The following is a 230,686-nucleotide window of genomic DNA, read 5'->3' on the forward strand; positions in this document are numbered from 1 at the left end:
TTTTCCCTTATTTATTGTCATATCTTTTTTATATTCTTCTTCTAACACACCAAATGCCGTAGGCGAACCAGAACCTGTTGCTGTGAATGAGGTTTCCTCATTTAATCCGCCCACTGCATCAAGGGAGAATAACTTAGCACCATGAATAGTATCATATCCTCCGATTATTAACTGAATTAAAAAAGGAAAATGTCTGCTACCATGAAGCACATTACTTAAAAGCATAGCACATGAATGAGGGGGAATGTTATTTCCAGTTCTTAATTTATATAAATTTGCTTCTGCTGATATTATTCTTACTAAGGACTGAGCATCCCCCACACTTCCAGCTATTGTCATTGCCATATAGTCATCTATCTTATATAACTTTTTTGCTTCTTTATCGGCAATAAGATTCCCCATGGTTGCTCTTTTATCTGTTGCCAATACTATTCCATCATTACAAACTATCCCCACAGTTGTAGTTCCTTTCATGTATTCTTTATATTGGTCGTTATTTGCTATCATTTAATCCCTCAAAATAGTGTTCTTATTTATTTAATTTATAAAATAGTCATCAGAATAATGTTAAAAATAGGCATAATTTATCTACAATATATGCTTAAATTAATTATAGCTCTTTTATTTCTTTTACAATATATAACATAATACTCAATATTATTCAATCCTTATCATTTATATACTTTAAGATTTTAGGCGAATCTATATTTATCCATAGTCAATCTTTGGTCTTTTTCAATAAACCGTCTCAAAATCGCAAAGCGATTTTTACGATCGTATAAATTTTTCAGAGAAAAATTTAGAGATGCTATGACGAAAAGCTAAAATCTCTCCATATTTATCAATAATGAAGAAATTCGTTTACAAAATCTCGAAGAGATTTTATTTACAAAATCCTAAAAGGATTTTGTTTAATAATAAGCCGTATAAGGGACAGTTATTGAAGATTAACTATAATGTCGGCGGGAGCTCCCTGTCAATTAAGGCAGGGCACTTCACGGTTTTTCAACATATCCAAATTATTTATCTATATTAATATTTAATATAATATTTAATATTTATTTACCATATTTTCCCCCACTATTTCTATATCATTATTTTTAAGATTTAATTTATAATGGAAGCAAGTATAATAATTCTCATGACAAGCCCAACCTTTCTGTTCAACCACAAATAATAAAGCGTCTTTATCACAATCGGCATATATTTCTTTTACTTTTTGAACATTTCCGCTTTCTTCTCCTTTTCTCCAAATTTTATCTCTGCTGGTGGAATAATAATGCATATATCCAGTTTCTAATGTGGTTTTCAATGCTTCTTCATCCATAAATGCAGTCATAAGAACGGTTTTATCCTCATCAATGGCAATTGCTATTAATAATTTTTTACCGTCTATATTTCTGAATTTTGGATTTAATTGTTTTATCATTTTTTCTATTTCCATTTTACCACGATTTATATTTTATTTTTATTTAATTTATTTACAACTCGTTCAATATCTCCTATTGTATCATCATTAACTATATTTACAAAATCTGAAATTAGTTTATTGGCAAAAACTTTGGAAAACTTTTCCAATACTACGGTTGGGTCTTTTCCATTTTCTATCATGTTTAGGGCTTTATTCATTTCCCTTTTTCTTAGATTTTCGATATATAAATCATAATTTTTAATAGTATTTTCAAATTTAAGTTTTCGTAGTTGTTTTGTTAATACAGACAGTTCCTCTTCAATAATTTTTTCAACACGGGGTATTTCGTCCTTTCTTTTTTTTAGATTCTCCTCAGATACCATTTTTAAATCGTCAATGGTGTATAATTTAATATTCGGGAGCTCCATAACATCATCGCTAACATCTCGGGGATTTGCTATATCTATTAATACTTTATATCCTTTGATATTTTTTAATCTATCCTTATCTATTATTGCATGGGGAGCTCCTGTGGCACATATAATTATATCGTTGTAATTTATAGCCTCTCCCAATTTGTCAAAATGCACGGCCATACCATTTAATTTTTTTGCAAGGAGCTCCGCCCGTTCATAGGTTCTATTTGATACCACAATAGCCCGTATATTTTTCTCAATAAGTGCCTTAGCCACCAGCGTAGCTATTTCTCCCGCTCCAACTACAAGGATATTTTTATTATTTAATCCTACGGTTTTTTCAGCTAATTGAACGGCGGCACTACCGATGGAGACACAGCCTTTATTTATTTTGGTATTATTTCTAACTTTTTGCCCTGTGTGTATTGCCTTTAAAAAAATTGTATCCAAATATTTCGTGGTTTTTTTAAGCTCCTTTGCTTTACGATGGCTATTTTTTATTTGCCCGATTATTTGGTCTTCCCCCACTATCATAGAGTTTAATCCTGACGCCGTTCTTAATAGGTGTTTTATTGCATTGTTAGATTTTATCATTTCAAATTCAGCAAATTCATTTATATCTATAATTTTGGCATTTTTATCGAAATAAATTTCTATCCTATTACAGGTTTGAACCAATACACAATTATCATATTTTTTATAAAATTCGTCTTCATCGAACCTTAATTTTTGGAGCTCCGATACAGCATAGTTATTATAATCCGCCCTAAATAAAAGCATTATACACACCGTAGTTTATTTTATTCCTTACTATTCATCATATTTTCATATATTATTATTATTATTATTATTATTTTTTATTTAGTATATTTATCAATTAATTCCTTAAATTCTTTTTTAAAATTCTCATTTTTTAATAATTTTTCAAATATTTTTTTTCTATCTTTTTGAGATTTTAAATTTATATTATTTTTATTATCAAATCTTTGATTCTTCAAAATGGCTTTGCCATTTTTACAGTCGTAAAACTTTTCCTCTGGAAAAGTTTGAGATGGTTCAAAAGACGAAGTCTTTTGTGTATCAAATCTTTGATTTGGTTCAAAAGACGAAGTCTTTTGTGTATCTTTATCCTTTAAAATATCCCTTATTTGTTGCATCATAAAAATATTGTTATCGTTTAAATAATTTTCAACAATTTTCCTTATTTCTTTTGCGATAAGGGGACTTTTACCTTTTGTATATATTGAAAAATAAACACCATTATTTTCATAACAGGCAGGAATTATGATATTTATATCACTTTCAAAAGTAGAGGAATTTATTAATTTATTTAGATTTTTTGAAATATTCACAATTCTTTTATTATTTTTTTCATCAATTGCCGTAATAATAATATCATAATTTTTTATAATATTTTCTAATTCTTCATTTGATAAATTATTTATGTCTTGTTGTATGAAGTTAATATTTTTAATATCTTTTGTATTATTTAAATTAATGGTGTCAAATCTTTGATTTCCTGCTCTTTGATTCTTCAAAATGGCTTTGCCATTTTTACAGTCGTAAAACTTTCCCTCTGGAAAAGTTTGAGATGATTCAAAAGACGAAGTATTTTGTACCCCTATGTGTTTGCATTTATCGTAGATAGTTATTTTTTTAGGAGCTCCTTTTAATATTTTATTAAATCGTCTTTGCCCAACTTCGCCAAATCCAAAAATACAAACCTTAAAATTATCTAATTTAATGTATAATGGTATAAACGAAGTGTTACCTGTCATCATTTTATCCCTGTTATAATTATGGTATGTACATATTTTATATCCAATTTATTAAAATACACACATATTATTTAAAAGAATTATATAATTTATGAACTTCTTTTGCCGTATTTTTCCAATCAAACGATTTTGAAAATATTTCCCCATTTGTTCCCAATTCTTTTCTTAATTTTTTACCGTTGGTTTCATCAATTAGAAATTTTATTCTTAATTTTAATTCATCGGGGTTATTTGGTTCAATTAAAAATCCATTGTAATTATTTTTTATTAATTCAGGTATGCCTCCAACTTTTGTTCCAATTACTGGTTTTCCACATGCCATGGCTTCAATGATGGTCATACCTAAACCTTCTGAAATAGATGGAAGTATTAAAAAACTACTATTTTTTATATATTGTGCCACCATTTGCGGATTTTGCCTTCCCAATAGCTCGATATGTCCTATATTTTCGTTTTTAATTTTATTTTCTATACTGTTGAATAACGGCCCATCACCAATAAATTTAAAATTATAGTCAATATCTTTTATTACATCAACCAATAAATTTAGTCCTTTCTGGGGAACAAAAGAACCTACAAATATGCCGTAATTGTGGTCTTTATTATTTTCTGTATTGAATAAATCAAAATCCACACCATTATAAATTACCGTTGATTTATTTTGATGTTGGGCAGGGAGCTCCTGCTTTAAAAAATTACTAACACATATTAATTTATCTGTATTATTTAAAGAATAATTAAAAAAAAGATTTCCAACTGGATTTTTTGAAAGTTTTAAAACATCGCTTCCATGAAGAGTTAATATATTTGGTATATTATATTTTTTAGATAATTTTGCCCCCAATACGCCTTGCGGGAAAGCATAATGGGGGTGTATTAAATCTATATTATGTTTTTCTATTATATTTTTTCCAATTTTATATCCTTGTTTTAAATAGGATAATCCTCTAATTTTTTTAATATATGGCACATCTATAACTGTTATATTTAAATCGAGATTTTGGGAAATATTTGTATTTTTATTTGGCATATCTGATTTGTAATTTAAAATATAAAATTCATAATTACTATCAATATCATTTAAATTTTTTATTAAATTATCTATATGTATAGTTATTCCCCCGATAAATGGGTGATATATTGTGGGCAATAATATTTTCATTAAATTACACCAGTGTATGATATATAATGTATATAACAATCATATAATATTGTATAGTTATATTTATTTATATTTATTTATAAATATTTAGTTATATATTATTAATTGTAATCCAAATGGTGCTCTTTCCATTCTACAAATAAATAATATTTTTGAGGTTCTTTTAATTCGGCTTCTATTCTTCTTGCTATTGCATCCATTACATTTCTATGAACTCTCCCCTCTATTTCTTCAAATGTTTTAAATGGTCGGAGCTCCCTTTCTTCAATTATTTTCCACATTACTGTTTTACCTATTCCAGGGAGTAATTGTAGCATATGCATTCTGTTTGTTATCGGTCCGCAATTATTAATAAATTCTACAAATCTATTCTCATTTCTTTTAACTGCTTCTTTGATGACATAAAATAATTCTGTTTTTGCCGTTGGAGTTAATTCTTCGTATTTTATCATTTTTGCTACGAAATCTACTTTATCTCTTTTATCTTTCCCAATATAAACTCTTTCTGCCAATTCAACTGGACAATCATCTTTTAATATTAATTCCATTAATACAAATTGTTTTTCTCCAAATGCCTGTGCCAATGGTTTTTTTTGGTGTGCCGGCCTTATATCGTCTGAATACCCATATTCGAGATAATCCAAAATATAGGCATAATCTTCAAATTTTCGTTTTTTATCCTTTTTATGTCCATAGTTGGTTTTTTTCATAATGACACCATTTAAATTTATTAAAGTGGAATATTTATTTTATAATACTGAATAGTGTAATTTTCTTAAAATATAGTCCGTTCGAGAACTCTTTGTAGAGATAATATCCCATAATAACAAATTCCTGTATGCCGAATAGTTCAAATATACTAAATTTTAAATATACTAATCTTTCACGCCCTCAGTATGAACAAATTTGGTAAAAACTTAGGTAATAACTTCGGTTTTTACTACTTTTTGTGATTTGGTAATTTTTAATTGCTTAACCTGTTGTGTTTGGCAAATTTTATTGGCCCAACCTTTGGTTTAGCTAATCTATGATTAGCTTAACAAATTCATGTGGGATTCGACTTTAGAATTTGACTTTTTTGAACACAATATAATTGTAAATTGTAAAAATATAATAAAAAAATAGTATGTAATTATGGTATTTAATCATATTCAATAATATTATCTAAATTTAGCACATAAATCCAATATATCTTCCGAGCATTTTGGAATATCGGATTTATAGAATATTAATTTTAAATCTTCGTTATCTTCTGGGAGTATGTCTATTATCTTTACTATGGTTTTTTCGTCCAATTCAAGCTTTTTTAACTCCTCAGTGAGCTTTTCTACATCTTCGGCATTTAGTTTTGCAAATCTTTGAAGATAATCTAATGCACATCCATTTTCATAGGATAATTCATCATCACTTGATTTATTAGACATAAGTTCTTCTGCACTTGATAGTGTAATGTATTTTTGAGATATTAACTCATTTCCAATCATAATTTCATCCTAAAATAAAAATATAGTTAAAATAATATAGCGATAATTAAAATAAACAATATGTCAATCTAATTAATTTAATGTTAAATTAATAATTGTTTATTCGTATTAATAAATTAAACAAAATAAAAAAATTAAGATAAATTAATTTTAATGTGTTTCATCATTTAGTTTTTACATTCTCTAAGATGTTGTGGTCTTGCAATTATCTCTTTTGTTGCATGTCCATCTTTAACTTCAACAATAAATGAACTTCCTCTCTGTCCGATAATTTTTCCAGTTTTTCCATGGAATTTTGGGTGAGGCATTCCTTTTTGCACTGATGGATCAAGAATTACATGCACTGTTTGCCCATTTTCGAACTGTTTTAAAGCTCTTGTAATTGGGTATAATCCTTTTGCTCTTGGGTGTTTTTTGAGCTTATATCTCGTTCCACTTCTAAATCCTTCACTTTTTTGCATAATATCACACTTTAATTTATATTTTAATCGTTATAAATAGCTAATGAATATTTATAAATACACATTAAAAATAGCATGTCTCTATATGTAATACTCATATATAAATATAAATGGTGAGCTCGGAGAGATTTGAACTCCCGATCACTGCCGAGTCAAGGCGGTATCATAGCCAACTAGACCACGAGCTCATAATAATACCATAGTTAATACAATATTATATCTATATTATAATTATTATATAACTAACATAACTATAACCAGTTAATAGAAAGAAGTATATATATTTTTCGGTATATGCTGTTATACTGTATGGCGTGGGATTATTTCGTTGTAGTGTTAAAAAATTATTTCACAATTTTTTTATCATATTATAAAAATTCCGAAGCTACCACAATAATATCTGACATAATATAACAATTGGGTGAATCTATGAAAAATTTGAAAAGAATGACTATGATATTATATAATTCATATGATAAAAATAAATGGCATGAGGCACATAAACGGGCAATAGCAAGGGCTGCCTCCATTTGTTATGCATTTGAATGTAATTTAGCTATAATGAATTTCCCCTGTAAAAGGGAGGATATAACTTCAATAGAAACTACAATTGGAAGTTCTGGCAAATATTTAAATGAATTGATTGAAAAAAATAGATTTATGATAGTAGATAAATACCAACCACAATTTGGAGTTCCCATAATAACAACATCTAAACCAGAGCCAAAAAAAGCCATATCTCCAAAAGAGGTAGCACAAAGTTTATTAAAAAAATCTTGTGGAATATATGTTGGACTTGGAAGACATGGACTTCCTAAAAATATATTGAAATCTGGGGAGCTCCACTTAGATATAACTGAAAAAGGAATTTCGCTTGAAACATGCACAGCAATATCTGCCATACCTTCTACAATATATACTCATTCAAAATATTTATAGATAAATATTTATAAAATATGAGGTATATTCATTATTTGGTCAGTGCATGTGAATCGACAATTAACTGCCTCCTCATATGTTCTAAATAGTGATTAACTGTAATAAGTTAAATAAATAGAGTTTGTGAAACTGCCCGTCGATTTACGATAATTGGTGGTTCTATTTTATTATTTGATAATATATATTTATTAATAATTGTTAAATATTATAATAATATAAACTGTTCTTGAACATACAATAAATAATATAAATAATATATTATAACTATTATATTTAAATTTCATTATCTATCATTTTCTTTAATCTATAATGATTATTCATTATAATTGAAATAAAAAGAAAATTATATATATAATATAGATTAAAGAATGGTTTAACAATTTATGGAGGTAATCCTGTGGTTGCAATAGAAGCTATTAGGGAAATAAAATCTGCCGAAAATAAGGCAGTAGAAGTAGTAGAATCCGCTAAAAAAGAGGCGGAAGAAATAAAAATGAATGCAATAGTTGATGGTAAAAAAATCATAGCTGATGCTATAGCTGAAGCTGAAGAAATAGTTGAAAATAAAATAAAAGAAATAGAAAGTAAAGCTAAAACAGAAGCAGAAAATATCATAACAACAGAAGAAAATAAAATAAAAGAAATGATATCCCTCGGGAAAGTAAAAATATTATCCATTGTATTGGATGATATAGTAGAATTCTAAATATGTAGTATAAAAGGTGGTTTTAGTGAAACCCGCAAGAATGAACAAAATTAGGGCGGTGGTTTTAGATGAAAAGATGGATTCCGTTGTAAGAGGACTTCACGAAAATGGATATGCCGAATTATGTGATTTAGCACCTAAACTCGAAGGCTCTGAATGGTCTGCAATTTTATCTCACTCGTCTCCAGCTTCCTATGGAAGGGATGTTTCCTCTTTAATGATAAAAGTAGGAAGAACACTTGATTTATTTGATGGCGTAAAAGAAGACGAAAAAAAGGGAATTTCGGCACTACTTAATCCAATCACCCCTGAAAAAAAGAAAGTTAATTTTGCATCTACTAATGAGTTAATAGCACATGCTGAAAAAATACTATCTGATGTAGAAAGAGATGTGAATGCTCCGTCCAATAAATTAAATGAATTGGAGACTAAGAAAAGCAGTTTAGAAGTGTTAAAAAAGCAATTAAATTATTTATCTGATTTTGATATGGATTTAAGCTGTCTTGGAGAAGGCGAATATGCCTACATAATTTCAGGATTAGTTTCAAAAGAAAATGTATCCGGGCTTGAATCTGGTTTATCCAATATAACAAATGATTATGTTGAAATTGTTAAAGGAAATCCGTTTAAAACAGAAAACGGCGAAGAAAAAGTTCCCGTTATTGTGGTTACATTAAAAGAATATGTAGATGTAGTTGGAGCGGAACTCCGAAAAGCTGGTTTTGAAAGATTTGATATATCGGGAGTTGAAGGAACTCCAAAAGAAAATATATCAAAAATTGAGTCTGAATTATCCAGTATTGATTCTGAAACTACCAATATATTAAATAAACTTAACAGTTTGTCTAAAAAATGGTATGATGATTTATTGGTATTGCATGAAGTTCTTGAAATTGAAAAGGAAAGAGCAGAAGCATATGCATTATGTGGGAGCTCCGATAGGACTTATGTATTTGAAGCATGGGTTCCAGTAAAACATGCAAAGAATGTAAAGGAAGTAATTGAAAGCGCATCAGAAGGTTATGCTGTTGTTGAAATAGATAAACCTGATGAGCCAGAAGAAAAAATACCTGTTTTATTGGATAACCCAAAAGCAGTTAAACCTTTTGAAATGCTAACTCAAATGTTTGCCCCTCCAAAATACAACGAAGTAGATCCAACAATGATGATAGTTCCTGGATTTTTAATGTTCTACGGAATTATGCTAACTGATGCAGTTTATGGTCTTTTATTGGCCCTTGCAGGTCTTGTTATTTGGAAAAGATTAGGTAAAGCAAGTGAAGGAGCTCATGATTTAGGATATATATTAACTCTCGCAGGTATTTTTACAATGATTGCGGGAGTATTGACTGGTGGATACTTAGGAGACTTTGCCCTTCAATTCCTTAACTTTGATATATATAGCACACCATTGGCACTAATAAATCCATTGGGAAGTAGCTTTTATGTTGGAGAAACAAAACCATTAATTGATTTAGGAATGATGTCCGTAAATAATGGGCCAATAGCCATATTATTATTCTCGGTAATAGTTGGTATTATTCATTTATTTATTGGATTATTGGCGGGATTCAAAGAAAATATTAAAAATAGATTTAAAAATGCATTTTTTGACCAAGGAATATGGATATTCTTAATATTGGCTCTTGTGATAGGCTTGGCCATTGGAATGCCTAATTTAATAATTGGTGCCACACTTCTTGTAGTTCTTCTCTGTATGATTAAAGGATTTATGAATGGAGGAGTTCTTGATGCAGGACTTGGAGCTATGGACATAACCGGATTTTTAGGTAATGTATTATCATATGCAAGGCTTTTAGCTTTGTGTTTAGCTACCGGTGGTCTTGCTATGGCAGTAAATATTATGGCTAACCTCTTAAACGATAGTATTCCAGTAATTGGAGTTTTAGTTGCTGTTGTAATGTTATTGGTTGGACATACATTTAACTTTGTGATGAATGGATTAGGTTCATTTATACACTCCCTTAGGTTGCATTATGTGGAGTTCTTTGGTCAGTTCTATGAAGGTGGCGGTAAAAGATTCAAACCATTTAAATCTAAAAGAGATTATACTACTGAATAATTTATCTAATATATTAATAAATATGTCTATACTATAAAATAAAAACAAACTATACATTTTTTAACAAGGTGATAAAAATGGTTGTATTTGAAAACCCATTATTACTTGGAGCAATAGGGGCAGGTTTGGCAGTAGGTATTGCAGGATTAGGCTCTGGTATTGGAGCAGGTATTACAGGAGCAAGTGGTGCAGGAGTAATTGCAGAAGATTCCTCAAAATTCGGAACAGCAATTGTATTCCAGGCATTGCCACAAACACAAGGTCTTTATGGATTCTTAGTAGCAATTCTTATATTATTTGTATTTAAAACAGCACCAGAATGGGCTATGCTTGGTGCAGGATTGGCAACAGGATTAGCTGGATTATCAGCAATTGGTCAAGGTATCGCATCATCAGCAGGTCTTGGAGCAGTTGCAGAAGACGACAGCATATTCGGTAAAGCTATGGTTTTCTCAGTTCTTCCAGAGACACAGGCAATTTATGGTTTGTTGGTATCTATCCTTTTATTGGTTGGCGTATTTAGTGGAGATGGAGTAGCTACAATTGCAGCATTGGGTGCTGGTTTAGCTGTTGGTTTCGCAGGCCTTTCAGGTATTGGTCAAGGTATCACAGCAGCAGGAGCTATTGGGGCTACAGCAAGAGACCCAGATGCTATGGGTAAAGGATTAGTTTTAGCAGTTATGCCGGAAACATTCGCTATCTTCGGTTTATTAATAGCAATATTAATTATGCTTGGAATTATGTTTTAAGTAGGTTAATGATTATTTAATCAATTAACCAATATTTTTTAGATTTTAGATTAATCCTTATTAAATTAATTATATTTACTGTAAGGTGGAAAACATGGGAGCAGATAAAATTACTTCCAAAATATTGGACGATGCCAACAATACAGCAAGTAAAATTAAATCAGAAGCACAGAAAGAAGCTGATTTAATATTGGAAAAGGCAAAAATTGAAGCGGAAGAACAAACGCAGGACATTTTAAAAAGAGGAGATAAAGAAGCTGAAACGACATACAATAGAATTTTAGCAGAGGCTAGATTAAACTCCAAGAAAAAAATGCTTAAAGAAAGAGAAAATTTAATAAATATGGCAATTGAAAAATTAAAAGAAGATTTAAAAGAATTGCCTAAAAAAGACAGTTATAAAGATATTTTATTAAAGCTTATAATTGAAGGAGTAATGTCTTTGGATGGCAACGAATTAGTTGTTGTGTTAAACGAACAAGACATGGAATTAATTGAAGATTCAGCTCTTTGGGCTATTGAAAAAGAATTAGAATCCAAGGTAAAAAAAGTCATCATATTGAAGAAGGGAGCTCCCGCAAATATAATTGGTGGTTGCATAATAAAAACAGCTGATGGAACTAAATTCTGTGATAATAGTTTAGAATCAGTATTTGAAAGAAATATGGAATCTATTAGGGCAAATGTTGCATCATTATTGTTCTAAGGATTTGATGGCATATAGTGAAGGTGATTATAATGGATATTGGTGCATTAATTGCTGGATTGCCATCAAATATATTCCTAATATTGATGGTAATGGCAGGTATTGCCATATTTTTGGTAATAATTATATTTTTAATAAAATACTTAATGGAAACAGCTCCATTTGCTTATGTTAATGCAAGAGTAAGAAGTATGGAATCCAGATTGTTGGATGAACAAAAATTCAATGAACTAATTGAATCCGCTGGAATGTCGGAATTTATTGGATTTTTGGAAGATACAGACTATGGAGAATATATAAAAGATAGCTCCGATATGATGTCTATTGAAAAAGCACTGAATACCCACTTGGCCCATGTTTATGGGGCTCTTGCAAATATGTCTCCTGAAAAATCAAGAAAGATATTGAAGCTATTTGAAAAGAAATTTGATGTTCAAAATATTAAAATTCTTTTAAGAGCTAAATATGTTGGATTAAATGCAGAGGAGACTTCAAAATTAATCATACCCCTTGGGACAATTTCCGAAAATAAATTAAGAGAATTGTGTGAAACTAAGGCGGTTGAGGAAGTTGTAAGTGGATTAGAAGGAACAGAGTATTCGAAAATATTATCTAATGAAATAGCAACATATGAGCAAACAAAAAAACTTGGAGCATTTGAATTATCATTAGATAAATATGTTCTTGAAAATCTCTGGAAATCTGTTGGAATTGAAGGAACTGTTGAAGATATATTCAAAGAGTTTGTTGGTGCCATAATTGACATTGAAAACTTAAAGATAATATTGAAGGGAAAAGCAGATGGATTACCTTCTGAAACAGTATTATCATATGTATTGGATGCAGGATATGAAATTGCACCTTGGAAATTAAAGGAATTAGCTGATGCTGAATCAATTGAAGGCGTAATTAGCTCACTTGAAGGCACCAAATATGGTAGTATTATATCCGATAAACTTGAAGAATATGAAAAAGTAAATAGTGTTTTCATATTCGAACATGCTCTTGATAAATATCTCTCAGAAGTAGGTAAAAAATTATCTCTTAGACAGCCATTTGGTGTTGGTCCAATAATTGGTTTAATAATCTCAAAAGAGCAAGAGATAAAAAATTTAAAAATAATTACAAAGGGAAAAATGGAAGGATTAAATTCTTCTCAAATTAGGGAATTATTGAATGCATAATATTGACATGAATTATTGAATATATGCATATATATGCTTCAATAATGATAACCCACATATAATAAAACCCAAAGTGTGATATTATGAAAATTGCTGTTGTTGGAGACCTTGATATGACAATGGGGTTTAGATTGGCAGGTCTTGAAGATGTATATGAGGTCAAAAATGCAGAAGATGCATTAAACACCATTAGAGAGCTTGACAATAGAGCGGACATTGGTTTAATAATAACCACAGAAAGACTAGGGGAAGAAATAAGAGACAGTATATCTAACTTAAAAAAGTTTATTGTGGAAATCCCTGACAAAAATGGTGCAATAGTTAGAGAACACGACCCAGTTAAAACTCTTGTAAGAAAAGCCGTAGGTGTAGAACTCAAATAATCAAATTACAGGTGAAAATATGGTATCAGGTAAAATTGTAAAAATAGCAGGTCCTGTTGTTGTTGCCGAAGGAATGAAAGGAGCTCAAATGTATGAAGTTGTTAAAGTAGGGAACGAAGGATTAACAGGAGAAATTATCCAGTTAGAATCAGATAAAGCAGTTATTCAGGTATATGAAGAAACCGCAGGTATTGTTCCAGGGGAGCCAGTTGAAGGGACAGGAGCTCCATTATCCGCAGAGCTTGGACCCGGTATGTTAAAGGCAATGTATGATGGTATTCAAAGACCATTAACAGCTATTGAAGATGCTACAAAAAGTATTTACATCCCAAGAGGGGTTAGCGTTCCATCAATATCCCGAGAAGCAAAATGGGACTTTACACCAACTGTAAATGTTGGAGATAAAGTTGAGGCAGGAGACATCATTGGAACTGTTCCAGAAACAAAATCAATTGTTCATAAAATAATGATTCCAAATGGGATAAGCGGAACAATTAAAGAAATAAAATCCGGTAGTTTCACAGTTGTAGAACCAATTGCAATAGTAGAAACAGAAAACGGGGAAGAAAAAGAAATCATAATGATGCAAAAATGGCCTGTTAGAAATCCAAGACCATACAAAGAAAAATTACCTCCTGAAATTCCATTAGTTACAGGACAAAGATTAGAAGATACATTCTTTGGTTTGGCAAAAGGTGGTGCATCTGCAATTCCAGGACCATTCGGAAGTGGTAAAACAGTTACACAACACCAGTTGGCAAAATGGTCAGATGCTGATATTGTTGTATATATTGGATGTGGAGAAAGAGGAAACGAGATGACGGAAGTTATTGAAGAATTCCCGCACCTTGATGACCTTAAAACAGGAAATAAATTAATGGACAGAACTGTATTAATTGCTAACACATCAAACATGCCTGTGGCTGCTAGGGAAGCATCAGTATATACTGGTATTACCATTGCAGAATATTTCAGAGATATGGGATACGGTGTTTTATTAACTGCTGATTCCACATCAAGATGGGCAGAGGCAATGAGAGAGATTTCAGGAAGATTGGAGGAAATGCCAGGGGAAGAAGGATACCCAGCTTACTTGTCTTCAAGATTGGCTCAATTCTACGAAAGAGCAGGAAGAGTTGCATGTATGGGGCATGACGAAAAACAAGGATTCGTATGTATTGTAGGTGCTGTATCTCCACCCGGAGGGGATTTCTCCGAGCCAGTTACATCAAACACATTAAGGATTGTAAAGGTGTTCTGGGCATTAGATGCTAATCTCGCAAGAAGAAGACATTTCCCAGCTATTAACTGGTTGCAAAGTTATTCATTATATCTTGACGATATAGAAGATTGGTGGAAAGAAAACACAGCAGAAGATTGGAGAGAGATAAGAGACGAAGCTATGAACTTATTGCAAAAAGAAGCAGAATTACAAGAAATTGTTCAGTTAGTTGGTCCCGATGCACTTCCTGATAAAGAAAGAGTTATTTTGGAAGTATCAAGAATGCTCAGAGAGGATTTCTTACAACAAGATGCTTTCAGCGATATAGATAGCTACTGTTCTCCTATGAAACAGTACACAATGTTAAAGACAATTATGACATTCTACAGTAAAGCTATATTGGCAGTTGAAAAAGGAGCTGACCCAGCAGATATTGCAAAAGTTTCAGTTAAACAGGATGTAGCGAAAATGAAATATACTCCTGAAGAAGAGTTCTTAAATAAATTAGCTCCTGCAATAGTTGAAAAAATTAGTAAAGAATTAGACGCTTTAGTATAATTAGATTTATATGAATTAATTATTTATTATAATTAATTTTTAAATTTTTAAAATATTATATTTTACCTATATATTATAAATGTTAAAATCATACAAAAAATAAAAAATAAGGAGGGTTATTATGTCTTCTTTGGAAAAAAATATTGAATATACATCAGTTTCAAGTATCGCTGGTCCATTGATAGTAGTTGAAGGAATTAAAGGAGTGGCATACGGGGAAATCGTAAGTATCACCTGCCCAAGTGGTGAAAAAAGAACAGGACAGGTTTTAGAGGCAAGAGAAGATGTTGCCGTTGTACAGGTGTTTGAAGGAACAACTGCATTAAACACAAGCGAAACAAAAATTAGATTTGTTGGAGAAACTGCTAAATTAGGAGTATCCACTGATATGCTTGGTAGAATATTTAACGGAGCAGGAAAACCATTAGATGGCGGTCCAGACATTATAGCAGAAGATAAAATTGATATTAATGGATACCCATTAAATCCAGTATCAAGACAAAGCCCAAATGATTTTGTTCAAACAGGTATATCCACAATAGATGGAACAAATACATTGGTTAGGGGTCAAAAAATACCTATATTTTCAGGTTCAGGTCTTCCTCACAACCTCTTAGCTGCTCAAATAGCAAGACAGGCAAAAGTTAGAGGTAGTGATGAGCAATTTGCTGTTGTATTCGCAGCCATGGGAATTACAGCAGAGGAATCAAACTACTTTATGAACGAGTTTAAAAGAACAGGAGCTCTTGAAAATGCAGTGGTATTTATTAACCTTGCAGACGATCCAGCTATTGAAAGAATTCTTACACCAAGAATTGCTTTAACAACAGCAGAATACCTTGCTTATGAAAAAGGAATGCATGTTTTAGTTATTATGACAGATATTACAAATTACTGTGAAGCTCTTAGGGAAATTGCAGCAGCAAGGAACGAGGTTCCAGGAAGAAGAGGATACCCTGGATACATGTATACAGACCTTGCTACGCTGTATGAAAGAGCTGGAAGAGTTAAAGGTAAATCTGGAACAGTTACACAGATTCCAATTTTAACAATGCCTCATGACGATATTACTCACCCAATTCCTGATTTGACTGGATATATTACAGAAGGACAGATAGTTCTTTCAAGAGAATTAAACAGAAAAGGTATTTACCCGCCTGTTGATGTTCTTCCATCATTGTCAAGGTTGGCAGGTAATGGAGTTGGAGAAGGAAAAACAAGGGACGACCACTCAAAAGTTATTAGTCAGGTATATGCAGGATATGCAGAAGGTATTGGATTAAGAGATTTGGTTGCTGTTGTTGGGGAAGAATCATTGTCTGAAAGAGACAGAGCATACTTAAAATTAGCTGATGTTTTCGAAAAGAAATTTGTTCAACAAGGAAAAGACGAGGACAGAAGCATTGAAGAAACCCTTGACATAGTTTGGGACATATTAACAATTCTTCCAGAAGAAGAATTAAAGAGAGTTTCCGAAGACCTTATTAAAAAATACCATCCAAACCATAAAAAATAAAAATAAATATTTTTTATCTTCTATTTTTTTATTATGACATTTTACAGTAAATCGACAATTATTGTCCTTTATACGGGGTAAAAATCAAAGATTTTTACCATATCTCAAAAGTGATTAATAAACTAAAACCTATATATTAATAAATTATTAATGTGTGGTAAGGTATTAGTTATACTCTATTCGGAAAGTGTGTTAATCAACTGGTAAAAATAACTGTAAGTATCTTACTAGAACCGTTTTACTAATAGATATTCAACTGTCCATAAGTGCAAAAAGTTTTCGAATGGATTATATTGGATTTTATGTAAATGTTGTAATTAAGTATTATTATGTATAATTATCGCATTATATTTAGAGGGATACAATGGCAGATATAAACCCTACAAGGATGGAGCTCCTAAAACTCAAAACCAAAATTAAACTTGCTCAAAAAGGGCATAAATTGTTAAAACAAAAGAGAGACGCCCTTATTATGGAGTTTTTTGAGATTTTAGACCAAGCTTCTGGAATTAGAGATAAAGTAAATAATGCCCTTGAAAAGGCATACAAAGATTTAATAATGGCTCAGGCTGTAATGGGAACCCTTTCTGTTCAAGAGATATCATATGCATCCAAAAATGATAATATAGTATTGGATTTGGATACAAGAAATATTATGGGGGTTACTGTACCTGTACTTGAAATTGAAAATGTAAAAAGAACCATGGCCGATAGGGGTTATGGTCCTTATGGAGTATCTTCAAAACTTGATGAGGCTGCAAAAGAATTTGAGGAAGCTTTGGAATTAATTATGGAGCTTGCTGAAATTGAAACTTCAATAAAATTGTTAGCTGAAGAAATTATCACCACAAAAAGAAGGGTAAATGCTCTTGAATATGTTGTAATTCCAAGAATGGCAGAGATGCAAAAATACATTGGAATGAGACTAGATGAAATGGAAAGAGAAAACTTCTTTAGATTAAAATTAATCAAAGCAAGAATTGATGCAAGAGAAGAAGCTTAAATAAGTATGGTGCTTTCTAGCTCCCAATATATGGTGCGTTCAGGATATGGTCTTTATAGTAATAAAATCTCCTCCTCCATAAATTTTGAGCACACCATCATTTCCAATAATCTATAATTTTATATATGTGGTGAGATCCTATGTTTAAAGTATCAGGTCGAATCGAGAAAATCGAAGAAGCCCTAAAAGAAAAAAAATATCCTGGAAAAATAATAATAGATGTTCAAGGGAAAAAAGAACCAATAATTGCTAGTGAAGCCGTTGAAGTAAAAGCTGGTGAAATTAAAAAGGTTGCAGTAAATAAAATAGAAATACACCCCAATAATATATTATTTATCTCAGCATATGCCAAACATCAATTGGGACATACATTATCGGTCGGAGAAGAAATTCCCATGCCGTTTGACTCAAAAAGAATAGTTGAACATGCAATATTTATAGCAATTAAAGATGGAATTGTTAAAAAAGGAGATATAATTGGTAATTTAATTATACTTCATGGAGAATAATTAATATTAATATATTTTATTATATAGTCAATCTTCGGTCTTTTTCACTAAACCGTCTCAAAATCGCAAAGCGATTTTTACGACCTCAAAATTCCAGAGGAATTTTTACGATAGGATAGATAAGGGACAGATATATTGAAGATTAACTATATTTTATGTTTTTTTATTTATTATATGTGGAGCTCCCACAATAAACTTGTTATTTTTTGGGATAATATGGATGATAAAACCATAAAAGGATTTTTACATGGATTAAACACTAATTTTAAAAGAAAAAAATTACATGAATTATTAAATGAGGACAAGCCATTTGTAATAATTGGCGGTAAAAGACATAGAATTAAAAAAAGAGAATTAAATTTAATAAAAGAATTAAATGCTTCTGAAAATTTAAAAATACCCATACCTTTGGAAGTTGATGCCTCTCTTGGCGATGGAACTGTAATAATAAGTGGCATAGAGGAAGTAAAAATAATATCTAAAATATTAAATAAAGATATAAATTTATTTGAAGAAAACAAAATAATGTACATATATAAACCAGAATTAAGGATTTTAAGAAGGGAGCTCCCTACCACCACCAACTATTTATTTAGAATGGGATTATAATATGATGAAAAGAAGAAAGAAATATAGGGGAACAGACCCAATTAAAAAAATGATGGATAATCCAAAAAATATGGAAAAATTATTTAAAATATATTATATTGTAAGTATGTGGGTATGGTTTGCCATGTTGTTGGGTTCTATTATTTTTATAGTTTGGGCAGTTAAATATTTAAGTTCCATTACCTAAATTATATATAGTATATTTTATTTATTATATGTATAATTTTATATCTAATGTATTATCTAATTATTGGGCGATATTATGAATATATATGTTTTATATTTTGTCATGTTTGCTTTATTGGTGGGGGCCCTATCCTCATTAAAATTATGCTTTCATAAAAATACATCAAATGTCCTAATTGGCGAAGGATTAATGGCAATAATAATAGCTACATTTTTAATAGTAATATCTAAACTGGGAGTTTCATTTGCTGAAACTGTGGCTTTATTTATATTGGTGGCCGGTCCAGTTGGAACAATAGCATTTTCAAAAGTTATGAGAAAAAATACAGAAGTTATTGAATAATTATTTTTTTATTTTTTATTATAGTTTTATTTTTTGACATGTTTAAAAGCCCCCATTAATGTATGGGCCTCTTTTCCACTTATAAATGCTCTGCTTATTAACCGTTTAAATATGGTTTTGCATAATTCTTTTCTATATTCTGGAATGGTATCATTTTTATTTACAAATTCACCAAATAAATTTAATAACACAGTTTTTTCTATTTTTGAAGCTTTATTAGTATTTATATTGTATGATTTTTCAAGAGATGAATTATATATTTCATAAAGTATGATGGAAACGGCATGAGATAAATTCATTATAGGATAATCCTCAGAAGTAGGGATTGATACAAATAAATCACATAATTCTAGTTCATCATTATATAATCCATAGTCTTCCCGACCAAATACAAGCCCTAATCTTCCATCTATAGTTTTATGCTTTTCCGCCAATTCTTTTGGTGTTATCGGTATTCTTTTTATATTTTTATCTCCTGAGACTGCACCAGAAGTGCCCACAGCAAAATCAATATCTTCCAGAGCTTCCTGCAATGTACCATAAAATTTTGCATTATTCAATATTTTTTTTGAATGAACTGCCCTAATTTCCGCTTCTTTATCTATTATTGAATTATTTCCCACTATTTTTAATTCATTTACTCCAAAATTCATCATGCAACGAGATATTGCTCCAACATTGCCACCATATTTTGGATTTACTAATATAATTACTGGTTTCATTTAATCACGGTTAATTATTTTTTATTGATATTATTATATTATTATAATATATAGAGTATCTTTAATTAGTCTAACATTCAGAATTTGATTTTCCGAACACATAATATATGTTATTAAATAAGTCCATACAAAAGGACAGCACATATACATCCAGCAATCGTGCAAGTGAAATTAACAATTTCATTATTTATAATTCCTTTTCGCTCAAATAATGCACCCATTAAACTATCCACTATATTTCCTACCATTCCTGATATTGTGGCTATCCATATTAGATTAATGTTATTAAACATAATACCTGCCATAACTCCAATCAATAAAGAACCCATCAACCCTGCAATTGTTCCTTTTATAGTAATACCACCATCTTCGCCATTTTTTACCTTTTTAAAAGTTGTAATTAATCTTGGTGTTTCATTGGATAATATTCCAATTTCGGACGAAAAAGTATCGGAAGTAGCCGCCGCAATAGCACCAATATACCCTACCAACGCAACAATATATTCAATAACACCAAACATGTTTAATAATACAACTAAAACAGCAATTAGGCCATTTGCGAGCACATTTTTTATGGTTCTTCTGGATTCTCCCATCCCCATACTATGTTTTTTAGCATATCCAATTTTGCTAACAATACTTCCAAAAACTAAAAACAATACCATTAGTATTAGCCAATATATGTTGGCACCAATAAGGATTATAAATGACATTAGTGAAGATACTAAAATACCACTATTGTCTAAATATCCTCTTTTTTTTATTATGTATGCAAGTATTATTGTGATAATTATCGAATAAATAAATTTTAAATAAATGTTCATTTTTCCACCGAAGATATAAAAATATCAATATACCGAAGATTATTGTCGATTGAGAAAAGTTCGTCCTTAAAGTTTCATAACATTCCACATATGAGTTGAAAATATTGGCCAAATAAATCAAGAATCTTTTTTTTGTGTGCTCAAAAAGTAAAATTCCAAAGGAATTTTTTCATTTGTTTATAATCGTTTAAACCGGTTGATTACAAAACTCGTACATACACATAACACCGATATATATGTTATTATGGTGATGAGCGTTTCTGAACACACCTCTATATATTAATAGCATATATTATATAAAAAGAACAATATAATATATATGTATATTGTTATTATAATCGTATTAAATTAATATTGGAGGGATAATATGAAACTAATGCTTGCCTTAGATGTAATGAGTAAAAATGAAGCTTTAAAAATAGCTGAGGAAACTAAGGATTTCGTAGATATAATTAAAATAGGATATCCGCTTGTGCTTAGCACTGGCATAGAGATAGTAAAAGAAATAAAAAATAAAACAAATAAGGAGGTAGTATGTGATTTTAAAGTTGCAGATATACCTGCCACAAATGAAAAAATTGCAAAAACAACTTTAAAATATGCCGACGCCATAATTTGTCAAGGATTTGTTGGAAAAGATAGTGTTATGGCAATTCAAAAAGTTGCAGAAGAATATGGTAATAAGGGAGCTCCCAAAAAAGTAATAATGGTTACAGAGATGTCTCACCTAAGTGCTGTTGAATTTTTGCAACCTGTTGCCGATGACCTTGCAAAAATGGCAAAAGAATTATCCGTTGATGGGGTGGTTGCACCATCTACTAGACCCGAACGATTAAAAGAAATAAAAGAAATTGTTGGAGATATTCCAATCATATCCCCTGGGGTAGGGGCACAGGGCGGAGATTTGGATAAGGTATTGGAAATATTGGGCGATAATGATTATGTTATTGTTGGAAGGGGAATATACGAGCACAATAATCCAAAGGAAAGTGCTAAACATTATAAAAAATTGATATCTAAAAATTGATATCTATAACGGCGATATTATGAACTCTGCAAAAATATATGGCGTAGATGATGGAGTAATAGTAAATTCTATGAAAAAAGTGTTTGAAGAGGAAATTGATGAAATAAAACAGGAATTAGATGCATTATATAAAAAATACAATGTTCGTAATGTAGGGGAGCTCCAACTATTTTTGGAAACCAACCCTTCCGAAGAAGTTAAAATGGATTTTGAGAAAGTTGTAGAGTTAGAGAATGAATTAGAAAGAATAAGTTCTTATTTAAGAGAAGTAAATTTAAAAACTATATAGATATAAAATAGAGGATATAATGAAGGTAATTATCACACGACCTACTGAAACAGGGCTTCAATTTGCCAATTTATTAGATGATGATTTTGAACCAATTCTTATTCCAACCTTGGAGCTCCGATTTAAAAAAATAGACACCGATTTAAAAAAATATAATTGGATAGTATTTACAAGTCCCAGGGGTGTAATGGGATTATATAAAAATAAAAATAACATTAAAAATTTTGACCTGGCCAATAAAAAAATAGGAGTAATTGGGGTAGAAACCGAAAAAGAGGTTAAAAAACTATTCGGCAGGGGTGCAGATATTATTCCTAAAAAATACACTGCGGAACGACTATTGGAGGAATTAAAAAAGCATATAAACGAACAGGATAAAATATTAATACCAACCACACCATCGGCAAGAGATATATTACATAAAAATTTAAATGCTGATTTGGAATTTGTGTATTGTTCAGAAGAACCTTCAAATATAGCTCAAAAATTAAAAGACTTAAAAGAAATAATAAAATATGAAGAATTAAAAAATAATAAAATAATTTTGACTTTCACAAGTGGTTTAACGGCAAAAAATTTCTTTAAAAATGCAGATTCTGAACTTAGGGAGTTATTAAAAAATCATTACATTGTTTCTATTGGGGAAATAACTAAAAAAACAGTTGATTCATATGGGGAGGAATATAATTCAATAATTCCTAAAAAATACACAATTAATGGTATGGTGGAAATCATTAAAAAATTGAGGAATAAAAATTAATAAAGATTAATAAATAAGCCTAAGTGAATCGACAATTAAATTAGGCTAATCAAAGATTAGCCAAACCAAGATGTCTTTTAGGGGTTCTAAATATCTCTATGCATACAATGGGCTTTTTGACATATATCCTCATAATTAACCTACCTTTAACAGTCTAATAAAATGTCAAAAGTCTGTCGATTTACTATGCATAAATAGATTATGTAAACGCATGAGGTGGTATCTTATGAAATATATTCCTAAAAAAGAAATGGATTTTAAAGAACCAATCGTAATTACTGGTTTTCCTGGTATGGGGCTTGTAGGAAATATAGCGGCACATAAAATTGCCAAAGATTTAAATCTCGATTTTGTGGGATATTTTGACTCCCCCGAAGTCCCTCCAATTATGGCTGTGGAAGAGGGGATATTATACCCTCCAATAAGAGTATATGCCAATGAAAATATGATAGTAATTTATTCTGAAGTTTTGATACCTCAAAAATCAGTCTATGAATTGGCCGACGAAATAATGAATTATATAGGGACAAAAAATCCAAAGATATTAATTAATTTAGATGGGATAACTTCATTAAATCCTAAAAAGACTTATATGGTTTCTGCATCTGAAAATATGTTAAAATCCATGGAGCATGAAAATATAGAAATTCTTGATTTTGGAATGGCAGGAGGCTTAGCAGGAATTATTACAGTAAGGTGTGGGGATAAAGATATACCTTCTGTATGTTTAATGGCAGAAACTAATGGATTAAGACCTGACCCAAAGGGAGCATCTAATCTTATTACTATTTTAAACGAGATATATAATTTAGATGTGAATACAGAGGATTTATTAAAAGAAGATAAAGCAATAAAAGAAAAATTGAAAAAACTTGCAGAAGAGCAGATGAAATTATTATCTAAACAAAAGGTTGAAAATCCAATGTATATGTAAATTTATTTATGAAATATATACTTTCTATATGTATTATGGTGATAATGGATGAAAGTTGTAGTTTTAACGGGAATCGCCCCTGAGGGAATTTCCAAACTTGTTAATAATCATTTATATACATTTAACTTAAAGAATTTTACAAATATTATCGCCATTACTTCTTCACTAGATATTGGGGATTTTGTATTTTTAACTGAAATGCCAAAAGAAGATACTATCCCAGGAACAGAAGGAGTTATTGCCCAAATAAAGAGCTTAAAAATAGTAACTCAAAAGGAAAAATTACCTTATAATGAAGAAACAGAATATGTAATTGCAAAAATTCAGTTGGAGGTTGTTGGGTATGGTGCCTGTGTAGAGATAATGGATTCCAAGGAGCTCCTACCAATAACGGCAACTGTAAAAATAAATTCAATATATAATTAAAACAAATAAATAATAAAAAGAATAAATAAAAATGGAAATTATATATAATATATAATTTTACGGCGTGTTCATAGGGAGTTATGATATATAATTAAAGGAGCTCCCGGGCACACCATATGAACAAACATAATAATACAGGTGATATGATGAAAATAGTAGGAATATGTGGCTCTCCAAGAGCGGAAGGAAATTCTTCTTTTTTGGTTAATGAAGCGTTGAACGCTGCAAAAGAAGAAGGGGAAGAAGTTGAATTTATAAGTTTATCAGGTTTGGAGTTAAATCCATGTATTGCATGTAATGTATGTAAAGAAGAAGATGAATGTATAATAATGGACGATTTAAATGATGTATGGAAAAAAATAGAGGGGGCAGATGGAATAATAATAGGCTCTCCCGTATATTTTGGTGGAGTTTCAGCCCAAACAAAAATGTTAATTGATAGGTCAAGACCTTCAAGAAAAGGATTTAAATTAAAAAATAAAGTTGGTGGAGCAATATCTGTAGGGGCTTCTAGAAATGGAGGGCAGGAAACAACAATAAGACAGATACATGATTTTATGTTTATACATTCTATGATTGTAGTAGGGGATAGCGAACCATCAGCACATTATGGGGGAACTGGTGTAGGCGGTGCTTCAAATGATTGCGAAAATGATGAATTTGGTATAAGTACGGCAAGAAATTTAGGTAAAAAAGTTGTAGAAGTTGTAAAGTTAATTAAAAAATAATTTAAATTATTTATTTTTTTTCATTTTTAGATTTTCATTATTATATTGTATATAATGCCACATTTAATTTATTATAATATTATTTATATATTTTTATGTATAAATATTACCACATATAAAATAATCATGAAAAAGAACAAATTTTAATTAAAAATATAAAAATAAAGCTATAAAAAAGAATAATTATTTATTATTCAATTTTATTTTTTATTACTATGTTTATTATTGTAATAAATTGGAGTCCATCTTAATTTTCTTGCGACTCTCTTTAATTTATAGTTTTTCTCACATTTTGAGGAACAAATAAACATAACTGAACCATCTTTTTTTACGAACTTTTTACCAGTTCCTGGTTCTATGCTTTTTCCACAAAAATTGCAGGTTTTCCATTCCATCTAATCTCACCTATCTTCTCCTTCCGAGAGCTTTCGCTTCTCTTTCGGTTTCTCTGAGCATAATAATGTCTCCTACTTTGATAGGACCTTTTATATTTCTTGTCAATATTCTTCCTGTGTCTTTTCCTCCTAAGATTTTACATCTTACTTGGAAAATTTCCCCAGTCACACCAGTTCTTCCTGTTACTTGAAGAACTTCTGCGGCTATTGCTTCTTTATAAATCATGTCATCAGACATTCAATCACCTAATTATGCCTTTAAACCGTTTATTTTTTCTACTAAGTCTTTTAAAGCATTTGCATCTTTTTCTGCGATAATTGCTACTGCTGCTGTTGAAACTTCTAATCCAATAGCTTTACCTAAATCTTCTTTTGTTGCTATGTATGTGTATGGGATACCTTTTTCTTCACAGATTATAGGTATGTGCGCAACAATTTCTTCTGGTTGAACATCTTTTGCTAAAACTACTAATTTTGCAGTTCCTCTTTCTACTGCTTTTGTTACTTCGTTTGCTCCTTTTTTAACTTTTTCGCTTTTTGAGAGCACTTCTGCTGTTTTTTCTTCCATTTCTTGTGGAACATCAAATTTTACATATACTGCCATAATAATGACCTCCTTCATTTTTTAAAAAAGATATTTTATCCGGATACCTACACCATTATTACCATTTTATTATTGGTTTTAATAGTGTAGCCATGCCCACTCATATCATCGTGGTTATTCACTAATTTTTGGGCGAATGGGCCCAATTGTAATTAATGAATTAAAAGAGTGGCTACTTCTGTATTATTTGAAGTCATATATATAGTTATGGTTCTTAGTGTTAAGTAGAAATTTATATATATGGCAACAATATTAATTATAATATATTACAATATATTTTAAATGTAATTATATTGTATTAATTATATAACTCTATAAAATAAAATACTCCCACTACTGTTGTCCATTTAATGGCGGTAATAATTTGGTGGTCCTATGGATTATGAAGCAATATATAGTAAATTGCAAAATCCAGAATTGAAAAAACAAGTTGAAAAGGTTGTAGATTTTCATACTTATCTAAGTTCTGGGGCACTTATAGGCGTATATATGTTCAATATTGCCAAAAAACTACTGGATTTTGACACAGATAATGGAGATATTATCTATGCCACCAGCGAAACTTATGCATGTCTTCCAGACGCTTTTCAGGCTTTGGGAAAATGTACAATCGGCAATGGTAAATTAAAAGTAAATAACACCGGAAAGATGGCAATTACGGTAAATATGAAGCAAAAAGAAGAAGGAGAAAATACAAAAGGGGTTCGAATAATATTGGACCCAACTAAAACTATTAACTATCCTCGACTTCATGCATGGTATATGAATTTAGAAAGAATTCCCCATGAGGAAATTATTCCAATACTAATAGATGCAGGAGATTCTGTTTATTCATATGAATTTGTGGATATCGATGTGCCTACAAAATCCAAAAAGAAAGTAATATTATGTGAAATTTGTAAAGAACCTTTTGTTAAGAAAAGTAAGGATAATATATGCGTAAATTGTGCAAATGGGTGAATTAATTAGTTGTATTATTTAATAAATTATATGATTTGAATTATGTGTATTTTTATATCGGTATATGTTAATATAAATTAATATGTATTGGTATATCGTGTAGGTGATGTTATGAACCTTATTATAAAGAATGGATTCGTTTTTGACCCATTAAATAAAATAGACGGGGAAAAAATGGATATATTTGTAAAAAATGGAAAAATCGTTCAATCGCTTTCCCCGGGCGAAAAAAAGAAAGCAAAAATAATAGATGCGACCAATAAAACCATAATGCCGGGGGGCGTAGATTCTCACACACATATTGCAGGGGCAAAAGTAACCACTGGAAGAATGATGTGCCCGGAGCTCCAATATGATACCCCAATAAGTAAAACAGAAAATACTCATTGTGGTAGTGGAAATATCGTTCCATCGTCATATATTATAGGATATAAATATGCCTCTATGGGATATACTTCACTTTTTGAACCAGCCATACCTCCAATGTTGGCCAGACATACCCACGAAGAGCTATACCACATTCCAATAGTTGACAAAGCGGGCTACCTATTACTTGGAAACAACTGGTTTGTAATGAAATATTTAAAAGAAGGGGACATCGATAAAGCAGCAGCTTATGTTGGTTGGATGTTAAACACCCATAAAGCATATGGTATTAAATGTGTAAATCCTGCAGGAGTAGAAAACTGGGGTTGGGGTATGGATGTGAGCTCTCTAGACGAAGCAAATATTCATTTTGAAGTAACCCCAAGGGAAGTAATTGAAGGACTTTGTGAAGTTAATGAAATATTGGGTTGCCCAATGTCAATGCATCTTCATGCCAACAATCTTGGACACCCCGGAAACTGGGAAATAACAAGAGATTCATTAGAAATTCCAAAAAATGTGGGGGTAACTTCAAAGAAGCATAATTCAAAAAAGAATATGGTTAATTTGGATAGTAAAAATAATGAAATTGAATTGGAAAAAACAAAAATAGAATGGGAAAGAAATCAAAGCATATATATGACACATGTTCAATTCAATGCATTTGGGGGAACTTCGTGGAAGGATTTTGAATCTGGAACAAAAGGAATCATTGACTATGTAAATAAATCAAAACATGCCATTATTGATAGTGGCTGTGTAGTATTTGGTCAAACTATTTGTATGACTGGGGATGGTCCGTCAATATATGGATTAGGGGCATTAACAGGAGGAAAATGGACAAACTGTGATGTAGAATTAGAATGTGGTTCTGGTATTGCGCCCATGAATTATAAAAAGAAAAATGGAGTTCATGCAACCCAATGGGCAATGGGATTGGAATTAATATTGGGTATAGATGACCCATGGAAAGTTATAATGACAACAGATAGTCCAAATGGTGGTTGTTTTGTTCATTATCCCAAAATTATAGCTTGGTTAATGTCTAAAAAAGGAAGGGAAAACACATTAAATGAAGTCCATAAATGGGCATCAGATAGAACAGACCTTCCGGGAATGGATAGGGAAATGTCATTATATGATATAGCCACAGTTACAAGGGCAACAGCCGCAAAATGTGTTGGACTTGCACATAAAAAAGGACATCTTGGAGTTGGAGCCGATGCAGATATTGCAATATATGACATAAATCCAAATACACTTGATGTAAATGATTATGATGGCATTGTAAATAAATTCTCATGCACAGAATATACCATAAAAGGCGGTGTAATTGTATCCAAAGGAGATAAAATTGTAGATGCTTCAAATGGAACAACAAGATTTTGTAATGTGTCGTTGCCTGATGAACAGGTATATCAAGATGTATTTAAGGACATAGAATCTTGGTTTAAGAAATACTACTCACTTAGGCTAAAAAACTATCCTACAACGAATAAATATCTTACAAATCCAGAAGCTGTAAATATAGGTGAATAATATGGATATAATATTAACTCCAACCAAAAAACCAGACATATCAATTGAGGCAGATGTTATTTCTCCCGATTATTTTGCAGGTAAAACCATAGACGAAATTAAATCATTAGAGGTATGGCAAGGCCCTATTAAATTACCACTTTCAGATTTCTTTGATGTAAAAATTGAAAATAATGAAAAAGATAAAGCAGATGGAAGGGGGGGAGCTCCCAAAGATATCAACGAAATTAATATAATAATTAATGGAGATGTCGATAGAATAAAATATATAGGAACTGAAATGACCGGTGGAACCATTACAATTAATGGAAATACTGGAATAAGAATTGGTTCATCAATGAAGGGAGGAAGCATAACCATAAATGGAAATGCAGGCTCATGGACTGGAATGGAAATGAAAGGAGGAAGCATAACCATAAATGGAAATGCAGGAGACTATATTGGCTGTGCATATAGGGGTAGCTGGGAAGGAATGACTGGCGGAACAATAACCATAAATGGAAATGCAGGAAAAAATGTTGCAACTGGATTAAAAGGGGGAACCATTACAATTAATGGTGATGTTGATGAGTTTTGTGGAATAAGACAAAACGGGGGACTTATTGTAATAAATGGAAATGTCACAAGAACCGTAGGAGTTGAAATGACAAAAGGAACATTGGTGGTTTGCGGAAATATTAGGGGTTTTGCCCCTGGTTTCGAGCAAATCGGAGTAGAAAAAGATATAGTTTTAAAAGACGGCACAAAAATCAACGGTAAATTCCTTAAATTCAAAGGAGATATAGCAATTGTGCCAAAACCAAAAGGAATTTTGTATGTTTCCGAAGAAAATAACATTGGGCTTGCAGACCCTTCAAAATATACGACCTTCAAAGAATACCACTACAAAGGAGGCATGGAAGCTCTTTTAAACACTGGAAGTACTGTGGAGCAAGGGGCCATTATTAAAGGCGGTGAAAAATACACAAAAGAATATGTTGAAGAATGTGCTGTCTGCCATATTCATCCAGAAGATTACAGAATACTTGGAGCTCCGACATATGTAAAAATAATAAGTAATGATAAAAAATCCGAAGTAGCTGTAAAGGCAGTTTCAGACGATGGATTGCATAAAGGAACTATATTTATGCCAAGGTCTATATGGGCTAACGCAATTACTGGTTCCCATACTGATTCGTGTGGTTCTCCCCTGTATAAAGGAAATAGTGTATTTGTTGAACCGATTGAAAAAGGAAATATAATCGATGCAGAACAGATGATAAAAAGTATGTATTGGTGAGATAATGAAAAAAGTATATAGGGATATCAACTGTCCCGTATGTGGTATGGGATGTGATGATATCGTAGTAATCTACGATAAAGAAAACAATACGATAGAGACAGAAAATGTATGTAAAGAGGGAGCTCCTAAATTCATGGAAGTTGTAAGTTCCCACAGATTAAGAAAACCATTAATTAAAAAAGATAAAGACTTTGAAGAAGTAGAATGGGAAAAGGCAATAGACGAAGCTGCTAAGGTTTTGGCTAAGGCTAAAAGACCTTTATTGTTCCTTGGTGCTGAAACCTCCTCAGAGGCACAAATTGTAGGATTGCATATGGCAGAATATTTGGGAGGAATAGCAGATTCAAATTCAACAATATGACACGGTCCAACATTAATGGGTGTGCAAGAGGCTGGGCTACCTACTTGTACAGCAGGTGAAGTTAAAAATAGGGCAGATTTACTAATATATTGGGGCTGTAATCCAATGCACTCTCACCCAAGACAGATAAGTAGATACTCTGGATTTGCCAGAGGATACTTTACTGAAAGGGGTATGAAAGATAGAAAAATGGTTGTTGCCGATCCAAGGGTAACAGATACGGCAAAATTGGCTGATGTGCATTTCCAATTAAAACCAAATAGTGATTATGAGTTATTCTCGGCACTGTTGATAGTGTTAAGAGGAAAAAAACCACATCCAAGTGTGGAGGAAATCACTGGTATTACAATAGAACAGATGGAAGCAGCCATAGAACTCATAAAAGAATCAAAATATGTAATGATTTATGGCGGATTGGGGCTTCCAGCATCAAAAGGTAGCCACAGGAATATTGAAATGGTTTTAAGATTGACAAATGAAATAAACAAATATACAAAATGTAATATTGGAGCTCTTAGAGGGCACTGTAATGTAAATGGATTTAACCAGATTGCTTCATATATGTATGGTTATCCATATGGTTTGGATTTTTCAAGAGGTTATCCAAGATATAACCCAGGAGAATTCACGGCTACAGATGTGCTGAGAGATGGGGAAGTAGATGCCATATTTTTAATGGCTGCTGATCTTGGTGCCCATATGCCGAGAGATTGCGTTAAAAAAATAAATGATATCCCCATGGTATGTATTGATATTGCCCCTGGGCCATCTACGACCTCCGCCGATGTGGTATTGCCCGGAGTTATAGATGCTATGGAGTGTGATGCTACATTTTATAGGTTTGATGGTTTGACACAATATGCTCAGCCATTTACAGAATCACCATTTTCATTTACCAAAAGTAATGAGGATACTGTAAAACAGTTATTCGAAAAAGTAAAAGAATACAAAGAAAAAATGAAAAATGGCGAAGAAATAGAATAAATAAAATAGAACAAATAAGAAATAAAATAATAATAACAATAAAAAGGATTACAAAAGCCCAAGCCCTTAAATATATATTAAATTACATATAATGATACCCATTACATTTAATATAGGTCTTCACAAAATAAATTAAGCTTAGCCCAAACAGCTTAAAACATAAATACGCCGAACCCTTTTGGGAGGCGTATTTTATTTTTTTATATTTTTTAAGATTTTATTTGAGTTACAAAAATATTTTTTTCGATTTAAAATTATAGTCAATCTTCGAACAATTTCACTAAATCCTCCTATGCTAAAATGCAAAATCGTCATATAAATTAGCAAAAATAAAATAATATTATAAAATGCATTGGGACAGATTAGGGACAGTTTTTGAAGATTAACTATATTCCAACTAAAATTAAATTAAAAAAATAATTTTATAATAAATTATTCAAACAGCCAAACATCTACAACATCGTCTTTATTTTTTTGCAATTCATTTTCATTTAATTTAATAAACCCATCAGCATATACAATGGAAGTAATTAAACCAGAGCCTTTAAATGTTAGATGTGCTATCCCATTTTCTAATTTAACGGGACGATAATATACAAAATCAGGCTCAGAACATACTTTTCCCCCCAATTTTGCTTTAACTATTTTTTTTGTGGTTTGCATTTTTTTAGTTATGTTTTCCAAAAATGGAAGCAAATAAACATAACTACACACTATACAGGATACCACATTACCGGGCATACCAAATATAGGAATACTATCTATTTCCCCAAATAGCATAGGTTTCCCCGGTCTCATTTTAACTTTATGGAATAATATATTTCCCCTATTTAATACAATATTTGGAATTAAATCTTTCTTCCCTTCTGATACCCCTCCCGAAGTTATAATAATATCACAATTTAATTTAATTGCTTTATTTATCATGTTTTCAATATCTTCCATATTATCTCGGGCATTTCCAATATGCACAGGAATACAATTTGCCATTTTTATAATGGAATACAAAGTTTTTGAATTTACCTCATTGATAACCGATAGCTCATTACCTGTGGATATTATGCCTATTTTAGGAACATAATTAACTTTTACCTTTTCAATCCCCACCGATGCAAGTAATCCAATAGTTCTTTCATTTAATTTTGCTCCTCTCTTCAAAACCTTTTCTCCATATTTTATATCTGTTCCTATTTTTGAAATATATTTTTCGGTGATTTTCTCAATTGGTTCTATAATTTCATTGTCTATTATATTGACCAATTCAATAGGTATTACGAAATTTGCATTATTTGGAATTTTTGAACCCGTGGCAACATAAACACATTCATTTTGTTTAATTATCAAATCTCTCATATCTCCCGCAAAAATCTCATCTATTATTTTATACTGTTTTAAATTTAAATCTACAACGGCATAACCGTCCATATTCGACCGATTATATAGTGGAATATCCACTTTTGAAATAATATCTTCTGCTATAATCCTACCCTGTGAGTTATATATATCCACATATTCAGCAGGATATTTTTTATTTAATGAATAATTATTTAATATGTTGAGTGCTTCGTTCAATGAAATCATAATTTCCCCAATATTTTTTATTGTATATAATTAAATAATTATTATGGTGTTATTGATATAATATATTTATAATTATATGTAATTACTATTATTAATTAACAGTAATATATATTAGTATCTAAATTTATGATATATAAATCTTATAAAATTAATTAATAAAGAAAGTTAAATATAATAGATAAACGATTAAATATAAAAGATTAAAATAGATAAAAGTAGATAAAAATTAATGATACAATAAATATAATAAAATAAGCTACAAAAATTTAACAAAAATCGTGAAAGAAATGGAAAATATAGAATATGAAATAAAACGAGCAATAAACCACATGATGGAAACTAATTACCCTAGAAAAGAGTTTTGGAATATGGATTCGAAGCTTCCAAATTTAATTAGTGGAATACGAGCAGGAGATGATGCCGTAGTAGTGGGCAATACAGTAATTAATATGGAGGGACCATATCCATTAGTTTTAGGCTCTAAAACAGCACTAATACATACAACTTGTGATATTGTGGCAATGGGAGCTCCCCCAAAATATGCCATGAATGCCATTCAGGCAAAAGACGAACAGGAAATAAAAATGGCAATTGATGGATTAAAAAAACAATCTTTGGGGCTAAATATTCCAATAGTAGGGGGAAATACCCAAACTCTTGAAGAATTAAAATCCTGCATGTCTGTGGTTGTATTTGGGGAGCTCCCCGACAATAGAAAAATAATAAAAGATGGCGGAGCAAAACCTGATGACATAATAGCTATGGTGGGTCATCCAGTAGAGGGAGATACAGGAACAAGAATTCAAAAGGCAAAAAATAAATTTGATACCTTTTTAGAGCTATTAAATCAAGGTGTGGAAGTAAATGCCTGTAAAGACGCCTCACGAGGAGGTTGGCTTTGTAATTTACTTGAAATGCTTGTAAAAGCTAAAAAAGGAATAGAAATAAATTCAATACCTTATCCAAGAGCTACACGATATTTGGGAACATATTTAGTTTCAATGAGTGAGGATAGTTTAAAAGAAGCCGTTAATATATGTATGGATAATAGATGCCCCATAATACCATTTGGAAAAATAACAACAGATAGTTGTTTATCTATTGGCAATAAATCGTATATCGATAATGAGCAAATGAGGGAGCTCCGAAAACAATTTCCATATAAATATTAAATGGGAGCTCCGGGAGCTCCCAAAATATTTTTTTAACTTATTTCGGCGAGAAGTCCCCTTCCGTAAGGGATTAAACAAAATCCTTCGGATTTCGCTTACGAAGTAAGCGAGCAACAAAATCGAAATCTCCGATTTCGAGCTACAAAACTCGAAGAGTTTTGTTCAAACCGAAGGTTTTTGTCTAATTGTAGCCCTCCGCTTCGCTACGGGGGGATGAAAGCCGAAAATTATTTATATAACTATTCTCACAATATTTATTGCTACCGAAAAGAAAAGGTAGCCTAGGGCTGGGACAGTCCGAAGTGACGCCTGTGGAGACTACGGGTCGGAAGCAGGAAGCTCCGTCCGTAAGGTCGGAGTAGTTCACAATCCTATCAAATATATTAACAATTAATTTAAAAATTGTAAGATTAATAAAGTTATCAAAAATATCGCTGTAATAGCTAAAAATAATATGTCATTTTTTTTTATTTTACTTCCAAATGACATTATATTTGAATTTTCACTATATCCCCGCGAAGTCATAGCTAGATATGTTCTTTCCCCCTGTTCATACGACCTAATAAACAGCGAACCTATACTATATCCAAATATATTTAATAAGCTTTTATATGATATGTTTTTTCTGCTTAAACATCGCGATTTTTGAGAATTTAAAGTATTTTCTAATATATCATACATAATAAATAAATATCTGACCATTAGTCCCAACATTGTAGCCATAATGGGAGGTAGTCCTAATCTTCTACCTGCTATTATTACCTCGTGCATAGGGGTCGTAGAGGATAGAAACACAATTGCCGTTATTGATACAAGAAACTTTGAAAACAGCAATGCCCCAAATAATATTCCTTCGTAATATATGGGAGCCCCTAATATTGTATATATTACAGTGTCTCCTTTTATAAATGGCTGAAAAAATGCCAAAAACATACCAAACGGCAATATTAATATTATTCTTTTAATTGTATTGATTATTGATATTCTTGAAATTAATATAATAAATATAATATATAACCAAATTAAAAGCACGAATTGAATATTATTTAGAATTGCAGAAGTTATGACCAACATTAATACAAATATCAATTTTACTCGCGAATCTAAATTATGAATAATACTATTTTTAGGGAGCTCCCTTTCTATTGATCGTAATGAATGATGCAAAAAAATCACCGAAATAAGAAAATATAACTTTTAAAATTATTTAATAATATTTATTTTAAATTAATATTATTAATATATAAATAGTATATAGTCTTACCTAATTTATTATAGTCAATCTTCGGTCTTTTTCAATAAATCGCCCCCTCATTAAAGCTAAAATCTCGCCATATTACCAATAAATGAAGAAATTCATTTACAAAAGCTATGCTTTTGTACAAAATCCTAAAAGGATTTTTTTTACAAAATCTTCGATTTTGTACAAAATCTCGAAGAGATTTTATTTAATAATAAGCCGGATAAAGGACAGTTATTGAACTTACTATATTGTAGGAAACGCCTGAACGAACTACCTACATAAATAGATTATAAAAATAACTTAAAAAAGCAAAGTATGAAGACAATACATAATAAAATAATATAAATAAAAAATTATTAATTGTATAATAAATATACTTATTTTTTAAACATCATTCCAACGCCATAGGCTAAAACAGCCATAATTAATATTCCTACGACCATTGCTATTATTTCTCCTATTTTGCCCATTCCTTCTATTGCGTAGTCAGGCATTGGTGAAGGTGCAACTGTTCCTTCTTCTTTAAGTCCAACTTCATGTAGATTTTGTTCAAGTGTATGCTCATTTACTATTTTTTCTGCTGCACTTTCCAATCCATCAGGGTTTCCTGATGCTAAAAAAGGAGCTAATAACCCAATAATTAATGCAACGGCAAGTCCTGAAATTAATATTTTATTCATTATTACCACCCAATCCTTTTATTAAATCAGGTCTAACTGAGGATATATATTGAATTACTACTGCCGTTATACCTCCTTCAATAAATCCTATTGCTGCATGGTATAATCCCATGAACTGTAATCCTTTATCTAATGGGAATGTTCCAGCAACTGCCATTTCAATAGCACAAACAATAGCACCTAGGAATAAAGCAAACCAACCGGCACCAAATGCTGCAACGGCAATATTTACCTTTTTAAGTGATTTAAATACATAATATCCAACAAATGCACTAATTATACCCATATTGAATACATTTGCACCCATTGCCAATATTCCTCCATCTGCAAAGAATAAACCTTGAACAATTAACACAAGAGCTAACATTAACACACCAGCCCAGGGACTATCAAATATGATAGATGCTAATGCCGCACCGCCCATATGTCCGCTGGTTCCCCATGGTATTGGTATATTCATAGCTTGAATAGCAAATATACCTGCTGCCACTGCTGCAAAAAGAGGGACTGTTTTTTCATTCATTTCTTTTGATGCCCATTTAAGGGACAAACCAATACATACCAATGAAACAAGCCATAATAATCCGGCTTCCCATATCGGTAAAAATCCATCAGGAATATGCAAATTTTCACCTTTTTTTACATTTTGTAATATTTATTTTATATTTGGTATTACAATAATATTATATTAAAAATAGTATTATTTATAGTTTTTTATTTGATTTTTTGTATTACAAATAATTTAATTTTTTAAAAATTGTAATATTCATTAATTTTTTTTAGGGGATTTTTTGATTTTTGATTTTTTGGGAGCTCCACCATCAAGCCATCAAAAGCCATAATCAAAAGCCATCAAAAGCTAAAATCTATATATGTTAAACACATAAAGAAATTCATCAATAATTTTTCAAAACTCCGAAGGAATTTTTACAATAGGACAAATAAGGACGGTTATTGAACTTACTATAAACGGTGAATAAATGGAAAACAAAAATCTGCCAAATAATTTCCAAAGGAAAAATGAAACAAAAGTTATGAATATACTTAATGAAAACGGCATAAAATCTCTTAGACCACCACAACAAAAAGTATTAAATAATAATTTGCTTGATAAAAATAAAAATTTTTTAATTTGTATTCCTACGGCATCGGGAAAAACACTTATTGGAGAGATGGCTTTTATAAACCACCTGTTGGATGAAAACAAACAACCGACAGGGAAAAAGGGACTATTTATAGTTCCATTAAAAGCCCTTGCAAATGAAAAATACGACGAGTTTAAAGAAAAATATGAAAAATATGGTTTAAAAGTGGCTTTGTCCATTGGAGATTTTGATGAAAAAGAGAATTTATCGAGCTACGATCTAATCATAACTACTGCTGAAAAACTTGATTCTTTAATGAGACATAGGATCGATTGGATAGATAAGGTTTCTGTTGTAGTGGTAGATGAAATCCATTTAATAGGGGATGATGAAAGAGGAGGAACCCTTGAGATCATTTTAACGAAATTAAAGAATTTAAATAATATCCAATTAATCGGTTTGTCTGCAACTGTTGGGAATCCAGAGGAACTTGCAAACTGGCTAAATGCAACACTTGTAATTGATGATTGGAGACCTGTGGAATTAAAAAAAGGAATATTCTATAAAAACAAAATAGAATACATTGATGAAAATAATTCATTAGACGAAATCACGAAGAGTGATTTCGTTGCTCTCCGTTCGCTTCGCTCACTCCAAAAACCCCTAAACGATAGTTATAAAAATGACATTATGAATTTGGTTGTAGATTGTATCGATGAAGATGGTTCATGTTTAATTTTTTGTAATTCTAAGAGAGGAGCGGTTAGTGAAGCAAAAAAATTGAATTTAAAGAAATACTTATCCCACAGTGAAAAACACGAACTTCAAAAACTGAAAGACGAAGTTTTAAGCATATTCGATCCACCAACTGAAACCTGTAGAGCTCTTGCAGAATGTATTGAAAAAGGGGTGGCATTTCACCATGCAGGTCTTACCTATGAACAGAGGAAAATAGTTGAAGAAGGATTCAGAAAGAAACTGATAAAGGTTATATGCTGTACTCCGACACTCTGTTTAAATGCAAATACCGAGATATTGCAAGAAAGTGGATTTAAAAAGATTACAGAATTGAATAAAAATGAAAAGGTATTTGCATTGTGTGGAAATAAAATAAGACCAGTGGATTGTTGGAAAGTTCATAAAACCCCGCAACATGAATATAATATTGTTGTAAAAACCGCAAATGGGCTAAAAATTACCACAACCCCCAATCATTTGTTCTTAGTTAAAAAAGGAAAAGAGACCTGTGAAAAAGAAGCAAAGGATTTAAAAGTGGGGGACTATGTGGCTACTGCTGATAAAATAGTGGTTGAAGAAAGAGATATTGATTTATCCTATGGGGACCTTTATTTCATTGGATATTTTATAGGAGATGGCTATACCGGTGTTATCGAAAAAAATGTATTTAGAGGTAGTCCCGATATTACGTTTAATCCAAAATACCCGCCAAATTTTGATGACTCTAAACTTCACAAAAAATACTTTTTAAAAATTAAAGAGGAAGGAAATGTTTCTCATTATGTATATTCAAAAAGACTAAGGGAAGTATTTAATGAATTAAATATGCTCACTAAGGATAACAAAAATATTGATGTATTTTACATTCTTCCATTGGAAAAGTTATCACACTTTATTGCAGGGTTGTTTGATAGTGATGGATACATTAATGCCAACAGAAAGAAAATAGGATTCTCTTCGATATCAGAAAATCTAATCAAAAAACTACAATTAGCATTATTGAGGTTTGGAATACATAGCACCATTAGAAAAAGAAAAGGAAAAGTTATGAAGCTTAACAAAACCTTCAGGTTTTGTAAGTCTCGACGAAACCGAAGGTTTCGTGAGTCAGCAAATCTTCGATTTGCTTCGACAGCGAATCCAAAGGATTCGCTTCGATCGCCAACAAATAATAAAGAATACAAAAGTAGAGATATTTATGAACTAATAATTGGTGATTTTGTAAGTGTAAAAAGATTTTATGAAAATATTCCACTGAGACACAAGGAAAAAAGAAGAAAATTGGAAGAAATCGTAAAAAGTAAGGAAATTGCTAAAATGTGGTGTGATTGCGGATTTAGCATTGATTTAACTATGTTTAAGCCAAGAACAAAAAGTCAGAATGAATTAAATAAAGAGCGTGTAAAATTACTTTTTGAACTATTAAATGGAAAAAAATTGGTTATGAACTACAATAACTACTATTCAAAGAGAAAGAATCCCCATTTTGAGTTTATCATAAGAGAAAAGATAGGTGGAAATAAAAAAGGAGTATATTATTCTCTAAATGATAAAGGAAAAATTTTAATGAATCTTCTTAATAAAAATATAAAAGATAAAGAGAACTTAGAAGAAATGTATGACTTCTTAGTAAATCTTGAAAAATGCCCAATTTGTGGCAAGCCACTCTACAAAGAAATGAGACATAGTTGGAAAAAAGAATATTATGATGGAGATATTTATTGGAGCATGATCAAAGAAATTAAAAAAATAAAGGTAAATGACAAATATGCTTATGACATAGAACTACCAGATGATGGGACAAATGACCATTATGTTGTGGCAAATGGATTTATAGTACATAACTCTGCTGGACTAAATTTACCTTGTAGAAGAGCAATTGTAAGGGATTTAAAGAGATTTTCCGGTAGAGGTATGGCTCCAATTTCAAAAATGGAAATTCAGCAATGTATTGGAAGAGCCGGGAGACCTGGTTTAGATCCTTATGGTGAAGGAATAGTCTATATAAAAAATCCAAACGATGTTGAAAAAGGTTTTGAATACTTAACTGGAAAGGTGGAGGACATATACTCAAAACTTTCCAATCAAAAAGTTCTTAGAACCCATATCCTTGGATTGATATCCACGAGGGAAGTTGAAAATGAAATGGATTTAAAAAACTTTATAAAAAACACATTTTATGCTCACCAGTATGGAAGTCTCCAAGGAGTTTTGAGGAATGTAAAAGAAGTCGTTGATTTTTTAGAGGATTATGATTTTATCGTTGCATTTACACCAACAAAACTTGGGAAAAGAGTTTCAGAACTGTATATTGATCCATATAGTGCAAAAATAATTATAGATGGATTAAAAAAGATCAACAAATCCTCTGAGTTAAATACAAATCTAGAGCTCTATATGTTATATGTACTGTCAATGACCACGGAAATGAGGCCCCCTTTAAGAGTAAGAAATCATGAAGAAGAAGATTTAATTTTAGAAATGATGGACTTAAATATTGATGATTATTCCTGGGAAAATTTAGAAAGCTTTAAAACTGCAAAGATGTTCTACGACTGGATTAATGAGGTTCCAGAGGAGGATATATTAAAAAGGTATGGAATTGAACCTGGGATTTTAAAGTACAAAGTTGAACAGGTTAAATGGATGGCATATTCTGCAAAAGAAATATTTAATCAATTAAATTTAAAAAATGAACAAATCAAAGACTGTTTATCTGAATTGGAGATAAGACTCGAGTATGGTGCTAAAAAAGATATCATTGAGTTACTCAAAATTAAACACGTTGGAAGAGTTAGGGCCAGAAAACTATACGACGCTGGAATAAGGAGCAAAAATGATATTGTAACGAACCGCTCAAAAGTCATCAGTTTGCTTGGAGATAAGATCGGAAAAAAAGTCTTAGAAGGATTTGGTTTGAAATATGGTCAGCAGACACTACTTAGCTTCCAATAGTGGCTACTTGTCTAGGGACATATAAAGCTTTGAAATGGTATTTACTGTATCATAACCTTTTTTCGTTATCATATAGTCCCCCCTTTCGCTTCTTTGAATAATCATGTTTGATTCTTGAAGCTTTTTTATGTGAAATAGTAAATTTCCCCCTCTTAAATTGGTTATCTTTGATAGGTCTGAAAAAGTTCTTGTTTGGCTTGATAGTGCCTTTAATATCATAAATCTGTGTTTATTTGCGATTGGCTCAAGTAGATTTTTAATTAGATCTTCTTCAGAAATTTCAGAAAGGGAATATTCCAAATTTTCTTCTTTTTTATAAATTCCCAGAGCTTTCATCAATTCGATTTGCTTTTCAAATAACCTACCTGCTTCTAAAAAACACGTATCGCACTCAATTTTAGGACTATTTTTATGCAATTCTTTTAATTTATCCCGGTAAGAGTTTACTATCGATTCAGAAATCTCCCCCTCTTTTATATATTTTGCAATGTTCTTTAAAAAATCCAAAAATACACTATAACATTGGTCCTTCATCGGGCAGTTTTCTACCATGTTGTTCTTCAAGCTTGATTTTGCATTATCGAGCTCTTTGTTATAGAAAATTTCAGAATATTTTTCTTTAAGTTCGCTAAATATTAAATCAACGTGTTTTTGATTTGATTTCTCAATAAAACTTCTTAATTCATTTCTTAATTTAAAGATTTCTTCTTTTAATTCTTTAAGTTCTAAATTTGTAGTTATATCTTCTTTCATAAAAACCACTCAGTTACTGAACTGTACAAAATAATTTTTAGTACATTTTAATGACGATTAAGTATATATACATTACCTTACATTGTTTTACTTGTAAAAAGCGAGGTGGGATATATGAACGTAAAAGAAGAAATAAAAGCACAGATTATGGGAGCGTTAGAAGGCGCAAATTTTCCAATCGAAACTCCAGAAGAGTTATTGGCTGCATTTCCAAAGGGAGCTGAAACAACGTGTAAAGCTGGAAATATTGAAATGACTGCAGGAGAGGCTGGAAAATTATTGAAAGCAGGGGATTTTCCATTTAAAAGTGCTGAAGAAGTAGCGGACACAATAATTTCAAGGGCTGGATTATAAGCCCTTTTTAGTCATATTTTATTTTTTAGATAGTTTTTAGCCACAATTTAAACGGTGATATCATGAAGGTTTTAGGGTTTTCGGGTTCCCCAATAAAAAATAGCAACACAGACAGAGTAATTTTGGAAGTTCTAAAAGCAACAGGTCTTAAATACGAGTTTATAAAATTGGCAGATTATAAAATCGAACCCTGCAAGGCCTGTCTTGGATGCGTTAAAACTAACGAATGCGTAATAAAAGATGACGGAATCAAACTGGCAAAAAAGGTAAAAGAAGCTGACGCCATTGTAATTGGTGGATATACATCATATTCATCACTTGATGCAAGAACAAAAGCTTTTATTGAAAGGCTATATCCTTTAAGACACAATTTTGGTTTTATGGCAGGGAAAGTCGGTGCTGCAGTAATTACCTCGGCAGTTCCTGAAGAGAATAAAATGCTTCCTCCTGCAGCGGAAATGGGTGTAAATTCAATAATGTTTTATATGATGGAAGAAGGGATGAAGTTTTTAGGATCAGTGAAAGTTTTAGGAAATGTGCCATGTGTAAGTTGTAGAGTGGAAGAAGACTGTGAAGTTTCAGGCTTAAAAATGATACATGGACCAGACGCCACGATCGATTCTGTTGGAATTAAATCCTTTGAAGAACAGGAAACTGCAATCAAAGGTGCAAGAGAATTGGGAGAAAAAATTGCACAGGCACTAAAATCAAAAGTGAATAGAGAAGAATACTATGTTTAAAAATAATTTAAAAAAATATTATTTCTTTTTTGATTAGAAGTTGTGCTCAGCTGTCCCCGTTGTCATCATATACACTATCAGTGAAGTCAGCACTCATCATCACAGTAAATATATATTATAACTTCCTATTATATAAATACACCACCTAAATTGGGGAGCTCCAAGGCCATAAAATGATTTTTATCATAAAAAGAAAAAAATAATATATTATTATTTCAATATTATTTGGTAATGTTAAATGCTCCTTCAATTTGGTTGTATAGTTGATTAGTTTTAAAATGATTTTGCTCCATTGCTCCACTTGGGCATCCACCTATACAGGTTCCACAACCTTTACAAAGTGCCGAAAGAACTTCCAGGCTACAAGTGCCATCTTTTTCAACTAATCTGGGAGCTCCATAAGGACATTGTTTTACACATATCCCACATACTCCACATATTTCCTCATTTACTTCGGCTACTATTGGTTCAACATTTACTCTTCCTTTGGACATGGGTATTGCAGCTCTTGCAGCAGCAGCGGAACCTTGTGCAACTGATGCAGGTATGTCCTTAGGACCTTGACAGGCACCGGCTAAATAAATACCATCTGTGGCAGTATCAACAGGTTTGAGTTTTGGATGTGCTTCCATAAAAAAGCCGTCCGCAGATTTTGAAATACTCAAAGTCTTCTGAACATCGTCCATAGATTCTGTTGGTACCATTCCAACTGAAAGAACAACCATATCATATTCTTGTTCAAGAATTTCACCCATTAAGGTGTCTTCTGACATAATGATTAAGTTTTTAGTTTCTGGATTTTCTATAATTTGTGCTGGTCTTCCCCTTATGAAGTTAATACCATACTGTCTGGCACTTCTTTCATAAAATTCTTCATATCCTTTACTAAATGCCCTAATATCCATATAATATATATCTATCTTAGTATCGGGCTCATGCTCCTTTATCAATTGGGAGTTTTTCATTGCATACATACAACAAACATTTGAACAATATTTGTTTCCCGTTTTTGCATCTCTTGAACCCACACACTGAATAAATGCTATTCTTTTAGGATGTTTGCTATCACTTAATCTTAGGACATGTCCCATTGTCGGTCCTGATGCATTTATTAATCTTTCAAGTTCAAGTCCTGTTAAGACATTATCATAAATCCCATATCCATATTCTTGTTTAACTGTTGGGTCAAATGCATCATATCCTATTGCAGTAATTATTGTTCCTACTTTTTCCTCAATAATTTCAGGTTCTTGACTGTAATTAATTGCCCCTGGACCACAGACCTTTGAACATAATTCACAACCTATGCAATGTTCTTTATCAATTGTATATTTTGCAGGAACCGCCTGTGGGAATGGTTTATATATGGCTTTTCTTATTCCAAGCCCCATATCAAATTCATTTGGAACTTCAATTGGACATACTTCGGCACATTGGCCGCATCCAGTACATTTTGCTTCATCAAGATATCTTGCTTTTTTCAGAATATCGACTGTAAAGTTCCCAATAAATCCTTTAATCTCATTAACTTCCGAATAAGAATATAGTTTAACATTGGGGTGTTTTGCTACATCCACCATTTTTGGAGCCAAAATACAGATTGAACAATCATTTGTTGGGAATGTTTTATCCAGCTGTGCCATTCTACCCCCCACAGAGGGTGTTTTTTCTACCAGTATAGTTTCAAATCCCATATCTCCTAAATCCAATGCAGCTTGAATGCCTGAAACACCAGCTCCAATTACTAGGGCCCTTTTAGTAACATCCACTTCAATGAAGTCCAATGGTTCCAACAATCGTGCTTTTGCAACTCCCATACTTACTAAATCCATGGCCTTTTCCGTGGCTTTTTCTGGTTCGTGCATATGTACCCAAGAATCATGTTCCCTAATATTTACAAATTCAAATAAGAACGGATTTAATCCAGCTTCTTCAACACATCTTCTAAATGTCGGTTCGTGCATTCTTGGGGAGCAGGCTGCAACAACAACCCTATTTAAGTTGTATTCTTTAATGTCCTTTTTAATTATCTCTTGCCCTGGGTCTGCACAGAAATATTTATAATCTCTTGCTATGGTAACATTATCTAATTCTCCAGCAAATTTAGCAAGTTCTGGGCAATCGACTACTCCACCAATATTAATCCCACAGTGGCAGACATAAACACCAATTCTTGGTTCTTCCATATTATTCACCCTATAAATATATTGTATTATTAATATCTATATTTATATTAGTTATATCCACATTACATTTCTTAATACCATATTTTAAAAAATAAATCATTTCAATCTCAAAATGTCTTTATCTTTTTTTAGACTTTCTGCACATGAAAGACAGAGCAGACACATAACACAATATCCTTTTAATGATATTTTATCATCAGTTAATCTTAAAGTCTTCATTGGACATGTAGATACACATTTTCCACATTTATCGCATAGGTGGGGCCCATATTCTATCCTATTATATTCTTTTCCATTGTGATTTATCGTGCCAATTTTTAATGCTCCTGTGGGACAAGCTGTAACACATGCTCCGCATACAATGCACATTTTTACGGATTTTGATTCACTCTCGGCAATTATGGCATCAGTAGGACAAACATTTGCACATTTTTCTAATATATCATAATCGTCTTCAATTATTACAATGCCTTCATCAGTTATTGGGTGGGCCGATTCATACTTAACATCAAGTGATAAAGCATCAACTGGACAAACCTCAACACATAAGCCACATGCAGGACATACTTTTGGCAGTTCTACTTTTAAATTATCGACATCTGGTGATATCATACTTCCAGGGCATATTTCGGCGCATGCCATACATCCAATACATTTATCTTCTGCCATAGTAAATATCTGCTCTTTATGTCTTTTCTTAGGAATTTCGCCTGCTACATATATGGCATTCCATGGGCATGTTTGGGCACATATTGAGCAATACATACATTTATTTTTATCCACAACTGCTCTGTCATTCTCAATATTTATGGCTTCTACGGGACATACTGGAACACATACTCCACACCCAACACAGGCATCAACTACGGCTATTGGGTCCTTTGGAATAATAATTTCTTTTTTAGGTTTATCAATAATTGTTGGAATTGATATGATTTCAATTGGGCATACTTCCACACACATTTCGCATAAAATACAATGTCCTTTTGAATATGGGAATATATTATCTACTTTTTTAATTTTTGTCGGACATGCAGTAGCACATGCTCCGCATTTTTTACATATTGAGGAGTTATATGATATCTTACCTGCCACCTCAGATAATGCCTTGGTTGGACATACTTTTACACATTGCATGCATAGATTACAACTATTAAATGGTGATATTTCTATGGCGTCAGTTGGACACACGGCTTTACATGCATCACATACTAAACATGCATCTTCTTGAATCTTAATTCCTTCCAATTTAACACACCGTTTGATTTTTTTAGAGATGAATTAATCCCTACGGACACACATTTATATTTATATATTATTTTTACTAATTTTTTTATTTTATTAATTTTAATTAATTTCGAACTGATTTAATTAATTTATTTTCTTCATATGTTTCCAATATAAGGCCACTACCACCAGAATCTCCTATAACATGTGTGGCACAAGATAAACAGGGGTCATAAGCTCTAATTACCATTTCCATATAATTTAAAATATTTGGTGTTGCATCTTCGGGTGTTTTTATATATTTTTCAGCTACTTTTTTTACTCCGATGTCCATTGCAGGATTATTCTGAGTTGTTGCCACAATTAAGTTTGTGTCGGTAATAACTCCTTTATCATCTGTTTTGAAGTGGTGGAATAATGTCCCCCTTGGTGCTTCAACACATCCGACACCTTCGCCAACTACATCTCCACTAGGTTCTGCCTTTATATCGGTATCAACGATTTTATCATTTTCTAATAATTTTTTCGTTAGTTCAGCACTTGAAAGCATTTCTATTAATCTTGCATAATTAAATAGCACCGGATAATGGCATGGTTCTCCATATTCTTCGATAAATTCTTTATAATATTTTTGTGCAAGGGGTGTTGCCATTCTGTCCGCTACATTGAGCCTTGATAGGGTATTTACCCTATAAACGCCTTCTTCTTCCCCGAGGTCTTTTAAGTATGGGAATTTTAAATAAGAATATGGTTTAACTCCTTCGGCAATATAGTTTAAATATTCTGATGGATTATATTCATAAGCTGTTTTTCCTTTTGAATCGCATACTCTAATTTTTCCATCATATAATTCATGTGTGCCATCATTTACCATTCCGGCATGATAGGATTCAAAGTATCCGATATCCAATAAATCATTATTTTTTATATTTTCAATTAATTTTTTTCCAATTTCGATCGATTTTTCAGATAACTCAACCGCCCTATCTGATAATTTTAATAATTCATCCCTTTTAGTTTCACTTAATGATATGGACTGCCCTCCAACAACTGCTGTGCAGGGGTGAATTGCTCTTCCACCGACGACTCTAACAATAGTTTGGCCTATTTTTCTTAATTCAATTGCTTCTTTAACAACTTCGGGATGTTCTTTTGCCATGCCCATTAAATTTCTTTTTAATATATCGTCCGTTGTAGGAAACATTAAATCAGGTGCCGCAAGAGCATAAAAATGAAGGGCATGACTATGAACTGTTGAACTTTGATGCATCAAATTTCTTAAAAGCATTGCGGTTTCTGGAATCTTTACTCCATATATTTCATCCACGGCTTTTGCACTTGCTAAATGGTGAGAAACTTGACATATACCGCAGATTCTCGGGGTCAATATTGGTGCATCTTCCACATATCTTCCTTCCATAAATTTTTCAAAACCTCTTACTTCCACCACATTAAAATGAACTGTATCCAAAGCTCCACTTTCGTCAAAAGACACAGTTATTTTGCCATGTCCTTCAACTCGTGTAACAGGCTCAACTGATAATTTTACCATTTTATGTCACCACATATTATTTATTTTATTTATTTTATAATTTTACCATTTATCTTTTTAATTTAATTGGAATTAAAGCACTAGGTAATGTAAATTTGTAAAAACATCCCATTTTATCGCTTATTGATTTGGGGAGTATTGTAGGGTCTGTTTCCTTATCATTGTCAATTCCAAAGTCAGAACATAATGCTGAAATCATTTTTGCACCTTGGTCTACAACAACATCCGTGGGCCCATAACATCCCGAACAAGGCACACCTACACCCGGACAGGTTGCGCCACAGCTGGACCTTGTAGCAGGCCCCATACATAAATACCCCTGTTCCAACAAACATTTTTCTGGTTCGGGAGCTCCCTTAACATTTCGTTTTAATGTATCAATTGAAACTCCTTCCTCACTTTTCTTTCTTGAACATAATTCGCACAAGTTTGTTGTTTCCAGTTCTGGTGTTTTTCCCTCCACCAATGCAATTAATATTTTTGCAATTAGTTCAGGTTCTGGCGGACATCCCGGAATAATATAATCCACATCAATTACATCAGGTAGAGGCCTAACTCTTGATGTTAATTCAGGGATTTCTTCATTAGGAATTATGCCTTTTTCATTTTCTGTTGAGGGTGTTGTTTTATATGCCTTGTCCAATATCTCTTCATTAGAATGTAGGTTCCCCAAACCTGGGACGCCCCCATATACTGCACAAGTTCCAAATGCTACAACAATTTTCGCCTTTTTTCTCATTTCTATTGCAATTTCTTCATTTTCTTTATTTCTAATCCCACCTTCAATTAAGGCAATATCTATATTGTCTGGAATCTCCTTAACATCCATTAAAACTGGACAACAGACGAGCTCAACCATGTCCAATACTTCTAAAAGTTTTTCATGTAAATCTAAAAAACTTATATGGCATCCAGAACAACATCCAAGCCATGTTGTTGCTAATTTTACCATTTTACCACCAATTATGACTATTTTTATTTTAGTTTATTATCTATTATTATTCGGTTTTCTAACAATTATTCTTTATTTAATTCATCTTTTAATTTTAAAGGGCCTAATGATTTTACGGTATTATATACTTCAGCCATGGTTTTTTGGAATTTTTCTCCTTCTGATGCTGAAATCCATTCAAATTTAAATCGGTCTGGTTCAATACCCAGTTCGGGAAGTAATTCTTCTAAAAATATCGCTCTTCTTCTCCATTTGTAATTTCCAGAATCATAATGACAATCTGCTAAATGGCAACCACCTACAAAAACACCATCAGCACCCTCATGAAATGCTTTTAAAATTAAAGAGGGTTCAATTCTTCCGGAACACATCACTCTAATTATTCTAATGCTTGGAGGGTATTGCATTCTACCTACTCCTGCGGTGTCTGCTCCACCGTATGTGCACCAGTTACAGCAAAACCCTATTATTTTTGGTTCCCAATCTGTCACTTAATCACCTATTAATATTATTGGTATGTATATTATATATTTTAATATATAATATAAATATTATATGTGATATATATAATATTATAGTTAAAATTAAATCATAACCTATATATACCACTTAAAACCAAATTGTGGGATATAATTTAAATGACAAAATTTCCTCAATTGAGTATATAGTTAATATTCAATAACTGTCTCTTATCCGTTCCAATTATTATGAATATATTTTCGTTTTTTAATAATATCGTAGTGATTTTAGCTTTTAATCATAATTTGGTTTAGTGAAAACGACCGAAGATTAACTATAATTCTAAAAAAAATAATATATATAAAAAATTAAAAATATTTTAGGAGCTCCCTAAAAATCAAGTATAAAAAAATAAATATATGTTCTATATCTGGCATCCCCTTACCATATTATTATAACATTTGTTTAACATTTAAAATTATTTTTTTAAGTATTTCTGTATCGCTTATTATTCCTTCAGGGGGGCTTACTACTTCTTTTAATCTCATGGGCATACAGTCCATTCTATAGCCTGTTCCTGCATGTTCTACTCCGCCGAATGCACAAGGTATTATTATATCACATACGGGGTCGGTGGGATTAATCACTGGATTTATATTTATCACTGGCATTTTTGCCATACTGGCCACGGCTTTGTTAGGGAATGAATGACCTGGGTCGGCACCACAAACAAGCATGGCATCAGCAGATTCACTTGTGAGCATATCTATTGTTGAACTTTCTCCTGGATTATATGTCGGATATCCTTTTGAGAAATCAACACAAAATGGATAACCTGTTTCATAAGCTGCCACAATGTTACAACCTGCAACATTATAGTGACCTCGCATAGGCACAAGAACTGATTTTATATGTTTATTTAAATCCGCAATTAATGTAATTGCATTATCAATATTCCTATGTTTGCCTCTGCTTTGAGTAAGTCCCATGCCAAAAAATACCACTGAAAATTGGTGTTTCCCAACAATATCAACTAATTCATATAATTGCTCTTTTGGAACTCCTGCAATTACATCTTGTTGTGGTTCTACTCCATTTAATATCATTTTCAAAGCACTAATTAGAATGTGGTCAGTACCTGGATATGGTTGTATATGAATATCTGCCATTTTCGCAGAGTCGGTTTTTCTCGGGTCCACTACAATCATAGTTCTGTCATGTATTCCTTTTTCCCTAAAAAACCCTCTTGCATGTATTGAATACCTGCTCATATGTCTTGGGTGGGCATGAACTGGATTACACCCCCAATAAAATACTAAATCCGCATAATTTTTAGCTTCATCCAATGAACATGTTGGGTATCCCCTATCTTGAACCGCTAAAAGTGAAGGTCCATGACAGACTGCCGCGGTATTGTCAAATACGCCCCCTACAAGTTCTGTTAATTCTATTCCTTTTTGCTGGGATTCACATAATGTAGCACTCCACCCGTATAATATGGGCCAGTTTGCCTCAACAAGAATTCTTGCAGATTCTTCAATTGCTGTATCCATATCAACTTTTTTTAATTCTCCATTTTCTTGCCTAATATGTGGGTCTAAATGCCTGCTACTTTTATGGGCTGAATGCATAAATTTTGCATGGCCAATTCTGCATAAATTTTTTGTTCCGGTTACGCCCCCATTTTCTACCATCACTTCTCCATCGTCACATAGGCACCCACAAAATGGACATACAACATCTTTAACTATCTCCATTTTTTCACCAATTTATATAGTTATAAACTTTAAGAGTTTTTACAGTGCGTTCGAAAAATATATTATATATGCCATGATTAATTGGGCAATATATAAAAAATCCCACAATATATGCATTGCAAGGAATTCTCGAACATACCATACTTTCGGACGGAAAAAATCCCAGATATTTGCTTTACAAATATATAATTATTTTTATGCCGGGCATAAGATTCATCTGAAAGAATTTAGCTTTTATAAATATGCCTGTTCCATCACTTCAAGGGAATTTTCTATTATTTCTTTATCTGTGGGTTCAATAGTTACTTTGGTCCCCTTAAAAGATGGCATTCCTGTACCTTCGGTTCTTGGATTAACTATTACATTTACCCAGGTTCCATATGCCACATATGCCATTCCTTCGAGGAGCTCCTCCTTAGCAGTCACTGCCTCCATAACTATTTCCCCATATTTGCTAGATAACAATACTTTGTCGTGGTCTTTCAACCCCAATTTAGCCATATCTGCTGGATTCATATCCAATTTTGTGCAGGCTTCTTTATATTTTTGCCCTTCTTTCCCTGATTCCATTCCCTCTCCCTGCCAGACGGAACGACCAGTTAATAAAAGAACTTCTAGTTTTTTCATAATACCACCATATGGCAGATAAATTATTTAAAAATGCTTATCATTTAATTTTAATTCATTGTGAATTAATATCACACTGAATATATATTAAAAAATACATAATATATAAAATTTTCTATTATCATTATTAAAATAATTAATACCAAGTTAATGATATGTATTCAATAAGTTTATTCTAATATGCCAAAAGAATATATTTATAGACTTTAGCGGACAACTGTTTATCCATGAGTAAGATTCTAAAAAAATAATATATAAAATTAATTTTCTAAAAAAATAAATTTATTTCCCTTTTAGCACTTTCTTCCGAATCTGAAGAATGTATTAAATTTGCCGGTGTGGTATATCCATAATCTCCCCTTATAGTTCCTGCTTCTGCTTCCAATGGATTGGTTTTTCCCACCATTTTTCTAACAGATTTTATAACTCCTTCTCCCTCTATTACCATTGCCACAATTCTTCCAGAACACATAAATGATACAATTTTATCAAAATAATCTCTTCCACGATGTTCCTCATAATGTTTTTCCGCGAGTTCCCGATTCATAGTAATCATTTTTAAATTTGTAATATTAAAGTTTTTATTCTCAAATCGTTGAATGATTTTACCTATTAGTTTTCTTTCGACTGAATCTGGTTTTAGTAATACCAATGTTTGTTCCATATTAACCCCTGTTAATATTTGATAATTTTCTTTAATTTTTTTTGAAATTGGTAGGTATTTTTCCATTTAATATTTGTATTTTATTTATCTAATATTATATACTTTTAGCATATACTTTATTATATAATTTTATTTTTATATTATATATGGGTATCAGTTTATCAAACATTTATATATTAAAAAAGTATATATTATGAATTAATATGGTAAAAAAATATGGAGTCGTGATAATATGATTACAATAATTATGGGTAGTGAAAGCGATTTAAAAATAGCAGAAAAGGGAGCTCCCCTATTAAAAGAATTTGGAATTCCATTTGAAGTGAGAGTGGCGTCAGCACATAGAACACCAGAATTAGTTGAAGAAATTATGAAAAATAGCCAGGCAAAAGTATTTATAGCAATTGCAGGACTTGCAGCACATCTCCCCGGAGTTGTAGCGGCTTTAACAACAAAACCAGTAATAGCTGTTCCAGTTGAAAGTAAATTGGATGGAATGGATGCTCTTTTAAGTTGCGTTCAAATGCCACCAGGAATACCAACAGCAACCGTTGGAATCGATAGAGGAGACAATGCAGCAATATTGGCAGCTGAAATAATTGCCATAAGTGATGAGGAAGTAAGTAAAAAATTAGTAGAATTTAGAGAAAAACAGAAAGAAAAAGTTATTAAATCAGACGAAAAAGTAAGAAATTTGTTTTAAAGAATATATTAATAATTGATATATACGAATATATTCAATTTATTTTTTAATAATCTAATAACTTTTTATAGGATATATTTTTTAAATATTAGTATGATGGATTATCAATTTTGTTTAATTTTATAATTGTAATTTATAATAATGTAATTTACGGTGTTTAATAATGACTCAAATGACAGATGCAAAAAACAATATAATTACAAAAGAAATGGAATTTGTAGCAAAAGAAGAAAATATTGCCGTAGAAAAAATAAGAAAATGGGTGGCAAAAGGATTCGTAGTAATCCCCAAAAATATACATAGAAACACAAAACCAGTTGGAATAGGGGACAATTTAAAAACTAAGGTAAATGTAAATCTCGGAACATCAACGGATTGTATAGATATAGATATGGAAATTAGAAAGGCCATCATCTCGGAAGAATACGGTGCCGATGCTATTATGGATTTAAGCACAGGCGGGGAGCTCCCAGAAATTAGAAAGCAAATATTAAAAAATACTACACTACCAGTAGGAACTGTGCCAATGTATGAAATAGGAATAGAATCAAAAAATAAATATGGTAGAGTAATTGATTTTGATGAGGATATTATATTTAACACAATAGAGAGACAGGCAAAAGAAGGAGTAGATTTTATGACTCTCCACTGTGGAATTACCAAACATACCATAGATACATTAAATAATGATGATAGAATTATGGGTGTTGTTAGTAGGGGAGGAGCATATATTACGGCATATATAATGCACCACCAAAAAGAAAATCCACTATATAGTCAATTTGATTACCTTCTTGAAATGTTAAAAGAGCATGATGTTACACTTAGTTTAGGGGACGGAATGAGACCGGGCTGTTTATGTGACCACACAGACAGACCACAAATCCAAGAACTTATAGTATTGGGAGAGTTAGTAGATAGATGTAGAGAAGCGGGAGTTCAAGTAATGGTAGAAGGTCCGGGACATGTGCCATTAAATAATGTGGAAACAAATATGAAGATTCAAAAAACCCTATGTAAAAATGCTCCATTTTATGTATTGGGGCCACTTCCAACAGATTTGGCAATGGGATATGACCATATAACTTCTGCAATTGGTGGAGCTCTTGCAGCATATAGTGGAGCTAACTTTTTATGTTATGTAACTCCTGCGGAGCATGTTAGACTAATGAATGAAGACGATGTAAGAGAAGGATTAATTGCATCAAAAATTGCCGCACAGGTTGCAGATGTTGCAAAAGGCAATAAACAGGCATGGGCAAAAGAAAAAGAAATGGCAATTGCTCGAAAAAATCACGATTGGGAAAAACAATTTGAGTTATCTATTGATAGCGATAAACCTAAAAAAATGAGAGAGGAGCTCCCGCCAAAAGAAGAAGATGCTTGTAGTGTATGTGGAGAATATTGTGCTCTTTTAATGGTGGAAGAAGCAGGAAAAAGATAAAAATAATTTTTTAAAATTTTTTTATCAAATATTCTCTTGCAAAACATTTATTATTTTTAACTTCAAATTTTTTTATATTTTTTTTTATATTATTTTCATTATCTTTATTTATATTTCCCATATAAAAATAGCCTTCCATCGTAGGGCATGGGTAAATATCCCCAAATTCATTAACAAATAACAAATCCCCAGTATTTAAAAAACAATATTTGCCTTTTGGTCTTTTTTGGAGATTTTTTATGTAAATGGGATAGTTTTTTAATTCTTTTAAAATTTTATTGAATTCTTCTTCATTTGGCATTAAATTTAAATGTTCTTTTTGCTTTGGCTTTAATAAATCAAAACTAATACTTTTAATCCCTAACGCAATTAAATATTGAATAAATTCAACCATATGGGGCAAATTTTTGTTTGTAATTACTGTTGTAATTCCAAAAGGAACGCTGTTATTTTTTAATAAATATATTCCTTTTAAAGTATCCAATGTGGATGGTCTCCCATTTTTATATGGTCTTAAAGTATCATTAATATCCATTCCATCGATACTAATACCTATTTTTATGTTTAACTCTTTAATTTTTTTAATTAATTCATTATTTAATAATGTTCCGTTTGTTTGAACTGCATAGGAAATATTTTTAGTTTTATATTCTTTTTTACAGTATGATATTACCTTTTCTATTAGCTCAAAATTTAAAAGTGGTTCGCCACCTGTAAATTGAATTTTTAGGAGCTCCGTTCCATCATTTAAAATATAATCTATTGAATTTTTTGCAGTCGTAAAATCCATGTTTTTATTTATCTTATGTCCCATATTATAACAATAAATACAATCTAAATTACATCTGTTGGTTATTTTTAATATTAAATATTTTTTCCTCATTTCTACACCAAATATGGTCAGTCCAGATTTCTGTATTATTATTATTATATTTTATTATGGCATATTATTTCTATTATGTATTATATAGGAGCTATATTTGTGTTAATTACTAAAATACAAAATATGGATTATGGATATATCATAATACCAATTATTATTAAAATATCAATTAACAAAGTAATCATGGCATTTATCATGACAATTTTAGTTCCAAATTTAGCTCCAAATAATGAAACATGTAATGGTAATGAATGTTTGGCATATTTAGAAGATAGCGTTATAACATTTCCAATTACAAGCCCAATCAAAACTTCCTTTGTCGTTAATATACTTTCTTTCAAAAATCCTCCTGCCATAATAATAGCACTTTGAACATTTACTGTTTCAGTTAATGCCACCAAGCCAACATTGGGATTTAATTCTAATTGGTCTGTTAATGGACTAATAAATATGGTTATCAAGTCAAAAAATCCAATTTTAGATAAATACATTACAAGAAACATTGTTATAAACATTATTGGAATTAATTTTTTTGAGAATTTTAAAGTGCTGTTAAATGATTTATTTATATTTTCTTTTTTATTTAATTTATCTGTTTTAGGTATGTCAAAATCCACATTTTGCGAAACCAACCTTAAATAAACCAATCCTATGATACTTTTTATAAATGCCACGCCCAGCCTAATCAAGATATAAAATACCCCAGTTAATCCAAGTATTGGTATTACAACAGGTACAAAAAAAGTAATTGTGTGAGACAATACCGATGGAAATGAATTTGCAAGGGAGCTCCCAATTATTTCCTTTTTAGTTAGTTTTTCATCTTTTAATCCTTCCGCTAAAATGGAATATCCCACAGTTGGACTAAAAAAACATATAGAAATAGAATATAATGAAAGAGGATTTATCTTTAAATTCTTCAACGGTTTCATTAATTCTAAAAATTTTTTCATTATGCCTGTGTTTATAATATAATTTAAAATAAACATTGATGATAATACAATTATGCCTATTTTTATTGTATATATCAGAGATATATTTAGGGAATTTAAAATAATTGATATATCAAATATTTTAGATGCGATAGAATTATCTATCAATATTACCACCTATCGCCAAATTATTTACTATTCCAACAATATCACCCACATTTAAATCGTCTATTTTATAATATTCGAAACCATATTTTTTAGCAAGATTTTCCCCAATTCCTATTTTTATAAATGATTTTGGTTCAGTATCCACCAATATAACGGTTATTTCATCTTCTGCGAACTTTTCGCAAATATCAAAAACTTCTTTTATATAATCGTCTTTCATAGCAACATTTGGCTTAAAATCACTTATAAATAGGGCTATTGGAATAATATTTGGATTTTTTCTTATCTCATTTTTAATTGCTTCATAAGAGTTAAAAAATGCCTTTGAAAGTGGTGTTTTCCCGCCCGTCGGTAAATTTCTTAGTAGTTTTTCTCCCAATTCAACCGATGAAGTAAATGGAAGAATAAGCTCAGCTTCTTCTTTTCTAAATGAAATCATTCCAATTTTATTTCTTTTTTGATATGCATCCATTAATAAAGATGAAATTGCCCCCTTAGAAACTTCCATTCTTTTCATTGCCCCCATGGAACCACTTGCATCTACGGCAAAAAGTATATTTGTTGAAATTTTCTTTTCTCTAACTTTCTCCCTTAAATCTTCCTTTTTAATATGTATTAATATATTTTTATTGTCGGATTTTTCTTTTCTATCCTTTTGATATAATGCACTGGCCCTAAAAGTAGCATCAAAAGCTATATCGGAGGTTTTTCCTCTTGGGATTTTGTATTTTATATATCTCCCCTTTTTGCTAATACTTTTTACCTGCCTTCCGCTTGAATATCTATTTATATTATCTTTCTTTTTTATTTTTATTATATTTGGATTTATATTTCCATTTGCATTAAATATCTGTTCTTGATTGCCTTTACTGTTTTTATTATCGTTATTATCGTTATTGTTGCTATCACTGTTTTTATTATCGTTATTTTGATTATTCGGTTCATTCTCGGGTTTTTCTTGTTCTTCTGTTTTTTCGTCTTTTTCGTTTTCCTCGCTTTCTTCATCACCATTATCCTGTTCTGTTTCATTATTATTTAGTTTTTTTTTAAATCATTCTCCTTATCATTTTGTTCTTTTTCATTTTCCTCATTTTCAAAATTATTTATCATTTCCTCTATTTTTTCATTATTTAATTGTGGAGGCTCAAAAGGCTTTCTTCTCATTCTATGGGGTAGTGCTAAATCACATGCCTCTTTAATATCCTCGATACTAACATAATCCTTGCTGTTAAATGAGGCTATGGTTTTTGCAGTCCTTGCCACAGTAATATCTGCCCTATTTGTAGGAATATTTAACTCAATACAAATTTTTGAAATTAATTCCAATAAATCATCACTAATATTTACACTGTCTAAATTTTTTCTCGCATTTTCTATTTTTTCCCTTAAATTAATATTTTCTTCTTCACTTTGTTTATAAACTTCCTCTGGATTTTTGTTAAATTCTTCAACCATTTTTATAACTTCAACCCTTTGTTTAACATCATCTAATCCCTCTACATCAACCATTAAACCAAATCTATCCAATATTTGAGGTCTTAATTCTCCCTCTTCTGGGTTCATTGTTCCAACCAGTATAAATTTAGATGGATGTTTGATATTTATTCCCTCTCTTTCAATAGTATTCCAACCCATGGCCGCCGCATCTAAAAGAATATCTATAATATGGTCATCTAATAAATTTATTTCGTCTATATACAGTATATTTCTATTGGCATCTGCCAATATTCCTGATTCCAGTGCCTTTACTCCTTCTTTAATGGCTTTTTCTATGTCAAGCGTTCCAATTACTCTATCCTCTGTGCTTCCTATTGGTAAATCTACAACTTTCATTTTTCTTTTAATTGTTTTTAGCATTCCATTTTTCCGTTTATCTTTACATATATCGCACATATCTCCATATGGATTACAGTTAAATGAACATCCTTTTACAATTTCAATTTCAGGTAGGAGCTCCGCCAATGCCCTAACTGCTGTGGATTTTGCTGTTCCCTTTTCTCCTCTAATCAATACTCCGCCTATTTTTGGATTAATAGCATTCAAAATTAGTGCCTTTTTCATTTTTTGCTGTCCTACTATTGCCGTAAATGGAAATACCATTGTCATAAAATTACCTCTTTTTAAATTATGTTTTCCATATATTAAATATAATTTTAATTATTTATTTTATTTTTTATTGCCTTTTATTATTTTTATAATTATGCATGATTTTTATAATTCATCATTATTAATCATTATAATAATGATAACATATATATAATATTAACTGTTATTTTTTAATAATGTTATAATAATTATATTAATATATTATGGTGATAGTATGAAAAATAATAAAAAAAGTATTATTAAATATAAAAAACAGGATATTAATATAACAATAATAATGTGGGCATCATATTGTTCCATAATAAATAACTCATACAATTTATTAAAAAAAGAACTTAAAGATAAATATGGTATAAATATTAATCTAAATCTTTACTCCACAAGAGATATATCTGACAGATTTGATGATTTTTCAAATGATGCTAAAAACTCCGATATTGTTTTTATGTATCGAACTTCCGCCGATGATTTTTACGATGATAACATTGAATTTAATTTTAAAAATTTAATAATAACAGGTCAAGACCCATCTTATTGGAATTCTAAATTATCTTCAAATGCCTACATATATACAACATATGGAGGTATTGAAAACTTTAAAAATTTAATATTATATTTAATATCAAATAGTAATTTGGGAGTAGATATTGAATATAATGAACCAAATAAACTGCCATTTCAAGGTATTTATTATAAAGAAAAAATTTATGAAGATTTAAACGATTATCTAAAAAATAATAAAAATATTGTTTCTAATAAAAATACTGTTGGCATTTTATTTTCAAGGCACTATCTTGTAAATGAAGATTTGGAAGTTATAGATGAGCTAATAAATAGACTAAACAAATATTTTAATATTATTCCAGTATTTACCTATGGGGCAAAAGATGAATATATAGGGGCATTGGGAAGTGGGCAGTGTATTTTAAATTATTTTTTTAAAGAAGATAAACCTATAATAGATGCAATGGTAAATTTATTGTCGTTTCCATTGGGTACAGTTAAGAATAAATCTACATTAAAGAAAATAACAGGAGTAAATATATTAAAAAAATTAAATATTCCTGTTTTCCACCCTATAATGAGTTATTATAAATCATACGATGAATGGAAGGAAAATATACAAGGATTATCTTCCGAAATTGGATGGAATGTGGCTTTACCTGAATTTGAAGGAGTAATTGAACCAATAATTATTGGGACAACAGAGAAAAATGGAAGTTTAGAAAAAAAGAAACCGATTGAAGATAGAATTGATAAAGTTGTCAATAGAATAAAAAAATGGATTGATTTAAAAAATGTGCAGAACAAGGATAAAAAAGTAATATTTGTATTACATAATGCTGCATGTGCTTCTGTTGAGGCAACAGTTGGAAGTGCTGCACATTTAGATACATTTCAAAGTATGATAAATATTATGAACAAAATGAAGGAAGAAGGATATTGTATTGAGAATATTCCAAAAGATGGAGATGAATTAGTTAAAATGATTTTAGATAAAAAGGCAATATCAGAATTTAGATGGACTACTGTAAATGAGATAATTTCCAAAGGGGGAGCTCTGCATTTAATGGACGAAATGGAATATATGGATTATTTTAACACACTTCCAAAAAAGGTTAAAAATAAAATATTGGATACTTGGGGAGATTTAAATGGAAAAGATATTCCTGCATCTATGGTTTATAAAGATGAGAACAATAAAAATAAAATTGTAATCACTGGTTTAAAATTTGGAAATATATATTTATGTGTTCAGCCAAAAAGGGGCTGTGCTGGTGCAAGATGCGATGGAAATGTATGTAAAATACTTCATGACCCAGAATGTCCTCCAACTCACCAATATATGGCCACATATAAGTATTTTAATGAGATTGGAGATGTAATTGTTCATGTGGGGACCCATGGAAGTTTAGAATTTTTGCCCGGGAAAAATATAGCACTATCTAATGAATGCTATCCAGATATATGTATAAATGATACACCTCATTTGTATATTTATAATTCGGACAATCCGCCAGAAGGAACCATTGCAAAAAGAAGGAGCTCCGCAACATTAATTAGTCATATGCAAACCGTTATGATTGATGCTTTTTATAGTGAATTGGAAACGCTGGATAATTATGTAAATGAATATTTAAAAGAGATGGATATTTCAAAAAGGCATCAATTAGAGCACTTAATTATCGAAGAGGTTAAAAAAACCAATTTATTAAAAATTAAGGAAATAATAGAAAGCATTGAAAATGATGCCAATAAATCATTGCACAATAATTTTAATGAAATATATTCTGATTTAAGGAATACTTTGGAAATGATAAAAACCTCTAAATGCAACGATGGAATGCATATTTTTGGGGAGCTCCCACAGGACGATAAAAGAATCGAATTTATAAACTCTATTTTGGAGTTTGACCATAGGAATAATAAAAATCTAAAAGAAAATATAGGCAAAATACTAAACAATGAAGATATTGAAGATAAATATATAGAAGATAAAGAACTAAAAGATAGAATAATTGACCTAAACAAAAGAATTGAAGATTCAAAAGAGATAGAAAGTCTGTTAAATGGATTTGATGCAAAATATATTGAGCCAGGACCATCTGGATTAATTACACGGGGAAGAGACGATATATTGCCAACTGGAAGGAATTTTTATTCATTGGACCCATACAAAGTTCCAACAAAATCAGCATATAGAATTGGAGTTTTACTTGCCGAACATATTATTGATAAATATTTAACTGAAAATAATTCTTATCCCGAAAATGTGGCAATATATTGGATGTGTTCCGATATTATGTGGGCTGATGGGGAAGGCATGGCTCAAATACTTCATTTAATGGGAACAAAACCAAAATGGAAGCATGGAAAGGTTGTTGGAGTTGAAATAATTCCATTAGAAGAGCTAAATAGACCAAGAATTGATATCACTATGAGAGTAAGTGGAATTTTAAGGGATAACTTTCCGAACTGCATGGACATTGTAGATGAGGCAATATCAAAGGTTGCAAAGCTTGACGAACCCAGTGAGATGAATTTTGTTAAAAAACATGTTATGGAAGGTTTAGATAATGGTTTATCATTTAGAGAGGCGACATATAGAATATTTTCTTCAAAACCCGGAACTTATGGAAATGGTGTTAAATATGCCATATATTCAAGTGCATGGGAAAATGAAGAGGATTTAAAAGATGCCTTTATGATGTGGAATTCTTATGCCTATGGAAAAGGCATATTTGGGGATAATGCAAAGAAATCATTTGAAAATATATTAAAAAGTGTTGATTTAACATTTAATAAAACTGTTAGCGATGAATATGATTTATTTGGGTGTTGCGGTTATTTTGGAACCCACGGAGGATTAACAAATGCTGCAAAGGTTATATCAAAGAAAGAGGTTAAATCATATTATGGAGATACAAGAAACCCCGATAAAGTAGGCATTAGAACTTTAAATGAAGAGATAGAAAGGGTTTCATTAACAAAATTATTAAATCCAAATTGGATTGAAGGCATGAAAAAACACGGATATAAAGGAGCGGGAGATATATCAAAAAGAGTTGGGCGAGTATTTGGTTGGAGTGCTACAACAAAAGAAGTTGATAATTGGATTTTTGAAGAAATATATAATACATTTGTAAAAAATGAAGAAAATAAAGAGTTTTTTAGAGAAAATAATCCATATGCAATGGAGGAAATTGGAAGAAGATTGTTAGAGGCATATCAAAGAGGACTTTGGAAAACTGATGAAAATAACATTGATGATTTGAAAATGATATATATGGAAATTGAAGGAGATATTGAAGACACCTATGGAGATATTGATATTGGAGAATTTCAAGGTGGCAGCATAGATATTGACATGAGTTGGAAGAAAAAATTAAAAGAAAAATATTAAAATATTAAAATTTGGAGTAAAGAACATGGATTTTTTAAACATATATACTGTATCTATTTTATCCATATCATTTGGATATATTTTGGCGGAGCTCCTAAATCAAACAAATTTAATAAAACTTATCGGAAAAAAGACATCAAAAATTTCAAAAATAGGAATACATCCTTCATTATCTACTGTACCAGCACTATATTTAGTTAGTCCAAGATTAGCACATAGTATGGCAAGTTCTTTATTAAAAAACAGCGATATTAAAGAATTTGATTTATTTATCGCAGTTTTAGCCTCAAATTTTCCACTTAGATTAATGTATGTATATAAATATTATTTACCTGTGCTTGTTCCTCTTTTGGGGATTGTTGCACTGTATTTTATTGGTTTAAGAATTATATTTGACATCTTTTTATTATTTATTGTAATGATTATCGGTAGAAAAAATTATGCCAATATCAATTACAACAATATTGGTGGAGGTAGTATTAACACCAATAATATGCCCAATGGCAACAATAATAATAACATAAATATTATTTTTTCAAAACAAATTATAAAAGATGCAGTATTTAAAGGTTTAAAGTCTTCCTTAAATTTTGCAAAGACATTTACTCCTGTATTTTTAATTGTTGTTTTTCTGATAAAATTTGGAATTATGGATAAATTATCTATTTTAATGACTCCTATTTTAAATCATTTAGGTTTAGATTCTATGGGAATAACCTATATTACAACTGCAATATTGACTCCAAGAGTTGCCTATGGAATGGCAAATGTTATGCTTAATTATAATTACCCCATAATGACAGTTTTAGGCTGCATGTTTATAGGAAATGGATTATTTGTTTTAGTTTATGAATGGTGGTCAAGACTTTTGCCATATTATTATGGATTATATCCCAAAAAAACAGCTTTAAAATTAATTTTTATTCAGGCATTTATGCCTGCATTATATAATTTATTGCTGGGAATTTTGTTGTTAAAATTTTAAAATGTTGGGCACGGAGCTCCGAGATTTGAAATTGTAAAAATTGAGAAGCAAGTTTTAGATTCACGGAAATAAAAAATAAAATAATATATAAAAATATATAATAATAAATAAATTTATTATTGTATTTTATTGTGGTATTTCAAATCATCATCTCCACCAAATAATTCTGGGTGAAGCATTTTAGCATAATCCATCATATATCCTGCTGGGTCTATGGCTTCATATACATAATATTTTGGTTTTGTTATATAGAATCTTCCATTTTGAAGTGACTTAAATTTATCAAAATTAGCTGTGCTGTAATTACCAAATAATTCTTCTTTTGTAGTTATCTCATTACTGTAATAATGTCTCATTATACAAACATCTGAATCCATGGCTCTTTCATAAAATGTTTCTTTATCAAGATACTGGAAAGATGTTCCGGGAATATCGTTAAATACATATTCTCCTTTGAAGTTATTTGCCATTTTATTGTAGTAATGTGCCGAACCATAAACTCCCGGTGCATCTTTATATTTTGACCAGCTAAATAAAGTAACTGATGGGTAATCATTTTCAGCATATACTTTTCTCAGTATGTCATTTCTAGCTTTCCATGCATCTTGGAAATAATTTTCTGTTTTATTATATTTGTCTTCTCCCCAGAATGCAGCGGAAAATTTTATCCATTCTATTCTTCCCATATATGTTGGTTCATCATAGGTGTAAAATCTTGAAACTGTCAAACCATTTTTTACCAACTGTTCTTCCATTGTATCGTGCGAAGACCAATCCCCTAAAAATACAATATCGGGAGATATATTTAGCACAGTTTCATAATTGATACTACTAGATTTTCCAATATCTGCAATTTTTCCTTCATTATATCTGGTTGTAAGTTCAGGCGAATAACCTATAACATAACCAGTAGTTCCTTTTATTGAGTCATAACATGAAGCATCTTTTAATATATCTGCTGTTGAAACAGTCGGACAATAAAATATTGTAGCAATTTTTCCCACCGGAGCATTTATTACCTTTGCGTCGGGAATATTTGGATTTGTTCCGCCATCTTCCAATAATACAAATTTATTATCTTCTGAATCAATAACCACACAGTAACCATTATCCCAGTGAGGTTCTAATTTAAAATGTTCTGCAAATACTATAGGTTCTCTCATTTGGTCATAATGTTTGAATAGATATACAACATCTATAATATTTATTGAATTATCACAGTTAATGTCTCCAACCTCATAATCAAGGTTTCTATTTTTGAATAGATATACAACATCTATAATATTTATTGAACCATCTTCATTCACATCCCCAAACTTCTCGCCGACAATTGAAGGCATTAGAATTAGGGATAATATAGATAATAATATTAATTTCTTCATATATATCACCCATTAGTAAGTTAGTAATAATAATTTATTGAATATAATTATTACTAAATAGGTATAATATATACATCATATATAAAAATTACGATTAATATAATAAATAATATGATAAACTTCTTTTGAAAATATTTATATATATGTTGATAAATATTTCAAAACATAAAAAACACATGATACATTCAAAGTCTGTTCCCTAATTTTAATAATTCAAAATTTTCTTTTAGAAATTTTGCAGTATCGGAGCTCCAAGGTATAGCCAATCTTCGAACTGTTTAACACGGAGGACATAAAGATAAGACTGTTATGCGTAATACCTAAATTAAACCCATAATTATTTAATTATTAATTATTAATTATTTTGGACTAATATGGGACAGTTTTTGAAAATTGACTATAATTGGATATAACTTCATAAATACATTACAATAAAATATAATTTATAGGCGGTATAATGTTAAAAACAGAAAATTTATCAGTAGGATATGGAAATAATATCATTGTTAAAAATATAAATTTGGACATGAAAGAAGGGGAAATTTTATGTATAATAGGTCCCAATGGTGCTGGGAAATCCACACTTTTAAAAACAATAGCAACCTATTTAAAACCAAAAAATGGTGCCGTATATTTAGACGGAAAGAAAATCCATGAACTAACTCCCTCGCAACTTGCAAAAGAAATGGCAATAGTGCTAACTGAAAGAGTAAATCCCGGAAATATGACAGGATTTGATATTATTGCTATTGGGAGACATCCCTATACGGATTTATTTGGTAGATTATCGAAAGAGGATAAAGATATTGTTGTTGATTCTGCAAAATCCGTAAATGCCGAATATTTATTGCATAAAAATTTTTTTGAAATGAGTGATGGAGAAAGACAGAAAATAATGATAGCTCGGGCACTTGCACAAGAACCTGAAATTTTAATTCTTGACGAACCTACAAGCTACTTAGACGCAAAACATAAAATTGAATTAACCCTGCTGTTAAGGGAGCTCTCCTCACAAAATAACCTTGCCATAATTGTAACCCTGCACGATATAGAACTTGCTTTAAGAATTGCCGATAAAATGGCACTTATAAAAAACCATGAAATTTTAGCTTTTGGCTACCCTGAAAATGTTATGAGTAGGGAAGTAGTAAATAATCTTTATGATTTAGATAATGCAAATTATGGTGAATATATAGGATATTTTGAATTAAAAAATAAAATAAAAATAAAAAATAAAAAAGTGTTTATAGTATGTGGTGGTGGAACGGGAGCTCCCGTTTTAAGATATTTGGTAAAAAATGGATATGAGCCTGTTGTAGGAGTATTACATAAAAATGATGCCGATTATTTTATTGCCGAAAATATGGGCATAGATATAATTGCTGAAGAGGCATATGACCCAATATCTTATGAAAAATTTGAGAAGGCAAAAAAAGAAATAGACCATGCCGATGCCGTGGTTTATACTAAATTTCCATCTGGTAAAACCAACATATTAAATAATGAATTGGTAGAATATGCAAAAAATAAATATATGAAATCTATTTTTTATGAATCTGATATTTCTGTATTAAAAGATATTTAATTATATTATTATATTTTGGGAGCTCCGCGGAGCTCCCAAATATTTATATTCTTATTTTTTTTTCTCCCCTATATACCATATATATTACCAACAAACCGCCCAAAATATCTAAAACAGAACCTATGGGGAGTGGTGAAGCTGGTCGAGATATTTCATAAATATAATATATTGGAACAAAATATTTCAATGAAATTATATGGCATAACAGCATCAAAACCACCCCCAACAACATTGTTGTTGGCATTAACCATCTATGGTCAGAAGTTTTTATGAGTGGTCTTGCCAAGTAAGGACTGGCTATACCTACAAAGGCTATTAATCCAACATATGGGATTATTGCCCCTACTATAAACGAAGTTGTTAATAGTATCAATATCCTAGTTTTTTTTACATTTAATCCAAAACTTTTAGCATATTTCTCTCCAAATAGTAGGGCATTTAATGGTTTTATTAAAAATATTGATAACAATATAAATATTATTGTGCATATTAGCATATTGGTTATATCGGGGATATGGATTTTAGTTATCGTTCCCACCATAAACTCCCAATACTCTTGAACTTGAATATTTTGAGCATTTGCTATTAAATAAGACCTTATCCCTCCAAACAGATAACTTAATAGAAGGGCAACAATTATTACTCCATTGGATTCTTTAACTCTTAAAGCAATTATTATAAGCATAGTCATTGAAAGTAATCCGCCACACCATCCCGCTATTAATATTTTATCTGTTCCAAAAGTATCTAATAAAGAGGACACACTGTTTATAAATATAACTAGTGCAACTATTAATAAAACACCCGAGGATATTCCTGTAGTATATGGTGAGGCTAAAAGGTTTCTAAACAGAGTTTGAAGCATTAACCCAGCACCAGACAAAGTTAATCCTATAAGAATTGCTCCCAATATCGGAGGAAGACGAACTTCTTTTAGCATAAAATCTTTAAATTCATCGCCTGTTGATTGTAGCATTACAAAATTTGTTACATCTTCACAACATATTGTTTTTGCATTTCCTCCATAATATATGCCAACTATTGGAAGAACAGCAGATAAAAAAACCAATAGCAATATAACTAAATATCTATAACTTTTTTTGTGCTTATTTCCGTTTTTCATTATATCCCCATCTTTTTAATTTTTAAATAAATTACAATGGCTATGGGAGCTCCGATTAAAGATAATGGACATAGCAACGGTAAATTATTTGATGTTGTGGGAATTATTACGCCAGGTCTTGTAATAATATCTGCAACTATTAAAAATATTCCTCCTAACAACGCTGTTATTGGCATCACATACAGATGTTTTGAGGTTTTACAAATCATTCTTGCAATAATTGGACAGGTAAGTCCAACAAAGGCAATAGGTCCCGTAAATGCTACAATGGTGGCTGTTAGAATACAGGACAATATTATTAACCAAGTTCTCAAATTTTTTATATTTACTCCCACACTTATAGCATAATTTTCGCCCAATAAATTTGCATCAAGTTTTTTTGATAAAAATACATAACAAATAATTGAAACTGGAATAACTACAATAGCCATCAATATAATTTGCTCCCAAGTTAAATTATTTACCGACCCCATACCCCACAATAAAAACCCAGAAAGTTGGTCTTCTTCTTCTCCAATATATTCGCCTAAATATATTATGGCTGTTGTTAATCCCGAGGCTATTGCCCCAATCATAAGACCACAAATCAACAGCGTAGATGTTTGTTTGACAATTCTTGCTATATTTATTACTACAAACATTGTGATAAATGAGCCCAAATATGCCGATAAAATAAATCCGTAAATTGAATGGGGAAACCCATGTTTAACCAACACCGATGTAAATATATACAATACTACCCCCAATGAAGCACCACTTGCAATTCCCATTAAATATGGGTCAGCCAAAGGATTTCTAAAATAACCTTGCATTAATATACCAGCTAAGGCAATCCCGACACCTGCCACAACTGCTCCGAGGGTTCTTGGCATTCGTAAATTTGTTATAATTTTATCTTTAATGGTGTTTCCTGTTGTTCCATCATACAGGTAATTTATTATTTCGCTGTTTTTTATATCGACCGTTCCCAATGCCATGCTGTATATGGATGTAGCAATAAGTAATGTTGTTAGAACACCAATCAAAACAGAAAATCTTTTAAAATGCAATTTTTCACCTGCTTTTTAACGGCATGATTTATTTTTAAATTTTTTTATATTATTTATAATATTATTTGTTAATTCATTAGAAAATAGCACCAATATGTTTCGCAACAACTAAACCAGCTATAAAGCCTACAATAGATATTAGGCAATAATAAATAATATCAGACTTTTCCACATAATCTAAATCGATGGTTTTATTAATTACAATAGTTTTTGGTACTTTCTGCCTGTTTATATTTACAATTACTTTTGAACTATTTATTGAGATATTTTTAGTATATTTTATTACATCTATTTTTTCGGACGAGACAATTTTAACTTTTTTGTCAAAGCTCCAAGTATAATATGATAATTCTGCATTATCCATTTTTTTATTAAGGGGATAATATGCAAGATTCCACTTTATGGTTGAAGTTTTAGATAGATTTATTGGAATAATCATATTTTTTGTTTCATTGGGATTTAATTCAAAATTATATTGATTTCTCGGAGCTCCGATATCTGCATACTCTACAAAATCAACATAGGCATTAACTTGATATGGTAGTGGATTACTTATGTTTAATTTTAAAAAGACCGTTTTATTTTCTCCATCTTTTCCTATTATTTCACTCTCTGAAAGGGAGTAATTTAATGGATTATATTTGTTAATTGGTATTATAATTTTAACTTCATCAGATGCATTTAATGTATCTTTTACTGTTAATTTTACCGAATAATCTGTATAATTTGAATATGTATGTATTGGATTTTGATTCGTGGAATAGTCACCATCTCCAAAATCCCACTCATAATTTAATTCACTATCGTCTGCATCATAGCATAGGGCATAAAAATTTACAACCTTGTTATTGTGCATAGACATTATGATTTTTGCAGATGGTGGCATATTTGCCCCTCTCTCTATGACATTTACAGTTAAATTTTTTGTAGGGAGCTCTATTTTTGTATAATTTGAATAAATTGATAAATTTCCAACAAATAATTTTGAAGTGGTATTAATATTGGTTTTTGGAGATATTTTAAATTTTAAAATACTATATGTCCCATTTGTTCCATTATTTAATGAGATATTAAAATATAGATAATCCCCATTTAATGTAATATTTGAATTATTTACTTTATCATATATTGTAGAGTATTTTGAAATCTCGTATTCATTTACTTCAAATAATGAATTATTTATATACAAATAGCCTGAAAAATTTGTTAAATTTTCATTAATATTGTAGGTTTTTAATTTAATTTCTTTTGAATATCCTAATGATAGGTTTGTGTTTTCATTGTATCCATCATCTACATAGAATATTAGCCCAACAAAATTTGATATATTTTCTTGTGTTTCTTTTGTTTGCACTGTAATATTTTTAATTTCCTTTCCATTTACCATTAAATCCATTGAGATATTGTATTTGCTGTTATTGACAATTATAGGTATTTTTAAAAAATCAAACATGGTATTATTTTCATATTTGCTATTTGGCACAACATAAAATGACATTTGATTATTTGATAAATTATATACTCTAAATTCATCACATAATATTCCTGTTGGATAGGGATTATTTTCAATTGAAACATTGTTAAAATAGATATTTCCAGATATATTTTTAATTGGAATTTTGGCACCATTTAATGATAAAACTGCATCAATATTTTTATTTAATTCAAAATCATTTATCGTAATTATGCCCACGGTTTGATTTAGTGGATTTATTGTAATGTTTGAATTAATTATCGTAATATTATTATATCCAACTCCATTTATATTGGATACAGCTGTTTTAGATGATAGGGATATTGTTGCTGGAGGACTGGTTGCCTCATTTAGTGTCTTAAATGATAACGATGCTATTGTAATATTTCCAGATGGTTCGTTGGAGAACCATGCTATCTTAATAGATCCTGTTGATAAATCTGCCTCTTTTAGATCTGCATTATTTGAAATATCACTTAATTTTATGTCTGTTAAATTCAGTAAATTTGAATCATAAGATAAGGTAGTTTCAAATCCACTACATTTTGTATCATTTGGAATATTTTTTACAAATAAATCTAAATTAATTGTATCTCCAACTATTGTATTTGTATTGTTAGGAGTTAATTCCACAGTTATATTTTCTGCATAATTAACCCCCACAACCAAAAAAGATAATAAAAATAATTTTAAAAATAGAGATAATTTCTTCATATTATTCACCATTATATTTTAGATGTAAGGCGAAATGCCACCCCACTAACTAAACTAACTAAAAATATCGCTGTTAGAAAAGTATAATCTTTATGCACTTTATTATTTACACTCAAAACCACACTTACATTGGGATCTATTTCTGAAATATTTACCTCTTTAACTAAAACCGTAGGTTCTGAATTGTTTGGATATATATTTATTTCATTTATTATTTTGGGAGCTCCACCTGTGTATGAACTTACTTCACCACTGGTATCTTCGCTAAGTTTTTTAGATATATTTTCGCTACCAATTCCATTTATTGTTATTTCGCAACTTTTGAATATTGTATTTGGATAATAAGAATAATATGCCCCTCTTTTTTCGGAATATATACTTATTTTATCTCCATTGTATCCTCCACCATATTCGGAAACTAGGGCAGTATCTTTATCTTCTTCTTTATTTGTGCTAAAATTTAATGTTATTTTTCCTTCCTTTTTTGGATTAAATAATACAGTTCCAATAATTAATTTATCATCATATTTTGGTTCATTAAACATAATATTTAAGGAAAATTTTCCATTTTCAAAATTATAGCTTTTAATTTGCTCATCTTTATAATCATCACTCCAATTAAATCCAATGGGCCCTATATTTTCCTCGGGATATTCAAAATATAATTGCATACCACTAATTCCACCATCTAAATTATTTTTACTAATGGATTCAGATGTTTCTATGCTATCTTTGGGAGGAATATTTTCAACGGATATATTTAATTTTATTATTTCCCCAGAGGTTTCCATATTTTCGGGCTCAAATTTTAAGATTAAATCTCCCTGTGCATAAGATGGAGACAATATCACAAAAGTAAAAAACAAAACAAATAAAGTGATAAATGTAGGTAATCTCATTTATTCACCCAATCCAAGTAATTTTTTGAAAAATGAAATAATTTTTGAAAATATTCCTTCGTTGGCGTTATTTTCACTATTATCATTAATATTATCAATAACATTTAATTTTAAATTAATATTATTCATTTTTATTTCATTGGCATCTTTATCGGCGGCTTTTGGTGTTATATGTATTGTGGTATTGCTACTGTCTTTTAATACTTTAACTTTAATTGTAGCAAGATAAAAATCCGATTGCATTGGCTCATTTATTAACATAAATGAAATTATGCCATTTCTATCCGAAAAATCATTTTTATAATAGTTACTAGCTTTTTTCCTAATGTCATCATTTTCCAAAACATTTATAATTTTTAAATTATCTGGCACATTAACTTGGCATTCAAAACCAGATAATGATTCATTATTTTTAATTGTTATAACAATGTCAAATGTATCTCCAACATTAACTTCTGATGGGCAGTTTACCTCAACATTTGATGCAAAAGCAGACGATGCCCCCATAAAAACTATTATTATTGCCATTATTGGGAAAATATATTTCATAGAATCACCATAATACTAATTATAAAGATATTTTTAATTAATATAAATAAAACCATAACTTATATATATTATATTCACTTCATGTTATTCAAGTAATCTACATTATAATTAACTTAAAGTTAAATATCATACCATATAAAGTTTTTGGGTGAATACTTATGTCGAAAAATATAAATATAACATCATTAGTATTACTAAGTATGGTATCCTTCATACTATGCATAGTTCCAGTATATGCTGATGGAGATTATAACCATAGATTAGGAGATGTAAATGCAGATGGTTCAATAAATATTATAGATGTTGTATATTTATTCAAAAATAGAAATCTCGATTATGAAGATGGAGATATAAATGCAGATAATTCAATAAATATTATAGATGTTGTATATTTATTCAAACATTATGACCAAATGAGAGAACCAATAAAATATGCAGAAAATATTAAATTAAAATATTATAATGAAAATGGAAATGAAGTAAATCCATACAATGGAGAATCATGGAGTTATAAAATATTTGAAGATGCAACGGGACAGAAATTTCTTTTGAAAAATGAATCCCAGCCAGTTCCAACATGGGCTGATGGAAAATATGATAAAATATTAACCGTTCCATTAACAAGCGTAGTTACAATGAGTTCCACACATATAGCATTAATGGAGCCATTAAATGACGATGGTTCGGTTATTGGTTCAGTTAAGGGTGTTATGTGGGGCGGAAGCTACACTTGGTATTTCGATAATATTAAACAGGGACTTGATAATGGCTCAATACAAGATGTGGGTTCAAGTTATTCTCCAAATTGGGAAAATATCACAGCATTAAATCCGCAGGCTGTAATTGTATATCCAGGATATAGTGGAGATGCAATAATTGAAAAATGTAAAAGTTTAAATATAACATATATTGCAAATTCAGAATATTTGGAAGGCTCATACCTTGCAAGATGTGAATGGGTTAAATCATTCGCCGCATTTTACAATAAAGAGGAAGAAGCAAAAAAATATTTTACAAAAATAGATAAAAGAGCTTTAAATGTGAATAGAAAAACCTATAACAGTGATTATACGGTTTTAGTAGCATGGGGTAAAAATTACCCAAGTTATGGGGGAACATATGTTCCAAAAGCACAGGCATATGTTACCAAAGGTATAATTGATAATTGTCATGCCGATTACATATTTAAAGACATTCCCGGAACGGGAAGTTCAAAAATAGATTATGAAACATTTGCAGAACGGGCAAAAAATGCTGATATATGGGTTGTGCCATCAAATACAAATTGGCTGTCAAGCTTCAAAACTGACCATCCCGGATACACCACATTTGAATCTACTAAAAATAACAGGGTATTCTGTATAAGTGAAGATTATTACCAATTAGGACTTATGAATACCGATGAATTATTAATGGATTTGGGAACAATTATACACCCAGAAGCATTCAAAGGAAGAACTACCCATTATTTCCTTAGTTATAATACAGATACAGGAGATGCTACTCCTTACACTGCAAATTAAAAATTAACCTTACATACTCTTTGTATAATATATATGTAGATTACTTGAAAATAAAACCTTATTATATATTATTAATTTTTTTATTTTTACTTATTTTAGGTGGTATATTATGAAGTGGAAATTATTTGCACTTTCGATTTTGATGATTTCTTTAATCGGAGGATGCTGTGCAGAAAATGTATCTGTGGAATTAACCCCCAGCAATGTAAATGCAATAGTTGGAGATACGATTAGTTTGGATTTAGTTGTAAAAAATATTCCAAATGATACAAAATGTAGTGGATTTGACACTACCTTATCTTATGATTCAAATTTACTGAATTTAACAGACATAAAATTAAGTGATATTTCAAATAATGCAAATCTTAAAAGGGCGAATTTATCAACGGGATTTATTAGCTTATCTTGGAGCTCCGACGAACCATCTGGAAATATTACAATAGCATCGTTATCATTTAAAGCACTAAATGAGGCAACCAGCCCAACAACAATATCATTAACTCAGACGATTGTATCGGACATAGAACCAAAGGGATATAAAATTACATTAAATAACTCAAACATAATTATAACAAAACCAAAAGCAGATTTAATAATTGACAATATACAAATAGATAATTTAAAATCATATCAAACCAATACAATACCAATAAAAATTAAAAATATTGGCGAAATAAATGCCTCAGATAATTTTACAGTTAAATTATATATTGATTCCCAAGAACTCAGTGCAAAAACTATCAATGGATTGAATGTGGGAGAAACAAAAACAATAGAATATAACTATATTCCATTAACAAATAAAAATTATACAATTGTTGCAGTGGTTGATTTAAACAATGAAATAGACGAATCAAATGAATCCAATAATCAACACACAAAAACAGTTGAAGCTATTGAACAGCCTATCTCATTAAACTTAATTCCTTCAACAAACCTAACAAAAACGGGGGAGACGATTACAGTAGATATAAAATTAAGCGATATAATCAACAACAGACCCGCAAAAGGAATGGACGGAATATTAACATATGATTCAAAAATATTGGATTGCACAAATTTTACATTTTTAATAAATGCATCAAATGATTATACAAATATTACATATGATAATGGAAAAGTTGTATTCTCAATAATGGACGGAACTATAAACACTTCAACAACCATAGCAAAGGCAACCTTTAAAGCGTTAGATGTTGGAAACTCAGAGATTAAATTGGAGGGGGTTGTTGTATCCGATATAAACGGATATAAATTTAACAGCGTAGTAATTAATCCAAAAACTGTTGTGGTTCAAGGACCAAATATAAAAATAACAGACATATCCATGGAATCATTATATTATAAAACTCCCGCTACAATAAATATATCCATAACAAACAATGGACATCAAGACATAACAACTAATTCAACTAATTCATTTGATGTGGAATTATTCGCAGATTCAACTTCACTGGGAACAAAAACAGTTGATTCATTAAAGGTTGGAGAAACAAAAATAATAACGATTAATTGGACGCCTGCCAACATAAAATCATATACCTTTGTAGCCACAGCAGATAGTTTAAATAAGGTTAAAGAGGAAAATGAAAGCGATAATAAATATGTGGTTAAGGGAGAAGTTAAAAAAATACCTATGTTTATTGAAATAGAAAAAACTTCTGAAAATAATGGGGTAATTAATGCCACTGTTAAAGTAAGCGGAGCTCCCAAACTTAGACCATGTGCAGGATATGACATAACAATATCACTTAAAAACTTAAATGTATTAAATATAAATGCCATTGGAATATCCAACTGGACAGTTAATAACAATACAGTATTTATTACAGGATATAATTTTACAAAATATGGAAATTTCGAACTTATGAATTTAACATTTAATTCAACAAATACCACATATTCGGCAATAATTGAAAAAATAACATTATCCGATGAAAACGGATATGGATTTAAGAAAATAAATAGAATAAATAATATAATTGACCTTGAATATCTTGGTAAATTTATTGTATTGGATAATACTACCAAAGACGCCATTGCTGAAAGTCAAGTTAGGATTGGTGGAGATTTCAATTTAACCAATATTTCATTTAAAAATGGCGATAAATTATTAATTCCATCAACTACAACTAATACAGTAAATATGACAGAAAATATAACTAAAAAAATGGATGAAATAACAGAAAAGGCAAAAACCATAAAAGAAGCCAAAGATTTAGAAAATATTTTGTCAGGCATAAAGCCAATATTAAATGAAGGATTTAATGTATCAAATATAACATTGAATACCACAACAAAAGGCAACATAGTAAATACAATGGTTAAATTTACAGCAACAAACACCACCGGCAAAGGATTTACAATAATGAGAATTCCAATCGGAGATATGAATATTGATAAAATAACGGTGAATACAGGAACCGAAAATATTACTTTGGTAAAAGATGATATTGCCAATAAAGTAGGGTGGTATAGTATTCCAGTTAATGGAGTATTGGAAATAACATTAATTAAAGACCCAGAAGTAAATATTATGTTATCTGCGGAGCTCCCAGTAGCACCAGTTAGCACATCAAGAAGTGGGAGCTCCCACCACACAATAACAGAAACTTATCCCGATATAGCAAAGGACATCAAATCAGAGAAAATAAAAGAAATAGTTCATAATGCAAAGTTAATAATCGGTTCAGAAATAGATAACAACTTATCAGCAAAATGTCTTAAAAATACAACAGAGTTAATAAACAAATCATTAGAAATAACCGAAGATACAATATTAGTCGGAGGTCCAGTAGCAAACCCATTAGCTAAAAAATACCTATGGACATTCAAAGTAAAAATAACCAACGACAACCCAGGAGCAAATAAAGGAGTAATCCAAAAACAAATAATAAACGGACATACAGTAATTTTATTAGCTGGTTCAGATAGATATGGAACAAAAGCAGCAGTAGAATACTTGAAAACACTTGACGATATTCCAAACGAACCAATATTTGTAGAATGGAAAGACGGCAAAGCTGTTAAAATAGAATAATAAAAAATAAAATTAAAATACATAATAAAATAAATATTTTTCTTTTTTTATCCTAAGCAAAGCGAAGGATATAGAAAATCCTTGTGATTTTCTTTATTTTTTTTATATAATTTAAAAAAAATGGGAGCTCCCATTTATTTATAAATCTTCCTCAATCATGCCTTCAATATCTAAATATTTTTTTCTTAATTTTTCCTTAGTTTCTTCATCGGTATTCCATTTTTCCCTTTCTATTGCCTCCAACAATCTTTCGGCAATATTCATTAAAGCATAAGGATTATTTTCTTTAAAAAATTGCTCCATCTCTTTATCGAATACATATTTTTCAGCAATTTTTTCATACATCCAATCATCAATTATATTTGAAGTACAATCCCATGCAAACGCATGGTCAATATATTTTGAAAAGTCCCCCGCACCTTTGTAGCCGTGATTTTTCATACCTTCAATCCATTTTGGATTCATTATTTTGGTTCTAAATATCTCTTTTCCCTCCTCTTTTAAATGTTTTGTTTTTATTTTATTTGGATTTGAGCTATCTCCAATATATGATTTAGGTTGTTTTCCAGAATAATGAGTTATCGCCGAAACAAGTCCGCCGTGATAACTGTTAAAGTCATCACCCTCAAAAATATCCCATTCTTGCGAATCTTCATTTTTTACGGTTAATTGCACTTTTGAAAGTCTATTGACAAATTCTTTTTTAGCATCGACACCATAAACATCTTTACCATACGCATAACCTCCCCACTCAACAAATACCTTTGCCAAATCCTCAATAGATTCCCAATTTTTTTCGGTTATCAAATCTCCAACACCTGCACCATAAGTTCCCGGTTTATCGCTGAATATTCTGTATAAACTTGTTTCTCTTGCAATTTTTTCATCGATGCCGTTTTTTAATTTTTCTTCTACCTCTATTTTATAGTGCTTTTTAATGTAGTTCATTTCATCTGGTTCATCAAGGTTGGCAACGGTTTTTATTGCTTCGTCAATTAAATCCACAACTTGCGGGAATGTGTCCCTAAATAAACCGCTAATTCTTAAAGTCAAATCAATTCTTGGTCTTTTTAGCTCATTTAATGGAATTACTTCTGTTCCAATAACCCTTCCCATTTTGTTCCAAATCGGTTTAACTCCTAAAAGATATAGAATTTCCCCGATATCGTCGCCCTTTGTCCTCATTGTTGGTGAGCCCCAAACTATAACTCCCAAATATTCTGGATATTTGCCTTCTTCATTTAAATATTTATCAATTAAATCATTTGCAAGTATTTTTCCCATTTCATAAGCTGATTTAGTTGGAATTTCCTGCGGATTACATGAATAAAAATTCCTTCCTGTTGGGATACATGCTATGTCCTTTGTCGGAGCTCCTGCTAATTTCGGTGGAATATATTTTCCCTCTAATGCATCAACAGAATGTTTTATTTCCTCATTAACTTTCATTAAATTTTTATATGTTGTAGATATCGTTTTTAATATTTCTTTTAAATCTTTATTTATTTTAACATTTAAGTCCATCATATGTTTTTCATTAAAATCATATTCTTTGTATTCATTAAGTAGATTTATAGCAGTTTCATTTATTTTATCAATTATTTTATGATTTTGTCCCATATTTTCATTTAATTTTTCCCAATTATATCCTAAAATATTGGATATGATTTCTAAATAATTAAATTGATATCTCATAATCATAAAAATCATATTAATTAATTTATCATCGACCAATTGGGCTCCCATTATATGTAGTCCTTCATTTATCTGTCGATTTTTTAACTCCTCTAAATAATCGTGGATTTTATTTAAAAGATTCCCGAAATTATTTTCGTCAATTTCTTCGTCTATTGTATTTCCATCCATCAAATCCTCATCAAGTTTTAACTCCTTAATTTTATTTAATATATTTTTCTTTAAAAATTCCTTCTTTTCCTTTCCTTCTACTTCATAGTATTCATCAATATCCTTTTCCAGTTCGGATAAATCTGCATATAAATCAGATGTTGTCATAGGTGGAATTAAATGACTTATTATTGTTGCATAAGCCCTTCTTTTTGCCTGTGTTCCTTCCCCAGGATTATTGACAATGAATGGATAAATATTTGGGAGCTCCATATTTACATCAGGATAACAATCCTGCGAAAGCCCTGCACATTTCCCCGGAAGCCACTCTAAATTACCATGTTTTCCTATGTGCATAACTGCGTCAGCCTTAAAAACATTTTTAATCCATTTGTAGTATGCCATATAGTAATGGGGCGGAGATAAATCGGGAGAATGGTATAATGCCGACGGATTTTCTCCAAATCCCCTCGGTGCCTGAACAGAAATAAATATATTTCCATTTATAATGCCCGGGATAATTAATTTATCGTCAAAATTCATCATGTCGCCCATGCCATTTCCCCAATCTCTAATCATTTCATTTTTAACCTTTTCCGATAAATTATTAAACCATTTCTCGTAGTCCTCTTTTTTAATTTTTCCAACAGCTTTTTTTATAAGTTCTTCTGTTAAAAACCTTTTATCATTTGTGGCATAGTTAAGCATGTGTTTTATAAGCTCTGTTCCATTTTCATATAACTCAGGATTTACCTCAAATCCTCTGTTTTTCATTTCCTTTAAAATATTTAAAACACTTTCTGGACTATCAAGACCAAAAGCACTGGCTATTTTGTCGTTTCTCGGCGGATAATTGTGGAATATTATTGCTATTTTTTTATCCTTACTTTCTTTTAATTTCAAATTTGCGTATTTTAAAGACAAATCAACAATCTTTTCTACCCTATCGTCTATTGATTTATATTTTATAATAGGAGCTCCTACGATTCCATCTTTTATTTTTTTCTTTCCAGCGATTGGGAAGTGTATAATCTCACCATCAAATTCAGGCATTGCCATTCCAATAACCAAATCAATTGGATTTATCCCTGCTATTGATTTTTTCCATTCATCAATATATCCTGTGGATATAATTGCCTGTAAAATTGGAACATTGAGTTTTTTTAAAAATTCTGGCTCATCTTTTAGGAGCTCTGCTTTAACACCCATCGATAATGCAAATAATGTTGTATTAATCAAACTGTGGATAATTGGTTTGTTGTTTTTATAATAGAATTTCTCAAAAGTTTTTTCTGTTCCAATTGCCCCTAGTTCATTTGCCAAATGTGATGTAAAAACAGCAATAGGAATTGCCCCTTTATCTTCAACCATTTTTATTAAATCATCAACGAAATCAATATTATTTGCTATAAACCAGTTTCTGTAAAATAGTATGCCAATAATCGGTTTATTATTAATAGATATTCCGTTATTATCCAAATAATTAATATAATCATCAAGCGTTTCAAAATACTCATTTTTATAATAAATCCCCTGCCATGGCATCTGTTTTGGTTCTTCATAAGGAATATTCTTTTTTCCAAAAATATTTGCTAAATACAACAAAAGATTTTTATAGTTATCTACTCCTTCATACCCCAAATATTTTATTACCTTTAATTTAACTTCATTACTAACTGTTGTAGCCTCATCTAAATCAGGATGGACTTCATTCAAAGTAGGTAGTGGTAAAAATGGAATATTGTTTTTGTCAAGGAGCTCCTTTAATTTATCAAACTGTTTAAATGCACTTTTTCCGCCCATGAGTTTTGTAAATACAACATTTGCATCTTTAATAAAATCAGAATGTTCTTTAAAATCCTGTTCGGTGCATTTATTATCCAATATTTTAAATTCTATACCGTATTTTTTAATTTCATTATATGCTTCTTCAAAAACTAAATCATCACTATCCACTGTTGAAACAAAAACTATTTTAATAATATCACCCTATTTCAAAATAACTATAAATATTGTTAAGTTATGTTTATTATATTATTTAGTTTTAATTAATATATGTGTCGGTGATGAAATGGACAATACCGAAAGACGGTGCGAATTGTTAATGAACATAAGACAATTTATGATTTTAAATATAGAAATAAAAAAACTTATGACAGAATTAGATGTTAATGAGGAAATATACAATGTCTATGAAGAAATAACGAAGATGGTTAGAGAACCAAATAAAACCATCTATAAAAAGTTTTACAATGGCGGAAAGGAAATTTATTATGCCGAATACAATAAAAAAAGAAAGGATATTGCATGGTTTCCAACAATTGATTATAAAAGATGTAAAAACTGCAAAAAATGTATTGATTTTTGCCCGAAATGTGTTTATGAATTGGAAAATAACAAAACCACTGTCAAACGCCCCTTTAACTGCATAATAAACTGCAATGCCTGTTCATATATTTGCTGTGAAAACAATGCAATAATATTTCCAGATAAAAAATATGAAAAAATAGGTAGATTATGAAAATAGGTATATCAAGTAGTGTTTTTTTAGATTCTAATGCAAATCTAAAAGATACGCTGGATTTTCTAGAAAAAAAAGTTAATTTTGTTGAATTGGTCTGTGATGGCAATATAAATATTATGGAACAAAAAAATATAGATATTTCTTATAATTACGATTTAAATTATACAATACACTGCCCATTAACAGATATAAGCTTATCCTCATACAGGGAAAAAGTTAGAAAGTTCTCTATATCTTATGTTAAGGATATTATAAAAGTGGCTAACAAAGTTGATGCCAAATTAATAGTTCTTCATCCTGGGCATAATATTTTTAAATATGATTATGATAAATCATTAAACTCATTGATAAAATCGTTAAATGATTTAAATATGCTTCAAAATGAATATGGGATAAAGATAACCATAGAAAATATGCCTTCATATGATATGTTTATGTTTAGAAGTCCAATTGAGGAAATTATATCTAATTTAGGAGATTTGGGAATTACCTTTGATGTGGGTCATTCTTTTTTAAATAACAATATTGAGGAATTTTTAGACAAAAATATTGTTGATAAAATATCCCACATACATATTCATGATAACAACAGCGAATACGATGAACATCTATGTATTGGGGATGGAAAAATTGATTTTAAGAAATATCAAAATAAACTCAGTGGTATTAACTGCATAACCATGATAGAATTGCAAAATAAAAATATTGAACATATTGATAAATGCATATCTAATTTAAAAAAATTATATGATTTATAATATGTGATAAAGGAAAATAATGGATAAATATATAAACTGATATAGGTGGTGTAATATTATGAATGAAGAAATTTTAAAAATTGATGATTTAAATGTATATAAAATCCCCCATACTGTGGAAATAGGAGAAGAATCAGAACCTACAAAAACTATTGTTGTGAAATTTGCAAAAAAGCGAAAAGTTTTATCTACCATGGAAGGATTTAAAGTTGTCGAATTTGTTGGAAATAATTCTATTCCAGTTCCTTTTTGGGATAAAGTCCATAACTATAAAGAATATAAAAACCAAATTTTTAAAAAGATAGATATTGATAAAGAACGAATCGCACTATTATCCACAGGTGCAGATATGGACAATGTTGCAATAGCTAAGGAAGAATTTGATGAATATTATACAATTGCACTAACAACAGCAGGGGCAAAATATAATGCCATAAGATTGGGTGATGAAGAGGCTGATTATATTGAAAAAGACCTTAAAACATATAAAATCATGAATGATGGCTCATTGTTAATGCTGGAAAAAACAGGAACAGTTAATATAATATTAATAACTAATGCAAATTTGACTGATGGAGCTATGGCAAAAGCAATTATTACAATAACAGAGGCAAAAACTACCGTGTTTCAAGAGTTGGATATAAGAAGCACTAAAAAGCCACATTTACAAGCCACGGGAACGGGAACCGATAGTATTATTGTTGTTGGAGGGTATGGAAAAGAGGTGGGCTATACAGGAGGACACTCCAAAATAGGGGAAATGATTGCAAAATGTGTTAAAAAATCCGTAAAAGAAGCACTAATAAAACAGGATAAATTACAGTAAAAAATATAAAAAACAAATATAATATAAGGGAGCTCCGGAGCTCCCTATTTTATAACTACGATATAAAAAATTAAAGCACAGCCTGTAAAATTGGGTCTTGAACTTCGTCAGCCGAAATTTCGCTAACTTCAATGATTTTTATTGATGCCCTTTTAACATTGTGTTTGCTTCCAATTTCTGAATATATTTTTTCAATTGCATCTTCTTCTTTCATAGCTTTGTATTCTTTTGTAAATACCATTGGTTCATCTTTTCCAACAATTTTTCCTTTTATTCTGTATATTTTTGGCATATTTTCACCTTTTTCCTTTTTTATGTTTAATTTTATATTTTAGGTTTAATCTATTAAATCCAATCCTTCTTCTATTTTTAACATCTCTGGTCCTGTGGTATCTCCGCCAATCACTGCACCATTTGAATTTGCTACAATACATGCACCAACCGAAGGAGTTCCTTTACTTGCAGTGCCTCTTTCAATACATTTGAGTTTTAGAACATCTTTTATTAATTCCAGCTCTTCATCTGTTGTGTCAGGATGCACCAAAGCTCCTTTATTAGTTGCCACACCATTTGAACCAACTGTGGGGAGCTCCGCAATATTTTTCGCTACAACTTCCACATCAAAAATATCTTCAAATGTTTTTCTGAAATCGGCTAATTCTTCGGAAATGATACAACCTTTATCATTAAGTAGGATTAAATTTCCAAATGCTGTATTTTTAGCATTTATTTCTTTAACAATTATGTCAATATCATTTTCTTTTAAAAAATCTGATAATATGGTTTTTTCCCTATTTAATGTAAATGGGGGCAATATTATACCATAAGAATTAGCACAACATAATGCACCAATTAAAGAACTATTTCCAATATTTAATGCCTTTACTGGAACATCAAGAACTTTCTTAAATTTATTTATTGTGTTTTCCTCAGCAAAATATGGGGCTAATCCAAATTTTTCAGTGGAAAGGGATAGAACACCTATTGTGGATATTCCAGAGATGTATTCTTTTATAATCATAAGTATCACAAAATTAAAAAATATACAAAATCTAAGATTTTGAATTTTTAGTAAAACTAAAAATATTAACATTAATTATTTAATTAATGTAGCTATTACCATATCATCTTCTTTTACAACTTTAACTCTGATTCTTGCAGGGATTTTGTTTAAACTTCTTTCCCATACTTTTTCATTGATTGAGTTGTCTATTTTTATATTGTCTGATTTTGTATGTCTTTTTAAGAAGTCTCTAATTTTTCTCATAGCTCTTGGAGCTCTCTTTGTTGATGGTGAGTTGTTTGTCACATCTCTTAATGGTATTGTATATATTCTTTCGTCTTCCATTGGTATGCACCTCAAAATTATCGTGTTTTGCCTTGGTTTTTGTAATTGTAGTTTATACATAAATTGCCTAAACTAATTAATTATAACATTAAATATAAAAAATAATATTTAAACATTATGGTTATATTTTAAATTTTTAACAGATTATTATCAATTTTTATAATAAACTACATAGTAAAAAAACATTATTTTATAATCTCTAATTCAATATATGTACATAATATATATAACTAATGATTTATCAATATCAAACTCGCATAATATAATGTAATAATATATTATATAATCATGTGGTTATTTATATATAAAATTATACCTAAAAACACAACAATATATAAAATACAATGCTGAAATATAAAATAATAAAATATCACTTAAAATATAATTAAAAATTAATAAATAATGGTGAAATAATGGATAACGCATTAAAAGCAGAAGTATTAATTGAATCCCTTCCATATATCTGCAAATTTCAAGACCAGAAAATAGTAATTAAATATGGCGGACATGCCATGGTAGATGAAGAGGCTAAAAGCTGGATAGCAAAAGATGTAGTTCTTTTAAGATTTGTAGGTTTAAATCCTGTTATAATTCACGGAGGCGGTCCTGAAATAAATAAAGCAATGGAAAAGATGGGAAAAGAACCTGAATTCATACACGGTTTAAGAGTAACAGATGAAGAAACTCTTGATATTGTTAAAATGGTATTAATTGGTAAAATTAATGGAGACATTGTTTCAAAGCTTGGAAAATATGGTGGAAAAGCTGTTGGACTTTCTGGAAAATCTGGACACCTAATATCTGCACGAAAAAAAATACAATATATAATAAAAGAAGATGAAAAAATAGAGGTAGATTTAGGGAGAGTTGGGGAAGTAGATAGTATAAACACAGAATTAATTGACATACTACTTGAAAAAAAGTATATTCCAGTAATTTCACCAATTGGCATTGACTCTCAGGCTAATACCTACAATTTAAATGCAGATATTGCGGCCGGAGATATTGCGGGGGCAATTAATGCAAAAAAATTAATAATGATAACGGATGTAGATGGCGTAATGGACGATATAAATGACCCTTCAACAATTTATAAAAAATTGACAATATCCCAAGTTGGGGAAATGATTGATAAGGGCATTATAAGTGGGGGAATGATTCCAAAAATTGAGGCTTGTGTGAATGCACTTAGAAAAGGGGTGGATAGTGTGCATATTATCAATGGAAAAATACCGCATTCTGTTCTATTAGAGGTTTTTACAGAGGAAGGAATTGGAACAATGATTACAAGAGACTAATTTTTTATTTTTTTATTTTTTTGGGAGCTCCCAATATAAAAATATAAAATCCGCCATAATCTACGATATATTTAAATAATTTAAATAAAATTAATATTAATTAATAATTGTTAATTAATATTTTATTTTTTAGAAAAATAATCTACTAAATAAAGCGGTGAAAATATGAATAGATTAAATAAATCTATCTGCATTATTGGAGTTGTTGCTTTAATATTTGGTATATGTTTTGCAGGTTGCATTGGAGAGCAACAGATGTCAGCAGACCAAATATCTCAAAAAATGCAAGAAAAATACGATTCCATAAATGATATGAGTTGTAATATGGTTATGACGGTAGATGTAAATGGAAAACCTGAAAAAATAGAATACACATACAAATATAAAAAACCAAATAAATCATTCATAGAAAATGATGAATTCCTAATGGCATCAGATGGAAAAACCTTTTATATGTATGATAAAAATAAAAATGAATATATGACTATGGACGCCCCAAAACAGCAAAATAATAATTATGGAGAAATGATTAAAAGCATTCTTGAAATGTATAATCCAGAATATGTAGGGGAAGAAAAGATTTCGAATGGGGATTGTTATATATTAAAATTAACTACCAAAAATAAAACCGGCACAATAGCCTCATCAACAGGAAATATGAAAATATGGGTTGATAAAGAATATTGGCAACCAATCAAAATAGAATTTAATGGTGGAACAATAGAATATCAAAATGTAAAATATAATACTGGACTTGATGACAGTATATTTACGATTACGCCACCAAAAGGAGCAAAATTAATGAATAACAATATACCAAAAAAAATGACAATTGAGGAAGCTCAAAAGCAGGTATCATTTACAATATTGATTCCAAAATATACCGGAGACTATGAATTTAATAATGCTATGGTGGCAGGGAATGGAAATAATCAAATAATATCTATTACATATACAAAAGGAATTAATGGATTTGTAATAATGGAAGATAACTCAAAACCAATAGATCTTCCAAACTCTGAAAAAGTTATGATTGGAGATATTGAAGCCCAATATATTAAAAATATGGGGGCAAATATGCTTACATTTAATAAAGATGGCGTAAATATAGTAATATCTGGAACTTTGGATAAAGAAGAATTAATAAAAATAGCTAAATCAATGATTTAACTAAATATATTCTTTTTTTAATTTTTTTTAAATTCAATTTACAATTTTTTAATAATGGAGCTCCCAAATAATTATTTTTTATCCCATATTTTTTCGAAAGCACTATATATTCCAAATAATATATACATATAATATACAAAAATATTTTTTATAATTTAGGAGCTCCTAAATTTTGGACACTTAAATAACAGACTTTTTAAACATATTAATTGGTGAATATATGTACGAATATTTTGAAACTATGGCAGATATGGGAATAATTGCAAAAGGAAACACGCTAAATGAAGCATTCTCCGAAAGTGCAAAAGCATTAACTAATTTGATGGTGGATATAAACACCATTGAAAAAAAGATTAAAAAACAATTTACAATTAGTTCAGAGGATGAATATAGTTTATTATATGATTTTTTAACAGAATTATTGATATTGATAGATAGTGAATTTTCTTTATTTTGTCAATATGATATTGATATTACTGTCCATAAAAATAATGAAAACGAACAAGAATACATATTAAAATGTGTTGCATATGGTGAAGAATTAGATAAAACGAAACACCAACCAAAAGAAGAGGTAAAAGCAATAACATACCATAAAATGGAGATTAAAAATGACAATAATGAATATAATATAAGATTCATTGTAGATTTGTGATTTATATATTCATATGGGAGCTCCTGTTCCATCTAAATTCTATAAATCATTTTACTAAATCAGCAAATATCTGCATTCCAATGTATTGGAAGGACTTCGTCCAGTATATTGTATTATGCAGGTTGGGGGGGCATATATTTTGGAAGATATCATAACTGATAAGATAATATCGGGGGGTAATATGAACATCCGCACAATAATATCGGCCACAATACATAATCAAGTATCAAAATTAATTGGAATATATGGCTGGATAAGTTTTATATTATATGCTATCATTAGTTGTGGATTAATATTTTATTTTGGGATTAGGTACAAAATAAATGGAATATTTGATAGCCCCATAAACAGAAAAATAATCGGATTAATAATTGTAATTAATTTAATTATATTGATTACTACTTCAATACATATTGGGGGAATTTCAATGGGCCTTCTATCGGCATATATTATGTTGTTAATTAGTGCAGTTATTTATTTTATAATATTGGGAGGAATACTTGCAGGATATGAACTTATAATATTATTTGGATTATTGGGAATGTTTTCAGGAGTAAAAATTAATATATTATTAATGGCATTATTTGGTGCAATCGTTAGAAATATTATACTAATTATAATCACCGATATTGCAAAATCAAAATATAAAATGGCATATATCCATATGAGACGATTTAAATTTGGAAAGGCAATTTATTATTTAAATCAATCTAAAAATCTATTAAAAATTTATTCTCATCCAAATTACGAATCTTCAATGAGTTCATTAGATATTAACTTAATGTTTCCATCAAGTATGTTATCTGGAGAATTTAAGAATATTAAATGTAAAATATTGCCTCCATATTTTAATGAAAAATTAGGAATGAAGTTAGAAATGATGGAAGATGCGCTACTTCAAATAATTGATGCGGAAAATAGTTTTAAAAATAGAAAATGGAATGATGCAAGGTACAAATATAATAAAATAATCAATAAATACCCCAACTTAAAAAAGATGCTGTATGGAAGGCTAAAAATGGCTAAATTAAAATATGATAAACAATGTGAAAATGAAATTAACATGGTATTGGATAGATTTAAGAAAAATGAAAATAAAAAAAGAAATAGAGAATAAAATAAATATATAAAATCCTAAAAGGAGTTTATTCAAAAGCAGAGCTTTTGTATAAAAAATAAATTAAAAAATACGGGTATAAAATATGAATATAACTCACCCACTTATAAAACCAAATACGATGGAAGCACGAATATATCAGCAAACTATGGTGGCAAATGCCCTTAGAAAAAATACGCTATGCGTATTGGGGACAGGATTGGGAAAAACTGCCATAGCAACTCTTACAATTGCGGGAATATTGTCAAAAAACAATAATAAAAATATAAATAAAAAAGTCCTAATTATAGCTCCGTCTCGTCCATTGGTAGAACAACATTACAATAGTTTAAAAACTTTTTTAAATATTCCGGAGGATAAGATAGTTGTTTTAACTGGAAAAATAGCTCCTGCAAAGAGGCAAAAGATATGGGAAGAAGGGAAAATATTTATTGCAACCCCTCAAATTGTGGAAAATGATATTGTGGCAAATAGGGTAAATACTGATGACTTTGCCCTATTAATCGCCGATGAGGCACACCACACCACAGGAAATCATTCTTATTCTTTTGTAGCTTCGGTATTTAGGAATAAGTCCCATATATTGGGATTAACAGCTTCCCCGGGCTCAAATATTGAGAAAATATTGGAAGTATGTAAAAATTTAGGTATTGAGCATGTGGAAATAAGAACAATAGATGATATTGATGTTAAAGAGTATGTTCAAACAGTGAAATTACGACCTATTAAAGTGGAGCTCCCAAAAGAATTTGCTGAATGTATAAATTTATTAAAACAGGCCCAAATGGAACGACTGAAAATATTAAGAGACCATAAAATAATTTATTCCACCAATGTAAATAAAACAGAATTATTACAGCTTCAAAAAAGAATTATGGTAATTGAAGATAATTCTAAATATGAACTAATAAAAATAGCCTCCGAAGCAATAAAATTAGATTATGCCATTGAAACCCTTGAATGCCAGGGAAAAGAGGCATTTTTAAATTATTATGAACGGTTAAGTAGTCAGGACACAAAATCGGCAAAAGCCATAATTAAAGATTCAAAAGTTTTAAAGGTGGCATATTCATTAAGAACTACTGAATTAGAGCACCCAAAAACTGAAAAACTTTTGGAAGTTGTAAATGATGTATTGAATAAAGAAGAAGGAAAAAAAGAAAAAAAGAACACTAAAAAAAAGAACACTAATAATACCAACAATATTGATAATAATAATAAAACAATAATATTTGCCCAATATCGGGACACAGTAGAAAAGATAGTAAATTTATTAAATTCAAACGGAATACAGGCAATACCTTTTGTAGGGCAATCTAATAAAGACGGAAAAGGAATGTCTCAGAAAAAACAAATTGAGGCAGTTGAAAAATTTAAAAATGACCCCGCCGTAAATGTTTTGGTCTCTACCAGCGTATCTGAGGAGGGTATAGATATAATGAGTGTAAATTTCGTTATATTTTATGAGCCGGTGCCTTCTGAAATAAGATTTATACAACGGCGAGGTAGGGCATCTCGTGGGGAAGGGGGGGAGTGTATTGTATTAATTACAAAAGATAGCCGTGATGAGGGATATTACTGGTCAGCCCTAAATAAAGAGCGGAAAATGAAAAGAATTTTAAAAGATATGCAAAAAATATTAAATGAGAAATTAAACGAGGAAAATGCACATAAATATATAATTGAGGATAAAAATACGATAGATTATCATATAAATAAAGAAAATAATAAGATGGCAGAAAAAGAAAATAACAAAATAGGCGATACAAATGGTAAAATATCTATTGAAGAAGATTGTAAAAATAATGTTAAAAAGGAAATTAAAGAAAATATTAACGAGATAATAGAAAATAAAAATAATATCGTACTGTCGAATAAATGTTCCACAAAACCAGTTAAAATAATAGTGGATAGCAGGGAAAAAATAATAAGTAGATATATTTATGATAAAGCAGATTTGGAGTTTAAAGCCCTTGATAATGGGGATTTTATATTAAGTGATAGAGTAATAGTGGAGCGAAAAACAGCCGAAGATTTAGAGGGCTCCATAATTGATAAAAGATTATTCAAACAATTGAAAGATTTAAAAAAATATGAAAGACCGATTTTAATTGTGGAGGGCAATGATTATTTTAGATTGTCCGAAAAAATAATAAATGGAACTATGGTTTCTATAATGTTGGATTTTAACATACCTGTAATTTTTACGAAAGATATGGAAGAGACGGCGAATATATTAATAAAAATGGCAGAACGGGAGCAGTTGCGGGATAAAAGAACAATATCCATAAGGACAGGAAAAAAACCAATGTCTTTAAAAGAAAGACAAAGATTTATAGTTGAAAGTTTTCCAGATATTGGAGCTCTCATGGCCGAAAATTTACTTATAAAATTTGGCACAATTGAAAATATTGTTAAGGCATCTGTGGAGGAGCTCCGAGAGGTTGAAGGCATAGGGGAGATAACAGCTAAAAAAATAAAATCAGTTCTTACAGAAAAATATGAGAAATAAATAACAAAAGGTGTGTGTGATACTATATGATTTGTATTCCAGTAATTGATAAAAATATAAATGATGCTTTAAAAAGTGCAGAAGAGGCTTTAAAAGTAGCCGATATAGTGGAATTTAGGGCAGACCTACTTGAAAGCGTAGATAAACAAGATATAGAAAAAATGGCAAAATATCCTTCAATAATTACAATTAGGGCAGATTGGGAAGGTGGAGAATATACTGGAGATAATAATAAAAGAATAGAGTTATATAAAACAGCAATTGAAAATAATGTAAAATTCATAGATATTGAATTAAAGGAAGAAAAAAATAAAGAACTTGTTGAATTTAGAAATAAAATAGGCTCAAAAACTAAAATTATTGTATCATATCATGATTTTGAAAAAACTCCATCTAAACAGGATTTAATGGAAATTGTGGAGAAAGAGTTAAAAATTGGAGATATTGCTAAATTTGCCACAATGGCACAAAATAAAAATGATTTATTAAAGATTTTTGCAGTAATTAGTATTTATGAAGGCAAAATAATTGGTATAGGAATGGGAGAAGTTGGTAAATTAACGAGAATAATCGGGGTCGAATTAGGTTCAATTTTAACCTTTGCATCTATGGAGGGCAGGAGCTCCGCACCCGGTCAGGTTGATGTTGTTAAGTTGAAGAAAATATGGGAGCTCCTGAAATAATTATAATATAATTATCTTAAAAATTAAATTTTCTCCTTTTTTTAATCTTTCCACAATTTCACGATTTAAATCATTTGCACTTTTATCCGCATTTATAATCAGCGTTCTCGGACATATAAAATTACTTTTTCTTATTACTATATCGGTTGGATGATTTAAAATTAAATCCTTATGCCCCTTTCCTACTATGGTTTCTTTTAAATCCCCGACAATAATTTCTACAATAATTTTATCGGAGCTCCGAATTTTTTCCCTAATTTCTTCCGAAAAATCAACCATAGATTTATCAATATTTATGCCAACAATGCAATCCCCCGTTGGTGTTAAATAAGGCTCTTTTGTAATTTCCAATGTTGTTTTGTGGGTTGCATTTATATTTTTATGTCCTGTTCCAACTATTGTAATTTCCAATTATATCACCAATTACCAATATTTATATAATCTTAATACTTATATAGTTTATACTTTTTTTATAATTATTTTGTTTATTCATATTTATTGGTAGGTGAGATTATGGAATTAAATAAAATTAGTGATAATAGTTGGGAGCTCCCAAAAACATACAAAAAAGAAATGAAAGTTCCCGGTAGAATTTATTTAAATGATGATTTAATCGGAGGACTTGAAAATGATGTATTGGAACAAGTTGCAAATGTGGCATGTCTTCCGGGTATTCAAAAATATTCAATGGCAATGCCAGATGCTCACTATGGCTATGGGTTTCCAATTGGGGGAGTGGCGGCATTTGATGAAAAAATGGGAGTAATAAGCCCAGGGGGTGTGGGTTTTGATATCAACTGCCTATCAACTGACTCCAACATTTTAACAGATGATGGATATTGGGTAAATATTGAAAGCCTTAAAGAAAATCTTGATTTAAAACTTAAAATATATGATATAAAAGAAGGACAAAATGACTCATCAGATGTAGTTTTTGTCTCCGAAAGAGATGAAGACAATAATATAATAAGAACAAAAACAAACAACGGTAGAATATTGAAAGGTAGTGCAGACCATCCAATTTTAACGCTAAACGGCTATGTCCCAATGGGAATGTTAAAAGAAGAACAAGATGTTGTAGTTTATCCTTTTGAAGGCGTGGAATATGAAGAACCATCTGATGAAGTAATATTAGATGAAAAGAACTTTGCTAAATATGATGCCCAAATAATCAAATATTTAAATGAAAGGAATTTATTACCATTAAAAATGAATCATAAACAAATAGGAGCAATAGCACGATTGTTAGGTTTTGCTCTTGGCGATGGAAGTATTGTTCAGGAAAACGGGGAAAGAAAAAGAATATATCTTGCATTTTATGGGAAAAAAGATGAATTAATAGAGGTTAAAAAGGATTTAGAAAAATTAAGTGTAAAAAGTTCAAAAATATATTCGAGAAATAGGGAAATTAAAATAAAAAATGCATGGGGAAGTGAATATGTTAGCTCATGTAAAGATAATTATATAAAAATAACTTCCAAAGCATTTGCGTTATTTATGCATAAACTTGGAATGCCCATTGGCACAAAAACACATATTGAATACACCATTCCAAAATGGATAAAAAAATCGCCATTATGGGTCAAAAGAAACTTTTTAGCTGGTTTATTTGGTGCAGACGGTAGTAAAATATGTTTTAGAAAATATACTCCAATGCCAATATCATTTACTCAATCAAAATCAGATGTTCTTAAAGATTCTCTCTTAAATTACCTGGCAGATATTAAAAAAATGCTCTCTGAGTTTGGTATATGTAGTATGGTGTATGAGATTAAAGCAGTGGAAAATAAGGTTGTTTATCGACTATCCATAGTAAATGAAAAGAGTATAAAGTTATTTTTGGGGCATATTGGGTATGAATATTCCAAAGATAAAAAAGAAGAGGGATTATTTGCTTATGAATATTTAAAATACAAAGATACAGTCAAAAACATTAGAAAAAACAGTATTGTTAAGGCAATAGATATTTACAGAAAAACTGGAAGTTTATCCAAAGTATGTGATGGTGTAGTTGGCAAATGGGCAAATAAAAAATTTGTGGAAAGAACAATATATGAAAATAGAACAGTCGTAAGAATTCCAAAGAATTTTCCATATTATGAAGAATTTGTAAAAAAGTATGGAGTTGCAGGAGGATTTGTTTTGGATAAAATAAAAGAAATTAAAAAGATTCCATACAATTCAAAGTTGTATGATGTTTCCATACTCCACCAGTCCCATAACTTTATAGCAAATGGGGTTGTGGTTCATAACTGCGGAGTTAGACTGGTAAAAACCAACCTTACAAAAGATGAAGTGCAACCTAAAATGAAGGAGCTCCTAAGTAAGATATTTAAAAATGTTCCATCAGGATTAGGGAGCAAAGGAAAAATTAGAATAAATAAAAATCAAATAGAAGAAGTTCTTGAAGAAGGAGTAAATTGGGCCATAAATAATAACTATGGATGGGAGGAAGATATAAAATATATCGAAGAAAATGGACAAATGAAGGAGGCAGATGCTTCACTTGTATCGGACAGTGCCAAAAAGAGAGGTCTTCCACAGTTAGGTTCATTAGGTAGTGGAAACCACTTTTTAGAAATACAATATATGGATACAGTGTTTGACGAAGAAGTGGCAAAAATATATGGCGTTGAAAAAAATCAGGTTGTAATATTAATACATACAGGTTCAAGAGGTTTGGGGCATCAAATTTGTGCCGATTATCTTAGATATATGGAAAAAGCAGCTAGAAAATACAATATAACTTTACCAGATAGACAACTTGCATGTGCTCCAATAACTTCGGAGGAAGGGCAAAACTACTTTAAGGCAATGAGTTGCGGAGCAAATTATGCTTGGACAAATAGGCAACTTATCACACATTGGATAAGGGAAAGCTTTGAGGACATATTTAAAACTTCGGCGGAAGACCTTGAAATGAATATATTATATGATGTGGCACACAACATTGCAAAGAAAGAAAATCACACAATAAATGGAAAAATGAAAAAAGTAGTAGTTCATAGGAAAGGAGCAACTAGGGCATTTGGACCAGATAATGAGGACATACCAGCAAAATATAATACCGTTGGTCAGCCTGTAATTATACCTGGGGATATGGGGACATCATCTTATTTAATGCATGGAACAAATACCGCAATGGAAGAAACTTTTGGTTCTACGGCACATGGTGCAGGTAGGATAATGAGTAGGGCTAAGGCTTTAAAAATGTATAAATCAGAGGATATAATTAGCGATTTGGGGAAAAAGGGAATATTAGTTATGGCAGATTCAAAAGGTGTTGTAGCAGAGGAATGCCCAGAATCTTATAAAAATATAGAGTTTGTGGCCGATGTAGTTCATAATTCAGGTATATCTTTAAAAGTATGTAAAATGAAACCTATGGGAGTAGTTAAAGGATAATAATATATTATTTTAAATCTTAACTTATGGATTTTCTTTATCCAGATCATTTAATATTTTTTAATTTTACATTATTTATACATTATTTATGATATTTTTTTATATTATTATTTTTATATATTTTTTGGAATATACAATATACAAACTTTTTTAGTGATATTATGAAACTTAAATTAAGTGTTCCACAATGGCATTATAGTATGCTTCTTGACACGGACAGAGTAGCAGTTTTTAAAGAAGCTATTGAGCAAACAGTAAAACCTAATGACATAGTTTATGATTTGGGAACAGGTAGCGGAATATTGGCAATGGTGGCATCTCAAAAGGCAAAAAAAGTTTATGCCTTAGAGCTTGACCCAATAACCTGCATGTATGCAAAAGAAAATTTAAAAATAAATGATTATGAAAATATTAAAAATATAAATTTAATAGAGGCTGATGCTTCCGAATATAATTTTAAGGAACAGGCTGATGTAATTATAGCGGAATTGCTTGATACAGCATTAATAACGGAGCCACAAGTTCCCGTATTAAATTCCATTATTGAAAAAGGATATTTAAAAGAAAATGGAAAAATTATTCCTGAAAAGGCATATAACACGGCACAAATAGTAATTGCAAAAATGGGACATATTTATTATGATGAAGAAGTGGTATCAAAATCGGTTTCGGAAGAAATACTATATGATACAATTGATTTTTATAAAATAAATAAAGAGGAAGTTAGTTATAATTTACAATTTAAATTAAATGAAGACTACAACGGAGAAACAAATTTAGGAATTAGATTAAATACTTACACAGAATTAACAAAAGACATAATGTCAGGGAGCTCCCCTATGTTAAATCCTCCGTTAATAATTCCCATAGAAAACCCAGTAATTAAAGATAATATAATAAACCTAACCTTGTCATACAAAATGGGCGGAGATTTGGAAAGTATAACTATAAAATAATACCTATGGTGAAAACATTAAAAAAACAAAAATTGCCATACTTTGCCACAAAAGAACACCAGAAAACGAAATGATTTATGAAAAATTAAAAAACAATAATTATGCAGTATCATTTTTAGACCCATTGGAAATGATTTCTGGATTAAATAATAATTATAATAATTATAATATAATTTTATCACGGGTAGAAAGAGATTATTTAAAAGAGGGAATTTATGCCTTAAAATATCTTGAAACGATACCAAATATTAAAATTATTAATAATTCTGATAGTATAGAAACATGTCAAAATAAATATTTAACTTATTTAAAATTAAAAGAAGTAATGCCCAAATCATTTTTAACATATGCCAACGACTTTAAAAATGTTGAAAACGAACTGAAAGCAAATAATTTTAATTTTCCTGTGGTTGTAAAGCCAATATATGGCGGTTATGGAAATGGTGTTTTAAAAGTTAATAATTTAGGGGAATTAAATAATATATTTGAATTGCTAAAAAATAATGGTAATGAATTATTTGTGCAGGAGCTCCTTGATTTTAAACATGACATAAGGGCTTTTGTAATAAATAATAAAATAATTTGTGCAATGGAAAGAATACCTTCAAATAATGATTGGAGGGCAAATTATTCTCGAGGAGCTAAAATTAAAGAATTTAAATTAAATAAAGATACTGAAAAATTAATTTTAAATTCTGTAAAAAAAATAGGGGCCAATATCGTTGGCGTAGATGTATTAATTGATAAAAATAATAAACCTTATATTTTGGAAATGAATATCACGCCACAATTTAGGGGAATTATGAATTTTGCAGATGTTCCAGGGGAGATTTTAAAATATTTGGCTGATATTTTGAATAAAAAATAAAATAATAATAAAATAATATATTATAAAATTCTTTCAATTGGTAGCACAAGTATATCTTTTGCTCCTATTAATTCTAATTCTGAAACTATTTTAAATACCTGTTTTTCATCAACTACAACATTAACGGCAACTACTTTATCATTTGATAATACCTCTGATATTGTAGGTCCGCTCATGCCTGGAATAATTTGTTTAATTTCATTTACTTTATCCTTTGGGGCATTCATCATAATTAATCGTTTTGTCTGGGCATAAAGAACACTTTTTATTCCCGATGTAATTTGATTTATTTTTAATCGTTTATTTTCGTCTACCATGCTTTTTTTATTGGCTATTAGTCGTGTGGTGGATTTTACTATTGTATCTATTTGTTTTAATCTGTTTAATTTTAGCGTTGTTCCAGTTGAAGTTAAATCGCTTATAAGGTCTGCAACTCCTATAAATGGTGCAATTTCTGTTGCCCCGCTTAACTCTATAATTTCTAAATCAAGATTTTTACTTTCCAAATATTTTTTTGTAATATGGGGAAATTCTGTGGCTATTTTCATGCCATTTTTTAAATCATTGATTGAATTAATATCTGAATCTTCGGGAGATGCTATTACTAAATTAGCCTTTCCAAAATTGAAATCTAATAAAAATTCCACTGAGTTTTCTGTATCTCTTTCACAGATTAAATCATAGCCAGTAATTCCAACATCTGCAACACCGTCTGCAACAAATTCTGGAATGTCTCTAGCCCTTGCAAACATTACTTCTATTTCCTCATCAACAGTTTTTGCAAATAAGCTTCGCCCCCGTGCTGATATTTTTAAGCCTGCTTTGTCCAATATTTTATTAATTGGTTCGGAAATTCTTCCTTTATTTGGTAGTGCTAATAAAATCAATATATCACCGATAAAATTATAAACTAATTAAATAACTTATAAATTAATTAATAAACTAATAATAAATTAATATGATATATAACATATATACATAACAAATTTTTATATATTAATTTGTTTTATATATATTATATTATAATATTATATGTAGTTATATTACGCGGGAGGGTGTATAGTATGGAAAAATTATCATTTGAAGAAGGAAAATTTGCCGTTAAATTTGCACGAATAAATATTGAATGTTATCTTTCTGGGGTACATTATGTTGTCGATGACCTCCCTCCAATATTCAAAAAACCGCGGGGAGTTTTTACAACGCTATATACCTATCCAAAACGAAATTTAAGGGGCTGCATTGGAATACCTGAACCAGTTATGCCTTTAATCGATGCACTAAAAGAAGCCTCTATAAGTGCATCAGTTGATGACCCAAGATTTCCACCTGTGGGGAGAATGGAACTCCGGGATATTACAATAGAAATTAGTATACTAACACCCCCAAAATTAGTTGAAGCAAATAGTCCAGCAGACTATTTGGAAAAAATAAAAGTTGGAAGGGATGGACTTATTATTGAATATGGAACATATAGGGGGCTATTGTTGCCACAAGTTCCAATTGAACATAATTGGGATATAGGGGAATATTTGGCTAATTTATGTTTAAAGGCAGGTCTTCCAGTAGATACCTGGATTAAAAAAAAGGTAAATATATATTCATTTGAATCTCAAATATTTAAAGAATTATCTCCAAATGGAAAAATTGTGGAAGAAAAATAAAAATAATATAATTTATTTCCCAGAGGTCGAAATATCTATAAAATGGGGGATTTTAAATATAAAAGCTCTGCTTTTATTCAATATCCGAAGGATATTGTATATTTTCTCCCAGAGGTCGAAAATATGCTAACAAATATGTTTAAAGAAGAAAATTTAATTAAATATAAATCTGTTGTGGAAAAAATAACCAACAAAATAAAAAATCATGATGGATTAATTAGAATTATAACCCATAATGATGCTGATGGGCTGACATCTGGGGCAATTATTATAAAGTTATTAACTCGCCAAAACAAAAAATTTCATTTATCTATTGTTGAACAACTTTCGGAGGATTTCATAAATGAATTGGGTAAAGAAAACACAATAAACAATATAATAAGCAAAAACGAAAGTAAAGGCAGTGATGACCACAATAACAGCAACAGTGTATTATATATATTTTCTGATATGGGTAGCGGTCAAATAAACAAAATACTTGAAAATAATTTGAACTCCATAATATTAGACCATCATCCCACAGAAATTAACGATATAGAAATAGAGAATATATTACAATTAAATCCCCATATTTTTAAAATAGATGGTTCAAATGAAATCTCTGCAAGTGGTGTTTGCTATTTGGTAGCACGGGAATTTGGATATTATGATTTAAGTGTTTTGGCCATTACAGGGGCAATCGGGGATATGCAACATCTCCCATTTATTGGATTAAATAAATTCATATTAAATGAAGGAATGGAAAAACAGCATATTAATGGAATTTTACGGGATATAATATATAATTGTTATGATATATCAATAACAGACAGTATATTATTCTCATTTAACCCATATATAAAAGAATTGAAAAAAAGAGAACAAATTATTAATCTATTAAATAAATACAATATTGACCCAAATAAAATATATTTGGACGGCGAGGATAAAAAGAACTTAGAAAAGGCATTAAGTAGCATAAATCCAAATTATATAAATGAACTATATGTTGATAGATACATAATAAACCACAACGAAAAAGATGGTCATTATTTGATGGAGCTCCTCAACGCCTGTGGTAAAAATGGCAATGCCCAATTGGGAATTTGCACGGCATTAGGTGATGAAAACTGCATAAAAGAGGCAAAAAAATTAAATTATGAATATAAATTAAATATTGTTGAAGCACTAAATAAATTAAAATTAAACCATAAAGACAATTTCGATTATTTCTTTGGGGAAAAGGGAACAACAGGACTATTGGCAGGACTATTGGCAAAAGATAGACCAATAATGGGCATAAATAAAGATGAGAATTATTATAAAATATCTTCAAGGGGAAACCATAATTTAGTTAGTAATGGATTAAATCTTACAGAAGTTATGAAATTAACGGAATTGTTTGGAGGTAGTGGGGGAGGTCATTCCGTGGCGTCCGGCGGTAAAATACCAATAGAATCTTTGGAGGAATTTTTAGATTGGGCTGATGATTTAATTGGAGAACAACTTAAAAATAATATGTAATATAGAGTATTTAGAATAATAAATAATTAAATATATAAAATCAAATTTTTTTTAAGATATATTTTTTATATAGTCAATCTTCGGACTGTTTCACGCGCAATAATATAGTCAATCTTCGGACAATTTCACTAAACCCCCATATTAAAATGCAAAATCACCATAAAATTAGCAAAAATAAAACAATATTATAAAATGCGTTGGGACGGATTAGGGACAGTTTTTGAAGATTAACTATAAATAAACCGTATTTTATAGTATCTTCGATATGCTTAATTATTTGGAACAATTAAGGAACAATTTTTGAAGACTAACTATAATTTATTAAAATAAAGATAAATTTAAATGTTATTAAGGGAATATTTAACAATATCTATAATTTATATAAAGTGGAGCGGTTATTATGAATTGGGAAGGGTATTTGAAAAAAGGAAATGAATATAAAGATAAGGAAGACTACGACAAAGCAATTGAATATTATAATGAAGCTTTAAAAAATTATCCATACAAATTTAAATGGCGTATTTTTATAAACTTAGGACATTGTTATTACTTAAAAAAAGACTACGACGAAGCAATTAAAAATTATAAGGAAGCCTCAAAAAACGATTATCCAGATAAAGAGAAATGGATTGTTTGTATAAACTTAGGACAGTGTTATAATTCAAAAAAAGAATATGACAAAGCAATTGAATATTATAAAAAGGGATTAAGGCTAGGTGGCAAAGAAATTAAAAAATATGGGTACAATAGTGCTATAATTTCAACATATATAGAACTTGAAAATATAGATGATAATGATAAAAGAAATGAATATTTTGGGTCATTAGTTAAAATTATGGGGGAAATAGACAACTTCAAAGAAGAACTTAAAGTAAATAATAATAAAGATAATCCGATTATTGCACATTATACAAAACCACATGTTATTACAGATATGTTAAAATTAAAAGAAAATAAAGAAGAAAAAGAAAATAAAGAAGATAAAACGCCTTATTTTAGATTGTATGAAGTTTGTTATATGAATGACCCAGAAGAAGGAATGACATTAAAAGAAATAATGGAGAAAGAAGATGAAATAACACAACTATATAATATATACGAAGATGAGAATAGTAAAAAGGATATGAAAAAAGAAAATTACACATTCTTAGGTAGTTTTATTGTAGGGGAAGGAGGTAATGAAAAAGAATATAAAGATATTGATAAATTATTTTTATGGAGAACTTATGGAAAAGATGGCGATAAAGAAGAGGCAAAAGGTATTTGCATCTGTATTAATAAAGAATTCTTTGACCAAAACTCCGATAATTTATCAAATTATCCTATGAATATTAATAATAACGACAATCCGTCTGAAACTATTCTTGAATATGGGGAAAATCCTGATGAATTTTGTTTATATAAAGTAATTTATGAAGATACTAATGAATTAATTACCGTTTTGAAGAAAATTGATAAATATGCCAAAGATTTAGATTTAAAAAACAATAAAATCAAAAAATTATTAAATAGATTATTGGACGAACTTAGATATTTAGTAAAATCTAAACACTACACAGAAGAAAAAGAATATAGAATTATAAAAAGATATAATATAAATAAAGAAATAGATATAAATGAAATAAATAAAAATAAAATAAAAATAGATTACGATATATTCTCCCCAAGATTATATATTGAAATAGAAAAAGATTTCACAGAATACATCGATAAAATTGTATTGGGTCCAAGACTGGAAAATAAAGATTCGTGGAAATCATATTTAAATTATAAGGATATAGATGTTATGGAATCAACATGCCCATTTAAATAATTCCCTAAAATAATAAAAGGTGATACCTTGCGAGTTTTTGAAGTGGAGAGGACAACAAATGAAACAAATATAAAATTAAGATTAAACATAGATGGGACTGGAAATTATGAAATAACTACCAAAATCCCTTTTTTCGACCATATTTTATCCTCATTTGTAAAACATGGTTCTTTTGATTTATCTCTAATTGCTGAGGGAGATTTGGAAATTGATGACCATCATACCGTTGAAGATGTTGGTATATGTTTAGGAATGGCAATGAATAAAATTGAGAAGAAGAATATAAAGAGATTTGGACATGCCATTGTTCCGATGGACGAAGCAAGAGCTATGGTTTCTATTGATTTGGGGGGGCGTCCTTTTGTAGTAGGAAATTATATTCCAAAGAGGGATAAAGTTGGAGAACTCTCCACCGAAAATATAGTTCATTTCTTTGAGTCAATGGCAAACAATGGAAATATGAATATACATTTTGAAGTAATTGGAGAGAACGAACACCACAAAATAGAGGCACTTTTTAAGGCTTTTGGGATTGCATTGGATAATGCAACTCAAATTGACGAAAGAAAAGGAATAATTAGCACAAAAGGAGTTATATAAATAAAAATCATATAAATAATCATAAATAAGGATTATTTAAATCAAAGGTAAAATTATGAAAGTAATAGGAAAAATGGGACCCTCCCAAAAAAATCAAAACAACGAACAAAACTCACCACTTGAATTTAAAACACTGTTAAGTAAAATAGCAAATGATACAAAAATAGCCGAGGGAGCTCCCGCAATAGAGGATATATTAAGGTGCATATATAGAAATCAACCAATATCTACAAAAAGAATATCCCAATATACAAAATTGCCATTGCCAATTATCTCAAAAGTGAGAACCATATTGGAGAGAAACAGAATTTTAAAAAGAGATAAAAAAGGGGCAATTTATTCTGAAGAGGGACTAAAATTAATTGAAAAGAATTTAAAATTTAAAATGCCCTATGATTTAAAATGCCCTACATGCAATGGAAGAAGTATAATTCTTGATGATTATTTTGGGGCTATTCTTAAAAAGCATAAAATACACTCAAAAAATAGACCGACCGTAAATACTTCAATTGACCAATCATACGCCACACCAGAAACAGCAACACATAGAGCCGCCTTTATGGCAGATAGGGGAGATTTGGAGGGAAAAAGAATATTATTTGTTGGAGATGATGATTTAACCTCTATACCTACGGCATTAAGTGGATTATGTGAGGAAGTTGTGGTAATGGATATAGACGATAGATTATTAAATTTAATAAAAAATATATCTGATAAAGAAAATTTAAATATTAAAACCATTAAACATGATTTTAGAAATAGCATAAAAGAGGAGTATAAAAATAGCTTTGATGTAGTTTTTACAGACCCGCCATATACTATTGAAGGATTAAAATTATTTTTAGCCCGTGGAGTGGAAGCACTTGGAAAAGAAGGAGCGTTATATTTGGCATTTTCCCACAAACCAATTAATGAATATTTGGAGCTCCAAAAAATATTACTAAATACAGGTTTTGTAATTTATGAGCTCATACCGGGATTTAATAAATATGAAGGTTCGGAAATTATTGGAAATACTACCTTTTTAGCTCGGTTAATTGGTAGAAATTTGAATTTTAATGAAAAAATTGATTTAAATAAATTATATACTGGTGAAGTAAAACCTGTGATTAGACATTACAAATGTATGAATTGTGGGGAGCTCCATAAGATAGATGGTAAATCTGTTAGAATAGAAAATTTAGTTTGTAAATGTGGGGGAGCTAAATTTAAAATGATTAAAAGAGAAAAAATTTAAATTTTTATATTAAAAATTTTATTTTTAAGGGAGCTCCCTATAAAATAAATAAAAATATAGTCAATCTTCGAACTGTTTCACACCATATGGTGGTGAAAATAAAACTGTATTTTGTAGTTATGCCCCATTCCACTTAATTATTTTGGACTAATATGGGACAGTTTTTGAACTTACTATAATAAAGATTTATAAAAATCAAAAATCACAATGTTCTTTAAAAAGGTCTTCAAAATTATGCCTCACTTCTCCAATAGTATAGCCCATTTTTAAATCTATTCCTTCTTTTCTGTTTAATACCTCTATTAAATGAGCAACTCTTGGCAATCTTAAATTGGCACTTCTAATTGTTTTTATATCACTAAATACTTCTTCCACAGTTCCACTTTTTACAATCTTTGTTTTGCCCATAACAAATATTTTGTTTGCATAAATTGGCACCAAATCCACATCATGGGTGGAAATAATTATTGTAATTCCTTCCTTATTTAATTTATACAATAATTTCATAATTTTAGAAGCTCCCATTGGGTCAAGTCCAGCAGTTGGTTCGTCCAACACCATAATTTCAGGGTGCATTGCTAATATGCCTGCTATTGCCACTCTTTTTTTCTGCCCTCCACTTAAATGGTGTGGCGGTTTGTTTTCAAATCCTTCCATACCAACTTCCTTTAAAGCTTCTTTTACTCTTTTCTCCACTTCTTCTTCTTTTAATCCTAAATTTAGAGGTCCAAAAGCTACATCTTGCTTTACTGTGGGAGCAAATAATTGGTCATCGGAGTTTTGAAAAACTATTCCAACAGTTTTCCTAACTTCCATTAAACTTTTGGCATCATATTTTATGGGAGCTCCCTTTAACAATATCTTCCCACTTTTTGGTTTTAATATGCCGTTAAAATGTAAAAATAAAGTGCTTTTTCCAGCCCCATTTGGGCCCAGTAAAGCTACCATATCTCCTTTTTCCACGGATATATTTGCCCTATCTAATGCCAAAGTTCCATCTGGGTATTTATATACAATGTCCTTTGCTTCAATAATTGCCATTTATTCACCGTATTTATAATTATAATATTAATAATAAATATCAACTATATTAATAATAACTATTAATATACTCCAATAGTTTAAAATCTTTTGTAATATATGATATTGATATTAATATTATCCAAAATATGGTACACATTAATAAATACACTATTTTTGGGTTTTCTATTTTTCCTAATATTTTTAAATCTCCATTATAACATCGGGAGCTCATGGTAGTAAATAGGACCTCTCCTCTATCCCAAGTTCTTATAAATAAATTTGATGCCAACATGCCCAATGATTTATATGTCGTTGATAAATTCCTATATCCAACTCTTGTTTTTTGAGCATTTTCAGTTCTAATCATTTCATCCAATAATACAAATACATACCTATACATCATCATGGCAATATCGAGCATTACGGTTGGAACTTTAAGTTCCTTTAATACGAAAAATAATTCTGTCATGGGTGTTGTTAAGGTTAAAAATAATGTTGATGACACTCCTCCTAGCATTCTACTAAATATTAATAATCCAAGCTCAACCCCATATTTAGACGCAGAGATTTTAAAACCAAATAAACCTATTGAAAATAACGGAGCTCCCTGATTATATATAAATGCCATAAGAATTACGGTGATTATTCCAAATCCAACAGGAGCTCCCATAAATTGTAAATATATTTTTTTCGGAACATTTGCCCTGAATAAAGTTAAATAAACCATCAATATGGTTATAATAAGTGGAACAATAATTGATTGGGATAATACACAAATTAACAGCGTAATTATTGAAAATATTACTTTTAATTTTGGATTAACATTTCGTAATTTATTACAATGAGCTATATTATCCACAGTATTTTGCAACAAAATTTTCACCCGTATATATTATATTTAATCTTCGGTCTTTTTTAAATATGCCATAATTAAAAGCTAATCTTTTTATATTACAAATAAACGAAGAAATTCGTTTACAAAAGCTATGCTTTTGTATAAAATCTCGAAGAGATTTTATTTAATAATTCTCAAAACTACGAAGGAGTTTTTACGATATGCAATAATCAGAGATTATTGAATCCCGGGGGGACCTCAAAATTCCAGAGGAATTTTTACAATAGGGCAGATAAAGGATGGTTATTGAAAATTAACTATAAATTAAAAAAATAAAAATTAAATTTAACAATAAAAATTAAAAAATTATAAAGGTATGAATATTATAGATATATAGTTAGATACAGAATTAGTTGATATATTCTTTTCTAGCTTTGCTGTATCCTAAGAAATATCCAATTATTATAGCACCAATTGCAGCTTGTAATGCAAATAATAAACTTTCAATTTCTCCACTTGGTGGCTCCCATATTGAATGGAACCATACTATTTGGTCTTCACTCTGTCCTGTGAGTTCCACAATTGCCTCTCCTGCCTGGCCGTCTGCTCCTCCAAAATAACCATCGTCTTCTCCAAGTCCGTTAAACATTACAAGAGGTGCTACTGTTAAAATAATTACTCCTAATATCATCAATATATGTTTTCCTTCCATTATTCAACACCCCCTTTTGATGTTGCATAATTAGGAACCTCGCTTTCATCTATCGCTCCCAATTTTAATAATATATCGGGTCTTAACTCTTTAATTTTGTCCCATAATAATGCCGTTAATAAACCTTCTGCTATTGCAAGTGGTATTTGTGTAACCGCAAATATTCCTAAGAATATAGATAGCGTATTCATGGGGTCAGCTCCCGGATATGCTATTGTAAGTTGGACTGCTGTTGTGATGTAGGTAACCCAATCTGCAAAAATTGCGGCTAACATTACAACCCAAGTTGAGTTCATTTTTCCTTTCAAAGATTTAAATACTAACCATCCTGCAATTGGGCCCATAATTCCCATAGAAAATATATTTGCCCCCAAGGTGGTTAGTCCACCATGTGCTAATAGCGTAGCTTGGAATAACAATACAATAGTTGCCAATACTGCTGTAACAGATGGACCAAACAATACTGCACCCAATCCATTACCGCAAGGGTGCGAACAACTCCCTGTAACTGATGGTAATTTTAATGAGCTCAATACAAACATAAATGCTCCTGCAACTGCTATCAATGGTTTTGATTCAGGATTTTCCTTAAATATTTTATTCAATCGTATAATACCGTGCGCCACAAAGACACCAGATATTAAGTACCAAATTCCACACCACATGGGCGGTAGGAATCCTTCCATAATGTGCAAGGTATCACCTCATATTTTAATTAATTTAATAGAACTATATAATTATACATTTTTCTTTAATTAATTTACTATATAAACTTAACTATATTTTAATAAACATATCTTTATTTTTTTATGATATTGTCATATAATAAAAACCTAAATATATGAATACAGATTATAGTCAATCTTCGAACAATTTACCGTATCTTGTAGGGTTGGCAAATACTATATCTCTTAGTAGTATGCATGAAAATGAAGAATATATTTAAATTAAAAAATTCTTTATATGACGGATAAGGGACAGTTCTTGAAGATTAACTATATAATGGTGATATAAATGCTACCAAATGAAATTGCACTAAATTTAATTAATGAATATATTGTTAAATTTAAAAATAAACAAGATTTTGAAAATAATAGTTTAGAAAATTTAAAAGAAGAATTGATAAATAAATTAATAAATAATAATATGCTGATAAAAACAGAAGATGGCACATATACGATGATATCGGAGGACAGTCAAGAGATGATGCACTCAAAAATAGGAGCTCTAAGGGAGGGAGTCGAGAAATTTGTAATTCCTTCAAATTTGGAAAACGAGGAGCTCCCTAAAATATTAGATTTATGTAGTGGTATGGGGTATAATAGCATAGCATCATTACGATATAACAAAAATTGTAAAATTGATATGGTAGAATATAGCAAAGAAACATTGTTTTTATCCCTTTGCCTCGATATCCCATTTAAAGAACATGAAATAATAAAAGAAGTCATTGAAAATCATTTAATGAGTGATGAAAATAATAACAATAATAATACAAAAAACAAAAACATAAATATCTATGAAGGAGATGCCAGACAAATATTAATTGATTTGAAAAAATCAAATAAAAAATATAATATAGTATTTCACGACGGATTTTCACCACAAAGGGATTCTGTATTATATACTGTGGATTTTTTAAAAAATATATATGAATTAATGGAAGATGGAGGTATTTTATTATCTTACTCATCATCAATACCGTTTAGAAGTGGATTAATTGAGGCAGGATTTATAATATCCGAAGGAGAGGCAATAGGGAGAAAAAGAGGCATAACAATAGCATATAAAAATCCCAAAAAAATTCGGAGCTCCAACGATTCATTAGAAAATAAAAAATTAAAAAGAATATCGGAAATTGACGAAAGAGTAATTGCACTATCTACTGTGGGAGCTCCCTACCGAGACCCAAATTTTAATTTATGCCATGAGGAAATAATAAAAAATAGAGAAATTGAAAGAAATAATTTAAAAGAAAATTTATTAAAAAAAGGAATTTATTATTCTACAAGACAGATAAAATTGGGAAAAATACCAGAAATATATTTGGAGATACAGAAAGAGAATTTAAATTCCACCGAAATAATTAAAAAAATGAGAAATATGTTACAATAAGCCGTCGGGATTGAACAAAAACCTAACGGTTTTTGTAACTCTCCGTTCGCTTCGCTCACTCCGAAAGCCAACGATTCCGCAACGAAGTTGCGAGCTATGAAAATCTTTGATTTTCATTTAACAAAAACATAGCAGAACAGCAATGCTGGTTTCATTGAAAGGAGCTCCCATAAAGTTAAAAATATCTCTCTATTAATATTCTAAAATTCTTGCATTACTTAATTTTTTAAACCCATTTTTTTTAACAACATATAAATCTTCAATTCTTACTCCAAAATTATCTAAATATATGGCAGGTTCTATCGTAATTACCATATTTTCCTTTAATATAATATCTTCTTTCAATTTTTGGGACAATGCTGGGCGTTCGTGGATTTCTGTTCCAACTCCATGCCCTAATGAGTGAGTGAAATATTTATTATATTCTCCCATCTCTTTCCGTGCTATTTTATCTAATTCCTTAACCGAAACCCCTGCTTTAAGGTTATTTTCGGCTTCTTTTTTAGCATTATTTACGATATTATATATCTTAACATATTTTTCGTATTTTTTATACTCTTGATTTAAAATAACTGTTCTTGTAATGTCGGAACAATATCCTTCCACAGTAGCCCCAATATCCATTAATAATATATTTTTTATTTCGTTATTTGATGGAGCTCCATGTGGTTGTGCCGTTTTTTTATCAGATATGGCAATTGTATCAAATGAGGGTTTTGCACTTCCCTCTTTTTTCATAATATATTCAATTTCTCCCGCCAATTGATTTTCCGTAATTGGTTCTTTGGAGTTTAAAATATAATCTGTTGCGAATTCAATAGCTTTATCGCTTATTTTTGCAGCTTTTTTAATTAATTCAATTTCATCTGGATTTTTTATGGATTTCATTTCATTTAATTTGTCGGATATGATTTTATAATCTTTATCAATGTATTTTAAATATTTTACAGGAAATGAATCTTCCACAGCATTACAATATCTAAAATCCTCCTCTAATTTATCAATTACTTCAACAGAAATATATTTTGTAGAATGAAATATTGCACTTTGATATTCCATTTCTGGAACTTTTAAAATTATTTTATCTCGTTCAACATCAAAAATTAAATAAGAATATGTTGGAGGGCATTTCTCTAAAAAATAATTAATATTTTCTTTTTTTAGAATAATAGCCTTTTTTATGTCATTTCGTATTAAATATATCATAAATTCTTTTATTTTGTGTATTGCCATATTATATCATCTTTTATTTCTCGCGGTTTTATATTTTAATTATAATTTTATAGAATTATAAAAATTTATATTATTTAATAGTAATATTTGCCCCAATTGATTTAATTGCTTCCACAAAATTAGGGAATGATATTTTAACAGCATCCTCTCCTTTAATTATTGTTTTTCCCTCTGCCATCATTCCAGCCACCGTGAAAGCCATAACAAGCCTATGGTCGTGGTATGTCTCCATTTCTGCCCCATTTAATTTTCCAACTCCTTCAATAATTAAACCGTCTGGTTTTTCTGTTATTTTTGCTCCCATTTTAGTTAATTCCTTTGCACAAGCCATTAATCTATCGCATTCTTTTAATCTAACATGTTCGCCGTTATATATTGTTGTTGTTCCTTCCGCAAAACAGCCCAATATAGCAATTGTAGGCACTAGATCAGGAGTATCCTTTACATCTATATCTATACCTTTTAATTTATATGGTCCTTTAATTATTATTTTATCCTCTTCCTCTATTATGGGAGCTCCCATTTTTTTAACAATATTTACTATTTCTCTATCACCCTGTTTTGAGTTTTTGAATATATTATTTATTGTAATATCGGAATTCATAAGCACTCCTGCTGCTATAAAGTATGATGCCGAAGAACAATCGCCCTCCACAGTATAGGAGTATGGTTTATATTTTTGATTTCCTTTAATGATAAATTTGGTTAATTTATTTTTATTTTTCACTTTTTCTATTTTTACTCCAAATTTATCCAATACATCAATTGTAATATCTAAATAAGGTGCTGATTTTAAAGGAGTAGTTAATTCAATGGTAGAATCCATTTTTGAAAATGGCATCGTCATCATTAATGAGGTAATAAATTGGGAGCTCATATCCCCTCTTATTTTTACAACATTATTTTTTATTTCGCCATGTTCTACAATAATCGGGGCGGTTCCGTCTGTTTTAGATGAAAAAGCTCTAATACCTAATTGATTTAAAGCATCAAGTAGCGGTTGCATTGGTCTGGTTATAATAGAGCTATCTCCTGTTAATATGGCATATCCTTCTGGTATTTGGGAGGCTATTCCTGTTAAAATCCTTAGAGTTGTTCCGCTGTTTCCAATATCTACAACATTATTTGGAGTTTTAGGGCTGTTATTATTTCCCACCACAACCCATTTATTTTTATCCGTTGCATCAATTTCGGCCCCAAGCATCATAGCACCATGAACAGACGAAAGACAGTCAGCACTATTTAAAGGACTAATTATTTCAGAGGTTCCGTCTGCCAGTGAGGCACAAATTACTGCCCTGTGGGTGTAAGATTTTGAAGGAGGGGCATTTATAGTTCCCTTTATTTGTTCTGTTTTTTCTATTATTATCACATATACCACCGCTTTTTTATTTTATTGTTGATTATAAATTATAAATATTAATATCATAAATATTATAATATCTTTGGGTATTTATCACATAATATCGTACTAAAATAATAAATCTTAAATCTGAAAAACTTTTTAAACATAATAATTTTATTTCTTCTTATTTCATTATTATATTATCTTATTTTCATTATTCTTTTATAATGTTATATATAGTAAATAAATAATATATAGTAAATTATAGTATGATATACTAAATGTGGTAGTTCTAGAACTATTTATGGTAAAAAATCTGCCAATATCCTATAATATTAAATATATTATTTAATATTAAATATGATTAAATCAGCTATTTTTTCTGATTTATCAAAATAAACTTTTTAAACACACTATATTATATGATAAATAGCTATGTAGTATGATATATTATATACCAAATAATAAACCGTAAATTATATATATAGAAAATAGGAAACTTATTTCCGTAATAGTAAGAGGTGTAATAATGTCAAAAATCGACCAAGCAGTTGAATACATTGTTTCAAATGACGTTAAATTTTTAAGAATGCAATTTGTAGATTTAATGGGTAACCCAAAAAATGTTGCATACCCAATAAAAACAGATGCAAAAGGACTTGATGAATTAAAGGATACCTTAGAAAATGGAATGTTCTTTGACGGTTCCTCTATTGAAGGATTTGTAGGTATTAACGAATCAGATATGGTATTGAAACCAGATTTATCAACGCTATCAGTTTTGCCATGGAGACCATCAGAAAAATCCGTAGCAAGAGTTATCTGTGATGTTTATAAAACAAATGGTAAGCCATTCGAAGGAGACCCAAGAGGGTGTTTAAAAACAATTTTAGGAAAATTAAAAGAAGAAATGAACGGTTCATACTACTTAGGTCCAGAACCAGAGTTCTTTTTAGTAAAACCTGACCCACACAACCCACACAAGATGATTCCTGCTGACGATGGGGGATACTTTGACTTAGAACCTATGGATGAAGCTTCCTCAGTTAGAAGAGATATAGTATTCGCATTAGAAGATTTAGGCTACCACATGGAGGCTTCCCACCACGAAGTAGCAGAAGGACAAAGCGAAGTAAATTTCAGATTTGAAGATGCTCTTAAAACAGCAGACAATGTAATTACATTTAAAACAACTGTTAAAATGATAGCACAACAACACGGATTAACAGCAACATTCATGCCAAAACCATTCTTTGGAATAAATGGAAGCGGTATGCACTGTAATCAAAGTGTATGGTTCAATGATGAAGTATCATTCTACGATGAAACAGCACCATACCAATTAAGTGAAACTGCACTAAGCTATATAGCAGGTATATTGGACAATGCAAGAGCATTAGTAGCTATTACAAACCCAACAGTAAATTCATACAAAAGATTAGTTCCAGGATATGAAGCTCCAGTAAATATTGCATGGGCAAACTCAAACAGAAGTGCTATTATCAGAGTTCCAGCAGCAAGAGGAAAAGGAACAAGAGTTGAGTTCAGAGCTCCTGACCCAACATGTAACCCATACTTAGCATTTACAGTAATGCTCGCAGCGGGATTAGATGGAGTTAAAAAGGGAATGTCAGCTCCTGACCCAGTTGAAGAAAACATATTCAAAATGAGCGAAGCAAGGAAAAAAGAATTAGGAATTGCATCAGTTCCAGCTAATTTAAGTGAAGCTTTGGATGAATTAGAAAACAACAGCATATTAAAAGAAGCTCTTGGAAAACACATATTCGAAAACTTCATAGAATTGAAAAGAGCAGAATGGGACGATTTCAGAACCTCAGTAACAGACTGGGAAACAAAAACATACTTAAAGTTATAAATAAAGAATAAAGTTATAAATATAAATAAGTATTATATTAAATTGGTATAATTTTTCACACAAATATTTTTTTTATTTTTTATTTTTTTAGGGATTATTTTTAATTTAAAATATTTTATATATTTTGAATATATGGAGCTCCCATACTCAAATCAAAAAATTATTTTATATATTTTATCCATTCAATAGTATATCCTATTAATATTGTAAATAGTGGGGCAAGAACCCAACCTCCAATTATATATAATAAAGTTTTCCATTCTACTGTTTTAATACCTTTTGTGAGTCCTACTCCAACAACCCCTCCAATAATTGCCTGAGTTGTAGAAACCGGCATTCCAAATTGAGTAAATAAAAGAACCACAACACCAGCAGACAGTTGAGCTACAAAAGCGCCCAATGGACTTAATTTAACAAGCTTTATTCCGACGGTTTCAGAAACTCCTTTTCCAAATAACAGAGCTCCCAATATTATGGCAATACCGCCCATGAGAAAAACATAACCACTAGTAGATATCGCACCAAGAGCTGTTGGAATGTCATTTGAACCTAAATTATATGCTACAAGTAATCCACTAATTATAAGGCCATATTTTAGTAATTCAGCTCTTTTTAAAATGGATAATTTTGAATGTTCAAATAAATTAAATAATATATATGATACCATTATAGTTAATAATGGAGACAATATCCAGCCACCAACTATTGTGGCAAATAATTCCATATTTGCAGATTTAAAATTTAAGCCAACCAATGCACATATTATAATTTGGTGAGTAGATATTGGTATTTTTTTATATGTAATTATAGTGATAATTATTCCTGCGAGTATGAATGAAGATAATATGCCACCTGAGACAACGGTATCCACAGTATTTCCCACATTATAGGCATTTAAGCAACCAATTAAAACAAAAACCCCAAATAATAACACTAATTTTTTATATGGCATTATTTTTGCCCCAACAGCAGTTCCAATGGCATTTGCTGTATCATTTGCCCCAATTACAAAAGCCACATAAATACCACATAACAATGTTATTAGGTTAAAAACATCAAATATGTTAATCACCAGTTGCTTATAAATATGATTTGGAACTCGTCAGATACATTTTCAATACAATTACTAATTTCTGCAATCCGGTCTACAAAATCACTTAATAATTTCCCCGTCCAAAAAGATTTTATTTCCATATTTACCATGTATTTATAAATATCATGCTGAATTGTATCAATTTCTTCTTCACTTAATTTTATATTTCTAATATGCTCTTTAAATTCTCCGCCATTTTCAAATACTCCCACCAAAGTATTTAATGATTTAAGCATATTTAATGAAATATTTAATATTAATTTACATTTTTCATTAATAAATTCGTCCAGCTCAAAAGTCATTAAATCATATAATAATACTCCATGTTTGATATTGTCAAGAACATCATTTAAAATTTCCACGGAGTGGTGGAGCTCCCTTTTCATACTTGGCAAAAATGCTTCATATAGATTTACTATTATTTCTGTTCTTATTTCGTCCCCTCTCTTTTCAAGCTTAATAATTTCATTTATGGGACTATTATTGCTTTTATCGTCAATATATTTAATTAATATATTAATAGCATCTATTGAGTTAGAAATGTGTCGAGTCAAAAGATTTATAACTTCTTTTTCAGGTTTTCGTTCAAATACAAACATGTATAATAGCACCTCTCCTTGGCAGATATATTAATTAAATATATAATATGATACAATGTAATATATTCATAGTATTTTACTTTTATTTATTGAATAAAAACAATAGTTATTAATAATTATTATAACAACATTATTATTAATTAATTTAATATTTTAATTTTTATCACAATATAAAAAAATATCAAAAAATATATAAATTATTAATCTTATAATACTTATAAATCATACTATATTATAAAATTTTACCAATATTTTCTTATAAGAAAAAAGATATAAAAAATAAATATAAAAGAGGATAATATGAAAGCTTTTGATTTTTTAAATGTCCCAGACAATAATGGAATAACCATGGTAATGGATAAAGGATTGCCACCTAGTTATATTGACGATTATTTAAAAGTATGTGGAGAATACATCACATTTGTAAAATTTGGCTGGGGCACTAGTGCAGTTCAAGATAAGGAAATTGTAAAGGAAAAAATAAAAATTTACAAAAAACATAATATTAAAGCCTATGCTGGAGGTACGCTGTTTGAATTGTGTCATTCAAAAGGATTGTACGACGAATATCTAAAAGAATGTAAAGAATTGGGCTTTGGATGTATAGAAATATCCGATGGTTCAATGGAATTAAGTAAAGAGGATAGGAAAAATGCCATAAGAAAGGCAAAGCAGAATGGATTTATTGTATTATCTGAAGTTGGAAAAAAATCTATTGAAGAGGATAGCAAATTAACCACCGAAGACAGAATAAATATTATAAATGAAGATTTAAGAGCTGGTTCTGATTTCGTAATTATGGAGGGACGAGAAAGTGGAAAATCAATTGGATTATTTGATGAAAAAGGAAATTTAAAAGATAAAGAATTTAAAAAAATGTTGGAATATATTGATACTAATAAAATTATTTTTGAGGCACCTAACAAAAATCAGCAGGTGGAATTTATACTGTCTATTGGCAGTAATGTAAATTTAGGAAATATTGCTTATGAAGAGGTAATTTCCCTTAAAACACTTAGAACAGGATTAAGAGGAGACACTTTTGGGAAGATATAATAATAAAAAATATACTATAATAATATAATAATATTAATATAATAATATAAAATAATGTAGCAATACATTGTCGTGATATAATGGACATAAATGAAATTACAATAATTGGCGGATATAATAAGAATGGAGAGTTAGAGGCAGTAAAGGAGCTAACCGTAAAAAAAGGAGAAATATTTGGTGTTGTTGGAGCCACAGGAAGTGGAAAATCAAACCTAATAAGTGATATTGAGCAATTGGCACAGGGAGATACACTTTCAAAAAGAAAAATTTTGATAAACGGGGAAGTTCCATCAGTAGGAATGAGAAGAGACCCAAGAAAAAGGAGAATTGCCCAATTATCTCAAAATATGAATTTTTTAGCAGATATGACTGTTGAAGAGTTTTTATTAATGCATGCTAAAAGTAGGGGGGTAGATAAAGAAGGGGTCGTAGATGAAATAATAAATTTGGCAAATAATTTAACTGGTGAGCCGATTAAAAAAGATTACAACCTAACTATATTAAGTGGGGGTCAGTCAAGAAGTTTGATGGTGGCAGATGTGGCCGTTATAAGTGATTCTCCTATTGTTCTTATTGATGAAATAGAAAATGCAGGAATAAAAAAGCATGAAGCATTGGAGCTCCTTGCAGGTTATGGAAAAATTGTAATGGTAATTACCCACGACCCAGTTTTAGCACTTATGACAGATAGGCGAGTTGTAATGAAAAACGGAGGAATGACTGAAATTATTGAAACAACCGAGGAAGAAAAAAAAGTATCAGCTAAATTAAACAATATAGATAACTGGATGCTGTCTATGAGGGAAAAAATAAGGCATGGAGAGAGATTAAGTTTAAACGACATAGTTATTGAGGAATTATAGTTAATCTTCAATAATCGTTCTTATATTTCCCTAAATTATTGAGTAAAATCCTTTTAGGATTTTATACAAAAGCGTAGCTTTTGTATACATATTTACTTCGTTTTTAATAATATAATGCAGAGGGATTTCGCCTTTTTAATTGAGGGCATATTCATCTGAAAACAACCGAAGATTGACTATATATGAGGAGATATATAATGAAAATAAGTATAGTAGCAGGAACACCGGGAGCAGGAAAAACATCTGTAATGATACACACCATTAAAAACCTTATAAATGCAGGACATAAACCCGCTGTGGTTAAAATAGATTGTTTATATACCGATGATGATGTAAGATATGGAAAATTGAAAATTCCAACATTAATCGGATTAAGTAAAGATATGTGTCCAGACCATTTTGCAATATACAACACCGAGGAAATGGTGGAATGGGCAAAAAATCAGGATGAAGAAATAGATACATTAATAATTGAAACAGCTGGATTATGTCATAGATGTGCTCCATATACTAAAAATACGCTGGGAATTTGTATTATAGATGCTACTTCTGGTCCAAATACTCCAAGAAAAGTAGGTCCATTTTTAACCAGTGCAGATGTCGTAGCAATTACAAAGGGAGACATAATATCACAGGCAGAACGGGAAGTATTCAGAGAAAGAGTATTGGAAATGAATCCAAATTGTAGAATTTATGATGTAAATGGTTTAAGCGGTCAAGGATGCGGTGAAATAGCAGAGGAAATAAAAGAAACTACACCACTTATAAGTTTAGATAATGAGGAGCTCCGACATAATGCACCATTATGTATTTGCACATTATGCGTTGGAGAAACAAAAGTTTCAAAGAAACACCACAGAGGAGTATTAAGGAAAATAGACGGATTTACAAAATATACAGGGGAATAACTATGGATAATAAAATAATAAAAGAGATATTAAATTTGCTTCCAAAATATAATTGTAAAGCATGCGGATATAAAAGATGTGATATTTTTGCCGGGGAGCTCCTGGATGGGACTACAAAATTGGAAAAATGTCCTTTTTTATATCGTGAGGATTTTAAAAATAATTTGAAGGAATTAACCGAATTATTAAAAGATATCGATTTTAAGGGGAATGGAGATAATATTGATAAGGATATTAAAAATATAAACCGTAGTTGTGCTGAAGCACATAAAATAGATGATAGACTTATTGGTGTATTAGATGGTTATAGTGCCGATTTTTTATTGGACCCATTACCAAATGAACCTTCATGCAGGGAAACCTTAATGATTCCATTTAATATTTCATTAAAAGTCGGGGATTATATACAATATAGGCCGTTGGGCTGTCCAATTCCACATTTTGCCAAAATAATTGAAGAAAAGCAAGGTTTATTCGTTGTGCATATTGAAGGACCTTGCCACAGAATCACAGGAGAGGAAAAAAATTATATAAATGTGGGCATTGCCTTAATTTTAGCATTTGAGGGAACAATTATACACGGAAAAAGTCCCGAGGTAGGGCATACCGTTAAATTTATACCTAATCACTGTATGATGCAAAAAGTTCATTCTGGCGTGGTTATTGAAATTGAAGGAAATAGGATATATATTGAAGGAATTGATTTAAAAGTATGGTAATTTTAAAATTCCTTCGGAATTTATATATTTTTATGTATAGTTAATCTTCGGACTATCTGGGACAAACAAAGGACAGTTCTTGAAGATTAACTATAATTCTTCACTATTAAATATTTCATTATTTAATATTTTTAAAACATTTCTAATAGGCATATTCAATTCTTCGGCTATTTTTTTAGCATCTTCATATTCTGGTTTTATATTTATTATTTCATTTTCAAGATAGGATATTTTTACAGAAAATTCAAATTTCTTACCATTTATATTAATATAATGATTTTTTTCAATTCTATCTGCTTTTACTCTATTTATTTCCTTTATTCTTATTCCTATTGTGCCAGTTTCCTCCATTATTATTTTTGATAATTTCTCTAATTTAGCATAATTTGTAATTACCGATATTATATTTGTAGGTCTGTTCTTTTTTCCAATCCCATTTACTACGAATACTTCTTTGGCACCATTATTTAACAATATATCAAACAAATTACCAATAATTTCCCCCGAAACATCATCTACATTAGTTTCCATTATAATCATATTTTTGTTTATGGTTTCTGTTTCAGTTTTTCCCTCCACAACCCTTAAAATATTTGGGATATTTTTTAATTCCTTAGTTCCTGCACCATATCCAACTTTTAATGGAATAGTTGGCGGAAAATTATCCACTATTTTATCTACTATATTACATAATATGGCAACTCCTGTTGGGGTGCTATGTTCCATATTTATGCTACTGGGGTGGTTTGAGTATTTTATATTATGTTTGCAAAGTATTTCAAGGGTTGCAGGGGCTGGAATGGTTAATATGCCATGTGCTATTTTAACATAACCTCCACCAAGAACAGGGGGCGTGGAGTATATTTTTGAGTTTTCGCTTAAAAATCCATTTTTTTCAAGTAAATACACAGTTCCAACTACATCAAAAACCGTGTCAAGAGATGCCACCTCATGAAGATGAAAATCTTTTTTATGTATTTTTGCTTCAGCATCTATTAAATCCTGAATAATATTATTTATTATATTTTTTGCCTTTTCCGATAAATTTAATTTATTTGATACAATATTTACGGCATTTTTTAGCTCCTCAGGGTTTGAAAGGGATTTTTCTTCATTTATTATTATATCAATTTTTTTTGCATTTATTCCATTTACAAGCTTATCATTTATGGCCACTTTAAAATCTATACGGTTATCCAATTCATTAATGGAATTTATTAGTTTATTTAGATTATTTACCTCGGTTAAATCTACAAGTGCGGATATTATCATATCTCCTGAAATTCCTGATATTTTTGGGTCTATTATTAAGGTTTTCGTGTTCATGTTATCACAAGCATAAAAAGTAAAATATAGTTAATCTTCAATAACTGTCCCTTACCTACCCCAATCTATAAAATAGATTTCTTTGTGTTCGGTAATTTATGGGGGGCTATTTAGTTTAATTATAAAATGATTTAGTGAAATTGTCCGAAGATTGACTATAAATATATAATTAAATATATATGTTATCATCAGTTTAATATAACAAATTAATTAAAATTAATTAACTATATACTAGGGACAGTATGAATAATAAAATTAACGATAATAGTAATAAGTGTAGTAATAATATTAATAACAATTGTGATAATAAGCTAACCCATTGGGAAAAAGTTGCCAAAAGAATTAACGAAAATACATATATTTTAAAAATAGCCTACGATGGAAATAATGACGGTTTTCAAAGCCACCCTCATAAAAAAAATAATGTATGTGATATTATAATTAATGCACTATTAAAATGTGGATATATGGATAAAGAGGAAACAAAACCACTATTGCGAGGGGGTAGAACAGATAATGGAGTATTGGCATTGGGAAATTTTATAATTGTAAATTTAAACCAAGAACCTATATTGTCCCATGTTTATGCCAAATTAAAATATACTGGCGTATGGGTATTAGGATATAGTAAAATCTCGGAGCTCCCTGAAATTAAATATAGGCATTATAAATATATACTACCAAATGAAGGACAAAATATAAATTTAATGATAGAGGGGGCAAATAAATTAATCGGAACTCATTCCTTTCATAATTTATCAAAAAGAGATAATACAAAAAATAAAAACCCATTACGGACAATATATGATATAAAAATAAAAGAAAATGATTTTTTCATTACTATTGATATTTTTGGTAAAAATTTTTTATGGAATATGGTGAGGCGAATAGTTACAGCACTATCGGAAGTAGGAAAAGAAAATAAGCCTTTAAATTGGATTGATAAATTACTGGATATAAACCATACAGAAGGTGTTGCCCCAGCTCCTGCAAATGGGCTTATTTTGGTAGATGTAAAAACAAATATAAATTATATACGGGACGATTATGTAATTGGAAAATTTAAAGAAGAATGGAGAAAGAATTACAGAAAAAACACAGCAGATGCTGGGGTAAGTATGAATATGTTAAATATAGTCAATCTTCAAAAACTGTCCTATGATAGTCCAAAATAATTAAATAATTATAGGTTTAATATTATATGTATTATGCATAATACAGTCTTATCTGCGTATCCTATGTGTGAAAAAGTTCGAAGATTGGCTATAAATTCAAAGCGTGATAATATATGGAAAAATACATCACTTCAATAAGTATTGACATCTCCTATGATGATGTTAAAACAAATCCTATTGTAAATAGTAAAATCGAGAGGGAGCTCCAAAACATCAACAATAAAAACAAAGGAGTAAAATCTACAATATCAAATATTACGGGAGATGATATTGTAATTACCTCATTGGTTCCAGAAAATTTAATAAATGAAACAAACAAAAACATATTAAAAATATTAAAAAAATATGCCGAAGGATTTGACGACTTAAACGGATTATCGGATAATCCAGATGATGCGGGAGAAAGTATATCTTATGCTACGGCAAAAGTTGCTTCTGATTACGGGGATGCTTTAATTATATCATTTGATACCTATGGGGGAGAGGACATGGTAAATGAAATGGCCTTATTTGTTAAAGATATTGGGGAGAAATATGGCTTTGATGTTGGTTGTAGCATATATGATAAACCAAAAAATATTGAAGGCATTGGATATACGGGAGTTTCAACAGACGACCCTGTTATAATAATTACATTTAAGGCGTTGGAGGAGCTCCCAAAATTAGCAGGAATAATATTTGGGGGATTGTTAAGTTTTGATAATTTATATTTTGTTAAAAAAGGAACTGGGACAAATATATTGCCTCCAGGGGTAATTTATACAATGTCGGCTTTTTTAAATGGAAATGTAATAGATTTATATGAAGGCATTAAAAGAAGATATAATTTGCTTTAATTTAATTATTTTTTTATTTTTTTATTTTTTAATATCTAGTATTATATTCAAATATATTTGAGAAATATTAAAATATATCAATTAATCGGAAAGCATAAATATTGTGTTTGTCTTTATAATTATATGTCTAAATTAGACCTTTGGAAATAAAAAATAAAATGTGGCTATAAATAGGTAGAATAGAAGAGCTTTCAATAGTTTTTCAATAGTTGGAAAGGACGCGCTAAGAAGAGCCATAAAAGATAAAATAGCAAAATCTAAAGAAATATTAAAAAACATAGATTAATTTAAATGGCGGGATTATGAATCCAAAGATGATGAAAGAAATGATGGACTCCGAAATGTGCAAAGAGATGGCACCCAAGATGATGCCTGAAATGATACCCAAGGTTATGGAAAAATATTTAATGAATATTCCAAAAAATGAAAGGGAGGAATTTATAAAAAAGATTGTAAATATAATCGTATCTAAAAGTAATGAATGCGAATTATCGGCAACTTTTATAAATGATTTTGAAACTTCAACAAGCATTAAAGGGCTAAAAATAAATTCAAAAGGAGGTAAGGGAGCTACAAAGGATTCAATATCTCCTATGGATTTGTTTTTGTCTGGACTTTGTGGCTGTGTTTCCATTGCAGTTGGGAGGGCCCTTAGTGAAAAAGAAATAAATGGAAATATTAAAGTTGATGCATTGGTTAAAAAGAGTTTTGAAAAAGGATGCATTGAGAAGATAATATTAAATATCCATGCTAAAATTGATGACAGTTTAAATGAGGATGAATTAAAAGAGTTAATATTAAAAGGCTCTAAAAAATGTCTTATAAGTAATTCATTAGGGTGTGAAATTGAAAAAAATATAGTTATTGAATAAATTTTATATTATAATCATAATATAATTTTAATTTTAATTTTTTAATAAGGTGATATATATGTGGTTTTCTCCAATGGATATGATGGGAAATGACTTTGGAATATTTGGTTTTATGTTTTTTGGATTTTGGGGCATAATAAGAATTATAGTATTTGTATTGGTTGTTTTGGACATACTTAAAAGAGATGAGTTGGGCACCATTGAAAAAATTTTATGGCTATTGGTTGTTTGGTTTTTGGGAATAATTGGAGCTATAATTTACTACCTACTTTCAAAAAGAAAATAATATGATTAAAGATGTCGAAGTTTTGGGAGCTCCGTATGTGGTCCAAATTTATGGTAAATTAAATAATTAATAATTAATAATTAATTATAATCTTATTTTTTTATATTTTTGTGATATCATGAATATTAAAGATGAAATTGGAGTAATTGGGATAGATGATGCGCCATTTAACAGAATGGACAAAGAGGCAATATTAATAGGAACATATATTCGGGGAAATAAAATTATAGATGGTGTTTATTTCAAAAAAATAAATAGGGACGGATTGGATTCAACAGAAAAAATAATAGAAATAGTAATGGGAAAACATAAAACTAAAATAAATGCCATATTTTTGGATGGAATAACATTTGGTGGATTTAATATAGCAAATATCTATAAAATACATGAAGAAACAGGAATTCCCGTTATAGTTGTTATTGATAAAATGCCAAATCGCCAAAATATGATTGAAGCCTTAAAAAAACATTTTAAAGATGGCCCTATAAGAATTTCTATTTTAAAATCATTTCCAAAACCAGAATATCTTGAAGGAATATATGTTCAATATATCGGAATTGAAAAGGAACATTTAAGGGCAATAATTAAAAAAACAAAGTTAAAAAGCAAAATTCCAGAATGTTTAAGAATATCCCATTTAATAGGCAGGGGATTTTTAGATTTGTAGTTAATCTATGTATGACATAATATTTCTGCATGGAGATTTTAAAATATAGTTAATCGGTCTTTTTCATAAATATGCTATGATTAAAAGCCAAAATCACTACTACATTACAAATAATAAAGAAATTCATTAATAATAGAACGATAAGAGACAGTTATTGAAGATTAACTATAAATAATCATAAAGTGATTGTGGGCCATATACTACATTTATTACTTTATTATATTATACGACATTACAATAACACTTTCGTAAAAAATCATAAATTATATATATTATACGACAAATATATTGCCAGTATTTGAGGTGATAACATTAATAAATTAATATTATTATTGGGACTATCCATAATAGGATTAGTGATGTTTAGTGGATGTGTTCAGGACGATAGCTCTAACACTCAATCCACTATTCCAACATTAAAAGTTGCGTATCTACCAACTGACCATCATGCATCATTATTTGTTGCAGCAAAAAATCCAGACTTGTTTAAAAATGATGGTATATATTTAAAAGAAATAGAATCTAAAAAGAAATATGAATTATATGACAATAATAAAAAAGTAGCAGATGTAGAATTAATACAAATAAATGAAGGGGGAGCAAAGATTATGGCTTTGATGACCCAGGACCAAATCGATATAGGATTTAATGGGGTCCCCCCCGCAGTATTTGCAATTGATAAAGGTACAAAAGCAAAAATAATAGGTGCGGTAAATAGTGAAGGTTCTGCTGTTGTAGTTAGAAAAGAAATTCCAGTAAATAATTGGGATGAATTTGTTAATTACATAAAAGAACAACATAAAAAAGGAGAACAGGTAAAAATAGGACATCCACTACCTGTTTCAATTCAATATGTAATGATAAAAAAAGCCTTAGAATATGAAAACATAACCTACACAGAAAAAACAGACGATTCTGCAATGGTAAAACTTATTAATTGTAAAGGACAAGGTGCAATGCCTAATCTCCTTAGTACAAAAGAATTAGATGCAGTAATAGCATGGGAACCAACACCTGAAGTTATAAGTATAAAAGACATAGGTAAAGTAATCGTGTATAGTCATAACCTACCCCCAAAAGGAGAATGGGCAAATCATCCATGCTGTGTTTTGGTGGCATCAGAAGATGCACTAGCTAAAAAAAGCGACGCAGTAAATAGCTTCTTAAAATTAATGAAAATTTCTACAAATAAAATAAATGAAAATATATCCTTAGCAATAGAATCCAGTTCAAACTGGCTTGGTGTCGATAAAGAAGTAGAACAAAAATCAGTTCCAAATATTGGATATATCACAAATCCAAAATCAGTTGAAAAAGGAACTGTGGATTTTGTAATGGTTTTAAACAGTCAGAACTCTCTTACTGGGGTATTAAAGAATGTAGGTGAGGAAGAGGCTAAAAACATATTATTTGATATGGGGCCATACGATAAAATTACCAAATAATAAAAATATATTTAACTAATTAATTTTTTTTATTTTTTATTTTTTCAATGATTTAGATAATACTCTAATTATATCTCCGTCCGATATAATCCCTACTAATTTATTATCTTCTTCCACCACAGGAAGTTGATTTATGATTTCCTTTGAATACCCGAATTCATCCATTTTATTTATGGCATCTAATATGGTATTTTCAGGATTTACAGATATTACTTTTTTAGTCATAACATCGCTAACTTTTGTATCTATTGTATATTTATCTATTATAAGATTATATCCTATGTCTGTGGTAGTTATAATGCCCATAATCTTTTTATCAGCATCTACAATAGGAAGGCAGCTTATTTTATGTTTTAGAAGGATTTCAAAAGCTTTTATTACTCCTTCGTCTGGTGAGCTATATATAATATCCTTTGTCATTATTTCTTTAATTTTTTTATTAAATATCTTTTCCATAAATATCTCCAATTATTGTTATTATATATCACAATATTAGGTAATTGATATTTATTAAATGTCCGATTTACTTTAAATGAAAAAGTATAAATATAATTATATTATAAAACTCTTGCAGTTTTACCATGATTCCCCATAATAGCTAAAATATTTAAAATAACAAAGAAGATAATGCCATTATTATTTAATAAAATAACATTTAAGCTTCTTTTAATAATAAGGAAAAAGTTTTCAAAGTCGCACACCCCATATATAATATTTAAAATAAACGAGGACTTATATGAATAAAATATACGAGACAATAAAAACGGCAAAATTATCCCATAAAAATAAAGTTTCAGATAGTATTGCTAAATTTGGCAATATTGAAATTTTAGAGTATGCAAATAATAACAATGAGGATGACCATAATGCAATTGCTGAATATGGGGCATGTATATATGATACATTTATATGGTCAAAAGAGATTTTAGAGCCATTTGAATTAATAATATGGAAAAAAACAATAAAAAAAGAAATGAGTTTGGGGAAAAATATATACAATATGGCAAGGTTGTATAGAATTGATGATTTTTCGGAGCTCCGAGATTGTGCAAAAAAATATAATATAAAATATTTTGACTGTTCAAATCCAAATAAATTTCAAGAATTGGAAAAATATGCAAAAATAGACAATTCATCCTCTCCTTCCTCTTTTTCCTCTTCATGTCCTAATTTAATAATTACAATAATGGGAACAGGAATGAGAAGTGGAAAATTCACAACGACGATGATATTAAGAGAGGAATTAAATAAATATTTTAATATTGGTATGGTTGGGACAGAACCTCAATCACCGTTGTGTGGAATTGATGAAATGGTGATACCTCAATTAATTCCATTGCACACCGTAGCACCAGCCATATGGGGGGCAATTAATAAAGTAAATTCAAAAAATAAAAATCTCGATGCAATAATAGTATCCAGTCAAACGGGGATTTATTCAAATCCGTTGGATATAGGAACTGGTAGAGGTGGAGGAGTTGTTAGTTTAGCTATATTGTTAGGTTCAAAACCAGATTATATAATATTGGCATCTCATACGGTAAATATTGAGGAAATAAAAAAGAATATTGAAGCTATTGAATTATTAAGTGGTAAAAAGGTTATAGGAATTACCATAAATAGTAAAAATATGGATTTAAAACAGGCAGAACTAAAAAATAGGTTAAATGATATATCCAATAAATTAAATATCCCTGTTGCAGAGTTAATAAAAAAAATTAATTTTGAAGAATTTATAAATTGTATGGTTGATATCATAAGAAACCACAAAAAAATAAAAATATAATAATAAAAATATAATAATAAAATTTATAGTTGGTTTGCCAAATTTTTACTAATGGCAATTATTCCTAAAATTGGTGGAGCTCCCAAAGGTTCTGGAAATACAGAGGAATCACAAACGAATAAATTGGGTATTTCTGTTTCTAAATCTTTATTTACCACTTTGCCAATGGCACAGGTTCCCGATGGATGCGAACCTCTTATAATGGTCGTATATGTTTTATTTATTCCCACATCTTCCAAAATATTTGAAGCTATTTCACTTCCTTTGGATAATAATTTTTTATCGTTTTCTGTTATTTCTTTATATGCGTGGTCTTTTTCTACAATCCCATTATTTTCGTCTTTTATTTTAATCATTAATCCATAAATATCATTATCTTTTAGATTTTTGATGCCGTCATTTTTAATATTATCATACAATAATTTTGAGTAATGGGGGGATATAATAATATCATTATTATATTGATTATATATTGTCATAGGTATGGAGCTCCTTAAATTGGCATCTTTTAAAATTCCGCCTATTGTTATGAACATATCTACAAATAAATTTTTTCCCAAATGTTCATTTTGTAGTGTATTACTTAATATTCGTGGTGAATTTATTCCCCCTGCTGAAACAATTGTAGTTTTTCCTTTAATGGTTTTTCTAATGGTTTTATCGCCATTGTCAATAACAGTATCTATTAAAAATATTTCTTGTGATTTATCTTTTTTAATACCAATTACTTCACAATTATTTATTATTTTACTGTTAAATATTTGTGTAGGTTCAAAAGATGAAGTCTTTTGTAGATTATTATTTCTGTATTCCTTCAAATAATTTAATGGAGTCCATTTTGCATTACATAACATACTTGTACAATTTCCACATTTTGTGCATTTTGAGAAATTTATATATTTGGGAGTTTTTTTAAATCCATATTTTTCCATTATATTTTTTGAGGTGTTGTCAATATAATCTAATGGGGCAGTATTTACGCTTAATTCTTTTTCGATTTCATCATATAATTTATTTTGATTTTTATTATTTATTCCAATATTTTTTAAATCTATTCTTATGGCATTGCCCACGGAATACATGGAGCTCCCCCCTAAACCATTTAAATATAAAATCTGAAGCTCATTTCCTTCTTCTACATATTCGGGTTTGTCTCCTTTTTCAATAAGTAATATTTTTTTATTGGGGTATTTTATATTTAACTCTTTAAAAAGGGAGCTCCCTCCAACACCAGAACCAATAATTATAAAATCATATATCATAATATCATACACCTTTACCATGTTATGTTATTTTATTACAATTGTTCGTTCAGGAATTTTTACAATACAAATATTATGTTCCTAATATTTTATAGTATTATCGCAAATAATTCTCAAACATAATATATATTATTTAATGTTATTTACCAAATAATATAAATAATAAATATATATATTAATAAAAAATTAAACTACACTGATTATAGTCAATCTTCGAACATTGAAGCTAAGCTTCAAGTAATAAAATACCAAAGGTATTTTATCTGACTTGGCATCATACTTGGTGTCGAATAAAAGTAAATAATCTTTTAAACTATAAAATACAGTTAAAAGATGTTTAGATACATGGACTGATAAAGGACAGTTAATTAAAGATGACTATATTAACACTAAATGGTGATTATATGCTAATAGTATCGGGTTCAAATTCTCAAAATTTGGCTCACAAAGTTTCAAAATTAACTAATTCAAAACTAATTAGAACAGAATTTAAAAAATTCCCTGATGGGGAGCTATATGTAAAAATAAATGGTAGCGTAGAAGGAGAGGATGTTTTCTTAATCAATACCCAAAATAACCAAAATGAATCAATAATAGAAACCATATTATTATGCGACGCATTAAATGATGAAGGGGCAAGAAGTATAAACTTAGTAATTCCTTATATGGCTTATGCTAGACAAGATAAAAAGTTTAAAGATGGTGAATCAATTAGTATTAGAGCTTTGGCAAAAGTTTATTCTACCATATGCGATAGCATATTTATAATAAATCCACATGAAAAAGATATATGTTCTTTTTTTGATGTTCCGTTGGTATATGGTGATGCAGTTCCCGAAATTGCAAAATACATAGCCAATAAATACGATGGCTCAAATTTTGTAGTGCTTTCTCCAGATAAGGGAGCAATACGAATGGCAAAAGTTGCATCCAATATATTAAATTGCCCCTACGATTATCTTGAAAAAACCAGAATATCTCCAACAGAAATAAGCATTGCACCAAAAAATTTAGATGTAAAAGATAAGGATGTTCTTATCATTGATGATATAATCTCAACAGGTGGAACTGTGGCTACAACTATAAAGATGTTAAAGGAACAAGGTGCAAAAACAGTTATAGCATCATGTATTCATCCTGTTCTTATTGGTGATGCATTGAATAAATTATTTGATGGAGGGGCTGATGAAGTCATTGGAACAGATGCATATTTGTCCGAAGTTAGTATAATTAGTGTGGATAATATTGTTGCAGATTTAATTAATAAACATATTAATAATATATAATTGAAACATATAATTAAATATAAGAAAAATGTGAAAAACTATATAAAAAGGTGTAATCATGGTAAAATTGGGATTTGTTATAGCTGAATTTAACAGAGATATAACTTTTATGATGGAAAAACTTGCAGATGAACATGCTGAGTTTTTGGGTGCAGAAGTCCCCTATAAAGTAATGGTTCCGGGAGTTTATGATATGCCCGTACCAATAAAAAGATTGTTGGAAAAAGAGGATGTTGATGCAGTAATCACAATAGGTTGCGTAATAGAAGGAGACACAGAACATGATGAAATAGTTGTTCATAATGCAGCAAGGAAAATTACAGATTTATCATTACAATATGACAAACCTGTTGCACTTGGAATATCCGGTCCAGGAATGACAAGAATGCAGGCAGAAAGAAGAATAGATTATGGTAGAAAAGCTGTTGAATCGGCTGTAAAAATGGTTAAAAGATTAAATGATTTATAATTTTTCATATTTTTCGTTTTAAATAATTTTTTACCTTATTATATTATTGTATTTTTATATTATTTTTATTTAGGTGTGTGATAATATGGATATTTTAAAAGAAGAATTTGAAATAATAAAACAAAGAATAAAAGATAAACCAGAAGGTTCTTATGTGGCCTACCTTACAACAGCCGACAAAAAAACACCAATAAATAAAATATGTGAAAAAGTAGGGGAGGAGGCAACTGAAACAATTTTAGCCGCAAAAGACCAGGATAAACAAGAGTTAATATATGAAAGTGCGGATTTAATTTTTCATATCTTGGTGCTATTGGCCAACAATGGTATTGAATATGAGGAATTAATGGAAGAATTTGAGAGAAGAAGAAAATAAATATGATATATTTGGAAACTTTTTTACAACTTTTTTAACATAATATAATAGAAGTCTCAAAATTTACCAGTTGAAAAATAGGAAAAAATGGGAGCTCCTACAATATTTTTAATTTTTTATATATTAATCAATATCATTTAATTTTAATCCCATAATTTTTAATATTCTTATAATGTCCGTTTTTGAGATTATTCCAACTAATTTTCCGGTGTCGTCTTTAACATATATTCGTTCGGAATTATTCATTTTATGGAGCAATTCATTAAAATCGCCATATTTTGATACTACAATAGGTGGTTTCATTATATCGCTAACGAGAATATCATCACTAACCGCTACTATATCATCAAATGATACACTACCTATTAATTCTCCGTTAGTATCTACAACAGGATAGCCCATATATTTATATTTGAACATCAAATCTACTAATTCTTTTGTTGTAGTTTCCGGTGGCACTGCAATTATCTGGTCTGACATTATCTCATCTATTTTTATCCTGTCAAATATACGGTAAGTAAGTAAAGTGGCATATTCTTGATGAGCTCCGAAATATATAAACACAGCAATTAATAATAATATTATATTAAATGATATAATTCCATAGCCAAACATGAGCATTGAAAAAAGCTGACCAATTGATGATGCAATTTTTGTAGCTTTTAAATAGCCTATTTTGCCAGATATTAGTGCTCGCAATATTCTACCTCCATCCATGGGGAAAGCAGGAAGCAAATTAAATAATCCAAGAAATATATTTAATATTCCCACCGTTGAAAATAATAAATATTCCATTGAATCTATTTTTAATAAATTAATATCATAAAAAGAGGATAAAGTCAAAAATAAAACCCCTAAAATCATACTTACAATAGGCCCAGCTATGGCTATTTTAAATTCTCCTTTCTCAGGAATTTTATCCATTATGGCCATACCACCAATTGGTAATAGCAATATTTTTTCTATATGGACACCATATTTTTTTGCCACAAAAGAATGCCCTAATTCGTGCAATACTACTGATGAAAATAAAAATAAATATAATATAAATCCGCCAATCCCCCAGAAATAATAAACTGCCAATAACAATAATAAAAATGTTATGTGGAGCTCTATTGGAATTCCCATAATTTTTAGTAATTTAAATGATTGCATATTAATCCCTCCATTTTTAATATGTTTATGTATGCATTAATATTAATTATATTCTTTATATTATTATATTATTTTTATAGCTTATATATCATTATGCATTATGGAGCAATATAAATAGACATAATGGCCTACCATAAAGACAAATGGCTATACAATAATAAAGGGCAGAGACACTTTTGGTTTAGCTATCCTGATTAGCCCAATTTATAGTCAATCTTCGGTCGTTTTCATATGGTATGCCACAATTAAAAAGCCAAAATATATTGTTATATTACTAAAAACGAAGTAAATATGAGTAATAATTTCTCAAAACTCCGAAGGAGTTTTTACGACCTCAAAATTCCAGAGGAATTTTTACGATAGGATGAATAAGGGCGGTTATTGAAGATTAACTATGGTTGTCGATATAGGGTGAATTGACAAAACAGTCCTTTTATAGTCCGAAACAATTAAGAATATCTAGGTAATAATAAATATCCCAATTACCTATGTCATTTACGAAAATTGTTCGTAAATTTACTATACTATAAATAATTAACTATAAATATTCTAAATAATATATTGTGTAGATAATATATATTAAACCATATTAAAGGTGATTGAATGAACGGAGAAAAAATAACTTTAAGTGTTATAAAAGCTGATGTAGGAGGATTATGTGGTCATACCTCGGCACCTGAGGAATTAATGGACGCATGTGAATTCGTGCTTGAAGAAGCCCTTGATGAGTTAATAATTGATTACTATGTCACCAAATGTGGAGACGATGTAGATTTAATCATGACCCACCAAAAAGGAACAGATAATAAGGAAATACATGGGTTGGCATGGAGTGCATTTGAGGAAGCCACAGAAGTGGCAAAAGAATTAAAATTATATGGTGCCGGTCAAGATTTACTTTCCGAAGGTTTCACTGGAAATGTAAAAGGAATGGGTCCGGGCTGTGCTGAAATGGAATTTGTTGAAAGACCAAGCGAACCTGTTATAGTATTTTGTAGTGATAAAACAGACCCCGCAGCGTTTAACCTTCCATTTTATAGGATGTTTGCAGACCCATTTAATACGCCAGGATTAGTTTATGACAAAAAAATGCAAACTGGATTTGATTTTGATGTATTGGACATATATCAAAACAAAAAAATATTGTTAAATACTCCAAAAGAAACATATCAATTATTGGCATTAATTGGAAATTTGGAAACTTATTCTGTAAAAAGTGTTTATAGAGCAAGAGATGGGGAAATTGCCGCAACATGCAGTGCAGATAAATTAAGTAAAGTTGGAGGAAAATATGTTGGTAAAGATGACCCTGTGGCAATAGTGAGACCTCAAAGCGGTATGCCATCAGTAGGGGAAATATTGGAAGCATTTGCTAAACCACACATGGTTCCAGGATGGATGAGAGGATGCCACTGGGGACCATTGATGCCTGTTGGTGAGGACGATGCTAACCCAACAAGATTTGATGGACCTCCAAGAATTTTCGCATTAGGATTCCAGCTTTCAAAAGGTAGATTGGTGGGACCAAATGATTTCTTTGCAGATGTTGGATTTGATAGTGCAAGGAAAAAAGCATTAGAAATGGCAGATATGATTAGAGAAATGGGGCCATTCCAGCCTCACAGATTATCTGAGTCTATGATGGAATATAGTTCAATTAAAAAAGTATTGGCCGATTTAGAGGATAGATTTGTGCCAAATGAAAAACATGAAGTCGTAGATAAATTAACCTATGATGTAGAAGACCAAAGTTAATTATTTAAGATTTAATATTTTTTTCTTTTGGGAGCTCCCAAATACACCATAATATATATACGCTAAAATTATTAAAAATATGGACATAGAACTTATTAGCGTAGCATAAGCTCCCCCAATTATTCCTATTTTTGGTATTAAGGTATAATTTAAAATTATATTTAATAATATTCCTACAATTAATATATAAAGTGGTATTTTAGCCCTACCTAATCCCTGTAATGATGAGCTACATACAGTATAAGAACTCATAAAACCTGCTGAAATTGACAATATCTTTAAGCAATTCACGGCATCATTGTTAACAATTCCAAAGAATAATTTTAGGAGCTCCCCCGCAAATATAAATACCACTGCAAGAACAGGAATTACAATAAAGAAATTTAATAATAAACCTTTTTTTAAATAATTAATATCCTTGGTTTTTGCTATTCGTGGTATTAATGGTATGGATATCGCCGAAGCAAATAAAAATACCGCCCGAGATAATAACGAAGCATAACCATAAATACCATTATCATACGCTCCCAATAATGACATAATGGCAATACTATCAATGTCATTTAAAAGACGATATGAAGCGGTCCCCAATGCTATGGGAATGGCATAATATAATACTTGTTTTACCTTTTTATTGTGTTTATTGTCCCATTTAAATAAATTTATGTTTTTTATATTTATATTATCTATTTTAATATATTTTAATAATAAATAATATCCAAAAATCCCGCCAATTAGATATGCAAAGGATATCGATAAAAATGCACCCATTACACCAAATAATAAGGCAAATATAATTAAAAATATTATTTTTGAAGTATTTTCAATAATCCATGTTAAAGACAATTCCTTTATTTTTAAACTGCCCTGCAAAACTCCTCTATTCCACGAGATAAATGAAGAACATATAACAGCCAACACCACAGCAATATATATACTAATATCTATGGTAGAATAACCTCCCCCCAATATATATTTTAATAGTATTATTATGGGAGCTCCCAATATTGAAAATAATATCATGATTTTTAAAATAGATATTATCCACTCATTATTAGAATTTTCATTTTCTGATAGATGTTTTGCTATTGAAGGCGGTATTCCAGAACAAAAAAATATAGTTATTATATCCATAAGTGGAAGAAGTCCTCTAAGAGTTCCAAATCCTTCCGTTCCTAATATTAAAGCAGTTAAAAAATAAAATAAATATCCCATTCCTTTTGAATAGATATTTGAAAAAATCATAAATATGCTATCTTTTAAAAGTCCATCTTTTTTTAAATTTTTTAAATTAAATGACATGTTACCCCAAAGTAAAATATAGTTAATCTTCAATAACTGTCCTTATCCGTCCTTTGTTATCCTATTAGTAGTATATTGTTATCATATTTTAGTAGGGATACTGATTTAGCTTCATTAATGTATTTAATTGAAAAAGACCGAAGATTGACTATAAGTGATAAAAATAGAAAAAATAATAAATTATTTTATTCTTAATATTATTCAAATTCAATTGTTGCAGGTGGTTTATCGGATACATCTAAAACAACTCTTGCAACATTTGGAACTTCTGAGGTAATTCTTTTACTTATTCTTTTTATTATATTAAATGGCAATTCTGGAACACTGGCAGTCATAGCATCAAGGGATTCAACAAATCGAATAACTACAACCCAGTTGTATTCTCTTATGTCTCCTTTAACTCCCGTTGCCTTGGTATCTAGAACAGCAGCGAAATATTGCCATAAATCTTTATTTAATCCTTCTTTCTCAATTTCTTCTTCTACAATTGCATTGGCCTCTTTACATATTTCCAATTTTTCTTCGGTAATTTTTCCCAATATCCTAACGGCAAGACCTGGACCTGGGAATGGCTGTCTATATGCTATTTCATCTGGAAGCCCCAAGTCTTTCGCCAATAATCTTACTTCATCCTTATATAAATCTCTCAAAGGCTCTACTAATTCAAGCACCATTCCACTAGGAAGCGCTATGTTATGGTGAGTTTTTATCTCTCCTTCACTTTCTATCCAGTCCGGAGCTATGGTTCCCTGAACTAAAACTTCTTCCCCATTTTCTTTTGCAACTTCTTCAAATATTTCAATAAATATTCTTCCTATTATTTTTCTTTTTTCCTCTGGGTCATCTACTCCATCTAATTCTTTTAAAAATTGCTCTTTTGCCTCAATTATTCTTAAATTAAGCCCCATGTCTTCTTTAAATATTTTGTATATTTCCTGAGCTTCGTTTTTTCTCATTAATCCTGTATCTACAAAAACAGCCAAAAGCTGGTCTCCAATCGCCCTAGCTGTGAGAACAGCAGCAACAGCACTATCTACACCACCACTAAGGGCAATTATTGTTTTTTTATCTCCTATTTGTTCCTTTATTTCCGCAATTGATTCTTCTATGAATTCTTTGGTATTCATCATAATTACACCTTTATTTTATTTTTTAATTTATATTAATTTATTTTCGGCCATATATTGTTTGGAATGTCAAATTTCAACAACAGACTGTATATTTTTAAATTATTTTTTTAATTTCTTATCAAGTGCCGATTTTACAAGTCCATCAAATAATGGGTGTGGTTTATTTGGTCTTGATTTAAATTCGGGGTGTGCCTGGGTAGCTATAAAATATGGATGGGTTAAAGTATCTAATTCTATAAATTCCGCAAGTTTTCCATCTGGAGAAGTTCCTGAAATAATTAGTCCATTTTCGGTAAGTATGTCGTGATATTCGGGATTTACTTCATATCTATGTCTGTGTCTTTCAAAAGCTTCCTTTTCATTGTATAGCTTTTGTGCAAGGCTTCCTTCTTTTAAGATTGCTTTATATTCTCCAAGTCGCATCGTTCCCCCTTTGTCCTCAATATCTCTTTGCTCTGGCAAATAATCTATTACTGGGAAGGGAGCTCCCTCATCAAACTCTGTGGAATTTGCACCTTTTAAATTACATACATTTCTGGCGAAATCTATTACTGCACATTGCATACCAAGACATATTCCAAGATATGGGATATTATTTTCTCTAGCATATTTTGAAGCATTTACTTTTCCGTCAATACCTCTTTCCCCAAATCCTCCGGGAATAAGTATTCCATCGAGTTTTTCATCTTCTACAAGTTTATCCATTGTTTCTTTATATGTTTCGTCTCTTAATTCTTCGGAGCTGATCCATTCAATATTTACTTTTGTATCATGTTTGGCTCCCGCATGAACTAAGGACTCTGTAATACTTGTGTAGGCATCTTTTAACATTATATATTTTCCAACAATACCTATTGTAATTTCATTCAATGGATTTACTATTCTATCCACCATTGCCCGCCATTCTTTTAAATCTGGCTTAGAATTATTTGTATTAAGTTTTAATTTATTTATTATTAATTTTGCTATGCCCTCTCTTTCGAGATTTAATGGCACCTCGTAAATTGTTCTGGCATCTTTTGCCTCAATTACGGCATCTTTTTCGACATCACAGAATAAAGCCAATTTTTCCCTAGTTTTTTCGCTTATGGGTATTTCTGTCCTACAAACCAATATATTTGGTTGAATGCCTATTCCTCTTAATTCTTTTACACTATGCTGGGTTGGTTTTGTTTTTATCTCTCCTGCTGTCTTTATATATGGAAGTAATGACACATGGACATATAAAACATTATTATCTCCAACATCTTTTTTAAACTGCCTTATTGCCTCTAAAAATGGAAGGCTCTCTATATCCCCAACAGTTCCTCCAATTTCTACAATAGTTATATCGCAGTTAGTTCCAGTTGATTTTATCAGTTCTTTTATTTCGTTGGTTATGTGGGGTATAACTTGAACGGTTTTACCCAAATAGTCTCCTCTTCTTTCTTTTGAAAGGACACTCCAATATACTTTACCTGTGGTAATATTATTATTTGCACTTAATTTTATATCTACAAACCTTTCATAGTTTCCAAGGTCTAAATCTGTTTCTCCGCCGTCGTCTGTAACAAACACCTCTCCATGTTCATAGGGGGACATTGTTCCAGCATCTATTTGTAAATATGGGTCTATTTTTACCATATTTATTTTAAATCCTCTTGCTTTTAATAATCTTCCTATTGATGACGCCGTGATTCCTTTTCCAAGTGATGAAACCACTCCGCCAGTTATGAATATAAATTTCATAGTAGCTCCTCTGTTATTAAAATAAAATAATAATATTTATAAGATAATAAATTTCTAGTTATATAAATAATATATGCCATAATTTATAACCATTGGGCAAAATAATATAAAAAATTAAGCTATAATATTATATAAAAATATCCAAAAAGATATTAGCATATGTTATGTTTTGCAATATTCTGAAAGACAATATATAATAATTTAAAAAGCGTTGAAATGTTTAATATCTAAATGAGGTCATTAAAAAATAAGATAAATAAAAATAATAAAAAAGAATTATGCTATATTAGTTCCTTGAAGTGCTTTTTGCAATGATTCCTGCATGTCTGTTAATCTTTTTTGCATTTTTTCTTCTTGTTTTGCAAATGTTGTAATTCTTACTTTGTAGGTTTCTACTTTTTCGCTTAATTCTTCTTTTACATCTTCCTTGTTTCTACTTACTAGAATTCCGCCTGCCATTTTATATACGGTGCTATCTTCGGATTTTTCCATTTCTTCCATTGCTTTTTCCATTTCTTTTATTTGGGCTTCCAATTGTTGTTTTTGCATAACAATTGTTTGTAATTGCTGTTGGAGTTGTTGAAACTGCATTAATTGATTTTGAATATTTGCTGGCATATCCATAATTTTCCCTCTTTTACTACTTTATCTTTTTTCATATGTATTTTATGTATGATAAATAAAAACATATCGGAACTATATAAAATAATTATTCAATATTATTATATTGTTAATTTATATATACCTTCCGCCGTCTTTATCCACCGAATATATGAATAAAATGATGCTTTTAATATACTAACTTCATTTGCAAATGAGTTTATGAATAGAATATTATCTCGGAGCTCCATAACACATTTTGACTTAATCTGTGATTCATTATGTTCTATTAATATGGCATTATATATTATTTCTGCCATTTCTTTTGAATCATAAGTTATTTTTAAGGTAAAATTTGGTTTATTTTTTATTTCCATAATTAACCTTGTATGTATTATTTATATTTTATTTTTATTATTTTATTATTTTATTATTTATTGTATTATTCCTTATCCATAATTTTAATAGACTTAACTATTATTAAAGGTCCTATTTTTTCATCTTTATTATAAAATTGAATATAAAACAAATTTCTACCATCAGAACCTTCAAAACTCATTTTAAAATCTGAATCTTCATTTAGTTCATCGAAAAATTCTAAAAACAGTTCTTTATAGTTGTATTCCCCACATTCTTCATTATATAGTCTGTCAAATGATATGTCTAATAGTCTAGTGGGGTTTGCTATTTCTTTATTGCATACTTCTCTTTGAAGTTTTGCAGATATTAGCATGGAGATTACCTGATTATTTCTGGTATCATGGAGCTCCACCCTGCCAGGATTTCCAGTATATTCTCCGACTAATATATATTTAGGATATTTTTCAGATATTTTATTTATGGGAGTTTTACCTCTGTTAAATACTGACAATCCCAAAACTCTTGCTAAATCATTTACAAAACTTCGGGTTTTTTGAGAAGGTTTTCGTGATGTTGTTATTATCATCTTGCCTTCACTTCTTTAATTATTCTAGTTCTTAATTTAATTAATAACTTATTACTACAATATGGACATTTTGCTTTCATTCCTAATTCATCCTGGGTAATAATTCTCCCGCAGTTTGAACATTTATATTCTACCATAGTTCCACCAAATAACATAAAATTAGCATAATAAAATAAATATGGTCTGTTCGAGAATTTTTATAGTGAATAGCATTTCGAGATTTTTACAATCGTAAAAATTGCTGTGCAATTTTAAGATGTTTCAAATAAATATTACTTAACCATATGATTTATAACAAACATGCTTTTTGAACATTAAAAAATTCATTTGAGATTTTGTCTAATTTTCTCGTTACACTCGAAAACACACTACAAATTTAAGCATATATTTAACATATTATATCTAAAAATAAAAATAAATAATAATTTAATAAATAACTACTAAATAACTACTAATAGATTAGATAAGTATATATTTATTAAATTTAAATTTCCTTGGTTTTACTTTCAATTACTCTTCTAATAGCCTTAGCTACTACTTTTCCTGCACCAGTTTCTGGGGTATATGCCCCTCCTGCCATTTTAGCACCGCATTTTTTACATTCCCATATGGATGTACTGATTCTTTTTAATTTCATAAATCCACATACGGGACATTTATATGCTTTCTTTTGTTTTATTTCTACATCTCTAACTCTAACTCTAACTTTTCTTCCGTATCTTGCTCCAAACCTACCGGCTGAACCGATTTTTTTTGTATGGCTAAATTCTACCATTTTAATCACCGCTTTGTATATTATTTTTTTCTTTGTATTTATTTATAAATCTATGTTTTATATAATAATAAATCATTTTAGAATATTAATATCGCTTTAATATTTTTGTTTGAACATTTCCTTTTGTAATTTTATTTAAATGTCCGTAGAATTCAGTTTCAATACCACTTGGAATCTCTATAACAAAAACAAGAGAACCGTCTGATTGCCATTCTTCTTTTTTTATGGTTCCATAATTACTAACTGAATGGTATGCAGTTGTGGAATATTCTGCTGGAATTCTAACAGCAAGATCTCTTTTTTCAAACTTAATTGGAATTAATCTCCTAATATCCTTAATAATATCCGGAATTTGTTCTTCGGCACTTTTATAAATATCTATGTTTGCCCGTATTTCCTCCATTACTTTTTCAATTCTGTTTGGAGGGTGAGGTGTATCAGTTTGAGGGTTTATGGTGTTTCTTGCAATTAAAGAAATGATTTGTTTTCTTTTTTGTTCCTTCATTTCTTTTCTCTGCTGTGAAGTAAGTTGAACTGTTCCCTTTAATACAATTTTTTTTGCAACTTCCTTTTTATCAGTAGTTCCAAATATTTTTTCTAATAATTCATCTGGGACCTTCTCTCCTTTTCCAGAATCCTTATATATGTCCTCAGATGCTAGTATTTCAGAAATATCCAGTTTTTGCCCTTCTTTAAATTTAGCAGACAGATAAGGGTCCACCAATACCTCAAACTTCTCCCCGTGGGATTGAAGCCGTGCAATTACAGCTTTTTCCAATGGCACCATAATATCTCCTTTTTTTATTTATATACCTTTCGATTATATAATCATTTTGATATATGATTTTATATGATACATTTTAATAAATGACATTGATATTTTAATTTATTTATTATCTAATTTATCTATCCTATATGTATTAATTGTCAATTTTACCCATCTCGTTATTATCTCCATTTTCCTCAGCATGTTCCTCTTCCTTTTCTTCCTTTTCTTTTTCATCTTCTATTTTATCGGACACTTTTTTTAGGAGCTCCTTAATTTCCTCAAATTGTAATTTTTTTACAACTTTTTCGTCATCTGTAATAATTGCCATATCTATATTTTCAGGCAATAATGCCATGTTTGATGACTTACTAAGGGCATATAAAGCAAGTTCAAGAGCTTCCTCTCTGCTTATGTTTTCATCATATTTTTCTTCAAGTATTTCCATTGCCGAAGGTCTTCCAAATCCTATTGCAGTTGCCTTATATTCAATTAAAGCACCGCTTGGGTCAGTTTCGAATAATTTTGAATTATGTCTATCTATTCCTGCAATTAGTAATGAAATACCAAAAGGTCTTGAACCTCCATGCTGTGTATATGCCTGTTTAATATCACAAATTTTCTTTGAAAGAGCTTCAACGGTCATGGGTTCTCCGTATGTAATTTTATTTATTTGAGCTTCTACTCTTGCCCTATCCACTAAAATTCTTGCATCTGCAATTAAACCGGAACTTGCAGCCATTATGTGCTCATCTATATGGAATATTTTTTCGACTGAATATTTTTCTATCAATTTACTCATTATTCTTCTATCGACTGCTAAAATAACTCCTCCGCTGTATTTTATGCCTATTGCAGTTGTTCCTCTTCTAACAGCTTCTCTTGCATATTCAACCTGATATAATCTTCCTTCTGGGCTAAATACTGTAATTGCCCTATCGTATCCACCTTGTATTGGATTCATTTGCATATTGTCCCTCTCATATAATTTATATTCTCATATAATAATATTATAATAATATTTATATTATCTTATTTTTTTTATTAAATACATCGTTATGATGTTTTATATTTATATATGGTTTATATGTTGTAGTATATATTGGTTTATATATAATTTTTATTTAGTTTAATTTAACATTGTTTATATACTTATTTATTATAATGTACTTTACGATGTCAAATTTCCAAAGAAAATTTTGAAATTTTATAATTGCAAATATAGTCAATCTTCGGTCTTTTTCACTAAACCATCTCAAAATCGCAAAGCGATTTTTACGATCGTATAAATTTTTCAGAGAAAAATTTAGAGATCATATTAAAGCTAAAATCTCTACCATATTATTAATAAATGAAGAAATTCGTTTACAAAAGCTATGCTTTTGTATAAAATCTCAAAGAGATTTTATTTAATAATGGGACGGATAATGGACAGTTATTGAAGATTAACTATGGTTCTCGAATATACTATATATTATTGGTTGTTCGCATATGGGGCATAACAAAACATATATATACTACATTAGTTAATATTAAATATGTTAATAACCTATTATTAGATATATCGTTAATAATGACATTGAATGTGATACTATGATACCAGTAAGCATATCAGAAGAGGCTATGGAATTTATCTCTGGGAAATTAGAGAAATCAGATTTGGATACCATAGTAATTTATTTTGAAGGATTTGGGTGAGGAGGACCTAAATTTGGAATAGATGTAAAAGCTCCAAAAGAAACTGACGATTTAATATACGATAATGAATTTAAAATATATCTAGAAAAAACCGCAGGGCAGTTTTTAAGTGAGGTAAATATCGTATTAAAAAAGTCAATGTTTTATGGGAAATATCTCTCAATTAAAGGAGCAGGCGGAAGATGCTAAATTAAATTATAGCCAAACCTAAGAACCCTTTTGGGATTAGGTTTTTTCTTATTATTTTTTATTATTTATTATATTTTTTTATAATCTTATTTTTTATATCGTTATATCTTTATAGTCAATCTTCGAACTGTTTCACTCTATATTTATATAAATAAGACTATATTCTATTAATATGTCATATTCAACTAATATTTGGGACAATTAAGGGGACAGTTATTGAACTTACTATATTAACCAATAGTTTTTAATAATTTAAATACAGAGTATAATAAAAAAAAGCATGGTGAAAATATGAAGGCTGTAGTTTTTATTATCGATGGATTAGGAGATAGACCAAACAAACAAGGTAATACTCCGTTAAAAGAAGCACATACTCCCACAATGGATAAAATGGCAAAAGAAGGAATCTGCGGAATTATGAATGCCGTAGATATTGGGGTAGGCCCTGGAAGTGATACGGCACATTTAGCACTACTGGGATACAACCCATATACTACATACACAGGAAGAGGACCCTTTGAAGCTTGTGGTGTTGGAATAGATGTTAAAGCAGGAGATATTGCATTCAGGTGTAATTTTGCCACCGTTGATGACAATCTTACCATCATAGATAGGAGAGCTGGAAGAATAAAAAACACCGAAGAATTAGAAAAGGCAATAGATGGACTTAAAGTAGATGGCGTTGAAGTAATATTTAAACAATCAGGCGGATATAGGGCCGCACTTGTTTTAAGGGGTCCAAATTTAAGTGATAAAATAACAGAGGGCGACCCACATAAAGAAGGAGTTCCAATTCCAGAAGTAAAACCACTTGATAATTCAGAAGATGCAAAAAGAACGGCAACTATATTAAATAAAGTAATAAAAATAGCACATGATAAATTAAACAGCCACCCTGTAAATGAAGAAAGAAGGAAAAATGGGGAGCTCCCTGCCAATGCCATATTGCCAAGGGGAGTTGGTATGGTTCCAAATATTCAGCCATTTAACGAGAAAAATGATATAAAAGGAGCATGCATTGCTGGAACAGGACTTATAAAAGGAATTGCAAAAATGGTGCAATTAGATTATATTGATGTAGAGGGGGCAACAGGAACACCCACCACAAACCTAAAAAATAAAGCTGATGCATTATTAAATGCAATAAAAACCTATGATTTTGTGTTAATAAATGTGAAGGGGGCCGATGAAGCTTCTCATGATGGAAATTATGAACTCAAAAAAGAATTTATTGAAAAAATTGATAAAATGTTAAAATATATACTTGAAAATATAGATAAAAATGAGGTATATATTACTTTAACAGGAGACCATTCCACGCCAATAGAGAAAAAAGACCATTCAGCCGACCCGATACCAATAGTTATATGGGGCAAGAGTGTTAGGGTAGATGCCGTTGAAACATTTGATGAATTTTCCACTTATAAAGGAGGTCTTTGCTGGATAAAAGGAGAAAATATTGTGCCAATACTTCTTGATTTAACTGGAAAAGCCCATAAATACGGTGCTTAAATTTAATTTATTTAAATTAAATATTATTATTTTATTATTTTATAATATGTGTGATATTATGGAAGAATTTACAGGTATAGGCTATTTTTACAAAAAATCCATTAAAAACCAGTTGGATAAAAAGGATGCTTCGTTATTATGGGAGCTCCCCTATTACACATTATTGTATCTTGCAAATTGTGTAAAAAAACACAATAATAGTAATAATATCGATTTATGTTCCATAATAAATGCCAAATCTGGATTATGTTCTGAAAATTGTGCTTTTTGTTCTCAATCATTACATAACAGCTCAAAAATAAAAGAATATCCTTTAAAACCAAAAGAAGATATTTTAAAACAGGCGAAATACATAGAAAAATATAGTAATAGATTTTCAATAGTTGTTAGTGGTAAAACAGTAAATGATAGAGAATATAATGAAATAATAGATGCTATAAAGGACATCAAAAAAGAAACCAATTTAAAAGTTTGTGCTTCTTTGGGATTATTGGATAATAGTCAATTAAAAGAATTAAAGGATTTAGATGTTAGAATACACAATAATTTAGAAACTTCAAAAGAATATTTTGATAAAATATGCACCACCCACACATATGATGACAAAGTAAAATCCATAACAATGGCAAAAAAAATAGGTTTGGAGGTCTGTAGTGGTGGCATAATTGGACTAGGGGAAAGCCTTGAAAATAGAATAAATTTATTTTATGAATTAAAAGAATTGGATGTTGAGGGAATACCCATAAATATATACAATCCAATTAAAGGAACTAAAACCTATGAATTATTAAATAACAATGCGATAAAACAAATTACTCCAATTGAAGCTTTAAAATCCATTGCCATATGTAAATTAATATTGCCTAATAAAGATGTTAGATTATGTGGTGGCAGAGAATACAATTTGAGAGATTGGCAAAGTTTATCATTATTGGCAATTGATGGGCTTATGATTGGCAACTATTTAACCACCAATGGTAGAAATATCGAAGACGATATAAAAATGATAGTTGACGGGGGATTTGATGGAAAATAATATATTAAAAAATACAATAGATGATGAGTTAAAGAAAAAATACAATTTATTAAAAGAATATTTTAAAGATAAAACTGTAATTATATCATATTCGGGGGGAGCAGATAGTTTATTGGTGGCAAAAATAGCTTCCAACGCTGCAAAAGAGCACCTTGCCATAACCATTGACAATGGATTTTTTACAAAACAGGCAATAATTAATTCAAAAATAAGGGCAAAAAAATACAACATAAATCATAAAATCATTAATATTGACTATTTTAATAGTGAATTTAATAATAAAAATAATAATATTGACATTAACATTGAAAATATTAACAATGATTTAAAAAATAGATGCTATTATTGTAAAAAAGACATTGCATTAACTATTAAAGGACAATTAAAAAAATATGATTATGATATGATTGTAGATGGAACAAATTATTCTGATTTATTCGAGGATAGGCCAGGTATAAAGGCATACAAAGAACAAAATATAAAATCACCACTTGCGGAGCTCCACATTACAAAGAAAGAAGTATTTAAATTATTGGATTATTTAGATATGGAGCTCCCAAAAAAAGACAGCTGTTTAGCCACAAGAATATTAACTCCCCCAATTACTACTGATAAATTAAAAACTGTTGAAATGGCGGAGAACTATTTAGTAAATTTATTAAATATAAAAGAATATTTTAGAGTTAGGACATATTATGACATTGCAATTGTTGAAATAACGGAAAAAGACTATTGTAAGTTAAATGATATTAAAAATATTAAACAGATTAACAACGAATTTAAAAAATTAGGATTTACAAAATGCTGTTTTGAACTTATTGAAAAATAACTAAAAAATAATAAATAATTAAATCAATTCAACGAAATTCTCAATCATTTTTAATCCTGCATTACCACTTTTTTCAGGGTGAAACTGGGTGGCATATATGTTATCCTTATTTAATACGCAGGCAAATTTATTGCCATAATCACTAACTCCTGCTATGACATCGGCATTTGATGGATTTACGAAATATGAATGAACAAAATAAAAATACTCATTATTTTTTATGCCCTCAAATAGGGGAATATCTTTAACTTGTTCGACATTATTCCAGCCCATATGGGGGATTTTTTCTACGCCTTTAAATTTTAAAACATCTCCTTTTATAATTCCCAATCCTCCATCTTTTGAATCCCCACATTCTTCACTTTGTTCCATTAACAGTTGCATACCTAAACAAATGCCTAAAAATGGAACATTCTCTACCGCTTTACCTATCACTTCTTTTAAAGAATATTCTCCATTCTTAATGGATAAATTTTGCATCACACTTCCGAAATTTCCAACTCCTGGTAGTATTATTTTATCTGCACTGAAAATGGTTTCAGGGTCGTTGGTAATTACTATGTTATTAGAATATAATTCAACGGCCTTTTTTATGCTTCTTAAATTCCCTGCATTGTAGTCAATTATAGCAATCACAATATCACTTAAAAATATTCTTCTTCAAGTTCTTTCACTGTATTTTTTATTTTTTCAAGGGCAATGTATGCATCTTCTTTATTTTTTAATCCCGTTATAACAACTTTTCCACTGCCAAATACCAATAATACAACTTTTGGAGATTCCATTCTATAAACTAATCCGGGGAATTGCTCTGGTTCATATTCTGTTCTTTCAAGAGTAGATAAGTCATCTAAATTAGGTTCCATACCGAGCTCCGCAGTAGCCACCATATTTTGAACTTTTACCTCGGGAGTATCAATTAAATCTAATCCAGCTTCTCTTAAATATTCCATAACTTTGTTTATTGCAATTACTGCATCTTCTTTGCTTTTTGCACCAGTGCAGTTTAATTTACCACTTCTAAATATTAATAATGCAACTTTTGGGTCACTTAATCTACAAACTAATCCAGGGAATTGCTCTGGTTCATATTCTGAATTATCAAGAACATCTGCAACATATTCTAAGTCGATATCGTCCCCTATTTTTGTGGAGACTACAACATTTACAATTTTTATTTCGGAGCTCATAATATCTCACCTATATTTTATAATATTTTATTTATATAGTATATATAGTATATAAAGGTATTATATAAATATCGGTATAATATCTACATATATATTTAATTTAAATTTATAGATTAAATGTTAAAATAATATTGAATAAGAAAATTGACCATAAATAAAACTTAAACCGCATATATTAATTATATTAAAAAAATAAAAAAATAAAATATATGAGAATAATTACATGAAGAGAGCTCCTAATCCAGCAGCAGCTGCTTCGGAGTTTTCTTCTTCTTTTTTCTCTTCTTTAGCTTCTTCTTTAGCTTCTTCTGCAGCTGGTGCAGCAGCAACAGCAACTGGTGCAGCAGCAGCTTTTGATATAGCTTCTTCAATATCTACTCCATCTAATGCAGCAACTAATGCTTTAACTCTTGCGTCTACTACTTCCACACCTGCGGCGGACAATATTGCACTAACAGCGTCCTCTGTAATTTCTTTACCTGCTGAGTTTAATAATAATGCAGCGTATATATATTCCATATTTACACCTCAAATATGTCAAATTGTTTCTTTTTATTGTTTTATCTTAATTTTAAGTTATATTTATATTTTACTATAAATAAAGTATTCGAATTTATGAGATATATTTAATTTATTAGAATAGCATTCCCAATCCAGCGGCTGGTGCTTCTTCTTCTTCTTCTTTCTCTTCTTCTTTCTCTTCTTTTGGAGCTTCTTCTTCCTTAGCTTCCACAGCAGATGCAGTCGAAGATACTCTTTCTTTTAAATCATCGTCAAGTGCTTCTTCACCAGCTTCTGATGCAACAGATAACATTTGAGCATAAGCTTTTCCAAGTATGTCATCAACAGTTTTGTCCGTAATGAACGCACTTTCGATAGATACAGCTTTTGCTTCTGTAAATGCTTTTTGCAATATTGTTTCAATTGTTTCAGTTGTAGGTATTGCAGCATTAACTGACAAATTAAATGCACTTGTGAAGGCAGATTGTATATTTTGAACAAACTCTTCTTCATCTATTTTCAATACATCAGATGTATATACTATACCATCTTCATAAGCTGCCAATAAGTCTAAACCTACTTTTGTTGGTTTAATACCTAATGCTGAAAGCACTACGGCAACTTTTGGAGATACTACTTCTCCTTCTTTAACGATAACGGTATCATCTTTTATTGCGATTTTACCTTTATCAATTACAGCAGGAAGGCCAGCACCTTTTAATTCTCCTAAAAATGGTCCTGGTGGCATTCCTGTTGAACCTGCTTCAACTACTATATCACTAGGGGCGATAGCACCGGCTTTTATAGGAGCAGGAGCTTTACCATCTTCCAATGTTTTGTATAATTTGAATGGGTTCATGTCTGTAATTACTATTGCAGCTCCTCTTTCAAGGCATTCTGCCAACTTAGCAAATTTGGGGTCATTGGATTCCTCTGCGAGTTCTTCAATAGCTCTTTTAATTAAGGTATTTCTTGACATTCTTAATGTCATTAAATCCCTAATATTATCTCTGATTTCTTGAAGTTGCACAGCAGGAACTTCCATCATATCTACTAATGCAATGACCTGTCCTTCTTTCAATAATTTTTTCAAATTATTTACTTCTTCAATTTTCCAAGGGGCTATTTTATGTTCTTCTGCAACTATCATATAGTATCCACCCCTACTCTTTTATAGGAACTGATGGTCCCATTGTTAGTTTTGTATAAGCATTTTTAACATGGTAAAGCCCCTTTTCGTATTGCCTAGCAACAGTGCTTAATATTGCATCAATATTTTCAGCAAGCTCTTCATCATTTAATTTTTCAGTTCCTGCCAATACTTTAAATGATGGCTTGTCTCTTGTATTTATGCTAACTGTTTTCTTAAATCTTTCAACAAGTGGTTTTAAGTTTGCATTTGCAGGCACCGGTTGTGGCATTTTACCTCTTGGACCCAATACAGGACCTAAGGTTTTACCAACGAGGGGCATCATGTCTGCCTGAGCAATGAAAAAATCATTTTCATTTGCTAGCTTTTTAGCGTTTTTCTTATTTTTTCCTAATTCTTCTAATTCTTCCTGTCTTATTACAGTGAGGCCCATTTCATCTGCCTGAGCTGCTAAATCCCCTTTTGCAATTACTGCAATTTTGGATTCCTTACCTCGTCCGTGTGGTAAAATAACATTTTGTTTAATTCTATTTTCAGGTCTTGAAAAATCAAGCTCCTTCAAATTTACAATTAAATCCACGGACTGGTTGAAGTTTCGCGGCTTAGCATTTTTACGAGCCTCCTTCACTGCATTCAATATTGTTTCTCTGTCCATGTAATAGCCTCCTGTAATTATTAACCGCATTGTATTTTTAATATTTTAAGTAATATATTTTATTCTATATTAATATATATTTATATGCAATCCAATATTTGCGGTCAAACATGGAGCAAATTTAATATCAGATAACTATTATATAAAGATTATGGTAATGGATGGAATATTATTTTTATTATTATTATTATTTTCATGTGGTTCTTGAAAGCGTCACAGGGAGCTCCGAAAAATCAAATAATATCAATATATAATTAATTCATCACATTATTGCATAAATCTATAATTTCTTTTAAGGCTTCCTTTAATACTTCTTCGGCATTAACTCCTTCCGTAGTTTTTAATATCAATATTGGGTTGGAAATATGCAAATCAGTTTCAGGGTCTAAAACAGGATGTTCTAAGGCATATGATGCCATAACTACCTTATCTTTTTTATCCAACAACATATCTTTTAAAAGATTGCTTAATGAATGGTCATCATGTATTAATTCTACTTCAATGTAATTTTCTGTTTTATTCAATATTTTTATATAATTCATTTTATCACCTTCTACATATATATTAGTTTTTTAGTTTAATTATTTCGTTTCTAATTTCATTAATTATATCCACATTATATATTCTTTTTTTATTTCCGTCTTTTATTGAATAAATATAATATACATTTCCACCATATTTCTTAGTAAATTTAATATGGGTTTTTCCCTGTATCTTTTTTTCTTTATAAATCTCAGGTATGTGGGACACATTACTCATTGGTTTTATTTGAAGTCCAATATATTTACCATTTACTTCTATAAAAAAATCTACATTGTATAGTCTATCCCATTCATCGGGTGCTGGTTCAATTTTTACATCTAAATCATCCAGTTCTTTCTGCAATTGCCCATAAATTGTTTTTATTTCTGTCATGTACCCATCAAAAGTCCTATTTATCACCATATTATGTATATAATTTATACAGTCCTCTTCCGTGATACACTCAACTTCCGATGCTACTACTTCTGTTATTTTAATATACAATTTTTGACCCAATTCATCTATATGTTCCTTTGACCTAACTTTCGAGTAATAATATTCTTTCCACTCCTCCGATGATTTTGGAGAGCATTTTCTAATCTCCTCAGATACTGCACCAACATTTCGTTTAAAATTCAACTGAAATCTATTCATAGCACTATTTAATATCCATTCTTTTGCCATATTTTGCCTCATTTTTGTATTTTAAAAATCTATTTTTATGAATATATTCCATATTATCATCTACATCTACGAGATTATTTTTAATAAGATGGGCATTGATAAATGTTTTATTTTTTAAATACAAATATGCCATTAAATTATTTTTATCGTCGTATTTATTTGTATCAAATTTTAAAAAGACTTTTTGATTTTTTGTTTTATTTTTTAAAAATTCAATCGCTTCGTCTCGTTTTTCAGGAATTTCTTTTATGCCAATTAATCTAATTATAATACCATTGTTTAATTCTATCAATTCAGGGCTTATTACTTGTTTAACTCTGTAATATTCAATCCTTGATTTTTGATTTTTATTATCAATATCTGTTTTATCTATTTTAGAACCAAATTTCAATTTTTTTGGGTCTATTTTTTTATCAAATTTAACAGGGTCTTTGAATATATAGGGGAGCTCCTTTATTTTATCATTCCAATTTTTATCATCTTCATTTAAATTTTGTTCAACTACTTCAATTTCATAATCTTTTAAAAGTGTTTCCTGATTGGCCCCTAATTTATCCAATATTATTGGTAAAAACTCCTTGTTAAGCTCATAACCTATTGAATTCCTATCTAATTTTTTAGCCGCCAATGATGTTGTTCCACTACCTAAAAATGGGTCTAAAACCGTCTCGCCCACAAAAGAGAACATTTTTATTATTCTTTTAGGTAATTCCTCTGGAAACATTGCCAAATGTTTATCCTGTTTAACTCCATTAAAATACCAATGTCCTGAAAAATATTCTTTCCATTCTTCCTTTGTTAATTTTGATGCTTCTTTAATTTCTTTTGAAGGTTTTGGAGCATTTCCTGGTTTTTTAAATATTAATATGTGCTCGTAGTCGATTTTTATAATTCCATTTCTTGGATATGGATACGAACCCATTACAGAAGCCCCGCCTGTTGTATTCATTGTGGTATTTTTTTGCCAAACTATTGCCCCCATATAATCAAAACCTATTGTTTCAGCAAATTTTATAATTTCTGTTCTTATTGGTATTACTTTATATCTACCATAATAAACGGAGCGGGCAAACTGGTCTCCGATATTAATTACCATTCTACAGCCCGGGTGCAATACTCGATAACATTCTTTCCATACTAAATTTAAATTGTTTATATATTCCTCATAACTGTCATTAAATCCTATCTGCTCTTCAACACCATAGTCCTTTAATTGCCAATATGGTGGAGAGGTAATAATAAGATGAACGGAATTATCAGGAATTTCCACCATATTTCTTGAATCTCTTATAATTACATTATGAAAGGTCTTCATATTATCACTTGGATTATTTATTTAAAAAATATTCTTTAATTAATTTTATGTCTTTATTTAATACAATTTTATCGTTTTCTTCCCTTAAAAACTCCTGTTCAATTGATTCATCAATGATATCATATATATCTTTTTTAGTTATGTATGATATTACTGTAATTATATTTTTTACAGGTTTAGGGCCTACATTGGTAAAATCTAATTCTTTATATATGCCGTATAATTCTTTTGTCATATCATGGAGCTCCTCCAAAGGAAGGGAACATTTTATAATATTTTTTTCTTCATCATATTTATATTCAATATCCAATGCACCAATAGCTTCTTTTAATAGCTCTTTATTAACTGGATATTTAACATCATTTAGTTGATATTCAAATAATCCTATCTTATTGGGCTTATACTTTTTATGGATTCTATCTGCTAAATTCATAATATTTTTATAATCTTGCATCATTTGAATTTTGTCATGGCCATATACTTTTATTCTAAGAATATTTATAATTTCATCTTTGGAATATGATACTTTTGATTCAATGGAACAATCAATATCCATTTTAGAAATTGCATCGCAGATTTCCTCTATTTCATCATTTGTTGCCTTTATATTAATTATTCTTTTCATTTACTCACCAAATAGGGGATATTCTATATTATTGTTATTATTAAATTAATTGATTAATAATATATATTGTATTTTGGGATATATTTATTTTGGAGCTCCGAAAGCTCACAATTAAAAGTCTCACTATAAATTATAAATAAGATAATAAAATAGTATATTAAACAATATACAATATATTTAATAATATATATAACAAACTTTCCGAACATATATAAATAATATATTATCATTTTTATATTTAAAAGAAAATTAAAAACATAAATTTAATATTGCCAAGTGATAAAATACACAAAATCAGAGATTTTGAATACAATAGCTCTGCTTTTGTTTAATATTCCGAAGGATATTGAATAATTTCTCTCAGAGGTCGAAATTATGGAAACAAAATTAGAAAATATTTTAAAAAATACCTCCGAAGTCGTATCGGAAGAAGAATTAAAAGAATTATTAAATGAAATATCAAAAGGCAACGATAAAATAGCCTATATCGGATTTGAGCCAAGTGGAAGAATACATTTAGGGCACTACCTCCAAATAAAAAAAATGATAGATTTGCAAAATGCAGGATTTAAAATTATTATTCTTCTTGCTGACCTCCATGCCTATTTAAACCAAAAGGGAACAATGGAAGAAATAAAGGAATTGGCAGAACAGAACAAAAAAGTATTTGATGCCATAGGATTAAATGCCACATATATATATGGAAGCGAATTTCAATTAAAACCAGAATACAATTTGGATTTATACAAAGTGGCAGTTAATACAACCCTAAAAAGAGCAAGAAGAAGCATGGAGGTAATAGCAAGAGAGGACGATAATCCAAAAGTTGCAGGTGTTGTTTATCCACTTATGCAGGTAATAGATATTAAACATCTAAATGCCGATGTGGCCGTTGGAGGAATGGAACAGAGAAAAATACACATGCTTGCAAGGGAAATTTTACCATCTATGGATTATAAGGCCCCAGTTTGCATACATAACCCAGTTCTTACGGGATTAGATGGAGAAGGTAAAATGTCCTCCTCAAAAGGAAATTTCATAGCTGTTGATGATGACGATGCTACAATTAAATCAAAAATAAAAAAGGCATATTGTCCAATAGGGGAGGTTGAGGGAAATCCAATATTAGAAATTGCAAAATATTATTTAAATTATCCTATAACAATAGAAAGACCAGAGAAATTTGGGGGAAATTTAATAATCAACAGCTACAATGGGCTTGAAGAATTATACAAAAATAAGGATTTGCATCCAATGGATTTAAAAAATGCTGTTGTAAAAGGAATAATTGAAATGCTAACTCTAATTAGGGGCCCAAATAGTGAATAATATAAATAAGGCAATGATAAATAAAATGGATTAAATCATTGTCAATCTTCGGTCTTTTTCATAAATATGCTGTGATTAAAACTAATCTCTACCATATTATCAATAAATGAAGAAATTCATTAATAATAGGACAGATGAGGGACAGTTATTGAAGATTAACTATAAAGGTGGTAATATAATGGATTTAAGCAATATTACATATTATGGAAATACAACATATGATATTATATTATTTATTTTAATTATATTTTTTGGAATAATTGCAGGGAGACTATTTAACACAATTATAAAAAGAAAATTAAAGAAAATAGTGAGTAAAACCAAAACTAAATTTGACGATATCATATTTGATGCTATTGAATTACCTGCTTCAATATTAATATTTGTATTATTTTTTTATTTTGCTTTAAATACTATACTAATTCCTAAAACAATTGGTATCTTATTATATGAATTAATAGATATAATGGTAATAATAGGGGCAACCTGGTTTGTGCTTAATTTCACAGATAGTTTCATACAGCACTACATTATTCCAAGGGTAAATAAAACGGAATCTACATTTGATGACCATATAATAGTCCCATTACGAAAACTATTAAAATTAATAATTATATGCTTGGGGTTATTGATGGCAATAGATGCCGCAGGATATAATATATCCACATTACTTGCTGGACTTGGTATTGGGGGTCTTGCTGTGGCACTTGCAGCCCAGGATACAGTTAAAAATTTTATATCGGGGGTTTTATTAATAATAGATAAACCATTTAAATTAAATCAATGGATTGAATTTGACGGGGTTGAAGGAGTTGTAGAGGATATAGGTATCAGAAGCACAAAAATAAGAACATTTAATGATAGTTTAATAATTGTGCCAAATGCAGTTGTAATAAATGCCAACATTGAAAACCATTCGGAGATGAAAAAAAGGAGAGTTAAAACAATTATTGGATTAACCTATGATACCCCAGTTGATAAATGTAAATTGGCAAAAGAAATTATACATACCATACTAGAAGACCACAGGACAACGCTCCCACCATATAGAATTACATTTAACGAATTCGGAGCTCATTCATTAAATTTTAGATTGGAGTATTTTATTAGAAATATGGGTTTTGATTATTATCTTAATGCAGTTGATGATATAAACATGAGAATAAAAGAAGAATTTGAAAAAGAAGGCATTGAAATGGCATTTCCTACCCAAACAATATATTTGAAGAAGGGGGACAACTAATATATAAAATATAAAAAATGGGGACATATTATGGAAATTATTTCAATAAATGACAAACAAGATTTAAAAAAAATATTTGAAGAAACTAAAACCATAGCCATAGTTGGACTATCTCCAAAACCTGAAAAAATGAGTAATATGGTGGGGAAATTTTTAAAAGAAAAAGGCTATAAAATTATACCCATCTATCCAAAAGAGGAAAGAATATTGGGGGAAAAGGTTTATCGGTCAATTAGTGAAGTAGATGAAAATATAGATATGGTTAATGTTTTTAGGAAATCAGAATATATTCCCGAAATTGTTGAAGAGATATTAAATAGGGACGATATAAATACGATATGGCTTCAATTAGGGATTATAAATAATGAAGCAATGAAAAAAGCAAAAGAAAAGGGTTTAAATGTGGTTCAAGATAAATGTGCAAAGGTGGAATATAATAATATATTTAAATAAATATAAATTAAATATTTAATTTAAATACTTCTTTTGCATTATTATATGAAATCATTTCAATAATTTCTTTATCTATATTATTTATTTTCATTTTTAATACTGTTTTCGGAGCTCCTAGAATATCCGATGGTGCTGAGGAGCTATCACTATTTAATAAAAATCTTTCGCCCCCATATTGTTTTACAATATCTACAACATCCAAAGGAGTTAATTTTTGGGGTTGAACTGTTAATCCCATTTTTAAATTTGTATCATATATCATTTTTATGGTTTCTTTTGTGCAATGTTCTATTATTATATTTTCGTTATTGTTTAGATTTAACCCCTCAATAACTTCCAAAATAGTTTTTGTAGTTTCATATTTATTGGTTCTTGGAGTATGAACCACAGCTGGAAGATTTAATTCCTTTGCCATAATTAGTTGATTTTCAAAAACCTCAATTTCTTCTTTTGTGCATTTTTCTAATCCTATTTCTCCCACTCCCACAATATCTTTATTTTTTAAATATTCCTTCAATATATTATAATTCACATCAGCAGGTATCATTCTTGGATGTATCCCTAAACAAACAAATAATTTTAATCCTATTTTATTTGCCTTTTGCACTTCATTATATAGTATTTTATCAAAATGTGCCCTAATTATGTCCATACTATATGGTTTTAATGGGTCATGTGCCATCGTTATAGCACAATCTAAATTTATAGCTAACTTTTCAAAATCTTCATATGGTCTTGTATCAATATGTATATGGGAATCTATTATTGGCATTTTACCACCTAAAAGTTTTATAAATGATATATGGCGTATATGAAATATATAAGTATAAAATATAAAATGGTGATAAAATGGATAATTTAAAAGAGTTTATAAAAATATGTCATTATTTGTATGATAGAAAATATGTTGTTGGAAGCGGGGGAAATGTAAGTATAAAAAAAGATAATTTGATATATGTTACTCCCACAGATTCTTTACTGGGATTTATAAATGAGGAGGATATAGCAGTTGTAGATATGGATGGAAATATTATTAAGGGAGCTCCCACATCAGAACTATATATGCATCTAAATATATATAAAAAAAGAAATGGCGTAAATGCCATAGTTCATACTCATTCTTTGTATTCTACGGCACTACCCATGGCAGATAAAGAAATAAAATTATTAACCCCTGAATCTAGAATATTCTTAAAGAAAATTGGATATGTAGATTATTTTGAAGCTAGAAGCATGGAATTAGCTAACGAAGTTTCTAAAAAAGACGAAGATGTTATTGTTTTAAAAAATCATGGAATTGTATGTGTTGGAAAAAATTTAATGGATGCATATTTAAAAACAGAAGTTATGGAGGAAATTTCCCAATTGAATTATATTATTCATTCTTTATAGTTTCTAACTCACTAACAATTGACCATATTTGGGTTCTTGTATGGAGTGGCATATTTGGGTCATCGCTTATATCGTCCAAATATTGAACTGCTGCTGCACTTCTTACAATATATTCTTCATTTTCATCCAATATTGAATCTTTTGCTTTCTGTGCTGCTGCCCTTATGTTTCTTGGGACTGTTGTGTCTCCAAGTATTTCATCAAGCATAAATGCAATGTTTTTTAATTTATCTGAGGTATCAACTTTTTTTGATTTAAACATGATATATCACCTTAAAATAGTGTTTAATACATATTGATTTACACAAATCAAAGATTTGTGAATTATAGTGGAATATTATAATATACAATATGTGTGGTTAATATGATAAATCTATAGTCAATCTTCGGTCTTTTTCATTAAACCATCTCAAAATCGCAAAGCGATTTTTACGATCGTATAAATTTTTCAGAGAAAAATTTAGAGATCTTATTAAAGCTAAACCACTCCATATTACCATATATGAAGAAATTATTTAACAAATAATGGACGGATAAGGGACTGTTATTGAAGATTAACTATAATTCCTAAAATTACAATTATATATTTAAATTAAATTAAATTAATAAAATAAATAAAAATATAAAAAAATTTTTAATTTATATTTGGCCTGTTGGAGGGTATTTATGGCTAATCCACATATTTATTATTTTTAGTATATGCTATTTTTTATTGTCCTACTATTTCACTAATGGGTGTAGCTCCTGCCTCTACAACTTTTGTATTTATTTGAACAATGTCTGAGGATATTAAATTTCCTCTTGCGGTTTTTCTTTTTCTAATTCCTGCATCTTGTGGTTTGTATCCTGGCGCTTTGCTCAATAATACTCTCATTTTCATGTTTCCATGTATGTCATGTCTCATAGCAAATCCACATTTATCTGAACCGCCTGTTATTTTTAATTTATATCCATCTAAACCTACAATTGACCCGTTTATTTCATCGCCTATTGTTTTACCAATTACTGCTGTTGTTTCTGCTTCAAACTGGTATGATTTTCCATCTTTATCAGATACTACAAATTTAAATTTTGCCATATTTTCACCTTTATTTCTTATTTTTTTTATTTTCTTATTTATTATTTAATTGACCTTGACTATGTTTGTGTTTTATCTGCATTTGTATGTGTTCCAATTGTTCCAATTTTCGCCCATCTTAGCTATATAATGATATTCTCATTTTTATACTTTTCGAAAATATACCTAATTAAAAAAATTATTTCTAAAAAGTCGTAAATGTTAAGGATTTAACACTAAAAATATAAAAAAGAAGTTTGGTGAATATATGATGAAATATGAAATACATTATAATTATATCTAAAAAATAGCCCATAATGGGATATTATAGTAAGTTCAATAACTGTCCCTCATCTGTCCTATTGTAAAAATTCCCCTGGAATTTTGAGGTCGTAAAAACTCCTTCGGAGTTTTGAGAAATTATTAAATAAAATCTCTTCGAGATTTTATACAAAAGCATAGCTTTTGTAAACAAAATCCTTTTAGGATTTTGTACAAAATCGAAGATTTTGTAAACAAATTTTTTCATTTATTAGTAATATATTATAATAGAGTATAGATTAGCTTTAATCATAGCATATTTATGAAAAAGACCGAAGATTGACTATATTTAGGTTTATTATTATGGGAGCTCCACAACATATATATGTGCCATAATTTAAATTAATTAAATATTATTGAAACAATTGTAAGAGCCCCTACAACATATCCAATAATTTTTACAATATTGTCTCCCCTATATGGTCTTTTAACATCATTTGATAAAAGTTCCGTATTATTGGCAATATTTTCTACTGATTTATTATTTACCATTGCTTTTGTAATTCTTGCATCCATATTATCACCAAACTTATTTAATTCGTAAATTATTATATTTCCGTAATTATATTTCTTAAAATATAATCTTTCCTTATGCTATATTATTAATAACCTACTATATATACCTATTTGCTCATTATAAATCATTATAAATGTTTTTAATGAAAAATAATGACAGATTATGCTTATTTATTGTAATGATTAATCATTATAAATATAAATATTTATATAAATAATAATAATAATAATAATAATATAATTATAAAATTTAATATGTAATAACCAATAATAAAAATACAGAAATGATATTATAATAATTACGACAACAATTTAGTTAATCTTCAATAACTGTCCATTATCCGGCTTATTATTAAACAAAATCCTTTTAGGATTTTATACAAAAGCATAGCTTTTATAAATAATTTCTTCATATATTGACAATATGATAGATATTTTAGCTTTTAATAGGATCTCTAAATTTTTCTCTGAAAAATTTATACGATCGTAAAAATCGCTTTGCGATTTTGAGACGGTTTAGTGAAAAAGACCGAAGGTTGACTATAAAGGAGGAAAAATATGGATGCATTAATAATGGCTGGGGGGAAAGGCACACGATTAAATTTAAATGTTGAAAAACCACTTTTAAAAATATTGGATAAGCCTATGATAGATTATATTATTGGGGAGCTCCTAAAATCAAAAATAAATAAAATATATATAGCCACATCTAAACACACCCCGAAAACTAAAAAATATTTAATTAATAAATATAACAATAATAATAAAGTAATTATTGTAGATACGGAAGGCACTGACTATATCCACGATTTAAATCAGTGCATTTCTTATTTTTCTAAACCATTTATGATGCTTTCCTGCGATATTCCGTCTATAAAATCGAAACTAATAAATAATATAATAAATTATTATAATAATATAAACAATAAAAAAGAAGCTTTATGCGTAGTTATTGAAAAAAATAACTATTTAGGCAATCCTACTTTAATTTTAAATGAATATGATAAGATTCCCGCTGGCATAAATATATTAAGCCCTAAACAGGGTTGTCAAACTGAGGAAATATATGTGGTAAATGAACCACTAATAAATATAAATACTTTGAAAGATAAAGAAATTGTTGAAAACATATTTGGTGGAGAATATAAAAAATTAAATAAAAAATAACACATATTGGTGATTTATTGTGATAGCCCCTACTAAACCAGAAGCTAAGGTATCTTTTAAAAAATTATATGGAAAATCCGTTGTAGGAGATATGGGTAGTATAATAGGAAATATAATTGATGTAGTGTTTGATGAGAATACTGGAAAATTATCTCATTTTGATATAGAGCCATCTGAACAAAGCCCTATCCCCCCATCAAATGACTGTTATAAATTAATACCATATAGGATAGTTTTAGCGGTTCGAGATGTTGTAGTTATAGATGAGTCAAAAATAACCAATGTTAAAATAGTAAGTAAAAAACCAATACAATAATCTTTAAATATGATATGATTATTTTCTAATTTTTCATATTTATTTTTAACAAAATCCTTTTGATTTTGTTTAATAGTTATGATAATCAATATTTATTATTACTATTATTATTGGGCAAAGTGCTCTTGAATATATGTCACACATCACACATATAATTCATTAATCAATATATAGTGTTTTTAAATTTGTCGGTCTAAAATATTAAAATAAAAGGTGAAATAATATGGGTTTAAACTTTACAAAAATGCACGGACTTGGAAACGATTATATCGTAATAAATGAATTCGATGGAGAAAAAATAAAGGAAGACGAAAAGGCAGAATTTTCTAAAAAAATCTGTAAAAGGGGATTTTCAATAGGTGCCGATGGTGTAATATTTGTCCAACCTGCAACCGATGAAAAATATGATATAAGATTTAGAATTTTTAACAGCGACGGGTCAGAAGCTGAGATGTGCGGAAATGGAATAAGATGCTTCTCAAAATTTGTTTATGAAAGAGTAATGCAAAAAAATCCATTAAATGTTGAAACCATGGGCGGTCTTAGGGTTTCAGAAATGAATATAGAAAATAATATTGTAAAATCTATTAAAGTATTTATGGGAGCTCCCACATTTGAACTAAAAGACATACCTATGGTAGTAGAAGGAAAGTCAGAAAACGATGTATTTTTAGACGAAGAAATTGAATTAAAAAATGCACTATTAAATTCTGTAAAATTAAGTGTTGTGAATGTTGGAAATCCTCATGCGGTAATATTTATGAAGGACAATAATTTAAAGGCACCATTCATAAGAACCCACTTAAATATATTGGGTAAAGAAATAGAGCATCATAGTGTATTTCCAGAAAAAATAAATGTTCATTTTGTAGAGATAGTAAATCCACAGGAGATAAAAATAATTACTTGGGAAAGGGGGGCAGGTTATACCACAGCTTGTGGAACAGGGACAACTAGCTCTGTAATAATTGCCAACAAATTAGGAAAAACAGGAAATAAAGTTTTGGCACATTTAGACGGTGGAGATTTAGAAATTGAAATTAAAGAAGATGGAGTTTATATGGAAGGGGATGCCGTAATTGTTTATGACGGGGAATTATATCAATATTAAAAATAATTATAAATATTAATGGATTATTTTTTAATTATTATTTTTTTGGTTTTGATTTTATTTGAAATAAAGACTTATATGGATAGCAATAACTCCCATATTGCAATACACCTAAGATAATCCAGTTCAACAATTCTTTTCAATATTGCACCTTTTACCGAATTTATATTTTTATTTATTAATATACATCCCCTTTAATTTCTTAAATAATATTTCGTCAAAGAATTTATTAATTTCTTTTTTAGAATATCCATAATTTTTAGCAACTTTAAATATTATTTTTTCGCTTCCACTACCATATTGGGCAGCTTTTTTTGGACGATAGGCGATATATTCGGGAATATATTTTAAAGCTATATCTCTTAAAATTATTTTTCTCTCTTTTTCATTTAATTTATATTCGATAGGAATTGATAATCCTAGCTCAACAACATTTTTATCTAAAAATGGAACACGGAGCTCCACACCATTTGCCATTGTGCAGTGGTCATCTCTCTCCAAATTGACTTTATATATATCCATTACATCATTATATAATGCCTCTTTTAATCCATTTGCCCCGTTTTCATCAAATATTCTTTTATATCTATTGTATCCCCCAAATAATTCGTCTGCACCTTGTCCAGATAATACAACTTTTATGCCGTCCTCTTTTGCCATTTCCGAAGCTACAAACATAGGGATACCAACAGCCATTTTCATTAAATCAATTTCATCAATGGCATAGGCAACTTTTAAAAGATAGTTTTCATAATCTTTGGGGTTTATTATTTTTTTTCTTAATTTTAGCCCCATATCATTTGCAGCTTTTTCAGCCCATATTATGTCATCGCTTTTTTCATCAATTCCCACTACATACAATATTACTTCTCCGTATTCTGATGCCATTTTTGCTATAAGTGTGCTATCTACTCCCCCTGAATAAATTATTCCAATTTCATCAATTCCATTAACTCGTTTTGACACGGAGCTCCATAGTGCCTCTTCAAGTTCTTCTTTACAGACATCATAATCCATATTTTTATATTTATTGAAATAATTTGTAGTAATCTTTCTAATATTTTCCCATTTTGTAAGCTCATTGTCATTTAAATCATAAACTATACAACTATTTGGTTTTAAATTTGATATGTTGTAATTGTATGCATCTTCAAAAGATAGATTATTTATGTCCATCAATAAATTAATTAGTGCCTTTTTTTCCGATGCAAATGCAAAATATTTTTTATTATCAATATAATAAAGTGGCTTTACTCCAAATAAATCCCTACCAAGTATTATTTTATTTTCGTCCTTATCGTATATGCAGTAGGCATAATCCCCATCTAATTCATCAAATATGTCCTCTTCATAGGCATGTAATATTATCTCTGTGTCCGTATCTGAATATATGTCATGACTACTTAAATCTTCTTTTAATTCGTTGTAGTTATATATTTCCCCGTTGCAAATAGTCCATAAATTTTCATTTTCATTAGGTATTGGCTGGTTAGCTTCTCCCACTATTGCAAGTCTATTGTGTCCAATACCTAACCTATTATTTTTTTGGCTTGTGTTTAACTCTTTCAATTCATTAAAATCATTAAAATAAATTACCTCATCATCAAACATCAAGCCAGAACTATCTGGACCCCTATGTTTCAAAATTTTCATTCCTTTTATTAATTGTTTTGGTAATTGTATATCATTATAATTATAATCATTGCTACAACTACTCGGCTCTTCCTCGTCGTCTTTTAATATAATTCCATTTATCGAACACATTATACATCACTTAAATTTTTTTAACTTTTTTTTATTATTAACTTTTTAGCATTATAGTTTATTTTAAATTATATTTATATTTTATGATTTAATTTATTTTCTAAAAACATCTTCCTCTTTTTCCCTTACTAAATCACTACCAACTCCCTCAGTAAATGGAACAGGAGCTCCCCTTATAATTACCAGTGGTATTCCTTCATTAGATTGACCCATTACAACCGATGCCGTTGATGCCAATTCATCGGCTATTCCAACCTCTGTTGTATGGAGCTCCCTACCAAATAAATCTTTCTCCCCCTTTCTATCCCATAAAGCACGAATTCCACTTACTCCAATAGCTACCCCACAAGCTCCTTTTCTAAATGGTCGCCCCATGCTATCATTTATAATTATTCCAATTTTTTTCCCTGTTTTTTCTATGATGGCATTTTTAAGATATTTTGCACTGTTATCTGGATTTTTTGGTAGTGGTTTTATGGCATCGTTGGAATTACTTTCATCTACTCCACTGTTGGCACAGACAAATCCATGTTTTGTTTCTGTGATTATAAATTTATCGCCCATTTTTACAATTTCACTACTTTCATTTAATATAATTTCCATCACTTCAGGACATTTATCAAGCTGTTCGGCAAGTTTTTTTGCCTTTTCTGATGGGGCAATATCTTTTTTATTAAATATATTTCCTTCAAGTTTTGATATTATTGTTTCGGCTATTACAATTATATCGTTGTCTTTTAATGGATATTGAGCTATTAAATCCACCAAATAATCTAATCCCAAAGGCTCTGTAATTATTGGAATTTCTAATCCTATTACTTCCATTTTTTTTATTTCCTTTATTTCCTTTATTTTATTTTCCATATTTTCTACCTTTTTCTCGGAGCTCCACAATATTTATGCCTACAATATTTTTATATATTATTAATATTTATACTTAATATAAACTAATATTATAATAGTATGCAATAATTATATACAATTATAAATAAAATATAAAATTTATTTATACAATATTTTTGGTGAAATTGTGTTTTTAGGAAATGAAATGATTACAGTGGAAAATAATAAATTAAAAATAGATGGATTTGATGTATCAGAATTAGCTGAACAGCATGGCACACCATTATATGTAATGAGTGAAAGTCAAATAGTAAAAAACTTTACAAGATATACCGAGGCATTTAAAGAATATTCAGAAAAAACAGGAAAAGAATTTATAGTATCATATGCCTACAAAGCTAACTCTAATTTAGCAGTATTAAAAATATTAACAAATTTAGGTTGCGGTGCTGATGTTGTAAGTGGGGGGGAGCTCTACACAGCAAAAATGGTATCCGTTGATTCCTCAAAAATAGTATTTAATGGAAATTGTAAATTAGAGGAAGAAATAATAATGGGAATTGAAACAAATATAAGAGCTTTTAATGTAGATAGTATTAGCGAATTAGAATTAATAAACGAAGTGGCTGGAAAATTGGGAAAAGTTGCAAATGTGGCTTTCAGAATTAACCCAAATGTAAATCCAAAAACCCACCCAAAAATATCAACAGGATTAAAAAGTAATAAATTTGGTTTAGATGTTGAAGCAGGAATTGCCTTAAAAGCAATTAAAATGGCAAAAGAAATGAAAAATGTAAAAATTGTTGGTATCCACTGTCATATTGGCTCCCAATTAACAGATATTAGTCCATTTGTTGAAGAAACTAAAAAAGTTATGGACTTTGTAGTATCATTAAAAGAACAAGGTATAAAAATTGAAGATGTTAATATTGGTGGAGGATTAGGAGTTCCATACGATAAAAACACAGAAATACCTGTTCAAAAAGATTTGGCAAATGCCGTAATAAATACCATGTTGGAATATGCCGATAAAGTGGAGCTCCCCAACTTAATCATAGAGCCGGGAAGAAGTTTAGTAGCTACGGCTGGTGTGTTGTTGGGAAAAGTTCACCATATAAAAGAAACACCATCTGCAAAATGGATTATGATTGATGCAGGAATGAATGATATGATGAGGCCTGCAATTTATGAGGCATATCATGAAATTACACCCTGCACCATAAGGGATGAAAAAGAAGTTGTAAATATTGCAGGAGGATTATGTGAAAGCTCCGATGTATTTGGTAAAGAAAGGGAGCTCCCTAAAATAGAAGTAAAAGACACAATTGCAATATTGGATGTTGGGGCATATGGTATAAGTATGGCCAACAATTACAACGCAAGAGGAATTTCTAAAATGATTTTAACAAGTGAAGATGGGGCGTATACAATAAGAGAAAGAGAAACCTATGCAGATTTACTTTCTAAAGACATTATTCCTCCTAAGTATTTGTAATCGTGATGGTCGTTGAATAACTAATAAAAAAAGTAGAGATAATATTTTTTATTTTTTATTTTTTTAATAATTCATCTTTATGATTTCTTCTTATCTATTTTCTTGTTATTATCAAATAATGTTAATTTTGATATTCTATATTGAACCTGAATCAGTATCGGATTTTATAGATTTAACTGTAATCCGATATTCAAATACTTTTTTCTCAAGTGGATTTCCTTCTTCATCCTCACAGATAACATCTAATGCCAATGGATATTTTCCTTTATATACTGGAAGCATTAATAGCCGCAACATTTTTGATTCGCCAGGAGATATTTTATCAATAAATTTTAAGTATTTTAGTTTTACACTTTCATCCGAACAAGTTACTCTAAGATTATATAATGGCATATCTCCTTTTATATAATCAAAAGATATCCCAACATCTTCCCAAGTATTTATTTCAAATACTTTTTTCATTAATTTTGCATCTAATTCTATATTGGAGTTGGTGTATTTCCTTGACTCATTGATTAATTCCCTTGCCTTATAATAATCATTCCTATTCAATAGTTTTTTTGCTTTATCAATTAATCTTTTAGCCTTTACTGGATTTGAAAATGGCTTTTTTTGATTTATCAAATCTAATATATGTTTTATTTCATCATGCAATAATTCCGAAATTATAGGGGATGTTTTCAATATTTCTTGCAATAATATGAATTGACCATTTTCAACTTCGTTTTTATTAAATATATATACCCGCCCATCAAAACAGCCAACCAATATATTATTTGTTTCATCAGATACCAATAATTCACTTATGTCATTGGATATATTATAACTACTCAAGTTATGCCCCTCCAATATCTCTAAGTTTTGAACTGTGATGCTGTTGGGCCTATTATGTGGTATATATTTTATTCTTATCCCGTCATATACGAAATTATCAATTTCATCATGCTTATTGCCTGTCGGATTCTTAGAGTTTACTGCATTTACCGCCCTAATATGCCCTTTTGCTCTATATTTCCACAAAAGCTTACCACTATTTAATTCCATAATATATACGGGCGTTATATTTAATGAAGGTTTATAAATGCCTTTTGCCATTACAATTTTTCCATTTTTTGTATTTACTATATCTGTTGATTCTATGCCTTCACTTTTTGCTCTATGTATCCATTTTTCTAAACCAGTTTTCAAATCTAATGCATAAATATTGCTTCCCAATTTACTAACATTAGATAATTCTCCTGAACCTGCAATTAGAATATCCTCTTCTTTATCGAGGGAAATAGTTTTTATCACTCTGTTATGGGTTGCATATTTCCACAGTAAATCTCCATTATTTCCGTTTATTGAATAAATCATTTCATTAGATGTCCCAATAATAATACTATTATATTTCATACAGTGTTCCATTGCATATATATAATTCCCAGCATACTTCCATAATATATAGCCAGTTTTTATATCTATGCCATATACCGCTCCTCCACCTGATAAAATTGTGGGATTGCCACTGGCAGCACATAACACATTTTTAATATATTTCATATGAATTATATCATGGGGTGATTTATGTGTCCATAAAACCTTTCCATCGTCCCTATTTAATGCATAGATATAACCAAATTTACATCCTGCAAAAACTACATCGCCCATGTGGCTGTCGTAATTTCCATCTTTTTTATCCATAATAAGTATATCTGCAACGGGTGCATTATTGTCCGTTAGAATCTTCCACTGCGTTGAGCCATCGTTTAAATTCACTGATGTCACATGTCCTAAATTACATCCTACAATTATATCTTCATCTTTAACTTTTAATATATATGAATCACATGCCACATTATATTTCCATAATATTTGTCTATTTTGAATATCTATACAATACATAGGGGCATATCGTAATTTAGGTATATACTCGCATCCTACTACGGCAACATTTTTATCCTGTTTTATTACTTTTACTGACTTAACACTACTTTCCAATTCAAATCCATCTATTATGCCTTTACCTCCTATAAGCTCCCAATAATAAAATAATATTTCAATAGATTTTTCATAATTGCCCTGTTCATAAAGATCATCAATTAAATTTTTTAAGTTGTTTATATACTCATCGAATATAATTGGGCTAAATTCAATTATTGGGTTGCATTTATAAGTATATACTTCACGATAATTCTCCGGAGTTATGGATTTTATAATATCTAAATAATTTTTAATTATTTGGTCGGAGATATTTTTTATATGTTCGTCCTTTGGATTAAGTTTTAATATTTCGTTATATATTGCAATGGCATCTTCAAAATCATTGTTTATATAATATTTATTACCTTCCTCCATTAGGTCTATCATATCTTGAACTACTTGTATGGTATGTTTTGCATATTCATCATTTGGATTTATATCTAAAATTTCATTAAGTTTGGATAGTGAATGATTATATTCTCCCCTACGATATAATTCTTCTGAATCTTGTCTTAATGCCAGTATTTTTTCTATTTTGGTTTTATATTCAATAGCTTCTTCGTTATTATTATCTAATTTTATAACTGCATTGAATTTTGCTAGTGCATTTTCGTAATGTCCATCTTCATATAATTTTTTTCCTTCATTTATTTTACTATTTATTTCAAGATTTACCAGTTTTGAAGTAACAGTTTCTATATATTTTCTAATTTTTAAATTATTTCTATCTATGGATTCCAATTTATTTAATTTTTCAAGGATTTCATTACCTATTGATTCATCGTATGATATTTCTATTTTATTTAATAATTCATCTATATTTTCCATTATCTTTTTTAATTTATTTATTTTATATATTTTATCTATTGAATATCTGTCCTGAGGGAATACTTTCAATACATTTTTGTATTCAACAATGGCATCTTTATAATCTCCTTCCTCATATAGTTCATCGGCTTTTTTTCGGAGCTCCAATATTTTTTTACATAAATTTATTTTTTCCGTAGCCTTTGGCTCTAATTCTTTATTTAATCTAATGGCTTCGTTAAATAATGCTATTGCACGGTTATAATTATTTTCCATTGTTAATCTAATTCCTTTTTTAAATGCCATCTCGGCATGAATTTTATTAATTCCCTTTTTAGCCCCTTCGTTTTTTTCGTTTATTTCAAGTGCTTTTTTATAGTGGTACAAAGCAGATTTATAATTCCCCATACCAAAATAATAATCACCTTTCTCTACTAATTTTTTATCTTCTCCAATTAGTTTTTTAACAATATTAATCATATTATATATCCCCCATATTTATGTTATAATATATTTTATCTATATGGTAAATGTATGTCATACCCATTTTTATTAAAAAGGCCCCCTATTTCCATCTATATTTTAGATTATTGTGATTTCATAATTACAAAAATATATTTAGGCTAGGTCGTCATATTATATATATTTATTTTTTTAATTTATTGCCCTTAAATTCTTTAAATTTTTTAAATTCATCATTGTTCATATTATATATTTTAAATTCAATATTTTCAAATATGCATTGATTTTTAATATATCGATATGCTTTATCTCCTTCATAATTTTTATAAAATGCATAAATGGGAGAATTGTGTTTTGATACGATATATATGCCTTCATTAACTTCGATTAAAGATGGACATTCAGTTAAAATATTCATCAAAGAATCATTTTTTATAATTTTAAATTTATTTTTTTCCTTTATGGAATTAATTAAGTTATCAAATGAAATATATGTTTTTAAAATTGCTTTTGGATATTTTTCTAAATAATTATTGTATGTATCAATAGATATTTTTTTAATAAATCCTGTAAGTTCACTAACTGCAAATAGCGTTTTTATTTTTCCTAATGCTCTTCTGCCTTCAATTGTCTTATTTTTTGTAGCATATAGGGCGTATAATTCTTCACTATTGTTAAATATTAAAGTTCCAGCATCTAATTTATATTTTTTAGATATTAAATTTATTTCATACAATCCAGTTCCAACGAAATTATATAAATCATTATATTGATTTAATATAATACCTTCCTTTTTATTATCGGATTTTATTTTTGTTGATTCTGATATTTTGCCATTTTTTAATGTTTCATTTTTTCTGTCATCTAACTTGTTTTCAATGATCATATTAAGTGAATCTTTGCTATGGCACTCATATACTTGAATTGTAAAAACGACTGGCAACTTTTTTAATATTGTTCTTAAATCAGACTTTTTTCCATTATTTGTCGAAAAAATCAAATCAGAATCATTGTAAAATAATATATTATTTTCTATTTCTATATATCCTGTAAAATTTTGTAAAAAAGAAATGGTATTTTTTAAATCGGTTAAACCGCCCGTTTTTGAATATATTTTTTTCATGTTCTCACGGCAACATAATATATATATGTATTGACCGTAGTTATTTTGACCACTACAATCATTAATATTAACACTGCCATATATTGCCCATTGTTGACAAAAATATATGTGTATATTGCACTGCCCTAATAATTAAGGCATATTTTTTTTATTATCGATGGGATTTACTGCATATATTATTAATATATAGCACCTAAAAACAATGAAATATTAATAAAATAAAACGAAAACGGCACCGGGGGGGAATCGAACCCCGAGTTCAATCGAACTTGACGGATCTGAAGTCCGCCCTGTATCACCAGATACAGCACCCCGTGCCACGACTTAGATAATTAATTACTATATTTCTATGTAGGTATTACTAATATATAATCTAATATATAATATTTTCCATTTTTTTAAATTATTAAGATATCTTCAATTTGTATTATTCTAATGATTTAATGGAGCCATATCCATTATTCAAAAAGTATATATATGATTATTATAGATTAATTATTTATCTGTAATGATTTATAATGATAGATTAGCCATACATTAACATATCCATTATTATATTTATACATTATACCTTTATCAATATATATTATATATGAATTTCTCACATTCTTATTTATTTTATTCATTATCTCGGTGATTATATGGATTTTGATAGTTTAATGGAATTAGTAAAAAAAACTGGGCGAATTGAAATAAACGATATAAGTATAACTGCGGATGAACTTATAATAAATATACCTTCTGCGCCACCCATGAGAATTCCACAAACTCCTGCAATGAAGCAGACGCTGGCAGAATCGGGAGTTTATGAAGATTTAAAAATAAGTATCCCTGATGTAGATTGGGAGCTCCCAATAAATACCTACAAAGGAAACATAAGGGAAGTGCAATTTGGACGACCCAAATCCGAAGGAGGAAGGGGAAAAGTCATAAAAATCGGAGGGCAAAAGGCACTTTATAGATTTGAAGAACCACAGCCAAATAATCCAGTGGTAACTTTTGATATATTTGATGTCCCTATGCCAGGGCTTCCAAAAAACATTAGGACATATTTCGAGGAAGTTATGCATGACCCTGCTGAATGGGCTAAATTATGCGTAGATAAATTTGGGGCAGATATGATTACAATGCATCACATTTCCACAGACCCGAAACTTAAAGATACCTCGCCAAGAGATGCCGCAAAATTGATGGAAGATGTATTGCAGGCAGTTGATGTTCCATTTGTAATCGGAGGAAGTGGAGACCCGTCAAAAGACCCAAAAGTATTGGAAGCTTGTGCAGAAGTTGCAGAAGGAGAAAAATGTCTTTTAGCATCTGCTAACCTTGATTTAGATTATAAAAAAGTTGCCGATGTTGCTATGAAATATGATCACAATGTGCTTTCTTGGACCATTATGGACCCGAATATGGCAAAAGACCTTAATAAAAAATTAATTGCTCATGGATTAGAGGGGGATAGAATTGTTATGGACCCTACAACCTGTTCATTAGGATATGGTTCTGAATTTTCAATCAATGCCATGACAAGGTTAAGAATTAATGGATTAAAAGGAGATGAATTTGTAAATATGCCAATGTCTTCTGGAACCACAAATGCTATTGGAGCAAGAGAGGCCTGGATGGTAAATCCAGAATGGGGAGACAGACAATACAGATTACCATTATGGGAAATTACAACAGGATTAAGTATGCTTTTAAGTGGAGTAGATATTTTTATGATGCTTCACCCGTTATCAATTGCCGTATTAAAGGAGTTTGGACAAACACTTACAACTAAACCTAATGAAGTAAAATTAACTACGGATAATTATGAATGGATTAAAGCATAAAAATTATTTATTATATATTAATATATTAATATGTTATTATTATTATTATTATTATTATTATTTCTACATATTATTTCGGTGATATAATGGCTAAAATAAGTGCGATGGATATTTACAAATTACTTCCGAAAACAAACTGTAAAAAATGTGGGGAAGCTTCCTGCATGGCATTTGCTACCAAATTACAAAATAAAAAGGCGATGGTAGAGGAATGCCCCATAATGAATGCCCCAAAATTTGAAGCAAAAAAGAAAGAGCTCGTAGAATTATTATCTCCACCAGTTAAGGAGGTATGGTTTGGATATGATGATAAAAATCATAGGGCTACAATGGGTGGAGACGAAGTAATGTATAGGTATGAATTAACATATTATAACCCTGCACCATTTGGAATAGATATATCTGACAATTTATCAGATAATGAAATAAAAGAAAGAGCAAAATATATTGAAAATTTTGTATTTGAAAGAACAGGGGAGAAATTAACTCTTGATTTTATAGCACTTAGAAATGCGTCAAATGATCCAGAAAAATTTAAAAATGCTTTACAAATCATTCAAGAAAACACCAAAATGCCAATATCTTTATGCTCTATTAATCCAGAAAGCATAGAAGAAGCTTTAAAAATAATAAACTCTAAACCATTAATTTATGCCGCCACAGAGGACAATTTTGAAAAGATGCTTAATGTTCTTTTAAAACACAAAAAAGAAACCAATAAAGAATTTGCATTAGTTTTATCCTCGAAACAGATAAAAACATTAAAAGGAATGGCAAAAGAATGTTTGAACCACGGAATTGATGATTTAGTATTAGAACCACATACACACCCCGAAAATATATCGGAAACATTGGACAAATTCATAGCATTGAGGAGAAGTGCCATTGAGAAAGAAGATAAATTGTTAGGATTCCCAATATTGGGATTGCCAATAAACACCTATTTTTATACCCTTAACAATAACTCTATTTCTCAATTTATTGAAGAACCCAATAAAGCTGCGGGAATAATGGAGGCAAGAACTGCAAACACTATGTTAATTAGGTATGCTGATGCCATTATACTACACGGATGTGAAATTTGGGAGCTCATGCCAGTATTGACTCTTAGACAGGCACTATACACTGACCCAAGAAAGCCACAGGCAGTAGATGCCGATATATATCCAATAGGAAATCCAGATGCAGATAGTCCGGTGATTATGACCACAAACTTCTCTTTAACATATTATACTGTTACAGGTGATTTTGAGAAAGATGGCGTTAAATGCTGGTTAATTGTATTGGATACAGAGGGTAAAGCCGTAGATGTTGCCGTAGCTGGTGGTCAATACAACGGTGAAAATGCTAAAAACCTAATTGAGGAAAAAGGTTTGGCCGATAAAGTTAATCATAATGTAATCATATTGCCTGGATTGGGAGCTCCTGCAAGGGGAGACATCGAGGAAAAAACAGGTTGGAATTGTGTAGTTGGAACAAGGGATTCTTCACAGGTTGGAGACTTCTTGAAGAAAAACTGGGAAAATATATTGGAAAAAATAGGAAAAAATAATTAATATTTTCCATATATTTTATATTTATTTTAATTTTTAGTATATTTTAGTATATTTTATTGTGTATATTATAATTGATGTAATTATTAATTAAAATACTTTGATTATAGAAAAGTATTTATATTAGATATACATTATTACAGTATGCTCTGATTAGCAGAGAAGTAAAATTAATTAGCCCGGTGGTGTAGTGGCCAATCATACGAGACTTTGAATCTCGTTACCGCGGTTCGAATCCGCGTCGGGCTACTTTTTATTTTATAAATCTATATTGGTATATCTATATAAATTATATAATTTTAAATAATAAATTCCTATTTTGGTGTAATTATGAACTCCAACAAAACCAGAGAAAATTCTTTAAATATATTAATTATTTCAGAAGGAAAATATGGAGAACGGGCAGTTAAAATAATAGGGGACAAATTTAACTGCGATTTTATGAAATTAAATTATTTAGGAGATTTTGAAGACATTGAAATTGATAAAAATCAATTAAAAGAAATCGAAAAATATGATATTGTGATAACATATATATTAAATCCTGATTTAACATATTATTTATTAAAAGAGCTATCAAACAAACCACTATTTACAATAGTTGGAGCTTGGGCAGGGGAAGGATTTAAAAAACAGCTTGAAAACTTTGGAAATGTGATTTGTCCAAATTTAATGTGTGATTTTAATGAGGAAGATTTAAAAAATAAATTAAATAAATATCCGCAGTTAAAAGAATTTTTAAAATATTTCGGAGCTCCCAAAATAAACCTTCATATAAAAGACAATAAAATAGATGGTGTGGAGATATTAAGGGGAGCTCCCTGTGGCTCAACAAATGAAACGATGAAAGAATTTATTGGAAAAGAATATTCTGAAAAAACGATAATTGATATTGGTTTGAGAGTTCAGCACTATTGTAGGGCTGGAAAATTAAGAATTTTTGTAGAAAAAGAAGGCAAAAAAAGTAAAGCTGGAAAATGTTTAGTTAATGGAATTAATGTAATATAAAATATGGAACATAATATATTATCTAATTATAAAAACCATAGTTAATCTTCGGTCTTTTTCACTAAACCGTCTCAAAAATTAGGGGAATTATTACAATATAGCGGACAACGGATAGTTGTTGGACCCACCATAAAATCATAAAAACTCCTTCGGAGTTTTGGGATATAAAAATTTCCCGAACAAACCATGCATGATTTTTTATTTTTTAATCGTATTCTCTCCAAGTGTGTCCGCATTTTGTACATTTATAAAATCTTGTTTCTGGCTCATCGGCACATCTAGTTTGTTGAAGCCACCAATATACCTCCATATTTCCGCAGTTTGGGCATTCAATTCTTGTTGTTGGAAGTGTATTCACATCTTCTATAACTACTATTTCCTGTTTGGTTTCTAATTTTTCTTTTAATTCATATGATTCAGTTTTTTCAAGTTCCTCCTCAAATCCGCAAACTGTGCATACTAAATTATCTTCTTTTGGAAGCATAATATTATTACATTTAGGACAAAATTTTACCATATTATCACCTATATTTTATTTATATTTCTTTAAATAATCTTCAAATATTCGCTTATGATCAAAGGCAAGGTTTAATTGTTTTATGTCTTCAATTTTAAACAGTCCTGCCTCTTTGGCATCATCTCCACTTTTTAACAGTCCGTCAATATACTCTAAAACATAAACAACTGAAACAGTATGTCCTCTTGGGTCCCTATTTGGGTCAGAATAGACTCCAAGCAACCCTTTGATTTTAGTTTTTAAATTTGTTTCTTCAAATAGCTCCCTTAATACTGCACATTCTGTTGATTCTCCATAATCTACAAACCCGCCGGGAAAAGCCCAAAAATCTTTATATGGTTCGTTTTTTCTTGTTATTAAAACAATTTTTCCATCAATCTCAACAATTCCATCAACAGTTAAAGATGGAGATTTATATTTTCGTGTCATCGTATCAATATAATCATTATAATCTATAATCAATATAAAAATGATAAATATTATATATAAACAAATATAATCAATTTAAGATATTATTATATGGCGTTGTGTTTAATATAATTTTAATTAAAGATGTTTTTATATTATATATAATTTTCGAAAAACGAAATAAAAAAAATAAAAATAAACTAAAAAAGGTGATTATTTTGCACTGGGCTGATGCAACTGCAAAAAAAATTATAAAAAAAAGACAAAAACAAAATCCTAAAAAGTATCTCATATCTAGTGGTATAACTCCATCGGGACATATCCATGTAGGAAATGCAAGAGAGACCCTTACAGCAGATGGAATATATAAGGGGCTGTTAAAAGAAGGCGTAGAAGCTGAATTAATATTTATAGCCGATAACTATGACCCACTTAGGAAGGTTTATCCATTTTTACCACCAGAATATGAAAAATTCGTTGGTATGCCATTAAGTGAAATACCCTGTCCAGAAGGTTGTTGTGATAGCTATGCGGACCATTTTTTAAATCCATTTATAAATAGTTTGGACGATTTAGGAATAAATTTAACAGTTTATAAGGCTGATGAAAATTATAAAAATGGATTATACAATGATGCCATAATAACGGCACTAAATGATAGGGATAAAATTAAAGGAGTATTGGACAAATACAGAAGAGAACCACTTCCAGAAGATTGGTATCCATTAAATATTATCTGTGAAAAATGTGGTAAATTAAGTACTACAAAGGTAATTAATTACAACAGTGAGGAGAGCACCGTAGATTATGAATGCCAATGCGGACATAAAAACACAGTTAAACCATTTGATGGTAGGGGGAAACTACCATGGAGAGTAGATTGGCCTGCTAGATGGAAAATATTTGATGTAGTTGCCGAACCAATGGGGAAAGACCATGGGGCATCAGGTGGTTCTTATGATACTGGAATAAAAATATCTCAAATGGTGTATAGATATGGAGCTCCTGAAAAAATAATATATGAATGGATTCAATTAAAAGTAGGGGATAAAGCCCTTCCAATGTCTTCCTCGTCGGGCGTCGTATTTGCTGTAAAGGATTGGGTAAAAATCTGCCACCCCGAAGTTTTAAGATTTTTATTACTTAGAAGCAAACCTTCAAAGCATATTGATTTTAATTTAAAAACTCTTCCAAATATTGTAGATGATTATGATGAACTTGAAACAAAATATTTTGGGTTAAAAGAAAAAGAAGGAAATGGGGAAGAATTAAACGAAAACGAAAAAGATAAAATAAGATTATATGAACTATGCACACCAAAAATACCAAATAAACTTCCTTTAAATATACCTTATAAATTCTGTGTTATAGTATCCCAAATAGCATATAATCCAGAAACAGAAACTATCGACATGAATAAGGTAATCGATATTTTAAAAAGAAATAACTACGAACAGGCTGAATTATTAAAATACGAAGAAAATAAAGAAGACTACAATAAATTGAAAACACGATTATATTGTGCAATGAATTGGGCAATAGAATATGGTGAAAAATTAATATTAATCGACTCAAACACGGCAAAAGAAAATTACAATGAGTTAAGCCAAAAGCAAAAAGAATGGATAAAGCTATTTAGAGAAAACTTAAAAAACATGGGAAATAATGAAGAAAGCTATAATGCTTCATCAATACATGAATTAATATATGATAGTGCAAAAGAGATTGATTTAGAACCAAAAGAAGCATTTTCAGCCTCATATAAAATATTGCTTGGTAAAAACTACGGCCCTAAATTGGGTAGTTTTTTATCATCTCTTGATAAAGATTTTGTTATTGAAAGATATGCCCTATAAAAATTATAGATAAAAAAATACATTCTTTTTTATATTTTTATATTCCGTGGTAAATTGATGGACACAATGCATATTGAAGCTCACGAGGAGATAATAGCTAAATCCTTCGAATTTTATTTAAATTAGATAAATTAGATATTAATAGCAATTTAATTACATATATTTAAGCATATATCCCTTTTAGGTTATTAAACTGTTAATTCGGTGATTTAATGATTGAAATAATTTCATATCAAGAATTTAAAGGAAATAACAAAGATATTGTAGATAATGAATTTAAAAAATTGATAGAAAAAATAGAAAATAAATATTCTGTTGAAATATTGTCCATTGAATCTAATGAAGGAGAGGATAAAGACGAAACCGTTCAAATGGTATGTAGTTGTTCAGGAGAGGAAAAAGAAGAGGAAGAATTATATGCAAAACTTGCTGAAATAAATATAAAATTCAACTCATTTAAGGAATATATTGAATATTGTTTAAATTATGGTGCTGATTTAGATGTCCTTGAACCTTCAAAATTAAAACTAAGCTCAAAAGAATTTGGGGACGCCATTGCTCAAATTATTGGATTTTTTAAGGAATTTTGTAATAAATATGGAATTGGATTTAATGTGCATATAAAAGAAGAAGATGAAAATATAGATATAGAACAATATAAAAAAGGAATTTATGATGAAGATGAATTATTTGATATGGGTGAAGATGGGTTGATAAGAATAAAAGCAGTTTTTGAAGGAATTGGGGATTCTGAAAATGATTTGATTAAAAAGATAGTTATGTCATTAAATGATGAAATTTTGGTTCATAAAATTACAACAAAAACAGTTGAAATTGAAGACGATAAAATACCCGAAATAAAAAATAAATTCTATGGTGTTATCGGTGTTGAAATGCTGTGCAAACCTTTTGATATTGTGGAAATAGCATATAAATTCTTACCCATAGTAGTATCTATTGAAAATAAAGAAATAGAATTAAGCGGATTAGAATTACAAGACATTGGTAATGATTTGGGTGGCGCCATATTTGAATTATCTCATGGAGTAATAAATAGGTCAACTAACTAATTTTATTTATTGGGGGTTACCATATCGTAGATAACCAATTGGAAAACTTCCCCATATTCCTGCATTATATTATAAATTATTGAATATTTATATATTATATGGGTGCATATATAGAACATATTAGTTCGTTCGGAGCTCCCTGTAAATGAAACATTGAAAATAGGGATATTTTCTTTCGAACAAACTCTATATTTAATCAATAAATTAATATTATTTTTGGTGAATACATGATAAATAAATGTGAGATATGCAACGGGACGGGTAAAAAAATAGTTAAATACGAAGAATGCCCAGAATGTGAAGGGACAGGATTTTTAGAAGAATTTGATACCAAATCTCAATTTAAAAGGGCATCTAAAAACTCAAAATACGATTTTGACGATGCCGAATTACCATGCCCTACATGCAACGGTTCGGGGCAAATCCCAATTTATGATTCCTGCGAATATTGCGGGGGTAGCGGGAAAGTTGTAACATGTGGTAAATGCAATAAAATAATTGGAAAATATCCACAAGATAAAGATAAATCATTATGCGAAAAATGTGAAAAAATGGAAAACAAAGCAAAAGCTCAAAAAATAGTATATGAATTAGATGGATTATGTAATATGTATGATTTAGAGGAGGGGGCATATTATAAAGGAAAAGTGGTTAGAAGCGAAAAATATGGACTATTTATACAATTGAACAATCAAACAAGGGGATTATTAAGAGGTCGGGAAATGATTGGAAAAAGAATGTCCGACTTTAAAATAGGAGATAGCATAATTGTGCAAGTATCCGAATTAAAACCAAGTAAAAGAGAGGTTGATTTTAGGTATTTACCGATATCAGATTATACCATAGAAAAACTTGAAAGAAAAATTCCTCTAACTACAATTAAAGAAATAAACGAGAATGGAGTTTTGGAAATGAGGGACGAAACTGTCCATATTAAAGGGGAGCTCCTTTACATTACCCAAACACCGGGACCTACAATATTTACTATTACTGATGGAACAGATATCGCATGGATTGCAGCATTTGAAATAGCTGGACTAAGAACCCACCCCGAATTAGTTGAAGGGGATATCGTAGATGTTGTAGGGACTGTTTCAATTAGGGATGGAAAACTTCAAATTGAAAGAATTAAGATGGAGAAATTAGAAGGGGAAGAACTAGAAGAAGTAAAGGCAAGAATAGAAGCAGAATTGGACAAAAAAGCAGAACCATACAGCGACATAGAATTCCTTGTAAAAAGCCCAATTCTTGAAAAATTAAGACCAAAAATGGCAGAAGTAGCAAAACAAATAAGAAGGGCATTATTGGACGGAAAACCAATAATTTTAAGACATCATGCCGATACAGACGGATATTGTGCAGGTTTGGCATTGGAAAAAGCAATAATACCAATATTAAATGAATTTTCAATTGATAGTGGAGCCCAATGGCACTATTTCAGAAGAAGCCCTTCAAAAGCACCATTTTATGAGTTGGAAGATATTACAAAAGATTTATCCTTTGCAATAGAGGACAAAATAAGATTTGGTCAAAAATTGCCCCTTGTAATATTGACAGATAATGGTAGTACCCACGAAGACATACCAGCATTAGCTCAGGCAGAAGCTTATGGTATTGATGTTGTTGTAATAGACCATCATTATCCAGGAGATGTAATAGGTGGTAAAGTAGAGGTAGATGAATATGCAAGTGCCCATGTAAATCCATATCTCGTAGGAGGGGATAGTAATTTAACAGCCGGAGCCCTAGCAACAGAAGTAGCAAGAATGATAAATAAAGACATCACCGACGATATAAAGCATCTCCCGGGTATAGCTATGGTTGGGGACCATGCAAAAGGAGAGGAAGTAGAAGAATACATAAAAATAGCAACAGAAGATTTGACGGAACATAGTGCAAAATATGGAAACAATAAAGAATACACAAAAGAAGAATTAGATATAATTGGTTTGTGTATGGACTTTGAAGCTTTCTATTTAAGATTTATGAATGGAAGGGGAATCGTTGAAGATATTTTGGCAATAAATAAAACAGAAATAAACAGACATGAAAAATTAATAGACATATTACATACCAGAGCAATAAGTATGACCAATAGGCAAATGAAAGCTGTTTTACCTGCAATAAAAACCAGAACTCTAAAAAATGGAATAATATTGAACATGCTTGATGTTGAGAAACATGCCCATAAATTTACATTCCCTGCACCCGGAAAAACTTGCGGTTTTGCCCATGATATCATAGTTAAACAACATCCAGAAGATACTCCAATAATCACTTTATCATATGGTCCTGATTTTGGAGTTGTTAGAGCAACTGATGCAGTTAGTGATAAATTCTCCTTCAATTTGAATTTGATTGTTCAGCAACTTATAGAAGGAATTCCAGAAGCTTCCCTTGATGGAGGGGGGCATGAATGTGCTGGAAGTCTGAAATTTGTTGAAGGATTGAGGGAGAAAGTATTAAATAAATTTGTTGAAATCGTTGAAAATATGACGGAATAATTAAAAATAAAAAAATAAAAATAAATAAAAACTCTTTGAGTTTTTATACGATAATATATTGCAAAGAGTTCTCGAACGAACTATATATTTTGGATATGTAAAAGACATTAACTATTGGAGATTCATCGTATAATTTATTATAATTCGTCAATAAATGTCAAGTCAGAATACTCCATGACATCATGAAGTGCATTAATTTCAATAGGTATTCCACTATTTTTTATTACAACAAATGGATTTATCCCTCCAATTGTGGCAAATCCAAACATTCCCTTTTCAACCTTTATGCCATATATGGGATTATTTGGCTTTCCTATCTCTATAATACCAGTCCAATTTAGTTTTTCCATAATATTTATTAAATTTTCTCTTGCACTCATTGGTGCCTTTCTAATGCCCGATAATATTGTATTTTTTCCATCTACTTTGTTAAAAAATACTTCGTGGGGATCTAATGAAGTTCCATCATATGATATCGTATCAATAAATCTATTTTTATTTAATTCCAATATTCCTCCATAATAAGGTATAACTGGAATTCCATATTTTAAAAATATCCCATCTATTGTAGTGGAACATAATGTATTTATTTGTATTTTGTTATCCTTGTCTATGATGCCGATTTTATCTGATATTATTTGTTTTTTATTCGTGCATTCTTTCAATATTTCAATAACATCTTGTTTATAAGATTTATCTATATATCCAGTATTTACCAAAACAGCACCCCGTTCCATTTCAATATCATAATTTACATTATGCATCATAGAATTCATTTTAGATAATACGGAGGATATTTTTATATTTCCTTTTTTAACAACTGGATTTAAATATTTTTTAGTTTTCTTTTCCATCAACGATAGATCGGTTAATGATGTTGCAGCACCAATATTTACAACATGCCCAAGTTCAACAGCAGGACATATCGGACATAATCCACCTACGAGAGCCACTCCAATTTCATTTTCATTTAAATCAATACCCAAAACATTTTCCTCTCCATAACTTAAAACACCATTTAATAAATCTCTATTTAATAGATTTTTAAATTTATCTTTTGTAGATTTTGGAATTACCCTAAAATTGGCAGGAATATATCCTTCTCCATTTTCGATAATCCCCAATATATCAGTTTTACCTCTTGATATAAATGCATCTAATGGGTCAATAGATGTTTTTTTAAAGTCAATCGTTCCATCAAAATATGCAGGTTCATAATCTTCAAATTTAATAATTCCTCCATATTTCGGGTTTGAAAGAATTCCATTTTTTAATAAAAAATTGTCAAAGGTTATAGAACATAGCGTTTCCACAGTAATTAAATCATCATTATCATTTTTAATATTTGCATTACATTCCTTTGATATATTCATATAATCTCCTATTGAATATCCATGTTCCATTACTTTTAACGCTAAATTTTTAATTTCTGCATAATCTCCTTCAATTGTGGTTTTATTTATAATTACTTTTGTTGGAAAATTTGATAAATATAATTTATCCATAATTTGTGAAAATACTGAACCAATTCTATATGAAATATTGGCTCTTTCCAACTCCTCTAATCCTTTATTAGTTATACTTCTTCCAGCATAACCAAATTTTTCCGTTAGATTCCTTTCATCCAATAATTGAAGGTGGTATCGCACCGCCCGCTCTCCAATTTCATAACCTCTTTTTTGGAGCTCCTGGGCAATTATTTTTGCCCCAACTGGTTCGCTATGCTCTGAAATAATTGTTAGAATTTCTATTAACTTATCATCTAATTTGTCCAAATTATCACCGAAAAATTATATCATGATCTTAAAATTAATTTATAATATATACATACCATATAATATATATATTAATAAGAATATAAAATAGTATGATATTATGGGTGATTATTTATGAAAAATATGATCAGTAAAAAGGCACAACTTTCTCTTGAAATGGCATTGTTAATGTTGGCAGTAGTTGCCAGTGGGGCTGTTATAGGATATTTTATGATGGACGATACGCTTTTTGAGGGGGATAGTTTAGGCCAAAGTCGCGAATTGTCTTCCCAGGGGTTTATTGGTAATAAAATAATCAATAATAATCCGCAGATAAGTTATGAAGATATAAATACAACAACGGATACAGAAGATGACGATAAAGATGATGACGAAGATACAGTAGTACTTCCAGATTTATTGCCTACAAGCATAATTATTAAATATACAAATGGAACCGGAATAGCTCATGGTTGGAGAGAACTGGTTCAAAACAATGGCAATGAACATCAATTAACAGATCAATTTGGACATCAAGAAGGAAATTGCGATAATAATTCAAATATATATATAACAGTAGATATAAAAGACATAAATATGGTAAATATCACGGACCTTTTTTATGTTGCATTATATGATAATGATGAAAAGGTTGACACAGCCGTTGCATCAAAAATAGGTAAAAATGAATGGAAAGTAGTGTTTAATTATACGATAACTACATCAAACGGTAGCAAAAACCAGAACCAACATCAAAATAATGGACAACACCAGTACCAAAATCATGGAGATAAAAGTGATCCAATATACGATCATACACTTAAAGCATTGGTGGATTGTGGCGGAGTAATAAATGAATCAAATGAAGATAATAATGAGATAACCGCAAATATAAGTATAACAAAATCCCAAGGACCTCATGAAAATGACAATGAGATAATTACATCATATGATATTTCATTGGGTATGAATATCAACCCAACAAACAGTGAAAAAAATAATGCACTTGAAATCTATGATATTGATGGGCATACATATAATTTATATAAATCAGGAAATAAAAAAGGATTAATTAACGAAAATAACCATAAAATATATATTGATTCAGGTAACTCAAAATCTGGAAATGCTACAAAAATAATATTTAGAGCAAAAGGAAGTAACACCGATTTCAAAATTAACGGAATTACATATGATGTGCCAAGTAATTTCAAAAAATATACAATTATTGCAAATAACATATACGACCCTATTGAATACACAATAAGTCATGATAAGAATGGTGCAGGTGGTTTTTATATTTCCCTAACCTCCACAAATGCAACAGTATATATTACAAAAGGAAATGATGACACATATATTATTAGGATAAACGATGGCAAAATAGATGAGCATAAAGAGTAATCCTATAATTAATATATATTTTATCTTTTTTAACCTATTTTTTTTATTTTGGTGAAATTATGAATATTTTATTGATGGGGGGGACAAGCGACGCAAATAAAATAGCAAAAAAATTAAAGGAATTAGAAAAAAAAGATTTAAAAATAAATATAATTACTACGACAACTACAAATTATGGTAGTGAATTGGCAAAAAAATATTCAGATAAAGCAATTTCAAGGCAATCTACACAAGAAACACTAAAAGAAATAATTATAAATAATGACATATTACTATTAATCGATGCCACCCATCCATTTGCTACAAATATTAGTAAAAAGGCAATTAATTTGTCAAAAGAATTAAATTTAAAATATATCCGATATGAAAGACCTCAAAAGATATTTAAAAATGCTATTTATGTAAATGATTTTAATGAAGCATCCCATAAAGCCATAGAAATAATGGGCGATAAAAATAAAAATATAATGTATTTAGCAGGAATAAAAAACCTAAAAACAGTATCTGACATAATCGGAAAAGATAGGCTAATAGCGAGAGTGCTCCCTGTGTCAGTAAATGAAGCATTAAGCATATTGCCCTCAAAAAATATAATAGGTATGCAGGGAATATTTTCAAAAGAATTAAATAAAAACATAATAAATGACTACAATTGCGGAATAATTATAACAAAAGATAGTGGAGATGAAGGGGGACTTACTGAAAAAATAGAAGGAGCTCTTGAAGCAAATGCTATCCCCATAATTATACAACGACCAAAAATAAATTATCCACTGAAATTTAACAATATTAATGATTTAATTGAATATTTTAACAATATTTAACAATATTATTTTTTAAACCAATTTATTTTTGATTTTCTGGATTTATCTTTTTTTGCTTCAAATTCTTCTTCCTTTCTTCTTTTTTCATCCTCAAGTTTTTGCTTATCAAATTCAAAATCATCCTCTATTTTTATTACATAATCTGCTATATTTTGAATTGCTGTGCTAAATCCTGGTTCTGCCCCTATGATTATTATATTTTTACCATGTTCTTTTGCCTTTCTTATTGCAGGTAAAAAATCCGCATCTCGTGTCATATATATAATTGTGTCTATTGTATCATTGAATATTAATTCTGTTCCATCTACGGCCATCTCAACATCGACATCACCTGCTGAAACCTTTGGTTCATATCCTTGATTGGCAATAGCCTCAATTAATTTATCGGAAGCATACTGGTTTAAATAAACTCTCCCGACTACAACACTACCAAACTCATCCAACACCTCTCTTATTTTATCCAAATCTATGTTAAATTCTTTTCTAAGCATATTGGGTCCATCTATTAAAAGTGCCATTCTATTGTTTCTTTTTTTATTGTCTTGTTTTATATAAAATTTTTTTAAATTAGATAATTTTTCCCACATTTTATCGCCATATTAATATTAATCAAAAATGCCATAAATATTTATTATACATTGAAATAAAAGATTAATAAAATATTGTTATGAAAATCAATATATATAATATGTTCAAAAAGTCTGTTATTTAAGTATCCAAAATATAGGAGCTCCTGCACACATTATAAAGAATATATATGAAAAACTATATAATATTTGGTATTTTTTTGTATTTTATTTTAAATTCCTCTAAATTTTTTACCGTTGTATCCAGAGTTAATGGAGTCAATGAAATATTTCCCTTTATTCTAATTGTATATACATCGGTTTCTTCATCTCGGTCTATTACGGGAGCTCCCCCAATCCAATAGTAACTTCTATTTCTTGGGTCGGTTCTTTCCTCCACATGGGCAGAATACATTTTTTTCGCCAATTTAGTAATATTAATTGGGGTATCCTCCTGTACATTTTCAGGAAAATTTAAGTTAATTACATCACAGTCAAATCCATTGTATAAATATTCTTTAACAATTTTTGCTGTGATTTTTGCAGGAATTTCAAAATTTGCAGAAGATTCTCCTTCTTTAAATTTTAAATGGTCTTCTGTAATTTGCAGTGAACAGGCAATTGATTTTGCCCCATGGTGGGCCCCTTCAAATGCGGCCCCCAATGTTCCCGAGGTTGTTATTTCAGTCCCCAAATTTTCCCCGATATTTATGCCAGATATTACTATATCGGGAACCTTTTTTAAAATTTCATAGATTCCTAATATCACGCAGTCCGTAGGGGTTCCAGATACGGCATAACTCAAACTTCCATCGGATAGTTTAGTTTTGGTAATTCTAAGGGGCTCAAATAAACTAATCGCCCTACCAACTCCGCTTTGCTGATTTGTAGGGGCAACTATGGTAATATTTATATTTTCATCGCCCATTTCATTTAATATCTTCTGTTTTAATTCTACTAGTCCATTTGAATAAATTCCATCATCATTTACAAGAAGAATATCTATAATATTATCACCTCAATAATAAATATAATTTCCATACATAAATAAAGCAAATTATAAATATAAATTGAATACATATATATGGCATAATAAACATATCTTTAATTAGTGGGTATTTTAATTATTTTATTATATATTATTATACCTAGTTACTATTATTAATATTACTATTATTCATTTATTGGTGATTAGTGTGAAAAAAAGAAATATTACGGAATTTCAAATATTGTCCGAAATTGTAAGAAAACAACCACACATAAAACAGAAAGAAATTGCAGATGTATTGGGCATAACGGTTCAAGGTGTATCAGAGCATATTAGAAATTTGCTAAAAAAAGGATTAATAACATCGAGAGGGCGTGGAGAGTATGTTCTCACAGCGGACGGAATGAAGGCATTAAAAGTATGGATTTCAGATTTTAAAAGTTATTTAAACCATGTAAATCAAGATATATATAGGTATAAAGATGTCTGGCCCGCAATTGCTAACGAGGATTTAAAAGAAGGGGATGAAGTTTATCTATATATGAATAAAGGGCATTTATATGCATCAAAAGAAGTTAAGTCGAAATCCACCGCAAAAGTTAGTGAAGGGGGATATGCGGGAGAAGATATAGCAATAGAAAATATAAATGGAATAATTGAAATAAAAAAAGGAAAAGTTATAATATTAAAGATACCTCCAAAAGTTAAAGGAGGTTCTAAAAATGTAGATTATGAAGTTATACAAAACATATTAGATGCCAATAGGGACTCAGTTGTTGCTACTATGGGGACTATCTCCCATGTTGTATCTAAAAAATTAAATATTAAGCCAGAAATAAGATTTGCAGTATTGGAGGGGATAGTGGGGGCATGCGATAGAGGTTGTGATGTAGTATGTCTAATTACAGGTAAAATGACTGAAAAAGTGGTAAAAACATTGGATAAACATAAAATAAGTTATTCTGTAATTGACTGCGCAAAAGATGTCGATAATTAAAATTGAATATCAAAAAATCAAATGATAAATTATTAATATGAGTATTATAAATTATTAATAGAAGTATAAAATACCAATATAGCATATTAAATGAAAAATAAATTAATAAAATAAAAATTAGGAGGCAAAATTATGGAAATAAACGGAGTATTTATTGAAGATACATTTGCAGAAGCATTTCCTATATGGGTTTCAAGAGTATTGATAACAGCAGCAACAGAAAAATTAGCTAAAATAGCGGCAACAGAAGCAACAGGATTTGGATGTTCAGTTATTATGTGTCCAGCAGAAGCAGGAATTGAAAAATATGTTCCAGCAACAGAAACACCAGACGGAAGACCAGGATATATTATTGAAATTTGCCACCCTAAAAAATCAGCATTAGAACACCAATTATTAGAAAGATTAGGACAATGTGTATTGACAGCACCTACAACAGCAGTATTTGATGCTATGGGAGAAGATGCAACAGAACATTTGAAAGTAGGATTTAAGTTAAAATTCTTTGGAGATGGGTACGAAACAAAAGAAAAATTAAATGATAAAGTGATGTACTCTGTTCCAATTATGGGAGGAGATTTTAAAATTGAAAGTAAATTAGGAATTAAAAAAGGAGTAGCAGGAGGAAACTTCTTTATTATGGCAGACAGCAACTCCTCAGCATTAGTAGCAGCAGAAGCGGCAATTGATGCTATAAACGGAGTAGAAAAAACAATAACCCCATTCCCTGGTGGAATTGTAGCATCAGGAAGTAAAGTAGGATATACAAATCCAAAATACAGCTTTATGGCAGCTACAACAAACCAAAAAATGTGCCCAACATTAAAAGACAGTGTTGAAGATTCAGAAATTCCAGCCGATGTAAATGGAGTTTATGAAATTGTTATTGATGGTGTAGATGAGGAAGCAGTTAAAGAAGCTACAAAAGTAGGAATTTTGGCAGCTACAAAAATTGAAGGAGTTAAAAAAATCACAGCAGGAAACTATGGCGGTAAATTAGGACCTCACCAAATAAAATTATGTGAATTATTTGAATAATTAATTTAAATATATATCCTATTTCTTACAATATTTTATTTTCATTATTTTTTAGATTAATTTTATAATCGATTAAAAAAAGCCTGTCTTTCAAAGTTCATATAATTATATTTTAGAATATTGGCCAAAGTAGAGAACTGTCTTATTTATCTTGTTTGCCTAATGTGGCATTAGTGCAAAGCCCATCAATTGACCACATATAATTTGGATACCCATTTATGATTTATAAAATATATATAATTTAAATTTAATTTACAAGAAAAGGTGTTTATTTGAAACCAAAATATGCCTTAAAAAAAGATACTTATGCAGAATTTACACTAAATAAGTCCTTTAATACATATAAAGGAAAAATTATAAAATGTGATTTTAATGGGTTGCTCGAAGGAGCCCTAATGTTAAATAAAAAAAATCATTATTATTTTTATCCATTAAATGCCCTACATATGATTAAACCAGAACAATGTGTTCCGTTAAATATTCTTCCAAAAACTTCATTACCTACAAACCCAAAGGATATCAACACCAAAGAAGCCCTTTCAAGAATTGTGGGAAGGACTTTAAAAATAGGATATAACAACCCAAAAACAACATATTTGGGGCGGTTATTGGGTTTTACAAGAGGTATTTTTTCATGGTCTATTGTGTTAGAGATACATGGCGAAGTTATAATATTATTAAATCCAGATTATATTACATATTATGGCACAACATGGCGAATTCCAAAAAATAAATCTATGCCATATTTATCTCCGGTATTGCTAAATTTAACGAAAACCACAAATTATTTAAAAAAATGTCTTTTGGACGAAGTAGAACTTGAATTAAATCATCCTCGAATCAATATTGAAAACACTGTTTTTGTTTATCCTCATGGTATTGTATCGCGAGATAATGAATTAAAAAATCAGGTCGTAAAATATCTTAAAGAACAGGGGCTTGTATTTAAAAATCCTCGCGGAAAAACCAGATATAATAAAATCAAAACAAATAAAACAAATAAAACAAATAATTGCAAAGATAAGAATAATAATACTAATAATACTAATAATACTAATAATACTAATAACAATAATAATAGTAAAAACAATAATCCAATTATTAACAATTCCAATAATAAAATTAATAAATATTTGATATAAAATATATTTATTATAGGGATAAAATTATCCGATATATCTTAAATCATCCGCACTTGGCGGTCTTGGCTGTTGATGTGTGGATTCTTCTTCAAATTTCTTAATTTTTTCTAAGAATTTTTCCATTTCTTTTGCTCTTTCTTCTAATTCTTTTACATCTATTTCAAATCCAATGATTTTAGATAATAATTCTAATACCTGTCTTGCAGATTTTGGGTCTACCAAATATCCGGGGGTTTCCCCCATAAGACAGACTGCATCAAGCCCATTTAATTTTGAGAATGTCAGCATCAAACCAGCCGCACCAATAATTCCGCCACCATCTTGCCTATATTCAGCCCCCAACTCTTTTATTTTATCGGACAATTCTTTTGAGGTGGAAGCTACAAACACTTTTGGGAGCTCCTCATTTAAAGTTCCTGTTCCAAATCCTCCTATTGTGTAGGTCATTGTAGCTCCATATTCTACTCCAATTTCAACTATTTTTTGGGACAGTTGATATTGTCCAGCAGGAGAAAGTGCCTGAGTATTTCCTACCACTACAATCATTGGCATAGGTTCTTTTACTGCATAAAATTCGATATTCATAGAACTTACTGTCCCATCTGGATTTACCAAAACTTGGGGCGGAAAGTCGTCACAATACAATTCCATAAATTTCTCGCCCTTGAATTCATGAATAATATGTTCGGCTGTTATCAATCCAACATGCCCAATCCCGGGCAGTCCTTCTATCAATATAGCATCTTTTAAAGGTTCTATATCCATTATTTTTTTAGTTGTAATTTTTACCATATTACTCCCTTTTATTATTTTTAATAAATAATATTCTATATAGTGTGGGTCATATTTACTGTTCTTTAAATACCAACATACAATTTTATGACAAATATATCTATCCATATATAAATGAAACTTTAAAATTTAATTAAGTGTAGATATTTAACCTACTCTAAATAATATTCTATACTTATTTAGATTTTCTGTTATTATGTTAATTATTGTTTTATTGTTTTATTAATTTTATTTATATTGATAAATATCTATTTATTTTATTTATATATTACTTATAGGTATATAGTCAATCTTATATTAACTCTTTATTCATCATTTTTCTAAGTGCCCAAATATTATGAAATCCCCTTCTTTTATTTCTATTGGTGCCCCTAAATATCACAACTTGAATTCCTATCGTTTTACATATCGGGCATTGGCATTTTTCCCAAGGTTTATCATTTAATAATTTATAATATTTTTCTTTAAGACGGGGGTCTTTGGAGTTCCGAACAAATATGTTATCATATTCCATAATTATATCAATGGTTTGATTTATGGGGAGCTCCCCTTTTTCATATTTTAACAGGGCCTCCAATGATTTCTTCTCCATCTTTTTTATTTTTTCAATAGGATATTTTGATTTATCCACAACTTTTTTAATCATATTTTTATTTGTAGATTGTGGTATTCTTATTGCAGGATAGCCAATATTTTCATCGGTTATGTAGTTTTTACTGGATTTTAACCATGCCTTTCTAAAATAAGATGCACTATCCATGCTACTAACTCCTAAGTCGTGGAATTTTTTAAAAGCTCCAACTCTGGCAATTCCAAAAAGATGTAATTTTACGCCTGTGCCTATTATAATTGGTTGTATTTCTTTTAATATTTCAATTATAAAATCTGTTTTATAATTTATGAGAGCTCCCAAAGCTATATAATTATATCCCATATCAATAAGTGATTTAACGGAGCTCCCATATGTTTCCACACTATAACCTTGTGCCGTTCCAATGGGGATATAATTATATCCTTTTTTATGGTGCAATTTTAAAAACTTTTCGGCATTTTCCAAGGTAAAAGCTATCCTACTATCCTTATCTTTTTGAGTAAGTGAGACTCTTTTTTTCTTTTCATTTTCATCTTTTATTATTATATTGTCTACTACTAAATGGTCGGGAGCTACACCATAGTCAAAATTTAATTTATCATATAATTTTGAAATATTTTCAACGGAATAAAATTCTGGGGGCTCTTTTTCATTTACATAACCAAAAGCACCGCAATCTCCCATTACCTCTAAATCTGAGTTTTTAGGGATTTTTAAATAGTTTTTTATATCGGTATGATTTCGTATTTTATAAATTTCTTTATTATTATCATTATTATTTAATGAAATTTTATTTTGAAATACTGCCAAACTAAATAAAATACCGTCATATGGAACTTCTTTAAACAAATTGTGGGCATAAGCTCCATTATTGTATAAATCTTTTTTATGCCCTTCTGAAAATTCATCTGTTATAAAATTAAAATTGGGGTCTAATCTATCCTCCCAATCGGGCAAAAAATATTTTAATTTATTATTCATAGTAAATACCACAAGTATATTGTATATTAATTTAATTACAATTATTGTCAGAAAATTTAATTTTCTCTTATATCAAAACGAAGAGTGGATTTCATTTCAAGTTTTTCATTCTCTCCGCTTAAAATTAATTCTTTAATTTCATCATGTTTTTTTATCTTCTCTATGTTTTAGTTCAATTCTACTTTTTAACTCGGTGAAAATAGCATTTGCTCTCTTCTCTAAAAATACAGGGTAATCATCATTCATAATTCCAAAATCATCTAAATCATTTATAAGGTGTGATTTTAATGAATTTGGCAAATCATCATTTTTATCTAAAAAACCTTGAATATAAACTGATGGTGCATTAGCACCAATCTTTCTTTTATTTAAATCCGCTCCAACTAGAGCAATATTTACAAGGCTATTTTCGTTATCAATATTATTTTTCTTTAAATATGCTTTCGGGAAAAAATGATGATAATTTTTACTATTCGCAACTTTTAACCATGAGTTATCTAAAATAACTTTCCCATTATCTTGAAAATCTTTTGGCTCGTGGTATGCCAATAAACATAAAATAGCCTTACAATAACTACTTCCCGCACTGAAATTTGTTTCGATTAAATCTTTTGGAGAACTTAAATGAACTTTTACCTCATCGTAGTTTGGTCTATTCCCTTTTAAAATTTCATCAATTCTTTTAATATCTTGAGCCAGTTTAGATTCTGTTGAACTTGAATACCTAAATGATAGCGATATTCTCCAAAAGAATTCTTCTAAATATTTTTGTTGTTCTCCTTGTGGCCTTTCTTTCTGGAAATAAAAGAAGTATGCAAAAGGAACTAATAACGAGTCATAAGGTAAAAATGCAGAAACAGGAATACGATAAACTGAACGGAAATAATCAATACTTTCTTTTAGTGCTGAAATTACATCATCCCAAATATCAATAATTTTCTGTCTGTCCAGTTGTAAAATTACGTTTCTTTTACATTCTTTGTTTTTACTTAAAATAAGTCCAAGAATACTAAGAATTACGGAACTTGAAATTGTATCATATTTACTTTGGGATAATTCTTCCAATAATGTTTTGAATCTGTCTTCCATATCAAACTTTTGTTTTTCGTCATAAGTTTTTGCGGACATAATTTCAAAAAGAGTAAGAGTCTGTCCGCCCGTATTAATTCTTGTAAACACTTCTACTGCAGAATCAATACCCTCTTTACGAAGAACAATAGTTGAAAAGTCATAGGTTGAAAAAGTTTGAGAATATTGATGTATTTTCTTGAAATGATCATCGGAGTATTTTTCTTTTATTTTAAGTAAATTATCATTAAAATTTAATACTTCGTTAAGTGTTATAAAGGATGTTTCTTCAGGTTCTTCTGAAATGACAATTTGATTATCATTATCTTCGATGTCCCCATCTAAATTTACATAAATTTCTCCGTAATCAGTAATTTTCTTTTCTCCTTCTTTTTGAATTTTAGCGCCCAAGAAAGCAGCATAAAGAGAAGTAATTCTTTGTTGCCCATCTAAAACATATTGAATTTTAGTGTCGTCGTCAGGAACAGGTGGAAGTTCAAGATTACCAATGTTTTTGATATTATTTAATCTTTCGTTTGTTTCCCACAAAATAAAAGTACCTATTGGATAACCTTTCAAAATACTATCCAATAATTTTGCAGTTCTATCCAAACTCCAAACAAAATTTCTTTGAAATTTAGGGACTTTAATTTGCCCGTTTTGAATTTCTGATATTAAATCAGTGTATTTCTTTGAATCTGGTTTTGGTTGCTTGCCCATAGTATTCCTCATTTAATATTAAAAGTTATATTTAGCATATAAGTTTTGTTCTTTTTTTAATTTATAAATCATCGTTTTCGGAATGGAGTGGAGAAAACACAATATTATCCCCTCTTTTGTTTTAGGAAAAATCAAATTTTCAAATTTTCCAGTCCTTATTTTAAAAATCTCTCTGCAAATTATTAAATTGTTAAAAAAATGATTGCACATAACGGTTAGGAGATGTGTGAAGTTTACGACCGTAGGGAGCAAATTTGAGCGTAGCCGAAGGCAAAGCTATTAATTTTATTTTATATTTTTATTATATAGTAATTTAAATTTATAAAGGTTTCAATGGATACTTTTTTTTACAGACAGGACAGCCCCACCGTAAATCACAAATACTACATGTTTCTTTATCTGCTGGTTTGTCTATGTTCCAATTTCCTAATTCTTTACATTTTTCAATTTCTTTAACTGTGTTTGAGAAATTTTCCATAGCTTCCTTTATTTTTTTAATATTTTTTTCATCTTTAAAATCAATAATATATTTTGGTTTTGGTGATTTTATTCTATTGAGCTCATTTACAAAATATAAAATACATTTTGAAGGATACCTTCCTGTCTGTTGTTTAAGGAGCTCCCCATAAATAAGCATTTGATATTCATATTTTTTAAGTTTATCTTCATCTTTTGATGGAAATAGCATTCCTTTATAATCCCAAATTTCGAATTCTCCGTCCTCATTTTTTGCGATTACATCCATTACACCATATAACAAATAATCTCCCATATCTGCCTGTAATCTTACCTCCGTATCAATAATTTTAGGATAAAGGTGTTTTCCCTCAATTTTATTAAATTTTTTTAGGAGCTCCTTTACTTGGGATATTAATTTATTATTTTCTTTACTTATTGGAATTATGCCCCTTGATTTTAATGTTTCGTTTGCTTTATTGAGGAGCTCCTCAACATCTGCTTCTGTTGGTAGCGGGTCTTTTTCAGTCAATCCCCCTTTTATAAGTTTTATATTGTGTAAGTATCTTCTATGAAGCATACTTAAAACTTGGTGAATTAAATCACCATGCCATGCCTGAGTTTTTTGGGTGCTGGAAAATCCTTTTACAGTATTAAATCCATACTGTCTTTTGCATAGTTGATATGATAGTATATCTGCTGTAATACTGTATCTTTGCTTTATTTTTTCCTTTTCTTCCTTTTTCTTTATTTTTAAGGATTTATAGGAATTTAATTCCATCATATTAATTCCCCATTTTTTTAATTAATTTTATTTATATTATTCTTAAAATACGAAGTATTTTTAATATATATTTTTAAATTATTTGGGTGTTCTTTTATAAATCCATATAATTTATGGTTATTTTTTTTGTCTATTATATCAGATGTCCATAAATGTATAAGCCCATATTGAGCCCGAGAGTATGCCACATAATGAAATCTAATAATATCTTGAAATGTTTTTTTTCGTGGTATTGTGGATATTCTCTTAAAATCCGTAAATTCTGCAAATTCTCGTTCTAATATTGCCCCGTCATTTGCTTTATTCTGCCATTTTTGGAGATATACAAACACAAACGGAAATTCTAAACCTTTTGCCTGATGCACCGTCATTATAGGAACTTTTCCTTCTGGAATAGTTATTTCCTCGTCCTCAATATCGTCAATACCCCCTAAAAAGTGCCCCACCAATGAGCCGTAAAATTCTATTAACCATTTTACATCAACTTTACCTTTGGTGTGCCCATCAATTGAAATACTTCCTTTGCTTATTAAATTTTCCGTGGGTATTGTAGAATAGCTATTAAATAAATTTGTTAATTTTGCCAACCTATAACTTTTTTCCTCGTCATTTAGCCATTCCGTAAATGGATAACAGGCATATATTTTATAAAGTATATTTTCAATGGAAGAATTAATAAAACTGCCCTCTTCCATAGTTTTTAGTTTTTCTACACTACTATCCACATATTTTTTCAATTCTGGATATTTATTTTTATTGTTTTGATATTCCTCATACCATTTTACAACTTCGTTGCTAATAGGTTGAGACCTTAAATTATTTTCTAAAACGCTTATGTCGGTATCAACAATAGATATAAACGCCCCCAACGCCAATTTTATTTCCTCTTGATTTAAAAAATTCTTTGACCGTGGATTATATATGTCAATTCCATTATTCAATAATTTTTGTCTAATATGCCCAATAAATGAATCATTGCCATTATAATCAATTTCCCTTGTGCTTTTTATTAATATTACGCATTGGGAGTAATCCTCAATAATATCATTGTCTTTAAAATATTTTATAGTATTTGCAACCTCTTCGGCTAATTTCTCATCGTCTTCTTTTTCAATATAATTTAAAGCTAAATAATTGTCAATTGTTTCTTTATCCATTTCTTTTTTTGCCACTAATTGCGGTTTATCCTTTACTCTGGCTCGTTCCATTTCCACATCTTTTGTATATTTATATGAATTTATGTAGTCATCATAATATTTTACAATATCTGGGTGGGAACGATAATTTGATTTTAAAAATATTTTATTAATTTTATCTATGGGAATATTGAATTTTTCTACACAGGTTTTATCAAAATTTACCATACATTCTACTGTTCCGCCCCTAAACCTATACATAGCTTGGTCATCATCGCCAACAACACATAAATTATTATTTTCAATTTGTTTTGCCATTTTGAAATATATTTCCTCTTGAATTGGATTTGTATCTTGGTATTCATCTACCATAATATGTTTTATTGGTGGATTATATCCCGAGCCACTTAAAAACAATTCGCCGTCTTCTGAGTTTAGAAAATCTATAAATTTTAATTGAATTGTTGAAAATGTGCACAATTTAAATCCTTCTAATTTTTCCAAATATTTTTCGCATTCCTCGGCTAATTTTTTATGGTATATTTTGCCATTTTTCAATTTATCAATATTAACTTTATCTTCGATAATTCTATTAAATAAAGTGATGGTTGCACTGGTTAGCCGAGCTTTGTTTTTATAATCAATTATCTGACAGCATAAATCTTTATCATATCTACCTACTAAACATCTAAATTTAGTCCATATCTCTTTATATCTAGCTCCATATTTTGCAATGGGACAGTAATTATATACAAATATATAATTTTCAATTTCATTTATTAGTTTGTAATTTTCGTAGTCTGTATATTTGTATTCCTTCATTATGTCATTGCATAAACTATGAAGTGTGCCAACTCTTAAACTGTGTATTTCTATGGAGCTCCCTTTTAATTCTGGATATAAATCATATAATTTAGTTGAATATTTTATAATTCTATCAAATAGATTTTGTGATGCCTTTTTTGTAAATGTGGTCAAGATTATTGATTTAGGATTAACTCCATCTACAAATATTAGTTTTAGCGTTCTAACTACCAGAACTTCTGTTTTACCAGAGCCCGGACCTGCTACTACCCACAGTGGATTATCTTTGTGATTTACACTATTTTTTTGCTCCTCATTAAATTTATATCCCAATATTGATTCAATACATTCCCAAAATTCATTTAATGATATTGTGATAATTATCCCCTCATTTTGTTCTTGTTTCGTTTATATTATTTATTTATTTATTGAAATAAGCCAATTTTTAAGTTGTGATAATCTTTCCCCTATCATACCATGCCCAATTATTGCATTATTATTTTTTAATATCTCTTTTCCCCTGTCCCCTAGTGCCAATTCATAGGTTTTTCCCATTGTTATAAATATTTCATCATAATTGTTATTCTTTAACTCTTGTTTTAATTTTGTAATTACTTGATTTTGTAATTCTTTTGCTCTTTTGGGTGTCATTACTTCATCATAATAATCTATTATATGGTTTGAATTAATTAATCCATATTTTGCCGATAAAATTAAAATATTTAAATTGTTATTATTATTCTCTTTTAAATTAAAATTTTTTCTTAAAACTTTATAATACATACCATTGTATAAATCTATTGCAGGAATATTATATTTATGGTGTTTTGTCTTTGAGCAGGATAAAATTAATAAATAATTTTTCATACTTTCCCTTAATATTATATTTTAAGTATGGTATTTTTATATATTTTTAGGAGCTCCCTTACTACGACATAATCTTTTTCTGGAATATTTAATATTTCTTTTATTTTTTTTGAAGTATAACATTTGCCATAAAATAAAGATATAGCACCGGTAAAATTATGTGGCTTATTTTGTTTTTTTGCCTTATCAAAATCCAATAATTTTACAATGACATTGTTATTTTCCCTATTAATTATTATATGCTTCCCGCCTTGTATTTCTGTATGGTCTATTTTGTGCAAATCTAATTTTAAACATTGTTTCATTGTTTGTCGTATAATTTGTAGGAGCTCCCTTTTATCAATATTATCCTGTTTCAAATAATCCTTTAAATTAACTCCTTCTAGGAGCTCCATCATCAAAAAATTTTCAGAATAATTATAAACTATTGGGGCTACTCCAAATTTATTTGTTTCCATCATTATTGTAGCTTCATTTATTATGGTATTTTTTGAATTAACTCTTGGGACTTTTAAAGCTATATGCTGATATTTAGTATTATCGTTATTATACCATAATCCTTTAAAAACTACTCCTCTGTGCCCCTTTCCAATAAAATCTAATAATTTTATATTCTGGTTTTTTGTGGTTTCTTTTAGGAGCTCCCAATCTACCAAATTATGAATTATGGGGTGTTTTTTAAATTCTTCAATCTTTAAATTATTAAAATCATTAAAATTATTCATAATTCACCATAACTACTAAAATTAAATATAAAAATAAACTTAAATAAATTATTTAATAATTAAAATATAAATTTCAATGCAACATATAATAATATTATAAATAAAACTCCAGCAATTGCCAATTTAAAAGCTGTTTTTATTGCGGATATTGCTACTTTTATTATTATAATTAATATCAATATTGCCACAATTGCTGTAATTATATCTTCTATCATATTTACCCTCCCCGGTTCTTTTTTGAAGTCTAAACCGTGCTTCGCACGGTATCTCAAAATTTTCTGGAAATTAAAACTCTAAAAAATATTATAATATTTGAAATTAAAATAATAAAATACAATATATAAAATATATAATACAAAATATAAAAAATTATTCAATATAAATAGCAACTTTATTTGGAATTGCAAATCTCTTTTTATTTCCAATGTCTTCCCCATTCACAATTATTTTACATTGGAATTCATTTTCAAGGAATTGTTTTGCATCATTTAATATGTTCTCTTCGTCTATTGGGTTAGAAATTCCATTTTTAACTATTTCATTTATTAATTTTGGAATTTCTTTTCCATATCTTCTTAATTCTGCATTTTTCATAATCAATGGCATCATTTTATTAACGGGAGCTCCTTTATTTTCCATCATAATTTTTAAAACTTCAAATTTCCAGTCATCAGCAGTATATAAATAAATAGTTTTTGGGGCGATATTTGCTATATTTATTATATTTCTTATATCGTCCATTGTGTTTTTTATGAATTCTTCCCCCAATTCACAATTTTCATTTATATAACTATTATCTAGTTGCGGGAATGTTTCATTTGATATATAATTATTATTTTTATTATATCCAAACATCTCCCAAATTTCTTCGCATAAATGGGGTGTAATTGGTGCCAATACCTTTGTCCATATTTCAACAACATATTTTAATAGCTGGTTGTTATTTCCTCCTCTTCTTTTATACCACTTCAAATTATGAGTTAAACCATAAAATAAAGTTCCTATTTTTCTAAGCTGGAATTCATTATATGATTCATTTATTATTTTTAAATCAGAATGAACTTTATGCAATAGCCATTTATCAATGGTGGATAATTCTGTTATTGTTTTTTCTGTATCCTTTAACTCTGTTGCCAATTCATAAAATCTAATTAAATTATCCCTTGCATGTTCCATTTCTTTAAATTTAACATCTGCATCGTGGGGGAGCTCCGCACATGTTGTAATGTAAAACCTACCTACATCAGGACCATAATTTGTTGCAACCTCCTCAATAGGAAGAACAGGACCTTTTGATTTAGACAATTTTTTACCTTCAATAGTTACATAGCCATTTACAACAATTCCCTTTGGGTAGTATTTTTCATCATCAAATAAAGCCACATGGTTAAATATCATAAATGTTAAATGATTTGGAACAAGGTCTTTTGCCGAACATCTCCAATCAAGCGGATAATAATATTCAAATTCATTTCTCATTTCATTTATTAACTCAACAGGTATTTTTGTATTATTGGATATTTCGTTTATATCTCCTTTTCCATAATATACATAGTCAAACAACTCTGGAATAAGTTGTTCTGGCAATATATTGTTGGTATTTATTGTTTTTGCCACTGTATAATATGCCATATATAGAGTACTATCTGAAAGACTTTCAATAACCCAATCTTTATCAAATGGAAACCTTGTTCCAAGTCCTTTTTTCCTTGCACAGGCTTTATCCTTCATCCAATCAATTTTATTGTGGAAATCCATCCTTATAGTTTCAGGCACAAAATTCATTTTATCTACCCAATTATGTGCCTTTTTTTTCCATTCTAAATCAGAATATGTAATAAACCATTGCCCTTTAACAGTTTTTACAATACATTTTTCACCGCATCTACATACCACTTCTGGAATGGAAAATTCTTGAAGTGTTTCGGCCATATTGTTATTTATAAAATCACTTGCTAACTTGTCTTTAATGTCCCTTACGGCAATTCCCTCATATTCTCCACAATTTTCATTTAATATCCCCTTGTGAAATTCCTGTTTATAAATTGTATGTGTGGCATCCTCTAATTTTTCGTCCTTTTGGTTTGTTATGCCCATTTTTTCTACAATTTCCTTTGCAGGATATTTTCCATATCCATCTATTTTTATAAGGGATATTAATTCATCATCAGTTAATTCTTTATTAATGCTACTGTAGTAATCCCTAAGTGCTACAAAATCCTTTGGAGCATGTGCTGGAACACTCATTACACAGCCTGTTCCCATTTCGGAGCTCACAAAATCAGCAGGATATAGTGGAACCTCCTTATTATTTACTGGATTTATTACAATTTTTCCTACCAATTCCTCTCCCTTTATTTCTTTTATTAATTCTACTGTTCTATCTTGATTTTTAAGTTTATCTGAGGCTTCTTTACTTACTATCCAAATGCCATTATATTTTAACGATATTTCGTCGCTACCTTCCTCTTGGCTTTGCACTTCATCATAAACCTTTATTATGTGGTATGTATCATTTGGATTTATCCAAGCATTGACTACTCCATATATTGTTTCTGGTCTAAGTGTGGCCATTGGGATTATACATTCATATTCTTTATCTTCGCCGTCTATTTCGATATTTAATTTTGTTTTAAATTTCAACAATATATATTCTTGAAGTGTTGCCTCCTCCCCCTTTAATAAATCGTGGTCTTCCACAGGATTATCACAACTTGGGCAATATCTAACAGGGTGCGAACCTTTTACTATTAAATTTTTCTCTTTTAATTTTAAAAATTGCCATTCTACAAATTTTTTAAATGTTTCGTCATCTGTTTTAAAGTTCCTTCTCCAATCAAGAGCAAATCCCATTTTTTTAAATGATTCCGTAGCCTTTTTTGAAAAATAATTTACTATATTTTCTGGTGTTGTGAGTGTTTGGAGCTCCCCCATAGGAATATTATGAAGTTTGTTGTATGCCCAAATAGTTTCTGGTGCCTGTTTTTTTAGGAGCTCCGCCAATCCAATAATTGGGGTTCCACTAACATGAAAACCAAAAGTCCATAATACTGTTTTATTATTCATTCTTTGGTATCTTGCCGTTATTTCGGGAATTGTAAAAGTTCTTAAATGTCCAGCATGGAGCACTCCATTTAAATAAGGAAATGCTGCTGTAATAAAAAATTTATCTTTTTTTTCTTGTTCCGTATATTTTAATTTAGATGGATTTTCAAATATTTTATCTTCTTCCCATCTTTTTTGCCATTTTTCCGCAATCTTAACAAAATCAACGCTCATGTTATCAGTCCCTATATTTTTATAGTTCATTATAATTATATTGTTTCGTCATAATATGATATATAATATTATAGATTATATTTTATAATATTTTATATAATTCTTGTATAATTTATATTTTAAATATATTTTAACTTATATTTTTACAAAATATGCATATTTATCAAATAATATAAATAATAGATGTTATTACTTTTATAAATAATATAACTTGCTCAAAAACCTATTTAATAATAGCAATAGTTATAATAATAGTATACTATCATTATAATAATACTATAACAATATCAAGATAATTATGATTATAACAATTATAAAATAATTATTATCATAATATTAAATATTTTTTTAATATGCAGTTAATTAAACTATACGCATAAAACGGTGAAATGATGGAAAACTTTTCAGAATGGTATCATAATATACTTGAAACAGCTGGAATATATGATTTAAGATATCCTTTAAAAGGTTGCGGTGTTTATCTCCCCTATGGATTTAAAATAAGAAGATATGCATTTGAAGCCATAAGAGATATGCTTGACGAATCAAACCACGATGAAGCACTATTCCCAATGTTAATTCCAGAAGATTTATTGGCAAAGGAAGGAGAACATATTAAAGGATTTGAGGAGGAAGTTTATTGGGTTACACATGGGGGAACTACTCCACTTGATGTAAAACTTGCTTTAAGACCAACATCAGAAACTCCAATATATCACATGATGAAATTATGGATAAAAGTTCATACAGATTTGCCAATAAAAATATATCAAATTGTAAATTCATTTAGATATGAAACAAAGCACACCAGACCACTTATAAGATTAAGAGAAATAATGACCTTTAAAGAGGCACATACAGCACATTCCACTAGCGAAGAGGCTGAGGCACAGGTGCAAACTGCACTAAATATATATAAAACATTCTTTGATAGGATGGGAGTTCCTACAATTGTATCGCAAAGACCAGAATGGGACAAATTCCCCGGTGCAGATTATACAATGGCTTTTGATACTATATTCCCCGACGGAAAAACTATGCAAATTGGGACGGTGCATAATTTGGGGCAGCATTTTGCAAAAACTTTTGAATTGGAGTTTGAAACCCCGGAAGGAGGAAAAGACTACGCATACCAAACATGCTATGGTATTTCAGATAGAATAATAGCTTCAATAATAGCACTACACGGAGATGAAAAAGGGCTTATATTGCCACCAGAAGTAGCTCCGCACCAGATTATAATTATTCCATTATTATTTAAAGGAAAAGAAGAAATTGCAATGAATAAAGCAAAAGAAATATATAAATCACTTAAAAACACATACAGAGTAAAATTAGATGATAGAGATATAAGACCAGGCAAGAAATTTAATGACTGGGAATTAAAGGGAGCTCCCATAAGGATAGAGTTGGGACCAAGAGATATTGAAAATAATAAATTAACAATTTACAGAAGAGATACAGGCGAAAAATTCCAAATAGATGAGGATAATTTATTAAATGAGCTAAATACTCTTATTGATTCAATAGAAAATACAATTAAAGAAAAGGCAGAACAGAAAGTTAAATCTTTTATTACAATATTGGATAATCATGATGTTAATAACATTAAAGAAACATTATCCACCAAAAAAGGAGTTGTATTGGTTCCTTATGACGAAAATATATATACTGAGGAATTTGAGGAAGAAATTGATGCTTCTGTATTGGGGACTACTGAATATGATGGGAAAAAGTATATTTCTATTGCTAAAACATATTAATTATTTTTTTATCTTATTTTTTATTAATTTTTGCAATGCTCTGCTGAATTATTCGTGGGGGCAGGTCAGAATAATATTTTGGATTATTTTAATAATGTATTTTCTAAAAATTAGTAAATACTATTTCCAAGTTTTGGGAGCTCCCTCGTTGAAGCATACTCTAAACTTGTGAGCCGTTATCATTTTTTATCGCGAAGTGTTTTTTTTATATTATGTTGTAATGTTGTGGAGTATTTAACTATTCGGCATTCATTTCTTTCACATGATGATTTGCTAACTATTTCGGAATAGTCTTCCTACCAAAAAGATAAAAGATAAAAAATATAAATTATAATTATTTATATTGATGTATATTTAAGTGTAATTTTAATAAAACAGGCGATAATATGTTTGGCATTGCAAAAATTAAAGATAGGATTATAAAAAAAATTAAATCATTCGAAGGGTGGATTTCAGACGGTAATAATTATTTAGATGTTAAAGATTACAAAAATGCAGCGGATTGTTATTATAATGCACTAAATAAAAATCCAAATGATGATAAGGCATGGTATTCTATGGCTTATGCATTATATAAACTGGGAGATTATAAAGCTTCATTTGATGCGATTAATGAGGCTTTGAAGTTAAATCAAGATAATCCAACAAAATATCATTATCTAAAAGGTAGTATTTATTATGCTCTTGGCAGATATATTGATGAAGATGAATCCTATAATTTAGAAGATAATAAAAGTTACCTGGAAGAGGCTTTTACTAATCTAAATAGTTATTATGAACAAAATAGACAGAATACCTCCGCACTTATAAAAATGGGGAAGATATTGATATATTTTGGGGAATTTGAAAAAGCACATATTATTTTTAAAAAATGTTATAATTTAAATCCAAATAGTGTATGTAGAGATTTTATAAAAAATTATAATATTACAATTAAAAATATAGATAGTTTTGAATATATTGAAAGAGGATTATCTTTACTTAACAGCAAAAAATATATTGATGCAATAAAATATATCAATAAAGCATATGAATTAAATGAATTAAATGAGCTCCCAATATATTATAAAAGTTGTATTTATGAGTATTTTAGAGACTATAAAAAAGCACTATCTTGTATAGATACTTCTTTAAGAATGGTCGAGAGAGACATATTTTTTAGTAAAAAAGGAGATATTCTTTTTAAATTAGGAAAATACAACGATGCAATCAACTGCTATGAAAAAGCACTGGATATTAATGACGATTTACCTTATGCATACTTGGGGTTAGGTATATTATATTATAATATTGAAAAATATGATTTTGCCCTTGAATGCTTTGACAACTTATTTGAGCTATATATGGAGCATTTAACTGATGATGAGAAATATCTGATTACAACATATACACTCATTGGAATGGGGGACATCACCAACAATATTGATTTTTTTGAAGAAGCCCTTAATTATATTGATAAACAGATTAACAGAGATATGGATAATATAGATTTATGGAGTCTAAAAGGATATGTCTTATTTAAAATGGGAAAATATAGGGAAACACTTGGGGTATATAATAATGCGTTGAGTATAGACCCCACCAATATAGGAATATTAGAATCCATTGCCATCACTTATGAAAATCTTGGAAAATTTAATGATGCCATTAGAACATACGAAAAACTTTTAAAATTAAATCCGGACGACGAGAAATACATTAATGCAAAATACGGTGCTGAAAATTTAATGTTTGAAAATAAAACAACCCATAAAATCATCACATCACCATTGTTAAATGAAATTACCCTACATTATAAGATAAAAAATATTGAAATATATATTATGGAACTGGTAGTAAAATATGTAAATGAAAATAATCCTACGGTGGCCTACCATCTGCTTATACATTTGGAAGAATATATGGACAGTAATGAATTTCCAGAAATAGAGATATTAAAGAGAAAACTAATGATTGAGATATATAAATATATTGAGAATAAAAGAAATGTTGATGATTACACATTAAATCTTACTAAACAATTGCTGTTATCAATTAAAGAATATCAATAAAAAAAGGACATTATTATTATTATTATTATTTATATATTACATAAATTATTATGGTGACGCCATGAACAAAATCGGTGTAGTTTATGAGGATACGGGAATATCTGAATGTCAAATAATGTGTGATAAAAAAATAAGATTCGGGGAGTTTGTATTACTTAAAAATATTGACAATATTGAGGTATTGGGGATTATTAAAAATATTAGGGCAAAAGATGATAAATTATTGGGCGTAGTTTCCATCGTGGGAGCCCTAAATGGACAAAATTTACTTCCAAATAGAAGTCCAATAAAACCAAATAGTGAAGCACTTTTAGGGGATGATTCAATATTATCTAAATTATATTATGATAATAAAGGTTTAAATGTGGGGCATCTATTAACACGGGATTCTGTAAGAGTGTATTTAAACACAAATAAACTTATTTCAAGGCATTTTGCAGTTTTAGCAGTCACTGGGGGAGGTAAGTCAAACACAATTGCAGTATTATGTAGGGAGCTCGCAAAAATAAATGCCACAACTGTAATAATAGACCCGCATGGGGAGTATATGTCAATGAGTCATGAGGATATGGAAGGTAGATTAAATCCTATGACTGCAAAATTAGACCCTTCAATTATGTCTCCCTCAGAATTTGCAGATTTAATAGGACTTAAAGAAGATAATAGAAAGGAAAGAATATTCTTAAATATGGCATTCCATACGATAAAGTAGAAAGAAAGGGAGGAATATAAAAAACAGTATCGAGGTAAAGTGTTTGTTGAACAAATAATGGATTTAATTGGTGAATGGGCAAATAATTCTATTGTTGGATGGGAAGTAAAATATTACAATCACATAAAAAATAAATATGGCAGTAGGAAGTTGGATAAAGAAGACACAGACACATTGCTTACTGTGTTAGATGCTATTGGAGATTTTGAAGCAGGTTTTTCGGCAAATATTACCAAAGGAGATATTATTGAGAATTTTCAAAGGGGCAAATTAAATATAGTTGATTTAAGCGGTTTTGAAGTAAATCAGATGGTAGCATTAGTTTCATATATTGCAAAACAGCTTTTAACAAATAGAATTTCATATGCAAAATCAAAAAGGGATTTATACAATCATGATGAAAAGATACGGAGCTCCGCGAGAAATACGATGTACCAGTTGGAATCCAAATTTCCAGCACTTACAAAACCAATTGTTATGATTGTTGAGGAGGCACATATATACATTCCAAAAAATAAGGAAACCGATGCCTCATACTGGCTCGGAAAAATAGCAAGAGAGGGCAGAAAATTTGGAATAGGTTTGGGAATAATCTCACAGCAACCAAAAAAATTAAACGAAGATGTTTTGAGCCAGACAAATACAAAAATTATACTTAGAATAGTAGAACCAGAAGACCAAAAATATATCCAAAAAGCTTCTGAGGATTTAGGGGAAGATTTAGTAAAAGACCTTACATCACTTGGCATTGGTGAGGCGGTGATTACAGGAACTGCAATAAAACTTCCTGCAATAGTTAAAATTGATAAATTCGATGGGGCATATGGCGGAGAGGATATAAACATTTATGAGGAATGGAACGAGTTATGATATAGCTATTAATTTTTTCAATGAGAAATATGTATAATGAGTTAAATAAATATTGGGCGATATTAGTAAAGGTGGGATATATGAAAAAATCATTTCTCCTGTTAATTATTGCAACATTGGTAATTTCAAATGCCCATGCAATAGTGGGGGATGTATTTGAGGATTATAATTCTTCATTTGATACTTCTACAAGTATATATTTAGGATATAATTATACTCCTGATATGAATTCTACGGAATTGGATGAATAGATTAATGAGCAAGGTAGTGACCATTCATGGGCATATCATATATTACAGCAGGACGACGACAGCTTTAGATTTGAAGTTGGATATTAGATATGGAAGGACAATACTTCAAAATATACCGTTAAACTTTATGGGAATACAACAGAAGGTGATGTAAGTTCAGTTGGTATAGTGTTCCCTTCGCTTGAAATGGAAAAAGATAAGACCTATCAAATTGAAATGTCATTAAATGGTTCCGATTTTGAGCTATTTGTTAATGGTGAAAAATATAATGCATCAGGATACCTACAAATAAGATATGCAAATGGTTCAAGTGGCTGGGAGTCTTTCAAAAATGGGAATATATCCTTAGGGAATTTCTCATTAAGAAATGGGGACCAGGGTCTAAAATCTAATATTACTGGATGGGATGATCAACATTTGGGCAGCCATCCTTTTACAAATATATCAGTTCTTGATGCAAATATATTGGGTGCAGGGGATAATACTCCAAATACGCCCGTAAAATCTCCCGCGCCATATGGTGCAATTATCATGTCCATAGTGATAATTACCACGATAATAATGAGGGATAATAAATGGATAAGAAATTAATAATTGGAGTTGGAGTTTTAATAATTATTCCAATTGCCATTTTTTTATATTTTAATGGAGCAGATGCGAACACTGAGCCAAATACCAGTCCAGATACCAATTATGATGATTCTGTGAGGTTAAATCTTATAGTTCAAGGAGAGACTGGAGATAGCATAAAATTAAATGATAAAAAAATCCACATTATGGCAGGTCTTGCCTCCTACGACCCTTCAAAAATAGGAAGTTGCCCATATGCAAACATTAAAATAGATGGATGCGGGGTTAATTATGAAGGAGCCACTGACGATGGAGGATTTGCAACAATTCCAGTTTATTTCGCTGAGAAGGGGACATTAACCATCACCTGCAAATATAAAAATTATGAAAAAACCATATATCTTCGGGTAGAATAATATTAAAAAAATTAAATATAAACTATTAATTATATATCTTTTTTACTATTTTTTACTTTTTTAAAATCATTGATTAGAAATTTAATATTTTCTGTTGTAATATTAAATAAACATCAATAAAATATTATTTATTAAGAAAACTATGATAAATGAAAATTTAACATGTTTTTATATGGGCGCCGTTAAGTATTTATATGGTAAAACAAAAATATCAACTATGGGGGTTTTAAACATGTTTTTTAGCACAGATTTGTCATTATTGATTTTTTTATGATGTAAATTTATAACATATCTCGGCATATGCCATAACGATTTATATATTCCTATATTGTTTGGGAATTATATGTTGATGATTTTTTTATTTACTACTTTTAAGTAGGTATTTTATCTAAATAGGTTGTTGAGGGTAGTTTTATCGAGATTTATTGCCACATATATTCTTTCCATAAAGAATAGTGTAATAGTGTAATTAGGCATCGACCTCCACATATTAATAAATAATAAACTAATGAGGTATATAATGGAGAAAATATTTGATAAGAAACATAAAGATTTTGCAGAAAAGATATCAAAAAATATAGGCTTGGAAGAATGGTATGACTGGAAATGGCAGTTGAAAAACTCCATAAGGGATATAGACACTTTTGAAGAAGTTATAGGCATAAAATTCCATGAAGACGAAAAAGCAGAATTGCAGGAAGCAGCAGATGTATTTCCACTGTCAATAACGCCATATTATGCATCATTGATAGATGTAAAAAACTTCAGAGAAGACCCTATTTTTAAGCAGTCTTTTGTTGGCGTAGAAGAATTAATAACCGAGAACTTTGAGATGGCTGACCCATTGGCTGAAGATAAAGATTCTCCGGTTCCAGGATTAACACATCGTTATCCAGATAGAATATTATTTTATATCAGTCATGCCTGTGCGGTATATTGTCGTCATTGCACCCGTAAAAGGAAAGTAGGCGATACAGATAGTATTCCGTCAAAAAAACAGATAGAAAAAGGACTGGATTATATTCGAAACAACCCTCAAATTAGGGATGTTCTTTTATCAGGGGGGGACCCACTACTTTTGCCTGATGATTATTTAGACTGGATTTTAACTGAGTTGTGGAGTATACCACACATTGAAGTGATTAGAATAGGTACGAGAGTTCCTGTGGTTTTACCTTATCGTATTACCGATGAATTAGTAAATATGCTGAAAAAGCACCATCCGCTATGGATAAATACTCATTTTAATCATATAAAAGAAATAACAAAATCTTCAAAAAATGCATTAAGAAAACTGGCAGATGTTGGAATTCCTTTGGGGAATCAGTCAGTATTATTGCGGGGGGTTAATGACTGTCCAAATGTCATTAAAAAACTTAATCAAAAATTGGCTGCAAATAGGGTAAGACCATACTATCTTTTCCAGTGTGATTTATCGGAGGGGCTTTCACATTTTCGTACATCTGTGAGAAAAGGAGTTGAAATTATAGAAAGTTTAATTGGCCATACAAGTGGATTTGCAGTTCCAAGGTATGTTGTAGATGCACCTGGCGGAGGAGGTAAAATACCAGTCATGCCAAACTATGTAATTTCATGGGGGACTGACAGGGTTATTTTGAGAAATTATGAGGGCGTTATTACCACCTACAAGGAACCAGAGCACCAGGATGATTGCAGTAAAGATTGTACGGGCTGTGAAAGAGGGCTGGCAGAGGAAGGAGAAGAGCATGATTTAGTTGGAATAGAGAAGTTACTCTTTAATTCGGCAGATGACACAATATCTCTAGTTCCACAAGGAACTGAAAGAATTGATAAAAGGGACAATAATGGATAAAATAACAAATATCCATGGTTCAGTTATTCAGTTGAGTGATTTGAACGATAGAATATATTTGATGAAGTTGAATCAAGATAAAATAGGGGAATTATTGCCACAATTAAATGAAATTTGTGTTAAGAGAGAATATACAAAGATATTCGCCGTGATACCAAATAATTTAAAAAAAGAGTTTGAAAATGAATGTTATGTGGAAGAGGCTTTTGTAAAGGGATATTTTTTAGATGATGATGCAATATTTATGTCAAAATATTTTAGTAAGGATAGAAAAATTAGTAGGTTTCCTGAAAAAGTGAAGGAAGTATTAAATGTTGCAGAAAATAAAAGACCCATTAAATCATGCTCTAATTTAGACTCCAATTTCTCATTGGGTGTTGTTAATAAAGATGACGCGGGAGAACTGGCAAATTTGTATAAAAAAGTGTTTGAAACCTACCCATTCCCAATTTATGACCCAAATTATATTATTAAGATGATGAACTCCAATGTAGTTTATTTTGCAATAAAACATTCTGGTAAAATCGTGGCAGCGGCATCGTCCGAAATAAATAAGGAAAATCGATGTGTTGAAATGACAGATTTTGCTGTATTGCCAGAGTATCAAGGTCATAGATTAGCCCAACAGTTACTTTTTGCAATGGAAGATGAAATGAGAAATAAAGGGATTAGAGTAGCATATACAATTGCCAGGGCGCTGTCCTTGGGCATGAATATCACATTTGCAAAACTTGGATATAAATATACGGGAACTCTTGTAAATAACACGAATATTTGTGGAAAGCTGGAAGACATGAATGTTTGGTACAAACATTTAAAATAATATGATTTTTGACCATATTCTTTTATTTTTTTATATATTTTAAATTTTTTTGTTTTGAATTAAAACAAATGTCCTAAAAATTTTGGAATAAAATAAAAAGTCCCAATAGCACTTCCAATACTGGAAAGTGTGGCAACCATTAAAACTCTCATGGCACTGTTATTTTTCATTAAATTTTTTATATTATTGGAATTTAAAAGCTCGTCAATATCATCGGAGGTAATCCCCCTATATTTTAGCTCGACTAATCCGGCAATATATCCCGCCCCTACAACAGGTATTAATGAAGTTATGGGAGCTCCCAAAAATGCTGCAATAACTGATGGAAATTTACCTCTTGCAATAATTGCCCCAAGAGCAGATAAACCACCATTTATAAGTATCCAGTCAATCGTGAGCTTTTTTAGAGCTTCTGGGTCCGATGCAATTGCCCAAAATCCATAAACTACAATTGATACAATTAATGTGGAAATAATTATTTTTAGATAATTTTTATTTTTTTTTAATTCTGTTAGCTCCTTTAAATTTATATATATTTCATTATTTTCAAGCTTTTTTAAATAGTTGATGATGCCTTTTAAATGCCCCGCTCCTACAACCACCAATATTCTTTCTTTTTCTTTGCTGAGTTCATATATATTTTTTGCCATATATTTATCTCGTTCATCGACTAAAACACCATATATTGTAGGAGATACTTCTTTCAATACATCTATTAAATCATCTGCATTATCTACCATTTCATTTATTGATTTTTCGTCTAAGTCAATATTTTTGTCGCCACTAATGAAACTCAGCATAATTTGTAGCTTTTCCTTAGATGACAGTGATTGTATTGCTCTTTTTAAAGTAATGTTTATTGGTCTATCTATTAATGATATAGGTTTATTGTATGCTATTGCTAAATCAATTGCCTTTTTCATTTCGCTACCCGGCTTTATGCCAAATTTCTCCCCTATATCTTTCTGAAAATTTGCTAAAAGAGTATGCACTAAAAAAAGACTGATATTTCCTTCTTTTATGATTTTTATTAAATCTACTTTTTTAAGATTATCGGGGTCATTTGTATTATTTTTAGTTATTGCAAAAAATCTATCTTTATCAAGCTCAACTGCTATTAAATCGGGGTTTATCTCGCATATTGATTTTTCCACCTTATCCACACTATCCTCCGAAACATGCGCGGTGCCTATTAGATGTATGTCACATTCATTAATCCCATTGTTTATTTTTATGTTCATAATCCACCAAATATAAATTATAATAATTTAAATAAAACGATATCATAAATAGATAATATAAATATATAATATAATCCATAACATATTTTTATACTATTATATCAGTATTATATATAAATATAAGATATGAGGGCGATAAAATGACTACGACTGTAAAATCAATAATGAAAAAACCCATTTTATTAAATGAAAATGATAATATTAGCGATGCCATAGAATTATTTAAAACCCACAATATTAGTGGAGCTCCCGTGATAAATGACGATAATTATTTTGTAGGTGTGGTATCAGAGGAAGATATTATAAAAACATTAACGACTCATAATGAAGATATAAATATTTTATTACCATCTCCCTTTGATTTGTTGGAGCTCCCATTAAAAACTACCTTAAAACTTGAAGAATATAGAAAAGATATTGAAAATGCAATGAAAACAAAAGTAAAGGAAATCATGGTAAAAGATGTAATTACAATAACGCCAGACACCACAATTAACGAAGCTTCAAAAATTATGGTTAAAAATAAAGTTAAAAGGCTTCCCATTGTTGAAAATGGGGAATTAGTTGGAATAGTAACAAGGCATGATATTTTAGAAGCTCTTTGTTAGTATTTATAATATAACTAATAACTACCTACCAATAATAATTAAAAATAAAACATAAATACAAATTGAGGAACATACATGATAAAATTAATATCTCCATCAAGAATACATATGGGACTTATAGACCTAAACGGAAGTATTGGGAGAGTAGATGGGGGAATAGGTATAACGATAGATTATCCTAATTTTGTTATTGAGGGAAGAGGGAGCTCCCAGATAGATATAGAATTTAATAAAAATATATTAAATAATTTTAATCCCCAAGACTTAAAAGATATAGAAAATAGAATATATAATTCTTCCAAGGAAATATTGAAATACATGGGAGAAGAAGGAATTTATTTAAAAATTAATGAAATAATGCCTCAGCATAACGGTTTAGGTAGTGGAACCCAGATTTCATTGGCAACAGGTAAAATAATATCCGAAATATACAATAAAAAATTAAATGCTAAAACCATATCAAAAATAACAGGAAGAGGCGGAACTTCTGGAATTGGAGTTTATTCATTTGAAAAAGGAGGATTTATAATCGATGGCGGACATAGTTTTGGAAAAGATAAAAATAAAGAAAAACAAGATTTTAAACCATCATCGGCATCAAAAAACACCCCCGTAGCTCCACTGTTATTTAGGCATGATTTTAATTGGGATATTGTTTTAACAATTCCAAAGGGCAAAAACATTTGCGGAGATAAAGAGATAGATATTTTTAAAAAATACTGCCCCATATCATTAAATGAAACTCAAAAAATATGTCATTTGATATTAATGAAAATGATGCCATCAATAATAAATAATGATTTTAATTCATTTGGTGAAGTTGTCAATGAGTTGCAATATATTGGATTTAAGAATATTGAAAGGGAGCTCCAAAAACCAGCTGTAAAAGAACTAATAAAAAATCTACAAAAAATATCATACAGCGGATTATCAAGTTTTGGACCAACAATATATTCATTATGCAATGGAAAAGAAGATATACAGAAAGTTAAAGAATATTCTAATGAATTTTTTGATAACAACGGCATAGAGGGGGAAATAATAATTACTAAGGCAAATAATACGGGGCATAAAATATTGTAGTGGGAGCTCCCATTTACTACTTAATTATAGTGTTTTTTATCGGAGCTCCGATATAAAAATTAAAAGATTTTGCGTAAATATTTTTATTATTTTATTATATTCATTCTTTCATTTATTTTTATATTATTTTATTCTTTTAACGGTATGAAAGTAATTTTATTGTTTTGTGCTACAAAATTGCCTTTAAATCTGTCAATTGTTTCAGGAAAATCTTTTCTATAATGGGCCCCCCTACTTTCTTCTCTTTTTAAAGCACTTTTTATAATTAATTCACTAACTACTATCATATTTTTTAAATCAAAATACCTTAAAATATCAATTATACCATTTAATTTTACATTATCTATTTTATTTTTTAAATCATTTATTTCATTTAGTGCCTTATTTAGTCCTTCCTCTGTTCTCACTATGGAAACATAATTCCACATAATATTTTTAAGTGTATCTATTAAATTATATACGGTTTCCACATCATTTGTGTTATTATCTTTACTATTTTTATTAGCCCCATTATCTTTATTTTTTAAATTATCTATTTCCTGTTTAATATTATTAATTAATTCCTCTGTATATTCATTGATATTATTTAATTTATGATTTATAGGGCTATTTTCTGCATAATCACAGGCATTTTTTCCAGCGATTGCTCCAAAAACCTGAGTATCTGCCAGAGCATTTCCCCCCAATCTATTTGCCCCATGAATTCCGCCTGCAACCTCTCCACAGGCATATAATCCGCCTATATTGGTTTCACATTTTTCATTTATTCTTATGCCCCCCATTGTATGATGTGCCGTAGGAGCTATAATCATTGGTTCCTTTCTAATATCTACGCCAATATCCATAAACTGCCTAAACATTGTTTCTAATTTTTCCTCTATTAATTTAGGGTTGAGATGAGATACATCTAAATAAACTCCTCCGTTTATTCCTCTTCCCTCTTGAACCTCGTTAAATATTGCTTTTGCTACGACATCTCTTGTGGATAGCTCCATTCTTTGAGGGTCGTAATTTTTCATAAATCTTTCTTTATCTTTATTGTATAATATTCCACCTTCTCCCCTTACGGCTTCCGTAACCAATATACCAGTTCCAACCATTCCCGTTGGGTGAAATTGCACCATCTCCATATCTTTTAAAATTGCACCTTCATTATATGCCAGTGCAAAACCGTCCCCTACTTTTTGGATTGGATTTGATGTAATTGGATATAATTGCCCAGCTCCGCCCGTTGCCAATACTGTGGATTTTGCATATATTGGGAATATTTCTCCTGTGATGTTGTTTATAAACAGAGCCCCATAACAAACATTATTTTTTACAATTAATTTTATTGCTGTGGTATCTTCCATAATCTTAATATTGTCCTTTTTGCCAACATATTCCATCAGCCCCGCCATTATTTCATGCCCTGTGCTATCTCCACTATAACAAGTTCTATTAAAACTCTGCCCCCCAAATGGTCGTTGTGCTATGGTTCCGTCCTCATTTCTATCGAATAGTGAGCCAAATTTTTCTAAATTTTCTAATTCCTTTGGAGAATTTTTTATAAGTATTTCAACCAATTTTGGATTATTTATGTATGCTCCTCCTTTCATAGTGTCATTGAAATGAATTTCAAAATCGTCATTTGGATTTACAACGGCGTTATATCCTCCTTCTGCCATCACAGTGCAACCACTTTTACCAAAAAGTCCTTTAACTGCCACTATTACGGATTTATTGCATTCTATTGCACATCTTGCCGCTGCTCCTCCGCCACCAATAATTAAAATATCTGTTATCATAAAATCACCTTAATTGCCTTAATTGCCTTAATTATCTTTCATTTGGATATATATTATTAATTACAATATATATAATTATATAATTAATTTAAAAAATAGTATAAAAAAATAAAAATAGGATTTTTAAAAAAGTACTGTATATAGTTAATCTTCAAAAACTGTCCCTAATCTGCCATAAGATTGTGAAATTTAGCTTTGTTATCGTATTTAACTGAAAAAGACCGAAGATTAATTATAAATTAAAAAGATAAAAAAGATAAAAAATAAAAATAGTATTTAATTTATTGAATAATTCCATATCCAATTAATCTCCATCTTGAACCTATTCTTCTACTCATTGCTATTCTGTCCCCTTTATCTGCGCAAATAGGAAGTTTTAACTTCATATCAGCCATATCTCCTCTTGCGGAGGTTATTATTCCAACTGTGGTTGCTGTTCCCACATTTAACATTAAAGCTTCATTTGATTTTAAAGGGCTTATTATTAATTCTTCGTCTGAACCTACAATTCTATCCAATAATTTTGTTTGAACTGTGATTTCGGATAAAGTTTCAGGCAATGTTCCCGGAGCTCCGGCTACACATCCACTTAGTGAATCTGATTTTGTAAGTGCTGGGTCTAATTCTGTTCCAATTCCAACCAATCCTCCCGGATGAGCCACTTTAACAGTTTTACCTCCAACACCAAGAGATGTGATTTTTGTAATTATAGATTCCCATCTAATTTTATTTCCTTCTACGATTTTTAATCCCGGTTTAATTTCGATTTTTTCGCCTGAATTAAGTGTTCCTTGAATTATGCTCCCTCCGATAACCCCACCTTTAAGCTTACTTATCTCGCATCCTGGTTTATTGATGTCAAAACTTCTTGCAACATATAATCGTGCAGGAGCTCCCTCATCCATTTCAGGGGTTGGCATTAAATCCTCAATTGCATTTAATAATATATCAATATTTGCTCCGTGATGTGCTGAAATAGGGATAATTGGGGCTTTTTCTGCTACTGTGTCTTTTACAAATTCTTTTATTTCGTTGTAGCTTTCTTTTGCTCTTTCTTCATCAACTAAATCAATTTTGTTTTGAACAATAATAATATTTTCAATTCCAAGGGCATCAAGTGCCATTAAATGTTCTTTTGTTTGGGGTTGTGGGCATTTTTCTGTTGCAGCTATTACCAATATTGCCCCATTCATAAGGGAAGCTCCTGATAACATTGTAGCCATTAGCGTTTCGTGCCCAGGTGCATCTACAAATGATATTTTTCTTGACATTTTTGTTTTGGTGCCACATACTGGACAGGTTTTGCTCACAGAATATGCTTCGGGAGCTCCACATTTTGGGCACTTCATAATCTCACAATCTGCATAACCTAATCTTATGGAGATTCCTCTTTTTAACTCTTCACTGTGGGTGTCCGTCCATGTTCCGGTTAGTTGTCTGGTTAAACTGGTTTTTCCGTGGTCAACATGACCAACCATACCAATATTTATTTCCGACTGTTTTACTTTTACCATCGATATCCCTCTAATTCCGTTTATTATTTAATTTTAATTGTTATCATTATATGTTTATATTTATTATAATAAAATATTTATTACATATATATTAATGTTGGATAATCTAAAATATAAAAAACCATTAATATAATATAAATATACAATATATAAATAGGAATAAAATAAATAGAATTTATTTTAATTAATTATATGTTTGAATATTATCAAAATGATTAAATATTTTTTATTACTTCTCTTAATTGATTATATGCAACACAGTATATATAATTTACATAAAATAATTTTATATGGTGAATATCATGGACAAAACAGGGAGCTCCTCGGCAATGGCTTTGGCATCAGGAACCATTATAAATGCCATAGCCACAGGTAAAGGTTCGGCATTTGGTATAGATTTAAATGTATGTGCCACGGTTGAGCTGATTGATGACGGAAAAAAAAGAATTAAAGGAATTATAAAAGACCATCCTACCGTGAAGCCCAATCTTATAGAAACTTGTGTAAAAAATGTTTTAAATTATTTTGAGTTGGATTATTCTGCAACAGTAAGCACAAAAACCACAATACCAGTGAAATCTGGGCTTAGTAGTAGTAGTGCCACATCTAATGCCGTAGTTATGGCTACAATTGATGCAATAGGGGAAAAATTAGATCCTAAATTAATACTTGATTTGGCTATAAAATCCTCTTTCGATGAAAAATTAACCATCACAGGAGCTTATGATGATGCAACGGCGTCTTATTATGGTGGCATAACAATAACAGATAATACAAAAAGAGAACTAATTAAAAGAGATACCTTTAAAAGTAATAACGAAAGCATTGAGGATATTATTGATGTTTTAATACTTATTCCAAATTTAAATAAAAATGTTAATGTAAATAGAATGAAACTTTTAAAAAATTCTGTTGCCGTGGCATTTAAAGAGTGTTTAGCTGGAAATTACTACAACGCACTATTTTTAAATGGTATTTTATATGCTTCGGCATTGAATTTTCCAACAAACATAGCAATTGAGGCAATCGAAAGTGGAGCTCTAACAGCAGGATTATCTGGAACAGGTCCATCATACATAGCATTATGCAATAAAGAAAATACCGAAAATGTTAAAAATACATTAAATAAATATGGTAAAGTAATTATCACAAAATTAAACAATAAAGGGGCGAGTATAGTATGGTAGAAAAAGTTTATGGAATTGGAGTAGGTCCAGGAGATAAAGATTTATTGACGGTAAAAGCTGTAAATATATTGAATAGCGTAGATACAATTTTTGTCCCAATATCAAAAGAGGGTCGGAGCTCCGTAGCATATGATATAATAAAAGATGTATTAAATGAGGATAAAAAAGAAAATATCGTAGAATTATTATTCCCAATGAGTAAAGATATTGATTATTTAAAAAAATACTGGAACGATGCTTTTAATACCATTAAAGAAGCAAATGGAGAAGTAGCACTAATAACAATTGGGGACCCAACATTGTACAGCACCTTCTCTTATGTGTGGAGCTCCCTAAAAGAAAATAATATTTCTGTTGAAATTATAAATGGCATTCCTTCGCCTTTTGCAAGTGCGGGAAGGTTAAATATCCCACTTGTTGAAGGCGATGAAAATATTGCAATACTTCCTCAGGGAAAGGATTTAGAAAAATATTTGGGAGTATTTGATACTATTGTAGTTATGAAAACTAAAAGTTTAGGAGAAAAACTTAAAAAATTAGTTGATGAGGAGCATAAAAACGATTATATTGTAGGTATTGTAAGTAAAGCCTGTTGCGAAAATGAAGAAATTCAAATGGGAAAAATCGATGAAATTAATTTTGATGAGGTTAATGAATATTTATCTCTTGCAGTGATTAAGAAGATTAAATGATTATATTAACTTACTTAAAATATACCGTTATCATTTAGTGAGCTGAAACATACTGTTGAAGTTGGAGATTTGAAAGGAGGTTATAATGAGTTATCGGAGCTCCGACTATATCGAATAATATAAATATGTATTATAGTATAATATGTCATAAGGTGATAAAGATGGCAACAACTTATGAGTTAAAAATACATGGAATTGTTCAACATGTTGGGTTTAGAGATAGAATAGAAGATATAGGCAGAGGTTTAGGGATTGATGGGGTAGTTTATAATTATGAAGATGGAACTGTAAGGATTTTGGCAAACTTTGATGATGAAGAAATAAAAGAATTTTTTAAAAAAAGTATAAAGTTTTTGGAAAAAAAGGACAATTTAATCAAAATAGAAGAGATTGAAGACAGAGAATTAAAATCACATATTGAGTTCCCAAAAGGCATAAACAGAATTTCAGCAGACGATTTAATGGAGTTAAACAAAAAACTCGATGAAGGGGTTAGATATATTAAAATGATATTTGGACAGATGGAATTAATGAATGAAAAGTTAGATAGAATAATAGAATTATTGGAAAATAAAAATTAAGATTTCTTCCTTTTTTCTTTTCCATTTTGATTTAATGAAACTATTTTTCCAGAAATTCACTCACTTATGGGAGCTCCCAAATCTACTCTGTATAAATATATAAAATAGGACATAAAAAAATAGGGACATATTAGGGACAGTTTTTGAACTTACTATAATCTCAAATTATGACTACACTAAAATTTAAATAGTAAAATAAATAAAAAATTAATTAACAATCTCCTTTAAAATCTCTAAAAATCTTCTATCTTCTTCAAATGTTCCAATGGCAACCCTTACATATTCCCCATCAAGTCCTTCAAAAGATTTACAATCTCTTACAATTACCCCTCTTTTCAGGAGCTCCACGCAAAACTCACCAGAGCTCATGCCATTTTTAACTTCCACAAGTAAATAATTTGCTTCGGAAGGATAAACTTTTAACTCCTTAAATTCTTTTAAACCATTATATAATATTTCCATGCTTTTTATACCGTCATTTTTTGATTTTTCAAAAAATTCTTTATCCCTTAGTGCTGTAATGGCACAAATTTGGCTTAATCTGGTTATGCTGAATATTGGTTTAACTCTCATCATATAATCTACAATTTTTTTACTGGTGATACCGTAGCCAATTCTTTGCCCTGCTAAACCAAATACCTTTGAAAAAGTTCTTAAAATTAAAACATTGTCATATTTTAATGCAAATTCTGTTAAATCATATTCTTCTTTTGAATATTCAATATATGCATGGTCTATCATTACAAGGGCATCTGTTGAATTTATGATTTTTTCAATATCTTTTTTATCAATTATATTTCCGGTGGGGTTGTTTGGAGTACATAAGAATATAATTTTTGTTTTATCTGTGATGTTGTTTAAAACACTATCCACATCTAATTTGAAATCTTTTTCCTTATCAAATTTTGCATATTTTATATTTGCACCATATATTTTTGCAGATATTCTATACTGTGTAAAAGTTGGTATTGGAATAATTACCTCATCATCTTTATCTATTAAAATCCTCATCATTGTATCTATTATCTCATCAGCACCATCTCCACCAACTACTATATTTTCCTTTGGAATATTTGTAAATTTACTTAATTCCTCCATGAGTATTGGATTTACTGGCTCTGGATATTGATGTATATTAGGTAATTCTTTTAATATTTCCTCTTTTATTTTCGGGGAGCTCCCCCATGGATTTTCATTAGAGCCTAATTTTATAATTTCGTCGGGATTTATATTATAATTTCGTGCTATTTCTTCCTTAGATTTTCCAGGCACATAAGCTTTAAATTCCTTTACAATATGTCTTATTTTATTATCTATTGTCATTATTCCACCTATTTATCTAATTATTATCATTCATGTTCGTGTATGTTATTTATTTATAGTCAATCTTCGAACTGTTTCACTCCATATTATGCAAATAAGACTATATTCTATTAATACGCCTTATAGCACCAATTATTTATGGCAAATAAGGGACAGTTTTTGAACTTACTATATTATTCATTATCCATATTTTCAATGGACTCGAATCTATCAGATATTATTTCTAATACATTATTTACACTATCACTAATCGAAATATTTTCAATTACTGGAGTATTTTGATATTTTGCATTTTCCACAATATAATCATTTATTTTCCGTATTATTTTAAAATTATCTATATATCTTTCCATGGGTCTTGCACTAACTTTTGCCCTTGCAGAAAATCTTTGTTTGTGCATTTCTTCGGAGCTCAGCGTTAATACAATAGTAATTATATTTGGCATCAACGAATATTTTTCAGACATTATGCCTGGGACTATATGGGTTCCCTCTATAATTATACTGGACCCCTCAGTCAAACTTCTATCTATAATTCCCTCTATGCCGATTAATACTGGCTCAATATGCCGTTCAAATCCTATTATGTGCTTATCGCATCCAAAATTTTCCACCGGAAGTCTAAGGGATTTCCATGCATCATATGATGAATTATATAACACAGGCACCAAATCCTTTGAAATACTTCTTCTAATCACTTCCCGTATAGAATCTGTCCCCATGACGCTTGGGATACCTAAACGAGATGCTAATTCAAATGCTATGGTGGAGGTTCCAACACCACTTGCCCCTCCAATAAGTATTATGATAGGGTGCTTTTTTAAAATATTTCTCCATAATAGATATTTTTCTGCTATGGTATCGTAGTTTTTTGTTAGGAGGTGATAATATACCCTTGTTCTAAGGTCATCCATTAAAATAGATGTTATGCCTTCTTTTTTTAGTATTGATTCTATTTCGCTTGCTAATTTATATGATTGAGTTGGTTTCATACCTATCGCTGTTAATGACCTTGCTAAAATTCCTTTTGAAAATGGCATTTCGTAATTTTTACCTACGACCATTATTTTATTCAATTTTTTGTTTAATTGTTCCATATTATGTGCCCTTTTTATGTATTTATTATATTAAATAGGGTTAATAAGTATAAAAAATCATATGTTTTTAAAAATCATATTTAAAAAAATTAAAGAAGAACCTTGTGAATTTATAGTAAGTTCAATAACTGTCCCTTATCCCTTCTATTATTAAACAAAATCCTTTTAGGATTTTATACAAAAGCATAGCTTTTGTAAACGAATTTTCATTTATTGGTAATAGGTTAGATTTTAGCTTTAATAGGATCTCTAAATTTTCCTCTGAAAAATTTATACGACCTTAAAAACTCCTCCGGAATTTTGGGTCGTAAAAACTCCTCCGGAATTTTGAGATCGTAAAAATCGCTTTGCGATTTTGAGACGGTTTAGTGAAAAAGACCGAAGATTGACTATATTCGTGGGAGTAGGTCTTGATAAAATATATAATTAAAAATAATATTTAAATAGTTATTAAATAATAATTTATTCTTCTTTATCTGTCTTTTTTACCAAAAGCACCGGACAATGTGCCTTTTTACTAACTTTTTCGGCAACACTTCCAAGTAATATTTTATCTAAACCAGATTTTCCAGTGGTCCCTATGACAATTAAATCTATTTTTTCGTTTTCGGCATATTTTACTATTTCATTTGATGGACTACCTTCAAGAACTTTGGAAGTCATATTTACGCCCATTTCCTTGGCCATTTTTTCTATTTTTTGTAAGGCTTCCATTCCTTCTTCTTCCAATATCTCTTTCATACTCTCCCAAAGTCCTTCCGTAGGAAGTCCTACAAATGGAACAATATCCACAACATATACTGCATGAACCTTTGAATTCATTGCCTTTGCTATTTCAAGAGCCTGATTTGCGGCTTCTAATGAAACAGCAGAACTATCTGTTGGAACTAATATCTTTTCGTATGGCATACATCACACCTATTTTTTCCTTTTATTATTTCGTTCGGGAGCTCCTGTATTAACCCTAACGAATACATATATTGGCGAACATTCTATTAATTTCTATTAATTATTTTGAACATATATAAACAATTTTTTGGATCTCTAAAATCACAAAGTGATTTTATATGGTCACTGGAATTCAAAAATCTTTGATTTTTGTAGATTTTCCGGTTCCACTCAAAAACATACCACATATTTTAAATTTTATATATTTCATTATATTGTCATATATTTATAGTATATTTTATATTGTCATATATTTATAGTATATTCTATATATTTTATTTATCATATATCTTATTTATATCTTATTCACATATTGGCGTTTATGTATCTTATTATCTAATTTTTTTTAATTTATATGGTGATATATTGGCAAATTATAGGATTATAATAATACTGGGTGTTGTATTAATGGGGGCTTCGCTTTTCTCCTCCTATTATATTATAGATAGCACCGAAGTAGGAATTGTAAAAACATTTGGGAAAGTAAATCCTGAACCAGTAGAATCAGGCATACATTTTAAAATTCCGATTGTACAGGATGTTGTAAGAATGAATATTTATGAAAAAAATATGGATATGGTTGAAAATAACGGAAATGCCGTTAAAGTTCTTACGCGAGAGGGGCTCCCCGTGGTTATTGATTTATCTGTGCAATATAAAATAAATCCAAAATATGCACCAGAATTATATTTAAGTGTTAAAAATCCAGAACCATGGATGACCAGTAGAATAAGGGCAAAGGTTAGAGATATAATTTCAGAATATAGCACTGATGAGCTTTACGGAGAGAAACGAACAGAGGTTCAGCAAAAAATAAACACAGAAATTGATAAAGAATTTAATGATAAAGGCATAATAGTTACAGCAGTTCTTATTAGAAATATTGACCTTCCCCAACAGGTTGAACAGGCAATTGAGCGAAAAATGAAATCTAAGCAAGAAGCTGAACAGATGAAATATGAAGTTCAAAGAGCCAAAACAGAGGCCGAAAAGAAAATCGTAGAGGCACAAGGGCAGGCGAATGCTACAAGAATATTGGCAAAAGCAATAAGGGAAAATCCCGAAATATTAGAGTATAAGAAATTAGATGCTTTAAAAGAGATGGCCTCAAATGATAATAAGGTATTTATTGTGCCGAGCTCTAATGATTTGATATTAAATGTAGATAATAAATAAAGTCCTTTTTATTATATTTATATATACATTAATTTTCTATTTTTAAATTATTTTAAATATATATTATTTTAGTTAATTTATTAGTTATAATACAGGAGCTCCGAAATATTACGGTTATTTTTATTTATTCTATGATATCATAATCTTTCATATTTAGCCTTTTTATTCTATTTTCTCCATCTATTTCGTCAATAACATTTATCACACCATTTGGTATGAGATGCTTCCAATCTTCATTATTTATTATTCTTTTTCTTATTTCAGTTCCAGAATATTCTGTTCTATTATATAATTTTGGTTTTCTAACCTCATATCCTTTTTCTTCAAATAATTCTTTCACAAGAGCATTTCCAGAATATACGATATCAAAAGGGGGAGTTAATGCCTCTACATATGATACCCACACAGCATTAAATTCTATATCTTTAATTGGTATTACATAATATGGGAAATTATACTTTTTGAGGGATTTTATTATCATCATAATTCTTTCCCCTGCTGTAAATGGATTATCAAGGGAATGACTTTTTTGAGCACTTCCTATGCCAATAATAATTTCATCTACTTCATTAGATATTTCCTTAATGATTGACAGATGTCCATTATGAAATGGTTGCCATCTTCCTATGATAAGAGCTCTCAATTTTTCACCAGATTTAATAGATAATATGATAATATATTATATATGATTTAAAGATTTGGGAATGTCTAGAGGTATGGGGGAGCTCCTAGAATTAAAATCGAAAAGTATATATAGTAGGTTGCCCATCTTAAAATAGTGAGTAGTGCGGAGATGGCCCAGTCTGGTACGGCGCGGGACTGCTAATCCCGTTGGGCTTTGCCCAACCCGAGTTCAAATCTCGGTCTCCGCGTTTTATTTTTAAGACTATTTTATGCTTTTTTAAGACTATTTTAGTGTTTTCACATTACGGGACTAAGTCCCGCAATGTCAATTGGAACTGTAATTAGTAATATGCGGGATTGATATATTTTTTTAAAATTAAATTATTCTTTTAACATTTTTTGTTTTCTTTCCCTGGGATGAGTATAATATAAAGTAGTATCTATTTTTTATGCCTCGTGTAATCTATTACAATTTCAATAGAAAACCCACTATCTAAAAGAGCAACTGCTCTACCATGCCGTAATGAGTGGAGAACTATTTTTTATTTTTTGGGGGTTTTGATTCCTCCTTTAATTCTTTTACAGTTTTTCTAAAAACTTCACTTATCCCTCCGTTGTTATTCTTTCTCCCATGTGGTTTTGAAATATATAATCTTCTTCTCCTTGATTGAGGTTATATTTTATATAATCAACCAGTGCATTTAATGTATCCTCCGAGTATACACCATCCCTTTCTACTTTTCCTTTTGTATTTTTTATTTTAAAAACACCTTCCTTTAAATCTACATCCGGTTTTAAATTTATACTTTGGATAGCCTACAACCAGTATTCCACAATATCCTAATAATATTGTGTGAATTAAAAAATTTGACTCTAGGATTTTGTTTTTTAAAATTAGTTCCTGTGGTTTTGAGGTGAAATATTTCCCTTCATCGCCGATTTTAAGGGAGCTCCCCAAATTTATGGCATGGTATTTGTTCTATTTTTAGGATAATAATGCCGCCATTATTGTTTAATTTGATTATTTCCTTATATTTCATAATTTCACCCAATGAATTTCATTAACATATTCTTTTCCTCTTACTGCACCTATTAAATGTTCTATTTTATTAATCTGTTTCATTTTTTTCTTGATACATATCTTCCGACATATTATCTCGTTTCATATTATTACGGCCATTTCCATTACATTAATGCCAACATCAATTCCCATGCCTTATTTTTACATGTTTCTTCCGAATACGCGCCCTTATCAGTAGTAGTATTTTAGGTTGTGTTTTATTTTTTTGATTAAAAAATTATGGGAAATTATATATATCTTAAAAATATAATTATTATATTGTATAACATATGTTTACATATGTGTGTATGGCATGGAGGTGATGATAGGTAAAAATAACAAGAGGAAATATTAAGAGAGGTAAATTCACTAAAACTATAACTTTTAAAAGTAGAGGGCAAAACATGAATCTGGAGCACTTTAGTTTTCTAAAAAATAAAAAAGGTGCTATGGGCATAGGTACATTAATTATATTTATCGCTATGGTATTAGTTGCAGCAGTTGCAGCAAGTGTGTTAATTAACACAAGCGGATTTTTGCAACAAAAAGCATCTTCCACAGGTAAAGAAAGCACCGAACAGGTAGCTAGTGGAATACAAATATTACAAATTAGTGGTATGCATAATACTACTCACATGAATAATTCTGCAATATATGTCACACCAAATGCAGGTAGTTCAGCAATTGATTTAAGCCAGTCTATTATTATTTTGGCAAGTGGTACATCAGAAAGAACTATTAGTTATAATATTTCAAAGGCACAAAGTTATGATTCAATAACAACTGGCGGTTCAGTATTTGGGTCACCAGTATGGGATAACCTAACTTCAAAAGACTTTGGCATAATTGTAATAGTAGATTCAGATGGATCATGCCAAAATATTACCCCAGTTATAAATAAAGGAGACCTTGTAGTATTGGCATTGAATACCGCAGATATGGATATGACTCCTCGGACAATTGTAACTGGTTTAGTAAGGCCAGAGTTCGGAGCTCCGGGTGTGATATCATATATGACGCCTGCGACATATATTAATGATGTAACTGTGGTAAGGCTCCAATAATGTGGTAATGCAGTATTGAAGTATCATTGGCGTATAAATATCTAAAAGCCAGAGTTCGGAGCTCCTGTAATTGGGGCCTACAATATATATTATATATGCCAATATTGTCATTAAAAATAGGGGTAATATTATGAAAATCCTTGAATTTTTAAAAAATAAAAAAGGTGCCATGGGCATAGGTACATTAATTATATTTATTGCCATGGTATTAGTTGCAGCAGTTGCAGCAAGTGTGTTAATTAACACAAGCGGATTTTTGCAGCAAAAAGCATCTTCCACAGGTAAAGAAAGCACCGAACAGGTAGCTGGTGGATTATTATGTTATGGGGTACGAGGACATATTTTCAAAAGTGGTAATATATTTTATGATTTAGATAAAATGGTAATGTATATTTCACCAAATTCCGGAAGTGCTCCAATTGATTTAAAAGAATCTAAATTGTTCTTAACATACGATGGTAAAAGCGTAGTATTGAAATACAGTGACATAATATCTGCTACTGATGGAAGTCAGGATGTATTCAGTTTGACAAATGGATTTGCCATAAACTATTCAAATGTAACACATCCTGTAACAACTACAAATCTTATAGACGATGTGTCATCTGCTTTTGAAATAAATTATACTGGGGCAACTCACCCAACAACAACTACAACACTTATAAATGGTACCGTAGATAAGATCAATATAACATCAAATAATGCTAATTTACTAACTATATTCAACGGTCTAAGAGTAGGGGACATAGTGACTATGGATACCAATGCTACCAATTGGACACCCACAACAGCTACCGACGCCACTGTAGTAAGTGTAACAAATCTCGGTACTGGAGATTATGAAGTCATCATGAACTTCTCAACTAATGTGGTAAATGATGCATCCACTACAACAATATTGCCAAATACTGACTGGGTAAAACTCAATGGATCGGCATATGTGGATAAAATTAAAATTGCCACAACCAATTCAAAGTTAAAAACAGTATTGAAAGGATTATCTGCGGGAGATTCTGTAACTGTATTATCCAATAATACAATAACTTCAGAAAATACAACCACAGTAGATAGTATATCATATGATGGTACCACATTTACAGTTATTATGAATTTCGCGAATTATACTATAATATCTGCTAATGCAACATTGGGTACATCAGACTGGGTAAAACTCAACGGAACAGCAGTATGGGGAGGAGCAGACGACAAATCATTCTTGATAGCCCCATTACAAGATAATGATAACTCGGTAGTAAATGGAGGAGTTATCAACAAAGGAGACTTTGTAGCAATACTTGTAAATTCAGAGGCGGCATTTGATACAGAAATTCCCGAAAGAACAAGAGTTTTAGCTAGATTCCAACCAGAGTTCGGAGCTCCTGCGGTCGTAGATTTCACTACGCCGATTGCATACACCAAAGAAATCATGGAATTACAGTAATTACCTTAAATTATTTAAGAGGCACATATTATGAAAATCCTTGAATTTTTAAAAAATAAAAAAGGTGCCATGGGCATAGGTACATTAATTATATTTATTGCCATGGTATTAGTTGCAGCAGTTGCAGCAAGTGTGTTAATTAACACAAGCGGATTTTTGCAACAAAAAGCATCTTCCACAGGTAAAGAAAGCACCGAACAGGTAGCTAGTGGACTCGAGATATTACAGGTTACGGGTTTGCATAATAATACCAACATAAATAAAACTGCAATATACATTTCACCAAATGCAGGTAGTTCAGCAATTGATTTGGGTGAAACTGTTACAATGATATCAGACGGAACCTCAGAAAGAATGACTAACTATAATTCTTCCCAGTATGATACATTAGTAACTGGCGGTTCAGTATTCACTTCGGCTGCATGGACAAATTTAAGTAGTAATGATTTCGGTATAATTGTAATTCAAGATGCAGATGGATCATGTCAAGCTGCTACTCCAGTTATAAATAAAGGAGACATTGTAGTAATTGCATTAAATACCGAAGGATTAAGTATGGGGACAAGGTCAATTATAACAGGTTCAGTAAGGCCAGAATTTGGAGCCCCTGGTATAATATCCTTTACAACGCCTTCAACATACTTAGAAACAGTTCAAATTGTGAGCCTCCAATAAGGGGCCCACAATATATATTATATATGCCAATATCGTCATTAAAAATAGAGGTAATATTATGAAAATCCTTGAATTTTTAAAAAATAAAAAAGGTGCCATGGGCATAGGTACATTAATTATATTTATTGCCATGGTATTGGTTGCAGCAGTTGCAGCAAGTGTGTTAATTAACACAAGCGGATTTTTGCAACAAAAAGCATCTTCCACAGGTAAAGAAAGCACCGAACAGGTAGCTAGTGGACTCGAGATATTACAGGTTACGGGTTTGCATAATAATACCAACATAAATAAAACTGCAATATACATTTCACCAAATGCAGGTAGTTCAGCAATTGATTTGGGTGAAACTGTTACAATGATATCAGACGGAACCTCAGAAAGAATGACTAACTATAATTCTTCCCAGTACGCTACATTAACAACTGGCGGTTCAGTATTCGATTCGACTGCATGGACAAATTTAAATAGTAATGATTTCGGTATAATTGTAATTCAAGATGCAGATGGATCATGCCAAAATATTACCCCCGTTATAAATAAAGGAGACATTGTAGTAATTGCATTAAATACCGAAGGATTAAATATGGGGACAAGGTCAATTATAACAGGTTCAGTAAGGCCAGAATTTGGAGCCCCTGGTATAATATCCTTTACAACGCCTTCAACATACTTAGAAACAGTTCAAATTGTGAGCCTCCAATAAGGGGCCCACAATATATATTATATATGCCAATATCGTCATTAAAAATAGGGGTAATATTATGAAAATCCTTGAATTTTTAAAAAATAAAAAAGGTGCCATGGGCATAGGTACATTAATTATATTTATTGCCATGGTATTAGTTGCAGCAGTTGCAGCAAGTGTGTTAATTAACACAAGCGGATTTTTGCAACAAAAAGCATCTTCCACAGGTAAAGAAAGCACCGAACAGGTAGCTAGTGGACTCGAGATATTACAGGTTACAGGTGTGCATAATAATACCAACATAAATAAAACTGCAATATACATTTCACCAAATGCAGGTAGTTCAGCAATTGATTTGGGTGAAACTGTTACAATGATATCAGACGGAACCTCAGAAAGAATGACTAACTATAATTCTTCCCAGTACGCTACATTAACAACTGGCGGTTCAGTATTCGATTCGACTGCATGGACAAATTTAAATAGTAATGATTTCGGTATAATTGTAATTCAAGATGCAGATGGATCATGCCAAAATATTACCCCCGTTATAAATAAAGGAGACATTGTAGTAATTGCATTAAATACCGAAGGATTAAATATGGGGACAAGGTCAATTATAACAGGTTCAGTAAGGCCAGAATTTGGAGCCCCTGGTATAATATCCTTTACAACGCCTTCAACATACTTAGACACAGTTAAAATTGTGAGCCTACAATAATTATTTAATAATATTTATATATTTTTTTCTTAATTATATTTTAATTTCATGACATCAAATATAACTTAATTATTTTAAATCCGATGAATATTGCGGGTTAACTATATAATAACTATATGGCAGGTATTCCAATATCATTTAATAAGAATAAATAAAAGAACCAATACTAGTAGGGGGCAGTGGTGAAAACATATGCCAATATCCAATATGATCAATAAAATAAAAAACATATTTGCCAAAGATAAAACTAGGAATAATCCCCCTAGGAATAAATCCGAGGAAGAAGAAAATGAATTATGGAATGAAGAGGAGGAGATAAACCCAACATCTGAAACAGAAGAACTTCTTGCCAGAACAGGGGAACTTGAATCAAAAATTCCAAGATTGGAAATGACAATTACAAGCCTAAAAAAAGAGAATGATGAATTAAGAGATAGCATCCATAAAATAAATGAAAATTTTCAAGATGTTATGTCACTTTATGAGGTGGTTTCAAATCAGGTAAATCCATTTATAGGCACTTCAAAAATTACCTCAAATACTATTGAAAATATAGAGAAATTGGAAAATGAGACGGAATATCTTAAAACTAAAGTAGAAGGGTTGCATAATGATATTGTATGTCTCGCTGACTTATATTTAAAGCAATATGATGTAGATTTGGATGAAATTATCGAAGATATATTAATAGATGAAGAAGTCTCCAAAATAATATCAGGGGATGATTTAAATGGATAATGAGAACACTATGCCTCCGAATATGGAGGATTATTTAACCGAAGATGAAGTGGAAGAATATTTAGATGGATTAAATACTAAAATTCCAACATTTATGGTAGAATTGCTAAGAAAAAATCTAAGAGATAAAAAATTAAATAAAGATCAATTGGACAGGATTGTGGATCGGGTTTTTAATATATATATGGGTAAAAAACCAGAAGACAAAAAAATAAAAGAACTAAATAATAAACTTAATGAATTATCTAGTAAATTGGATGCATTACTTAAACTTGCTACAATATCCTCCGCGACCAAGATTTCTAGCGAACTTGAAGAAG

The 230,686-nt window shown here is 29.9% G+C and carries 215 protein-coding genes, 4 tRNA genes and 2 pseudogenes (2 of these 221 only partly in view); 116 read left to right on the plus strand and 105 right to left on the minus strand.

Annotated elements, in window-relative coordinates; translation table 11 throughout:
• The 9 genes from psmB to MAEO_RS00285 all read right to left on the minus strand — a co-directional run.
• A protein-coding gene (gene psmB / locus MAEO_RS00245) for an archaeal proteasome endopeptidase complex subunit beta (protein ID WP_011972774.1) crosses the window boundary here: on the minus strand, positions 1-507 show its 5' portion. Its footprint begins 147 nt before the window's first position; only the first 507 of its 654 coding nucleotides appear in the window; its start codon is at positions 505-507; the stop codon falls past the left edge of the window.
• Between the two features lie 544 nt (positions 508-1,051).
• On the minus strand, positions 1,052-1,444 hold the full coding sequence (gene hisI, locus MAEO_RS00250) for a phosphoribosyl-AMP cyclohydrolase (RefSeq protein WP_011972775.1): 393 nt from the start codon (positions 1,442-1,444) through the stop codon (positions 1,052-1,054).
• A gap of 11 nt (positions 1,445-1,455) precedes the next feature.
• Entirely contained in the window at positions 1,456-2,607 is a 1,152-nt protein-coding gene (hemA, locus tag MAEO_RS00255; RefSeq protein ID WP_011972776.1) for a glutamyl-tRNA reductase, read from the minus strand.
• A 77-nt stretch (positions 2,608-2,684) separates the two neighbouring features.
• Entirely contained in the window at positions 2,685-3,608 is a 924-nt protein-coding gene (locus MAEO_RS07960) for an NAD(P)-dependent oxidoreductase (RefSeq protein ID WP_011972777.1), read from the minus strand.
• A 64-nt stretch (positions 3,609-3,672) separates the two neighbouring features.
• Positions 3,673-4,767, minus strand: a complete 1,095-nt coding sequence (locus MAEO_RS00265; protein ID WP_011972778.1) for a glycosyltransferase family 4 protein — start codon at positions 4,765-4,767, stop codon at positions 3,673-3,675.
• Between the two features lie 101 nt (positions 4,768-4,868).
• A complete protein-coding gene (locus MAEO_RS00270; RefSeq protein WP_011972779.1) occupies positions 4,869-5,477 on the minus strand; it encodes a DUF655 domain-containing protein in 609 nt (202 codons plus the stop codon).
• A 450-nt stretch (positions 5,478-5,927) separates the two neighbouring features.
• The gene (locus tag MAEO_RS00275) at positions 5,928-6,251 is read right to left on the minus strand and encodes an RNA polymerase Rpb4 family protein (RefSeq protein ID WP_011972780.1); all 324 of its coding nucleotides are present in this window, start codon (positions 6,249-6,251) and stop codon (positions 5,928-5,930) included.
• Between the two features lie 167 nt (positions 6,252-6,418).
• Complete coding sequence (locus tag MAEO_RS00280; RefSeq protein ID WP_011972781.1) at positions 6,419-6,712, minus strand: 50S ribosomal protein L21e; 294 nt, start codon at positions 6,710-6,712, stop codon at positions 6,419-6,421.
• A gap of 111 nt (positions 6,713-6,823) precedes the next feature.
• Positions 6,824-6,900: transfer RNA gene (locus MAEO_RS00285), tRNA-Val, on the minus strand.
• A gap of 241 nt (positions 6,901-7,141) precedes the next feature.
• On the opposite strand from MAEO_RS00285, the gene MAEO_RS00290 reads away from it, so the two are divergent.
• The 14 genes from MAEO_RS00290 to MAEO_RS00355 all read left to right on the plus strand — a co-directional run bounded on the left by MAEO_RS00290 (position 7,142) and on the right by MAEO_RS00355 (position 19,408).
• Complete coding sequence (locus MAEO_RS00290) at positions 7,142-7,651, plus strand: DUF531 domain-containing protein (protein WP_011972782.1); 510 nt, start codon at positions 7,142-7,144, stop codon at positions 7,649-7,651.
• A gap of 397 nt (positions 7,652-8,048) precedes the next feature.
• Entirely contained in the window at positions 8,049-8,357 is a 309-nt protein-coding gene (gene ahaH / locus MAEO_RS00295) for an ATP synthase archaeal subunit H (RefSeq protein WP_011972783.1), read from the plus strand.
• Positions 8,358-8,382: 25 nt separating this feature from the next.
• Positions 8,383-10,440 (plus strand): V-type ATP synthase subunit I, encoded by a 2,058-nt coding sequence (locus MAEO_RS00300; RefSeq protein ID WP_198002418.1) that lies wholly within the window; start codon positions 8,383-8,385, stop codon positions 10,438-10,440.
• A 77-nt stretch (positions 10,441-10,517) separates the two neighbouring features.
• Complete coding sequence (locus MAEO_RS00305) at positions 10,518-11,189, plus strand: ATP synthase subunit K (RefSeq protein WP_011972785.1); 672 nt, start codon at positions 10,518-10,520, stop codon at positions 11,187-11,189.
• Positions 11,190-11,283: 94 nt separating this feature from the next.
• Positions 11,284-11,895, plus strand: a complete 612-nt coding sequence (locus tag MAEO_RS00310; protein ID WP_011972786.1) for a V-type ATP synthase subunit E — start codon at positions 11,284-11,286, stop codon at positions 11,893-11,895.
• A 32-nt stretch (positions 11,896-11,927) separates the two neighbouring features.
• Entirely contained in the window at positions 11,928-13,079 is a 1,152-nt protein-coding gene (locus MAEO_RS00315; protein ID WP_011972787.1) for a V-type ATP synthase subunit C, read from the plus strand.
• Positions 13,080-13,162: 83 nt separating this feature from the next.
• On the plus strand, positions 13,163-13,462 hold the full coding sequence (locus MAEO_RS00320) for a V-type ATP synthase subunit F (protein ID WP_011972788.1): 300 nt from the start codon (positions 13,163-13,165) through the stop codon (positions 13,460-13,462).
• A 19-nt stretch (positions 13,463-13,481) separates the two neighbouring features.
• On the plus strand, positions 13,482-15,242 hold the full coding sequence (locus MAEO_RS00325; protein ID WP_011972789.1) for an ATP synthase subunit A: 1,761 nt from the start codon (positions 13,482-13,484) through the stop codon (positions 15,240-15,242).
• Between the two features lie 121 nt (positions 15,243-15,363).
• The gene (locus MAEO_RS00330) at positions 15,364-16,758 is read left to right on the plus strand and encodes a V-type ATP synthase subunit B (protein WP_011972790.1); all 1,395 of its coding nucleotides are present in this window, start codon (positions 15,364-15,366) and stop codon (positions 16,756-16,758) included.
• A 364-nt stretch (positions 16,759-17,122) separates the two neighbouring features.
• Positions 17,123-17,761: a V-type ATP synthase subunit D gene (locus tag MAEO_RS00335; protein ID WP_011972791.1), complete on the plus strand. Its 639-nt coding sequence runs from the start codon at positions 17,123-17,125 to the stop codon at positions 17,759-17,761.
• Between the two features lie 140 nt (positions 17,762-17,901).
• Positions 17,902-18,270 carry a DUF22 domain-containing protein gene (locus tag MAEO_RS00340; RefSeq protein WP_011972792.1) on the plus strand — a complete coding sequence of 123 codons (369 nt, stop codon included), beginning with the start codon at positions 17,902-17,904 and terminating at the stop codon, positions 18,268-18,270.
• Between the two features lie 216 nt (positions 18,271-18,486).
• Positions 18,487-18,879, plus strand: a complete 393-nt coding sequence (locus MAEO_RS00345) for a DUF61 family protein (RefSeq protein WP_011972793.1) — start codon at positions 18,487-18,489, stop codon at positions 18,877-18,879.
• Between the two features lies 1 nt (position 18,880).
• Positions 18,881-19,066: a hypothetical protein gene (locus MAEO_RS00350; RefSeq protein WP_315972545.1), complete on the plus strand. Its 186-nt coding sequence runs from the start codon at positions 18,881-18,883 to the stop codon at positions 19,064-19,066.
• A 75-nt stretch (positions 19,067-19,141) separates the two neighbouring features.
• The gene (locus MAEO_RS00355) at positions 19,142-19,408 is read left to right on the plus strand and encodes a hypothetical protein (RefSeq protein ID WP_011972794.1); all 267 of its coding nucleotides are present in this window, start codon (positions 19,142-19,144) and stop codon (positions 19,406-19,408) included.
• Positions 19,409-19,434: 26 nt separating this feature from the next.
• Here MAEO_RS00355 and MAEO_RS00360 read toward each other — a convergent pair whose 3' ends face one another.
• Both MAEO_RS00360 and MAEO_RS00365 read right to left on the minus strand, forming a co-directional pair.
• The gene (locus tag MAEO_RS00360; RefSeq protein WP_011972795.1) at positions 19,435-20,130 is read right to left on the minus strand and encodes an RNA methyltransferase; all 696 of its coding nucleotides are present in this window, start codon (positions 20,128-20,130) and stop codon (positions 19,435-19,437) included.
• 113 nt (positions 20,131-20,243) lie between these two features.
• Positions 20,244-20,954, minus strand: coding sequence for a TIGR00297 family protein (locus tag MAEO_RS00365; RefSeq protein ID WP_011972796.1), 711 nt, complete (start codon positions 20,952-20,954; stop codon positions 20,244-20,246).
• A gap of 367 nt (positions 20,955-21,321) precedes the next feature.
• Between MAEO_RS00365 and pyrF the strand changes: the two genes are divergently transcribed.
• The 6 genes from pyrF to MAEO_RS00395 all read left to right on the plus strand — a co-directional run bounded on the left by pyrF (position 21,322) and on the right by MAEO_RS00395 (position 25,118).
• On the plus strand, positions 21,322-21,981 hold the full coding sequence (gene pyrF, locus MAEO_RS00370) for an orotidine-5'-phosphate decarboxylase (protein ID WP_011972797.1): 660 nt from the start codon (positions 21,322-21,324) through the stop codon (positions 21,979-21,981).
• A 19-nt stretch (positions 21,982-22,000) separates the two neighbouring features.
• Positions 22,001-22,270, plus strand: coding sequence for a hypothetical protein (locus tag MAEO_RS00375; protein ID WP_011972798.1), 270 nt, complete (start codon positions 22,001-22,003; stop codon positions 22,268-22,270).
• Between the two features lie 19 nt (positions 22,271-22,289).
• Complete coding sequence (locus MAEO_RS00380; RefSeq protein ID WP_011972799.1) at positions 22,290-23,030, plus strand: uroporphyrinogen-III synthase; 741 nt, start codon at positions 22,290-22,292, stop codon at positions 23,028-23,030.
• Positions 23,031-23,256: 226 nt separating this feature from the next.
• The gene (locus MAEO_RS00385) at positions 23,257-23,964 is read left to right on the plus strand and encodes a proteasome assembly chaperone family protein (protein ID WP_011972800.1); all 708 of its coding nucleotides are present in this window, start codon (positions 23,257-23,259) and stop codon (positions 23,962-23,964) included.
• Between the two features lie 48 nt (positions 23,965-24,012).
• On the plus strand, positions 24,013-24,390 hold the full coding sequence (locus MAEO_RS00390; RefSeq protein WP_011972801.1) for a DUF473 domain-containing protein: 378 nt from the start codon (positions 24,013-24,015) through the stop codon (positions 24,388-24,390).
• Positions 24,391-24,536: 146 nt separating this feature from the next.
• Positions 24,537-25,118: a flavodoxin family protein gene (locus tag MAEO_RS00395; RefSeq protein ID WP_011972802.1), complete on the plus strand. Its 582-nt coding sequence runs from the start codon at positions 24,537-24,539 to the stop codon at positions 25,116-25,118.
• 200 nt (positions 25,119-25,318) lie between these two features.
• Here MAEO_RS00395 and MAEO_RS00400 read toward each other — a convergent pair whose 3' ends face one another.
• The 3 genes from MAEO_RS00400 to rpl7ae are packed head-to-tail and all read right to left on the minus strand — an operon-like array spanning position 25,319 to position 26,117.
• Entirely contained in the window at positions 25,319-25,513 is a 195-nt protein-coding gene (locus MAEO_RS00400; protein ID WP_011972803.1) for a 50S ribosomal protein L24e, read from the minus strand.
• 10 nt (positions 25,514-25,523) lie between these two features.
• Positions 25,524-25,751 (minus strand): 30S ribosomal protein S28e, encoded by a 228-nt coding sequence (locus tag MAEO_RS00405; protein WP_011972804.1) that lies wholly within the window; start codon positions 25,749-25,751, stop codon positions 25,524-25,526.
• Positions 25,752-25,763: 12 nt separating this feature from the next.
• Positions 25,764-26,117: a 50S ribosomal protein L7Ae gene (rpl7ae, locus tag MAEO_RS00410; protein WP_011972805.1), complete on the minus strand. Its 354-nt coding sequence runs from the start codon at positions 26,115-26,117 to the stop codon at positions 25,764-25,766.
• Positions 26,118-26,492: 375 nt separating this feature from the next.
• Between rpl7ae and MAEO_RS00415 the strand changes: the two genes are divergently transcribed.
• The 4 genes from MAEO_RS00415 to MAEO_RS00430 all read left to right on the plus strand — a co-directional run bounded on the left by MAEO_RS00415 (position 26,493) and on the right by MAEO_RS00430 (position 31,609).
• Positions 26,493-27,077 (plus strand): FmdE family protein, encoded by a 585-nt coding sequence (locus MAEO_RS00415; RefSeq protein WP_011972806.1) that lies wholly within the window; start codon positions 26,493-26,495, stop codon positions 27,075-27,077.
• Positions 27,078-27,188: 111 nt separating this feature from the next.
• Positions 27,189-28,982, plus strand: a complete 1,794-nt coding sequence (locus MAEO_RS00420) for a formylmethanofuran dehydrogenase subunit A (protein ID WP_011972807.1) — start codon at positions 27,189-27,191, stop codon at positions 28,980-28,982.
• 1 nt (position 28,983) lies between these two features.
• Entirely contained in the window at positions 28,984-30,261 is a 1,278-nt protein-coding gene (locus MAEO_RS00425) for a formylmethanofuran dehydrogenase subunit C (RefSeq protein ID WP_011972808.1), read from the plus strand.
• A 4-nt stretch (positions 30,262-30,265) separates the two neighbouring features.
• Complete coding sequence (locus MAEO_RS00430) at positions 30,266-31,609, plus strand: formylmethanofuran dehydrogenase subunit B (protein WP_011972809.1); 1,344 nt, start codon at positions 30,266-30,268, stop codon at positions 31,607-31,609.
• A 432-nt stretch (positions 31,610-32,041) separates the two neighbouring features.
• Here the strand turns inward: MAEO_RS00430 and MAEO_RS00435 are convergent, their stop codons facing one another.
• Positions 32,042-33,190: a molybdopterin molybdotransferase MoeA gene (locus tag MAEO_RS00435; protein WP_011972810.1), complete on the minus strand. Its 1,149-nt coding sequence runs from the start codon at positions 33,188-33,190 to the stop codon at positions 32,042-32,044.
• 287 nt (positions 33,191-33,477) lie between these two features.
• Between MAEO_RS00435 and MAEO_RS00440 the strand changes: the two genes are divergently transcribed.
• The gene (locus MAEO_RS00440) at positions 33,478-34,362 is read left to right on the plus strand and encodes an AIR synthase related protein (RefSeq protein ID WP_011972811.1); all 885 of its coding nucleotides are present in this window, start codon (positions 33,478-33,480) and stop codon (positions 34,360-34,362) included.
• A 390-nt stretch (positions 34,363-34,752) separates the two neighbouring features.
• Here the strand turns inward: MAEO_RS00440 and cbiQ (MAEO_RS00445) are convergent, their stop codons facing one another.
• From cbiQ (MAEO_RS00445) to cbiM, 3 genes are all read right to left on the minus strand, one after another.
• Positions 34,753-35,529: a cobalt ECF transporter T component CbiQ gene (cbiQ, locus tag MAEO_RS00445; RefSeq protein ID WP_011972812.1), complete on the minus strand. Its 777-nt coding sequence runs from the start codon at positions 35,527-35,529 to the stop codon at positions 34,753-34,755.
• A gap of 453 nt (positions 35,530-35,982) precedes the next feature.
• Entirely contained in the window at positions 35,983-36,285 is a 303-nt protein-coding gene (locus tag MAEO_RS00450) for a PDGLE domain-containing protein (protein ID WP_011972813.1), read from the minus strand.
• A complete protein-coding gene (gene cbiM / locus MAEO_RS00455; protein WP_011972814.1) occupies positions 36,278-36,910 on the minus strand; it encodes a cobalt transporter CbiM in 633 nt (210 codons plus the stop codon). The genes MAEO_RS00450 and cbiM overlap by 8 nt, the downstream gene beginning before the upstream one ends.
• A gap of 355 nt (positions 36,911-37,265) precedes the next feature.
• Here cbiM and MAEO_RS00460 point away from each other — a divergent pair, with 355 nt between their 5' ends.
• Positions 37,266-41,063, plus strand: coding sequence for a DEAD/DEAH box helicase (locus tag MAEO_RS00460; RefSeq protein ID WP_011972815.1), 3,798 nt, complete (start codon positions 37,266-37,268; stop codon positions 41,061-41,063).
• A gap of 3 nt (positions 41,064-41,066) precedes the next feature.
• Here the strand turns inward: MAEO_RS00460 and MAEO_RS00465 are convergent, their stop codons facing one another.
• Positions 41,067-41,816 (minus strand): winged helix-turn-helix domain-containing protein, encoded by a 750-nt coding sequence (locus MAEO_RS00465; RefSeq protein ID WP_011972816.1) that lies wholly within the window; start codon positions 41,814-41,816, stop codon positions 41,067-41,069.
• Between the two features lie 114 nt (positions 41,817-41,930).
• Here MAEO_RS00465 and MAEO_RS00470 point away from each other — a divergent pair, with 114 nt between their 5' ends.
• Both MAEO_RS00470 and MAEO_RS00475 read left to right on the plus strand, forming a co-directional pair.
• The gene (locus tag MAEO_RS00470) at positions 41,931-42,170 is read left to right on the plus strand and encodes an MTH865 family protein (protein ID WP_011972817.1); all 240 of its coding nucleotides are present in this window, start codon (positions 41,931-41,933) and stop codon (positions 42,168-42,170) included.
• Between the two features lie 62 nt (positions 42,171-42,232).
• Complete coding sequence (locus MAEO_RS00475; protein WP_011972818.1) at positions 42,233-42,910, plus strand: flavodoxin family protein; 678 nt, start codon at positions 42,233-42,235, stop codon at positions 42,908-42,910.
• Positions 42,911-43,131: 221 nt separating this feature from the next.
• Here the strand turns inward: MAEO_RS00475 and MAEO_RS00480 are convergent, their stop codons facing one another.
• The 8 genes from MAEO_RS00480 to MAEO_RS00515 all read right to left on the minus strand — a co-directional run bounded on the left by MAEO_RS00480 (position 43,132) and on the right by MAEO_RS00515 (position 52,334).
• A complete protein-coding gene (locus tag MAEO_RS00480; RefSeq protein WP_011972819.1) occupies positions 43,132-45,096 on the minus strand; it encodes a CoB--CoM heterodisulfide reductase iron-sulfur subunit A family protein in 1,965 nt (654 codons plus the stop codon).
• Between the two features lie 96 nt (positions 45,097-45,192).
• Positions 45,193-46,344, minus strand: a complete 1,152-nt coding sequence (gene vhuB, locus MAEO_RS00485; RefSeq protein WP_011972820.1) for a F420-non-reducing hydrogenase associated-polyferredoxin VhuB — start codon at positions 46,342-46,344, stop codon at positions 45,193-45,195.
• A 103-nt stretch (positions 46,345-46,447) separates the two neighbouring features.
• Positions 46,448-47,875: a Ni/Fe hydrogenase subunit alpha gene (locus tag MAEO_RS00490; RefSeq protein ID WP_011972821.1), complete on the minus strand. Its 1,428-nt coding sequence runs from the start codon at positions 47,873-47,875 to the stop codon at positions 46,448-46,450.
• A 49-nt stretch (positions 47,876-47,924) separates the two neighbouring features.
• Complete coding sequence (locus MAEO_RS00495; RefSeq protein ID WP_011972822.1) at positions 47,925-48,827, minus strand: NADH-quinone oxidoreductase subunit B family protein; 903 nt, start codon at positions 48,825-48,827, stop codon at positions 47,925-47,927.
• A gap of 65 nt (positions 48,828-48,892) precedes the next feature.
• Entirely contained in the window at positions 48,893-49,318 is a 426-nt protein-coding gene (locus MAEO_RS00500; protein ID WP_011972823.1) for a hydrogenase iron-sulfur subunit, read from the minus strand.
• A gap of 420 nt (positions 49,319-49,738) precedes the next feature.
• Positions 49,739-51,043 carry a formylmethanofuran dehydrogenase subunit B gene (locus MAEO_RS00505; RefSeq protein ID WP_011972824.1) on the minus strand — a complete coding sequence of 435 codons (1,305 nt, stop codon included), beginning with the start codon at positions 51,041-51,043 and terminating at the stop codon, positions 49,739-49,741.
• Positions 51,044-51,277: 234 nt separating this feature from the next.
• Entirely contained in the window at positions 51,278-51,670 is a 393-nt protein-coding gene (locus tag MAEO_RS00510; protein ID WP_011972825.1) for a molybdopterin dinucleotide binding domain-containing protein, read from the minus strand.
• 268 nt (positions 51,671-51,938) lie between these two features.
• A complete protein-coding gene (locus tag MAEO_RS00515; RefSeq protein ID WP_011972826.1) occupies positions 51,939-52,334 on the minus strand; it encodes a nucleoside-diphosphate kinase in 396 nt (131 codons plus the stop codon).
• A gap of 232 nt (positions 52,335-52,566) precedes the next feature.
• Between MAEO_RS00515 and purE the strand changes: the two genes are divergently transcribed.
• Positions 52,567-53,037, plus strand: a complete 471-nt coding sequence (gene purE / locus MAEO_RS00520) for a 5-(carboxyamino)imidazole ribonucleotide mutase (protein WP_011972827.1) — start codon at positions 52,567-52,569, stop codon at positions 53,035-53,037.
• A 163-nt stretch (positions 53,038-53,200) separates the two neighbouring features.
• Positions 53,201-54,481: a phosphomethylpyrimidine synthase gene (gene thiC / locus MAEO_RS00525; RefSeq protein WP_011972828.1), complete on the plus strand. Its 1,281-nt coding sequence runs from the start codon at positions 53,201-53,203 to the stop codon at positions 54,479-54,481.
• A 10-nt stretch (positions 54,482-54,491) separates the two neighbouring features.
• Here thiC and MAEO_RS00530 read toward each other — a convergent pair whose 3' ends face one another.
• The 4 genes from MAEO_RS00530 to MAEO_RS00545 form a co-directional block, all read right to left on the minus strand.
• On the minus strand, positions 54,492-55,364 hold the full coding sequence (locus tag MAEO_RS00530; protein WP_011972829.1) for a radical SAM protein: 873 nt from the start codon (positions 55,362-55,364) through the stop codon (positions 54,492-54,494).
• Positions 55,365-55,492: 128 nt separating this feature from the next.
• Positions 55,493-56,464, minus strand: coding sequence for a hypothetical protein (locus MAEO_RS00535; protein WP_011972830.1), 972 nt, complete (start codon positions 56,462-56,464; stop codon positions 55,493-55,495).
• Positions 56,454-56,990, minus strand: a complete 537-nt coding sequence (locus tag MAEO_RS08125) for a vWA domain-containing protein (protein ID WP_011972831.1) — start codon at positions 56,988-56,990, stop codon at positions 56,454-56,456. Before MAEO_RS08125 ends, MAEO_RS00535 begins: the two co-directional genes overlap by 11 nt.
• 509 nt (positions 56,991-57,499) lie before the next feature.
• Positions 57,500-58,570 carry an ATP-binding protein gene (locus MAEO_RS00545; protein WP_011972832.1) on the minus strand — a complete coding sequence of 357 codons (1,071 nt, stop codon included), beginning with the start codon at positions 58,568-58,570 and terminating at the stop codon, positions 57,500-57,502.
• Positions 58,571-58,784: 214 nt separating this feature from the next.
• Here MAEO_RS00545 and cobN (MAEO_RS00550) point away from each other — a divergent pair, with 214 nt between their 5' ends.
• Together cobN (MAEO_RS00550) and MAEO_RS00555 are read left to right on the plus strand one after the other, a co-directional pair.
• Positions 58,785-62,474 carry a cobaltochelatase subunit CobN gene (cobN, locus tag MAEO_RS00550; protein ID WP_011972833.1) on the plus strand — a complete coding sequence of 1,230 codons (3,690 nt, stop codon included), beginning with the start codon at positions 58,785-58,787 and terminating at the stop codon, positions 62,472-62,474.
• 25 nt (positions 62,475-62,499) lie between these two features.
• Complete coding sequence (locus MAEO_RS00555; RefSeq protein WP_011972834.1) at positions 62,500-63,459, plus strand: hypothetical protein; 960 nt, start codon at positions 62,500-62,502, stop codon at positions 63,457-63,459.
• 116 nt (positions 63,460-63,575) lie between these two features.
• On the opposite strand, the gene MAEO_RS00560 is transcribed toward MAEO_RS00555, so the two are convergent.
• Positions 63,576-64,841, minus strand: a complete 1,266-nt coding sequence (locus MAEO_RS00560) for an ABC transporter substrate-binding protein (protein ID WP_011972835.1) — start codon at positions 64,839-64,841, stop codon at positions 63,576-63,578.
• Positions 64,842-65,298: 457 nt separating this feature from the next.
• Between MAEO_RS00560 and MAEO_RS00565 the strand changes: the two genes are divergently transcribed.
• On the plus strand, positions 65,299-66,426 hold the full coding sequence (locus MAEO_RS00565) for an ABC transporter ATP-binding protein (RefSeq protein ID WP_011972836.1): 1,128 nt from the start codon (positions 65,299-65,301) through the stop codon (positions 66,424-66,426).
• A 43-nt stretch (positions 66,427-66,469) separates the two neighbouring features.
• Here the strand turns inward: MAEO_RS00565 and MAEO_RS00570 are convergent, their stop codons facing one another.
• The 5 genes from MAEO_RS00570 to MAEO_RS00590 all read right to left on the minus strand — a co-directional run bounded on the left by MAEO_RS00570 (position 66,470) and on the right by MAEO_RS00590 (position 72,234).
• Positions 66,470-67,549 (minus strand): FecCD family ABC transporter permease, encoded by a 1,080-nt coding sequence (locus MAEO_RS00570; RefSeq protein ID WP_011972837.1) that lies wholly within the window; start codon positions 67,547-67,549, stop codon positions 66,470-66,472.
• Positions 67,549-68,598 carry a FecCD family ABC transporter permease gene (locus MAEO_RS00575; protein WP_011972838.1) on the minus strand — a complete coding sequence of 350 codons (1,050 nt, stop codon included), beginning with the start codon at positions 68,596-68,598 and terminating at the stop codon, positions 67,549-67,551. The genes MAEO_RS00570 and MAEO_RS00575 overlap by 1 nt, the downstream gene beginning before the upstream one ends.
• Positions 68,599-68,674: 76 nt before the next feature.
• Positions 68,675-70,786 carry a PKD domain-containing protein gene (locus MAEO_RS00580; RefSeq protein WP_011972839.1) on the minus strand — a complete coding sequence of 704 codons (2,112 nt, stop codon included), beginning with the start codon at positions 70,784-70,786 and terminating at the stop codon, positions 68,675-68,677.
• An 11-nt stretch (positions 70,787-70,797) separates the two neighbouring features.
• Positions 70,798-71,685, minus strand: a complete 888-nt coding sequence (locus MAEO_RS00585) for a hypothetical protein (RefSeq protein WP_011972840.1) — start codon at positions 71,683-71,685, stop codon at positions 70,798-70,800.
• Complete coding sequence (locus tag MAEO_RS00590) at positions 71,686-72,234, minus strand: cohesin domain-containing protein (protein ID WP_011972841.1); 549 nt, start codon at positions 72,232-72,234, stop codon at positions 71,686-71,688.
• Between the two features lie 158 nt (positions 72,235-72,392).
• Here MAEO_RS00590 and MAEO_RS00595 point away from each other — a divergent pair, with 158 nt between their 5' ends.
• Both MAEO_RS00595 and MAEO_RS00600 read left to right on the plus strand, forming a co-directional pair.
• Positions 72,393-73,757, plus strand: a complete 1,365-nt coding sequence (locus tag MAEO_RS00595; protein ID WP_011972842.1) for an ABC transporter substrate-binding protein — start codon at positions 72,393-72,395, stop codon at positions 73,755-73,757.
• A 109-nt stretch (positions 73,758-73,866) separates the two neighbouring features.
• Entirely contained in the window at positions 73,867-76,797 is a 2,931-nt protein-coding gene (locus MAEO_RS00600) for an S-layer protein (protein ID WP_011972843.1), read from the plus strand.
• A 138-nt stretch (positions 76,798-76,935) separates the two neighbouring features.
• Here the strand turns inward: MAEO_RS00600 and cobN (MAEO_RS00605) are convergent, their stop codons facing one another.
• On the minus strand, positions 76,936-80,625 hold the full coding sequence (gene cobN / locus MAEO_RS00605; RefSeq protein WP_048062344.1) for a cobaltochelatase subunit CobN: 3,690 nt from the start codon (positions 80,623-80,625) through the stop codon (positions 76,936-76,938).
• A gap of 88 nt (positions 80,626-80,713) precedes the next feature.
• Between cobN (MAEO_RS00605) and MAEO_RS00610 the strand changes: the two genes are divergently transcribed.
• The 3 genes from MAEO_RS00610 to MAEO_RS00620 are packed head-to-tail and all read left to right on the plus strand — an operon-like array spanning position 80,714 to position 82,750.
• Positions 80,714-81,163, plus strand: coding sequence for a 4Fe-4S dicluster domain-containing protein (locus tag MAEO_RS00610; RefSeq protein ID WP_011972845.1), 450 nt, complete (start codon positions 80,714-80,716; stop codon positions 81,161-81,163).
• On the plus strand, positions 81,160-81,924 hold the full coding sequence (locus tag MAEO_RS00615; protein ID WP_011972846.1) for a sugar phosphate isomerase/epimerase family protein: 765 nt from the start codon (positions 81,160-81,162) through the stop codon (positions 81,922-81,924). The genes MAEO_RS00610 and MAEO_RS00615 overlap by 4 nt, the downstream gene beginning before the upstream one ends.
• 58 nt (positions 81,925-81,982) lie before the next feature.
• Positions 81,983-82,750 (plus strand): adenosylcobinamide amidohydrolase, encoded by a 768-nt coding sequence (locus tag MAEO_RS00620; RefSeq protein WP_011972847.1) that lies wholly within the window; start codon positions 81,983-81,985, stop codon positions 82,748-82,750.
• A gap of 70 nt (positions 82,751-82,820) precedes the next feature.
• Here the strand turns inward: MAEO_RS00620 and rpl18a are convergent, their stop codons facing one another.
• From rpl18a to MAEO_RS00635, 3 genes are all read right to left on the minus strand, one after another.
• Positions 82,821-83,042, minus strand: a complete 222-nt coding sequence (gene rpl18a, locus MAEO_RS00625) for a 50S ribosomal protein L18Ae (RefSeq protein WP_011972848.1) — start codon at positions 83,040-83,042, stop codon at positions 82,821-82,823.
• A gap of 45 nt (positions 83,043-83,087) precedes the next feature.
• Positions 83,088-83,771 carry a translation initiation factor IF-6 gene (locus tag MAEO_RS00630; protein WP_011972849.1) on the minus strand — a complete coding sequence of 228 codons (684 nt, stop codon included), beginning with the start codon at positions 83,769-83,771 and terminating at the stop codon, positions 83,088-83,090.
• Positions 83,772-83,846: 75 nt separating this feature from the next.
• Positions 83,847-84,098 carry a 50S ribosomal protein L31e gene (locus MAEO_RS00635; protein ID WP_011972850.1) on the minus strand — a complete coding sequence of 84 codons (252 nt, stop codon included), beginning with the start codon at positions 84,096-84,098 and terminating at the stop codon, positions 83,847-83,849.
• A 413-nt stretch (positions 84,099-84,511) separates the two neighbouring features.
• On the opposite strand from MAEO_RS00635, the gene argB reads away from it, so the two are divergent.
• The 6 genes from argB (at position 84,512) to aroD (ending at position 91,533) form a co-directional block, all read left to right on the plus strand.
• On the plus strand, positions 84,512-85,396 hold the full coding sequence (argB, locus tag MAEO_RS00640) for an acetylglutamate kinase (RefSeq protein WP_011972851.1): 885 nt from the start codon (positions 84,512-84,514) through the stop codon (positions 85,394-85,396).
• Between the two features lie 165 nt (positions 85,397-85,561).
• On the plus strand, positions 85,562-86,566 hold the full coding sequence (locus tag MAEO_RS00645) for a DUF4367 domain-containing protein (protein ID WP_011972852.1): 1,005 nt from the start codon (positions 85,562-85,564) through the stop codon (positions 86,564-86,566).
• 220 nt (positions 86,567-86,786) lie between these two features.
• On the plus strand, positions 86,787-87,221 hold the full coding sequence (locus tag MAEO_RS00650) for an archease (protein WP_011972853.1): 435 nt from the start codon (positions 86,787-86,789) through the stop codon (positions 87,219-87,221).
• A gap of 181 nt (positions 87,222-87,402) precedes the next feature.
• Positions 87,403-88,338, plus strand: a complete 936-nt coding sequence (locus MAEO_RS00655) for a hypothetical protein (protein ID WP_011972854.1) — start codon at positions 87,403-87,405, stop codon at positions 88,336-88,338.
• Positions 88,339-88,423: 85 nt separating this feature from the next.
• On the plus strand, positions 88,424-90,850 hold the full coding sequence (locus MAEO_RS00660; protein WP_011972855.1) for a DEAD/DEAH box helicase: 2,427 nt from the start codon (positions 88,424-88,426) through the stop codon (positions 90,848-90,850).
• A gap of 26 nt (positions 90,851-90,876) precedes the next feature.
• Complete coding sequence (gene aroD / locus MAEO_RS00665; RefSeq protein WP_011972856.1) at positions 90,877-91,533, plus strand: type I 3-dehydroquinate dehydratase; 657 nt, start codon at positions 90,877-90,879, stop codon at positions 91,531-91,533.
• Here aroD and MAEO_RS00670 read toward each other — a convergent pair whose 3' ends face one another.
• Positions 91,534-91,944 carry a DUF371 domain-containing protein gene (locus MAEO_RS00670; RefSeq protein ID WP_011972857.1) on the minus strand — a complete coding sequence of 137 codons (411 nt, stop codon included), beginning with the start codon at positions 91,942-91,944 and terminating at the stop codon, positions 91,534-91,536.
• Positions 91,945-92,046: 102 nt separating this feature from the next.
• Between MAEO_RS00670 and MAEO_RS00675 the strand changes: the two genes are divergently transcribed.
• The 3 genes from MAEO_RS00675 to MAEO_RS00685 all read left to right on the plus strand — a co-directional run bounded on the left by MAEO_RS00675 (position 92,047) and on the right by MAEO_RS00685 (position 96,762).
• Positions 92,047-94,938: an intein-containing RctB family protein gene (locus tag MAEO_RS00675; protein ID WP_011972858.1), complete on the plus strand. Its 2,892-nt coding sequence runs from the start codon at positions 92,047-92,049 to the stop codon at positions 94,936-94,938.
• 161 nt (positions 94,939-95,099) lie between these two features.
• Positions 95,100-95,894 carry a 50S ribosomal protein L11 methyltransferase gene (locus MAEO_RS00680; RefSeq protein ID WP_011972859.1) on the plus strand — a complete coding sequence of 265 codons (795 nt, stop codon included), beginning with the start codon at positions 95,100-95,102 and terminating at the stop codon, positions 95,892-95,894.
• Between the two features lie 37 nt (positions 95,895-95,931).
• The gene (locus MAEO_RS00685) at positions 95,932-96,762 is read left to right on the plus strand and encodes an ATP-grasp domain-containing protein (RefSeq protein WP_449405403.1); all 831 of its coding nucleotides are present in this window, start codon (positions 95,932-95,934) and stop codon (positions 96,760-96,762) included.
• A gap of 20 nt (positions 96,763-96,782) precedes the next feature.
• On the opposite strand, the gene hisG is transcribed toward MAEO_RS00685, so the two are convergent.
• On the minus strand, positions 96,783-97,649 hold the full coding sequence (gene hisG / locus MAEO_RS00690) for an ATP phosphoribosyltransferase (RefSeq protein ID WP_011972861.1): 867 nt from the start codon (positions 97,647-97,649) through the stop codon (positions 96,783-96,785).
• 177 nt (positions 97,650-97,826) lie between these two features.
• Here hisG and MAEO_RS00695 point away from each other — a divergent pair, with 177 nt between their 5' ends.
• The 5 genes from MAEO_RS00695 (at position 97,827) to MAEO_RS00715 (ending at position 103,579) form a co-directional block, all read left to right on the plus strand.
• The gene (locus MAEO_RS00695; protein ID WP_011972862.1) at positions 97,827-98,426 is read left to right on the plus strand and encodes a TIGR00296 family protein; all 600 of its coding nucleotides are present in this window, start codon (positions 97,827-97,829) and stop codon (positions 98,424-98,426) included.
• A gap of 123 nt (positions 98,427-98,549) precedes the next feature.
• Entirely contained in the window at positions 98,550-99,929 is a 1,380-nt protein-coding gene (locus tag MAEO_RS00700; RefSeq protein ID WP_011972863.1) for a DHH family phosphoesterase, read from the plus strand.
• A gap of 400 nt (positions 99,930-100,329) precedes the next feature.
• Positions 100,330-101,742: a tetratricopeptide repeat protein gene (locus tag MAEO_RS00705; RefSeq protein WP_011972864.1), complete on the plus strand. Its 1,413-nt coding sequence runs from the start codon at positions 100,330-100,332 to the stop codon at positions 101,740-101,742.
• A gap of 27 nt (positions 101,743-101,769) precedes the next feature.
• Positions 101,770-102,342 (plus strand): imidazoleglycerol-phosphate dehydratase HisB, encoded by a 573-nt coding sequence (hisB, locus tag MAEO_RS00710; protein ID WP_011972865.1) that lies wholly within the window; start codon positions 101,770-101,772, stop codon positions 102,340-102,342.
• 55 nt (positions 102,343-102,397) lie between these two features.
• On the plus strand, positions 102,398-103,579 hold the full coding sequence (locus MAEO_RS00715; protein ID WP_011972866.1) for a bis-aminopropyl spermidine synthase family protein: 1,182 nt from the start codon (positions 102,398-102,400) through the stop codon (positions 103,577-103,579).
• A 195-nt stretch (positions 103,580-103,774) separates the two neighbouring features.
• Here the strand turns inward: MAEO_RS00715 and MAEO_RS00720 are convergent, their stop codons facing one another.
• The 4 genes from MAEO_RS00720 to MAEO_RS00735 all read right to left on the minus strand — a co-directional run bounded on the left by MAEO_RS00720 (position 103,775) and on the right by MAEO_RS00735 (position 106,844).
• Positions 103,775-104,620 (minus strand): ATP-binding cassette domain-containing protein, encoded by an 846-nt coding sequence (locus tag MAEO_RS00720; RefSeq protein ID WP_011972867.1) that lies wholly within the window; start codon positions 104,618-104,620, stop codon positions 103,775-103,777.
• A 49-nt stretch (positions 104,621-104,669) separates the two neighbouring features.
• Positions 104,670-105,476, minus strand: a complete 807-nt coding sequence (gene cbiQ, locus MAEO_RS00725; protein ID WP_011972868.1) for a cobalt ECF transporter T component CbiQ — start codon at positions 105,474-105,476, stop codon at positions 104,670-104,672.
• 370 nt (positions 105,477-105,846) lie between these two features.
• A complete protein-coding gene (locus MAEO_RS00730; protein WP_011972869.1) occupies positions 105,847-106,149 on the minus strand; it encodes an energy-coupling factor ABC transporter substrate-binding protein in 303 nt (100 codons plus the stop codon).
• Entirely contained in the window at positions 106,149-106,844 is a 696-nt protein-coding gene (locus tag MAEO_RS00735; protein WP_048062345.1) for an energy-coupling factor ABC transporter permease, read from the minus strand. The genes MAEO_RS00730 and MAEO_RS00735 overlap by 1 nt, the downstream gene beginning before the upstream one ends.
• Positions 106,845-107,163: 319 nt before the next feature.
• On the opposite strand from MAEO_RS00735, the gene MAEO_RS00740 reads away from it, so the two are divergent.
• A complete protein-coding gene (locus MAEO_RS00740; RefSeq protein ID WP_011972871.1) occupies positions 107,164-108,264 on the plus strand; it encodes an MnmC family methyltransferase in 1,101 nt (366 codons plus the stop codon).
• Positions 108,265-108,456: 192 nt separating this feature from the next.
• On the opposite strand, the gene MAEO_RS00745 is transcribed toward MAEO_RS00740, so the two are convergent.
• Positions 108,457-109,497: a M24 family metallopeptidase gene (locus tag MAEO_RS00745; protein WP_011972872.1), complete on the minus strand. Its 1,041-nt coding sequence runs from the start codon at positions 109,495-109,497 to the stop codon at positions 108,457-108,459.
• 70 nt (positions 109,498-109,567) lie between these two features.
• Positions 109,568-110,869, minus strand: a complete 1,302-nt coding sequence (gene aroA / locus MAEO_RS00750; protein ID WP_011972873.1) for a 3-phosphoshikimate 1-carboxyvinyltransferase — start codon at positions 110,867-110,869, stop codon at positions 109,568-109,570.
• 502 nt (positions 110,870-111,371) lie between these two features.
• On the opposite strand from aroA, the gene glnA reads away from it, so the two are divergent.
• A complete protein-coding gene (gene glnA / locus MAEO_RS00755) occupies positions 111,372-112,718 on the plus strand; it encodes a type I glutamate--ammonia ligase (protein ID WP_011972874.1) in 1,347 nt (448 codons plus the stop codon).
• Positions 112,719-112,878: 160 nt separating this feature from the next.
• Here the strand turns inward: glnA and MAEO_RS00760 are convergent, their stop codons facing one another.
• Both MAEO_RS00760 and MAEO_RS00765 read right to left on the minus strand, forming a co-directional pair.
• A complete protein-coding gene (locus MAEO_RS00760) occupies positions 112,879-113,736 on the minus strand; it encodes an inorganic phosphate transporter (RefSeq protein WP_232202525.1) in 858 nt (285 codons plus the stop codon).
• Positions 113,737-113,786: 50 nt separating this feature from the next.
• Positions 113,787-114,410: a TIGR00153 family protein gene (locus MAEO_RS00765; protein WP_011972876.1), complete on the minus strand. Its 624-nt coding sequence runs from the start codon at positions 114,408-114,410 to the stop codon at positions 113,787-113,789.
• Positions 114,411-114,710: 300 nt separating this feature from the next.
• Here MAEO_RS00765 and comA point away from each other — a divergent pair, with 300 nt between their 5' ends.
• The 4 genes from comA to MAEO_RS00785 all read left to right on the plus strand — a co-directional run bounded on the left by comA (position 114,711) and on the right by MAEO_RS00785 (position 117,956).
• Positions 114,711-115,466, plus strand: a complete 756-nt coding sequence (gene comA / locus MAEO_RS00770; RefSeq protein WP_011972877.1) for a phosphosulfolactate synthase — start codon at positions 114,711-114,713, stop codon at positions 115,464-115,466.
• A gap of 80 nt (positions 115,467-115,546) precedes the next feature.
• Complete coding sequence (locus MAEO_RS00775) at positions 115,547-116,329, plus strand: ATP-binding cassette domain-containing protein (RefSeq protein ID WP_011972878.1); 783 nt, start codon at positions 115,547-115,549, stop codon at positions 116,327-116,329.
• A gap of 197 nt (positions 116,330-116,526) precedes the next feature.
• On the plus strand, positions 116,527-117,237 hold the full coding sequence (locus tag MAEO_RS00780; protein ID WP_011972879.1) for a GTP-binding protein: 711 nt from the start codon (positions 116,527-116,529) through the stop codon (positions 117,235-117,237).
• Positions 117,238-117,239: 2 nt separating this feature from the next.
• Entirely contained in the window at positions 117,240-117,956 is a 717-nt protein-coding gene (locus tag MAEO_RS00785) for a (Fe-S)-binding protein (protein WP_011972880.1), read from the plus strand.
• 90 nt (positions 117,957-118,046) lie between these two features.
• On the opposite strand, the gene larC is transcribed toward MAEO_RS00785, so the two are convergent.
• The gene (larC, locus tag MAEO_RS00790) at positions 118,047-119,282 is read right to left on the minus strand and encodes a nickel pincer cofactor biosynthesis protein LarC (protein ID WP_011972881.1); all 1,236 of its coding nucleotides are present in this window, start codon (positions 119,280-119,282) and stop codon (positions 118,047-118,049) included.
• A gap of 242 nt (positions 119,283-119,524) precedes the next feature.
• Between larC and truA the strand changes: the two genes are divergently transcribed.
• From truA to MAEO_RS00820, 6 genes are all read left to right on the plus strand, one after another.
• Positions 119,525-120,457, plus strand: a complete 933-nt coding sequence (truA, locus tag MAEO_RS00795; RefSeq protein WP_011972882.1) for a tRNA pseudouridine(38-40) synthase TruA — start codon at positions 119,525-119,527, stop codon at positions 120,455-120,457.
• 113 nt (positions 120,458-120,570) lie between these two features.
• Entirely contained in the window at positions 120,571-121,293 is a 723-nt protein-coding gene (locus MAEO_RS00800) for a hypothetical protein (RefSeq protein WP_011972883.1), read from the plus strand.
• Between the two features lie 302 nt (positions 121,294-121,595).
• Positions 121,596-122,165, plus strand: coding sequence for an OsmC family protein (locus MAEO_RS00805; protein ID WP_011972884.1), 570 nt, complete (start codon positions 121,596-121,598; stop codon positions 122,163-122,165).
• Between the two features lie 58 nt (positions 122,166-122,223).
• Entirely contained in the window at positions 122,224-122,451 is a 228-nt protein-coding gene (locus MAEO_RS00810) for a PLDc N-terminal domain-containing protein (protein ID WP_011972885.1), read from the plus strand.
• Between the two features lie 118 nt (positions 122,452-122,569).
• On the plus strand, positions 122,570-123,118 hold the full coding sequence (locus MAEO_RS00815) for an endonuclease dU (protein ID WP_011972886.1): 549 nt from the start codon (positions 122,570-122,572) through the stop codon (positions 123,116-123,118).
• Between the two features lie 359 nt (positions 123,119-123,477).
• Positions 123,478-124,563: an ABC transporter substrate-binding protein gene (locus MAEO_RS00820; protein ID WP_011972887.1), complete on the plus strand. Its 1,086-nt coding sequence runs from the start codon at positions 123,478-123,480 to the stop codon at positions 124,561-124,563.
• A gap of 36 nt (positions 124,564-124,599) precedes the next feature.
• Here MAEO_RS00820 and MAEO_RS00825 read toward each other — a convergent pair whose 3' ends face one another.
• On the minus strand, positions 124,600-125,019 hold the full coding sequence (locus MAEO_RS00825) for a CBS domain-containing protein (protein ID WP_011972888.1): 420 nt from the start codon (positions 125,017-125,019) through the stop codon (positions 124,600-124,602).
• Between the two features lie 280 nt (positions 125,020-125,299).
• Here MAEO_RS00825 and MAEO_RS00830 point away from each other — a divergent pair, with 280 nt between their 5' ends.
• Entirely contained in the window at positions 125,300-126,349 is a 1,050-nt protein-coding gene (locus tag MAEO_RS00830; protein WP_011972889.1) for a DUF1611 domain-containing protein, read from the plus strand.
• Positions 126,350-126,372: 23 nt separating this feature from the next.
• Here MAEO_RS00830 and MAEO_RS00835 read toward each other — a convergent pair whose 3' ends face one another.
• Entirely contained in the window at positions 126,373-127,611 is a 1,239-nt protein-coding gene (locus tag MAEO_RS00835) for a GMC oxidoreductase (protein ID WP_011972890.1), read from the minus strand.
• A gap of 404 nt (positions 127,612-128,015) precedes the next feature.
• Between MAEO_RS00835 and MAEO_RS00840 the strand changes: the two genes are divergently transcribed.
• From MAEO_RS00840 to hisE, 3 genes are all read left to right on the plus strand, one after another.
• Positions 128,016-128,897 carry a ribose-phosphate diphosphokinase gene (locus MAEO_RS00840; RefSeq protein WP_011972891.1) on the plus strand — a complete coding sequence of 294 codons (882 nt, stop codon included), beginning with the start codon at positions 128,016-128,018 and terminating at the stop codon, positions 128,895-128,897.
• A gap of 58 nt (positions 128,898-128,955) precedes the next feature.
• On the plus strand, positions 128,956-129,366 hold the full coding sequence (gene ribH, locus MAEO_RS00845) for a 6,7-dimethyl-8-ribityllumazine synthase (RefSeq protein WP_011972892.1): 411 nt from the start codon (positions 128,956-128,958) through the stop codon (positions 129,364-129,366).
• Positions 129,367-129,451: 85 nt separating this feature from the next.
• Entirely contained in the window at positions 129,452-129,742 is a 291-nt protein-coding gene (hisE, locus tag MAEO_RS00850; protein ID WP_011972893.1) for a phosphoribosyl-ATP diphosphatase, read from the plus strand.
• 123 nt (positions 129,743-129,865) lie between these two features.
• Here hisE and MAEO_RS00855 read toward each other — a convergent pair whose 3' ends face one another.
• Positions 129,866-130,897, minus strand: coding sequence for a site-2 protease family protein (locus MAEO_RS00855; protein ID WP_011972894.1), 1,032 nt, complete (start codon positions 130,895-130,897; stop codon positions 129,866-129,868).
• Between the two features lie 603 nt (positions 130,898-131,500).
• Between MAEO_RS00855 and fbp the strand changes: the two genes are divergently transcribed.
• Entirely contained in the window at positions 131,501-132,652 is a 1,152-nt protein-coding gene (gene fbp / locus MAEO_RS00860) for a fructose-1,6-bisphosphate aldolase/phosphatase (protein WP_011972895.1), read from the plus strand.
• Here fbp and MAEO_RS00865 read toward each other — a convergent pair whose 3' ends face one another.
• The 10 genes from MAEO_RS00865 to psmA all read right to left on the minus strand — a co-directional run bounded on the left by MAEO_RS00865 (position 132,653) and on the right by psmA (position 140,869).
• Positions 132,653-133,954 (minus strand): flippase, encoded by a 1,302-nt coding sequence (locus MAEO_RS00865; protein ID WP_011972896.1) that lies wholly within the window; start codon positions 133,952-133,954, stop codon positions 132,653-132,655.
• A gap of 197 nt (positions 133,955-134,151) precedes the next feature.
• The gene (guaA, locus tag MAEO_RS00870) at positions 134,152-135,084 is read right to left on the minus strand and encodes a glutamine-hydrolyzing GMP synthase (RefSeq protein ID WP_011972897.1); all 933 of its coding nucleotides are present in this window, start codon (positions 135,082-135,084) and stop codon (positions 134,152-134,154) included.
• 99 nt (positions 135,085-135,183) lie between these two features.
• The gene (gene pyrG, locus MAEO_RS00875) at positions 135,184-136,812 is read right to left on the minus strand and encodes a glutamine hydrolyzing CTP synthase (RefSeq protein WP_011972898.1); all 1,629 of its coding nucleotides are present in this window, start codon (positions 136,810-136,812) and stop codon (positions 135,184-135,186) included.
• A 276-nt stretch (positions 136,813-137,088) separates the two neighbouring features.
• Positions 137,089-137,436, minus strand: a complete 348-nt coding sequence (locus MAEO_RS00880; protein WP_011972899.1) for a prefoldin subunit beta — start codon at positions 137,434-137,436, stop codon at positions 137,089-137,091.
• A 98-nt stretch (positions 137,437-137,534) separates the two neighbouring features.
• Positions 137,535-137,789: a KEOPS complex subunit Pcc1 gene (locus MAEO_RS00885; protein WP_011972900.1), complete on the minus strand. Its 255-nt coding sequence runs from the start codon at positions 137,787-137,789 to the stop codon at positions 137,535-137,537.
• Between the two features lie 65 nt (positions 137,790-137,854).
• Positions 137,855-138,358 carry an rRNA maturation protein gene (locus MAEO_RS00890; RefSeq protein WP_011972901.1) on the minus strand — a complete coding sequence of 168 codons (504 nt, stop codon included), beginning with the start codon at positions 138,356-138,358 and terminating at the stop codon, positions 137,855-137,857.
• Positions 138,355-138,495 (minus strand): DNA-directed RNA polymerase subunit P, encoded by a 141-nt coding sequence (locus MAEO_RS00895; RefSeq protein ID WP_011972902.1) that lies wholly within the window; start codon positions 138,493-138,495, stop codon positions 138,355-138,357. Before MAEO_RS00895 ends, MAEO_RS00890 begins: the two co-directional genes overlap by 4 nt.
• 347 nt (positions 138,496-138,842) lie before the next feature.
• Positions 138,843-139,133 carry a 50S ribosomal protein L37Ae gene (rpl37A, locus tag MAEO_RS00900; RefSeq protein WP_011972903.1) on the minus strand — a complete coding sequence of 97 codons (291 nt, stop codon included), beginning with the start codon at positions 139,131-139,133 and terminating at the stop codon, positions 138,843-138,845.
• An 85-nt stretch (positions 139,134-139,218) separates the two neighbouring features.
• Positions 139,219-139,920 (minus strand): ribosome assembly factor SBDS, encoded by a 702-nt coding sequence (locus MAEO_RS00905; RefSeq protein ID WP_011972904.1) that lies wholly within the window; start codon positions 139,918-139,920, stop codon positions 139,219-139,221.
• A gap of 133 nt (positions 139,921-140,053) precedes the next feature.
• Positions 140,054-140,869 carry an archaeal proteasome endopeptidase complex subunit alpha gene (psmA, locus tag MAEO_RS00910; RefSeq protein ID WP_011972905.1) on the minus strand — a complete coding sequence of 272 codons (816 nt, stop codon included), beginning with the start codon at positions 140,867-140,869 and terminating at the stop codon, positions 140,054-140,056.
• A gap of 623 nt (positions 140,870-141,492) precedes the next feature.
• On the opposite strand from psmA, the gene MAEO_RS07965 reads away from it, so the two are divergent.
• From MAEO_RS07965 to larE, 4 genes are all read left to right on the plus strand, one after another.
• Complete coding sequence (locus MAEO_RS07965; protein WP_232202526.1) at positions 141,493-141,786, plus strand: HesB-like protein; 294 nt, start codon at positions 141,493-141,495, stop codon at positions 141,784-141,786.
• Positions 141,787-142,077: 291 nt separating this feature from the next.
• Entirely contained in the window at positions 142,078-143,298 is a 1,221-nt protein-coding gene (locus MAEO_RS00915) for a 2,3-bisphosphoglycerate-independent phosphoglycerate mutase (RefSeq protein ID WP_011972906.1), read from the plus strand.
• 58 nt (positions 143,299-143,356) lie between these two features.
• Positions 143,357-144,334, plus strand: coding sequence for a biotin synthase BioB (gene bioB / locus MAEO_RS00920; protein ID WP_011972907.1), 978 nt, complete (start codon positions 143,357-143,359; stop codon positions 144,332-144,334).
• Positions 144,324-145,163: an ATP-dependent sacrificial sulfur transferase LarE gene (larE, locus tag MAEO_RS00925; protein ID WP_011972908.1), complete on the plus strand. Its 840-nt coding sequence runs from the start codon at positions 144,324-144,326 to the stop codon at positions 145,161-145,163. The genes bioB and larE overlap by 11 nt, the downstream gene beginning before the upstream one ends.
• Before the next feature lie 18 nt (positions 145,164-145,181).
• On the opposite strand, the gene hisH is transcribed toward larE, so the two are convergent.
• The 9 genes from hisH to MAEO_RS00970 form a co-directional block, all read right to left on the minus strand.
• Entirely contained in the window at positions 145,182-145,799 is a 618-nt protein-coding gene (hisH, locus tag MAEO_RS00930) for an imidazole glycerol phosphate synthase subunit HisH (RefSeq protein ID WP_011972909.1), read from the minus strand.
• A gap of 8 nt (positions 145,800-145,807) precedes the next feature.
• Positions 145,808-146,353 (minus strand): TATA-box-binding protein, encoded by a 546-nt coding sequence (locus MAEO_RS00935; RefSeq protein ID WP_011972910.1) that lies wholly within the window; start codon positions 146,351-146,353, stop codon positions 145,808-145,810.
• Positions 146,354-146,572: 219 nt separating this feature from the next.
• The gene (rpl12p, locus tag MAEO_RS00940; RefSeq protein ID WP_011972911.1) at positions 146,573-146,872 is read right to left on the minus strand and encodes a 50S ribosomal protein P1; all 300 of its coding nucleotides are present in this window, start codon (positions 146,870-146,872) and stop codon (positions 146,573-146,575) included.
• A gap of 115 nt (positions 146,873-146,987) precedes the next feature.
• Positions 146,988-148,004: a 50S ribosomal protein L10 gene (locus MAEO_RS00945; protein WP_011972912.1), complete on the minus strand. Its 1,017-nt coding sequence runs from the start codon at positions 148,002-148,004 to the stop codon at positions 146,988-146,990.
• Between the two features lie 13 nt (positions 148,005-148,017).
• Positions 148,018-148,659, minus strand: a complete 642-nt coding sequence (locus tag MAEO_RS00950) for a 50S ribosomal protein L1 (protein ID WP_011972913.1) — start codon at positions 148,657-148,659, stop codon at positions 148,018-148,020.
• A 254-nt stretch (positions 148,660-148,913) separates the two neighbouring features.
• Positions 148,914-149,201, minus strand: coding sequence for a DNA-directed RNA polymerase subunit L (locus MAEO_RS00955; RefSeq protein WP_011972914.1), 288 nt, complete (start codon positions 149,199-149,201; stop codon positions 148,914-148,916).
• 22 nt (positions 149,202-149,223) lie between these two features.
• Positions 149,224-149,865, minus strand: a complete 642-nt coding sequence (locus MAEO_RS00960; RefSeq protein WP_011972915.1) for an MjaI family restriction endonuclease — start codon at positions 149,863-149,865, stop codon at positions 149,224-149,226.
• The gene (locus MAEO_RS00965) at positions 149,840-151,180 is read right to left on the minus strand and encodes a DNA methyltransferase (protein ID WP_011972916.1); all 1,341 of its coding nucleotides are present in this window, start codon (positions 151,178-151,180) and stop codon (positions 149,840-149,842) included. Before MAEO_RS00965 ends, MAEO_RS00960 begins: the two co-directional genes overlap by 26 nt.
• Positions 151,181-151,193: 13 nt before the next feature.
• Complete coding sequence (locus MAEO_RS00970; RefSeq protein WP_011972917.1) at positions 151,194-151,805, minus strand: DUF2067 domain-containing protein; 612 nt, start codon at positions 151,803-151,805, stop codon at positions 151,194-151,196.
• Positions 151,806-152,180: 375 nt separating this feature from the next.
• Here MAEO_RS00970 and MAEO_RS00975 point away from each other — a divergent pair, with 375 nt between their 5' ends.
• From MAEO_RS00975 to MAEO_RS00985, 3 genes are all read left to right on the plus strand, one after another.
• Positions 152,181-153,134 carry a tyrosine--tRNA ligase gene (locus MAEO_RS00975; RefSeq protein WP_011972918.1) on the plus strand — a complete coding sequence of 318 codons (954 nt, stop codon included), beginning with the start codon at positions 152,181-152,183 and terminating at the stop codon, positions 153,132-153,134.
• 178 nt (positions 153,135-153,312) lie between these two features.
• Complete coding sequence (locus MAEO_RS00980) at positions 153,313-154,377, plus strand: mechanosensitive ion channel family protein (RefSeq protein ID WP_011972919.1); 1,065 nt, start codon at positions 153,313-153,315, stop codon at positions 154,375-154,377.
• 30 nt (positions 154,378-154,407) lie between these two features.
• Positions 154,408-154,830, plus strand: a complete 423-nt coding sequence (locus MAEO_RS00985) for a CoA-binding protein (protein WP_011972920.1) — start codon at positions 154,408-154,410, stop codon at positions 154,828-154,830.
• A 7-nt stretch (positions 154,831-154,837) separates the two neighbouring features.
• Here the strand turns inward: MAEO_RS00985 and MAEO_RS00990 are convergent, their stop codons facing one another.
• On the minus strand, positions 154,838-155,596 hold the full coding sequence (locus MAEO_RS00990; RefSeq protein ID WP_048062426.1) for a TatD family hydrolase: 759 nt from the start codon (positions 155,594-155,596) through the stop codon (positions 154,838-154,840).
• An 83-nt stretch (positions 155,597-155,679) separates the two neighbouring features.
• On the opposite strand from MAEO_RS00990, the gene fucA reads away from it, so the two are divergent.
• Positions 155,680-156,222, plus strand: coding sequence for an L-fuculose phosphate aldolase (gene fucA, locus MAEO_RS00995; protein ID WP_011972922.1), 543 nt, complete (start codon positions 155,680-155,682; stop codon positions 156,220-156,222).
• On the opposite strand, the gene MAEO_RS01000 is transcribed toward fucA, so the two are convergent.
• The 3 genes from MAEO_RS01000 to MAEO_RS07835 all read right to left on the minus strand — a co-directional run bounded on the left by MAEO_RS01000 (position 156,206) and on the right by MAEO_RS07835 (position 158,116).
• Positions 156,206-156,484, minus strand: a complete 279-nt coding sequence (locus MAEO_RS01000) for a UPF0147 family protein (RefSeq protein ID WP_011972923.1) — start codon at positions 156,482-156,484, stop codon at positions 156,206-156,208. The genes fucA and MAEO_RS01000 overlap by 17 nt on opposite strands.
• Before the next feature lie 447 nt (positions 156,485-156,931).
• The gene (locus MAEO_RS01005) at positions 156,932-157,300 is read right to left on the minus strand and encodes a 30S ribosomal protein S6e (RefSeq protein ID WP_011972924.1); all 369 of its coding nucleotides are present in this window, start codon (positions 157,298-157,300) and stop codon (positions 156,932-156,934) included.
• A gap of 642 nt (positions 157,301-157,942) precedes the next feature.
• Positions 157,943-158,116, minus strand: coding sequence for a hypothetical protein (locus MAEO_RS07835; protein ID WP_011972925.1), 174 nt, complete (start codon positions 158,114-158,116; stop codon positions 157,943-157,945).
• Between the two features lie 558 nt (positions 158,117-158,674).
• Here MAEO_RS07835 and cobY point away from each other — a divergent pair.
• From cobY to dapF, 3 genes are all read left to right on the plus strand, one after another.
• Complete coding sequence (gene cobY / locus MAEO_RS01010) at positions 158,675-159,283, plus strand: adenosylcobinamide-phosphate guanylyltransferase (protein ID WP_011972926.1); 609 nt, start codon at positions 158,675-158,677, stop codon at positions 159,281-159,283.
• Positions 159,284-159,302: 19 nt separating this feature from the next.
• The gene (locus tag MAEO_RS01015) at positions 159,303-159,599 is read left to right on the plus strand and encodes a PRC-barrel domain-containing protein (protein ID WP_011972927.1); all 297 of its coding nucleotides are present in this window, start codon (positions 159,303-159,305) and stop codon (positions 159,597-159,599) included.
• 223 nt (positions 159,600-159,822) lie between these two features.
• Positions 159,823-160,710, plus strand: coding sequence for a diaminopimelate epimerase (gene dapF, locus MAEO_RS01020; protein ID WP_011972928.1), 888 nt, complete (start codon positions 159,823-159,825; stop codon positions 160,708-160,710).
• 171 nt (positions 160,711-160,881) lie between these two features.
• Here the strand turns inward: dapF and asnB are convergent, their stop codons facing one another.
• On the minus strand, positions 160,882-162,474 hold the full coding sequence (asnB, locus tag MAEO_RS01025) for an asparagine synthase (glutamine-hydrolyzing) (protein WP_011972929.1): 1,593 nt from the start codon (positions 162,472-162,474) through the stop codon (positions 160,882-160,884).
• A 93-nt stretch (positions 162,475-162,567) separates the two neighbouring features.
• Positions 162,568-163,338 (minus strand): coenzyme F420-0:L-glutamate ligase, encoded by a 771-nt coding sequence (locus MAEO_RS01030; RefSeq protein ID WP_011972930.1) that lies wholly within the window; start codon positions 163,336-163,338, stop codon positions 162,568-162,570.
• Positions 163,339-163,501: 163 nt separating this feature from the next.
• On the opposite strand from MAEO_RS01030, the gene lysA reads away from it, so the two are divergent.
• A complete protein-coding gene (gene lysA, locus MAEO_RS01035; protein WP_198002423.1) occupies positions 163,502-164,812 on the plus strand; it encodes a diaminopimelate decarboxylase in 1,311 nt (436 codons plus the stop codon).
• Positions 164,813-164,947: 135 nt separating this feature from the next.
• On the opposite strand, the gene MAEO_RS01040 is transcribed toward lysA, so the two are convergent.
• From MAEO_RS01040 to MAEO_RS07840, 3 genes are all read right to left on the minus strand, one after another.
• Positions 164,948-168,061, minus strand: a complete 3,114-nt coding sequence (locus tag MAEO_RS01040; protein ID WP_011972932.1) for an outer membrane protein assembly factor BamB family protein — start codon at positions 168,059-168,061, stop codon at positions 164,948-164,950.
• A 166-nt stretch (positions 168,062-168,227) separates the two neighbouring features.
• Entirely contained in the window at positions 168,228-169,166 is a 939-nt protein-coding gene (locus tag MAEO_RS01045; protein ID WP_011972933.1) for a hypothetical protein, read from the minus strand.
• Between the two features lie 230 nt (positions 169,167-169,396).
• Positions 169,397-169,485 (minus strand) — tRNA-Sec (locus tag MAEO_RS07840).
• A gap of 322 nt (positions 169,486-169,807) precedes the next feature.
• Here MAEO_RS07840 and cdhD point away from each other — a divergent pair.
• From cdhD to MAEO_RS01065, 4 genes are all read left to right on the plus strand, one after another.
• A complete protein-coding gene (gene cdhD, locus MAEO_RS01050) occupies positions 169,808-170,998 on the plus strand; it encodes a CO dehydrogenase/acetyl-CoA synthase subunit delta (RefSeq protein ID WP_011972934.1) in 1,191 nt (396 codons plus the stop codon).
• Between the two features lie 86 nt (positions 170,999-171,084).
• Positions 171,085-172,554: an acetyl-CoA decarbonylase/synthase complex subunit gamma gene (gene acsC / locus MAEO_RS01055; RefSeq protein WP_011972935.1), complete on the plus strand. Its 1,470-nt coding sequence runs from the start codon at positions 171,085-171,087 to the stop codon at positions 172,552-172,554.
• A gap of 173 nt (positions 172,555-172,727) precedes the next feature.
• Positions 172,728-172,800: transfer RNA gene (locus tag MAEO_RS01060), tRNA-Gln, on the plus strand.
• 81 nt (positions 172,801-172,881) lie between these two features.
• A complete protein-coding gene (locus MAEO_RS01065; protein WP_011972936.1) occupies positions 172,882-173,559 on the plus strand; it encodes a DUF166 domain-containing protein in 678 nt (225 codons plus the stop codon).
• 205 nt (positions 173,560-173,764) lie between these two features.
• Here MAEO_RS01065 and MAEO_RS01070 read toward each other — a convergent pair whose 3' ends face one another.
• Together MAEO_RS01070 and MAEO_RS01075 are read right to left on the minus strand one after the other, a co-directional pair.
• Complete coding sequence (locus MAEO_RS01070) at positions 173,765-174,076, minus strand: transcription factor S (protein WP_011972937.1); 312 nt, start codon at positions 174,074-174,076, stop codon at positions 173,765-173,767.
• Positions 174,077-174,091: 15 nt separating this feature from the next.
• The gene (locus tag MAEO_RS01075; RefSeq protein WP_011972938.1) at positions 174,092-174,505 is read right to left on the minus strand and encodes an NUDIX domain-containing protein; all 414 of its coding nucleotides are present in this window, start codon (positions 174,503-174,505) and stop codon (positions 174,092-174,094) included.
• Positions 174,506-174,702: 197 nt separating this feature from the next.
• Between MAEO_RS01075 and lysS the strand changes: the two genes are divergently transcribed.
• From lysS to MAEO_RS01090, 3 genes are all read left to right on the plus strand, one after another.
• Positions 174,703-176,340, plus strand: a complete 1,638-nt coding sequence (gene lysS, locus MAEO_RS01080) for a lysine--tRNA ligase (protein WP_011972939.1) — start codon at positions 174,703-174,705, stop codon at positions 176,338-176,340.
• Between the two features lie 212 nt (positions 176,341-176,552).
• Positions 176,553-177,410, plus strand: a complete 858-nt coding sequence (locus tag MAEO_RS01085) for a hypothetical protein (protein ID WP_011972940.1) — start codon at positions 176,553-176,555, stop codon at positions 177,408-177,410.
• Between the two features lie 227 nt (positions 177,411-177,637).
• Positions 177,638-179,914, plus strand: a complete 2,277-nt coding sequence (locus tag MAEO_RS01090) for a DHH family phosphoesterase (RefSeq protein WP_011972941.1) — start codon at positions 177,638-177,640, stop codon at positions 179,912-179,914.
• A 137-nt stretch (positions 179,915-180,051) separates the two neighbouring features.
• On the opposite strand, the gene MAEO_RS01095 is transcribed toward MAEO_RS01090, so the two are convergent.
• Positions 180,052-181,689 carry a DUF128 domain-containing protein gene (locus tag MAEO_RS01095; protein WP_011972942.1) on the minus strand — a complete coding sequence of 546 codons (1,638 nt, stop codon included), beginning with the start codon at positions 181,687-181,689 and terminating at the stop codon, positions 180,052-180,054.
• Between the two features lie 114 nt (positions 181,690-181,803).
• Between MAEO_RS01095 and MAEO_RS01100 the strand changes: the two genes are divergently transcribed.
• Both MAEO_RS01100 and cobK read left to right on the plus strand, forming a co-directional pair.
• Positions 181,804-183,072 (plus strand): class III signal peptide-containing protein, encoded by a 1,269-nt coding sequence (locus tag MAEO_RS01100; RefSeq protein WP_011972943.1) that lies wholly within the window; start codon positions 181,804-181,806, stop codon positions 183,070-183,072.
• Positions 183,073-183,131: 59 nt separating this feature from the next.
• On the plus strand, positions 183,132-183,896 hold the full coding sequence (gene cobK, locus MAEO_RS01105) for a precorrin-6A reductase (RefSeq protein WP_011972944.1): 765 nt from the start codon (positions 183,132-183,134) through the stop codon (positions 183,894-183,896).
• Between the two features lie 5 nt (positions 183,897-183,901).
• On the opposite strand, the gene MAEO_RS01110 is transcribed toward cobK, so the two are convergent.
• Both MAEO_RS01110 and surE read right to left on the minus strand, forming a co-directional pair.
• Positions 183,902-184,483: a TIGR00288 family NYN domain-containing protein gene (locus tag MAEO_RS01110; protein WP_011972945.1), complete on the minus strand. Its 582-nt coding sequence runs from the start codon at positions 184,481-184,483 to the stop codon at positions 183,902-183,904.
• A gap of 178 nt (positions 184,484-184,661) precedes the next feature.
• Entirely contained in the window at positions 184,662-185,471 is an 810-nt protein-coding gene (gene surE, locus MAEO_RS01115) for a 5'/3'-nucleotidase SurE (RefSeq protein WP_048062347.1), read from the minus strand.
• Between the two features lie 187 nt (positions 185,472-185,658).
• Here surE and MAEO_RS01120 point away from each other — a divergent pair, with 187 nt between their 5' ends.
• The 3 genes and pseudogenes from MAEO_RS01120 to MAEO_RS01130 form a co-directional block, all read left to right on the plus strand.
• Positions 185,659-186,447, plus strand: coding sequence for a DUF7839 domain-containing protein (locus MAEO_RS01120; RefSeq protein ID WP_011972947.1), 789 nt, complete (start codon positions 185,659-185,661; stop codon positions 186,445-186,447).
• A 132-nt stretch (positions 186,448-186,579) separates the two neighbouring features.
• Entirely contained in the window at positions 186,580-187,485 is a 906-nt protein-coding gene (gene fhcD / locus MAEO_RS01125; RefSeq protein ID WP_011972948.1) for a formylmethanofuran--tetrahydromethanopterin N-formyltransferase, read from the plus strand.
• Positions 187,486-187,757: 272 nt separating this feature from the next.
• Positions 187,758-188,432, plus strand: a pseudogene (locus MAEO_RS01130) (hypothetical protein); the annotation flags it as partial.
• A gap of 219 nt (positions 188,433-188,651) precedes the next feature.
• Here the strand turns inward: MAEO_RS01130 and MAEO_RS01135 are convergent.
• From MAEO_RS01135 to leuS, 9 genes are all read right to left on the minus strand, one after another.
• Positions 188,652-189,419, minus strand: coding sequence for a proteasome assembly chaperone family protein (locus MAEO_RS01135; RefSeq protein WP_011972950.1), 768 nt, complete (start codon positions 189,417-189,419; stop codon positions 188,652-188,654).
• A gap of 292 nt (positions 189,420-189,711) precedes the next feature.
• On the minus strand, positions 189,712-190,992 hold the full coding sequence (gene dpdA / locus MAEO_RS01140; protein WP_011972951.1) for a tRNA-guanine transglycosylase DpdA: 1,281 nt from the start codon (positions 190,990-190,992) through the stop codon (positions 189,712-189,714).
• A gap of 141 nt (positions 190,993-191,133) precedes the next feature.
• On the minus strand, positions 191,134-192,780 hold the full coding sequence (locus MAEO_RS01145) for a GmrSD restriction endonuclease domain-containing protein (protein WP_011972952.1): 1,647 nt from the start codon (positions 192,778-192,780) through the stop codon (positions 191,134-191,136).
• Positions 192,781-193,099: 319 nt separating this feature from the next.
• Positions 193,100-194,020, minus strand: coding sequence for a PD-(D/E)XK nuclease family protein (locus tag MAEO_RS01150; RefSeq protein WP_011972953.1), 921 nt, complete (start codon positions 194,018-194,020; stop codon positions 193,100-193,102).
• Positions 194,021-194,037: 17 nt separating this feature from the next.
• Positions 194,038-196,293 carry a UvrD-helicase domain-containing protein gene (locus MAEO_RS01155; RefSeq protein ID WP_011972954.1) on the minus strand — a complete coding sequence of 752 codons (2,256 nt, stop codon included), beginning with the start codon at positions 196,291-196,293 and terminating at the stop codon, positions 194,038-194,040.
• Between the two features lie 84 nt (positions 196,294-196,377).
• Positions 196,378-196,827 carry a DUF6884 domain-containing protein gene (locus MAEO_RS01160; protein WP_011972955.1) on the minus strand — a complete coding sequence of 150 codons (450 nt, stop codon included), beginning with the start codon at positions 196,825-196,827 and terminating at the stop codon, positions 196,378-196,380.
• Positions 196,828-196,841: 14 nt separating this feature from the next.
• Complete coding sequence (locus tag MAEO_RS01165) at positions 196,842-197,552, minus strand: protein kinase (RefSeq protein WP_011972956.1); 711 nt, start codon at positions 197,550-197,552, stop codon at positions 196,842-196,844.
• A 59-nt stretch (positions 197,553-197,611) separates the two neighbouring features.
• Positions 197,612-197,767, minus strand: a complete 156-nt coding sequence (locus tag MAEO_RS07845; protein ID WP_157196813.1) for a hypothetical protein — start codon at positions 197,765-197,767, stop codon at positions 197,612-197,614.
• A gap of 154 nt (positions 197,768-197,921) precedes the next feature.
• On the minus strand, positions 197,922-200,831 hold the full coding sequence (gene leuS / locus MAEO_RS01170) for a leucine--tRNA ligase (RefSeq protein ID WP_011972957.1): 2,910 nt from the start codon (positions 200,829-200,831) through the stop codon (positions 197,922-197,924).
• 392 nt (positions 200,832-201,223) lie between these two features.
• On the opposite strand from leuS, the gene proS reads away from it, so the two are divergent.
• From proS to ablB, 9 genes are all read left to right on the plus strand, one after another.
• The gene (gene proS / locus MAEO_RS01175; protein ID WP_011972958.1) at positions 201,224-202,594 is read left to right on the plus strand and encodes a proline--tRNA ligase; all 1,371 of its coding nucleotides are present in this window, start codon (positions 201,224-201,226) and stop codon (positions 202,592-202,594) included.
• Positions 202,595-202,980: 386 nt separating this feature from the next.
• On the plus strand, positions 202,981-204,645 hold the full coding sequence (locus MAEO_RS01180; RefSeq protein ID WP_011972959.1) for a tetratricopeptide repeat protein: 1,665 nt from the start codon (positions 202,981-202,983) through the stop codon (positions 204,643-204,645).
• A 61-nt stretch (positions 204,646-204,706) separates the two neighbouring features.
• Entirely contained in the window at positions 204,707-205,357 is a 651-nt protein-coding gene (locus MAEO_RS07970; RefSeq protein WP_232202527.1) for an ATP-binding protein, read from the plus strand.
• Between the two features lie 39 nt (positions 205,358-205,396).
• A complete protein-coding gene (locus MAEO_RS07975; protein WP_232202528.1) occupies positions 205,397-206,227 on the plus strand; it encodes an ATP-binding protein in 831 nt (276 codons plus the stop codon).
• Positions 206,228-206,307: 80 nt separating this feature from the next.
• Positions 206,308-206,478 (plus strand): hypothetical protein, encoded by a 171-nt coding sequence (locus MAEO_RS07850; RefSeq protein ID WP_157196814.1) that lies wholly within the window; start codon positions 206,308-206,310, stop codon positions 206,476-206,478.
• A 168-nt stretch (positions 206,479-206,646) separates the two neighbouring features.
• Positions 206,647-207,069: a hypothetical protein gene (locus MAEO_RS01190; protein WP_048062348.1), complete on the plus strand. Its 423-nt coding sequence runs from the start codon at positions 206,647-206,649 to the stop codon at positions 207,067-207,069.
• Positions 207,054-207,464: a hypothetical protein gene (locus MAEO_RS01195; protein ID WP_011972961.1), complete on the plus strand. Its 411-nt coding sequence runs from the start codon at positions 207,054-207,056 to the stop codon at positions 207,462-207,464. The genes MAEO_RS01190 and MAEO_RS01195 overlap by 16 nt, the downstream gene beginning before the upstream one ends.
• Positions 207,465-207,984: 520 nt before the next feature.
• On the plus strand, positions 207,985-209,298 hold the full coding sequence (gene kamA / locus MAEO_RS01200; protein ID WP_011972962.1) for a lysine 2,3-aminomutase: 1,314 nt from the start codon (positions 207,985-207,987) through the stop codon (positions 209,296-209,298).
• Positions 209,291-210,121, plus strand: coding sequence for a putative beta-lysine N-acetyltransferase (gene ablB, locus MAEO_RS01205; protein ID WP_011972963.1), 831 nt, complete (start codon positions 209,291-209,293; stop codon positions 210,119-210,121). Before kamA ends, ablB begins: the two co-directional genes overlap by 8 nt.
• Before the next feature lie 59 nt (positions 210,122-210,180).
• Here the strand turns inward: ablB and MAEO_RS01210 are convergent, their stop codons facing one another.
• Positions 210,181-211,362, minus strand: a complete 1,182-nt coding sequence (locus tag MAEO_RS01210) for a TraB/GumN family protein (protein ID WP_011972964.1) — start codon at positions 211,360-211,362, stop codon at positions 210,181-210,183.
• A 140-nt stretch (positions 211,363-211,502) separates the two neighbouring features.
• Here MAEO_RS01210 and MAEO_RS01215 point away from each other — a divergent pair, with 140 nt between their 5' ends.
• A complete protein-coding gene (locus MAEO_RS01215; protein ID WP_011972965.1) occupies positions 211,503-211,970 on the plus strand; it encodes a CBS domain-containing protein in 468 nt (155 codons plus the stop codon).
• 78 nt (positions 211,971-212,048) lie between these two features.
• Positions 212,049-213,053, plus strand: coding sequence for a beta-ribofuranosylaminobenzene 5'-phosphate synthase (locus MAEO_RS01220; protein WP_048062428.1), 1,005 nt, complete (start codon positions 212,049-212,051; stop codon positions 213,051-213,053).
• 128 nt (positions 213,054-213,181) lie between these two features.
• Here the strand turns inward: MAEO_RS01220 and tfrA are convergent, their stop codons facing one another.
• Together tfrA and MAEO_RS01230 are read right to left on the minus strand one after the other, a co-directional pair.
• Positions 213,182-214,840 carry a fumarate reductase (CoM/CoB) subunit TfrA gene (gene tfrA / locus MAEO_RS01225; RefSeq protein WP_011972967.1) on the minus strand — a complete coding sequence of 553 codons (1,659 nt, stop codon included), beginning with the start codon at positions 214,838-214,840 and terminating at the stop codon, positions 213,182-213,184.
• A 281-nt stretch (positions 214,841-215,121) separates the two neighbouring features.
• Entirely contained in the window at positions 215,122-216,354 is a 1,233-nt protein-coding gene (locus MAEO_RS01230) for a translation initiation factor IF-2 subunit gamma (protein ID WP_011972968.1), read from the minus strand.
• Positions 216,355-216,656: 302 nt separating this feature from the next.
• Between MAEO_RS01230 and MAEO_RS01235 the strand changes: the two genes are divergently transcribed.
• From MAEO_RS01235 to MAEO_RS01245, 3 genes are all read left to right on the plus strand, one after another.
• Positions 216,657-217,541, plus strand: coding sequence for a shikimate kinase (locus MAEO_RS01235; RefSeq protein ID WP_011972969.1), 885 nt, complete (start codon positions 216,657-216,659; stop codon positions 217,539-217,541).
• Positions 217,535-218,233 carry a precorrin-2 C(20)-methyltransferase gene (gene cobI, locus MAEO_RS01240; RefSeq protein WP_011972970.1) on the plus strand — a complete coding sequence of 233 codons (699 nt, stop codon included), beginning with the start codon at positions 217,535-217,537 and terminating at the stop codon, positions 218,231-218,233. Before MAEO_RS01235 ends, cobI begins: the two co-directional genes overlap by 7 nt.
• Positions 218,234-218,394: 161 nt before the next feature.
• The gene (locus MAEO_RS01245; protein ID WP_011972971.1) at positions 218,395-218,814 is read left to right on the plus strand and encodes an acylphosphatase; all 420 of its coding nucleotides are present in this window, start codon (positions 218,395-218,397) and stop codon (positions 218,812-218,814) included.
• Positions 218,815-219,021: 207 nt separating this feature from the next.
• Here MAEO_RS01245 and hisC read toward each other — a convergent pair whose 3' ends face one another.
• The 3 genes from hisC to MAEO_RS01260 form a co-directional block, all read right to left on the minus strand.
• Positions 219,022-220,137 carry a histidinol-phosphate transaminase gene (gene hisC / locus MAEO_RS01250; protein WP_011972972.1) on the minus strand — a complete coding sequence of 372 codons (1,116 nt, stop codon included), beginning with the start codon at positions 220,135-220,137 and terminating at the stop codon, positions 219,022-219,024.
• Between the two features lie 173 nt (positions 220,138-220,310).
• Positions 220,311-221,234 (minus strand): 2-phosphoglycerate kinase, encoded by a 924-nt coding sequence (locus MAEO_RS01255; protein ID WP_011972973.1) that lies wholly within the window; start codon positions 221,232-221,234, stop codon positions 220,311-220,313.
• Positions 221,235-221,696: 462 nt separating this feature from the next.
• Positions 221,697-222,143 carry a universal stress protein gene (locus MAEO_RS01260; RefSeq protein ID WP_011972974.1) on the minus strand — a complete coding sequence of 149 codons (447 nt, stop codon included), beginning with the start codon at positions 222,141-222,143 and terminating at the stop codon, positions 221,697-221,699.
• A gap of 405 nt (positions 222,144-222,548) precedes the next feature.
• Here MAEO_RS01260 and MAEO_RS01265 point away from each other — a divergent pair, with 405 nt between their 5' ends.
• Positions 222,549-223,358, plus strand: a complete 810-nt coding sequence (locus MAEO_RS01265; RefSeq protein WP_232202529.1) for an SPFH domain-containing protein — start codon at positions 222,549-222,551, stop codon at positions 223,356-223,358.
• Positions 223,359-223,482: 124 nt separating this feature from the next.
• Here MAEO_RS01265 and MAEO_RS01270 read toward each other — a convergent pair whose 3' ends face one another.
• Positions 223,483-224,001 carry a nicotinamide-nucleotide adenylyltransferase gene (locus MAEO_RS01270; RefSeq protein ID WP_011972976.1) on the minus strand — a complete coding sequence of 173 codons (519 nt, stop codon included), beginning with the start codon at positions 223,999-224,001 and terminating at the stop codon, positions 223,483-223,485.
• A gap of 144 nt (positions 224,002-224,145) precedes the next feature.
• On the opposite strand from MAEO_RS01270, the gene MAEO_RS01275 reads away from it, so the two are divergent.
• Positions 224,146-224,230: transfer RNA gene (locus MAEO_RS01275), tRNA-Ser, on the plus strand.
• A 355-nt stretch (positions 224,231-224,585) separates the two neighbouring features.
• Here MAEO_RS01275 and MAEO_RS08130 read toward each other — a convergent pair.
• Positions 224,586-224,795 (minus strand): tyrosine-type recombinase/integrase, encoded by a 210-nt coding sequence (locus tag MAEO_RS08130; RefSeq protein WP_157196847.1) that lies wholly within the window; start codon positions 224,793-224,795, stop codon positions 224,586-224,588.
• 651 nt (positions 224,796-225,446) lie between these two features.
• On the opposite strand from MAEO_RS08130, the gene MAEO_RS01280 reads away from it, so the two are divergent.
• The 7 genes and pseudogenes from MAEO_RS01280 to MAEO_RS01310 form a co-directional block, all read left to right on the plus strand.
• Complete coding sequence (locus tag MAEO_RS01280) at positions 225,447-226,106, plus strand: flagellin (RefSeq protein WP_011972977.1); 660 nt, start codon at positions 225,447-225,449, stop codon at positions 226,104-226,106.
• Positions 226,107-226,236: 130 nt separating this feature from the next.
• Positions 226,237-226,797, plus strand: a pseudogene (locus MAEO_RS08160) (archaellin/type IV pilin N-terminal domain-containing protein); the annotation flags it as partial.
• A gap of 780 nt (positions 226,798-227,577) precedes the next feature.
• Entirely contained in the window at positions 227,578-228,222 is a 645-nt protein-coding gene (locus MAEO_RS01290; RefSeq protein WP_011972979.1) for a flagellin, read from the plus strand.
• A gap of 58 nt (positions 228,223-228,280) precedes the next feature.
• Positions 228,281-228,925 carry a flagellin gene (locus tag MAEO_RS01295; protein WP_011972980.1) on the plus strand — a complete coding sequence of 215 codons (645 nt, stop codon included), beginning with the start codon at positions 228,281-228,283 and terminating at the stop codon, positions 228,923-228,925.
• 58 nt (positions 228,926-228,983) lie between these two features.
• Positions 228,984-229,628 (plus strand): flagellin, encoded by a 645-nt coding sequence (locus MAEO_RS01300; RefSeq protein WP_011972981.1) that lies wholly within the window; start codon positions 228,984-228,986, stop codon positions 229,626-229,628.
• Between the two features lie 192 nt (positions 229,629-229,820).
• A complete protein-coding gene (locus tag MAEO_RS01305) occupies positions 229,821-230,366 on the plus strand; it encodes a flagella accessory protein C (RefSeq protein WP_011972982.1) in 546 nt (181 codons plus the stop codon).
• Positions 230,367-230,376: 10 nt separating this feature from the next.
• On the plus strand, positions 230,377-230,686 hold the 5' end (the start) of the coding sequence (locus tag MAEO_RS01310) for a FlaD/FlaE family flagellar protein (protein ID WP_232202530.1). The gene runs 560 nt beyond the window's last position; 310 of the gene's 870 nt are visible here — the first part of the coding sequence; it begins with the start codon at positions 230,377-230,379; its stop codon lies off the right edge, out of view.

It is taken from the genome of Methanococcus aeolicus Nankai-3, assembly GCF_000017185.1.
Lineage (GTDB): Archaea > AGJL01 > Methanococci > Methanococcales > Methanococcaceae > Methanofervidicoccus > Methanofervidicoccus aeolicus.

Bases quoted from the DNA above. Each gene is read 5' to 3' on its own strand.
- MAEO_RS00775 (WP_011972878.1), top strand. From the start codon at position 115,547: ATGGACATAAATGAAATTACAATAATTGGCGGATATAATAAGAATGGA.
- cobI (WP_011972970.1), top strand. From the start codon at position 217,535: ATGGTAGAAAAAGTTTATGGAATTGGAGTAGGTCCAGGAGATAAAGAT.
- asnB (WP_011972929.1), bottom strand. From the start codon at position 162,474: ATGTGTTCGATAAATGGAATTATATTAAAAGACGACGAGGAAGAGCCG.
- MAEO_RS00975 (WP_011972918.1), top strand. From the start codon at position 152,181: ATGGAAACAAAATTAGAAAATATTTTAAAAAATACCTCCGAAGTCGTA.
- MAEO_RS00360 (WP_011972795.1), bottom strand. From the start codon at position 20,130: ATGAAACCAGTAATTATATTAGTAAATCCAAAATATGGTGGCAATGTT.
- MAEO_RS01245 (WP_011972971.1), top strand. From the start codon at position 218,395: ATGGCAACAACTTATGAGTTAAAAATACATGGAATTGTTCAACATGTT.
- MAEO_RS01030 (WP_011972930.1), bottom strand. From the start codon at position 163,338: ATGGAAAATAAAATAAAGGAAATAAAGGAAATAAAAAAAATGGAAGTA.
- comA (WP_011972877.1), top strand. From the start codon at position 114,711: ATGAAAGCTTTTGATTTTTTAAATGTCCCAGACAATAATGGAATAACC.
- pyrG (WP_011972898.1), bottom strand. From the start codon at position 136,812: ATGAAATTTATATTCATAACTGGCGGAGTGGTTTCATCACTTGGAAAA.
- hisI (WP_011972775.1), bottom strand. From the start codon at position 1,444: ATGGAAATAGAAAAAATGATAAAACAATTAAATCCAAAATTCAGAAAT.
- MAEO_RS07960 (WP_011972777.1), bottom strand. From the start codon at position 3,608: ATGATGACAGGTAACACTTCGTTTATACCATTATACATTAAATTAGAT.
- MAEO_RS00600 (WP_011972843.1), top strand. From the start codon at position 73,867: ATGAAGTGGAAATTATTTGCACTTTCGATTTTGATGATTTCTTTAATC.
- hisE (WP_011972893.1), top strand. From the start codon at position 129,452: ATGGATATTTTAAAAGAAGAATTTGAAATAATAAAACAAAGAATAAAA.
- MAEO_RS00365 (WP_011972796.1), bottom strand. From the start codon at position 20,954: ATGAACATTTATTTAAAATTTATTTATTCGATAATTATCACAATAATA.
- MAEO_RS00985 (WP_011972920.1), top strand. From the start codon at position 154,408: ATGGAAATTATTTCAATAAATGACAAACAAGATTTAAAAAAAATATTT.
- MAEO_RS01110 (WP_011972945.1), bottom strand. From the start codon at position 184,483: ATGTGGGAAAAATTATCTAATTTAAAAAAATTTTATATAAAACAAGAC.
- MAEO_RS01085 (WP_011972940.1), top strand. From the start codon at position 176,553: ATGATTGAAATAATTTCATATCAAGAATTTAAAGGAAATAACAAAGAT.
- MAEO_RS00980 (WP_011972919.1), top strand. From the start codon at position 153,313: ATGGATTTAAGCAATATTACATATTATGGAAATACAACATATGATATT.
- truA (WP_011972882.1), top strand. From the start codon at position 119,525: ATGAATAATAAAATTAACGATAATAGTAATAAGTGTAGTAATAATATT.
- tfrA (WP_011972967.1), bottom strand. From the start codon at position 214,840: ATGATAACAGATATTTTAATTATTGGTGGCGGAGGAGCAGCGGCAAGA.
- MAEO_RS01260 (WP_011972974.1), bottom strand. From the start codon at position 222,143: ATGCCATACGAAAAGATATTAGTTCCAACAGATAGTTCTGCTGTTTCA.
- MAEO_RS01300 (WP_011972981.1), top strand. From the start codon at position 228,984: ATGAAAATCCTTGAATTTTTAAAAAATAAAAAAGGTGCCATGGGCATA.
- MAEO_RS00695 (WP_011972862.1), top strand. From the start codon at position 97,827: ATGGAAAAATTATCATTTGAAGAAGGAAAATTTGCCGTTAAATTTGCA.
- leuS (WP_011972957.1), bottom strand. From the start codon at position 200,831: ATGAGCGTTGATTTTGTTAAGATTGCGGAAAAATGGCAAAAAAGATGG.
- MAEO_RS00785 (WP_011972880.1), top strand. From the start codon at position 117,240: ATGGATAATAAAATAATAAAAGAGATATTAAATTTGCTTCCAAAATAT.
- MAEO_RS01150 (WP_011972953.1), bottom strand. From the start codon at position 194,020: ATGATGGAATTAAATTCCTATAAATCCTTAAAAATAAAGAAAAAGGAA.
- MAEO_RS00620 (WP_011972847.1), top strand. From the start codon at position 81,983: ATGAATGAAGAAATTTTAAAAATTGATGATTTAAATGTATATAAAATC.
- MAEO_RS00825 (WP_011972888.1), bottom strand. From the start codon at position 125,019: ATGGAAAAGATATTTAATAAAAAAATTAAAGAAATAATGACAAAGGAT.
- MAEO_RS00280 (WP_011972781.1), bottom strand. From the start codon at position 6,712: ATGCAAAAAAGTGAAGGATTTAGAAGTGGAACGAGATATAAGCTCAAA.
- MAEO_RS00355 (WP_011972794.1), top strand. From the start codon at position 19,142: ATGAATATATATGTTTTATATTTTGTCATGTTTGCTTTATTGGTGGGG.
- MAEO_RS01075 (WP_011972938.1), bottom strand. From the start codon at position 174,505: ATGACACGAAAATATAAATCTCCATCTTTAACTGTTGATGGAATTGTT.
- cobY (WP_011972926.1), top strand. From the start codon at position 158,675: ATGGATGCATTAATAATGGCTGGGGGGAAAGGCACACGATTAAATTTA.
- MAEO_RS00330 (WP_011972790.1), top strand. From the start codon at position 15,364: ATGTCTTCTTTGGAAAAAAATATTGAATATACATCAGTTTCAAGTATC.
- MAEO_RS00700 (WP_011972863.1), top strand. From the start codon at position 98,550: ATGCTAACAAATATGTTTAAAGAAGAAAATTTAATTAAATATAAATCT.
- MAEO_RS08125 (WP_011972831.1), bottom strand. From the start codon at position 56,990: ATGGGGGCAATGAAAAGAATGGAAGTTTCTAAGGGGGCAATTTCATCT.
- MAEO_RS00545 (WP_011972832.1), bottom strand. From the start codon at position 58,570: ATGACAATGGTATTTCCATTTACGGCAATAGTAGGACAGCAAAAAATG.
- MAEO_RS00270 (WP_011972779.1), bottom strand. From the start codon at position 5,477: ATGAAAAAAACCAACTATGGACATAAAAAGGATAAAAAACGAAAATTT.
- rpl37A (WP_011972903.1), bottom strand. From the start codon at position 139,133: ATGGTAGAATTTAGCCATACAAAAAAAATCGGTTCAGCCGGTAGGTTT.
- MAEO_RS00970 (WP_011972917.1), bottom strand. From the start codon at position 151,805: ATGAAAAGAATAATTAATATAAAGGCAACAAATGATGAAATAGAGGAA.
- MAEO_RS00655 (WP_011972854.1), top strand. From the start codon at position 87,403: ATGAACATCCGCACAATAATATCGGCCACAATACATAATCAAGTATCA.
- MAEO_RS00315 (WP_011972787.1), top strand. From the start codon at position 11,928: ATGGATATTGGTGCATTAATTGCTGGATTGCCATCAAATATATTCCTA.
- MAEO_RS01210 (WP_011972964.1), bottom strand. From the start codon at position 211,362: ATGAACATAAAAATAAACAATGGGATTAATGAATGTGACATACATCTA.
- MAEO_RS00780 (WP_011972879.1), top strand. From the start codon at position 116,527: ATGAAAATAAGTATAGTAGCAGGAACACCGGGAGCAGGAAAAACATCT.
- bioB (WP_011972907.1), top strand. From the start codon at position 143,357: ATGGAAGAATTTACAGGTATAGGCTATTTTTACAAAAAATCCATTAAA.
- larE (WP_011972908.1), top strand. From the start codon at position 144,324: ATGGAAAATAATATATTAAAAAATACAATAGATGATGAGTTAAAGAAA.
- MAEO_RS00480 (WP_011972819.1), bottom strand. From the start codon at position 45,096: ATGGAAGAACCAAGAATTGGTGTTTATGTCTGCCACTGTGGGATTAAT.
- hemA (WP_011972776.1), bottom strand. From the start codon at position 2,607: ATGCTTTTATTTAGGGCGGATTATAATAACTATGCTGTATCGGAGCTC.
- MAEO_RS00390 (WP_011972801.1), top strand. From the start codon at position 24,013: ATGAAAGTTGTAGTTTTAACGGGAATCGCCCCTGAGGGAATTTCCAAA.
- cobK (WP_011972944.1), top strand. From the start codon at position 183,132: ATGAATATTTTATTGATGGGGGGGACAAGCGACGCAAATAAAATAGCA.
- MAEO_RS00950 (WP_011972913.1), bottom strand. From the start codon at position 148,659: ATGGACAGAGAAACAATATTGAATGCAGTGAAGGAGGCTCGTAAAAAT.
- MAEO_RS01295 (WP_011972980.1), top strand. From the start codon at position 228,281: ATGAAAATCCTTGAATTTTTAAAAAATAAAAAAGGTGCCATGGGCATA.
- aroD (WP_011972856.1), top strand. From the start codon at position 90,877: ATGATTTGTATTCCAGTAATTGATAAAAATATAAATGATGCTTTAAAA.
- MAEO_RS00595 (WP_011972842.1), top strand. From the start codon at position 72,393: ATGTCGAAAAATATAAATATAACATCATTAGTATTACTAAGTATGGTA.
- MAEO_RS00705 (WP_011972864.1), top strand. From the start codon at position 100,330: ATGAATTGGGAAGGGTATTTGAAAAAAGGAAATGAATATAAAGATAAG.
- MAEO_RS00385 (WP_011972800.1), top strand. From the start codon at position 23,257: ATGAAATATATTCCTAAAAAAGAAATGGATTTTAAAGAACCAATCGTA.
- MAEO_RS00290 (WP_011972782.1), top strand. From the start codon at position 7,142: ATGAAAAATTTGAAAAGAATGACTATGATATTATATAATTCATATGAT.
- MAEO_RS00815 (WP_011972886.1), top strand. From the start codon at position 122,570: ATGAATATTAAAGATGAAATTGGAGTAATTGGGATAGATGATGCGCCA.
- MAEO_RS00935 (WP_011972910.1), bottom strand. From the start codon at position 146,353: ATGAGCTCCGAAATAAAAATTGTAAATGTTGTAGTCTCCACAAAAATA.
- MAEO_RS00380 (WP_011972799.1), top strand. From the start codon at position 22,290: ATGAAGGTAATTATCACACGACCTACTGAAACAGGGCTTCAATTTGCC.
- MAEO_RS00310 (WP_011972786.1), top strand. From the start codon at position 11,284: ATGGGAGCAGATAAAATTACTTCCAAAATATTGGACGATGCCAACAAT.
- MAEO_RS00350 (WP_315972545.1), top strand. From the start codon at position 18,881: ATGATGAAAAGAAGAAAGAAATATAGGGGAACAGACCCAATTAAAAAA.
- thiC (WP_011972828.1), top strand. From the start codon at position 53,201: ATGACTCAAATGACAGATGCAAAAAACAATATAATTACAAAAGAAATG.
- MAEO_RS00450 (WP_011972813.1), bottom strand. From the start codon at position 36,285: ATGAATAAAATATTAATTTCAGGACTTGCCGTTGCATTAATTATTGGG.
- MAEO_RS00880 (WP_011972899.1), bottom strand. From the start codon at position 137,436: ATGGATATGCCAGCAAATATTCAAAATCAATTAATGCAGTTTCAACAA.
- MAEO_RS00730 (WP_011972869.1), bottom strand. From the start codon at position 106,149: ATGGAAGGAAAACATATATTGATGATATTAGGAGTAATTATTTTAACA.
- guaA (WP_011972897.1), bottom strand. From the start codon at position 135,084: ATGATGAATACCAAAGAATTCATAGAAGAATCAATTGCGGAAATAAAG.
- MAEO_RS00340 (WP_011972792.1), top strand. From the start codon at position 17,902: ATGTTTAAAGTATCAGGTCGAATCGAGAAAATCGAAGAAGCCCTAAAA.
- hisC (WP_011972972.1), bottom strand. From the start codon at position 220,137: ATGACAATAGATAATAAAATAAGACATATTGTAAAGGAATTTAAAGCT.
- MAEO_RS00510 (WP_011972825.1), bottom strand. From the start codon at position 51,670: ATGAAAAAACTAGAAGTTCTTTTATTAACTGGTCGTTCCGTCTGGCAG.
- MAEO_RS00635 (WP_011972850.1), bottom strand. From the start codon at position 84,098: ATGGAAGACGAAAGAATATATACAATACCATTAAGAGATGTGACAAAC.
- MAEO_RS00325 (WP_011972789.1), top strand. From the start codon at position 13,482: ATGGTATCAGGTAAAATTGTAAAAATAGCAGGTCCTGTTGTTGTTGCC.
- MAEO_RS01180 (WP_011972959.1), top strand. From the start codon at position 202,981: ATGTTTGGCATTGCAAAAATTAAAGATAGGATTATAAAAAAAATTAAA.
- MAEO_RS00405 (WP_011972804.1), bottom strand. From the start codon at position 25,751: ATGTCTGATGACATGATTTATAAAGAAGCAATAGCCGCAGAAGTTCTT.
- MAEO_RS01195 (WP_011972961.1), top strand. From the start codon at position 207,054: ATGGATAAGAAATTAATAATTGGAGTTGGAGTTTTAATAATTATTCCA.
- MAEO_RS00885 (WP_011972900.1), bottom strand. From the start codon at position 137,789: ATGGAAATAAAAAATAAACCAAATTTTACCTTAAAAATAACTTATGAT.
- MAEO_RS00905 (WP_011972904.1), bottom strand. From the start codon at position 139,920: ATGGTGCCATTGGAAAAAGCTGTAATTGCACGGCTTCAATCCCACGGG.
- MAEO_RS00890 (WP_011972901.1), bottom strand. From the start codon at position 138,358: ATGATAATAACAACATCACGAAAACCTTCTCAAAAAACCCGAAGTTTT.
- MAEO_RS01290 (WP_011972979.1), top strand. From the start codon at position 227,578: ATGAAAATCCTTGAATTTTTAAAAAATAAAAAAGGTGCCATGGGCATA.
- MAEO_RS01305 (WP_011972982.1), top strand. From the start codon at position 229,821: ATGCCAATATCCAATATGATCAATAAAATAAAAAACATATTTGCCAAA.
- MAEO_RS01160 (WP_011972955.1), bottom strand. From the start codon at position 196,827: ATGAAAAATTATTTATTAATTTTATCCTGCTCAAAGACAAAACACCAT.
- MAEO_RS01215 (WP_011972965.1), top strand. From the start codon at position 211,503: ATGACTACGACTGTAAAATCAATAATGAAAAAACCCATTTTATTAAAT.
- MAEO_RS00560 (WP_011972835.1), bottom strand. From the start codon at position 64,841: ATGAAGAAATTAATATTATTATCTATATTATCCCTAATTCTAATGCCT.
- MAEO_RS00580 (WP_011972839.1), bottom strand. From the start codon at position 70,786: ATGAAGAAATTATCTCTATTTTTAAAATTATTTTTATTATCTTTTTTG.
- MAEO_RS01255 (WP_011972973.1), bottom strand. From the start codon at position 221,234: ATGGAACAATTAAACAAAAAATTGAATAAAATAATGGTCGTAGGTAAA.
- MAEO_RS00840 (WP_011972891.1), top strand. From the start codon at position 128,016: ATGCTAATAGTATCGGGTTCAAATTCTCAAAATTTGGCTCACAAAGTT.
- pyrF (WP_011972797.1), top strand. From the start codon at position 21,322: ATGAAACTAATGCTTGCCTTAGATGTAATGAGTAAAAATGAAGCTTTA.
- MAEO_RS00610 (WP_011972845.1), top strand. From the start codon at position 80,714: ATGGACAATACCGAAAGACGGTGCGAATTGTTAATGAACATAAGACAA.
- ribH (WP_011972892.1), top strand. From the start codon at position 128,956: ATGGTAAAATTGGGATTTGTTATAGCTGAATTTAACAGAGATATAACT.
- MAEO_RS00425 (WP_011972808.1), top strand. From the start codon at position 28,984: ATGGATATAATATTAACTCCAACCAAAAAACCAGACATATCAATTGAG.
- MAEO_RS01100 (WP_011972943.1), top strand. From the start codon at position 181,804: ATGAAAAATATGATCAGTAAAAAGGCACAACTTTCTCTTGAAATGGCA.
- MAEO_RS00675 (WP_011972858.1), top strand. From the start codon at position 92,047: ATGGAATTAAATAAAATTAGTGATAATAGTTGGGAGCTCCCAAAAACA.
- MAEO_RS01090 (WP_011972941.1), top strand. From the start codon at position 177,638: ATGATAAATAAATGTGAGATATGCAACGGGACGGGTAAAAAAATAGTT.
- MAEO_RS00645 (WP_011972852.1), top strand. From the start codon at position 85,562: ATGAATAGATTAAATAAATCTATCTGCATTATTGGAGTTGTTGCTTTA.
- MAEO_RS00460 (WP_011972815.1), top strand. From the start codon at position 37,266: ATGGAAAACAAAAATCTGCCAAATAATTTCCAAAGGAAAAATGAAACA.
- MAEO_RS00715 (WP_011972866.1), top strand. From the start codon at position 102,398: ATGAAAGTAATAGGAAAAATGGGACCCTCCCAAAAAAATCAAAACAAC.
- proS (WP_011972958.1), top strand. From the start codon at position 201,224: ATGGAAAACTTTTCAGAATGGTATCATAATATACTTGAAACAGCTGGA.
- MAEO_RS01070 (WP_011972937.1), bottom strand. From the start codon at position 174,076: ATGGTAAAATTTTGTCCTAAATGTAATAATATTATGCTTCCAAAAGAA.
- MAEO_RS01000 (WP_011972923.1), bottom strand. From the start codon at position 156,484: ATGTTTAAATCAAAAAAAGTTGATACCTCAGATAAATTAAAAAACATT.
- MAEO_RS00945 (WP_011972912.1), bottom strand. From the start codon at position 148,004: ATGATAGTTGCAGAAGAACATAAAATAGCCCCTTGGAAAATTGAAGAA.
- MAEO_RS00570 (WP_011972837.1), bottom strand. From the start codon at position 67,549: ATGAAAAACGGAAATAAGCACAAAAAAAGTTATAGATATTTAGTTATA.
- MAEO_RS00865 (WP_011972896.1), bottom strand. From the start codon at position 133,954: ATGTCATTTAATTTAAAAAATTTAAAAAAAGATGGACTTTTAAAAGAT.
- rpl18a (WP_011972848.1), bottom strand. From the start codon at position 83,042: ATGCCAAAAATATACAGAATAAAAGGAAAAATTGTTGGAAAAGATGAA.
- MAEO_RS00915 (WP_011972906.1), top strand. From the start codon at position 142,078: ATGAAGGCTGTAGTTTTTATTATCGATGGATTAGGAGATAGACCAAAC.
- MAEO_RS00800 (WP_011972883.1), top strand. From the start codon at position 120,571: ATGGAAAAATACATCACTTCAATAAGTATTGACATCTCCTATGATGAT.
- MAEO_RS00805 (WP_011972884.1), top strand. From the start codon at position 121,596: ATGAATCCAAAGATGATGAAAGAAATGATGGACTCCGAAATGTGCAAA.
- MAEO_RS00395 (WP_011972802.1), top strand. From the start codon at position 24,537: ATGAAAATAGTAGGAATATGTGGCTCTCCAAGAGCGGAAGGAAATTCT.
- MAEO_RS00420 (WP_011972807.1), top strand. From the start codon at position 27,189: ATGAACCTTATTATAAAGAATGGATTCGTTTTTGACCCATTAAATAAA.
- MAEO_RS00830 (WP_011972889.1), top strand. From the start codon at position 125,300: ATGAATAAAATATACGAGACAATAAAAACGGCAAAATTATCCCATAAA.
- argB (WP_011972851.1), top strand. From the start codon at position 84,512: ATGGATAACGCATTAAAAGCAGAAGTATTAATTGAATCCCTTCCATAT.
- MAEO_RS01165 (WP_011972956.1), bottom strand. From the start codon at position 197,552: ATGAATAATTTTAATGATTTTAATAATTTAAAGATTGAAGAATTTAAA.
- glnA (WP_011972874.1), top strand. From the start codon at position 111,372: ATGTCAAAAATCGACCAAGCAGTTGAATACATTGTTTCAAATGACGTT.
- rpl12p (WP_011972911.1), bottom strand. From the start codon at position 146,872: ATGGAATATATATACGCTGCATTATTATTAAACTCAGCAGGTAAAGAA.
- MAEO_RS01235 (WP_011972969.1), top strand. From the start codon at position 216,657: ATGGACAAAACAGGGAGCTCCTCGGCAATGGCTTTGGCATCAGGAACC.
- MAEO_RS00630 (WP_011972849.1), bottom strand. From the start codon at position 83,771: ATGATTATAAAAGAATACATCTCTGGAATATCCACAATAGGTGTTCTA.
- MAEO_RS01145 (WP_011972952.1), bottom strand. From the start codon at position 192,780: ATGGGCAAGCAACCAAAACCAGATTCAAAGAAATACACTGATTTAATA.
- fbp (WP_011972895.1), top strand. From the start codon at position 131,501: ATGAACGGAGAAAAAATAACTTTAAGTGTTATAAAAGCTGATGTAGGA.
- MAEO_RS00965 (WP_011972916.1), bottom strand. From the start codon at position 151,180: ATGAAGACCTTTCATAATGTAATTATAAGAGATTCAAGAAATATGGTG.
- MAEO_RS00375 (WP_011972798.1), top strand. From the start codon at position 22,001: ATGAACTCTGCAAAAATATATGGCGTAGATGATGGAGTAATAGTAAAT.
- MAEO_RS00490 (WP_011972821.1), bottom strand. From the start codon at position 47,875: ATGGTAAAATTATCAGTTGAGCCTGTTACACGAGTTGAAGGACATGGC.
- MAEO_RS00590 (WP_011972841.1), bottom strand. From the start codon at position 72,234: ATGAAATATATTTTCCCAATAATGGCAATAATAATAGTTTTTATGGGG.
- MAEO_RS00415 (WP_011972806.1), top strand. From the start codon at position 26,493: ATGGATTATGAAGCAATATATAGTAAATTGCAAAATCCAGAATTGAAA.
- MAEO_RS00660 (WP_011972855.1), top strand. From the start codon at position 88,424: ATGAATATAACTCACCCACTTATAAAACCAAATACGATGGAAGCACGA.
- fhcD (WP_011972948.1), top strand. From the start codon at position 186,580: ATGGAAATAAACGGAGTATTTATTGAAGATACATTTGCAGAAGCATTT.
- MAEO_RS00810 (WP_011972885.1), top strand. From the start codon at position 122,224: ATGTGGTTTTCTCCAATGGATATGATGGGAAATGACTTTGGAATATTT.
- rpl7ae (WP_011972805.1), bottom strand. From the start codon at position 26,117: ATGGCAGTATATGTAAAATTTGATGTTCCACAAGAAATGGAAGAAAAA.
- MAEO_RS00530 (WP_011972829.1), bottom strand. From the start codon at position 55,364: ATGAGGAAAAAATATTTAATATTAAAAATAACCAACAGATGTAATTTA.
- acsC (WP_011972935.1), top strand. From the start codon at position 171,085: ATGGCTAAAATAAGTGCGATGGATATTTACAAATTACTTCCGAAAACA.
- MAEO_RS07850 (WP_157196814.1), top strand. From the start codon at position 206,308: ATGAAAAAATCATTTCTCCTGTTAATTATTGCAACATTGGTAATTTCA.
- dpdA (WP_011972951.1), bottom strand. From the start codon at position 190,992: ATGAATAATAAATTAAAATATTTTTTGCCCGATTGGGAGGATAGATTA.
- MAEO_RS00440 (WP_011972811.1), top strand. From the start codon at position 33,478: ATGGAAAATATAGAATATGAAATAAAACGAGCAATAAACCACATGATG.
- MAEO_RS00515 (WP_011972826.1), bottom strand. From the start codon at position 52,334: ATGGAACAAACATTGGTATTACTAAAACCAGATTCAGTCGAAAGAAAA.
- MAEO_RS00435 (WP_011972810.1), bottom strand. From the start codon at position 33,190: ATGATTTCATTGAACGAAGCACTCAACATATTAAATAATTATTCATTA.
- MAEO_RS00895 (WP_011972902.1), bottom strand. From the start codon at position 138,495: ATGGTAGAATATAAATGTTCAAACTGCGGGAGAATTATTACCCAGGAT.
- MAEO_RS00765 (WP_011972876.1), bottom strand. From the start codon at position 114,410: ATGTTTGTATTTGAACGAAAACCTGAAAAAGAAGTTATAAATCTTTTG.
- MAEO_RS00495 (WP_011972822.1), bottom strand. From the start codon at position 48,827: ATGGTAAAATTAGCAACAACATGGCTTGGATGTTGTTCTGGATGCCAT.
- MAEO_RS00955 (WP_011972914.1), bottom strand. From the start codon at position 149,201: ATGAATTATATAAAAATATTGAATAAAACAGAAAATTACATTGAAGTA.
- MAEO_RS00835 (WP_011972890.1), bottom strand. From the start codon at position 127,611: ATGATATATGATTTTATAATTATTGGTTCTGGTGTTGGAGGGAGCTCC.
- MAEO_RS00555 (WP_011972834.1), top strand. From the start codon at position 62,500: ATGGATTTTTTAAACATATATACTGTATCTATTTTATCCATATCATTT.
- MAEO_RS00960 (WP_011972915.1), bottom strand. From the start codon at position 149,865: ATGGCAAAAGAATGGATATTAAATAGTGCTATGAATAGATTTCAGTTG.
- MAEO_RS00740 (WP_011972871.1), top strand. From the start codon at position 107,164: ATGCTACCAAATGAAATTGCACTAAATTTAATTAATGAATATATTGTT.
- psmA (WP_011972905.1), bottom strand. From the start codon at position 140,869: ATGCAAATGAATCCAATACAAGGTGGATACGATAGGGCAATTACAGTA.
- MAEO_RS00465 (WP_011972816.1), bottom strand. From the start codon at position 41,816: ATGAAAGAAGATATAACTACAAATTTAGAACTTAAAGAATTAAAAGAA.
- MAEO_RS00680 (WP_011972859.1), top strand. From the start codon at position 95,100: ATGAAACTTAAATTAAGTGTTCCACAATGGCATTATAGTATGCTTCTT.
- MAEO_RS00320 (WP_011972788.1), top strand. From the start codon at position 13,163: ATGAAAATTGCTGTTGTTGGAGACCTTGATATGACAATGGGGTTTAGA.
- MAEO_RS00265 (WP_011972778.1), bottom strand. From the start codon at position 4,767: ATGAAAATATTATTGCCCACAATATATCACCCATTTATCGGGGGAATA.
- MAEO_RS01230 (WP_011972968.1), bottom strand. From the start codon at position 216,354: ATGGTAAAAGTAAAACAGTCGGAAATAAATATTGGTATGGTTGGTCAT.
- MAEO_RS00400 (WP_011972803.1), bottom strand. From the start codon at position 25,513: ATGGAATGGAAAACCTGCAATTTTTGTGGAAAAAGCATAGAACCAGGA.
- MAEO_RS00745 (WP_011972872.1), bottom strand. From the start codon at position 109,497: ATGGCAATACACAAAATAAAAGAATTTATGATATATTTAATACGAAAT.
- MAEO_RS01040 (WP_011972932.1), bottom strand. From the start codon at position 168,061: ATGATTAATATTGTTAAAAAACTAATTGGAGAAGATAAAAAATTAGTA.
- MAEO_RS01280 (WP_011972977.1), top strand. From the start codon at position 225,447: ATGAATCTGGAGCACTTTAGTTTTCTAAAAAATAAAAAAGGTGCTATG.
- fucA (WP_011972922.1), top strand. From the start codon at position 155,680: ATGGATAATTTAAAAGAGTTTATAAAAATATGTCATTATTTGTATGAT.
- MAEO_RS00305 (WP_011972785.1), top strand. From the start codon at position 10,518: ATGGTTGTATTTGAAAACCCATTATTACTTGGAGCAATAGGGGCAGGT.
- MAEO_RS07845 (WP_157196813.1), bottom strand. From the start codon at position 197,767: ATGATAGAAGATATAATTACAGCAATTGTGGCAATATTGATATTAATT.
- cdhD (WP_011972934.1), top strand. From the start codon at position 169,808: ATGGATTTTGATAGTTTAATGGAATTAGTAAAAAAAACTGGGCGAATT.
- MAEO_RS00855 (WP_011972894.1), bottom strand. From the start codon at position 130,897: ATGCAATCATTTAAATTACTAAAAATTATGGGAATTCCAATAGAGCTC.
- kamA (WP_011972962.1), top strand. From the start codon at position 207,985: ATGGAGAAAATATTTGATAAGAAACATAAAGATTTTGCAGAAAAGATA.
- MAEO_RS00275 (WP_011972780.1), bottom strand. From the start codon at position 6,251: ATGATTGGAAATGAGTTAATATCTCAAAAATACATTACACTATCAAGT.
- MAEO_RS07835 (WP_011972925.1), bottom strand. From the start codon at position 158,116: ATGGATGCAAGAATTACAAAAGCAATGGTAAATAATAAATCAGTAGAA.
- MAEO_RS00565 (WP_011972836.1), top strand. From the start codon at position 65,299: ATGTTAAAAACAGAAAATTTATCAGTAGGATATGGAAATAATATCATT.
- MAEO_RS00585 (WP_011972840.1), bottom strand. From the start codon at position 71,685: ATGAGATTACCTACATTTATCACTTTATTTGTTTTGTTTTTTACTTTT.
- MAEO_RS00345 (WP_011972793.1), top strand. From the start codon at position 18,487: ATGGATGATAAAACCATAAAAGGATTTTTACATGGATTAAACACTAAT.
- MAEO_RS00820 (WP_011972887.1), top strand. From the start codon at position 123,478: ATGTTTAGTGGATGTGTTCAGGACGATAGCTCTAACACTCAATCCACT.
- MAEO_RS01065 (WP_011972936.1), top strand. From the start codon at position 172,882: ATGAACTCCAACAAAACCAGAGAAAATTCTTTAAATATATTAATTATT.
- MAEO_RS00615 (WP_011972846.1), top strand. From the start codon at position 81,160: ATGAAAATAGGTATATCAAGTAGTGTTTTTTTAGATTCTAATGCAAAT.
- MAEO_RS00475 (WP_011972818.1), top strand. From the start codon at position 42,233: ATGAAGGTTTTAGGGTTTTCGGGTTCCCCAATAAAAAATAGCAACACA.
- MAEO_RS00335 (WP_011972791.1), top strand. From the start codon at position 17,123: ATGGCAGATATAAACCCTACAAGGATGGAGCTCCTAAAACTCAAAACC.
- MAEO_RS00470 (WP_011972817.1), top strand. From the start codon at position 41,931: ATGAACGTAAAAGAAGAAATAAAAGCACAGATTATGGGAGCGTTAGAA.
- cobN (WP_011972833.1), top strand. From the start codon at position 58,785: ATGAAAAATAATAAAAAAAGTATTATTAAATATAAAAAACAGGATATT.
- MAEO_RS01045 (WP_011972933.1), bottom strand. From the start codon at position 169,166: ATGAAAAAAATATATTCAAAAACGGGCGGTTTAACCGATTTAAAAAAT.
- dapF (WP_011972928.1), top strand. From the start codon at position 159,823: ATGGGTTTAAACTTTACAAAAATGCACGGACTTGGAAACGATTATATC.
- MAEO_RS00650 (WP_011972853.1), top strand. From the start codon at position 86,787: ATGTACGAATATTTTGAAACTATGGCAGATATGGGAATAATTGCAAAA.
- MAEO_RS01135 (WP_011972950.1), bottom strand. From the start codon at position 189,419: ATGGTAAAAATTACAACTAAAAAAATAATGGATATAGAACCTTTAAAA.
- MAEO_RS00505 (WP_011972824.1), bottom strand. From the start codon at position 51,043: ATGGAGATAGTTAAAGATGTTGTATGTCCATTTTGTGGGTGCCTATGT.
- ablB (WP_011972963.1), top strand. From the start codon at position 209,291: ATGGATAAAATAACAAATATCCATGGTTCAGTTATTCAGTTGAGTGAT.
- MAEO_RS01005 (WP_011972924.1), bottom strand. From the start codon at position 157,300: ATGGCAAAATTTAAATTTGTAGTATCTGATAAAGATGGAAAATCATAC.
- MAEO_RS00720 (WP_011972867.1), bottom strand. From the start codon at position 104,620: ATGGCAATTATTGAAGCAAAGGACATTGTATATAAATACCCAGATGGA.
- purE (WP_011972827.1), top strand. From the start codon at position 52,567: ATGATTACAATAATTATGGGTAGTGAAAGCGATTTAAAAATAGCAGAA.
- MAEO_RS07970 (WP_232202527.1), top strand. From the start codon at position 204,707: ATGAACAAAATCGGTGTAGTTTATGAGGATACGGGAATATCTGAATGT.
- larC (WP_011972881.1), bottom strand. From the start codon at position 119,282: ATGAACACGAAAACCTTAATAATAGACCCAAAAATATCAGGAATTTCA.